This is a genomic window from Streptomyces sp. NK08204, from assembly GCF_020400585.1.
GTDB lineage: Bacteria > Actinomycetota > Actinomycetes > Streptomycetales > Streptomycetaceae > Streptomyces.
Window position 1 is genome coordinate 1 of the sequence record NZ_JAINVF010000011.1, and the last position, 227,076, is coordinate 227,076.

Here is a 227,076-nt window from a genome sequence, read left to right on the forward strand (position 1 = left end):
AACGACGACGACCCGAGAACCTCAGTAGCTGTTGGAGCACCTCATGCGCCGAGGTGCCGGTCCGGTCAGGGAGTCGGTGGCCCGTCTGGTCGGTTGTCGGGGGTGTGAACGGTCGAACGGTTCCTGGCCACTTGCCGGCGGACGGCCTCCGCCTCCGCGTGGGCGAGGGCGAGGTCGGTCGGCTGCGCCACCTCTCGCTCGGCGTCGGCGATGACGACGCGGGCCTGTTCCTCGATCGCCGTCGACCGCTCGGCATCGTCGGCGACCACGGCGGCGCAGTTGTGCAGCAGGCGGAGCAGGGCATGCGCGACGGTCGGTTCGCGGGCTCCGTAGCGTCGGATGAGCCCGCACATCACGGCGAGGTATTCCGGAAACCGCCGCCCGGGAATGATCACGGCCCCAGCGGCGTCGCGGACGACGTGGTTGCCCAGGGGGCGCCTGGCGAGCACACAGAAGATCACGGACAGGTGGTCGATGGCCTGCACCGCCGTGTACGGGTCGTTGACCGCCGGAGACAGCGCCTTGCAGGCGACGTCGACCAGTTGCCGGATTCCGAACGCAGCGTCCTGTTCCAGGGTGCGCTCGAATCCGATACGGACGCCGGCGTCCATCACCTGCGAGAACTCATGAGGGGCCGGAGCGGGATCATGCGGTGAAGCCCGCCAGACCCATGCCAGTGTCGTTCCCGCGACGACGTGTTCGCCCACCCGGGGCCGCAGCCGCAGACAGACACCGTGCTCGGCCGCGGTCCGCAGCAGCAGGTGCGGGCGCACCACCTGCACGTACCCGGAGCGGTGGGAGGCAATGGCCACGGCCCACTCCGGCACCTCGACAACAGCTTCGCCACCCGCGAACACCCCGTCGCGGATCACGTGGACGGTGTTGCGCTCCACCACGTTCATGATCGCGTCGACCTGGATGGAGTGCACTAGATGGTCGGCGAAGAACACCAGCAGGCCGAGGCTGACGAACAGCAGCACGAGCGCGCCGCTCACCGCAAACCGGGGAAAGTTCTCGGAGCGGCCCCCTCCCGAAACACCGACCGTGTAGAGACCTGCCGCGCTGTAGGCGAAGGTAGCCACGAAGACGCTGAGCACGATCTGATTGGGCCGGTCGCGGAGAAAGTTGCGCAGCAGCCGCGGCGAGAACTGGGTGGACGACAGTTGCAGCGCGACCACGGCCAGGCCCAGCAGCACGGCGATGACCGTCACCATCGTCCCGGTGATCCCGATCAACAGCGTCCGGGCATCGTCGGCGGTCCCCTGAAACGCCAGCGGCGAGCCCGAGCCGGTCTTGATGAGGGACAGCAGCGCCCCGGTGACCAGTGCGGCCATCACGGACAGGGTGGGAAGCACCCACAGCGACCCGCGAACGTACTCCGCCAGCGCATCACGTCGGATCATGGGCAACCCCCGCACGTCGGTGCTTGGCCGGGTATGGCCAGTATCTGACGTGCGCGTCGACTGTCCAAGTGATCACGCTCCCTGAGATCACGGCGTTCCGAGCAGTCCGCGCCCTCGGTCACCCCTGCTCATCGGGTCACCCCATAGCGGGCAGACGGACGGATGACTCAAGGAGGATTGGAGGGAGGATAAAGGGCATGAGCGAGCCCACCGGCAAGTACTCGATCACCATGCCGCGCGACATCGCTGAGGCCGCCAAGGCCCGCAGTGGTCCCTCCGGCCTGTCCGCCTACGTGGCCGCCGCCGTCGCCCGGCAGATCGAACGCGACAACCTCAACGAGCTCATCCAGGTCGCCGAGGCCGAGCACGGCCCCGTCACCGACGAGGAGATCCAGGCGCTGCGCGACCAGCTCCACCAGAACCGCCTCGAGCAGACCCGCGGCAGGGCGGACGCGGCGTGACCCGCTCTCCCGCCGTACCCGGCGGCACCTTGGTCCTCGACAGCGAGGGGCTGTCCAAGGCCGTGCTGCGCGACCGTACGGTCACCGGCTGGTTCGCCCTGGCCCGCGCCGACGACCTGAGGGTGATCACGTCTGCGGCCACCCTGGTCGAGGTGGTCCATCCCCGGATCAATCGCCCCGCCCTGGAGCGGACCCTCTCCCGCCTCATCGTGGAGCCGGTCACCGAGCCGATCGCCCGGCACGCCGCCGCCCTCCTCGCCGGCACCGGCCTGCACGGCCACAAGCACGCCATCGACGCCATGCTCAGCGCCACCGCCCTCGCCGCCCCCGGCCCCGTCACGATCCTCACCTCGGACCCCGAGGACCTGACTCCCCTGTGCAGCGGCCAGGCCACCGTGATCAAGATCTGACCCAGGCGCTCGTCGGCCAGGGCCCCCTTCAGCCCTGCCTCTACTCGCCATCAGGCTCGGGTGGCTGGTCGCAGGAGCTCAGGAGCTCTTCGATGCGCTGATTGTTGACGGACTGCGGGTCGTACAGGCACTTCGCGTACCGGCTCAGCAGGACCTCGACGCTGCACCCCGCCCGCTCGGCGACCTCGGCCGGGTCCGCACCCGCTCCCGCTCCCGCTCCCGCGCACAGCCACGCGGACAGCGCCGAGTGCCGAGTGCCGAGTGCCGCAGATCGTACGGCCGCTTCGCGAGCGAAGGCCTCGTGAGAGCGGGAGACAGGGCGAACTCCCGGGTCTCGTGCCAGACCCGGTGATAGGTGATGCAACTGATGACCCGGCCCTGCTTGGAAGAGCAACCGCCCATCGTCGGCCGCACCGAACGCGGTGACATGCCCCCTCCGCATCGCCACAAGATGCGGCGGCAGCGGCACCGCCCGCGCTTCCCCTGGCGGGCGGTTCTTCAGCCCGCGCTCGTCGTGGTACTCACCACTGTCGGTCCACCGTTTACCGGCCTGCGACCGAGTGCGATACAGGATCAACTGCCTCCAACCGCTCCGCGGCAGGCGGCAGTCCGGCAGCGCAACCGCCTCCTCGGGACGCACCGGCAGATCGCTGAAAGTATCGAAGCGATTGCACAGTGCATCCATGCGGCAGGCGCGGACAAGAGAGGCCCGCCCCATGAAGCCTTCGGGATCGAAATTACCTGCGAACGCAGCGAGGACCGCGACCATAAGGTCGAGGCCCTCGTCTCCGTATCGTCAATCGTTGTGTCCGAGGGGGGACTTGAACCCCCACGCCCGATAAAGGGCACTAGCACCTCAAGCTAGCGCGTCTGCCATTCCGCCACCCGGACTAGGTGTCTGTCGCCTTACCGGGGCTGTTCCCCGCGGCGACATGGATAACAATACCAAGGTTTCGGAGTGCGTTTCACCTGCGTATCCGCCCCGGGGACGGCGTCCGGGGCGACGGCGGCACGGCGATGGCGGCCGTGCACGAACCGTGATCGGCCGGTCACGAGTCGACGTCGGTGGCCGGGAAGCTCCCAGGCGGCCGGCTGCTGTGTCCCGGCTCTACGATCTGCTCACGATCGCGGAGGGGGAACACCGTATGGACGCCACACGTGTGGGTGCCGCACAGTCCGGGCCCATACCGCCCGGGCCGACACCCGGGATCACGCCGTCAGGGATCACGCCGCCGGACACCGCGCCGCCAGTCCCGGACGACGAGGAGCCGGGGCGTCGCGTCACCAGTCTCGAGCTCTTCTTCGATCTCGTCTTCGTCTTCACGCTCACCCAGCTGACGGTGCTGCTGGCGCACAATCTGTCGTTCGCGACGGCCGCCCGGGTGGCGCTCATCCTGGTCGTGCTGTTCTGGATGTACGGCGCCTATGCCTACCTGACCAACCAGGTGCCGCCCGACCGGCCGTCGAGACGGCTGCTGCTGATGCTCGGCATGGCCGGCTTCCTGGTGTGCGCGCTGGCGATCCCGCGTGTCTTCGACGACACCGGCGTGGTCTTCGGCCTCGGCTTCCTCCTGGTGGTCGTCGTCCACACCGCGTTGTACACGCGCAGCCACGGCTGGGACTCCGTCTGGTACGGCGCCTCGAACGCGCTGGCCGCCCTGTCGGTGACCGGCGCAGGCCTGGTCGACGGGTTCGCGGCGGACGGCCTGTGGGTGCTCGCGCTCGGGCTGCAGTTCGTGACCCCGTTCGTCGCCGAGCACGGTCCCGGCCGCCGGGACGGGCGCAGTGCGGCGGCGATGCGGGAGCAGCTGGGCAGCCTGGATCCGGCGCACTTCGTGGAACGCCACGGGCTGCTGCTGATCATCGCGTTCGGCGAGTCCGTGATCTCCATCGGTGTCGGCATCGGTGATCTGCCGCTCACGCCGGGCCTGTTCTGCGGGGCGTTCCTGGCGCTCGCCCTCGCGGTCGCGATGTGGTGGACGTACTTCGTACGGGACGAGGAGGCTGCGGAGGCAGCGTTCCGTGCCACCCCCGCCCCGCAGCGCTGGCGGCTCGCGATGAACGCCTACTACTACGCCTTCCTGCCGATGCTCCTCGGTATCGCCTACCTCGCGGCAGGCCTCAAGAAGACGCTGGGCCACCTGGACGAACACCCGCACTGGGGGCCCGCGTTGGCCCTTGCGGGCGGGGTGGCTCTGTTCTTGGCGGGCGACGCGGCCTTCCGCACGGCCATGGGACTGCGGCCGGTTCGTCATCGCGCGGCCACGGCCCTGCTCGCCCTCGCGACCGCCCCGGCCGCCGTCCGGCTCCCGGTCTACGCCGAACTCCTGCTGCTCGTGGCCGTGTTGGTCGGCATGCTGGCAGTGGAGGCCCGCCGGTGCGCGTCACCGGCCCGCGCCGAGCACCCGGCCGGGGCATGAGAGCAGCCGGGATCTGAAGCGACCCGCCCCGGGCGGCGGGATCAGGTCTTGGCGCTCTCGTGGCAGGCGTGGCAGGCGTGGCAGGCGTGTCGGGTGCGCTCGGTGCGTTCGGTGCGTCGTGCATCAGGCGGCCGGCGAGCTGCTGATCGCCGTCCGGTGATCGTGTCCACCGACTGCCGGAGCTCCGACCACGTGGTGCCGCCGCGCAGACCGGCCCCCGGGGTGCGGTAGCAGCCCTCGGCGTTCAGCCGCTGCAGCGCCTCGCGGACACGGTCGCGCAGCGGGCCGGGGCGATCCGGCCTGGCTCGGACACCGATGCCTGCGGTGGTCCGGACGAACATGCCAAGGGCCCGCTCATGGGCAGCGGACGACCTGTCCGGCGTAGGACAGGTTTCCGCCGAAGCCGAACAGCAGCGCCGGGTCGCCGGTGCGGACCGCGCCCTGTTCGATCAGCTTGGACAGGGCGAGGGGGATGCTCGCGGCGGAGGTGTTGCCGGATTCGGTGACGTCCCGCGCGACCACCGCGTTGACGGCGCCGAGCTTCCGGGCGAGGGGCTCGATGATGCGCAGGTTGGCCTGGTGCAGGACGACCGCGGCGAGGTCGGCGGGGTCGATGCCGGCCTTCTCGCAGGCACGGCGGGCGATGGACGGCAGCTGGGTGGTGGCCCAGCGGTAGACGCTCTGCCCCTCCTGCGCGAACCGGGGCGGGGTGCCCTCGATCCGCACGGCGTGCCCCATCTCCGGCACCGAACCCCACAGCACCGGTCCGATCCCCGGCTCCTCCCCCGGTGCGCAGGCCTCGACCACGGCGGCCCCCGCCCCGTCGCCGACCAGGACGCAGGTGCTGCGGTCGCTCCAGTCGGTGATCTGGGACATCTTGTCGGCGCCGATGACGAGCGCCCGGGTGGCCGCGCCGGCCCGGACGGTGTGGTCGGCGGTGGCGAGGGCGTGCGTGAACCCGGCGCAGACGACGTTGACGTCCATGGCGGCCGGCCGCGGGATGCCGAGCCGGGCCGCGACCCGGGCGGCGGTGTTCGGGGAGCGGTCGATAGCGGTGGAGGTGGCGACCAGCACCAGGTCGATGCCGTCCGGCGTGAGTCCGGCGGCGGCGAGGGCCTTGGCGGCGGCGTACGCGGCGAGTTCGTCGACGGGTTCGTCGGGGCCCGCGATGTGCCGGGTACGGATGCCCGCGCGGCTGCGGATCCACTCGTCACTGGTGTCCACCATGCCGGCCAGGTCGTCGTTGGTGAGCACCCGGGCGGGCTGGTAGTGACCGATGGCGGTGATGCGCGAGCCGTTCATGGACGTATCCCCTCGTTGCCTTGGGTAGCGGGATTCACCAGTGTGTTCGGTGACCCGTGGGTACGAGGGCAGGTGAAGCCACAGGAAAGGGACCCGGCGGTTGTCGGCTTCCTCAAGGCGTGTGCGACCTCACGCTCCATGTGCAGGACAATGAGACCGTGAACCAGCACGCACGGAACCGGGGCTGATCAGGACATGGGACGAGTCACGGAACGACGCAGGGTGCTCCGCATCCGGGACGGAGCGGTCTCCACCCGTCCGGACACGCTCGTCGCCGAGGAACCCCTGGAGATCCGGCTCAACGGCAAGCCCCTCGCCGTCACGATGCGCACGCCCGGTGACGACTTCGCGCTGGCGGCCGGTTTCCTGGTGAGCGAAGGAGTTCTGGCCGCCGCCTGCGATCTGCAGAACATCGTCTACTGTGCGGGGGCGACGGCAGACGGTTCGAACACCTACAACGTGGTCGATGTGAAGACCGCCCCGGGCGTCGCCCTGCCCGACTTCACGCTGGAGCGGAACGTCTACACGTCCTCGTCCTGCGGGCTGTGCGGCAAGGCCAGCCTGGACGCGGTGCGGACGACGGCACGCTGGCCGATCGCCGACACTCCTCCCCTCCGGGTCACCCCGCAGCTGTTGGCAGCCCTGCCCGACCGGCTGCGGGAGGTCCAGCGGGTGTTCGACCGGACGGGTGGCCTGCACGCGGCGGCCCTGTTCGGCGAGGATGGGGAACTGCTGGACGTGCGGGAGGACGTGGGCCGGCACAACGCGGTCGACAAGCTCGTGGGGCGGGCCCTGCAGAACGGGGATCTGCCGCTGTCGCGGACGATCCTGCTGGTGTCCGGGCGGGCCTCGTTCGAGCTGGCGCAGAAGGCGGTGATGGCGGGCATTCCGGTGCTCGCGGCGGTGTCGGCGCCGTCGTCCCTCGCCGTGGACCTGGCCGCCGAGACCGGGCTGACCCTGGTGGGCTTCCTGCGGGGCAGCTCGATGAACGTGTACGCGGGCGAGGACCGCGTCGCCCTGGAGGCTGTGCCCACCCAGGGCTGACCGCTGCCCCGCGGCACGGCGGCGGCGCGGACGGCGGGGAGCGTCCGTCACGGAGGTCCCCCCTGCCATCAGGGGTGCCGCTGTCACGAAGGCGCTGCCCTGTCACGAAGGCGCTGCCCTGTCACGAAGGCGCTGCCCTGTCACGAAGGCGCTCCCGGCCACGGAGTTGCTGCCCGGTCCGGAAATACTGCCTGGTCCGGAGAATGCTGCCCGGCCCGGAGAATGCTGCCGGACCGCGCAGACGCTGCCGGACCACGCAGACGCTGCCGGACCACGCAGACGCCGCCGGACCACGCAGAGACTGTCCGGCCGCAAGGCGCCGTCCGGACCGGGCTCCGACATGGGTCAGTCGGCCGCGAACCGGAGCTGATCGGCCGTCGCGACGGTGCCGAGCCTCGGGAAGTCGAGCCGGGTGGACGCCTCGTGCTCGGCGGCGGTGAAGGCGGTCATGGCATCCTCGGCGAAGACGAGCCGGTAGCCGAGGTCGGCGGCGGCGCGGGCGGTGGACTCCACACCGAGGTTGGTGGCGATGCCGCCGAACACCAGGGTGGTGATGCCGCGTTCACTCAGCCGCTCGTGCAGGCCCGTGCCCTGGAAGCCGCCGATCGTCCGCTTGACGATCTCCAGGTCGCCCTCCCGTGCCAGGCCGGGCACCAGCCCACTGCCGGGCGGTTGTTCGGCGACCGAGGGCCGCTCGACGCGCACGAGTACGACGAGCGCCCCGGCCGACCGGAAGACCGACGCCAGCTCCTCTGCGGTGGCGAGGACTTCGGCGCCTTTGCGGGGTTCCAGGGGCAGCGCGACCATGCGTTCCATCAGGTCGACGAGGACAAGGGCGGTGCGCTGCGGATCGAGCGGGGGAGCTGCGGTCATGACGGAACGTTAGCCGTTGTCAGCCGTCCGTGCCGGAGATCCGGATCAACAGGGCCGTGAACTGATCGCGTTCGGCCGCGGAGAGAGGTGCGAGGAGTTCGTCGTTGGCCGCGCGGGCCGCCTGCTCGCAGCGGGTGAGCAGGCGGGCTCCGTCGTCGGTGAGGGTGACCGCGTTCTTGCGGCGGTCCCTCGGGTCCGGGGCGCGGACGACGAGCCCGGCGGACTGCAGGTCGTTGAGGACGCCGACCACGTCCTTCGGGTCCAGCCCCACGCTGCGGCCGAGGTCGGCCTGGGCGACGGGGCCGAGATCACGGACGGCGGAGAGCAGCACGTGGTGCCACATCTTCATGCCCTCGACGGCGAGGGCGTCGGCGACCAGGCCGCGACCGCGCGCGGCGGCCCTGCCGAGGAGCCAGCTGGGCAGGGAGCGGATCTCGGACAGGGGTGCTTCGGCCATGCCGACAGCCTACCGAAGAAATCGTTGGACTTCCCTACGACCTTCCGATTACCGTTGGGATCACCAATGAATCTATGGGTACTCCCCGCGATGATCGGCCGGGTCCGTCCGGCCACTGGAGGTTGCGATGCGCCGTGTCCGGTACGACAGCACCGGCGGTCCGCTGTTCCTCGAAGAGGCCCCCGTCCCCGCACCCGGACCCGGCGAACTGCTGGTGCGCTGCAAGGCGGTCGGTGTGACGCTGCCGGTGGTGCGCAAGGTCACCGAGGCCGCCGAGCCGATCCCGCTGGGCGGCGAGATCGCCGGCCGCGTGGTGGCGGTGGGCGAGGGCGTCACCCGCTTCGGCACCGGCGACCGGGTCACCGGGCTGTGCTTCGGGCACGGGTACGCCGACTTCGCCGTACTGCACGAGACCATGGCCTCCCCCGTACCGGAGGGGGTCGGCGCCGTCGACGCGGTCGCACTGGTGCGCAGCGGCCTGGTGGCCTTCGGCGCGCTGGAGGCGGCGCGGCCCGCCCCCGGTGAGACCGTCCTGGTCACGGCTGCGGCGAGCGGTGTCGGGCACCTGGCGGTGCAGCTGGCGCGGGCTCGGGGTGCGGGCCGGGTGATCGGCGCCGTCTCCGACCCGGCCAAGGCGGACTTCGTCCGCTCCCTCGGCGCGGACGACTGCGTGCAGTACGCGGACGACAGCTGGGGAGAGCCCGTCGACTGTGTACTGGACGGGGTCGGCGGTGACCTGCTCACCCCCGCCCTCGCCGCACTCGCCCCGCACGGCCGTCTGGTGGCCTACAGCTCTGGCGGCGGCGCGATCCGGGCGTACGACCTGCTGGTGGGCGCCAAGTCGGTGATCGGGTTCCAGATGGCGCTGATCGCCCGCGGCCGGCCGGAGCTGTACGAGCGGTGGCGACAGGAGCTGTGGCGGCTGTACGGCGAGGGGATCCTCCGGCCCGCCGTGCACGGCGAGTTCACCCTCGGGGACGCGGCGAGGGCCCACGCGGTGATCGAGTCGCGGGCCAACCTCGGCAAGGTGGTCCTGCGCCCGTGAGTGCCCGCACGGTTATTGCTGAGGGTGAGGCCCCCCACTACCGTCGATGGGGCGCACGTTTGGACATGGGATGTCCGGATGTCCATACCCGGCCGACGAAGGGCAGGTCGCACCATGCCGTCAGGTCTTCGCGTCCGTCTCAGATCTCTCCTGGCCGCCACGGCCGCCGCCACGGCGCTGCTGGTTGTTCCGCTCGTCGCACCGCACCCCGCGCAGGCCCAGCCCGCCGCGCAGCCGGCGCCGTTCCAGCAGCAGGTCCTGTTCAGGGCCACCCAGGATCCGGGCTACGCCTGCTTCCGCATCCCGGCGATCGTACGGACGAACGACGGGGTGCTGCTGGCGTTCGCCGAAGGCCGGGTCCTGAACTGCGGGGACGCGGCCGACATCGACATCGTCCTCAAGCGCTCCACCGACGGCGGCCGCACCTGGGGCCCGCTGCAGGTGGTCAACGAGGGAGCCGGCGACACACACGGCAATCCGGCACCCCTCGTGGACCGCGACACCGGCCGGATCTGGCTCGCGGAGACGTACAACACGGGCCGCAAGGACGGCGCCGGCTGCTCCGTGCCCTGCGACCGCACCCCCCACCTGCAGTACAGCGACGACGACGGTGGGACCTGGTCCGAGCCCCGCGACCTCAGCCCCGAGATCCTGCCCGCCGACTGGAACTCCTGGTACGCGACCGGCCCCGTGCACGGTGTCCAGCTCACCCGCGGCCGGTACGCCGGCCGGCTGGTCTTCGGTGTCAACACCGAGACATGGGACGGCAGCCGGGTCACCGCCAACCACGCGGCGCTCATCGTCAGCGACGACGACGGCGGCCACTGGCGGATCGGCGCCACCGACACCTGGCCGATCGCCGCCGACGGCACCTTCCGGCAGAAGCCTTCCGAGCTGACCCTGGTCGAGCGCGGCGACGGTTCGCTCCTGGTCAGCGGCCGAGAGCAGGACGGCACCGACCTCGGCCACCGCACCGAGGCGGTCAGCCGCGACGGCGGCTCCAGCTTCGCCGCACCCTTCCGCGCTCTGCCCGACCTGTACACCCCGCAAGTGCAGGGCTCGATGCTGCGGCTGGGCGACCGCATCCTGCTCGCCTGCCCCGCCGACCCGGACCGACGCCGCACGATGATGATCCGGTCCTCCTACGACGGCGGACGCACCTGGGACAGCGTGGACCGCGGCACGGTCGTCACCACGGACTGGTCGGGCTACTCCGACCTGGTGCGCGCCGACGAGGACACCGTGGGCCTGATGTACGAGGGCGGCGCGGTGGACGCGCGCGACGAGATCCGGTTCGCGCGTTTCACCGAGGACTGGCTCGCGCCGCGCCGCGGCCCGGACCCGGTCACCCCCGACCTCGCCCCGTATGCCCGCCCCGCCGCGGTGCTCGGCGACGCCGAGGAGACGGACGGCGTCCTCGGCGGCGCGCTGGAGTTCGACGGCGCCGACGACGCCGTACGCCTGCCGTACCGGGACGGGCTTCCCCTGGCCACCAAGGACTTCACGGCGAGCCTGTGGTTCCGGTACACGGCCAGGAGCGGGGAGCAGCCGCTGATGTGGATGGGTGGCATCGGCACCGGTCAGCCGCAGGTGTGGGTGCGTGGCGAGCCGGCGAACAACCGGATCCAGGGCCTGATCACCGTGCGCAGCGGCGCCACCCCGGCGCGGAGCGTGTCCGTGCGCTCGGACACCGCGTACAACGACGGCCGCTGGCACCACCTGGCGCTCCGCCGCGGCGGCGGCCGGCTGTCGCTGTCCGTCGACGGTACGCAGTGGTCCGTGGCCGGCGTACCGGGGTCGGTCAGCCGTAATTCCCCCTTCGGGGTGCATGTGGGTCAGCGCATGGACAGCCGTGCCTACTTCACCGGAGCGATCGACGAGGTGCACGTCTGGGACCGGGCGCTGACCGACGAGGAGCTGTCCGACCCGAAGGCGCTGCGCTCACCGCAGGACACTGTGCTGTGGCTGCCCCTGGACGAGGTGAGCGGCTGAGATGCCGGGGGCCTCCTCCGGGTCGCGGGCGCGCCGTTTGGCGATGACCGCGCACACCATGAGCTGCATCTGGTGGAAGAGCATCAGCGGCAGCACGGCGAGGGAGGCGTGGGCGCCGAACAGGACGCTCGCCATGGGCAGCCCGGAGGCGAGGGACTTCTTCGAGCCGGCGAACTGGATGGCGATCCGGTCCGCCCGGCCGAAGCCCAGGGCCTTGCCGCCGTACCAGGTCAGGGCGAGCATCACGGCGAGCAGGACGGCCTCGACGGCGAGCAGCGCGGCGAGGCGCGCGGGGCTGACCTGGTGCCACATGCCCTGGGTCATGCCCTCGCTGAACGCGGTGTAGACGACCAGCAGGATCGACCCGCGGTCGACCAGTCCGAGGACCTTCTTGTGCCGGGCGACGAAGGCGCCGATCCACCGGCGCGCCAGCTGCCCGGCGAGGAACGGCACGAGCAGCTGGAGCACGATCTTCACCAGCGAGTCGGCGGAGAACCCGCCGCCGCTGCCGCCGAGCAGGGCCGCGGCGAGCAGCGGGGTGAGGACGATGCCGGCGAGGGAGGAGAAGGAGCCCGCGCAGATGGCGGCGGGCACGTTGCCGCGGGCGATCGAGGTGAAGGCGATGGACGACTGGATCGTGGACGGCACCAGGGTCAGGAACAGCAGGCCCTGGTACAGCGGATGGGTCAGCAGCGCCGGAACGAGAGCGCGCGCGCCGGTCCCCAGCACCGGGAAGACGACGAACGTGCAGGCCAGGACGGCGGTGTGGAGTCGCCAGTGCCGCAGCCCGTCCAGGGCCTCACGGGTGGACAGGCGGGCGCCGTAGAGGAAGAAGAGGAAGGCGATCGCGGCCGTGGAGGCACCGGAGGCCACGTCGGCGCCGGTGCCCCGGGCGGGGAACAGCGCGGCGAGGCCCACCGTGCCGAGCAGCAGCACGATGTAGGGGTCGATCGGCATCCAACTCGGCCAGTGAGGGCGTTTCACGGTGCTCCGATGTGCTGTGCGTGTCCGTCGCTGTGCGTGTGTGTCCATCGTCGCCCTCCGCACGCCGATCGGGAATCCCGTACACCACTCTGACTGTCATCACGATCGACGATGACTGCGTATGCTGCACTTCGTGTACGACCCGACGCAGTTGCGCACCTTCCTCGCGGTCGCCCAGACGCTGAGCTTCACCCAGGCCGCCCGGCGGCTCGGGCTGCGTCAGTCGACGGTCAGCCAGCACGTGCGCCGGCTGGAGGACGCGGCGGGACGCCAGCTGTTCTCCCGGGACACCCACTCGGTGGAGCTGACCGAGGACGGCGAGGCCATGCTCGGCTTCGCCCGCCGGATCCTGGAGGTGCACGAGCAGGCGACGGTGTTCTTCTCCGGCACCCGGGTGCGGGGGCGGCTGCGCTTCGGCGCCTCGGAGGACTTCGTCCTCACCCGGCTGCCGGAGATCCTCGAGGGCTTCCGCTACGACCACCCCGAGGTCGACCTGGAGCTGACGGTGGAACTGTCCGGCACCCTGCACGAGCAGCTGGCCGCCGGGAAGCTCGACCTGGTGCTGGCCAAGCGGCGCCCGGAGGACCCCCGCGGCGAGCTGGTGTGGCGCGACGACCTGGTGTGGATCGGCGCCGAGCGGCTGCGTCTGGAGGCCGGCCGGCCTGTCCCGCTGATCGTGTACCCCCCGCCGGGCATCACCCGGGCCCGGGCCCTGGAGACGCTGGAGGAGCAGGGGCGGCCGTGGCGGATCGTCTGCACGAGCGGCAGCCTCAATGGACTGATCGCGGCGGCGCGGGCCGGACTCGGTGTGATGGCCCACTCCCGGCGGCTGATCCCGCCCGGCCTGTTCCGGCTGCCGGACCGCGCCGGCCTGCCCGAACTGGGCAAGGTCGACTTCGTCCTCGTGCATGGCCGGCGCCGGGGCGCGGCGGAGGACGCCGCGAACGCGCTGGCCGCGGCGGTCCTCGCGGGCGGCGAGCGGCTGCGGCGGCGGGTCGGCTGACGACCGCTCGCGGCGCGCCGGCATCTCGCGCGGCAGGTCAGCGTCCCGCGCGGTAGGTCAGCTGCTTGACCCGGCGCAGGAACGGGGTGGCCTCCACGTGCTGGACGCCGTCCAGGGCGCCGAGCGGGCCGCTCAGGTAGGCGTACAGGTCCGCGGTGTCGCGGACGACGGCGGTGACGACGATGTGGGAGGGGCCCGCCGTGGCGGAGGCGAAAGCGACCTGGTCGTGTCCGGCGAGGGTCTGGCCGACCGTGTGCAGGGCACCGGGCGTGGTGGTGATCCACAGGATGGCCGCCGCAGAGTAGCCGAGGATCTCCGTGTGGTACTCGACGTCGATGTACACGGCGCCGGAGGCGATCAGGGCGGACAGACGGCGTTTGACGGCTGACTCGGAGCGGCCGGTGAGGCGTTCGAGCTCGGGGTAGGTGGCGCGGCCGTCGCGCTCCAGAGCGGCGAGCAGCGGGGCGTCCTCGGGTTCCAGCCGTAGCGGGGCGGCAGGCGTCCCGGCCGGGGTGGGGCGCAGGGCGGCGATCTGCTCGTCGGTCAGGGCCCGGAACTTGCGCAGCCAGCCGTCCGGGCCGCCGTGGAAGCGGTGCAGGAGTTGCAGGGCGCGGATCTCCACGACGCTCGGGGTGCGGGGCAGTTTGCCGAGGAGGAGGTCGTCGTGGTCGGAGGGGCTGCGCGGCCGGGTCAGGCAGAGGATCTCGGTCCCGCCGGAGGCCAGGCCGATCCACTGGGTGTCGGGCCGTTTGGCGAGCGCGTCGGCGATGACGGCGGCGCCGTCGGGGGCGCAGCGCAGGCGGAGCATCCACTGGTCCTGGCCGAGCCGTGCGGCGTCGCGCACGGCGACGACCCGCAGGCCCCCTTGCGCACACAGCCGACGGTAGCGGCGGGCGATCGTCTGGTCGGAGACGCCGAGCACCGCGGCGATGCGGCGGAAGGAGGCGCGGCCGTCGATCTCCAGCGCGGACAGCAGCTTCAGGTCCAGCTCGTCGAAGGTGTCGGATTCCATCTCGAGCATGGCTTCTCCTGTCGGATTTCTCCGGTCCAGGGCCTTCTTGGCCACTGTTCGGTCGTGACATGGACATCGTATGGAGCGACAGGGATCGACAGGGGCGGACGCGAACGGACACGAACGGACGTGACGGACGTGACGGACGCGGACGGCCGCGGAGGGGGAGAGGGATCATGCGGACCTGGGGGACGCTCACGGCCGTGTGCCTGGGCACGTTCATGTTGCTGCTGGATGTGACGATCGTGGTGGTGGCGCTGCCGGACATGGCGCGGGCGCTGCACGCGTCGCTCGGCGAGCTGCAGTGGGTGGTGGACGCGTACGCACTCGCGCTGGCCGCGCTGGTGCTGGGCGTGGGTGCCGCGGCCGACATGGTGGGGCGCCGCCGGGTGCATGTGGCGGGTGTGGCGCTGTTCGCGGGCGCGAGCATGGTGTGCGGTCTGGCGTCGGGACCGGGGCTGCTGGTGGCGGCGCGGGCGGTGCAGGGGGTGGGCGCGGCGGCGATGCTCGCCACCACGCTGCCTCTGCTGGGCTCGGCCTATCACGGGCGGCGGCGGTCGGCGGCCTTCGGTGTGTGGGGCGCGGTCAGCAGCGCAGCCGCGGCGGTGGGGCCGGTGCTGGGCGGGCTGATCGCCGAGGGGCCGGGCTGGCGGTGGATCTTCTTCGTGAACCTGCCGGTGAGTGTCGCCGCGGTGTGGCTGACGCTGCGGACGGTTCCGGAGTCCCGCGGTGCGTCCGCCGAGGCCGGGCCGGGTGCGTCGGCGGAGCCGGGTGCGTGGGCGAGGGTCGACTGGCCGGGTACGGCGGCCTTCGCGGCGTTCGCGGGCGGCACGACGTATGCGGTGGTGCGGGCCGGCGACGACGGCTGGACGGATCCGGTGACACTCGCGGCGTTCGGGTCTGCCGCGGTGGCGCTGGCGGTGTTCGTGCTGGTGGAGCGGCGGGCGGTGCGTCCGCTGCTGGATCTGTCGCTGCTGCGCAGGCCCGCGTTCGCCGGGGTGCTGCTCGGTTCGTTCGCGTTCAACGGGGTGGCGTTCGGCTCGGTGGCGTATCTGTCGATCTGGATGCAGACGCTGCTCGGGCTGTCGCCGGTGCGCGGCGGGCTGACGCTGCTGCCGATGACGGCCGTGTCCATGGTGGTCGCGCTGCTGGTGGGGCGGCTGCTGCACGGGGTGCCGGCGTGGCTGACGATCGGTGGCGGGCTGCTGCTGGTCGGTGCGGGCACGCTGGGCCAGGCGGTGCTGGACGCGGGCTCCGGCTGGACGGCCCTGCTGCCCGGGTTCGTGCTGGTCGGCATCGGCACCGGGCTTGTCGCGCCGACGGCGGCCGGGGCGGCGCTGGCGGCGGTGCCGGCGGAGCAGGCAGGGATGGCGAGCGGTGCGGTGAACACGGTCAGGCAGCTCGGGTACGCGCTCGGGGTCGCCGTCTTCGGCACCGTCCTCACCTCCCGGATGACCGGCCCGCTCCCCCGCGATGCCGCCCACGCCCTGGCCGGCGGCGGCGCGGCGGCCCTCCGCGGCGGCATGGGCGACCACGCCCTGCGGGCCGCGTTCGCCTCGGGTCTGAACGGGGCGCTCGTCGTCGCCGGGCTCGCGGGGCTCGCGGCGGGCACCGCGGTGCTGCTGCTGGTGCGCGCGGGGCGGCCGGCGGCCGGGGCGGTGGCACCGGCGGCCGAGCCGGTGCGCGCGGAGGCGGGGGCGCCGCGCGGGTAGGCGGTGAGGCAGCGCGTGGGTGGCCGACGGTGCGAACGGTCACGGCCGGGCGCGCCGAGGTGCGGCGTGACGGTACGGCGAGGGCGGCCCGGGGCACCGGCGGGCCGCCCTCGCGGCGTTCGGTCGACCGTTCCCGGACGCCGCGGCGCCGGGGCACCGGGGGCGTAACCGGCAGGTACAGATTCGGTGGAGATTAGGGTGCCGGAACTTACTGACTCGTCAGTATTGTGTCCTGCCGTTCCCCATGTGCGGGCATTTTCCGGTCGGCGGACGGGAGAAAGATGGGGTTTGCTGTGTTTCCGCACCCCTCCCGCCCGGTGTGCGCGTGGGGTAGCTTTCACCGCGCTGTGGGGAGCGACACGCACATGACCGAGGAGCGAGGGACCAGGGAGCGGCTTTGCGCGAGTTCACCAACCCTCCGGTGGTGTCGCCGCCGCCTGCGGGCGGTCTGGCCGACGTCGTCTTCGACCATGCCCTGACGGACCCCCGGCACGTCGCGCTCGGCCGCAAGGACGAGTCCGGGCAGTGGCGGGACGTGACGTCGGCGGAGTTCCGTGACGAGGTCCTCGCGCTCGCCAAGGGACTCCTTGCGAGCGGCATCCGCTTCGGCGACCGGGTCGCCATCATGTCCCGCACCCGCTACGAGTGGACCCTGTTCGACTTCGCGCTGTGGACGATCGGCGCCCAGGTGGTGCCGGTCTATCCGACGTCCTCGGCCGATCAGTGCTTCTGGATGCTGTACGACGCCGAGGTGTCGGCGGCGATCGTGGAGCACGAGGACCACGCCATGACCATCGCCACGGTCATCGACCGGCTGCCGCGGCTGCGCCGGCTGTGGCAGCTGGACGCGGGCTGCGTGCAGGAGCTGTACGACGCCGGGGCGCATCTGGAGGACGAGGTGGTGCACCGGCACCGGCAGGCCGTCACCCCCGACTCGGTCGCCACGATCATCTACACCTCGGGGACGACGGGCCGCCCCAAGGGCTGTGTCCTCTCCCACGGCAACTTCATGTGCGAGGCGGACACGGTGATCCGCCGCTGGGAGCCGGTGTTCCACGCCAAGAAGGGCGACGAGGCCTCCACGCTGCTGTTCCTGCCGCTCGCGCACGTCTTCGGGCGGATGGTGGAGGTCGCCGCGATCCGCGGCCGGGTGCGTTTCGGGCACCAGCCGCAGCTGCACGCCGCCGCCCTGCTGCCCGACCTCGTCGCGTTCCGGCCGACGTTCATCCTCGCGGTGCCGTACATCTTCGAGAAGGTGTTCAACGCGGCCCGGCGCAAGGCGGAGAAGGACGGCAAGGCGGCCCCGTTCGAGAAGGCCGTCGACATCGCGGTGAAGTACGCGGAGGCGGTGGAGGCCAAGGCCTGGGGCACCGGGCCCGGCCCGTCGGCGGGGCTGCGCATGCAGCACCAGCTGTTCGACAAGCTCGTGTACGCGAAGGTCCGCGCGGCGATGGGCGGCCGGATACGGAACGCGATGTCCGGTGGATCGGCGATGGACCGTCGGCTGGGGCTGTTCTTCGCGGGCGCGGGCGTGCAGATATACGAGGGGTACGGGCTGACCGAGTCGACCGGCGCGGCGACCGCGAACCCGCCCGAGCAAACCCGCTACGGCACGGTCGGCCGGCCCGTCCCGGGCATGACCGTGCACATCGCGCAGGACGGGGAGATCTGGCTGCACGGCGGCAGCGTCTTCCAGGGCTACCTCAACAACCAGAAGGCCACCGACGAGACGCTGCACGAGGGCTGGCTCGCCACCGGCGACCTCGGCTCCCTCGACGAGGACGGCTATCTGACCATCACCGGCCGCAAGAAGGAGATCCTCGTGACCTCCGGCGGGAAGAGCGTCTCCCCGGGCGTCCTGGAGGAGCGGGTCCGCGACCATCCGCTGGTCAACCAGTGCATCGTCGTCGGCAACGACCGCCCCTACATCGCCGCCCTGGTCACCCTCGACCAGGAGGCCGTCGAGCACTGGCTGCAGATGCGCGGCAAGCCGGGGCTGACCTCGCGTCAGCTGGTGCGCGACCCCGACCTGGAGGCGGAGGTACGGCGTGCGGTGGTCGCCGCCAACACCCTGGTCTCCCAGGCCGAGTCGATCCGTACCTTCCGGATCCTCGCCCAGCCGTTCACGGAGGAACACGGCCTGCTGACACCGTCGCTGAAGCTGAAGCGCAGGGCGATCGAGAAGGCCTACGAGGCCGAGGTGGAGGCCCTGTACCGGGCCTGACGCACCCGACCCGCCCCCGGGCGGGGTGCGCCCAGGAATGCGCATCGACGCCTGATCGTTGACGATGGTGGTATCACCTGTCGACAACCGAAGGATCAAGAGGCTCGTGAGCAGCAAGGTCCCCCCGATCATCCTCAACAACGGCGTCGAGATGCCCCAGCTGGGCTTCGGTGTCTGGCAGGTGCCGGACGACGAGGCCGAGCAGGCCGTCGCCACGGCGCTGGAGGCCGGGTACCGCAGCATCGACACCGCGGCGATCTACGGCAACGAAGCGGGCACCGGCAAGGCGATCGCCGCCTCCGGCCTTCCCCGCGAGGACGTCTTCGTCACCACCAAGCTCTGGAACAGCGACCAGGGGTACGACTCCACACTGCGTGCCTTCGACGCCTCGCTCCGGAAGCTGGGGCTGGAGTACGTCGACCTGTACCTGATCCACTGGCCGCTGCCGTCCCGGGACACCTATCTGGAGACGTACAAGGCGTTCGAGAAGCTCTACAGCGACGGCCGCGTCCGCGCGATCGGCGTGTCCAACTTCCTTCCGGAGTACCTGGAGCGGCTGATCGCCGGAACCTCCGTCATCCCGGCGGTCAACCAGATCGAACTGCACCCGCATCTGCAGCAGCACGCGGCCCGTGAGTTCCACGCCGAGCAGGGCATCCGCACCGAGGCCTGGTCGCCGCTCGGGCAGGGCAAGGGCCTGCTGGAGGTGCCGGCGATCGTGGCCATCGCGCAGAAGCACAACCGCACCCCGGCCCAGATCGTGCTGCGCTGGCACATCCAGCTCGGCAACCTCGTGATCCCGAAGTCCGTGACGCCGTCACGGATCAGGGAGAACATCGATGTGTTCGACTTCAGCCTGGACACCGAGGACCTCGCGGCGATCAGCGCGCTGAACGAGGACCGCCGTATCGGCCCCGACCCGGCCACCTTCGACATCGGCTGACTGACGCCTCGGGGTGCTCACTCGCCTCCACGGCGACCGTCCGCCCGCGCCCGAACGGCGCGGCGGACGGCCCCGGTTGTTGCGTCAGTCGGCCCGCGCGTCCGCGTGCACGACCTCGAACTCCTCCAGGCCGACGACCGTGACGCGCGCCTTGGCCGCGCCCTCGCGCCGGACGGCGGCCTGACCGGCGCGGGAGGCCACGAGGGAGGGCCGGTCGGTGAAGAGCACGCCCACGAGGCCGCGCCCGCGCTCCCGGTCCAGCAGCAGGGCCGCCCGGGACAGTCCGGGCAGCGCCTCCAGCCGGGGCACCACCGTGCCGCGGAAGGTTTCGGTGAACAGGTCCGCGTCCGCGGTGTCGAACTCCACGCGCGACATGCGCAGTCCGCCGCCGGTGGTGGGGTGCGGCAGCGCGTGGAAGACGGGAGCCTCGTAGTTCTCGACCGCCACGGTCCCGGCGAAGGGGTCCATCAGCGCGGACCTGCGCACGCGCATCACCTCGTCGCTGTTGCGCCGGGCCTCCTCGGTCTCCCACCAGCTCACGGCGAACAGTTTGCCGAGGCCACGATCGACGAAGACGCCCGCGCCCCGGTAGCCGGGCCGGCCCTCGAGCAGGTCGCGGCCCTGGCTGTTCAGGGACCGGACGGCCGTGTCGAGCCTGGCCGGATCGCCGGTCGCGTACACCGCGCGTACGAACATGACGCCACTCCTCCCGGGACCGCGCCCTGGGCGGCGGCCGACATGCCCGGCGACAGCGGCGGACATGTCCGGACCGTTCGCTCTCTCCAGTCTTGCCCGGGCGGCTGAGCGCCGCAATGCGCACGTCGCCGAGGGAGCCTGTGTCAGTTGGGCTGGCCCAGCGGGCGCACGACCACGGTGTTGACGTCGACCCCGTCCGGCTGCCGGATCGCCCACACGACGGAGTCGGCGATCTGGTCGGCGGTGAGCAGCCGGCCTGGCGGCAGGGTGCCGAGCCCGTCCCAGAAGGGGGTCTCCACCCGGCCGGGTGCGACGAGCGTGACGCCGATACCGAACTCGGTGACCTGACGCCGGGTGTTCTCCGCGAGACCGGTCACCGCCCACTTGGTGGCGCCGTAGACGTTGCCGGGGGTGTTCACGAATCCGGCGACGCTGCCGATGAGCACGATCCGCCCGCGGGTCTCCTTCAGCGCGTCGACGGAGGCCCGGACGAGGAGGGCGGGACCGAGGACATTGGTGAGCACCATCTCGGTCCAGCCGGCCGGGTCGCCGTCGGCGACCGTGTCGTGGGTGGCGAAGCCGGCGTTGGCGACGACCGTGTCGAGTCGACCGTACGCCTCCAGGGTGCGGTCGACCGCATTCTGTATGTCGTCGAATGCGGACGCGTCACCGACGACCGTCTGAAGTTCCTTGGGATGGCCCATCCGCTCGGCGAAGTCCCGCAGCCGCGCCTGGCCTCGTCCGGTGACGGTGACCCGGTATCCGGAATCCAGCAGTTGCCGGGCGACGGCGGCTCCGATACCGCTGCCGCCTCCCGTGATGAGCGCAACCGGCGCGTCGTTCATGGATACCCCCTGTTGTCCTGAGCCGTTCCGCATGGATGTGCGTCGCAGAGTCCACCACTTGGAGAGCGCTCGAAGTCAAGGTGCCGCCGTGCCGCCGTCGCCCGCGCCGGCCGGAGGGGGTCTACGCCGGTCGGACCGCCGTGTGCACCGTGTACGCGCCCAGCAGGAACACGTCGGGCCTGCGGTGCACGCTCGCCGGGTCGGCCGGGTCGAGCAGACGGCCCAGGGTGGCCATGTCCTCGGCCTCCAGCGTGTCGGTGAAGGCGTCGCGCAGGCGGGCGAGGGAGGCGGCGACGTAGGCGCGGGCGCGGTCGGGCGCGGGGGCGGGCAGGTCCAGGAGGAAGCTGCGGGTGCGGGGGTGCTCGAGGCCCGCGGAGGTCAGCAGCGCCGGCCAGTCCTCGGTGACGGAGACGGACCCGGGCAGACCGTCCCGCATGCGGGCGAACCACTCCTCCTCCAGCGCGTCGAGCCTGGCCTGGAGTCCGGGCCGGCCGATGCCGATGTCCCGGGGCAGGAAGCGCGAGGGCAGTCCGCCTTCGAGGAGGGCGAGGGTGCCGCCGGGGGCGAGGTGGGCGGCGAAGGCGGTGAGCGCGGCCTGCTGGTCGCCGAGGTGGTGCAGGCTGCGGCTGGCCCACAGCAGGTCGACCGGGTGGTCCAGCTCGTCCAGGACGGCGGGCAGTTCACCGGCGAGGGTGTCGAACCGGTCGGCCACCCCCTGGTGCGCGGCGCGGGCGCGGGCGCGCTCCAGCAGCGGCGCGGTGCCGTCGACGGCGACGACCTCGGCCCCGGGGAAGGCCTCCGCGAACAGGCAGGCGACGACGCCGGGTCCGCTGCCCGCGTCCACGATCAGCGCGGGCTTGGTCACTTCCTGCCCGAGCCAGGCCATGGCCCGCTCGTAGACGGGGGTGAACAGCTCGGCCTGCGCCTCCAGCAGGGGGCCCAGTTCGTTCCAGTCGATGTCGGCGTCCCCGTGCCCGTGCTGGTGCTGGTGCTGGTGTTCGTTCGTGTGGCCCGGCGTGTGCGGGTGCTGCTCGTGCTCGTACTCCATGATGTTCAGCCTCTCTTCCGGATGCGGTCATCGTGCGACGGCACACCGGGCGGAAGCCGGTTCTGTTGCCGGTACGGCAAAAACGGGTGGGCGAAAGGTGAGGTAACGGCAAGTCCGGCCGGGCAGGAACGACCGGCCGGAGCGGGCAGACGGGGACCGTTCGGCCGTGGAGCGCGCGATCCGCCGGGGTCTGTCCCTGGGCGGGGTCCGACCCCGGCGGAGTCTCAGCCGGTCAGGACAGCGGCGGGTCGATGCGCATGCCGATGTCCGAGTTGAAGCCGGCGAGGCCAGTTGGCTGCGGAAGGCCTGGTCGAAGGACAGCTCGTCGACGTAGCGGTTCCGGTCGACCCACTTCGACCGGCGCACGGAGGTGCCGTGGTACTTGTCGATCTCGGTGGGGCCGAGTTCGCCGTTCGAGGCGAGGGCGGCGCGGTCGCGGCCCGGCAGGTCGTGGATCACGAGCTGGACGACCCCCCACCGTGCGCGGGATCCGCGGTATCACGGCCGGGTGCCGGCACTGACAGGCGCCGTTCGTCACCCGGCGGGCGGCTTACGGAATGCCCGCACGGTGAACCGCGGGTCGGGGCGCGGGCGGTCCTGGTCCGGGAGGAGGGACAGCTCCGCGGCGAACTCCTCGATGCGCGGATCACCGGGCGGCAGGAGGGTGAACCAGCCCCGGCGCAGATCGCCGATGGCGGAACGGGGGCTGCGGCCCTGTCCGACGCCGGGGAAGGTGGCCTGCCCGGCGGGGGCCAGCGCATGCTCGGCGGCGTACGCGGCGACGGTGTCGCCGGCGTCCTGGGCGGGGACGCCGGGACGCCGGGCGAGGACGGCGTCGATGTCGCTGCCGACGTCGTGCGCGTCGGTCTTGTCGACGGTGGTGACGTAGACCCCGCCGGGCCGAAGGACGCGAGCGCACTCGGCGACGATGGCGCGGACGTCGGCGGCGTCCTCCAGCAGGTGCAGCAGCCAGACGCTGGTGACCGCGTCGAAGGTCGCGTCGGCGAACGGCAGCCGACGGCTGTCGGCCGTGAGGACGGCGCCGGGAAGGCGGGCCGCGGCCATCCGGGTCATGGCGGGGGCGAGGTCCGCGCCCGCCACCCGCAGATCCGGCCTCGCCTCGACGAGCCGCCGGGTGACGATCCCGGTGCCGCAGGCGACGTCGAGGAGACGGCCCGGAGCGTCCCCGGACCGGTCGGGCAGCAGGCGCAGGACGGCCTCGGCCGCCGCTTGCGCACGGGGCTCGCCGCCGCGGGAGGCGTCGTAGGCCCGGGCTTCTTTGTCGTAGTCCAACACGCCCCTCAGTGTGCCCCGTGGCCTGGAGCGATGTCCTCCACCCTGCGGGCGAGCGCGAAGTCCTTCGCAGTGACGACACCCCCCGCGCTGTGTGTGTTCACGCTGAGGGAGACGGTGTTGTAGCCGAGGGTGAGGTCGCTGTGGTGGTCCAGCTCGTCCTGGATGGCGGCGATGTGCGCGACCAGTGCCGCGGCGGCGACGTGCGAGCCGAGCCGGTAGCTGCGGGTGAGGCGGTCGCCGTCCACCGACCAGCCGGACAGCCCGGCCAGCCGGTCCTCGATCTCCTTCGGCGACAGCGGTTCGACGGCCATGGCCTGTCTCCCTTCGTGGCGGTCGGGTCCCCGCCCCAGCCTGCCACGACCGGCCTGCCTACGGCCTGCTGCGTTCGGCTCCCGGTGGAGCGGGCTGCCGTACACCGCCGACCGTCCACCGCGCACCGACCGTCGCTCTGTGGTCCACGACCTGTCGCTGACCTCCGGTGCGTGTGCGAGTACGGTCGACTGCATGAGCATTGTCGCGATCGGTCCGTCTCCCTCGGCAACCGCCCCCACGGACAAGGGCGTCGGCCCGCTGCTGCGCGCCTGGCGGGAGCGGCGCCGGATCTCTCAGCTGGAGTTGGCGCTGCGCGCGGACTCCTCGGCCCGGCACATCAGTTTCATCGAGACGGGCCGCTCCCGGCCGAGTGAGGAGATGGTGCTGCGGCTGGCCGAGCATCTGGACGTGCCGGTGCGGGAGCGCAACGCCCTGCTGCTGGCGGCCGGTTACGCCCCGCACTACCCGGAGACACCGCTGGACGATCCCTCGCTGGACGCGTTGCGCGACGGCATGGAGCGTCTCATCCGCGGCTACGAGCCGTATCCGGCGCTGGTGGTCGACGCCGGATACACGGTGGTCGCCGCCAACCGGGGCATCGCGATGCTGTTGGAGGGGGTGCCGGCAGAGCTCATGACACCGGCGCCGAACGCGATGCGGCTGACGCTGCACCCCGAGGGCCTGGCGCCGCGGATCCGTAATCTGCGGGAGTGGCGCGGGCACTTGCTGGCGCAGATGGAGCGGGAGATCGCCCTGTACCGCTCGGATGCGCTGCGTGCCCTGTACGAGGAGGTCGCCGGCTATCCGGTGCCCGAGGACGCCTGCGGCGGCGAACCGGCGGAGCCGGTGCCGTACTTCGCGTTGCCGTTGCAGATCGAGCACGACGGGCGGGTGCTGTCGTTCGTGTCGTCGATCTCGACGTTCAACACACCGATGGACGTCACGGTCTCCGAGCTGGCCATCGAGACGTTCCTGCCGGCGGACCGGGCGACCACCACCTACCTGCATGCGCTGATCGGTTGACCTTTCCCTGTTCGGACCGGTGCCGAGAGCGTGTGCGAAACGGCGTCCGCATGACACACTGCCCGGGGTAATTCGGCGCGTTGGGGAGGGCGTGGCGTTGAGTGAGCGGCGGGCCGCGCCCACGGTGGGCCAGGTGGTGCTCGGCAAGCGGTTGCAGGAACTGCGGGAGGCGGCCGGACTCAGCCGGGAGGAGGCCGCGCACGTCCTGCGGGTCGCGTCGGCGACCGTACGGCGGATGGAGATGGCCGAGGTCACGCTGAAGATCCCGTACGTGCAGGTGCTGCTGTCCGCGTACGGCGTGCCCCCCGAGGAGGCGGAGGCGTTCGTCCGGCTGGCGGAGGAGGCGAACCAGCCGGGGTGGTGGCAGCGGTTCCACGATGTGCTGCCGGACTGGTTCAGCCTGTACGTGAGCCTGGAAGGCGCCGCCCGGATCGTACGCTCGTACGAACCGCACTTCGTGCCCGGCCTGCTGCAGACGGAGGAGTACGCACGGGCGGTGCTGGAGGCCGGCACGATCGGGCAGACCGGGCCGGAGACGATCGAACGGCATGTGTCGCTGCGCATGGAGCGGCAGCGGCTGCTGGAGCGGGACGATCCTCCGCATCTGTGGGTGATCATGGACGAGACCGTGCTGCGGCGTCCGGTGAGCATGCGCGCCGAGGTGATGCGCAAGCAGGTGGACCGGCTGCTGGAGTACGCGGAGCGGGACCGGGTCACCCTCCAGCTGGCCGAGTTCGCGGCGGGCCCGCATCCGGGGACGTACGCGCCGTTCACGCTGTTCCGGTTCGCCGAGCCGGAGCTGCCGGACATGGTGTTCACCGAGTACCTGACCGGTGCGCTGTATCTGGACTCCCGCCGGGAGGTCTCCGCGCATCTGGAGGTGCTGGACCACATGACGGCGCGGGCCGCGTCCGCGCAGCGCACGAAGAAGATCCTGTGGGAGCACCGCGCGAACCTGTGACGTCCGCCGCCCTGACCCGTACGGACGGTCTGAGCGAGTGCGTTCCCGTGCTCCCCCCTAGGTTCAGAACCACGGGGTGACGAACTTCCACGTGCTGCGCGGGCGGCGGACCGCCGGCGCAGCCGACGACGTGCGGGAGGCCCGATGCCCTCGGACGCGGTGCTGTACCAGGCGGCTGCGCTCTGTCTCACCTACCCGGACGAGGACTTCTTCGCCCGGCTGCAGCTGCTGCGCGAAGCCGCCCCCCAGTTACGGAGGTTCACCGACCACGCGGCCCTCACCCCGCCGCAGGAGCTGGCCGCCCACTATGCGGAGGTCTTCGACTCCAAAAGCCGGCACAGCCTGTACCTGAGCCGGTGGCACGACGGCGACACCCGGCACCACGGTATGTCCCTGGGCCGCTTCAAGGACGCCTACCGTGCGCACGGGCTGGAGTTGAGCGGCGAGGAACTGCCGGACTTCCTGCCGGCGGTGCTGGAGTTCACGGCCCGCACCGGCGACACCGAGCTGCTGACCGAGTACCGCGACGGCCTGGAACGGCTGCGTCGCCGGTTGACCGGACACGGCACACCGTATGCCGCCGTGCTGGACGCGGTGTGCGCCGCACTGCCGACCGTACGCAGCGGACGGACCGGGATGCGCCCATGAGGGCTGTTCGCGGGGCGGCTGGAGGGTCGGGCGTCAGGCCGCCCCGCCCTTGTCCTCCCGTTCGTCGTCGACGATCTCCGCGTCGACCACGCCTTCCTCGTCGGACGTGCCCTGCGCGCCGGACGGGCCGGACGGGCCGCCGGACGCGGCGGCGGACGCCGACGCCGACTCGTACATGGCCTGTCCCATCTTCTGGCTGACGGTGGCGAGTTTCTCGACCCCGGTACGCAGTGCCGCGGTCTCGGCATTGTGCTCCAGCAGGTTCTTCAGTTCCGTGACCGCCTCCTCGACCTCGCCGCGGGTGCCGGCGGGGACCCGTTCCTCGTTGTCGCGGAGGAACTTCTCGGTCTGGTAGACGAGTTGTTCGGCCTGGTTGCGGGTCTCGGCGGCCTCGCGGCGTTTGCGGTCCTCCTCGGCGTACTGCTCGGCGTCCCGCATCATGCGGTCGATGTCCTCCTTGGGGAGGGCGGAGCCGCCGGTGACGGTCATCTTCTGTTCCCGGCCGGTGGCGAGGTCCTTGGCGGAGACGTGCATGATCCCGTTGGCGTCGATGTCGAAGGCGACCTCGATCTGGGGCACGCCGCGCGGGGCGGGCGGCAGACCCGTGAGGTCGAAGACGCCGAGCTTCTTGTTGTAGGCGGCGATCTCGCGTTCGCCCTGGTAGACCTGGATGCCGACCGAGGGCTGGTTGTCGGTTGCGGTGGTGAAGATCTCGGAGCGGCGGGTCGGGATCGTGGTGTTGCGTTCGATCAGCTTGGTCATGATGCCGCCCTTGGTCTCGATGCCCAGGGACAGCGGGGTGACGTCGAGGAGCAGGACGTCCTTGACGTCGCCGCGCAGCACGCCCGCCTGCAGTGCCGCGCCGACGGCGACCACCTCGTCGGGGTTGACGCCCTTGTGCGGGTCCTTGCCGGTGAGCTGGCGGACCAGGTCCGTGACGGCGGGCATCCGGGTGGAGCCGCCGACCAGGATGACGTGGTCGATGGCGGACAGCTGGATCCCGGCGTCCTCGACGGCCTGATGGAAGGGTTTCTTGCAGCGCTCCAGCAGGTCCGCGGTCAGCTCCTGGAACTGCGCGCGCGTCAGCTTCTCCTCCAGGTGCAGGGGGCCTTCGGCGGAGGCCGTGATGTAGGGCAGGTTGATGTTGGTCTCCGACGACGAGGACAGTTCGATCTTGGCCTTCTCGGCGGCCTCCCGCAGTCGCTGCACCGCCATCTTGTCGGCCGCGAGATCGATGCCGTACTGGCCCTTGAACCGCTTGACCAGGTGGTCGACGATCCGCTGGTCCCAGTCGTCGCCGCCGAGGTGGGTGTCGCCGTTGGTGGCCTTGACCTCGATGACGCCTTCGCCGATCTCCAGCAGGGACACGTCGAAGGTGCCTCCGCCCAGGTCGAAGACGAGGACCGTCTGCTCCTCGCCGCGGTCCAGGCCGTAGGCGAGGGCGGCGGCGGTGGGCTCGTTGATGATCCTGAGCACCTTCAGCCCGGCGATCTCCCCGGCCTCCTTGGTCGCCTGCCGCTGGGCGTCGTCGAAGTACGCGGGTACGGTGATCACCGCGTCGGTGACCTCCTCGCCGAGGTAGGCCTCCGCGTCCCGCTTCAGCTTCTGCAGCACCCGCGCCGACAGTTCCTGGGCCCGCAGCCGGGTCCCGTCGATACTGCCCTGCTCGGGGAAGCGCCAGTTCGCGTCGCCCATGTGACGTTTGACGGAGCGCGCGGTGCGCTCCACGTTCGTCACCGCCTGCCGCTTGGCGACCTCGCCGACCAGCACCTCGCCGTTCTTCGCGAACGCGATCACCGAGGGCGTGGTCCGTGCACCCTCGGCGTTGGTCACGACGGTGGGCTCGCCGCCTTCCAGCACGGCCACCACCGAGTTCGTCGTCCCGAGATCGATACCGACCGCACGTGCCATCGCCGTCCCCTTCCGCCAGGGCGCCCGCTGCCCTTCCAGCACAGAACGTGCGTGCGGCGTTGTCAATGCGGCGATGCCGCGCCCCGGGCGGGAACGCGGCATCGCGGGGAGGTGCGGACCTGGTCCGGCCCGGCGGTCAGGCCAGCTCGGCGGTCAGGGTGATCGTCGTACCGGCCAGGGCCTGGCTGACCGGGCAGTTCTTCTTGGCGTCCTCGGCGGCCGACGCGAAGCCCTCCTCGTCGAGGCCGGGGACCTCGCCGCGGACGGTGATGTGGATGCCGGTGATGCCCTCGCCGGGCTGGAAGGTGACGTCGGCCTTGGTCTCCAGCCGGGTGGGCGGGGTGCCGGCGCCGGTCAGCCCGTGGGAGAGAGCCATGGAGAAGCAGCTCGAGTGGGCGGCGGCGATCAGCTCCTCGGGGCTGGTCCTGCCGTTCGCCTGCTCGGCGCGCGACGGCCACGACACCGGCTGCGCGGGGATGCCGGAGGAGTCGAAGGTGACGGTGCCGCTGCCCTCGAGCAGATTGCCTTCCCAGACGGTGTGTGCGGTGCGCGTGGTTGCCACGACTGTTCCTTTCACGTGTGGTACTGGTTTCCGGGGCCCCATCCGATCACATCCGGGCTCCGCGCACCCGCAAGACCGGTCCACACGCGGTGAACGGGATGTGTCGCGGTCCGGGCCGGTTCAGGCGGCCTGCTCATCCTCCGCGTCCTGCGCGGGGGCGGTGAGCGGCAGCCCCGGTGCGTTCAGCTCCTGCAGCCAGCGGCGCAGGACGCTGTGCACGTGCTCGGCACCGACCAGCTCCTCGTCCGGGCCCGTCGGCGGGGTCAGGGTGAGCGGGGAGAGCAGGAACGGATGGGACTGGGCGCCGCCGAGGCCGCCGTGGGAGCCGATCTGTTCCTCGAAGCAGAGGACTTCGCCGTCGGCGGGGTCGTGGGCCGAGTTCACCATGATGTCGGCGGCGTGCGGAAAGGTGTGGGTGCGGCGTACGGCGTCGGCGGCGCCGAGGCCGAAGCGGGCCAGCGGACCGGGCTCCTCGTGCAGTGCGGCCAGGGGGATCTCGGTGCCGTGGGGGCCGAGGACCACACCGTCGTGTTCCGCGCTGCGCACCAGGAGGAAGCCGACGCCGGGATGATGGGCGAGGGTGGTGAGCAGGGCGGGGTGGCGGGCGTCGATCTCCTCCTTGGTCATGCGGTGCGGTACGTCGGGGAAGGAGACGAGGCCGAGGTTGCCGGAGGCCAGCACGACGGGTTCGCGGCGGCGCGAGGGGCGGTGGTGTTCGCCGCGCTCCTCGACCGGGCGGCGCAGTGCGGCGCGTACGGCGGCGCGGGCCTCGGCGCCGCTGCGGGTTCGCTCGGCGCGGCGGGGCACGGGCAGTCCGCAGCCGGCCCGGACCAGGTCGGCGAGGGTGAGGCCGTAGCGGGCGCGGAAGGTTTCGCCGGGGCTCTGACCGTGGTCGGAGAGGACGACGAGGCGGTAGGGGCGGGGGGCGTGTTCGGCGACCCTCTCGATGAGCGCGAGGCAGCGGTCGAGGCGTTGCAGGACCTTCTCGGCGTCGCGGCTGCGCGGGCCGGAGTGGTGGGCGACCTCGTCATAGGCGACGAGGTCGGCGTAGACGGCGGCGCGGCCGGCGAGCATGTCGCCCATGACGGCGGCGACGACCACGTCGCGTTCCACGACGGTGGCGAAGGCGCGGACGAAGGGGTACAGGCCGCCGCGTGAGACCCTCGGGCGCTGCCTGCCGATGCGGGCGCGGGCGGACTGGGCGATCTCGCGGACGACTTCGGCGATGAAGGACAGGGCGGTACGGACGGCGTTGGCCGGGTCGGAGAAGTAGGCGAAGTAGCCGGCGCGGGAACGGTTCTCCCGGCCGCGGCGGCGGGTGGCGATGGACAGGACGAGGGCCTGTTCACCGGCGCCGCCGCTGAACAGGTTGCCGCGGCTGGCGCCGTCGACGGCGAGCAGTCCGCTGTCACCGGTGTGCCGTACGGCGCGGCGTTGCAGTTCGGCGGCGCTGGTCGGGCGGTTGCAGACCATCACCTCGCCCCGGTCCTTCTCGTACCAGCGGAAGGCGGGCACGTCGAAGGTGCTGCCGTGCAGGATGCCCAGCTGGCTGGCCCCGGTCTGGCTGGACCAGTCGGTGCGCCAGCGGGTGAGCCGGTGAGTGGGGGGTGTGCCGTCGCCGGCCGACAGCCAGCGGGCGACGGTCGGCATCAGACCCTTGCCGACCGCGTCGCTGAGGACGTCGTGGCCGACGCCGTCGAGCTGTACGAAGACCAGGGCGGGTGCGGTCGGGCAGGGCGGACCGGTGCCGCGGCGGCGGGTGGCGAGCCGGTGGAGACGGCGGCGGTAGGCCTCGTCGTCGCGTACGGCGAGGGCGGCGCCGGTGGCCGAGGCGACGGCGGACATCACGGCGGCCACCATGACGGCGGTCTCCGGTGCGGCCTCACCCCGGCCGGAGGGGTTCAGGCGCAGGGCGAGCAGCAGCAGGGAGCCGTTGAGGAAGAACACCAGCAGGCCGAGCACGAGGGCGGGGACGAGCAGCAGCAGCCGCACCAGGAGGGGCCAGACCAGGACGGAGAGCACACCGAAGGCGCCGGCGCCGCACGCGGCGGTGACCGCGATCCGGGTGACGCTGTCGCCGTCGGGCGACTGGAGCCGGAAGTCGGGCAGGAGGCCGGCGAGCACGAGCATGGTGAGTGTGGAGACCGCCCACACCGTGACACTCCGTCCGATCTGGCTGGCAGCCCTCCGCCACGGTATGCCTCGCACTCCCGTACACCTCACGTCCCGGCCCGCTCGGCGCACGGCCTCGCTCCACCTTGTCACACGGGTGCGCTCGCGCGGGGCGTCCGCAGGCGGGACTTTCGGAACACGCCCTAGCGGCCGTCGTAGCCCGCCGTCGGCATCGACAGGCGGCGGTGCACCCGCGCCTTCATCTGGGCGTCGTACGACGGTTCGGCACGGCCCACCGTCTCCACACGCACGCCGCGGCGTGCGCACTCGGCGGTGAACTCCTCCACCGATGACAGGGCGCGCGCCAGCACGCGCCGGCTGGGGGCGACGAACACGTCCACGCCGGGCCGCACATCGTCCCACAGTGCGCTGTGGTCGAAACGCAGTCCGCCCAGGAGGAGTTCCCGGGCGATGACGTAGCCGTGTTCGGCGGCCCAGCGGGCGCACATGGCGTGCTGGGTGCGGGAGTCCACCAGGAAGGGGTCGGTCTCCAGCTCCTCGAGAGGTGTCAGACTCGCGATGGCGGTGACCCGCACCGGTGCGGGCCCGTCGCAGGCACCTCGCGACTGTCCCATCGCGCCCCCCTCACCTCGGGTTTCGTCGCCGACCCTACTCCTGCCCGTAGGCTTCGGGGAGTCGCGTGAAGGAGGCGAGGAGAGTGCCGGTGGAGATCACCTGGTGGGGTCACGCCACCTGCACGGTCGAGGACGCGGGCACTCGGGTGCTGACCGATCCTCTGTTCGCCCGCCGGCTCGCGCATCTGCGCCGCCGCCGGGGCGCCGTGCCGCCCGCCCAGGCGCGCCGCGCGGACGCGGTGCTCGTGTCGCATCTGCACGCCGACCATCTGCACGTGCCGTCGCTGGCGGCGCTCGCACCGGGGGCGCGGCTGCTGGTGCCCCGGGGCGCGCCGCGTGCGGTGCCGGGTCTGCGCCGCCTGCGGGGGCTGCGGATCACCGAGGTGGTCCCGGGGGACGAGGTGCGCATCGGCGGGGTGCTGGTGCGGGCGGTGTCCGCGCGGCACGACGGGCGACGGCTGCCGGTCGGCCCGCACCGCTCCCCCGCGCTCGGGTACGTCGTCGAGGGTGAGGCCCGGACCTACTTCGCCGGGGACACGGGCCTGTTCGACGCCATGGCCGAGGAGGTCGGGCCGGTGGACGTGGCGCTGCTGCCGGTGGGCGGCTGGGGACCGTACCTGGGGCCGGGGCACCTGGACGCGGGGCGGGCGGCGCAGGCACTGGCCCGGCTGGCGCCGCGCGCCGCGGTGCCGGTGCACTACGGCACGTACTGGCCGATCGGCATGGACGCGGTGCGCCCGCACGAATTCCATGCGCCGGGGGACGAGTTCGTACGGCTGGCCGCCGTGGCCGCGCCGCAGGTGGCGGTGCGCCTGCTCGGGCACGGGGAGCGGATGCGGCTGGAGGTGGCGCGGTGAGCCGGCTGTCCTCCGCGGCGACGCTGGCCGCCGCGTCGACGGCGACGGTGCCGCCGTCGACGCAGCAGGCGATCGGTTATCCGTCCCTGTTCCTGCTGGTGCTGACAGGGGCGCTGGTGCCGGTGGTGCCGACCGGGGCACTGGTGAGTTCGGCGGCGGTGGTGGCGTTCCATCAGGCGGCGCCGTTCGCGCTGGCACTGGTGTTCGTGACGGCGTCGCTGGCGGCGTTCGCGGGGGATGCGGCGCTGTACTGGCTGGGGCGGCGCGGGATGCGGTCACGCGGTGGCTCGCGCTGGCTGGAGGCGATACGTTCCCGGGCGCCGGAGGAGCGGCTGACGGGGGCGCAGGGGAAACTGGCCGAGCACGGGGTGGCGGTGCTGGTGCTGTCGCGGCTGGTGCCGGCCGGCCGTATCCCGGTGATGCTGGCGTGTCTGCTGGCCGACTGGCCGCTCAGCCGGTTCAGCCGGGGAAACCTGCCGGCGTGTCTGGCGTGGGCGGTGACGTACCAGTTGATCGGGATCCTGGGCGGCTCGTTGTTCCCCGAGCCGTGGGAGGGGGTGGTCGCGGCGGTCATGCTGACGGTGGTGGTCAGTGTGACGCCGGGCGTGGTGCGACGCGTGCGGGGGTTCGCGCGGTAGCGCCGTGGCGGTGCGGCTCCCCCGCGCCTCAGTCCTGCTCCAGCACTCTCGATCCGCCCACCGGGAGGTCCCACAGGTCCTGCGGCTCCCGTCCCGCCTTCTCCCAGGCGGCCCGCGCACGCGTGAGGGGTTCGAGGACCGGTTCCGCGGAGAGGATGAAGGTGCCCCAGTGCATCGGTGCCATGCGGCGTGCGCCGACGTCGAGGGTGGCCTGGACCGCCTCCTCGGGATCGCAGTGGACGTCGGCGAGCCACCAGCGAGGGTCATAGGCGCCGATGGGCATCAGGGCGAGGTCGATGCCGGGGTAGCGGCGGCCGATGCGGTGGAACCAGTGTCCGTATCCGGTGTCGCCGGCGAAGTAGAGGCGCGGGCCGCCCGGTGCGGTGAGGACCCAGCCGCCCCACAGGCTGTGGCAGGTGTCGGTGAGCGTGCGCTTGGACCAGTGGTGGGCGGGCACGAAGTCGAAGCGGACACCGGAGAGTTCGGCGCCCTCCCACCAGTCCAGTTCGGTGACGCGGGTGAACCGGCGGCGCTGGAACCAGCGGCCGAGTCCGGCGGGCGCGAACACCGGTGTGTCGCGCGGGAGCCGGCGCACGGTGGGGGCGTCCAGGTGGTCGTAGTGGTTGTGGCTGATGACGACCGCGTCGACGGGCGGCAGGGCGTCCCAGGGGATGCCCACGGGCGTGATACGGGCGGGGGTGCCGAGGATGCGGCGGGACCAGACGGGGTCGGTGAGGACGGTCAGTCCGCCGATCTGCACCACCCAACTGGCGTGGCCCGCCCAGGATACGGCGAGGGTGCAGGCGTCCGTGCGGGGCAGCGCGGCGGGCGCGTAGGGCAGTCGGGGGAGGTCGGTGAGCCCTTCGGCGCCGGGGCGTACGGCACCTTCGCGGGCGAAGCGGGCGAGGGCCTTCAGGCCGGGCAGCGGGGCGGTGAGCCGGTCGTGGAACGTGCGCGGCCACACCCGGTGCTCGCCCAGCGGGCGGGGCTCGGCCAGCGGCGGGAAGGGGGCGGCGAGGGCGGCGGACGGGGTCGGGTTCGTGGGGACGTCGGCCTGTGTGGTCGTCCTGGGCGTGGCGGGTGAACCGGGCTGCTGCGTCTGCGTCATCGCGGAGGCTCCCATCGCTGAGCGTCGTCGCGGAGATCGTCGAAGACCGACTCGAGAGAGTTGAGGGCGCGCTGCACGTGCGGCAGTTCCAACGGCGTGGGCGACGTGAGGCATTCCGTGCGTTCCTCGTCGGTGCCGCCGAGCAGGGGCCCGGTGGCGAGCCGTACGCGCAGCGCCCCGAGGTCGTCGCCGAAGCGGTGGCCGCCGGGCGCGGGCATGCCGAGCCGTGCGGTGAGGTGGTCCTCCAGCTCCTGGGCGTCGCTGACGCCCCGCGCGCCGAGCGGCTCGCGCAGCGGGCCGAGGTCGGCGTACAGGTGGCGGCCGGCCTGCGGCGGCCGGGCGAGCGCCCCGGCGGCGACGACCGCGGCGTGCGCGGCGGCGGCCACGCGCGCGTGCAGGCGTACAACGGCCTCGCGGCGGTCGATGACGGGCGGGGGTTCGTCGAGCGCGTATCCGGCGGTCGCGGCCAGCGGTCCGGCGATCCGTGCGTCGAGCGCGGTGAGCACGTCGAGCACGCGCGCATGCAGCTGCCGGCCCTGCTCGCCGGCGGGGAAGCGTGCGACGGCCGCGGGCCAGCCGGGCGGCAGCAGGCCGCCGGCCAGGTCGCTGACGACGGTGACCCGGTCGGGCAGCATCTCGGCGGGGCTGAGCAGCACGGTCTGGTGGGGGTCGTGCAGGGTGTCGCGCCAGGTCTCGTCGCTGACCAGGTGCAGGCCCTCGGCCGCGGCGGCCTCGACGGTCTCGTGCAGCAGTTCGGGCGGGGCGACGGTGGCGGTGGGATCGTCGGCGACGGACAGCACGAGCAGGCGGGGATCGCCGCCCTCGGCGCGGACCCGCCGGACCGTCTCCAGGAGGGCGTACGGGTCGGGTACGCCGCCGCTCTCGGCGGGCGTGGGCACGTGGAAGACGGGACGGCCGAGCAGACGCGCGTAGGGCGCCCACCAGGCGGCGCAGGGGCGCGGTACGAGCACGTCGCCGCCGTCCCCGGCGAGCGCGGCGGTCAGGGCGAGCAGCAGGGCGGGCGCGCCGGGGCCTGCGGCGACCCGGTCGGGGGCGCAGGGCAGACCGCGGCGCGTCCAGTAGCCGCAGGCCGCCTCCAGCAGGGCGGGCGGACCGCCTACGGGCTGGGCGTCGGCGCGGGCCGCGGCGGCGGCGAGGTGGGCGGCCAGCTCGGGCAGGACGGGCAGGCCGTCGCCGGGCAGGGACGGCCCGTAGCGGACGGGGCCGTGGCCCTCGGGGTCCGTCCGCCGCATGTCCGCCTCCGGGCAGTCGGTGGTGCGTCGTGTGCAGGGTGCAGTCGACTGTCGTTGTCTGTTGCCGTTTGCCGGTTGCCGTTGGTCGGTTGTCCGTTGCCGTTCGTCGCCTGTCGCCTGTCGCCTGTCGCCTGTCGCCTGTGGATCGTCGGCCCGATTCGATGGTGGCCCGGTCGTCGGGTGCCCTGCGTTGGTGTGTACCCGTCCCACGGCCCGTCCATGGGCGGTAGCGCGCATCACCCGGTCACGCGCCGCGCCGCCGGCGTGTCAACGGTGCGCGGAGCGCCTGCGGCCGTACACCCGGTGGACGGCCGCCCCGCAGGCGGCGGCGATGAGCGTGCTGCCGGCCACCAGGGCGGGTACCGAGTCATTGAAGGCGCCTCCTGCCCCGGCCTCCACGCCGTGCTGCACGCCGGGCGGAGGGCAGCCGCCGGGGTCTCGGAACTCGCGGCAGCCCGGGGCGTCCGGGCAGGACCGGTCCGCGGCGCACGGGTGTTCGTGGCCCCCGCCGCCGCCCACGTCGTCTCTGCCGCCCCCGCCGCCGCCCACGTCGCCTCGGCTGTCTCCGCCGCCGCTCACGTCGCCTCTACCGCCCCCGCCACCGCCCACGTCGCCTCTACCGCCCCCGCCACCGCCCACGTCGCCTCTGCCGCCCCCGCCACCGCCCACGTCGCCTCTGCCGCCCCCGCCACCGCCCACGTCGCCTCTGCCGCCCCCGCCGCCGCTCGCGTCGCCTCTGCCGTCGCCGCACTGGCCGGGCTCCCGGCAGTCGGAGCCGCTGGGGCAGGGCTGCCCCGGCGGGCAGGGCATGCCGCTCTGGCAGTTCTCGCCTTGCCGGCAGTTGCTGCCGTCCCCGCACGGCGTGCCGGCCTGGCAGGGGCGGCCGTCGCCGCACTGCCGGGTGTCCGCGGTGCCGGTGCCCGCGTCGCCCCTCAAACCCTGTGGGACGGCGTGAAGGCCCGGCACGGCCCCGGTGCCAGGGTCGCAGGAGTCGGATGCGAAGACGGTGACGGCGGCACCGGGCCGGGCGGGGCCGGCCTCGGCGGCGGGGCCGACCAGGGCGAGCACGGCACCGGCGACGAACGCGACGGACAGGGCACGGGCGGTGCGGCGCATGGCGTGGGCTCCTCGGCGGAACGGCGGCGATGGGGTCGTACGGCGCTGTCGCGCGGTGGTGGGCACGTGGTGGTGCCCCTCGCTGCCATCACAGCCCCCCGGACGCCGGAGCGCCCGCGGCGAGACCCCATTCGCGGGACGCGAACGGCCCAATGGGTGACCCGCCCCGGCCCGCCCCGCCTCACCAGGTCTTGCCCGAGGGCCTGCTGCGCGTGCTGGATCCCGATGTCCGGCTGACTGCCGACACCCCTGACGGTGCGGTCGTCACGCTCGGCGCCACGAGGTCGCCGCCGTGGCGCGGCTGTCCGCCGCCGTGGCGGCGCGCGGGCGCGCGGTGCTCGTCAACGGCCTGCCCGCCAGGTGTCCTGGCGTGCGGACGGCACCCTGCTGTCGGTCATGACGTTCACGGTCGTCGACGGGCGGACCGCCGGCATCGCGACGTGGCCGACCCGGCCAGGCCCGCGCCGATGGACCTGCCGGGTCCGGAGCAGGTGCCGTCTCAGCCCGCGGGTGTGTCCGGAGTCGCCGACTCGCCGCAGCCTCGTTCGCGGGCGCCCTCGCGGGTGCGGCCCGCGGTGACCAGGCGGCGCGGGTTGCGGCGCAGGTACTCGCCCTCCAACTGCGCCATGCGCTCGTTGTGGGCCCGCAGCGCGTCGTTCGAGCCGTACAGGAGGGTGTCGTGGCGCGTGCGGTGGATGGTCTCCAGCTCCTTCATGAGCTGCTGGTCGTCCAGCCTGCTGGGGTCGACTCCGGTCATGGTGTGCCCCGCTCGTCGTGGTGTCGCGTCCGGTCCGGGTACCCGCCCGGCGTGCACTGTCACCGAGCGGTTCCCGGGAGGGAGCCGTGCAGCTCGTGTTCCTGCATCGACTCCACTGTACGAAGATCCCGGGCCCCGGGCCTGCTCAGCCGCTCGCGCCCGTGCGTCCCCGGCAGGCCGGGGTTTCCGGCAGGTCTAGCGGGCCCGCTCCACCCTGCGTTCGTCCCAGACCGGTTCGGGGGTCTCACGGACGCGTCCGTCGCTGCCGAAGACCAGGAAGCGGTCGAAGGAGCGGGCGAACCAGCGGTCGTGGGTGACGGCCAGGACCGTGCCCTCGAAGGCTTCCAGGCCTTCCTGGAGGGCCTCGGCGGACTCCAGGTCGAGGTTGTCGGTGGGCTCGTCCAGGAGGAGGGCGGTGGCGCCGGCCAGTTCCAGCAGCAGGATCTGGAAGCGGGCCTGCTGACCGCCGGAGAGCCGGTCGAAGGCCTGTTCCGCCTGTTGGGTCAGTTCGTAGCGGCGCAGCCGGGACATGGCCGCGCCCCGGTCCTGGGAGTGTTCCTTCCACAGGATGTCGAGGAGGGTGCGGCCCTGGAGTTCGGGGTGGGCGTGGGTCTGCGCGAAGTGGCCGGGTACGACCCGGGCGCCGAGCTTCCACTCTCCTGCGTGCGCCACTTCCTCCCCGGCCAGCAGCCGCAGGAAGTGCGACTTGCCGGAGCCGTTGGAGCCGAGGACGGCGACCCGTTCGCCGTAGAAGACCTCCAGGTCGAAGGGCCTCATCAGACCGGTCAGCTCAAGTCCCTGGCAGGTGACGGCCCTTACGCCGGTACGGCCGCCCTTCAGGCGCATGGTGATGTCCTGTTCGCGCGGCGGTTCCGGGGGCGGGCCGGCCTCCTCGAACTTGCGCAGGCGGGTCTGGGCGGCCTGGTAGCGCGAGGCCATCTCGTGGCTGACGGCGGCGGCCTGCCGGAGGTTCAGGACGAGTTTCTTCAGCTGGGCGTGTTTCTCGTCCCAGCGGCGGCGCAGTTCCTCGAAGCGGGCGAAGCGTTCGCGGCGGGCCTCGTGGTAGGTGGCGAAGCCGCCGCCGTGCACCCAGGCGTCGGCGCCCGCCGGTCCGGGTTCGACCGAGACGATCTTCTGGGCGGCGCGGGCGAGGAGTTCTCGGTCGTGGGAGACGAACAGGACGGTCTTGCGGGTTTCCCGCAGCTGTTCCTCCAGCCATCGTTTGCCGGGCACGTCGAGGTAGTTGTCGGGCTCGTCCAGCAGCAGGACCTCGTCGGTGCCGCGCAGCAGGGCCTCCAGGACGAGGCGTTTCTGCTCGCCGCCGGAGAGGGTGCGCACCTGCCGCCACTGGGCGCGCTCGTAGGGGACGCCGAGCGCGGCCGTCGTGCACATGTCCCAGAGGGTCTCGGCCTCGTAGCCGCGTGCTTCGGCCCAGTCGGCGAGGGCCTGCGCGTAGCGGAGCTGGGCGGCCTCGTCGTCGACGGTCATGATGGCGTGCTCGGCGGCGTCGACGGCCTTCGCCGCCTCCCGGATGCGAGGCGGTGCGACGGACACGAGCAGGTCGCGTACGGTCGTCTCGTCGCGTACGGAGCCGACGAACTGGCGCATCACGCCGAGTCCGCCGCTGACGGTGACGGTGCCGCCGTGCGGTTTCAGCTCACCGGAGATCAGCCGGAGCAGGGTCGTCTTGCCGGCGCCGTTGGGGCCGACGAGGGCAACGGCTGCGCCTTCGCCGACGCGGAAGGACACATCGCCGAGCAGCGCCCTCCCGTCGGGCAGGTGGTACTCGAGGTGCGCGGCTTCCAGATGTCCCATGGGCAGGCATTCTGCGGTCCGGACGGAGGCCGCGGCAAACGCATATCCGGACGGCTAGCGCGGACGGCCGGCCGACGGTGTTCCGGGCCGCTGCCCCGTGGTGTCCACAGGTTCGCCCGCCGGGCCGCCGCCCGTCGCCGGTTCCACGGTGGCGCCGGCCCAGGACAGGGCCTTCCACCCGTCGGACGGGGAGCCTTCAAGGATCACGACACCGGTGTTGTCGAGCGCGTGGGAGGCGGCGAAGGACACGTCGACGTTTCCGGCGCGGGCGGCGGTCCACACGCGGATGGCGGCGCCGTGGCTGACCATGGCGACGGCCCCGGCACCGCTCGCCGCGGCCTCGGCGACCACGGCGTCGTACCGGGCCAGGGCCTCCTCGCCGCTCTCCCCGCCGGGGACGCGCAGCGCGGTGTCCCCCGCGGCCCAGGCGAACACGGTGCGCACGTAGCTGTGCCCGAGAGGGGAGTCGCCGGGCACCCTCTCCAGGTCACCTGCGGACAGCTCGCGGATGCCGTCGCGGACGATCACGTCCAGGCCGCGAACGGCGGCGAGCGGGGCGGCGGTGAGCTGGGCGCGCAGCAGTGTGGAGGCGTAGAGGGCGTCGATGTCCTCGCCGGCGAGGGCCTCGGGCAGTGCGGCGGCCTGCGCCCGGCCGAGCGGGGTGAGTCCGGGACCGGGTACGTCGGTGTCCAGCAGGCGGGCCACGTTGGAGGGGGACTGGCCGTGGCGGACGAGGAGCAGGCGCATCCGGGCATCTCCTTCCGCACCGGTGAACCGTACCGGTGAAACGCACCGGTGAAACGGCCGGCACACGGGGCTTTCAGCGTAGCCACAAGGCCCTGGGACCCCTCGTGAACGACTCCCCCGACACCACATGTGTCCATATGGCAAAACGCGGGTCTCATCATTCGACATGAGCGCGTACCGTGATCCGTACCGAGGAACGGGCCCGCCGGCCCCCGTGGCCGGTGCGACGAGAAGGGCACAGTCATGCCGAAAGCGCAGGAGACCGCCGTCTACACGCACGGTCACCACGAGTCGGTACTGCGTTCGCACACCTGGCGGACCGCGGCCAACTCCGCGGCCTACCTGCTCGGTTCACTCAAACCCCACATGAAGATCCTGGACATCGGCTGCGGTCCGGGAACCATCACGGCGGACCTGGCGGAACTGGTCCCTGACGGCCATGTCACCGGTGTCGACCGGGCACCGGACATCCTGGACCGGGCCCGGTCCACCGCCGCCGCCCGCGGTCTGGCCAACGTCGACTTCACGGTCGCCGACGTCCACGCCCTGGACTACCCGGACGACACGTTCTGCGTCGTCCACGCCCACCAGGTGCTCCAGCACGTGGGTGATCCGGTGCAGGCGCTGCGCGAGATGCGCCGGGTGACGAGGCCGGGCGGGTACATCGCCGTACGGGACGCGGACTACGCGGCGATGACCTGGTATCCGGCAGTGCCGGGCCTGGACGACTGGCTGGAGCTGTACGAGCGTGTCGCCCGCGCGGGCGGCGGTGAGCCGGACGCCGGACGCCGGCTCACGTCCTGGGCGCTGGCGGCGGGGCTCACCGACATCACCGCCACCTCCGGCACGTGGACGTTCGCCGCGCCGGAGGAACGGGCGTGGTGGAGCGGCCTGTGGGCGGACCGCACCGTGGCCTCGTCGTATGCCGAGCGGGCCACGCAGGGTGGTCACGCGACTACCGAGGAGCTGGAGGCCGTCGCGGCGGCCTGGCGGGAGTGGGGCCGACGGGAAGACGGCTGGTTCACCGTCCTGCACGGTGAGATTCTGTGCCGTAAGGAACCCTGATCGAGGAAGAGCCTGCTCAGGCGGCTCTCGTCACGTGCCCGCCCCTCGGGCCTCCGCCCCCCGGGTCCCTGCCCCCTGGGTCCCTGCCTCCCGGGTCCCTGCCCCCTGGATCAGTGCCCTTCGGGCGGATGCCGGACTCGCCGGTGGGTTCGCCCGTGAACGAGTACGGCGCCCACGGGCCGGTCAGTTCCACCCGCACTCCGGTGACCTCCTGCTTCGTGCGGTCGATGAGTTCCACGAACTCCTCGGATTCCCTGCGCGGCACGAGGTAGGAGGCGTTCAGCACGTTCCCGCCGTACGGGGCGTACAGCCGGGAGTCCTCGGCGTGCCCGGCAAGGGTCGCGTGCAGATGACGCGCCAGCCGCTCGGCCTCCTCCTCCCGTGATTCCGGGGACTCCGGGGACTCCGGGGACTCCGGGGACTCCGGGGACGACTCCGGGTGCACCTGCACGCCCCACTCCACCCGGCCCTCCAACCGCTCCAGGGTGCGCAGGAAATCGGTCTCACGGGTCTCGAGCATGGCCCGTACGGCGCTGTCGTCGGGAAGGACGGTGGCGAGCCGGAGCGGCAGCGGGGTGGTCACGGTGGTGAGCGCGTCGATCACGCCCTCGTGGGCGCGGGCGGTCGCGGCCCGCCATTCCAGGTCCTCCAGGTGGGCACGCAGCCGCGCCTCGGAGAAGTCCTGCTCCGGGACGGTGCTGACCACCGCGACCAGGTCGCGGTGTCTGAGCAGGCCGGGCGGGGCGCCGCCCACTCCGCACAACTGGGACTGGAGTGCCGCTTCGAACGGGCGGCACACGGCGTACACGTAGCGCAGTCCGGTCCGTGGGGTCATCGGGCCTCCCTCGGGTCGTGCTCCCACCCGTCGATGCCCAGCTCCTTCCGGCCCTACCGGGGCTCTTCGCTCCTACCGGGGCTCTTCCCCCTTCCGGGTTCTTCCCACTTCCGTCAGGTTCCTCCCGTCCAGGTTCCTCCCGTCCAGGTTCCTCCCCTGCACTTCTCCGCTGTCGGGTTCGTTCCGGCTTTCCAGGGTGACGCCGCGGGCGCGGGTCGTCACGTCGAATCGGCGGCCGTCAGGCCGGGCCCGCCGCCGGCCGCCCTGTGACCTCCTCCACCAGCCTCCGGGCCGCGGCGGCGATCGCGGCGGCGTCGATGCCGGCCGCGTGCAGTTGTTCGTCGGGCGCGGCCGAGCCGGGCATGGTGCGTACCGCCAGCCGGACCAGGCGGGGCAGGGAACGGCCGTCAGCGAACGCCTCCGCGACGGCGTCCCCCAGGCCGCCCTCCGGGTGGTGGTCCTCGACGGTGAGCAGGCAGCCGGTGTCGGCGGCGGCCCGGCGCAGGGTGTCCGTGTCGACGGGCTTGACCGAGTACAGGTCGATCACCCGTACCGGGACGCCCTCCTCGGCGAGCCGGTCGGCGGCGGCCAGCGCCTCGGGCACGGTCACTCCGGCGGCGACGACGGTGAGCCGGTCCTCCGCGCTGGAGCGCAGCGTCTTGCTGCCGCCCAACTCGAACGCCTCCTCGGGGCCGTAGAGGACGGGGGTCTTGCCCCGCGAGGTGCGCAGATAGCGGATGCCCTCGCAGCCGGCCATGGCGGCGACCAGCTGGGCGGTCTGGTTGGCGTCGCACGGGTAGAGGACCGTCGAGCCGTGGACGGCACGGAACATGGCGAGGTCCTCCAGGCCCATCTGCGAGGGCCCGTCCTGCCCGATGGCGACGCCCGCGTGGGAGCCCACCAGGTTGAGTCCGGAGCCGCTGATGGAGGCCATGCGGACGAAGTCGTGGGCGCGGGTGAGGAACGCGGCGAAGGTGGCCGCGTACGGCAGCCAGCCGCGGCTCGCCATGCCGACGGCGGCGGCGACGAGCTGTTGTTCGGCGATGTAGCACTCGAAGAACCGCTCGGGGTGTTCCTTGGCGAAGATCTCGGTGCGGGTGGAGTCGCCGACCTCACCGTCCAGGACGACGACGTCGCCGCGTGCGGTGCCGAGCGCGGCAACGGCCTTGCCGAAGGCGTCCCGGGTGGCGACCTCCTCACCCCTTTCGTAGCGCGGGAGTTGCAGGACCTCGATCGTGGTGTCGCGCAGCAGGGCGGCGGCGGGCGGTTCACTGACGCGGACGTGCAGGTTGCGCAGGCCGCCGAGTTCGGCGACGGCCTCCTCGGGCTCGGGCAGCGGCTTGCCGTGCAGGCCCTCGCGGTCCTGGACGGCGGCAACACCCTTGCCCTTGAGGGTGCGGGCGAGGATCACGGCCGGCTGCCCGCTGGTGGACCGCGCCTCGCCGAAGGCCCGGTCGACGGCGTCGACGTCGTGGCCGTCGACCTCGATGGTGTGCCAGCCGAACGCCTGGAAGCGGCGGGCGTAGGCGTCCAGGTCGTGCCCGTGCCGGGTGGGCCCGCGCTGGCCGAGCCGGTTGACGTCGACGATCGCGGTCAGGTTGTCCAGATGCTCGTACGCGGCGTGTTCGGCGGCCTCCCACACCGAGCCCTCGGCCAGTTCGCTGTCCCCGCACAGCACCCACACGCGGGCGGGCGTGCGGTCCAGGCGTTTCCCGGCGAGCGCGATACCGACGGCGACCGGCAGTCCCTGGCCGAGCGAGCCGGTGGCCGTCTCCACCCAGGGCAGCCGGCGTGGCGTGGGATGGCCTTCGAGCCGGCTGCCCAGCTTGCGGAAGGTGAGCAGCTCCCCGTCCTCGATGGCGCCGGCCGCCTTGTAGGCGGCGTAGAGCAGCGGCGAGGCATGGCCCTTGGAGAGGACGAAGCGGTCGTTGGCGGGGTTGTCGGGGCGTTCGAAGTCGTAGCAGAGGTGGTGGGCGAGCAGGACGGCCATCAGGTCGGCGGCGGACATCGATGAGGTCGGGTGCCCGGAGCCGGCCGCGGCGGCGGCGCGCACGCTGTCCACGCGCAACTGCTGGCCCAGTTCGGCGAGTTCGGCAGTGTTCATGGGTCTCCTTCGGCGGCGGATACGGGCCGTGGTTGGTCGGGTGCGAGGCCGACTCACGGTGTGGCTCATCCGAGGCTTTCCGCGTAACCGGGGGCAGGGCACCCGAAACGCCCGCCGGGTCACCCGTACGCCGGTCCGTGCACCCGGATGCCACTCCCCCGCCCGATGACGTGCCGAGGCCGGCGGTCGCCGCCGTCGGCAACCGGGGGCATGCGCCGGGCCGGGCGCCCCAACTAGGCTCGTCCGTATGGATATTCTGGGCGCCTCGCTGCGCATCTGCGTCGAAGACCTCGAAGCCGCGATCCCGTTCTACGAGCGCCTGGCGGGCGGCAGAGCGCTCCGCTCCGAGCGCGGGGGTGTCCAGGTCGCCGCGGTCGGCTCGTTCCTGTTGATGAGCGGCCCGGAGTCGGAGCTGGAGATCCTGCGCAAGGTGACCGCGACGATCGCGGTGAAGGACGTGGAGGAGGCCCACCGGCTACTGACGGACCTCGGCGCCCGGGTCGTCGCGGGACCGGTGCCGACGCCGGTGGGCCGGAATCTGCTCGCCGTACATCCGGACGGATCGGTGTTCGAATACGTGGACCACCACACCGGGGGTCATCAGGCCTGACCGGGGGACCGCCGGGACGGGCCGATCGGCAGGGCCGCCCGGCTCAGGGTGTGCCGGGGTGCATGCGGAAGTCGTGGCGGGCGGGCAGGGGCTCGTCGGTGAGGCGGGACCAGAGCCGGCCGATCGTGTCCGCGCCCTCCCTCAGATCCGCGACCTCGAACCCCGCGTCGAAGACGGCCCTGGCGTCGGCGAGCCTGCCCTCCGCGAGCAGCAGTTCGGCCTCCAGCAGCCGGAACCGGCCACGGCTGCGGACGGCGGGCAGGAGCCGTTCCCACACGGCCCGCGCGGTGGCCGTGCGCCGCACCGCGAGCAGGGCCTCGAGGGTCTCGCGGCCGAGCGCGGCCATGGCGGCCGTCCCTGCCTCGCCGTCGTCGGGCCGCTGCCGGCACAGGTCGTCGAAGGCCTCGACGTAGCGTTCCGCGGCCCGCTCGTGGTGGCCGGACTCCTGGTCGGCCACGGCGAGGCAGCGCAGCAACGGCCACATGGACGGGACCGGTCGCAGGCCGCGCTCCCAGCTGCGGACGGCCTGGGCGCGGTCACCGGCGTGCCACTGGGCGATGCCGAGGCGGTACTCGGTGTGCGGGGTGGCGGGTGCGGTCTCCAGCATGTCCCGCCAGTGCGGGGCGACCAGGGTCCGGCCCGGGGGCCATGCCCCGCGCGGCTCGGGCAGCGAGCCGGTGCGCAACAGCTCCAGCCAGGGCGCCTGCGCCTCACCGAGGGTGGTCCCGGGGAAGGGGGTGCCTGGCAACTTCCAGCCTCGGCACAGCACTTCGAGCGCGCCCCAGCCGGAGCCGGTGGCGAGGATCTCGCCGGGTTCGGCGTCGGCGTGCGGCAGCCAGGCCCGGTGGGCGGCCTCGACGCGGGCGCGGGGCAGGAGGGTCTCCAGGCGTTCCTCCGCTGCCCGGACGGCCTGCGGCCACGGGCCGTCGGGGGCTGTGTCGAGGGGGCCGTAGGCCTCTGTCCAGGACACTTCGCTCTCCGCGTCCAGGCGGACGTGTTCCAGTTGGGTGCCGGCGAGTCCGGCCTGGATCTCGCAGTAGCCGCCGGTGCCGGGCTCGGTCAGCCACTCCTGCCAGCGCCGTCCGCCGGGTCCGCTGCCCCACACGAACAGTTTGCGGCCGTGCAGTACGTCGGTGGAGGTCTGGACGAGCCCGTGCCCGTCGGCGTCGAGGGCGGCGATCCAGCGGCGGCGGCCGTCAGGCACCTCGTAGAAGTAGTCGGCCGCACAGGGGCTGTTGAGGGGGTGGCTGCGGTCGATGCCGTCGTGGACCGGTACGGGGACGCGGCGCAGTCGGCGTTCGTACCCGAAGTGCCAGGCCTGCTCGGCGGGGGCGAGGACGCGGCGGCCCTCGGGTACAGCGGTGTTGGACCACCAGTAGGTGGGCACCGGGCGCTCGTGCGGGTTGCGGACGCGGACGCCGACGTGGAGGAAGTCGGAGCCGTCCGGGAGCCACAGGTCGACCTGGAAGGGCAGGTCGCGCAGGGGTTCCCATTCCCACAGGCGCAGCATGTCGCCCCCGTCGGGGGCAGGGACGCGGGCGGCGTGCAGGGGGGCGCAGGCCAGGGTCGTGTGACCGGTGGTGCCGATGTTCCATTCGATGCCGCCGGAGAACCAGGCACCGTTGAGGGCGAAGTTCGCGGGCTGGAACACCGGGTTGCGGTAGAGGAGTTCGCGTCCGGTGGGCAGGTGGAGGAGGGAGACGACACGGCCGCCGAGACCGGGCAGGACGGTGGCGCGCAGCCGGTCGTTCTCGATCACCAGGGCGTCCAGGCGGCGGGGGGCGCGGTTTCTCTCGTATCCGTCGCGGACGGGCACCGGCAGCAGGCTGCGCGGCGGCGCGTGGTCGAGTCGGCGGGCCATGGCCCGCGGCATCGTGTCGCGGTCGCGGTCGTCGACGCGGTGGTCCCCCACTGCGTCGAGGGCGTGGGGAGTGCCCCCGTCGTCGAGCGGGCGGAGCGGGGGCAGCGGGTTGTCCGGTCCCAACTCGGCGGCGGGCAGTGTCAGTACCTCGCGTCGGATCCTGGTCACGGGGCCCATGGAACCGGGCGGCGCGCGGGTCGGCCAGGGGCGCTGCCGGTCAGGATTACGCAAAGGTACGAAGCCGTGGCCTGCCCGGATCCTGGCGGCGGCTGCGGTCAGGCGCGCATCTCGGTGGTGAGCGCCCAGCGTTCATGGTCCCGCCATGCTCCGGCGATGTAGATCATGGCGGGTGAGAAGCCCTCCCGGCGGAAGCCGGCACCGCGGGCGAGGGCGAGGGAGGCGGTGTTGCCGGGCTGGGCGTTGATCTCCAGTCGGTGCAGGCCCATGGGTCCGAACGCGTACCCGATGACCAGGTCGAGGCCCTCGCGCATCAGGCCCCGCCCGGCGGAGTGGGCGAAGGCGCCGTAGCCCAGGGCACCGCACTGGAAGCCACCCCGGACGATGTTGTTGATGTTGATGAAACCGGCGATGGCCCCACCGTCCTTCTCGCACACCAGGAAACCGGCCCTGGCCGGGTCGTCGATCAGTGCCCCCGCGTAGGCGGCGTAGGCCTCCTCGGTCTCCGGCGGGAACAGCCACGGGTGGTGCAGGCGCTTGCTCTCGCGGGCCCGGGCGGTGAACTCGGCGCCGTCCTCGCGGGTGAAATGGCGGATGCCCACGCGGAGGCCCTCGGCGAGGTAGCCGGATCCGGAGTCGGGTATGGAGTGCGTCATCGGCTCAGCGTACGTGCCACCGGCCCCGCACCTGCACGGCGTACGCCCGGCACGGGCCATCCGGGTGACCGGTGCCGTCCGCGAAGGGGACGCTCAGCGCAGCGCGGGCTCGTCCAGTGTCAACGTGCCCGCGTCGGCGTCGAGTTCGGCCATGACACCGAAGGGCACGGTCAACGCGCCCTCGCAGTGCCCGAACCCGGACTCCTCGAGGACGGGGACGCCGAGTCCGCCGAGCCGGTCGGCGAGCATGGGCCGTACCTGCTCGTAGGGATCGCACGCCGCCCAGGAGCCGAGCAGCACCCCGTGCACCCCGTCGAACCAGCCGGAACGCAGGAGCTGAGTGAGGTAGCGGTCCAGCCGGTACGTCTCCTCGCCGACGTCCTCGAGGCACAGCAGCCCGCCGCGCGCCGAGGGCCGGGCGCCGGGGACGCCGCGCTCGGCGGCGAGGAGGCACAGACAGCCGCCGAGGGTGACACCGCGGGCCCGTCCCGGGACGAGGGCGCTGCCGCCGGAGTCGATGGTGCGGACGGTCTCCGGGGCGAAGAGCGTGGCCCTGAGATGGCCTTGCGCCCGCTCGTTCTTGATGAAGTCGACGCCGGCCGCCATCGGCCCGTACAGGGTGGCGAGGCCCAGGCGGGTGGCGAAGGCCTCGTGCAGCACGGTGGTGTCGCTGAAGCCGACGAACACCTTCGGGCCGGCCGCGCGCATCGCATCCCAGTCGAGCAGGTCGATGATCCGCTGGACGCCGTAGCCTCCGCGGGCACACAGGACCGCGTCCACCGCCGGGTCGCACCAGGCCTGCTGGAAGTCGGCGGCTCTGTCGGCGTCCGTGCCCGCCAGGTAGGGGAACCGGCCGTGCCGGTCCAGCACGTGCGGGGCGGGAACCGGGTCGAGGTCCCAGCCGCGCAGCACGTCGAGGCCCGCCTGGAGCCGCTCCTCGGGCACCGGCCCGCTGGTGGCGACCACGGTCACGCGCGCCCCGGGGGCCAGCCGGGCCGGCCGTACCAGTTCTCTCACCTGTGCAACTCCAGCTCCGGGACGTCGGACACATCCAGACCGAACACCTGAGCGTACAAGGACAGCTCGGCCTCCAGTGCGCGGACCATGGTGGAGGCTCGCCGGAACCCGTGTCCTTCGCCCTCGAAGGTGAGATAGGCGTGCGGCACGCCCCGGCCGGCGATCCGGGCGAGGAAGCGTTCGCACTGGGCGGGCGGGCAGATGACGTCGTCCAGGCCCTGGAGCAGCAGGAAGGGCACGGTGAGCCGGCCGGCGTGCTCGGTGGGCGAACGCCCGGCGTACCGTGCGGGCACCTCGGCGCGTGGCCCGACCAGCGACTCCAGGTACCGGGACTCGAAGTCGTGGGTCTCCCCCGGCCCCCAGGTGGCGAGGTCGAGGACGGGGTAGACGATGGTGCCGCAGGCGTACACGTCGGTGGTGGTGAGGGAGACGGCGGCGGTCCAGCCGCCCGCGCTGCCGCCGCGGATCGCCAGCCGTGCGCGGTCGGCGGTGCCCTCGTCGGCGAGGGCACGGGCGACGGCGGCGCAGTCCTCGACGTCGACCACTCCCCACTGCTCGCGCAGCCGTTCGCGGTAGGCGCGCCCATAACCGGTGGAGCCGCCGTAGTCGACCTCCGCGACGCCGATGCCGCGCGAGGTGAAGTAGGCGATGGCGAGGTCCAGTACGAGCGGTGCCCGGCTGGTGGGACCGCCGTGCGCCCAGATGACGTAGGGCGGCAGTTCGCCGTCGGGGGCGGCGTGGCCGGGATTGTGCGGCGGGTAGACGTGGGCGTGCACCTCGCGGCCGGCCGGGCCGGTGAAGGTGCGGACCTGGGGCTGGGGGTAGTAGGCGGGGTCGACGGGATCCCGGTGGCGGGCTCCGATCGTGCGGGCCCGACCGCTCGCGGTGTCCAGTTCCACGACTTCGTAAGCGGTACGCGGGCCGGCGGCGACGGCGACGACCCGGCCGCAGCCGCCTGCCGCGCCGGCCGGGGTCCCGCTTCCGGTGGAGTGGGCGGTCAGGGCGGGGGCGAACTCCGACCAGGGGCCGGCCGCGTCGACCAGCTCACCGGATGCCGTGTCCAGAATGCCGAGTGCGGTCGGCCCGCGACCGTGTACGACCGCGATCAGACCGTTGTCCAGCGGCGTGAACCAGGACAGTCCGAGCTTCCACAGCGGCCCGCCGAACTCCTCCTCGCGGGGGCACAGGGGTGCGCCGTCGCAGTACAGGTTCCACCATCCGCTGCGGTCGCTCGTGTACAGGATCCTGCCGTCTGCCGACCAGTCGACCTGCGCGACGGCCTCCTGCGGTCCACCGGCGACGGTGTCCGGCGGGCCCAGCGTGCCGTCGTCCGCGACCTCGGCGACGAGCAGTTCGGTGCCCTCCCAGGGCATCCGCGGATGGTCCCAGACGAGCCAGGCGGCACGCCGCCCGTCGGGCGAGAGGCGGGCGCCGGTGAGGAACCGGTGCCGGTCGTCGGTGAGTTCACGCACGGCGCCGCGGTCGTCGGCGGCCGACCCGTCGAGCGGTACGGCGGCCAGGACGCGCCGCACATCGCCGGGGCCGGCGCCGGTGAACTCCTCCAGCACGCACCACACCTCGCCGCGCGCGAGGTCGATCCGTGGCTCCGCCCAGCGCAGTCCGCCGCCCCGCGGTGACACGGGGGTCAGCGGGCGGGGCCGGTCACCGGGCCGGTAGCGGTACAGGCGCTGGTCGGCGAAGTGCGTGAACACCACCAGGGGCCCGTCCGACATCACCCCGGTCCAGGGCCGTCCGCCGTACTCGATGACCCGGTTGCGTACGTTCCACGGCGCGGGCAGGACCGACTCCTGCGTGCCGTCCACGAGCCGCCGTACGAGGGCGCGCCGACCGCCCTCGGCGGGGCGGGGCTCGGTCCACCAGACCTCGTCGCCGACGAAGGCCGGCCATTCGGGCTGCCCGTCGTGCGCGGCGGCCAGCGCCGCGTCGACGGGCGAGAGCCACGACCCGTACGCTGCTGTCCGCACCTCGCCCCCTCGCCTAGACGGTCCGCAGGAAACGGTCGAGGACGCGTACGCCGAAGCGCAGCGCCTCGACGGGTACGCGCTCGTCCACGCCGTGGAACAGCGCCTGGTGGTCGAACCCCTCGGGGAGCTTCAGCGGCGCGAAGCCGTAGCAGGTGATGCCGAGCCGGGAGAACTGCTTGGCGTCCGTGCCGCCCGACATGCAGTACGGCACCACATGCCCCTCGGGCGCGAACTCCTGGACGGCGGCCCGCATGGCGGCGTAGGCGGGTGAGTCCAGGGGCGCCTGGAGGGCGACCTCGCGGTGGTGGAACTCCCAGTCCACGTCCGGGCCGGTGAGCTGGTCGAGGGTGGCGCTGAACTCGTCCTCGCCGCCGGGCAGACAGCGGCCGTCCACGAAGGCGACGGCCTCGCCCGGAATGACGTTGACCTTGTAGCCGGCGTCCAGCATCGTCGGGTTGGCGCTGTTGCGGACGGTCGCCTCGACCAGTTGGGCGGCGGGGCCGAGCTTCTCCAGCAGCCGGTCCACGTCCCTCAAGTCCGCCTCGATGCCGTACAGGGCGGCGAGTTCGGTGAGCGAGGCCCGCACGGTCGGGGTGAGCCGGACCGGCCACTCGTGTTCACCGATGCGGGTGATCGCGGCGGCGAGGCGCGTCACCGCGTTCTCCCGGTTGACCTTGGAGCCGTGCCCGGCCCGGCCGCGCGCGGTGAGCTTGAGCCAGCCGGTGCCCCGCTCACCGGCCGCGATGGGGTAGAGCTGCAGGCCGGAGCCGTCGTGGAAGGTGAAGGCGCCGGACTCGCCGATGCCCACGGTGCAGCCCTCGAACAGCTCGGGATGCCGGTCGGCGAGGAACCCCGAGCCGTCCTCGGCGCTCGCCTCCTCGTCGGCGGTGAACGCGACGACCAGGTCGCGGCGGGGCCTGATCCCCTGGCGGGCCCAGGACCGGACGACGGCGAGGATCATGGCGTCCATGTTCTTCATGTCGACGGCGCCGCGCCCCCACACCACACCGTCGCGGACCTCGCCCGAGAAGGGGTGCACGCTCCAGTCGGCGGCCTCGGCGGGCACCACGTCGAGGTGGCCGTGGACGAGCAGCGCGTCCGCGGAGGGGTCGCTGCCGCCGATCCGGGCGACGACGTTGGTGCGGCCCGGCGTCCGCTCCAGCAGCAGCGGCTCCAGCCCGGCCCCGGCCAGTTGCCCGGCGGCGTACTCGGCGGCGGGCCGCTCGCGGCAGTCGCCGCCGCCCCGGTTGGTGGTGTCGATCCGGATCAGGTCGGAGGTGAACTCCACGACCTCGTCAAGGGCCTGACGGTCAGCCATACTGCTCCTCCACCGCGGACGAGACGACCGTCGTGACCGCCTTGAACGTCCGGATTCCCTCGTACATCGTGGCACTGGTGTACGCCACCTTGCGTTCTGCGACGCGGGCGACACCGGGCACGACGGTCGCGGCCATCGCCAGGTGCTCGGCGTCGAACTCCACGGCGACGGTGAACGGCCCGCCGACCAGCGGTTGGTGACGCACCGCCAGCTGTGCGGCCTCCTTGGCGGCGGCGCGGATGTCAGCGGCGGTGCGGGCCGGGGTGCGGCAGACGGCCGCGTACCGCGACACATGGTCCTTGACGGCGACCTTCAGCGCCTCGGGCGCGTAGCCGAGCGCGTCCTCGCAGGCCACGTCGTCACCGGTGACGAGGACGACCGGGACGCCGTACTCGGCGACGACGTGCGCGTTGAGCAGGCCCTCGCTGGCACGGACGTCGTTCAGCCACACCCCGGTGATCTGGTTCGCGAGGTAGGTGTGGGCGAGGACGCCCTCCATGCCGGCGCCCGCGTGGTAGCCGACGAACGCGATACCGTCCACGTCACCGTGCTGGACGCCCTCCACCATGGAGAGCGCCTTGTGCCGGCCGGTGAGCATCTCCACGCGCTCGTCGAGCCGCTCCAGCAGCAGGTTGCGCATGGTCCAGTGGGCCTCGTTGACGAGCACCTGGTCGGCGCCGCCGTCGAAGAAGCCCTCGGCGGCGGCGTTCACGTCGGAGGTGAACATCGACCGGCACCGCTCCCACTGGGACGTCCCTGGCAGCACGTCGGCCGGCCAGGTGATGCCGGTGGCGCCTTCCATGTCCGCACTGATGAGGATTTTCACGCGAGTCCGTCCCATCGCTGATCAGGAGCTTGCCGTCCGGCTGGTGACAGCAGTCTGCGACAGCATGCGGCGGAGACGGGGACTTCGTGACGGTTCGCATCACGCGTCGGCGAAGAATGCCTGGATCCGGGTCCCGTACGGCCAGAAGCCGCCGGGCGGGGCGAGTCGCCGGAGTACTGGACGGGACGTGCCGAGCAGGTTGCCGGCGAGACGGTCCGGGCGGTCGGTGCCCTGAGCACCCGGCAGTCCCCGGCGTCCAGGAACGCGGCCGGCGCGCGGCCGGACCGCCCGGAGGGGACACTGCCCCCACATGACCTGGCCCGATAGGGTGAAAGACGGTGAGCGAGGTCTCCCGGAACGGCACGCCGCTCGCCGACCGGCCGCTGGTGCTGACCACGTCGGTCGTGGTCGTCACCCTCGTCGGGCAGGGCTTCACCCTCGCCCCGGTCGTCCGCGCCTGGGGGATCGCCCTGGAGCCCGCGCACACGGCGCGTGAGGAGGCCGAGGCCCGCTCCCGTCTGACCCACGCCGGTCTGGCCCGTCCGGAGGAGCTCGCCGAGCTGGAGGTCGTACCCGACGCCGTCCTCGACCGGCTCCGCCGCGGCCTGACCGCCCGCCTGAAGGACGCCCGGGGCCGCCTCGCCGGGAGCGACCGCGCCGACGGTACGGCCTCGGAGTCCGCCGACCGGGTCTACCGCCAGCTGCGCCGTGACCTGATCGCCGTCGAGACGACCGAGCTGCAGGGGCTGCTCTACGACGCCCACCGCATCAGCGACACGACCCGGCGCCGCCTCCAGCGCTCGCTGGACCTGGAGGAGGCCCGGCTCGCGGACGTCTGAGGGATCGCGGCGGCGTACCGCTCGGCGGTACGCCGCCGGCCTCGGTCGCGCCCCGGACTCTTGCGCTCCACCACCCTCCCGGCCGCCGGGCCGGGGTTCCCACGGCGTGAGCTGTCCGCTCGGCAGGTCGCCGGGATACGCACACCAGTCTTAACGTGGTCTTGACGCGCTCGGAGGGCTCTCACGTAGGCCCAGGTGGCGCCGCCTGCATAGGCTGATGCGGCCGTCCGTGTGATGGCCGGAAAATCCCCCGCTGCACATCAGGAGAGCACGTCCATGACCGCCACCGAACAGCCGCCGCCGAGCCGATTGCGGACGTGGATGCTGGAGGGCCTGTCCGACATGGGCAAGCACGGCGGCCCCCCGGGACCCCACGCCGAGCCCGAGGCGGCGCACAAGGGCCAGCGCTGGTACCGGGTGATGTGCCTGACCGGTGTCGACTACTTCTCCACCCTCGGTTACCAGCCCGGCATCGCGGCCCTCGCGGCCGGTCTGCTCTCCCCCGTCGCCACCCTCGTGCTCGTCGTCGTCACCCTGGCCGGCGCTCTTCCGGTGTACCGCCGGGTGGCCGAGGAGAGCCCGCACGGCGAGGGGTCCATCGCGATGCTGGAGCGGCTGCTCTCCTTCTGGAAGGGCAAGCTCTTCGTCCTGACCCTGCTGGGCTTCGCCGCCACCGACTTCCTGATCACCATCACGCTGTCGGCCGCCGACGCCTCCACCCACCTCATCGAGAACCCTCACCTGACGGGCGTGCTGCACGGTCAGCAGATGCTGATCACCCTGCTCCTGGTGGCCCTGCTGGGCGCGGTCTTCCTCAAGGGCTTCCTGGAGGCGATCGGTGTCGCGGTCGCCCTGGTGGTGGTCTATCTCGGCCTGAACGCCGTGGTCGTGATGGTCGGACTGTGGCACGTGCTCACCGCCGGGCACCTGGTCACCGACTGGACCGGCGCCCTGACCGCCGAGCACGGCAACGTCTTCGCCATGGTCGGTGTGTCCCTGCTGGTCTTCCCGAAGCTGGCCCTCGGTCTGTCCGGCTTCGAGACCGGCGTCGCCGTGATGCCCCACGTCCAGGGCGACCAGGACGACACCGAGGAGAACCCGAAGGGCCGGATCCGGGACACCAAGAAGCTGCTGACGGCCGCCGCGCTCATCATGAGCGTCTTCCTGATCGCCACCAGTTTCATCACCACGGTGCTGATCCCGGCGAAGGAGTTCAAGCCCGGCGGCCAGGCCAACGGCCGCGCGCTCGCCTACCTCTCGCACGAGTACCTGGGCAGCGGCTTCGGCACGGTCTACGACATCTCGACCATCGCGATCCTGTGGTTCGCGGGCGCCTCCGCCATGGCCGGCCTGCTCAACCTCATGCCGCGCTACCTGCCCCGCTACGGCATGGCCCCGCACTGGGCCCGCGCCGTGCGCCCGATGGTCATCGTCTTCACCCTCGTCGCCTTCCTGGTCACGTGGATCTTCGACGCCAACGTCGACGCGCAGGGCGGCGCGTACGCCACGGGCGTGCTGGTGCTGATGTCCTCCGCGGCGATCGCGGTCACGATCGCCTCCCGCCGGGCCGCTCAGCGCGGCTGGACCGTCGCCTTCGCGACGGTGTCGGCGGTACTGCTCTACGTGACGGTCGCCAACGTCGTCGAGCGTCCGGACGGTGTGAAGATCGGTGCCTGTTTCATCGTCGGCATCATGCTGATCTCACTGACGTCCCGGCTGGCCCGTGCCTTCGAGCTGCGTGTGACGAGTGTGACGCTCGACTCGATGGCGGAACGTTTCATCAGAGACATGGCCAGCCGCAAGATGCGGTTCATCGCCAACGAACCAGGCCGTCGCGACAAGGCCGAGTACCGAGACAAGATCGAGCAGATCCGGGCCGACAACGACATGCCCGAGCAGGAGGACTTCGTCTTCGTCGAGGTCACGGTCACCGACCCCTCCGAGTTCGAGGCCGGGCTGACGGTCCGCGGCGAGGTCCTCCACAACCGCTACCGCGTCCTGACGGTGGAGTCCTCCTCCATCCCCAATGCCCTCGCCGCGCTCGTCCTGCACGCCCGGAACATCACCGGCTGCACCCCGCACATCTACTTCGAGTGGACCGAGGGCAACCCCTTCGCCAACTTCCTGCGCTTCTTCCTCTTCGGTCAGGGCGAGGTCGCCCCCGTCACCCGCGAGGTCCTGCGCGAGGCGGAACCGGACCGGGTACGCCGGCCGCGGGTCCACACCGGCTGAAGCCGCCGGGGCCCCAGACACCGCAGGTCAGCACCACGTCGGCCTGCGGAGTGGCGCCACGGTCCACGGCCACTCGGCACAGCACCCCGCCGGGCGTCACTCCCGTGCGAGGACGAACCAGCGGGCCGGAAGGTCGATGCGGGTGCCGTCCGCCATGTACTCGGTCTGCGGGAGTGCCGTGTCGCCGGAGGCGAGGATCTTCAGCCCGGCGGCACCGAGCAGGTGCGGGATCTCCTCGTCGGCGGCGTCGGCGGGCTTGAGGCCGTGGTGGATGACCCGGCGCAGCTTGGGCGGCGGGCCGTCGGGGCCGGACGCGGCACGCTGGAGCACCTCACGTGAGCCGGAGGTGAGTTCCACCACGAACGCCCGGCCCTCGGTGCCTATGATCTCGGCGACGGCGGCGGCGACCAGGGGGCGCGCGGCGGGCTCGCTCTGGTGGATGACGGCACGCATGTACACGTTGCTGTCGCCGAGGCGCTCGCGCAGGGCCCGTACGGCGTCCGTGTCGGTCAGGTCGAGTTGCTCGAACTCGACGACGGCGCCCTGCGGGGTGGCCCGGCGGGCGTGCTCGACGGCCGCGTGCGTGAGGTCGACGCCGACGGCGCGGGCGAACCGGGTGGCCAGGTAGCGGGTCTGGGTGCCGTTGCCGCAGCCGAGGTCGACGACGGTGAGCGCGGTGTCCGCGTACGGCAGGAGCAGTTCGCTGTGCGGCTCGGCGGCCAGCGAGGGGTCGGAGTCCCAGATCGCCTCGCCGGGGGTGTCGGAGGTATCTCGCCAGTAGCTCTCCCAGGCGTTGCGGTAGTCGTCCGAGACGTTCATGCGATCTCCCCACGTCGGTTCCGTGATCGGAATATCGCGGTCATCGGCGGTTCGGCAAGGGGCGGGAGTGAACCGCGTCGTTCGTGCGGCCCCGGCCCGCCGGTCACCTGACGGACTGCTCGAACCAGACGGTCTTGCGGTGACCGCTCGCGCCGGCGCCCCATTCACGGGCCAGGCGGCTGACCACGCGCAGGCCCCGCCCCGACTCGTCGTCGGGGCCGGCGGCGAGCAGGGCGGGCAGGGCGGGTTCTGCGTCGGTGACCTCGAACAGCAGGGCGTCGGCGCGGATCAGGCGCAGGCCGACCGGTTCGTCGCCCGCGTGCCGGACGGCGTTGGTGACGACCTCGCTGACCAGCAGCTGAGCGGTCTCCACGGCCTGCGGCAGGTCCCACTGGAGCAGCCGGTCACGGACCAGGCGGCGGGCGCGTGCGACCTCGCGCGGGTCGGCGGCCAGCCGCCACTCGGCGACGTGCTCGTCGGGGATGCCGTTGAGCCGGGCCATGAGCAGGGCGACGTCGTCCTTGCGGCCGCCGCGGGTGTTCAGGGCACGGATGATGGTGTCGCAGGCGTCGTCCATGGAGGCGGCGGGGTGTGCGGCGGATTCGCACAGCGCGGCGAGGCCCTCGCCGATGTCGCAGCCGCGCACCTCGACGAGACCGTCGGTGCACAGCACGAGCCGGTCGCCGGGCGCGACGCGGACGCGGACGGCCTCGAAGGGGACGCCGCCGACACCGATGGGCGCGCCGGTGGGCAGGTCGAGGAGTTGGCTGCGGCCGTCCTCGGCGCGTACCAGGACGGGCGGGATGTGTCCGGCGTTGGCGAGGTGGAGTTCGCCGATGATCGGGTCGTAGACCGCGTACAGGCAGGTGGCGAGGTAGTTCTCGCCGAGCCGGCGGGCGAGGTCGTCCAGGTTGCGCAGCAGGTGCGCGGGCGGGGTCTCCATGGCGGCCATGGTCTGTACGGCGGTACGCAACTGGCCCATCATCGCGGCTGAGTTGAGGCCATGGCCCATGACGTCACCGACGACGAGGGCGGTGCGGGATCCGGGGAGTTTGATGGTGTCGAACCAGTCGCCGCCGATCCTGCCGAGCCGGGTGCCGGGCAGGTAGCGGGTGGCGATGTCGCAACCGGCCATCCGCGGGCTGACCTTCGGCAGCATGCTGTCCTGGAGGGTGTCGGCGACGTTCTCCTGGTAGGTGTACATGCGGGCGTTGTCGAGGACGAGCCCTGCGCGGGCGGCGAGTTCGGCGCCGGTGGTGCGGTCCATGTCGTCGAAGGGCACGCGGTCCGGGCGGCGCAGCAGCACCATGAAACCGAGCACGACGTTGCGTGCCTTGAGCGGGACGATCAGCAGGGAGCGGCCGCTGATGAGCGGCCTGAGATCGCGTTTCTCGAACTCGCCGGCGACGCGGTCGCCCAGTTCGTCGCTGATCCTCGGGATGAGCACGGGTTCGCCGCTGACCATGCACTGGTAGAACGGGGTGTGTTCGGGGAAGGCGAAGGTCTCGCCCACGGGCACGGTGTCGTCCCAGCGGCCGGGTTCGTCGTTGTGTTCGACCCAGACGCGGTGCATGACGGTGCTGGCGTCCGGCGGGCCCTCGGGGAAGCCCTCGCCGGCGAGGACGGCGGCGCGCAGGTGGGTACCGGCGAAGTCAGCGAAGCGGGGGACGGCGGCACTGGTGACCTCGCGGATGGTCTCGCCGAGGTCGAGGGAGGTGCCGATGCCGGAGCTGACCTCGTTGAGGAATTCCAGGCGTTCGCGTACGGCCGCGTGCTCGAGGTCCTGTTCGGCGTCGGCGGGAATGACGGCGGCGGCCCGGTCGCGGGGCGCGGCGGCTTCGGTGCGCCTGCGTGCGGCGCGGCGGGGCACGCCCCAGTACGGGGTGACCGGCACCTGTTCGAGCTGGCTGAACTCCAGGACGGGATAGCCGAGTTCCATGATCTGGGAGACGATGCGGCTGCTCAGTCCCGGGCCCATGTTGGGGAGGATCTCGGGCAGGCGGCGTTCGAGCTCTTCGGCGGCGGGCAGTTCGGTGTGGCGGGCGAAGCCGGGTGAGACGCGCTCGGCGGTCTCGTCGTGGCCGCGCTCGTCGCGCAGCCGGGTGGCGTCGGCGGCGAGCACCAGGAGCCGGGTGGTTCCGGGGCCCACGAGCGGGTAGGCCCACCAGAGCACGTCGAGGCGGTCCTGGCCCGCGGGGTCCGGGTCCGGCTGCCCGGACGGAACCGATTGGTCCTTGCCGTGCGGCTGCTCGTCCCGGTACGGGAAGAGGCGGGCGCGGCCCGCGGTCGGGTAGGCGGTGCGGCCGCCGAGCGAGGCCTCCAGGTGGGGCCCTGACCCGTCGCAGGACGGGCAGGAGGCGTAGGACGGGCAGGAGGCGTAGGACGGGCAGGCGTCCGGGACGGTGTCGCCGGGGAGGTCCTCGCAGAACGCTCCGGAGACGGGCAGCAGGTCCAGGGCGGGGCGCCCGACGGCGTCCTGGCGGCTGATGCCGAACAGCCTGCGCGCGCCGCTGCTCCAGTGGGAGACCTGGCCGTCGCGGTCGACGACGACCACGGCCAGCGGAATCCGGCCGGCGTCGTCGGCGCCGCGGCCGGGAAGTGAGTCCCGCTCGCTGCCACCGTCCATGGCCAGGCCCTCTCTCCGCATGGCTGTCCGCAAACGATCTGTGCCGCCCGCCACTACGGTACGGCGGCGACCGGCGGCGATGTGGGGCAATCGTGGAATTGGATGTCAGTCCTCGTGCCCCAGTTGGAGGTCCCGTTCGGTGCGTCCGCCGCCCGCGACCTGCAGGACGGTGGCGACCGGCGGGTAGCCGGCGGCGATGACGGTGTACTCGCCGGAGGACAGGTCCACGAACCGGAACGATCCGTCGGGTCCCGTGGTGAGGGTGTCCACGACGTTCCCGGCGGCGTCGAGCAGGGTCACGCGCGCGTCCTCCACGGGGCGTCCGCCGCCGGCCCGGACGGTGCCCTTGAGCACGGCACCGCCGGCGAGTTCGACGTCCTGGCGGGTCTCCCGGGATGCCTGGACGGTGACGGGGAGTGCGGCGGGCCGGAAGGCGGGGGCGCTGGCGGCGAGGGTGTACTCGCCGGCGACCAGTTCGCAGATGACGTAGCCGCCCTCCCGGCCGCTGCGGGTGGCGGCGACGACCTCGCCGTGGACGTTGGTGAGGGTGACGGTGGCGTCCCGGACGGGGGTGCCGTCGGCGGTGAGCACACTGCCGGCGAGGCGTCCGGCGCCGCCGAGGACGACGTCGAGCTCGACGGGGCGTTCGCCGACGGTGACGGAGACGGCCTGCGGCTGGTGGCCGCCGGCGGCGGCGATCAGGACGTACGCCCCGGAGCCGGGGGTGGCGAGCGCGTACCGTCCGTCGTCGCCGCTCGCACCCCGGCCGATCTGCTGTCCCGCGACGTCGATGAGGGTGAGCGCCGCGCGGGGCACCACGGTCCCGTCGGGGTGCTGCACCGTGCCGCAGACGGGGATTCCCGCGGCGTACGGTGAACGGGCGTGCGGAACGGTGGTGTTCACCGAAAGCGGCGCGGTCTCCGGGTCGGTGGCGGGGGCGTTGTGGGACACCAGCGGTTTCTCCTTGAGGAAGAAGGCGATGAGCAGGCCGAGGACGAGCACCGGGACCAAGTAGAGGAAGATCCGGGGCATCGCGTCGGCGTAGGCGCGGACGTAGGCGTCGCGCAGCGCCGGGGGCAGGGCGTGCACGAGCTGCGGGGTGAGGGACTCGGCGTCGGGCAGCGGGCCGCCCCCGCGCGCGGGCAGTTCCCGGTGCAGGGCGTCGGTGAGCCGGCCCGAGAAGAGGGTGCCGAACACGGCGGCGCCGACGCTGCCGCCGATCTGCCGGAAGTAGTTGTTGGCGCTGGTGGCGGTGCCGAGGTCGGCGGCGCGGACGGAGTTCTGCACGGCGAGGACCAGGACGGGCAGCACCATGCCGATGCCCGCGCCGAGCAGGGCCATCCAGACGCTGTACTGGAGGCGGGGCGTGTCGGCTTCGAGGCGGGACAGCAGCCACATGCCGGCGGCGGCGAGGGCGCAGCCGAGCACGGGGAAGATCCGGTAGCGGCCGGTACGGCTGATGAGTTGTCCGCACAGGATGGAGGCGCCGACGATGCCGGCCATCATGGGCAGCATCAGCAGTCCCGAGCCGGTGGCGCTGGCCCCGTCGACCATCTGCAGGAAGGTCGGCAGATAGCTGGCGGCACCGAACAGGGCGACTCCGGTGACGAGGCCGATCAGGCCGCTGATGTTGAAGACGGAGTCCTTGAACAGCCTCAGCGGAATGAGGGGTTCGGCGGCGAAGCGCTCGGCGGCGAGGAAGAGGACGGTGGCGGCGAGGGCGCCCGCGCCGAGGCCGAGGATCTGCCGGGAGCCCCAGGCGTATTCGGTGCCGCCCCAGCTCGTCAGCAGGACCAGACAGGTCGAGGCGGCGGCCAGCAGCAGCGCGCCGGGCACGTCGAGGCGGGCGCGGCCTTGCCGCCTGGGCAGTTTGAGGACGGCGGTGACGACGGCCAGCGTGATCAGACCGAAGGGCACGTTGACGTAGAAGCACCAGCGCCAGGAGAGGTGGTCGGTGAAGTAACCGCCGAGCAGGGGGCCGGCGACGGAGGCGAGGCCGAAGGCCGCACCGATCAGGCCCATGTACCGGCCGCGTCGGCGGGGCGGCACGATGTCGGCGATGATCGCCTGCACACCGATCATGAGGCCGCCCGCGCCGACGCCCTGGAGGGCGCGGAAGGCGATCAACTGGTCCATGCTCTGGGCGCGGCCGGCGAGCGCGGAGCCGACGACGAAGACCAGGATCGCGAACTGGAAGACGCCCTTGCGGCCGACGAGGTCGCCGAGTTTGCCGTACAAGGGCAGGCCGATGGTGGAGGTGAGCAGGTAGGCGGTGATCGCCCAGGACATCCTGTCCAGGCCGTGCAGGTCGCCGACGATCCTCGGCAGCGCGGTGGCGACGATCATCTGGTCCAGCGCCGCCAGGAGCAGCGCGAGCATGAGCCCGAAGAAGACCAGCCGCACCCGGCGCGGGCCGAGTCCGTCGGCCGGGACGGCGGGTGGCTGGGGCGGCGTGGCCGTCTCCCGCGTCGCCTCCAGCGCCGTCGCCGGTGGCTCGACCGGTGCGTCCTCCACCAGAGTCGTCCCGCCCACGTGCCGCTCCCCTCGTCGCGTCCGTCACACAATTCCCGCGTAAGACGACAACTGCGAACAAGTACGGCGAGTTACGGCATGGCCCGGGGCGGGCGGGAGATGCACTCGAACCGGTGACGGTGAGCCGTGAGGGCGAACCGGTGAAGGGGACAACACCCCTTCACCGGGCGGTCCTTGTGGTTACTTCTCGACCTCGGCGGCGAGCCTGGCGAGGACGGCGTCGTAGATCCGGGCGAGGCCCTTGGGTGCGAAGGTCCTCTCGAAGAAGCCGCCGATGCCGCCCGCGCCCTTCCAGGTGGTGGTGACGGTGACCCGGGACCTGCCCTCGCCGGCGGGGGTGACGCGCCAGGTGGTGACCATGGAGGAGTTGCGGTCCTTCTCGACCAGTTCGCCGTCGCTGGGCTCGGTGACCTCCAGGAGGCAGTCGCGCACGCGCTTGCTGGTGGCCTGGAGCCTCCAGTGGACGAGGGTGCCCTCGCCGTCGCCGCCCTCGCGCACCTCGTACTCGCTGAACTGCTCCGGCAGCAGTTTCTCGCGCGTGCCGCTGTAGTCGGCGAGGGCGTCGAACACCTTCTCCGCGTTCGCCGCGACGACCCGCTCCGTAGTGGCCTCGACCTGCGCCATTGCGTTCCTCCAGGACTGGTTGCTCGGGGGTTGGACAAAGCCAACCACCCCTGCACCCGCCCGCCCAAATCGGGGCCGCGCGAAGGGACCACGCGAAGGGACCGCGCGAAGGGACCGCGCGAAGGGACCGCGCGAGGGGGCCGCGCGAAGGGACCGCGCACGGCCCGGACACGGACCGCACGATCATGGGAACACATGTTCTATTGTGTACGACAGTGCTACCGAGGAGGCGTCATGCGCTGGGAGAACCTCACCGTGGAGCCCGAACACAGCCGGGCCGAGTCCGCGCTGTTCGGTGCGGACGCGGTCACGACCCGCACCTTCGACTCGCCCGAGTTCCGCGGGATCACCTTCCACGAGGTCCGCGCGCGCTCGGTCCTCAACCGGGTGCCGGGCGCTTCGCGCATGCCGTTCGAGTGGACGGTCAACCCGTACCGCGGCTGCACGCACGCGTGCGTGTACTGCTTCGCACGTAGGACGCACAGCTATCTGGACCTCGACACGGGGATCGGCTTCGACACCCAGATCGTGGTGAAGGTCAACGCGCCCGAGGTGCTGCGCCGCCAGCTCGCCTCCCGGCGCTGGCAGGGCGACCACGTGGCGATGGGCACCAACGTCGACTGCTACCAGCGCGCCGAGGGCCGCTACCGCCTCATGCCGGGCATCATCTCCGCGCTCACCGACCACGCGAACCCGTTCTCGGTCCTGACCAAGGGCACGCTGATCCTGCGCGACCTCGACCTGCTGGTCCGGGCGGCGGAGGTGACGGACGTGGGCATATCGGTCTCGGTCGGTTTCCTCGACGCGGAGTTGTGGCGCACGGTGGAGCCGGGCACGCCCGCGCCCGAGCGCCGCCTGGACGTCGTCCGGACGCTCGGCGAGCACGGCATCGGCTGCGGAGTGCTGATGGCGCCGGTGATCCCGTTCCTGAGCGACCACCCGGACCGGTTGCGGGCCACGGTACGGGCGATCGCGGCGGCCGGGGCGACCTCGGTGACCCCGCTGGTGCTGCATCTGCGGCCGGGCGCCAGGGAGTGGTTCATGGCCTGGCTCGGCCGCCACCACCCGCACCTGGTGCCCCGCTATGAGCGGCTGTACGCGGAAGGCGCCTACGCGCCCCGGTGGTACCAGCGCCGGATCACCCGTCAGGTGCACGAGCTGGCCCAGGAGTACGGCATCGGACCCACGCGCGCGGGAGCCGCCCGGCGGATCCGCGCCGAGCAGCCCGCGCCCGGCCCGGCCGGGTCCGGACCGACCCAACTCACCCTCGTCTGAGAGCGTTCGGGAACATCCGCTGGGCCCCATCGGGTCAAGCAATCGGGTCAAGTATTGACGTATCAGGTTCTACCAGGCCCCGATTCCGGGACGATGCGCCCAGAACCGTGACCCTCGCGGTTCGCACCACCCTCCGTCCCGGGAGAACGCATGAGAACACGCGCAGCCCTGCTGTGCGCGGCCGCCGCCGTGCTGGCGGGCTCGGTCACGGCCGTCCCCGTGCGGGCGGCGGCCACCGCCCCGGCGCCGAAACTCGACTGGAAGAAATGCGGCACCAGCGACTACCCGACCCTCCAGTGCGCGTCCCTGACGGTGCCGCTGGACCACGCGCACCCGGGCGGCCGGCGGATCACCCTCGCCCTGTCCCGCGTCCCGCACACCGCGCCGGCCTCGCTGGGTCCGCTGCTGGTCAACCCTGGCGGCCCCGGCGGCAGCGGTCTCACCCTCGCCGGGTTCGTGGCCTCGGCCCTGCCCAAGAAGGTGGCGGCCCGCTACGACGTCATCGGCTTCGACCCGCGCGGGGTCGGCAGGAGCACCCCCGCCCTGGACTGCGCCCCCGGCCGTTTCAAGCCGGTCCGCCCCGACACCGTGCCGGCCACGCCCGCGCTGGAGCAGGCCAACCTGAAGCGGGCCCGGTCCTTCGCCGCCGACTGCGGCAGGAGGTACGCGGACGTGCTGCCGTTCATCGACACCGTCAGCACCGCGCGGGACCTGGACGCCGTCCGGCGGGCACTCGGCGCTCCGCGGATCAGCTACTTCGGCTACTCGTACGGCACGTACCTCGGCGCGGTGTACGCGAAGCTGTACCCCGCGCGCGTACGCCGCCTGGTGCTGGACTCGATCGTCGACCCGACCGGCGTCTGGTACGACGACAACCTCGGCCAGGACTACGCCTTCGACGACCGCCACCGTGCGCTGATGGCATGGATCGCCAAGTACCACGCCACGTACCGGCTCGGCAGGGACCCCGAGAAGATCGAGGCCAGGTGGTACGCGATGCGGGCGGCGCTGGCGAAGCGGCCGGCCGGCGGCAGGGTCGGCGCCTCCGAACTGGAGGACACCTTCATCCCGGGCGGCTACTTCAGCGGCTACTGGCCCTACCTCGCCGAGGCGTTCGCCGCCTACGTCAACGACAAGGACCCCGAACCGCTGGTGGAGGCGTACAAGCACTTCGCCGCCGTGGACGGCTCGGGCGACAACGGCTACAGCGTGTACGCGGCGGTGCAGTGCCGGGACGCCTCCTGGCACCGGAACTGGAACCGGTGGCGCAGGGACACCTGGCAGGTGTACGACAAGGCTCCCTTCATGGCCTGGAACAACGCCTGGTACAACGCGCCGTGCGCGTTCTGGCCGACCGCGACACTGAAGCCGGTGAACGTCGCCAACGGCAAGCTGCCGCCGGCCCTGCTGTTCCAGGCGACGGACGACGCGGCCACCCCGTTCCCCGGCGCGGTGACGACCCACCGGCTGCTGGCCGGCTCGCGCCTGGTGGTGGAGGAGGGCGGCGGCAACCACGGCATCACACTGAGCGGCAACTCCTGCCTCGACGGGTACCTGGCGGCCTACCTGGCCGACGGCAGGCTCCCGCACGGCGGCGGAGAGGCCGACGCGGTCTGCCCCAAGTCGCCCGACCCGAAGCCGCTCACGGCGAAGGCGGCGTCGGCGTCGTCGCGCGGCTCGACCCTGCACGGCCTGCTCGGCTTCCGGCGCTGAGCTGCCGCAGGCCAGGCTGTCCTGACGGGCCGTCGGGGGCGTTGTCAGTGCCGTGGTCCACCATGAAGGCATGAGTGAACCGACCAGGATCCCCGCCCCCGACGGCCTCGCCCCCGCCGCCCAGTACAGCCATGTGGTCACCGCCACCGGCCGTTTCGTCGCCGTCTCCGGCCAGCTCGCCCTGGACGAGCACGGCGAGCTGGTCGGAAAGGGCGATCCGGCGGCCCAGGCCCGCCAGGTCTTCGAGAACCTGCGGCGCTGCCTGGCCGCGGCGGGCGCCGGTTTCACCGACGTCGTCAAACTGACGTACTTCGTCACGGACATGGCGTTCATGCCGGCGATCCGCGCGGCCCGCGCCGCGCACATACCCGACGACCGTCTCCCGGCGTCCTCCGCCGTGCAGGTGGCCGGGCTGGTGGCGCCGGAGTTCCTGATGGAGGTCGAGGCGATCGCCGTGGTGGGCACATGACCTCCCCGCCCGTCCGCGTGCGGGCCATGACCCTGGCCGACTGCGACCGGGTGTCCGAGATACGCGTCCGCGGCTGGCAGAGCGCCTACCGCGGGCTGATGCCACAGCCGTACCTGGACGCGCTGAGCGTGGAACGGGACGCCGAGCGACGACGCGCGCGCTTCCACGAGAGCGACGACGCTGTGGTGAACCTGGTGGCCGAGCGGGAGGGAAAGGTGCTCGGCTGGGCGGCGTACGGGCCGTACCAGGACGGCGAGGTGCGCACCGCCGACGCCGAGTTGTACGCCGTGTACGTGGACCCGGCGCACCTCGGTGGCGGGATCGGGCGGGCGTTGCTCAGCGCGTCGGCCGAGCGGTGCTCGGCGTACCCGCGCATGCTGCTGTGGGTACTGAAGGAGAACACCCGCGCGCGCCGCTTCTACGAGCGCGCCGGGTTCCGGCCGGACGGTGCCGAGGAGGCCGTCGAGACGGGCGGGGTGCCCGTGCCCGAGGTGCGGTACTCGAAGGCGCTGCGCGGCTGACCCGGCGTCACCCGCCGTCCGCTCCCTGGGCGGCCCGGGCAGTTTTTTCGGGGCTGCCGGGGTCAGCTCCGTTTCTTCTGGTCCGGGATGCGGGCCAGCGCGTGCACCGCGGCCTCGGCGAGCGCCGGGTGGGCGAGGGCCTCGTTCAGGACGCGCCGGGCGCGTTCGTCGCCGAGCGCGCCGAGGCCCTCCACGCAGGCGAGGGCCACCCGGCGGTAGGGGTCGTGCGGATGCAGCCGCCGCTCCAGGGTGGTGATCAGCGCGGGCACCGACTCCGGGGCACGCAGCGTGACCAGGAGCCGTACCGGGTGCAGGGCGTAGGCCACGCGTAGTTCGTTGGTGGCGAGGGCGGCGGCGGCGCGGGCCGTGCGCGGGTCACCGAGGCGGGCCAGGGCGTGGGCCGCGGCGGCGCAGCGAGGCGGGTCGCGGTGGTTGAGCAACAGCACCAGGGACTCGAAGGCGCGCCGGTCGCCGGCGAGGCCGAGCCGGAAGGCGGCCAGTTCCCTGGCCCACAGGGGTTGTCCCGGTGCGGTCAGCACGTCCGCGAGGGTGCCGTGGTCCTCGGTCGCCAGCAGGCGGTCGAACGCCGCCGCGCCGTGCGACTCCTGCCGTAAGCGCTCCGTGAGCGATCGGAACTCTTCGTCCACGAGTCCAGCGTAGGCGGGGCGGGCCGCTTGAGGGAGCTACGTCACACACTCGAGCGAGACTCCGCTCTGGCGCGCTCGTTACCAGGCGGTTAAGCTCATACGAGCGAGCAACCCTCTCGCACTTCACGCTGACGACGGATTGGTGACGCAGCCGTCGTGGGCGTCGTCGGTTCGGTACGTGTGTACCGAAGTACGACCCGGCTCCGGGACAGGGCCGGTCGGTTCCGCCGCTCCCGGGCGTGTGCACGCCCGTGGTGCCGGCACCGGGCGTGTGCGCTCGCAGCCCGGCAACACCCGCATCTCCTCACGCCTGTGGTGCGCTCTCGGCGCACCCGGCGCGCCCCTCGTCGTCACCCTCACCCTGGAGTCCCGCGATGGTCACTCCCTTCTCCGACAGCCCCCTGTCCCCCTTCAAGACGATCGCCGTCGTCGGCCTCGGCACCATGGGCACCGGCATCACCGAGGTCCTCGCCAAGGCCGGCCGCGACGTGATCGGCATCGACATCAACGAGGTCCAGGCCGCGAAGTCGCTCAGCGCCCTGGAGGCCTCCACCGCCCGGGCCGTGGCGCGCGGCCGGCTGACCGAGCAGGAGCGCTCGGATCTCCTGGCCCGGGTGCGCACCTGCACCGACCTGCGCGCGGCGGCCGACGCCGACCTGGTCATCGAGGTGGCCCCGGAGTCGTACGAGATCAAGCAGCAGATCTTCCGCGAGCTGGACGGCATAGTCCGCCCCGACACGATCCTCGCGACCGGCACCAACGCCCTGTCCGTGACCCGTCTGGCCGCCGACGCGGCCCGTCCGGAGCGCGTGCTCGGCCTGCACTTCTTCAACCCGGCGCCGGCCATGAAGCTGGTCGAGGTCGTCTCCTCGGTGCTGACCGCTCCGCAGGCCGTCGCCGCCGTCACGGACTTCGCGATCGAGCTGGGCAAGGAGCCGGTCGCGGTCGGCGACCGCCCCGGGTTCGTCGCGGACGGGCTGCTGTTCGGTTACCTCAACCAGGCAGCCGCGATGTACGAGTCCCGCTACGCCTCCCGTGAGGACATCGACGCGGCGATGCGGCTCGGCTGCGGCCTGCCGATGGGCCCTCTGGCCCTGCTGGACCTGATCGGCATCGACACCGCGCGTACGGTCCTGGAGGCCATGTACGCCGAGTCCGGTGACCGGCTGCACGCCCCCGCCCCGATCCTGGGGCAGCTCAGCGCGGCCGGGCTGACCGGCCGCAAGGCGGGGCGCGGCTTCTACACCTACGACGCGCCCGGCAGTGCCACGGTGGTGGCGGACGCGCTGACCCCGGCCGCGGGCGGTTCCGGGACCCCCGGCCGCGCCGTCCGCAGCGTCGGCGTCGCGGGCTCGGGCACCATGGCCTCCGGCATCGCCGAGGTGTTCGCCAAGGCCGGGTACGAGGTCGTGCTCGCCGCCCGTAGCGAGGAGAAGGCCGAGACCGCCAAGGCCCGTATCGGCAAGTCCCTCTCGCGCTCTGTCGACAAGGGCCGGATGACCGCGGAGGCCGCCGCGCAGACCCTGGACCGGATCACCCCGGCAGGCTCCTACGACGCGTTCGCGGACGTCGACCTCGCCGTCGAGGCGGTCGCCGAGGACCTGGCGGTCAAGCAGCAGCTGTTCGCTGCGCTGGACAAGGTGTGCAAGCCGGGCGCGGTCCTGGCCACCACGACCTCCTCGCTGCCCGTGGTCGCCTGCGCCCGCGCCACCTCGCGCCCGCAGGACGTGATCGGCATGCACTTCTTCAACCCGGCCCCGGCCATGAAGCTGGTCGAGGTGGTCCGCACGGTCCTGACGGCCGACGACGTGCACGCGACCGTCCTCGAGGTCTGCCGGAAGATCAGAAAGCATCCGGTGGACTGCGGCGACCGGGCCGGTTTCATCGTGAACGCGCTGCTGTTCCCCTACCTCAACAACGCGATCAAGATGGTCGAGGAGCACTACGCCACGCTGGACGACATCGACGCGGCGATGAAGCTCGGCGGCGGCTACCCGATGGGCCCCTTCGAGCTGCTGGACGTGGTCGGCCTGGACGTCTCGCTGGCCATCGAGCAGGTGCTGCACCGCGAGTTCCGCGACCCGGGCCTGGCGCCGGCCCCGCTGCTGGAGCACCTGGTGGCCGCGGGCTGCCTCGGCCGCAAGACCGGCCGCGGCTTCCGCGAGTATGCCCGCCGCTGACGGCGTCGGCGACTGGTTCCGGACGGAGGCGGACTGGGGCGGGCTGCTCGATCCCGCCGCCCCTCCCCCGCCCGCACGGCCGGGTCCTCCCCCGCCCCCCGAGGGCGGGGGAATCCCCGGACCTGCGCATCGAGCTGCGTACATGCAGTACGTTCGGGTCATGTCCCAGCCCGCCAAGTCCGCACGTACACCAGCCACGCCCGACGCGCCGGAAAGTGCCGCAGGCAGTCGCGCCGCCGCCCAGCGGCTGAAAATGCGCCGGGAGCTGGCGGCGGCAGCCATGGAGCTGTTCGCGACCAAGGGGTACGAGGCGACCACGGTCGACGAGATCGCAGCCGCCGCCGGCGTCGCCCGCCGCACTTTCTTCCGCCACTTCCGTTCCAAGGAAGAGGCGATCTTCCCGGACCACGACGACACCCTGATCCGTGCCGAGGCCGTCCTCAACGCGGCTCCGGCGCACGAGCATCCGCTCGACACCGTGTGCCGCGGTATCAAAGAGGTCATGAAGATGTACGCGGGCCGGCCGGAGATCTCGGTCGCCCGCTACAAGCTCACGCGCGAGGTGCCCACCCTGCGCGAGGCCGAGATCGCCTCCGTGGCCCGCTACGAGCGCCTCTTCACCCGCTATCTGCTCGGCCACTTCGACGAGCATGCGCACGCCGACGACGCCAACGACGACCCGCTGCTGGCCGAGGTCGCCGCCTCCGCGGTGGTCACCGCGCACAACCACGTGCTCAGGCGCTGGCTGCGGGCGGGCGGCCAGGGCGATGTCGAGGCCCAGCTCGACCACGCCTTCGCGATCGTGCGCAAGACCTTCGGCACCGGGATCGGGGCCGGCCGCGGCCCGGCACCGGGTCGCGCCGCCGCGTCCCCGGCGACGGTCTCCACCCAGGGCGAGGTACTGGTGACGGTCGCCCGCACGGACGCCCCGCTGGACGAGGTCATGCGGACCATCGAGGAGGCTCTGAAGGACCGCTGAGCGCTCCTGCGGACCTCATGAGCGCTGTGACGACGGCCACCCTGACGGGTGGCCGTTTTGCCATGTCAGGGGCCCTTTTCAGGCACATTCCCGGGGCCGTTCGATCGATCATCGCTCATTTGTCAAGTAAAGATTTCACCTGAGTCGAACTTCTGGCACTCAGTGCCTTGCGACCTGACACGCGGTGTCATACGTTGATGTTGTCCGGGCGGCCGGCGCGCAGAGACCGATCGCGCGCCGGCTGTCCCAGCAAGCCCCTGGCCTGCCCGCCCGGACGCCTGCGTCACAGGCAACCTCCCGCGCCACAAAGCGCTGCCGAAGCACCACCCGCCGAACCGACGGCATCCCCCAAAACCCTCAGCAGCATTTCCAGCAGCACCGACGAATCCCCAGCGCCCCTCCCTCATGGGCGCTCACCGCCGGAGGCAACACCGTGACCGTGAAGGACATCCTGGACGCGATCCAGTCGAAGGACGCCACGTCCGCCGACTTCGCCGCCCTGACGCTCCCCGAGTCGTACCGTGCGATCACCGTGCACAAGGACGACACGGAGATGTTCGCGGGCCTCGAGACCCGCGACAAGGACCCGCGCAAGTCGATCCACCTCGACGAGGTGCCCCTGCCCGAGCTCGGCCCGGGCGAGGCCCTGGTGGCCGTCATGGCCTCCTCGGTCAACTACAACTCGGTGTGGACCTCGATCTTCGAGCCGCTGCCGACGTTCGGCTTCCTGGAGCGCTACGGCAAGCTCAGCGAGCTGACCAAGCGGCACGACCTGCCCTACCACATCATCGGCTCCGACCTCGCGGGCGTCGTGCTGCGCACCGGCCCGGGCGTCAACGCCTGGAGGCCCGGGGACGAGGTCGTCGCGCACTGCCTGTCCGTCGAGCTGGAGTCCTCGGACGGCCACAACGACACGATGCTCGACCCCGAGCAGCGCATCTGGGGCTTCGAGACCAACTTCGGCGGCCTCGCCGAGATCGCGCTCGTCAAGTCCAACCAGCTGATGCCCAAGCCCAAGCACCTCAGCTGGGAGGAGGCCGCGGCCCCGGGCCTGGTCAACTCCACCGCCTACCGCCAGCTGGTCTCCCGCAACGGTGCCGGCATGAAGCAGGGCGACAACGTCCTGATCTGGGGCGCGAGCGGCGGCCTCGGCAGTTACGCCACGCAGTTCGCGCTCGCGGGCGGCGCCAACCCGATCTGTGTCGTCTCCAGCGACCAGAAGGCGGACATCTGCCGGTCCATGGGCGCCGAGGCGATCATCGACCGCAACGCCGAGGGCTACAAGTTCTGGAAGGACGAGCACACCCAGGACCCGAAGGAGTGGAAGCGCTTCGGCAAGCGCATCCGCGAGCTGACCGGCGGCGAGGACATCGACATCGTCTTCGAGCACCCGGGCCGCGAGACCTTCGGCGCGAGCGTCTACGTCACCCGCAAGGGCGGCACCATCACCACCTGCGCCTCCACCTCGGGCTACATGCACGAGTACGACAACCGCTACCTGTGGATGTCCCTGAAGCGGATTATCGGCTCGCACTTCGCCAACTACCGCGAGGCCTGGGAGGCCAACCGCCTCATCGCCAAGGGCAAGATCCACCCGACCCTGTCGAAGGTCTACTCCCTGGAGGAGACCGGCCAGGCCGCCTACGACGTCCACCGCAACCTGCACCAGGGCAAGGTCGGCGTGCTGTGCCTGGCTCCGGAGGAGGGCCTGGGCGTGCGCGACGAGGAGATGCGCGCTCAGCACATCGACGCCATCAACCGCTTCCGGAACGTCTGAGAGCCGCAGATGACAGAGCGTCAGAAGGACCGTCCGTGGCTCATGCGGACGTACGCCGGCCACTCCACGGCCGAGGCGTCCAACGAGCTGTACCGGCGCAACCTCGCCAAGGGCCAGACCGGTCTGTCGGTCGCCTTCGACCTGCCGACACAGACCGGCTACGACCCCGACCACATCCTCGCCCGCGGCGAGGTCGGCCGGGTCGGCGTGCCGGTCTCGCACCTCGGTGACATGCGCCGGCTGTTCCAGGACATCCCCCTGGAGCAGATGAACACCTCGATGACGATCAACGCCACCGCCATGTGGCTGCTGGCGCTCTACCAGGTCGTCGCCGAGGAGCAGGGCGCTGACATCACCAAGCTCCAGGGAACGACCCAGAACGACATCGTCAAGGAGTACCTCTCCCGGGGCACCCATGTGTTCCCGCCGGGGCCCTCGCTCCGGCTGACGACGGACATGATCGCGTACACGGTCTCCCACATCCCGAAGTGGAACCCGATCAACATCTGCAGCTACCACCTGCAGGAGGCCGGGGCCACGCCGGTGCAGGAGATCGCGTACGCGATGTCCACCGCGATCGCCGTCCTCGACGCGGTGCGCGACAGCGGGCAGGTGCCGCAGGAGCGTATGGGCGACGTGGTGGCCCGCATCTCCTTCTTCGTGAACGCGGGTGTCCGCTTCGTCGAGGAGATGTGCAAGATGCGGGCCTTCGGCCGCATCTGGGACAAGATCACCCATGAGCGGTACGGCATCGAGGACCCCAAGCAACGGCGGTTCCGCTACGGCGTCCAGGTGAACTCGCTCGGCCTGACCGAGGCGCAGCCGGAGAACAACGTCCAGCGGATCGTTCTGGAGATGCTGGCCGTCACCCTGTCCAAGGACGCCCGTGCGCGTGCCGTCCAGCTGCCCGCCTGGAACGAGGCCCTCGGCCTGCCCCGCCCCTGGGACCAGCAGTGGTCGCTGCGCATCCAGCAGGTGCTCGCGCACGAGAGCGACCTGCTGGAGTACGAGGACATCTTCGAGGGCTCGCACGTCATCGAGAAGAAGGTGTCGGCGCTCGTCGAGGAGTCCCTCGCGGAGATCGACCGGATCCAGGAGATGGGCGGCGCGATGGCCGCCGTCGAGTCCGGCTACCTCAAGGCCCAGCTGGTCGCCTCGCACGCCGAGCGCCGGGCCCGGATCGAGTCCGGCGAGGAGAAGATCGTCGGCGTCAACATCTTCGAGACGACCGAGCCGAACCCGCTCACGGCCGACCTGGACACCGCGATCCAGACCGTCGACCCGGCGGTGGAGGCCCGGGTCATCGACGCGCTGCGGAACTGGCGCGACACCCGCTACCAGCCGCCCTTCAACCACCCGCGCCCCTGCAAGGCGCTGGAACGGCTGAAGGAGGCCGCCAAGGGCACCGCCAACCTGATGGAGGCCACGCTGGAGTGCGCCCGCGCCGGGGTCACCACCGGCGAGTGGGCAGGTGCCCTGCGCGAGGTGTTCGGCGAGTACCGGGCACCCACCGGGGTCTCCTCCGCGCCGGTGGCCGTGGCCGCCGAGGCCGGCTCGGCGCTCGCCGCGGTCCGCGCCAAGGTGGACGCCACCGCCCGTGACCTGGGCGCCGGCAAGCTCCGTTTCCTGGTCGGCAAGCCGGGCCTGGACGGGCACTCCAACGGCGCCGAGCAGATCGCCGTGCGCGCCCGCGACGCCGGGTTCGAAGTGGTCTACCAGGGCATCCGGCTGACCCCCGAGCAGATCGTGGACGCGGCCCTGGCCGAGGACGTCCACGCGGTGGGCCTGTCGATCCTGTCCGGCTCGCACGCCCAGCTGGTGCCGGACGTCCTGGAGCGGCTGCGTGTGGCAGGTGCCACAGATATACCGGTGATCGCCGGTGGCATCATCCCGAGTGGTGACGCCGAACAGCTGCGGGCCGCCGGAGTGGCCGCGGTGTTCACACCGAAGGACTTCGACATCACCGGGATCATCGGTGCCATCGTCGACGAGATCCGGAAAGCGAACAAGCTCGACCCCCTGGAGGTCCCCGCATGACTGTGAACCGCCTTCGCCCACGCCGCTCCTGCCTGGCGGTCCCGGGAAGCAACCCGCGCTTCCTGGAGAAGGCGCAGGGCCTCCCGGCCGACCAGGTCTTCCTGGACCTGGAGGACGCGTGCGCGCCGCTCGCCAAGCCCGAGGCGCGGCACACCATCGTCAAGTTCCTCAATGAGGGTGACTGGACGGGCAAGACCCGTGTCGTGCGCGTCAACGACTGGACGACCGAATGGACGTACCGGGACGTCGTCACGGTCGTCGAGGGCGCCGGGCAGAACCTCGACTGCATCATGCTGCCGAAGGTGCAGAACGCCCAGCAGGTCGTCGCGCTCGACCTCCTGCTGACCCAGATCGAGAAGACGATGGGCTTCGAGGTCGGCCGGATCGGCATCGAGGCGCAGATCGAGAACGCGCAGGGCCTGAACAACGTCAACGCGATCGCCGAGGCCTCCTCGCGCCTGGAGACGATCATCTTCGGCCCGGCCGACTTCATGGCGTCGATCAACATGAAGTCGCTGGTCGTGGGCGAGCAGCCGCCCGGCTATCCGGCGGACGCCTACCACTACATCCTGATGAAGATCCTGATGGCCGCCCGCGCCAACGACCTCCAGGCGATCGACGGCCCCTACCTGCAGATCCGCAACGTCGACGGCTACCGCGAGGTCGCCCGGCGCGCCGCCGCCCTCGGCTTCGACGGCAAGTGGGTGCTGCACCCCGGCCAGGTCGAGGCGTCCAACGAGATCTTCTCGCCCTCGCAGGAGGACTACGACCACGCCGAGCTGATCCTGGACGCGTACGAGTACTACACGTCCGAGGCGGGCGGCAAGAAGGGCTCCGCGATGCTCGGCGACGAGATGATCGACGAGGCCAGCCGCAAGATGGCGCTGGTCATCGCCGGCAAGGGCCGGGCGGCGGGCATGCAGCGCACCAGCAAGTTCGAGATCCCCGTCGACTAAGGAGCCCTGACGCGATGCAGTTCGGACGCACCTACGAGGAGTTCGAGGTCGGCGCGACGTACAAGCACTGGCCGGGCAAGACGGTCACGGAGTACGACGACCACCTGTTCTGTCTCCTCACCATGAACCACCACCCCCTCCACATGGACACGAACTATGCGGAGAAGACGACGGACTTCGGCAAGAACGTCGTCGTCGGGAACTACGTCTACTCCCTGCTGCTCGGCATGTCCGTGCCCGACATCTCCGGCAAGGCGATCGCCAACCTGGAGATCGAGTCGCTCAAGCACGTGGCGCCGACCTTCCACGGCGACACGATCTACGGCGAGACGACCGTGCTCGACAAGTGGCCGTCGAAGTCGAAGAACGACCGTGGCATCGTCCACGTCGAGACCAAGGGCTACAAGCAGGACGGCACGCTGGTGTGCGTGTTCCGCCGCAAGGTCATGGTGCCGACCGAGACGTACATCAAGGAGCGCGGCGGCGAGCAGCCGGGCCGCCCGGAGCTGAAGCAGCAGGAGAAGTGACGATGGCCCGTCTCGCCCAGACCGCCGGTCTGACCGACGTCCAGCAGGAGATCGTCTCGACCGTCCGGGACTTTGTCGACAAGGAGATCATTCCTGTCGCGACCGAGCTGGAACACCGTGACGAGTACCCGCAGCAGATCGTGGACGGCCTGAGAGAACTCGGCCTGTTCGGTCTGATGATCCCCGAGGAGTACGGGGGCCTGGGCGAGTCGCTGCTCACCTACGCGCTGTGCGTGGAGGAGATCGCCCGCGGCTGGATGTCGGTGTCCGGCATCATCAACACCCACTTCATCGTCGCGTACATGCTCAAGCAGCACGGGACGCAGGAGCAGAAGGACCACTTCCTGCCGAAGATGGCGGCCGGTGACATCCGGGGCGCCTTCTCGATGTCGGAGCCGGCACTGGGCTCCGATGTGTCGGCAATCACGTCGAAGGCGGTCAGGGACGGCGACGAGTACGTCCTGACCGGCCAGAAGATGTGGCTGACGAACGGCGGTACGTCGTCCCTGGTGGCCGTTCTCGTCCGAAGTGACGAAGGACACCCCGAGGGCACGGCCCCGCACAAGTCGATGACCACCTTCCTGGTCGAGAAGGAGCCCGGCTTCGGCGAGGTCCGCCCCGGCCTCACCATCCCGGGCAAGATCGACAAGATGGGCTACAAGGGCGTCGACACCACTGAGCTGATCATGGACGGCCTGCGGATTCCGGCCGATCGGGTGCTCGGCGGCGTCACCGGGCGCGGTTTTTACCAAATGATGGACGGGGTCGAGGTCGGCCGGGTCAACGTGGCGGCGCGTGGCTGCGGCGTCGCTCAGCGCGCCTTCGAACTGGGCGTACAGTACGCGCAGCAGCGGCACACCTTCGGCAAGCCGATCGCCCAGCACCAGGCGATCCAGTTCAAGCTGGCGGAGATGGCCACCAAAGTCGAGGCCGCGCATGCAATGATGGTCAACGCAGCACGCAAAAAGGACTCCGGAGAACGAAACGACCTTGAGGCCGGCATGGCGAAGTACCTCGCCTCCGAGTACTGCAAGGAGGTCGTGGAGGATGCCTTCCGGATCCACGGCGGCTACGGCTTCTCCAAGGAGTACGAGATCGAGCGCCTCTACCGCGAGGCCCCGATGCTGCTCATCGGTGAAGGTACCGCTGAGATCCAGAAAATGATCATCGGGCGCAGGCTGCTCGAGGAGTATCGATTCCAGGGCTGATTGTCCGGATGCGGGGTGTTTTCTTCGAGAAGAAGATCACACCCCGTAGGTACTCTTCGGCCGCCGACTCGGCTGCCTGGCTTGCCCAGTTGTAGCCCGCGACCGGTACGATCCCGGAAAGCCGCCGTCCCCCCGATCAGAGCGCGGCATCATCCGCTACGAAGGTCATCCATGCCCCACAGCCAAACCTCTGCACCTCGCGACAGCCGAGCCGGCGTACGTCTTGCGCGCGGAGCATCGCCGTGGCTTCTCCCGACCGTCGCCACCGCAGCCCTCAGCCTGGCCCGCGCGCGTCGCTCGGGCGCCGCCAGGGCCGTCGCCGTGCCCGCCACCGCGCTCGCGGCGGGCATGCTGTGGTTCTTCCGCGACCCCGAGCGCGAGATCGCCAAGGGCCGGGTCATCTCGCCCGCCGACGGCGTGGTGCAGAGCATCATGCCGTGGAAGGACGGCCGCACCCGTGTCGCGATCTTCATGAGCCCGCTCAACGTGCACGTCAACCGCGCGCCCCTGGCGGGCACGGTGACGTCGGTCGAGCACATCCCCGGCGGCTTTGTTCCCGCTTTCAACAAGGAGAGCGAGAACAACGAGCGCGTAGTCTGGCATTTCGACACCGAACTCGGCGACATCGAGATGATCCAGATCGCCGGCGCGGTGGCCCGCCGCATCGTGCCGTACGTGCCCCGGGGCACGAAGGTCGAGCAGGGTGACCGCATCGGTCTGATCCGATTCGGATCGCGCGTCGACATCTACCTGCCCGAAGGCGTGGAGGTCGCGGTCGAGGTCGGGCAGAAGACCGTGGCTGGGGTGACTCGCATTGACCGTGATTGATCCGGAGACACAGGCGGGCTGGGTGCCCGAGGCCGACGAGGCCGACGAAGAGGAGGAGATGCCGCTCTCTCTCCGCCTCTCGATAGCGGACACCCTCACCCTCGGCAACGCCACGTGCGGCTTCATGGCGGTGTACTTCACCACCACCGGCATCCTGATCCCCCACCTCACGGGCGACCAGGAGACAGGCATGGCCCGGCACAGTGCGGCCACCGCGGTCATCCTGATGCTCTGCGCGGCCGTGTTCGACCTGTTCGACGGCCTGGTGGCCCGCAAGCTGCGCTCGTCGCCGATGGGTGCGGAGCTGGACAACCTCTCCGACCTGATCAGCTTCGGGCTGGCGCCGGCGTACTTCGTTCTCGTCTACGGCATGGTCGCCGACGACGCACACCAGAGAGTGGCCGCGCTCGGGGCAATCGTGGTGCTCCTGGCCGTGGTGCTCAGACTGGCGCGCTTCAGCTGCGTGACCATGAAGGACGGCATGTTCCAGGGCATGCCGTCGCCGTTCGGCGCGTTGACGGTCGTCTCGATCGTGCTGCTGGAGCTGCCGTTCGTGGCGACGCTGCTGGCGATCCTGGGCACGGCCTGGCTGATGGTGAGCCGGGTCGAGTACCCGAAGCCGAGGGGACGGCTCGCCGGGGCGATGCTCGGCTGGATCGTGCTGTCCATGGGCCTCCTGGCCGCCTGGGCCTTCGACGCTCCGAGCGGTCAGCTGCTCCTGCAGACGGGCTGCGCGCTGCAGCTGGTCATGGGCGCGGTGATTCCGCTGTTCGCCACGGCCCGCCGGGTGAACAACTTCCGCGACAACCGGCGCGAGGCGCGGGCGGCCCAGCTGCCCTGACCCCTCACGACACGACCACGGGTGTGGCCCGGGCCTTGGAGGCCCGGGCCACACCCGTTTCTCCTGCACCGCCTGTTTGCAGCAGGCACAGCACAAGAGGACGGTGGAGACAGGGGGATTCGCGGAATTCGCCCAGCTTTAGCGCCGCCTCACGGCTTTTGCCCCTGGCGGCTCAGGGCGTCCCGCCCTATCCGCTCCGCGACCCGCTCCAGGATCGGCCCGGCGTCGGCCATGCACCGCGCCACGTCCGGCTCGACCTCCGTCAGCGGGTACGCCCGCCGGATCCCGGCCAGTTCCAGCGCCGCGGGCTCCAGCGCCAGCCGCCCGCACACGGCGACGACGTCCCTGCCCGCGGCGCGGGCGGCGGCGGCCACCCCCGCCGGGGCCTTGCCGTGCAGCGTCTGCTCGTCCAGGGAGCCCTCGCCGGTGATCACCAGGTCGGCCCGCTGCAGTGCCGGGGCGAAGCCCAGGACGTCCAGCATGACCTCGATGCCGGGGCGGAAGCGGGCGCCCAGCAGGAGGGCGCCGTATCCGATGCCGCCCGCCGCGCCCGCACCCGGTGCCGCCGCGTACTCGGCGGCCCGCGGCCCGGCCTCGGTCTCCAGGACCTTGGCGAAGTGCGCGAGGGCCGCGTCCAGGGTGTCCACGTCCTGGGCAGAGGCCCCCTTCTGCGGGCCGTAGACCGCGGGCGCGCCCTTGGGACCGGTCAGCGGGTTGTCGACGTCGCTGGCGAGGATCAGCTCGACCGAGGACAGCCGGGGGTCCAGGCCCGACAGGTCGGCGCGGGCCAGGGCGGCCAGTCCCCCGCCGCCGGGCGGCACCGGCTCCCCGCGCTCGTCCAGGAAGCGCGCGCCCAGCGCGGCCAGCATCCCGGCGCCGCCGTCCGTCGTGGCGCTGCCGCCCACGCCGAACACGATGGTGCGCGCCCCCGCGTCCAGCGCGGCCCGCAGCAGCTCCCCGGAGCCGTACGTCGAGGCTGTGAGCGGCGCGAAGACACCGGCCGGCAGCCGCTGCAGGCCGCTGGCCTCCGCCATTTCCACCACCGCCGTGTCGCCGCGCAGCGCGAACGCGGCCGTGACCTCCTGTCCGAGCGGCCCGGCGACCCGGACCTCCCGGCGTTCGAAGCCTGCCGCGACCGCCGCGTCCACCGTCCCGTCGCCGCCGTCGGCCACGGGCAGCGCCTCGACCCGAAGGCCCGGCACGACCCGGCGCAGCCCGGCCGTCACCCGCTCGGCGACCTGCACGGCCGTCAGCGAGCCCTTGAACTTGTCCGCGGCGATGAGCACCCGACGGGTGTCGTTCACTGCAGCGTCCGCCACCTTGCTTTCCCCTTGCTCTCCGGGCCCCGCGCACGTCGGGGCCAGTCGCGCCGCTGCGACCTTAACCTCCGGACCAGCGCTGCGTCATGCCCCGACCACACGCTGGGCAGCCGCCGCGCCCGGGGGAAGACGTCCGCCGGGAAAACGGGTACACCCCTGCCATGAGCACGCAGCGCCCCGAGCCGGATCTCGCCGACCGTATCCACGGCGGATGGCTCGGCCGGATCGCCGGCAACATGCTCGGCAAGCCGGTCGAACAGGGGGAGGTGTGGACGCGCGAGCGCATCGACCGCTATCTGCGGCGGGCCGAGGCCCTGCCGCTCACCGACTACCTGCCGGAGCCCGCCACCCCCGGCGACCGCGCCGTGCTGCGCCCGGAGTGGCGCCAGTGCGTGCGCGGCCGGATCCACGGCAGCTGCCGGGACGACGATGTCGACTACGCGATCCTCGGCCTCGACCTGCTGGAGATCCACGGCTTCGGCTTCAGCACCGAGCAGGTCAGCGGCCTGTGGCTGTTGCGGCTGCCGTATCTGCAGACCTTCACCGCGGAGCGGGCGGCCTACCGCAATCTCACGAACGGGCTGAAACCGCCGCTGACGGCGACGTACGACAACCCGTACCAGGAGTGGATCGGCGCCCTGATCCGGGCCGATGTGCACGGCTGGACCCGTCCCGGCGACCCGGCGGGCGCGGCCGGGCAGGCCCGCCGGGACGCGGTCCTGTCCCACACCGGCAACGGCGTCTACGGCGCCATGTGGGCCGCCGCGCTGATCTCGGCGGCGTTCACCGCCGAGACCGTGCGCGACGCGCTGGAGAGCGCGCTCGGCGTGATCCCGGCGAGCAGCCGCCTGGCCCGCACCCTGCGCCGGGTGATGACGCTCCACGAGTCCGGGCTGCCCTGGGAGGAGACCCTGGCCACGGTGTCCGCGGAGACCGCGGGGCTCGGCTGGATCCACACCGTCCCGAACGCGGCCGTCCTCACCGCCGGGCTGCTGTACGGCGACGACGACTTCACGCGCACGCTCGCCCTGACCGTGCGCGGCGGTCTGGACACCGACTCCAACGGGGCGACGGCGGGTTCGGTGGCCGGGGTCCGTGTCGGCGCGGCGGCCGTCCCCGCCCAGTGGCGGGATCCGCTGGAGGACACGGTCCGCAGCGCGGTGTTCGGCTTCGACGGCGTACGGATCAGTGCGCTGGCCGAACGCACCCTGCGCCTGGCGACGAGCGGGCCGTAGCCCAGCGCCGCCTGGTTACCCTTCCTGAATGACTTCAACCCAGGACTTCGCCGCGTACATCGCCGGCCTGCCCCGTGTCCTCGCCGGTGCCGCCGCCCTCTTCCGCGACGCCGAGGGGCGCGTGCTGCTCGTCGAGCCCAACTACCGCGAGGGCTGGGCCCTTCCGGGGGGCACGATCGAGTCGGACGACGGCGAGACGCCCCGCCAGGGGGCACGCCGCGAGACGCTGGAGGAGATCGGCCTGGACCGGGAGCTGGGGCGGCTGCTGGCCGTGGACTGGGTGCACGGCACGGGAAGGCCACCGCTGGTGGCGTACGTGTACGACGGCGGCGTCCTCACGGACTCCGAGCTCAAGGCCATCCGTCTGCAGCAGGAGGAGCTGCTCTCCTGGCGTCTGGTCCCCCGCGAGGAGATCACCGGCCGTCTGCCCGGCGCCCTCGGCCGCCGTGCCCTCGCGGCGCTGGACGTGCTGGCGGAGGGCTCGGGCACGGCGGAGCTGGAGAACGGTCACCGGGTGGCCTGAGCGGAGGAGTACTACGTCCGGGGTTGCCTGCGGCGGGGCATCAGCAGGTAGGCCGCCACCGCCGCCGCGACCGGCAGGACGCTGACGACCAGCATGGTGAGGCGCAGACTTTGGGCGAAGTCCAGCCCGAGGTTCAGCCCTGAAGCCTGGCGGAGCAGGTTCGGGTCGTACACGGTGCTGCCCGGGCTGTGCGCCATCCCGCTGCGCACGGCATCCACGGCCTGCTCTGCCCTGGCCACCGACAGCCCGCGTGCCTTCGCGTCCGCCAGCCACTCACGGTGGAAGAACACGTTGAGGAGCAGCAGGTAGACGGTGGGCCCCAAAGCGGTGCCGGTCACCGCGAAGGCCATCTGAACGGAGGCCACCGTGCCGGAACGTCCTTCCGGCGCTTGGGAGAGGACCGTCTCGGACACCGATGTGGAAGCCACCACCGACCCGAGGTTGGACGACCAGGTGGCCACCACGAGCAGCCACACCGCCATCGTGGGTCCGGCGGTGCCCGCCAGCAGCAGTCCGCCGGCCGCCATGATCAGCAGGCCGGTGACCATGACGGGCCGCGGGGTGCACGTCCCGACCAGGCGCCCCGCCAGGATGACGGCACCGGCGATCAGCAGGGTGCCGGGCAGGTACAGCAGGCCGATGGTCTCCGGGGACAACGCCAGCACCGCGCTGCCGAACTGCCCCAGGACGATGCTGAGACCCGCGATCAGCAGGTTCAGGGTGAGGGTCGCGCACAGGGCCACGCTGAACGGCGCGCTGCGGAACAGTGCCAGGTCCACCACGGGATCCGGAGCGCGGCGCGCATGGAGTACGAAGAGCAGGGCGGCGAGCGCACTGATCGACAAAGGGACCCAGGTCTCGGGCCGGGAGACACCGTTCTGCGCCGCGGCGAGTCCGACGACGAGGGCCAGCAGGATCATCCCGACCAGAGCGACACCGACCACGTCGAGGTGACGGCCCTGCTGGACGGGTGACTCGGTGACGTACCGGGCGATCAGCCAGAGCGAGACCAGGCACAGCACGGGGGCGATGAGGAACAGGAACCGCCAGCCGACGGCCGCCACCACCCAGCCGGCGAAGGTGGGGGTCACCCCGCACAGCATCACGTCGACGGCCATCATGAGGCCGATGGCCACCGGCCGCCGCTCGGGCGCCACGGACACCTTCAGCAGGGCCAGGGGGACCCCCAGCAGGGCGGTCATCCCCAGGCCGTCCAGGAAGCGCATCGCCAGCAGGTAGCCGTAGCCGGGAGACAGGGTGGAGAGCAGATCGACGACCGTGACCACGATCAGTCCCGCCATGAGCAGTCGCTTGAGCCCGATGGCGTCTCCGATCCTGCCCGCGGCGAGAACGGAGGCCGCCATCACCAAAGTCGCCGCTCCGCCGAGCAGCCCCACGCCCTGCGGCGGCACATGCAGGGCCCGCGTCACGTGCGGCAGGTTCAGGCTGAGCACCAGCGGGTCGAGGACCGAGACCGTGAAGGCGAGCGCGGGTCCGAGGACGATCGGCAGGAGCGCCGCGCCGCCGCGTGACCCGACTGCAGTCACTGCGACACCCCCTGTGCTCCCAGGCCCATGCCGGCCGACGCTAACCCGGCCCCCGCGTGCCGCCGGGCTTTCCCGGGCCGACGCGCACAAAAGCCCGGCGTTCGGCCCACCCGGGGTCCGGCGCCGTAGCACGCCGATAACAGCTCGCCTCACGCGCACGGGCGTCCTACCCTCGGCCCATGAACAGGCCCCTCATCGCCGTCCTCAGTGGTGCCGGTATCTCCACGGACTCCGGGATCCCTGACTACCGCGGCCCGAACGGGCTGTGGCGGCGGGATCCGCAGGCCGAGAAGCTCGTGACGTACGAGTACTACATGAGCGATCCGGAGGTCCGGCGCCGCTCCTGGCAGATGCGGCGCAAGAGCCGCACGCTCCAGGCGCAGCCGAACGCCGCGCACCTGGCCGTGGCCGAGCTCGAGCGCTCCGGAGTGCCCGTGCGGGTCATCACGCAGAACGTGGACGGACTGCACCAGCTCGCCGGCATGCCCGCACGCAAGGTGCTGGAACTGCACGGCACCGCGCACAGCGTCGTGTGCACGCGGTGCCATGCGCGCGGCCCCATGGAGGACGCCCTGGCCCGCGTCGAGGCCGGCGAGGAGGACCCGCCGTGCCTCACGTGCGGCGGCATCCTCAAGTCCGCCACCGTGATGTTCGGCGAACGGCTCGACCCCATGGTGCTCGGCGAGGCCGTCGCGATCACCAAGGCCTGCACGGTGTTCATCGCGGTCGGCAGCAGCCTCCAGGTGCAGCCCGCCGCCGGCCTCGCCGGTCTCGCCGCCGACCACGGCGCGCGGCTGATCATCGTCAACGCCGAGCCGACCCCGTACGACGACCGCGCCGACGACGTCGTCCGGGAGCCGATCGGCACGGCGCTGCCGGCGCTGCTGCGCGGGCTGCGCGACGCCGGTCGGTGATCGGCGTCGTGCCGCTCGACCACCCCGTCGGACCAGGTCTTACTGTCAGACCAGGTAGTTCTTGTAGAAGATGCTGGAGCGGCGGTCGCCTTCGTCGCCGGTGGCGAAGCCGATGAAGAGACGGGACTCGCCCGCGTCGGTGCGGTAGATGGCGAGACCCTCGGGTTCCCGCCAGGTCAGCGTGGAGCCGGCCTTGGTGAACACCGGGCCCTGGGCGATCTTGCCGGTGTTCACATTGATGCTGGTGAGGTAGGTGTTTCCGGGAGGCGGGTTGGTGCCCGAGTAGTGGTCGCCCGTCTGGAAGTACATGTAGGAGCCGTACAGGGTGTAGCCCTGGGCCGTGCCGGCGATCGGCGGCGGGGTGAACTTGGCGACCGGCCTGCTGAAGTCGCCCCTGTCGACGTCGGAGAGGTTGTAGACGGCGATGTGCTTGGCGCCGTCCTTGTGGTAGCGGACGATCATGCGCTTGTACACCGGGTCGATGGAGCAGGTGTACTCCGAGGCACCGGAGATCGGCTGGAACCTGCCGAAGGTGGTGGACGACGCGTCGAGGGTGGTGCCCGCGCGGTACTTGATCAGGGCGAGCTTGGTGCCGTAGCCGTGGCCGTTGGCCTCGCACTCGATCCACAGGTAGCTGCTGCTGCCGCTCGGGCGGACACCGAAGGCGACGCCGTGACCGAACCCGTTGAGGTGCATGTACGACACGTAGTTGCCGTGCAGGTCGAGGTGGCTGATGCACAGGTCGCCGGCCGACTCCGGGCTGCCCGACCGTTTGGCGGCGACGAACAGACGCTTGTTGACGGAGTCGAAGGCGAAGCTCTGCTGGACGCGCGTGCTGTGCAGCCTCTTGCTGCGGAACAGGTCGTAGGAGGGCTTCGACAGGTCGAAGCGCTTCGTCGTGGTCACCGACGCGGACGCACTCTGGGCGCCGTACCCGAGACCGAGCGCGGCGAGTCCGGCGCCTGCGCCGGTGCGCAGCAGCCCTCGACGGGTGGGGGACGTACGTGCGGTGAACTCCATGAAGAGCCTCTCTGAGAAGGTGGGTGAACAACCCAACCTAATACACGGAGTTCACAGGCAGTCACTTCGCTCAGGGCACCTGGAACAGTGCCGTTCCCCGTTCGAAGTCGAGGAGTCGGCGTTTGCGGTCCAGGCCGCCGCCGTAGCCGGTGAGGCTGCCGTCGGAGCCGATCACGCGGTGGCAGGGGACGATGATGCCCACGGGGTTGCGGCCGTTGGCGAGACCGACCGCGCGGGACGCGCCGGATCTGCCCAGGGCGTCGGCGAGTTGGCCGTAGCTGCGCGTCTCGCCGTGGGGGATCCGGGTGAGCTGGTCCCAGACGGCTCGCTGGAACGGGGTTCCCACCAGGGCCAGTCGGACGGTGAAGGTCTTCAACTCGCCCGCGAAGTACGCCGAGAGCTGTTCGCCCGCTTCGGCGAACACGGCTCGGCCGTCGTCGCGCTCGCCGAAGCTCTCCTCGTCCGGGCGGTGCCGCTGGCCGGCCATGTACAGGCCGCACAGGGCTCCGTCGGCGTCGGCGACGAGGGTGAGCGGGCCGTAGGGGCTGTCGATGACCGTGTGCTGCCTCACGGTGAACCTTCTTACGCGGGGAGGAAGTTGATCGGGTGGCTGTCGGTCGCCCACAGGTACTGGACGGCGTAGGCACGCCAGGGCCGCCAGGCCGCCGCGCGTGCGGTGAGCGCGGCCGGGGTGGACGGCAGGCCCAGCTCCTGCGCCGCGCGCCGGATGCCCAGGTCGGTGGGGAGGAAGGCGTCGGGGTCGCCGAGGGCGCGCATCGCGATGACCTCGACCGTCCAGGGACCGAAGCCGGGCAGGGCGAGCAGGCGGGCGCGGGCCTCGGACCAGTCGGATTCGGCTCCCAGGTGCAGTCTTCCGTCCGCGAGTTGTTCCACGAGGGTGGTGAAGGTGGTGCGCCGGGTGCGGGGCATGGCAAGGGTCTCGGGGTCGACGGCGGCCAGCGCCTGCGGGGAGGGGAAGAGGTGGGTGAGACCGCCCTCGGGGTCGTCCAGCGGTTTGCCGTGCGCGGTGACCAGGCGGGCCGCGTGCGTGCGGGCGGCGGCCGTGGAGACCTGCTGTCCGAGCACGGCGCGGACGGCGAACTCGGCCGCGTCGACCGTCCGCGGCACCCGGCGGCCCGGGGCCTTGTCGACCAGGGGTGCGAGCAACGGGTCCGTGCGCAGCTGGTCGTCCACGGCGACCGGGTCGGCGTCCAGGTCGAGCAGGCGGCGGCAGCGGCTGATGGCCACGGTCAGGTCGCGCAGGTCGCTCAGGGTGAGGCGGCAGGCGATGTGGTCGGGGCGCGGGGCGAGCGCGACGATGCCGTGCCCGTACGGCAACTGCAGCGTGCGCCGGTAGGCGCCGTCCCGCCACTCCTCCACGCCGGGTACGGCGGTGGCGGCGAGGTGGCCGAAGAGGTTGTCCGGGTTGAGCGGGGCGCGCAGCGGCAGCCGGAGGGAGAGGGCTCCGGGGGTGGCCGGGGCGGTGGTTGCGGGGTTCTTCGGCAGTCTGGCGCGCAGTTCACCGGGGGTCAGGGCGAACACCTCGCGCACGGTGTCGTTGAAGGTGCGGATGGAGGAGAAACCGGCCGCGAAGGCGATCTGCGACATGGGCAGCGGGGTCGTCTCGATGAGCAGCCGCGCGGTCTGGGCACGCTGGGCGCGGGCCAGCGCGAGGGGCCCGGCCCCCAGCTCCGCGAGGAGCTGCCGCTCGACCTGCCGGGTGCTGTAGCCGAGCCGCGCGGCGAGTCCGGGCACACCCTCGCGGTCCACGACCCCGTCGGCGATCAGCCGCATGGCGCGGGCCACCAGGTCGGCGCGCCGGTTCCACTCCGGGGAACCCGGGCTGGTGTCCGGCCGGCAGCGCTTGCAGGCCCGGAAACCGGCCTGCTGGCAGGCGGCGGCGCTCGGGTGGAACGTCATGTTCTCCGGCTTGGGCGGGACCGCCGGGCAGCTGGGCCGGCAGTAGATGCGGGTGGTCAGGACGGCCGTGAAGAACCACCCGTCGAACCGCGCGTCCTTGGACTGCACGGCGCGCACGCAGTGCTCCCGGTCGAGGTGCATGCCTGTCTGCATGCGTCCAGGATCGGGCAGAGCGGCACGCGTGTGCTGGCGAGAATCCGACACGTACCTGGGCATGGCCAGGCCTTCCATGGCCTCCGGCAGGTGAAGGTCGCCTCTTGGCTGCCCAGCCCCGCGTGCCGCCCCGCCCAGCCCCGCGTGCCGCCCCGCTCAGGCCTGAGCGTGTCCCTGCCGGAAGGTGGTGATCCACTCGGATGTGGCCCGCAGTCCGCCGAAGGTGTAGAAGTGCACCTTCACCACGCCGTGGCGGGCCGGGTCGTACCCGCGGGCCAGTGCGTGCAGGAAGCGGTCCGGGCCGGTCGTGCCCATGAGGTTGGTCAGCGAGAAGCCGTACTTGCGGGCGACGGAGGCGCTGCTGGCGACGCCGAAACGGGTGGCGTAGCCGAGCAGGCGGCGTACGCCCGCCGGACCGGGGACGCCGATACGGACGGGCAGTCGCACCCCGCGGGCACGGGCGGCCTCGAGCCAGGTCAGGACCGGATCGACGTCGAAGCCGAACTGGGTGATGACGTCGCCGGAAAGCCGTTCGGCGCCGAGGGCCGCCGTCTTGTCGGTGAGCGCCGACCACAGCGCGCGGTCGGCAATCGCGGGGTGGCCCTCCGGGTAGCCGCTGATGCCGATGTGGCGGACGCCGTGGTGCTGGAGCAGCCCGGTGCGGATGACGGCGAGTGCGTCCTCGTAAGGGCCCTCGGGGCGGGCCGGGTCGCCGCCGACCACGAACACGTTCTCCCCGGTGCCGTCCGCCGCCAGCCCGGCCAGGAACTCCTCCAGGTGGGCTCGGGAGGGCAGCCGGCGGGCGGAGATGTGCGGGACGGGGACGAAGCCGAGCCGTTTGACCGCGCGGGCGGCGGCCAGGCGCATGCCGGGGTCCTCGCCCGCGAGGAAGGTTATGTTGATCCGGGTGCCCTGCGGGATGCCACCGGCCGCCTCCTCCAGTGCGGGCACGTCCTTGCCGGTCATCTCCAAGGAGAAGTCGTCCAGCAGGGAGAGGTCGTCCCGTGAGGTGTCCTCCCGCGCGCTCTCGACTCCGTTCGAGCGGAGGGGTTCTCCGGCGGCCGGGGCGGTGAGGGCGGGGTTCATCGTGCTCCTTGGGCGAGGGGGTGCGCTGGTGCGAGAGCGGGTGGGCAGGTCCGCGGCCCGGTGGGGCGACGGTCCCGGCCGATGATGTCATGACCGGCGAACCACCCCTCCACTCGTACCGTTTGTTCTGTTATGACAGGCTCGTTCCATGATCGCTCCGGCACCACGGCCGGCACGGCCGGTGCCGAGGCCGCCGCCCTGTCCCCCGGATGCCGGAGCGACCGCCCGCGCCTTCCGGCAGGCCGCCGACGAGGGCGGGTTCGTCGCCGATGCCGGTGCCGCGGGCCGTCCGCAGCGCCTGCACGGCCGGAACGGCCCGGTGACGGCGGCCACCTGGACGCCCGATGAGCCACTCGGTGGCACCGGACGCAGCGGCGTCGACGTGCTCGGGGCCGCGCACGAGCGCCTTCTCGACCCCCTCCTGCCCGGGCGTTCCTCCGCTTGCGGAGCCGTCGGCACCACGCTTGGGTTGATAAGGACTCGATCACCGCATCTGGAGCGCACCATGGCGATGTCGTCCTTCGGTTTCGGCTCGTCCGATCCCTTCAGCGAATTGCTGAATCGATTCTTCGGTATGTCGCCCGCCTCCTCGCCGCCGGCGGTGCAGCGGGTGCCGATCGGACGGCTGCTCACCGAGTCCTCGCAGGAACTCCTCAATCTGGCGGCCCAGCGGGCCGTGGAGGACGGGACGTCCGACCTCGACACGGAGCACCTGCTGTGGGCGGCCACGAAGGTGGACCCCGCGCGTGCGCTCCTGGCTCAGGCAGGGGTCGACCCCGACACGCTCGCGTCCGAGATCGGCAAGATCCTGCCCTGGGAGTCCGGCGAGCCGTCCTCGGAACCGGGTCTCACCCCCGCGGCCAAGCGCACCCTCGCCACCGCGTACGCCCGTTCGCAGGCGATGGGGACGTCGTACATCGGTCCCGAGCACATTCTCGGCGCGCTGCTGGACGACCCGGACTCCGGTGCCACGCGGCTTCTGCGCGCCGAGGGCCGGGACGTGCGCAGACTGGCGGGCCTGACCGAACAGGCGGCCCGCGCGGAAGGGCAGCCGCCCAAGGAGAAGAAGCCCGCGACGACGCTGGACGAGTACGGCCGGGACCTCACCGAGGAGGCCAGGGCCGGCAAGCTCGACCCGGTGGTGGGGCGGGCCGAGGAGATCGAGCAGACCGTCGAGATCCTCTCGCGGCGCTCCAAGAACAACCCGGTGCTGATCGGCGAGCCGGGTGTCGGCAAGACCGCCATCGTGGAGGGGCTGGCGCAGCGCATCGTGGCCGACGAGGTGCCCGAGACCCTGAAGGGCAAGCGGGTGGTCGCTCTCGACATGTCCGGGCTGGTGGCGGGGGCGCAGTACCGGGGCCAGTTCGAGGAGCGGCTGAAGAAGGTCATCGGGGACGTGCAGGCCGCGGGCGGGAGCATCATCCTGTTCATCGACGAGCTGCACACCGTCGTCGGCGCCGGCGCCACGGGCGAGGGCGCGATGGACGCGGGCAACATCCTGAAACCCGCCCTGGCCCGCGGCGAGTTGCACGTGGTGGGCGCGACGACCATCGACGAGTACCGCAAGTACGTGGAGAAGGACGCCGCACTGGAACGCCGCTTCCAGCCGGTGATGGTGCCCGAGCCGACGGTCGAGGAGACCGTGCAGATCCTGGAGGGGCTGCGCGACGCGTACGAGGCACACCATCAGGTCCGGTACACCGACGAGGCGTTGGCCGCTGCGGCGGAGATGTCCGACCGCTACATCACCGAACGGTTCCTGCCCGACAAGGCGATCGACGTGGTGGACCAGGCGGGCGCCCGGGTGCGGCTGCGCAGCGCCGCCCGGTCCACCGAGGTGGTCGACCGCGAGGACCGTATCGCCAAGCTGCGGCGGGAACAGGACCAGGCCGTCGCCGCCGAGGACTTCGAGAAGGCTGCGCAGCTCAAGCAGCAGATCGCGGAGGTGGAGGGGGAACTCGCGGGCATCGAGGAGCGGCGCGCGGGTGTCGTGTCCGTCACCGCCCGCGACATCGCGGACGTCGTCTCCCGGCGTACCGGGATCCCGGTCTCCCAGCTGACCGCCAGTGAGAAGGAGAAGCTGCTCGAGCTGGAGGAGGCAATGCACGCGCGGATCGTCGGCCAGGACGAGGCCGTCACCGCCGTCTCGCAGGCGGTGCGACGCAACCGGGCGGGCATGGGCGACCCGAACCGTCCCGTCGGGTCCTTCCTGTTCCTCGGTCCCACCGGCGTCGGCAAGACCGAACTCGCCAAGACACTCGCGGAGTTGCTGTTCGGCGAGGAGGACCGCATGATCCGCTTCGACATGAGCGAGTTCCAGGAGAAGCACACGGTCGCCCGGCTCGTCGGTGCTCCTCCGGGATACATCGGTTACGAGGAGGCGGGCCAGCTCACCGAGAAGGTGCGCCGGCAGCCCTACAGCGTGGTCCTGTTCGACGAGGTGGAGAAGGCACACCCCGACGTCTTCAACACGCTGCTGCAGATCCTGGACGACGGGCGCCTCACCGACGCCCAGGGCCGCACCGTCGACTTCCGCCACTGCGTCATCATCATGACGTCCAACATCGGCGCCCGTCGCATCCTCGACCACAGGGGCGATGTGTCCGACCTCAAGGACGCGTTGATGGACGAGCTGCGGACGCGGTTCCTGCCGGAGTTCCTCAACCGCATCGACGACATCATCATCTTCCACGGCCTCACCGAGACCGATCTGGCGCAGATCGTGGACCACCTGCTGGACCGCAGCAAGCACCGGGTGCGCGCACAGGGTATGCGGCTGGAGGTCACGGAGGCCGCGAAGAAGCTGCTCATCGCGCACGGCCACCAGCCGGAGTTCGGCGCCCGCCCGCTGCGCCGCACGATCCAGGCCGAACTGGACAACCGGATCGCCTCGCTGCTGCTCGGCGACGAGGCGGAGCCCGGGGACACGATCGTCGCCGACGTCGTGGACGACTCCCTGCACTGCACGGTCCGCAGGCCCGAACCGGGAGGGGCGGGCGAGGGCGGTCCGGCCGGCGGTGAGCAGTCGGTGCCGGGCGCCGCGGGCTGAGCGCGCCGCCCGGGCTCGGGGTGCCCCGCCGGGAGACCCCCACCGTGGTCGCGGTCCGTCGGGCGTGTCGTGGCTCGACGAGGCGCCGGGCCGACGGCCGGAAAGGAGGACGCGCCCGAGGGGGGCTGTCGGCCGTGACGAGGCCCTGGCTCCTGGAGCCGCCCGTCCGCCCACCGCAAGGCGGCGGGGTCACCGAAGGGGGTGGGGGCCGTGAGCGCCTCCGGTGACGGGCGGCAGCTCCGGCGGGGCGACCGGCCACTGACGAGACGCGCTGAGGTCACCGTCCGGGCGAGGGCCTGACGCTCCGACGGCCGCCGGGGCGGGACGGCCGCGCGCCCCGGCTGCCCGGGGGCTACTTCAGCTGCGCGGTCAGCAGGTGGGCGTCGAGCAGGGCGACCTCCGAGGTGCGTGCGGCCCGGGAGTAGCCGGTCAGCATGCGCTTGGTGAGCGTGACCGCCTCGGCGGAGCGCCGCGTCAGCGGGTGGACCCACGCCGTGACGGCCGCGTCCAGTTCGTCGGGCGGCACCACCTTGTGCAGCAGTCCGAGCCGGTGCGCGGTGGCCGCGTCGAACGGCTCGCAGGTGAGCATGAGTTCCCGGATCCGGGCGGCCCCGGCCTCGGTGATCAGCCGGCCCATGGCGCCGCCCCACGCGGGAGGCAGGCCGATGCCGATCTCGGGCATGCGGAACCGGCAGTCCTCCGCTCCCGCCCGCAGGTCGCAGTAGGCGGCGAGCGCGAGACCGGCGCCGATCACCCTGCCGTGCAGCCGCGCGATGGTCACCGCGTGCGTGTTCTCAAGGGCTTCGCACACGCGGTACGCCTTGTCGACGATGCGGCGCAGTGCGGCGCCGGTGGGGTCGGCCGCGAGTGCCTCCTGGTACTCGGTGCGGTCGGCGCCGAGACAGAAGTCCGGGCCCGCCCCGGTCAGGACCAGCACCCGGACGTCCGGCCGCTCGTGGAGGCCGTCGAGCAAAGCGAGGAGGTCGTCGAGGACGGCGACGGGCAGCGTGTTGTGCTGGGGGGCGGTGCCCAGGCGTACCCGTAGGACGGGGCCGTCCTGGTCGACGCTCAGCGCCGGGCGGGGGGAGGCGGAAGGGAGGGTCATCTCGGTCATATGAGGGCGACGTCCAGATTCAGCAGTCGTCTGAAGGCCACGCGCGGGGCCCAGGTGGGCCTGCGTACGAGGGTGAGCCGCGGAAAGCGCGTGACCAGCTGGTGGAGGAGGGTCTGGGCCTCGAGGCGGGCCAGGGGCGCGCCGAGGCAGTAGTGCATGCCTCCGCTGAAGGCGAGGTGGGCCGGTTTGCGGTGCATGTTGAACAGTTCGGGGTCCTCGTGCCTGGCCGGGTCCCGGTGGGCCGCTGCCACCATGAGGTGGACCATCTCGTCCTTGCGGATCTCGACGTCGCCGAGGACCAGGTCGCGGGAGGCGACGCGGCTGATGACATGGGTGGGCGGGTCGTAGCGCAACGATTCTTCTACCGCGGCGGGCACGAGGTCGGGCTGGACGGTGAGCCGGTCCCACTGCCGGGGGTGCTCCAGGAGCAGCAGGGTCATGGTGGACAGCAGTGTGGCGGTGGTCTCCTGGGCCGCGAGGAGCACGAAGAGCGTCAGGAAATAGACAGCGTCGTCCGCCCGGTCGCGGTCGGGCTCCATGGAGTCCCATACCTCGATCCAGCGCGACACCGGGTCCGGGCCCGGGTTCTTGCGCCGCTCGCGCACCAGGTCCTTGAAATAGGTGCGCAGTTCCGCCGTGGCCGCGTCCGACAGGGCCAGCTGGCTGGCCGAGGGCAGCAGTTCCTGGGTGAACACCTGATCGTGTGTCAGCTCACGCAGCCGGGGGTAGTCGGAGGTCGGCAGCCCCAGCCAGTACCCGACGGTGGCCACCGGCAGTTCCTCGCCGACCAGGGCGTTGAAGTCCGCCTCGCCGTCATGCAGCCGCTCGGCGAGGGAGTCCAGCAGCCGGCTCGTGAACCGCTCCACCGGGCCCCTGAGTTGCTCCAGGCTGCCGCGGTCGAACATGCCCGCGGACCGGCGCACCCAGGTGTGCTCCGGGGGGTTGAGGGCCGGCAGGGTACGGCTCATCTCCCGTGAGGAGGCGGCCGTCCAGCGTGTCCCGTCTCCCTGCTGCTCCCGCCAGCGCGCGTCCGGCTCCAGCCAGTCCCGGCTGCGCAGCAGCTGGTCGCACAGGGAGAAGCCGGTGACGAGATACCCGCCCCAGGGAGCTGCGGAGACATCACCCCTCGACCGCAGCTCCGCGTAGATCGGAAACGGATTGGACTGACCCTTCGCCGTCCGCAGACGGGAGAAGAGCGAAACCGCATAACGTCTGTCCGCAAGCGGAGTTGTCGCAGTCTCCACGGCGACCCTTTCTTGATCTAGGCATCAGCCGCCATGCATACCCTCCGCTTGGCAGGTACATACTGTCGAGCGCTCAACATTCGAGTTGCCTGCGTCACTCGCCTCTGGTCCATGCCAGGAAGCGGCTGAACAGTCCTGGCCTGCTCGTGGGTGCACCCGCGGACCGCGGCGCCGCGGCGGGCGCGACCGCCGGCGTCTCGTGCCTGTGCACCGACGCATGGGCCGAGGTCTGGTTCCGGTTCTGCGCGGGTGCCTGGGCCGGCGCGAGGGAGCGGGGAGTGAAGCGGACGGGCAGCGCCACCAGGGAGCGGCTCCAGGGGGCCGGGACCCAGCTCAAGTCCTTGAACGGGACCCGGAGTTCGATGTCCGGAAGCCGGTTGAGGAGGGACTCCACCGCGGCGGTGGCGATCACGAAGGCCGGGTCCTTGGCGGGGCAGGCGTGCGGCCCGGCACCGAAGGCCAGGTGTGCCTTGGCGCTGAGCTGCTCGCGGTGCTCGGCCAGCCGGGGGTCGGTGTTGGCGGCGGCGAAGGAGATGAGCACGGGGTCGTTCGCCTTGACGAGCCGCCCTCCCAACTCGACGTCGTGGGTGGGGTAGTGGGCGGCGTAGTTGGCGATGGGCGCATAGTTCCACAGGACCTGGGTGACGGCGTCCTCCACCGGCAGCCCGGCCTGCCAGTCCTCACCGAGCATCAGCGCGCTGGCGGTACCGATGACCGCGGACAGGGGTGCGGTGCCCCCGGAGAGCAGGGTCACCAGCTGGTGCAGCACCTCGTCGTCGGTCAGCTCGGCCGAGTGCTGCATCAGACGGGTCGTCAGGTCGTGGCCCGGCTCGCGCCGCTTGAGGGCGATCAGCTCCATCAGCGCCTCGCCCAGCACCTGGTCCGCGCCGGCCGTGCCGGTGAAGATGCCGCTGATGCCGACGATGACACGGTCACCGATCTCGGGCGGGCATCCGAACAGGTCGCTGAAGACCAGCAGCGGCAGCGGCTGCGCGTACTCGGTCATCAGCTCGGCCTGGCCGAGGCGTTCGGAGCTGAACCGGCTGATCAGGTAGTCGGCGGACTGCTGGGTCTGCCGCACCAGCTGGAGCTCGTTGACGGTGGCCAGGCTGTCGGTGACGGCCTGGCGCAGCCGGGCGTGCGCCGCGCCGTCGCTGAACAGGGCGTTGGGCCGGTAGCCCAGCATGGGCAGCGCCGGGCTGTCCTCGGGGACGCGTCCTTCGTTCAGCGCGTTCCAGCGCCGCGAGTCGCGGACGAACGAGGCGGGGTTCTGCAGGATGTACAGGGCGGCGTCGTAGCTGGTGACCAGCTCGACCTCCACCCCCGGCGCGATGTCGACCGGCGCGCTCGGGCCGAGGGTGCGCAGGTATGCGTAGTGGCCGTCGGGGTCGGAGCCGAAGGAAGCGCCGTGGAGCTGGATGTTTCCGTGCGCGGGGCAGCCGGGGGGCGGCTCCGGTGTGCCGGGTCGCTGCTGCATGGGGTGGGGCTCCTAGTCGATGAGGGAGAGTAGGTGGTGCACGAGGGTGATCAGGGCGTGCGCCGCTGCCTGCTGGTCCCGTACGTCACAGGGGACGACGGGGGTGTGCGGGGACAGGTTGAGCGCCTCGCGGATCTCCTCGATGGGGTAAGTGGTCGTACCGTCGAAGTGGTTGACGCCGATGGCGTAGGTCAGGCCGAACCGCTCGACCAGGTCGAGGACCGGGAAGGAATCGGACAGCCGCTCGGGGTCGACGAGGACCAGCGCGCCCAGGGCGCCCCGGGACAGCTCCTCCCACATCTCCTTGAAACGTTCCTGACCGGGCGTGCCGAAGAGGTAGAGCACCACCTCGTCGTTGATGGTCAGTCGTCCGAAGTCCATGGCGACCGTCGTGGTCGTCTTGTCGGGTGTTCCCGACAGGTCGTCGAAGCCTACGCTCGCCTCGGTGATCTCCTCCTCGGTCTGCAGGGGCTCGATCTCGGAGATGCTGGCGATGCACGTGGTCTTCCCGACCCCGAAGTGCCCCACCACGAGGACCTTCACCGCGGTGCGGACACCTGAATCCAGGTACACGAATCACGCTCCGAATCGGGCTTTGAGGCCGTCGAGCACGGCGTTGAGCACGTCTCGGTCGACACGTTCGGCGCGGGGAACGGGTTTCCTCGCGATGATCAGGCCGCTCTCCTCCAGCTGTGCCAGCAGAATCCGGACGACCCCGAGCGGCAGGCGGGTGTGGGCGGCCACCTCGGCCACGGCGAGGAAACCCTCCGCGACCAGTTCCAGAACCTGACGGGCCTCGGGCGAGAGCGTGCGTGCCGCGGCGGCGGCGCCCTCACTCGCGGACACCAGGGCCGTTCGCTCGTAGGCATGCTCCGGTGGCAGGGAACGCCCGTTCGTGATCACGAAGAGCGGGACTAACGCGGAGGTCAGCTCCAGTTCCTCGTCGTGCGCGTCGCTCACGTGCGGCTCACCTCCCCGCCCGGTGCCAGGTGCCGGCCGAGGCGGGGCACCACCTGGTGCAGTCGTGTGGTGAACTCCTCGATGTCGGCGTCGTGCTGCGCGGCGGCGGCCAGGAAGGCACCGTGGCCGGCCGAGATGAGGAAGATCCACCCGTGCTGGAACTCGATGACCGTCTGCCGCCACCGCGCGTCCGGCTGGGCACCGGCGAACTGTGCGGTGGCCCGGCTGTAGGCGTGGATGCCGGTCATCGCCGCGGAGATGGTGTCCGCCAGGTCCTGGCTCATGCCCGTGGTCGCACCGCGGGGCAGACCGTCGCCGCCCAGCAGGACCGCGTGCCGGGCACCGCGCACGTCGGCGACCGCCTCGTCGAGGTCGGCGAGCGCGATGCCGGTGCCGCCGATGGGCGCCTGGCCGCCTCGGGGGCGCCCCGGGCGGTCCGCGGCGCCTTCCGCGTTCACTCGGGGCGGCGAGGTGAGGTTGTTGCCGAGCCTGGCGACGAGCCGGTGCATACGGAAGGAGATCTGCTGCATGTCGACGTCGGGCGCCGCAGCCGCCGCCAGATAGGCTCCCTGCCCGGCTCCGATCAGGAAGATCCAGCCGTGCGAGAACTCGATGATCGTCTGGTTCCACTGCCTGTCCGCGCCGGGTCCGGCGAAGTGGGACGTCGCCCGGCTGAGTGACTGCATGCCCGCCATGGCGGCGGAGATCGTCCGCACGTCCTTGTCGGCCATGCCTTCGGTCGCCCCGCGCGGCAGGCCGTCCGCGGACAGCAGGACGGCGTGGCGCGCCCTGGGCACGTTGGCCACGATGTCCTCAAGCATCCACGACAGGTCTGTCGTCATGCGTCATCGGCCCCTTCGAAGGGAGCCACGGCGAGGTTCCGGCCCGAGAGTGTGCCGCGCTGGAAGGCTCCCAGGCTCCGTCCGGCCGCACGCCCGGCCTCCTCCGTCGCCGCGGCGGCGGGCGGATCGGTGGCGTCGGGGACGCTGGCGATGGGCACCTGGCGCGCTCCCCGCCGGGGCAGGCCGTGCGCGGTGCGCGCCACGGGCTCCGGTCGTGCGAAGGCCTCGCGGGCGTCGCCGGTCCGGTCGTCGTCGACCAGGGTCGTCTCCTCCTCCGTCCACAGCTCTTCCGGCAGCAGTACGACCGCACGGACACCGCCGTAGCGGGAGATGCCGGTCACGTCCACCCGGAATCCGGCCTGCTGCGCGAGCAGACCGATGACCGGGAAACCGAACTTCGGCTGGTTGCCCAGCTGCGACAGTCGGGGGCGGTACTCACCGGAGAGCAGCTCGGACGCTCGCTGCCGTTCCTCGTCGTTCATGCCGACGCCGGCGTCGTCGATGATGATGCACAGGTTCTTCTGCACCCGCTGGAACGTCACCTCGATGGGCGAGCCCTGCTGGGAGAAGCTCGCAGCGTTGTCCAGCAGCTCGGCGACGGCGAGCGCGACGGGCGAGACGGCGGACGCCTTCAGCGCGAAACCGGTCTGCTGCATGATCTCGACGCGCCGGAAGTTACGGATCTGTCCCTGCGCGCTGCGCACCACGTCGTACACGCTCGCGGGCCTGTTGCGACGGCCCAGCGGCGCACCGCACATGACCGCGATGCCCTGCGCCTTGCGTGCCATCTGCGCGTTGGCGTGGCCGACTTCGAGGAGGTCGCCCAGGACGGAGTGGCCGCCGTACTTGCGCTGGATCTCCTCCAGCAGCGCCAACTGCTCCGCGGCGAGGCTCTGCAGAAAGCGCGCGGAGCCCTTGAGGACGGCCTTCGTGCTGTCTTCCGCCGCCTCTTCGGCTTCCTGGATGGTCTTGGCGTGCTCGACGTCGTGCTGGTACAGCTCCGCTCTTAACGCGGCCAGTTGAGCATCGGCCTCGCTCAGTCTCTGCGTGAGGGTTGCCTCGCTCTGGGCCTTTTTCGCCGTTATCGCCTTGTTGCGACGGCTCAAGACCCAAGCCGCGGCGACGGCGATCACCGTCACGGCAACCAGGCACCACACAAGTGCGTCTCGAATCATGGAAACCTTTCCTGGCGTGTGGCCTGCGGCCATTGGCGGCTGGGCCCCGGCGAGAGAGCCGGCACAGCCGGATCGGGCCGACTCGGCCGCCGTCGAACCGAGAGCCGGAGCAACGTCAAGGAGGCGCGCCCGAGCCGGGTCGACCAAGGTCACAGACGCCGGGATGTTATCACTCGCACGGGGGAACCTCTGTAACGCGCATTGACTCAACAGCCCTGGCCTTGGGGCTGGTTACGGGCATTTGCCCGGGCAACACGGGCATCCCGTACGGGCGGTGCGAACGGTGCGGATACCCCTGGCCACGAGGCCCCCGCGGAACAAGTCCCGGGCCTCTGCGGGACGTTCACGGGCTGTTCATCGGCCACTCCTGCCGCTGCGGGGTGTCCGCCCGGCGGGGCGGAGAAGGGGGGCCACACAACGGTGACGAACAACTGGCTGATTCAGCCCACTTGACGAGCGAACGCGTCGTAGGCGCGGTCGTCGAAGAGGACGAAGCGGACCTCTTCGACCGCCGTCCGCGTGCCGCGTACGGTCTCCACCGCGATCCGCGCCGCGTCCTGCATCGGCCACCGGTAGACGCCGGTGGAGATCGCCGGGAACGCGACCGTGCGGGCGCCCAGTTCGTCGGCGACGCGCAGGGATTCGCGGTAGCAGGAGGCGAGCAGGGCAGAGCGGTCGTCGGTGGCGGAGAAGACCGGGCCCACCGTGTGGATCACCCAGCGTGCGTCCAGTTCGCCGGCCGTGGTGGCGACCGCCTGGCCGGTGGGCAGGCCCTTGCCGTACCGGGAGGCGCGGAGCTTGCGGCACTCCGCCAGGATCGCGGGGCCGCCGCGCCGGTGGATGGCCCCGTCCACGCCTGAGCCGCCCAGCAGCGAGGAGTTGGCCGCGTTGACGATCGCGTCGGCGCTCTCCTGGGTGATGTCGCCCTGGACGAGGGTGATGGTGGTCATGTCTGTCTCAGTCTCCTCCACACGGCCTTGGCCGCGTTGTGCCCGGACATGCCGTGCACGCCGGGGCCCGGCGGGGTGGCCGAGGAACAGATGAAGACGGCGGGGTGCGGGGTGCCGTACGGGAACAGGGACAGTTTGGGGCGCAGCAGGAGCTGGAGTCCGGATGCCGCGCCGCAGGCGATGTCGCCGCCCACGTAGTTGGCGTTGCGGGCGGCCACCTCCGGCGGGCCGGCGACGGCGCGGGCCAGGACGCGGTCACGGAAGCCGGGCGCGAAACGCTCCAGCTGACGCTCCATGGCGTCCGTGAGGTCGCCCTGCCAGCCGTTGGGCACATGCCCGTACGCCCAGAAGACGTGTTTGCCCTCGGGGGCGCGGCTGGGGTCGACGACGCTCGGCTGGACGGTGATCAGGAACGGCCGGTCGGGTGCGCGGCCCTCGCGGGAGGCGGCACGCAGGGCGGCGTCGATCTCGGCGCGGCCGGCGCCGACCTGCACGGTGCCGGCGACGCGGGCCTCGGGCGCGGTCCACGGGACCGGTCCGTCCAGCGCGTAGTCGATCTTGAAGACACTGGGGCCGTAACGGTAGCTCGCGTAGTGGCTGCCGAAACCGGCGATGCGGGCGAGCGCGGTGGGCGAGGTGTCGAAGACGTACGCCCGCGCGGGCGGCAGGTCGTCCAGCCGCTTGACCTCGTAGTCGGTGTGCACGGCGCCGCCGAGGTCCTTGAGGTAGGCGGCAAGGGCATCGGAGATCGACTGGGAGCCGCCCCGGGCCACGGGCCAGCCGCGGGCGTGCGCGGCCAGGGCGAAGACCAGCCCGATGGCGCCGGTGGCCAGGCCGTCCAGCGGGGCGATCACATGGGCGACGAGACCGGCGAAGAGGGTCTTGAAGCGCTCGTCGTGGAAGCGGCGCATCAGCCAGGTGGACGGCGGCAGGCCGGCCAGGCCGAAGCGGGCCAGGGTGAGCGGGTCGCGTGGCAGCGCGGTGAGCGGCAGGGACATGAAGTCGCGGGCCAGGGTGTCCCACTTGGCGAGGAACGGCTCGACCAGCCTGCGGTACGCGCCCGCGTCCCGCGGCCCGAAGGAGGCGGCCGTCTCGGCGACCGACCGGGCCAGCACGGCCGCGGTGCCGTCCGGGAAGGGGTGCGCCATCGGCAGCTCGGCGTGCAGCCACTGCAGGCCGTACCGCTCCAGGGGCAGCGCGCGGAACGCGGGTGAGTTCACACCGAGGGGGTGTGCGGCCGAACACGGGTCGTGCCGGAAGCCGGGAAGGGTCAGCTCCTCGGTCCGGGCACCGCCACCGACGGCCGACTGCGCCTCGAACAGCGCGACGGAGAATCCCCGGCGGGCCAGCTCCACGGCAGCGGTCAGGCCGTTCGGCCCCGCACCCACCACAACGGCATCGAGCATCGACGGCACCTTCGGACCCCCTCGTCAGCCGACGGCCACTCGGGATCAGGATATGCCGGGGCACTGACAATCCCCGGGACCGGGGGCCGTCCCGGGCCGGCCGGGACGGCCGAGGGCGGACCTGCGTAGGTCGGGACAGGCTCAGGAGGCCGTGTGCAGGGCCGTGTGCAGGAGGGTGGCCACTCGGCGGGCGGTGGCTGTGTCGCGGGCAGCGGTGAACGGCAGTGCGTTGCCGCCCGTCACGCGGAACGACTCGCCCGTGCCGGTGAGGTGGGCGCCGCCCGCCTCCTCGACCAGCAGCAGCCCGGCGGCGTGGTCCCAGGCGGCCTCCCAGGAGAACGCCACCGCGTCCAGCTCGCCCCGGGCGACGGCGAGATACTCCAGGCCCGCCGAGCCGCAGGGGCGCGGGGCCACGCCGTCGGTCCACAGGGCGCACAGCGCACGCTTCTGCTCGTCGGTGGTGAAGTCCGGGTGGGAGGTGGCGACGGCGAGGTCCCGCCCGGGCGCGGGCGACCCGGCGGACAGCGGCTCGCCGTCGAGGAAGGCTCCCTGGCCGCGTACGGCCAGGGCCAGCTGGTCACGCGCGGGCGCGTACGTCCACGAGGCGAGGACGGTGCCCCGCTGGGCGAGCGCGACCAGGGTGCAGAAACCGTCGTCGCCGTGCACGAACTGCCGGGTGCCGTCGACCGGGTCGATGATCCACACCGGGGCGTCGCCCTGCAGCGCGTCGTATGTCGCCGGGTTCGCGTGCACGGCCTCCTCGCCGACCACCAGCGAGCCGGGCAGCAGGGCGCCGAGGACGTCGGTGAGGCACCGCTCGGCGAGGCGGTCGGCGTCCGTGACCAGGTCGTGCGGTCCGCTCTTCTGGTCCACCTCGTGCTCGGCCAGACGGCGGAAGCGGGGCAGGATCTCGGCCGCGGCGGCCTTGCGGACCGCTTCCTCCACGTCGGCCGAGTGGCGCGCGAGAAACTCGTCGATGGTTTCCGTCATTGCTTCGATCATGCGTCCATGAGACCACGCATCCCTGACAATCCCCGCCCGCCCGGTGCACGCGGGGTGGAATCCGGATGAAGAACAGGGGTCGCGGTCAGCGGTTGTCCACCCCGGCCGTCAGCGGCCCACCGCGTACCCCTGCATCCCGCGCGGGTTCGCGGCGGCCGACAGCACGCCCGTCTCCGGGTCCCGGGCCACCGCGCACAGCCGCCCCTCCGACCAGGCCGGACCGACGGTGACGCCATGGCCGCGCCGCCGCAGCTCCTCGACCACCGCCGTGGGCATCCGGGACTCCACCGTCACGCTGCCGGGCCGGTGACCGCGCGGGTGGAACGAGCTGGGGAAGGCGTCGTTGTGCCAGTTCGGGGCGTCGATAGCGCCCTGGAGGTCGAGGCCGCCGCGGACCGGGCCGCGCAGGACGGCGGCGAGGAAGAAGTGCAGCTGCCACTGGTCCTGCTGGTCACCGCCGGGCGTACCGAAGGCCATGACCGGTACGCCGTCGCACAGCGCGAGGGACGGGGTGAGGGTGGTGCGGGGACGGCGCCCGGGCGTGAGGGAGTTCGGCAGGTCCTCCTCCAGCCAGGTCATCTGCAGCCGGGTGCCGAGCGGGAAGCCCAGTTCGGGCACGACCGGGTTGGACTGGAGCCAGCCGCCGCTCGGCGTGGCGGAGATCATGTTGCCCCAGCGGTCGACCACGTCGAGGTGGCAGGTGTCGCCGCGGGTGGTTCCGTCCGCGGCCACCTCCGGTTCACCGGCCGCCCCCATGACGGTGGGCTCCCCCACCCCCATGGAGTTGAAGCCGGGCTCATGGGGCAGGCCCCCGCCCGCGCGTGCCTTCGCCGGCAGCCGCGGTACGCGTCCGCCGGGGCTGCCGGGGCGCAGGTCGTAGGAGGCCTCGGCGCCGAGGAGCGCGCGCCGCCCGGCGTTGTAGCCGTCCGACAGCAGCTCCGCCAGGGGCACCTCGGCGGCGTCGCCGTACCAGGCCTCGCGGTCGGCCATGGCGAGCTTGCAGCCCTCGATCAGCAGGTGGACGTAGTCGGCAGAGCCGTACGCGGGCAGCTCGGGCGGAAGCAGGGCGAGCTGCTGGAGGAAGGCGGGGCCCTGGCTCCAGGGGCCTGCCTTGCACACGGTCCAGCCGTTCCAGTCGTACGTCACCGGCGCCTCGTAGGCCGCCGACCATCCGGCGAGGTCCGCCTCGGTGAGGGTGCCGGTGTGCCGTTCACCGCTGGTGTCCAGGGTGGGGCGCCGGGACTGCCGCAGCAGGGCCTCGGCGATGAAGCCCGATCGCCACACCTCGCGCGCGGCGTCGATCCGGGCCTCCCGGCCGCCCGCGCGGGCGGTCTCGGCGAGCAGCCGCTGCCAGGTGGCGGCGAGGGCGGGGTTGCGCAGCAGCGCGCCGGGGCGGGGCGCCTTCCCGCCCGGCAGGTACACCTCGGCGGACGAGGTCCACTCGGTCTCGAACAGCGGGCGTACGCGCTCCACGGTCGCGCCGACGTTCTCCACGGGCGCGTGCCCGTGCCCGGCGTACCCGATGGCGTACGTGAGGACCTCGTCCAGGGACTTCGTGCCGTGATCGCGCAGGAGCAGCAGCCAGGCGTCGAAGGCGCCGGGCACGGCGGCGGCCAGGGGGCCCGTGCCGGGTACGAGATCCAGGCCGAGCCCCTGGTAGTGCGCGACCGTGGCGCCCGCCGGGGCCACGCCCTGCCCACACAGCACGCGCACCTCGCCGCCCGCCGGGGCGAGCAGGATCGGTACCTCGCCGGCCGGGCCGTTGAGGTGCGGCTCGACGACGTGCAGCACGAACGCGCCGGCCACGGCGGCGTCGAAGGCGTTGCCGCCGTCCTCCAGGACCGCCATCGCCGACTGGGAGGCCAGCCAGTGCGTGGAGGACACCATGCCGAAGGTGCCTCGAAGTGTGGGTCGAGTCGTGAACTGCATCTCCCACCTCGGTGTTCACGTGCGTCCGCCGGCCTGTCCCCCATCGAATATCTCATCCGGCGCCCGGTCAGGCGGACGGTCTTCTACGGCCTGCGCTCAGGGCGGGGTGTGCCGTACCAGCGCCACTTGGTGAGGCGCGGCCGGCCGGGAAGCTCTGCGCGACCGGTGGCCCAGAGCAGGGTCGGCCACCGGTCGGTGTCGGTCGGAGCATCGGGAAAGAGCCGGGCCAGCACGCGATCGCACAGGTCGGCAGGCGGCGTCCACTGCGTACCCAGGCCCTCGGCGACGTCGTGGGTGTGCACCAGGACCTCGACGATGCCCATCGCGGCGAAGCCTTCGGGGTCGGCTGCGCCGAAGATGTGGTGTGCCCGGACCGTGGGCGGCGTGGCGCGGACGATCGCGGACAGCAAGGCGCCGCCGGCCTCCAGTACTTGCAGCAGACCGGCTGGACCGGCCTCGCGGTCCGCGAAGACCGCGTTGGCCGGGCCGCCCGGCCTCTTCCGGCTCCACGCGAAGGGGACGTGGGTGTCCAGTGGTGGGTTCGCCGGACCCAGTTGGACGGCGTAGGAGAACAGGTCGTCGGCGAGGTGCTCGACGGTCTCCCAGCAGTCCCACTCCAGGGAACCTGCCTTGAGGCTCCAGTCGGGAGCGTCAGCCCCACGCAGAGCGGCGAGCGCCAAGCGGACGGCTTGTTCGACATCGGCCGCGGTGACCGGGCCGCTCGGTGGTCCCTCTGCTACGGACATGACGGGACCGTACCAATGATCATCAGCGGTCCGGGAACACGTTGTCGAGCCGATCGTGACCACGATTTATTGACGTGCCCTTGACCGCTTCCTCCAACTCCGCTCAACAGGTGGGGGCTAGGCTCGCCAGGCGACTCATGTCCCTGCGCCGTCGGACCGTACCTGCGCCAGCACCGCCCAAGAAACAACGCCGTTTCGGAGTTGGGGGAATTCGCCATGCGCATTCGCACAAGAGCGTCTCTCGTGGCCGCCGCTGCTGCGTTCCTGCTCGTCGCCACGGTGGACAGTTCCGCAGCCTCGGGCGACAGCCAGCCCGTCCACCTGGTCTCGCCCGGCGACCCTTACGCCGCCTGCGACATCAGCGGCGACGGGCCCGGCACCAACTACCCTTCCACGGAGGACGAACCGTACGTCACCGCCTCCCCGCGCGACCCGCGTGACGCGGTCGGCGTCTTCCAGCAGGACCGCTGGTCCAACGGCGGCGCCCGGGGCCTGACCGCGACGTACACCCATGACGGGCGGCACTTCACCGAGACCCCGCTGCCGTTCTCGCACTGCGCGCCGGGCGGGCTCGACTACCAGCGGGCCTCGGACGGATGGGTGAGCACCGGCCCCGACGGCACCGTCTACGCCAGCGGGTTGGTCCTCGACGCCACCGACGCGCGCAACGGCGTGGCCGCCTCCACGTCCTACGACGGCGGGCGCACCTGGACCCACACGGTCCCCCTGATCGAGGACACGCAGATCGAGTTCGCAGACGACAAGAACTCCGTCACCGCCGACCCCGTCCACCCCGGCGTCGCGTACCAGGTCTGGGACCGCATCGACGAGGACGACTCCGCCCAGGTCTACGACGGACCCGCCTACATCTCCCTCACCCGCGACGGCGGCCGGCACTGGACCAAGGCGCGACCGTTCGTGGACACCTCCGTCGTCCCGCACTCGCAGACCATCGGCAACGTCATCGTCGTCGACCCGCGCACCGACACCCTCTACGACGTCTTCGACTGGCAGACGTACGACATCGACTACACGACCGGTACCTTCACGCCCACCGACCTGCACTTCGCCATGGTCAGGTCGACCGACCAGGGCCGTACCTGGAGCAAGCCCGTGACCATCGCGAGGGACACGGCCGTGGGCGAGGTCGACCCCAACGCCCCCGACGACCCGGCCAAGGCCCTGCGCGCGGGCGGCGACCTGCCGAGCGTCGCCATCGATCCGCACACCGGTGAGCTGTATGTCGCCTATGAGGGATCGGACTTCAACGGCGGTGCCTACAACTCGGTGGAACTGACGCGCTCCACCGACGGGGGTCGTACCTGGTCCGCTCCGAAGCGGGTCAACTCCGTCGCCTCCGCGCCCGCCTTCACGCCCTCCATCAGCGTGGACGCCCGCGGGACAGTCGCGATCACCTATTACGACCTGCGCTACCTCACTCCCGGGAACACCGCGACCCTGCCCACCGCCGCCTGGCTGGTCACCCTCCCGCACGGCGCGGAGAACGGCGCCACCGAGCGTCGCATCTCCCGCGTGTTCGACTGGCTCCAGGCGCCTTACGCCCGGGGTCACTTCCTCGGCGACTACGAGGGTCTCGTCACCGACGGCCCCCTCGCCGTACGCCCGCTGTTCGTCGAGTCCCATGCCGACGCGCCGCAGAACTCCACGGACGCCTACAGCGGACTGTTCCCCAGCGGTGCGGGTCACGGCCCCCTCACGGTGGCCCCGGCCACCGCCGCACCGCGAGCGGCGGCTCCCCGGGCAGCCCGGCCGCACCGCATGCTCCGGTGAATCGCAGTCAGACCTCGTAGAGACCTGCCGCGACCGGCAGTTCGGGTTTATGCGTGCTATGAGGTAAACACCCACCCATTTTTCCTGTGCACCCTTTGTGTGACTGTTGTGGTCACGCCAAGATCCTTCTTGCGCCGGGGCACCCCCATACGCCCGGCGCAGGGAGGAGAGGGCATGCTGCCCCCGAAGCACCAGCGACGGTTCATAACCTGCACCGTCGTGGCCGCCGCGTTCGGACTGGTGAGCACCCAGTCGTTCGCAGCGTCGACCGACACCAGACCCAGGCCCTGGCAGGCGCGCCACCAGGCCGCGATGGGCCGCCAGCACATCAAGGCGGTGCACGCGGGCCGGGGATTGTCCGCCTTCGCCGCTGAGGACGACGAAGACGGCGCCGACGAGGCGGAGAACTCCGCCGAAGCGACAGCTCAGTTCACCGAGGCCCGCACGGCGCCCGGGGTGGTGGCCCCCGGCGCCTACGGGGCCGCCTGGCAGCAGCTGCAGTCGATGCGGCACACGCCCGGCAGCTGGGACCACGTCACGAAGAAACCGTACGACTCCGACGACCCCCGCTACCGCGACCAGAACTCCAACTCCAGCGGCGGCTCGGGCAAGGTGACCGGCCGGATCACCGGCATCGCCGCCGACGACCACGGCTATGTGTACGCGGGCGGCGCCAACGGCGGCGTCTTCCGGTCCACGACCGGCGGCGGACACTGGAAGCCGATCGCCGACAAGCTCCCGTCCCTGTCGACGGGCACCCTCGCCCTGGACGGCCGGAAGCGGCTCTGGTACGCCACCGGCGAGTCCAACACCGGGGCGACCTCCTTCGTGGGCACGGGGGTCTACGTCCTGAAGGACCCGCGCCACGGCCGGTTCCAGCCCGGCGACCGCGTGGGCGGGGCCGAGCTGGAGTCCACCGTCATCCACGCGCTGCGCTTCGCCGGCACCAAGGTGTGGGCGGCCACCAGCACGGGCGTGTGGTCGCACTCCACGACCACCCTGTCCGGTCCGTGGAAGCACGAGTTCGCCCCCAACCCGGACTACCTGCCGGGCGGTTCGAAGGCGGACGACCCGAGCGCGCCGTACAAGAACATCGCCAACGACATCGCCGTCGACCCCAAGGACCCGGACAAGGTCCTCCTCGCGGTCGGCTGGCGGGGCGGCGACACCTACAACGGGCTGTACGCCCAGCAGGACGACGGCAGCTGGAAGCCGGTCAGCGGGCTCGGTGACCTGCCGACCAGCAGTGCGGACGTCGGCAACATGACGTTCGCCGCGGCGGCCGACGGCTCGCGCCTGTACGCCGTCGACCAGTCCCCGGCGCAGATGGCCACCGACCCGGACAGCGGGCTGAAGGGCGTCTACGTGTCGAAGAACGGCTCACCGTTCGGCCCGTGGACGCTGATCGCCGACTACACCAAGCTGAAGGCGTCCGGATCCGCGCTCCAGAGCGACGGCTACCAGCCCGGCATCCAGTCCTGGTACAACCAGTTCCTCCAGGTCGACCCGGCCGACGCCGACCACGTCTACCTCGGCCTGGAAGAGGTCTTCGAGACCAAGAACGGCGGCGACAGCTGGACCACGCCGGGCCCGTACTGGAACTTCACCTTCCCCTGCTGGAGCATCGACCCGGCCAAGCAGACCGGCGACTGCTCGCCCACCACCCACTCCGACCAGCACGCGGTCGCGATCGGCAGCCACAAGGGCAAGAGCTGGGCCTACGTCGGCAACGACGGCGGCATCTACCGGCGCCCCCTGAACGGCGCGGTGGACTCCGGCGGCCACGCCAAGGACTGGCAGTCCCTCAACGACGGCACCATCGACGCCCTCCAGTACTACTCCGTCGGCGTGGGCAAGGACCTCGACCGGGGCGGCGTCTCGGTGACCGGCGGCCTGCAGGACAACGGCCAGTCGATCCTGCGCGGCCACGACAAGGTCATGGGCTCCAACTTCGGCGGCGACGGCGGCGACACCATCGCCGACCCCGCCAACGGCTGCAACATCGCCGCCGAGTACGTCTACCTCGACATGTGGGTCACCCAGAACTGCGGTGTCAACGACGGCTCGTGGACCACAGACCCGTCCAAGGCCACCGAGTACGAGGTCGCCCCGCCGGACAAGGACCTGGGCGGTGCGGGCGCCCGCTTCATCGCACCGATCACCGCCGACGCCAAGGACACCGACACCTGGGTCGCGGGCGGCCGGCACGTGTGGGTGCAGACCAAGGGCTTCGCGATCCGCTCCGGCAAGGATTGGACAGGCGCCTACGACCTCGGCGAGGGCCACGTGGCCACGGCCGTGGCCTCCTCCGGTGGCACGGTGTACGTCGGCTGGTGCGGCCCCTGCAACAACCAGGGCTTCACCCGGGGCATCGCAGTCGGCAACGCCGACGGCACCGGCTGGCACCAGCTGAACCTCCCGGTCGACGGCACCATCCCGAACCGCTACATCTCCGGCTTCGAGATCGATCCGGCCGACGCCCAGCACGTGTACGTGGCGGTCAACGGCTTCTCCCGCCGGTTCACCGAGGGCCCGGGCGCGGGCGTCGGCCACGTCTTCGAGTCCGAGGACGGCGGCGCGAGCTGGACGGACATCTCGGCGAACCTGCCGGACGTGCCCGCCGACACGGTCAAGCTCCTCCCGAACGGCGGCCTCGCCCTCGGCACCGACCTGGCCACCTTCTACCGGCCCGCCGGCGCCACGAAGTGGGAGGTCCTGGGGCACACCCTGCCCAGCACGGCGGTGATGCAGCTCCGCCTCGGCCCCGACGGCAAGCTGTACGCCGCCACGCACGGACGGGGCATCTGGTCCTTCGACGTACGGCGCCTCAAGGGCCGTAAGGACTGACCACGCTGCGTACGCCCGTCGTACGACGACGGCCGGTGCGGACCCCGTTCCGGGGACCCACCGGCCGGGGCCCTCTCAGGCCGATGCGGTTGCTTCGGTATCCATCCCACCCTTCCGCTGCGGAGTTTCTCGTCGTGAGGGGAGGCTCTGGGTTCGAGGCCAGGTCAGAGCAGGCCATGCGCCCGCTGGCTGCGGCGGGTGAGGGAGTCGGTGATGAGGGCGGCCACCAGCACCACGGCGACGATCAGGTACTGCATCTCACTCTGCACGTTCAGCAGTGCCGTACCCGAGGCGATCGACTGGACGACCAGAATTCCCAGCAGGGCCGACCATGCCCTGCCCCGTCCGCCGAACAGGCTGGTGCCGCCGATGACGGCGGCGGCGATCGCGTTGATCACCAGCGGCCCCGAGCCCGCCAGCTGGCCGACGGAGGTGATCTGCGAGGCCAGGAACAGCCCGCCCACCGCGGCCATCGCCCCGGACACGGTGAACACCGAAACGCGCATCACCGTCACGTTGACCCCGGCACGGCGGGCCGCCTCGGGGTTGCCGCCCAGCGCGTAGACCCTGCGGCCGTACGGCGTGCGGCGCAGGAGGTAGTCCGAGGCGGCGACGACCGCCAGGAAGATCAGAAGGGCGAGTGGCAGGCCCCGGAAGCGGTTGAGGACGTACGCCGCACCGCACCCGACCACAGCGATCAGTGCCGTACGGACCCCGGTCTCCGCCGGTGACCGCGAGCGGGTGCCGACCGCCCGCAGTCGGCGGCCGTGCTGAAGGGAGGCGAACAGGAACAGGGCGGCGGCGAGTGCCGCCAGGCCGTACGCGGCGGCCTCGTCGGGAAGATATCGGCTGGTCAGGTTGGCGACCAGGCCGTCGGGCGGGAGGTTGACCGTGCCGCGCGAGCCGAGGAGGTCGTACGTGACGCTGCTCCACCCCAGGAGCCCTGCCAGGGTGACGGCGAACGAGGGCACCCCGAACCGGGCGACGATGAAGCCCTGGAGGGTGCCGATCACGGCGCCGCACAGCACCGCGGCGACGGCCGCGGGCCACTGCGGCACCCCGTGGTACACACTCAGCACACCGAACACCGCCGCGCACAGGCCGCTGACCGCGCCCGCCGACACGTCGATCTCCCCCATGAGCAGCACGAACACGACGCCGACGGCGAGCATGCCGGTCCCGGTCATGTCCACGCTGAGATTCGTCAGGTTGCGCGAGCTGAGAAAAGCCTGGTCGAGGCTCTGGAAAACGATCCAGGCAAGCACGAGTGCGAGAATCGCCGCTCCCGGGCCCAGCTCACCGTGGCGCAGTTGACGCCACACCGGACCGAGCGTCCGGCTCACCGCCGCCCTCGCGCGGGCCGGCGCCCGGCCCGGGACCGTACTCGACGGGCCGGTCGCCTGCGCGGGGCCGTGCGCACGCGCTCGGTGCTGTTTCGCCGTCGGCGCGCCGGAGCCGGACGCGGCTGTCCCGGGCCGTCCAGAACCGCTCACGGCAGCTCCTCCTCCAGATCGTCGGCGTGGCGCTGAGTGACGGCGTTCTCCGTCGCGCCCGTCATGGACGAGATGATCTGTTCCTCGGATGTGTTGTGCACGTCGAAGAACCCGTTGTTGCAGCCGTGCCGCAGCACCGCCACATGGTCCGCGACCGCCTTGACGTCGCCCAGGTTGCGGCTGATCAGCAGCATCCCGAGGCCCTGTTCGCGCAGTTCCTCCACCAGGTCCAGGAACCGGTGGGCCTGCCCGACGCCCAGCCCGGCGGTGGGTTCGTCGAGCAACAGCAGCGCCGGTTCGCCCAGCAGCGCGCGGGCGATGGCGATCAGCTGCCGCTGGCTCCCCGGCAGGGATGCGACGGGCGCCCGCAGGTCCGGCAGGCCGGTGGACAGCCGCAGCAGCAGTGCGCGGGTCCGCCGGCCCATCTCGACCTCGTCCAGGGCCAGGACCGTGCCGAGTTCGTGGCCGAGATACATGTTGCCCACCACGTCGAGGTTCCCGCACAGGGCGAGGTCCTGGTAGACCGCCGCGATGCCCAGGCGGCTCGCGTCCTGCGGGCGGACGATCCGCACCGGGCTGCCACGCCACCTGACCGTGCCCGAGTCGGCAGGCTCCACACCGGCGATCACCTTGACCAGGGCGGACTTGCCCGCGCCGCTCTCACCGACCAGGGCCACGACCTCGCCGGCCCGGATCTCCAGCGACACGTCCGTCAGCGCCCGTACCGCACCGAAGCGCTTGCGCACCCCGCTCAGCGTCAGCAGCGGGGCGTCGGCGATCCGTTCCATGGCGCTCACGTCCGCCCCGGAAGGAGCCCGGCCTTCACGCAGGCCGCCCGATAGGGCGCGGTGCAGATCTGGGCGACCGTGTAGGTACCGTCCTTGACGACGGTGTCCTTGACCGTGCGGGCGGTCACCGGTTCAGCGCCGGCCCAGAAGGTCGGGATGCGCGAAGCGGTGCCGTTGCTCACCGTGTCCTCGGCCATGCCGTCCACCTTCTCGCCGCGGCTGAGCGCGACGGCCGCCTCGGCAGCCGCGTACGCTTCGTCCTTGACTCGTTTGTGAACGGTCATGTACTGCCGCCCGTCGAGGACGCGCTGCACGGCGGACAACTCGGCGTCCTGCGCGATCACCGGAGGCAGCGGCCTGATGTACGCGGCTTCGAGCGCGGAGACGGCACCGCCCGCCAGGACGTCGTTGGCGGCGTAGACGCCGTCGATGCGGTGGGCACCCAGCTTGGCCACGGCACCGGCCATCAGGGCGTATGCGTCGGCCGCGTCCCATCGAGCGGGTCGGTACGTGCTGATCGTCCGCACCCGTCCCCTCAGGACGGACCGCGCGGCCTTCTCCCGCTCGCTCGGCCGACCGGCCGGCGACAGTGCGTCCAGCCATACGATGCGGGCGCTCGCCGCCCTGGGGCCCAGGGCGGCGAGCAGCGCCTCGCCCTGGAGTCTGCCGACCGTGGCCTCGGACTGCCCGGTGAAAGCCGACACCGGGCCCTCGGCGAGCCGGTCGTAGGCCACCACCGACATGCCCGCCCGCCGCGCCTCGACGACCGCGGGGCGGACGGCCTTGACGTCGACGGCGTCCAGGATCAGCACCTTCACTCCCCGGCTGATCATCGCGTTGACCTGCTGGCGCTGGAGCACCGGATCCCCCTGGGCGTCGGCGTACGTCACCCGGCAGGCCGGGCACAGTTCCTCGACCCGCCGCTCGATGAAGGGGCGGTCGAAGGCCTCGTACCGCGTCGCCTGGTTCTCCGGCAGGAGCAGGCCGATCGTCGCGGCTCCGCTGTGCCCGCCCACCGGCGTCCTGCCATCGCTCGCCGTGCCGCAGGCGCCCGTACCGGCGGCCAGGAGGACGGCGGTCAGGGCGATGGCGATGCGGCGGGTACGAAGGCGCGGGCCGGTCGTGCGGGCGCTCGGTCGGGTCATACGGGTCTCCCCTGGTCGGTCGCGGGCTCGGCGGCCGGACTGCGGGAGGCCAGCGTGATCTCGCCCCACACCTGCTTGCCGCCGCTGAGCGGCACGGAACCCCAGGCCGCGGCCATGGCCTCCACGAGCAGCAGTCCGCGACCACCGGTCGCCTCCCAGTCCAGCGACGCCGGTTTGACCGGGGTGCGCGGCGAGGAGTCGCTGACCGCCACCCGCAGCCGGTCGCCGCTGAGGGTGAGGTCGAAGCGCACCGGGCCCTGGGTGTGCACCAGGGCGTTGGTGACGAGTTCGGAGACGATCAGCATGACCTCGTCCGCCTCCTCGGCCACGTTCCACGCCTTCAGGGTCCTCTTGACGTAGCGGCGGGCGTGCATCACGGCGTCAGGCAGTCGCCATACCGTGGCGCCGGCTCGGATCGGCTTGTCCTTCATTCCGTCGTAGCGCAGGAGCAGCAGCGCCGCGTCGTCGTCGTGTCGGCGGGCGCAGTCCAGCAGCGCGTCGGCGGCGCGGTCGGGGTCCCCCGGGTCGATATGGGACAGGGCCTCGCGCAGCCGGAGCGCACCGTCCTCCAGGGCCGGGCCGGCCGGCCCCAGCAGCCCGTCGGTGAGCAGTGTCAGCACGGAACCGGGGGTCAGGTCGGTCGTACCGATCACGTACTCCGCGTCGGCGAGCACCCCCAGCGGTGGTCCGCCGTCGACCGCGACCTCCTCGGTACGGCCGTCGGGGTGACGCAGCAGCGGCCTCGGGTGCCCGGCCCGTACCAGCCAGCAGCTGCCGTCCTCCAGATTCAGGTCCGCGTACAGGCAGGTCGCGAAGAGTTCGGTCTGCATGCCCAGCAGGAGCCGGTTGGCGTGCGTGGCGACCACGTCCGGCGGGTGGCCCTCGACGGCGTAGGCCCTGATCGCGGTGCGGATCTGGCTCATGACCGTGGCGGCACCCGCGCTGTGTCCCTGGACGTCTCCCACGACGAGCGCCACGTGGCTGTCGGGCAGGGGGACCACGTCGTACCAGTCGCCGCCGACCTCCAGACCGTCCGTGGCCGGCAGGTATCGGGCGACGGCCACCGCGCCGGGCAGGGCGGGCGGCGCCGGCGGAAGCAGGCTGCGCTGGAGCACGGTCGCCAGTCGGTGCCGGGCGTCGACGGCACGGGCCCGCGCCAGGGCCTGCCCCGCCTGGCCGGCGATCACCGCGAGCAGGGACCGCTCGTCGGAGCCGAGGGGGTGCGGCGCGTCCCAGCCGACCACGTACAGAGCGGCCACCGGGCCCTGGCCGTGCAGCGGCAGCACCACGAGCGCGCCCGGACCGACCTCGGCGAGCACGGGTTCCGGCTCCGCCGTCCCGTCCGGCCATCGGGCAGGCCGGCCGGTGCGCAGCGCCGCCCGTACGGTGGGCAGGGCGGCCATCGGAAGCTCGGGCGGTTCCGCGCACGCGGGCCGCCATCTCCGGGGCCAGCCGGTCGGGTCCGGCGGGTCCAGCACGCCCACGACCAGCCGGCCGGCGGCGACCTCCGCGAGGGCCATCCTGTCCGCCTTCAGGGATGCCCGCAGAATGGCGGTCAGCGGACGCAGCACGGACAGGTCGTCCGAGCGGGGGCGTGACCGGGGCGCCTGCGCAACCACGCCGAGCATCAGGTCCGTCTCGTCGCCGAACCGGTACCGCAGGGTCAGCCGGCACGGGCCTGCTCCCCTGCGGCGCACCCGGAACTCCAGCTCGCCCGTGCCAGATCTGCCAGGCCCGGCGAGGGCTGTCAGGGTGGGCAGGTCGTCCGGCATGACGCACCCCAGCAGGGTCTCCACCCGCCCGTCGAACTCCTCCGGCTCGATGCCGGCCAGCCCCAGCAGCCCCCGGTCCGCCTCGATCCGCCCCGATCCCACCGCCAGGGTGAAGGCGCCGATTCCGGTGAGCGGGTCCCTGTCCCCTCCCAGCCGTGCGGCCACGTACGGCGCACAGAGTTCGACCAGCGACCGCCGTGCGGGGCCGAAGCCCTCCGCCCTGTCCTCCACCACGACCAGGCAGCCCGACCGCCCGGCGTCCGACACGAACGGCACCACGCCCATGGACATCCCGGGGGCGGCGCCGACGTGCCCGTAAGCGGCGAGGGCGGCGGCATCCAGCCACAGCAGTCGGCCCTCGCGGAAGGCGTCCGTGACGGGGGAACGGTTCGTCAGTTCGTACCGGCGTGCCAGCCCCCGGTGATCGGGGGGCCGCGCGGCCGTCTGGAGCAGGGCGAGCGCGTCCACGGCCCCGTCGAGGAGGTAGACCGCCGCGACCGCGGCACCGGCGAGAGCGGGCCCCGGCATTCCCGGCGCACCGTCGGCGGGCCGTTGGCACCGAGGGTGCGCGGCCTTGCCTGCCCCGGGCCGGCCCCGGCTTCCTGCGCCGGTCATGTCGTCACCGATTTCCTCCGCAGCGCCCTCCGACGTGCCCTTCAGTCCGACATTCGGAACATAGCGCAATTACCGACAAAAGGTTCAGCCGGTGAGCGCGTGACGGGAAGGCCGAAGGATCGGCGACCCGCCACGCGGGCCTCCGCCCCGCGCCGTACGGCGATGGCCGGGCCCACGATGCGGGCCCGCATCGTGGGCCCGGCCGTGTCAGGCCGCTGGATCGCGTGGATCGAGGAACGTGAGCACGGAGGCGTCCTCCTCGATCAGCGGGGCGAGTGCGGCGTTGAACGGACCGCCGTACGGGGCGCCCAGGTGGGTCCGGAAGGCTTCCTCGTCGCGGTACACCTCGAAGATCCAGTAGGCGCGCGGGCTGGACGCCCTGGTGTAGACGTCGAAGACGAGGTTGCCGTCCTCCTCGCGCACCTTTCGGGCGTAGTCCCGCAGCAGGCGGGCGACCTGGTCCTCGGTTCCCTCGCGGGCGGTGAACTCAGCAAGCAGGGTCTTCTTCATGCGATCGCTCAATCCCGGTAGGAGCCGAGGTGCCGGATGTCGGCCTGTTCCAGGGTCACCGAGCCGTTCTCGGCGAAGACCTGCACTCCCTGGCCGGCGGGGTCGGGGAAGATCTGGTCGGTGATCACTGCCTCGCCGCTGCCGCCGAAGACCTCGACGGACGACCAGTCGACGAGGACCCGCAGCCTCACCTTGCCGTTCCTGGCCTGCAGCGGTGCGCGCTGGACGCCGGGGAAGGCGCTGCTGAAGTCCACGGCTCCGGAGTGGGTGCGGTCCACGTACAGCTCCTGCGTCGTGGTGTCGTACCCGATGACGGTCTCCTCTCCCCCGGCGCCGGTGCGCACCTTCAGACCGAACCGTTCGGCGTCCTCGAGGGAGAAGGTCGCCTCGATGTCGAGTGCCTTGCCCTCGGCCTCCGGGCCGATCAGCGGCCGGGAGGTGCTCGTGACCGTGACGCCGGACGCGGTCGCCGTGTCTCCCTGCCGCAACGAATCCAGGCTGTTCACGGGCTTGCTGATCAGCCGGATCCTGCCGTCGATGGTGCGCAGGGCCATCTCCCTGGGGACGCTCTGCGCGCTGCGCCAGGGCGAGGTGGGGATGGATCCCCCGTACTCCCAGTCGTTCATCCAGCCGATCATGTACCGCTTGTCGCCCGGGGCGTTCTGCCAGGACACCGCCGCGTAGTAGTCCTTGCCGTAGTCGGCCCAGTCGGCGCGCTGCACCACGGACTTGGCGGGGGCGTCGGCGGCGGTGAACTGATCGGCCAGGATGTGGCCCCAGCCGCCGGAGTTCATGTCGACGATCTGGATCTGGGCCTTTTTGCCCACATAGGGGCGCATGTCGAAGGAGGCCCAGTCCAGGCTCTCACTGTCGGAGCCTGTCGCGCTGCGCACCACCGTGCCGTCGACCAGCAGGTTGACCGACGTCTCCCGGGAGACCGGCTGGGCCTGGGTGTCGGACAGCACGATGTGGTCGACGTTGATGTGGCCCCAGCCGCCGGTGTTGTCGTCGACGATCCTGATCTGCGCCTTCCTGCCGGCGAGGTCGCGCACGTCCCACGAGGCCCAGTTGAGGGCCTCGGCCTCGTCTCCGGTGGCGCTGCGCACCACGTTGCCGTCGACGAGGAGTTCCACGGCGGTGGGACCGGCGTCGCCGGCGGGGTGGTGGCCGCCGCCGATGAGGAAGTCGACGTAGTCCTTGTCGATGGTGAACTCGGGCGAGGTGAGCGTGCCGGTGGTGGAGTCGCCGTTCAGGTAGGTGTTGACCAGGCCGTCGCCCAGCCATCCGGAGACCTCTTGCTGGTCGGGGAGGGTGCCGGTGGCCGGTGCGGTGCCGAAGGCGTCCCCGGTCGTCGTCCAGTCACCGTAGGTGCCGCCCTCGAAATCGGCGAGGACCGTCCCGTCGGGGGGAGTTCCCCGCTCCATGACGGTTCCGTCCCGGTGCGGGTGCCGTCCTCCGCCGACCTTGAAGTTCAGGTACGGGCTGTCGACCGTGAAAGAGGGTGAGGTGAGGGTGCCGGTGGTGGAGTCTCCGCCGTGGAAGCTGTCGGCGAGGCCCTGGCCGTCGAAACCGTCGACGGTCCCCTGCCCGTCGACCGCACCGGCGGCCGGTCCCTGGCCGAACGCGGTCCCGGCGGTCGTCCACGCACCGAAGTCGGCGCCTTCGAAGTCCTGCACGACTGTGCCGGCGGGCGGGGTGTACGTGCCCTTGTCGTCGGCCGTGAACCTCCTGCCGTCGAAGTCGCCGATGAAGTACTGGGCGCCCGACCCTCCGGTGATGCCACCGGGGTTGATGTTGACGACCAGGACCCACTTGACGTGGTTCTCGTCCCCGTCGACCGCCAGCGGGAACAGGTCGGGGCACTCCCACGCACCGCCCGTGGCGCCGGCCGGACCGAACTCGCTGAGCAGGTTCCAGTCCTTGAGGTTCTTCGACGAGTAGAACCGCACTTTGTGCTCGGTGGCCAGCGACACCGTCATCAACCAGCTTTTCGTCGGCTCGTACCACTGGACCTTGGGGTCACGGAATTCCCTGGACCCGATGTCGAGCACCGGGTTGCCCTGGTACTTGGTCCAGGTGCGGCCACGGTCGAGGCTGTAGGCCAGTGACTGCGCCTGCTTGCCCGTGTCCTTGAAGGCGCTGGTGTAGACCGCCACCATGGGCGGGTTCGTCTTGGTGCCGAAACCGGTGGTGTTGTTCCAGTCGACGACCGCACTGCCGGAGAACACCATCTCCTTGTCGTCGTACGGCAACGCGAGCGGCAGGTCCTTCCAGTGCACCAGGTCCGTGCTCACCGCGTGTCCCCAGGACATGTTCCCCCATGTGTTGCCGTCGGGGTTGTACTGGTAGAAGAGGTGGTACTCGCCCTTGTAGTACACGAGGCCGTTGGGGTCGTTCATCCAGTTCTTCTGCGGGGTGAAGTGGAACTGGGGGCGGTAGGTCTCGGAGTACGGCGGGGTGTCGGCGGCGACGGCCTGAGGGACGAGCGGGGCGGCGGAGAGGGCGCAGACGGTGGCCACCGCCGCGATCAGCCGCATGCGGGCAGGCCGGGATACGCGTCCAGAGCTCATCGGGGTCTCCTGTGATGCGGCCGTCCGCACGGCGACGCCGGCAGCCCCGACACGGACGGACCGAAGAGTGAGGCCCTGGCCCGCTGCGTCGTCCACGTCGCCGGACCAGGGGTGTCATCGTTGACTTGTGTCATCGATGACATCGAGTGGCCAGATGATGGGCGCAACCGGACCGGCACGTCAACCGTTCGGACGTGATTGCCCCGGGACGGCCCGCGCGCTCGTCATGCGCCGTTCGACGCCACGAGCTGTCCCAGCCGGCTCCGCCACGGCGGGTTGGGGCCGGCCACCGAGCAGGTCAGGGCCGCGACCTGGATGGCGAACGCCGCGGCTTCCGCGACCTCGTCGAGACGGAGGTCCGTCAGCCGGCCGCCGAGGAGCCCGTGAGCGCCGAGGTGATGGAGCAGGCCGGCGGTGAAGGAGTCCCCCGCTCCGACCGTGTCGACGACCCGGGTCGCCACGGCGGGCACCTGCAGCCGTTCACCGTCGAGTGAGACCAGGGCGCCGTCGGCGCCGCGCGTGATCACGACGAGCCGCGCCCCCGCGGCGTGCCAGGTGTCGCACGCCTGCTCGGGCGGGGTGCCCGGCAGCAGGAGTTCCAGGTCGTCCTCGCTCAGCCGCAGCACGTCGGCGAGGCGGCACCAGCGCTGGAGTCTCGCGCGGTAGACCTCGGGGTGCACCAGCAGGGGCCGGACGTTGGGATCGATGCTGATGGTGGCCCAGGTGGAGGCCGCTGCCAGGAACTCCTCCACCACCGCCGCCCCGGGCTCCAGGACCAGGGCCAGCGAGCCGGTGTGCACGCAGGCCGTCTCGGACAGATCGACCCTGGCCAGCTCCTCGTCCGTCCACTGCCAGTCGGCGGTGGCCTGTGCGTGGAAGGAGAACGTGGCCTGCCCCTTCGCGTCCAGCTCGGCGACCGCGAGGGTACTGGGCTCCGCGGCCGGGACGGCATACGACAGGTCCACCCCGGATGCCTCCAGATGGGCCCCGAACAGCCGGCCGAACACATCACCGGACAGCCGCGCGAGGAGACGGGCCGGGGTGCCGAGCCGGGCGAGCGCCACGGCCGTGTTGGCGGGTCCGCCGCCGGGCAGCACCCGCAGGGCGAGTTGGGTCGCTGTGCTTGCGGGTTCGACGAACGCGTCGGCGACGCATTCGCCCAGGACGGTGATCTGACGCGGGCTCATGGGCGGCTCTTCTCTGCGAACGTGGGGGCAAACCGGGGCAGTCCTGGCACAGACCGGCGAGCAGCTGGGCTCGGGAAGCCACTGGGGCGTTGCCGATTTGTGACAGGTGCAAGGCATTGACGTTGCCGGATACGGAGTCCATCATCCTCGGCAAGCAGTGTCAACGATGACATAAGTCAACGTTGACACCCGGACGGCATACCTCGATGCCGACCGCGCCGCCCGCAATTCCGCAGGAGTTCAGTCATGTCTCGCACCCTTCGTCTGCCCCTCTCCCTCATCAGAGCTGCCGCGTGCACGGGCATCGCGGCCCTCACTCTGACGGCCTGCGGATCCGGCTCCGGGTCGAGCTCCGGCGCCGACGGCTCGGGCAGCGTCAAGATCGGTCTGATCACCAAGACCGACACCAACCCGTTCTTCGTGAAGATGAAGGAAGGCGCGGAGAAGGCCGCCAAGGAGAACGGCGCCCGACTGGTCACCGCCGCGGGCAGGTTCGACGGTGACAACGCCGGTCAGGTCACCGCAGTCGAGAACATGGTCGCCTCGGGCGTGAAGGGCATCCTGATCACCCCCAGCGACTCGAAGGCGATCGTGCCCGCGATCCAGAAGGCCCGCGCCAAGGGCGTCCTGGTCATCGCCCTGGACACCCCGACCGAGCCGCAGAGCGCGGTCGACGCCCTCTTCGCCACCGACAACCTCAAGGCCGGCGAGCTGATCGGCGAGTACGCCAAGGCCGCCATGAAGGGCCGGACCGCCAAGATAGCCACCCTCGACCTCGCGCCGGGCGTCTCCGTCGGAGTCCAGCGGCACAACGGCTTCCTCAAGGGCTTCGGTATCGGCGAGAAGGACCCGGCGGTCGTCTGCTCCCAGGACACGGGCGGCGACCAGGCCAAGGGCCAGACCGCGATGGAGAACTGCCTGCAGAAGGCGCCGGGCATCAACGTCGTCTACACCATCAACGAACCCGCGGCCCTCGGCGCGTACACCGCCCTCAAGGCCAAGGGCCGGGAGAAGGACGTCCTGATCGTGTCCGTCGACGGCGGCTGCACCGGCACCCAGGCGGTCAAGGACGGCAAGATCGCCGCGACGTCGCAGCAGTACCCGCTGAAGATGGCCGCCGAGGGCGTCAAGGCCGTCGTGACCTACGCCAAGAACGGCAAGAAGGCGTCCGGTTACACCGACACCGGCGCCACCCTGATCTCCGACAAGACGCAGCCGGGGGTCGCCTCCAAGGACACCGCCTACGGCCTGGAGAACTGCTGGGGCTGAGCCGCCCGCCGCCGAGCCGTCACCGTTCTAAACCGCTCAGCGGGGCGGCCGGCCCCCGCTTCCCGCCCCGGGACGGCCGCTTCCCTCGTCCTTCCCCAAGGACCTCTGTCTTCCGACAAGGACTTCGCATGACCGCCACGTCCACGCCACCCTCCACATCGACGCCGTACGCCGAGCTCAAAGCACCGACCACGGTCCGCAGACTGCTCACGCAACCGACCACCGGCCCGCTGCTCGCCCTCCTTCTGGCCTGTGTCTTCTTCTCCGCCTCGACCGACCAGTTCCTCACGGGCGGGAACTTCTCGCTGATCGTGCAACAGGTCATGGTGGTCGGCACGCTGGCCATCGGCCAGACGCTGATCATCCTCACGGCCGGCATCGACCTGTCGTGCGGGGCCGTGATGGCGTTCGGCAGCATCGTGATCGCCAAGACGGCGGCCGAGGGCTCCCTGCCGCCACTGGCCGCCATCGCTCTGGGCCTGGTCGTCTGCGGCGGCTTCGGCCTGCTCAACGGGCTGCTGGTGCAGAAGGTCCCGCTGCCGCCGTTCATCGTGACCCTCGGCATGCTCAACGTGGCGTTCGCGCTGACCCACATCTACTCGGAGGAGCAGACGGTCACCAGCCTGCCCGGCCCGCTGACGGCCCTCGGCAGGACCTTCCCGCTCGGCCACACCGACATCACCTACGGCTCCCTGGTCACCATCGCCCTCTTCCTCCTCCTCAGCTACGCGCTGAGCAGCACCGGCTGGGGCCGGCACGTCTACGCCCTGGGCAACAGCCAGGAGGCGGCCCGGCTGAACGGCATCCGCACGTCCCGGCTGACCATCGGCGTGTACACCGTCGCCGGCCTGCTCTACGGCATCGCCGCCCTGCTGCTCATCTCCCGCACCGGAGTCGGCGACCCGCAGGCCGGGCAGACCGACAACCTCGACAGCATCACCGCCGTGGTCCTGGGCGGCACCAGCCTCTTCGGCGGACGCGGGTCGGTCCTGGGCACCTTCATCGGCGTCCTCATCGTCGGCGTCTTCCGCAACGGCCTGCAGCTGATGGGCGTCGCCTCCATCTACCAGACCCTGATCACCGGCGTCCTGGTGATCCTCGCGGTGACCGTCGACCAGATCTCCCGGAAGAAGGCCGCATGACCGCCGTCACCACCCCCACCCCCGTCCTGCAGGCCCGCGGTCTGGTCAAGCGCTACGGCCACGTCACCGCCATCGACGGCGCCGACTTCGACCTGCTGCCCGGCGAGGTGCTCGCTGTCATCGGCGACAACGGAGCCGGCAAGACCAGCCTCATCAAAGCCCTGACCGGCGCCGTGGTCCCCGACGCGGGCGAGATCCGCCTGGGCGGCGAACCCGTCCGGTTCTCCGGTCCGCAGAGTGCGCGCGCCCACGGCATCGAGACGGTCTACCAGGACCTCGCCGTGGCCGCTTCCATGGACATCGCCTCGAACATGTTCCTCGGCCGCGAGCTTCGCCGGCCGGGCGTCCTCGGCAGCGTCTTCCGGATGCTGGACAAGAAGCGCATGCGCCAGGAGGCCGCCGAGCACATGGCCGATCTGAAGATCGGACTGCGTTCGCTCACCCAGCCGGTCGAGACCCTCTCCGGCGGCCAGCGACAGGCGGTGGCGGTGGCCCGTTCCGTCGCCTGGGCGCGCAGCGTCGTCGTCATGGACGAACCCACCGCCGCCCTCGGCGTGAGGGAGTCCGGCCAGGTCCTGGACCTCATCCGCCGCGTCCGCGACAAGGGCATGCCGGTCGTTCTGATCAGCCACAACATGCCCCATGTCTTCGAGATCGCCGACCGGATCCACGTCCACCGGCTGGGCAGGCGGGCCGCTCTGATCAAGCCCTCCGACTACTCCATGGCGGAGGTCGTCGCGATCATGACCGGTGCGCTGACCGTGGACGATGCCGGGGGTACTGTCGTAGCGGATTCCCAGGCCGCGAAGGCCGCCGGGGTCCAGGCCACCTGACCTGACGACCGAAACACTCACAGGTTCCGGCCGAGGCCGAGGCCGGAACCGACGAGCACAGGAGACGTTTGCTCCATGGCAGCGAACCGCCGCCCCACCCTGGCCGACGTCGCACGTGAAGTGGGCGTCAGCGCCAAAACCGTCTCCCGCGTCCTGAACGAGGACGGACCCGTCTCGGTGCAGACCAGGGAACAGGTGCTCGCCGCCGTGGCCAGACTCGGCTTCCAGCCGAACCTGATGGCACGCAACATCCGCGTCGGCGGACCGGACACCACGATCGGACTGGTCGTACCCGACCTCGGCAACCCCTTCTTCGGTGCCGTGGCCCGCAGCATCGAGGACACCGTCCGCGGCCGCGGACTGACCCTGCTCATGGGCTCCTCAGCCGACGACCCCGAGCGCGAACGCAACCTGACGGACAAGTTCCTCGCCCGCCGCGTCAGTATCCTGATGATCACCCCGTCGGTGGGGGCCGACCACGCCTACCTCAGGTCCCACCGCGCTGCCGGGATGCCCGTGGTCTTCCTCGACCGGCCGGGCGTGGGCCTGTCCGCGGACAGCGTCGTCAGCTCCAACCGTGCGGGGGCCCACGACGGCGTCGCCCACCTGATCGCCCACGGGCACCGGCGCATCGGCTTCGTCGCCGACCTCCCCACCAACCTGTACACCCGCCGTGAACGTCTGGCCGGATACCGCTCAGCCCTCCAGGAAGCGGGACTTGCCCACGACCGCTCCCTGGTCGCCAACGCGCACGACCAGCACGGAGCCGCCACCGCCACCTCCCAACTGCTCGCCCTGCCGGACCCCCCCACCGCCCTGTTCGCCGGCAACAACATCGTCGCCGTGGGCATCGTCACCGAACTCTCCCGCAGCGGACGCAAGGACGTCGCCGTCGTCGCCTTCGACGACGTACCGCTCGCCGAGGCGCTCGAACCGGCCCTGACCGTCGTCGCCCAGGACCCCGAGGAGATCGGCAGGACGGCCGCGGCCACCGCCCTGGCACGCCTCGACGGCGACCGCTCCCGCGCCCGCACCCTCACCGTCCCCACCCGTCTGATCGCCCGGGGCTCGGCGGAGCGCCCTGCCCGTGTCAGGCAGGAAGCCTGACATGACACGGGCAGTCGGCACGTCCGCCGCGGCCGGCGAAGTCGGAGCGGCGCCGCCCGCGCGTGCCGCTGCCGGTTCAGCAACGGGTCAAGAAACGTTCTGCCTCCGGCCAAGCACGCCTATGGGTTCCCTCTACGCCCTGGCCGGCGCCCCGACAAAGCCGGATTTGCGCCTTGACCCGGTGGCTACCGTGGTCGCGCCCATGCGGCACGCGAACCAACGGGGAAGAGGTGACGGCGATGGGCGCGCCGATACGTTCACGCCTGCTCGATCTGGTCGGACCGGAACCGTCCGGGGGGCCTGACACGGCTGTGCCGACGGGGCGGGTGCCCGAGCCACGCCGTTCGCACCTGAGGGACCTGGTCGACGCGGCGCCGCCGCCGCGTGCGGCCACGGACGACCGGCCCGCGCCCAAGCCGGGCGTGCCCGCCTACGGCACGCCGGTGTTCGTGCCGGCGCATCCCCGGTCCGTAGCGTCGACGGACGCGCAGGGGCGCCCGGTGCGCGTGCCCTTCGTCGTCTACGAGCTGTTCGAGCACCCGGCCCACGGCACCGCGGCCTTCGCCTTCACCACGCCACGGAGGCTGGCGGACGCGCTCGGCGAGGCCCAGCCGTGGATCGCCACGTCGCTCGGCCCGCTGGCCGAGGGCGTGCGCGAGCAGGGCGTCACCGTCGTGCTCGACCCGCGGGTCGCACCGGGACAGCCCAACTGGCAGCCCGCCGACCTGACCGCCTACGCGCGGGAGGTGCGCTGATGGCCGACTTCAGAGCCGTCTACGACGACCTCGCCACGATGGCGAGGACGTTCCACGACCAGGCCACCGACTACCGCAAGCTGGCCGCCGACGTGGCCCCGCCCGTGGTCAGCGGCGGCGACGCCGGTCTCGACCACGCGATCAAGGAGGTCGCCGATCTCCTCGTGGGCCTGCACACCGGCCTCGCGGACCGGCTGGACGACCACGGGGACAAGGTCGCCTACGCGCGGGACTCCTTCCACCGGCACGACGTGGACGTCCACGGTGCCTTCGAAGACCTGATGGACGGGTGAGGGCTGATGGGCGACAGCTGGGTCGGCGGTGACATCGGCGGACTGCGCACGATGGCCGAGACGTACAAGAATGCCAAGGACAAGCTGGACGGCGTCGTCAAGCCGCTCACCGGCGCCGTCGACAAGCTGGTGGACGACGCGGGCTGGAAGGGCGAGGCGGCCGAGTCCTTCCGCGCCAAGTGGGCCGAGGACGCGCTGACCGCCGGGGGTTTCGCCGAGCTGGTGCACGAGACGGGCGACATCCTCGAAAAGCTCGCGGAGGCGCTGTCCACGTGCGAGACCGCCCTGCAGAACGCGGAGCACACCGCGGTCCGCAAGGGCGTCGCCATGGGCGCCAAGGGCGTGCCGCTGGCGATGGTCACGGCGAGTCCGCCGAGCGCGGACGACCAGAAGGCGATCGCCGCGATGAACGAGTACAGCACGGCGCGCGACGAGATCCTGCGCACGGCCCAGCACGCGCGGCTGGTTGCGGCGCAGAAGCTCCAGGGGCTGTACGCGCAGGTGACGTCGGAGGACGGCGCGACGTCTCCTGGCGACAAGGTCACCATCGCCGACTATCTGCGTGGCCTGTACGCGTACGACGCCGAGGACGCACGGGCCGGCGGGGCGAAGGCCCGGGCCCAGCTCGACTCGGCGAAGGCGGAGGCGCAGGCGGCCAAGAAGGAACTCCGCAAGGAGCGCCGGACGTTCCAGCAGCAGGGCCGCAAGATGCCGGACGACCTGCCCGCCAAGAGCGCCTACCGCGATGCGGTCGCCAAGGTCGACTCCCTGGAGGAGGCGATCGCACGCGACGACTTCGGCAGCACCAAGGTGCCGTACGACCGTGCCCTCAACGTGAAGCTGGCCGACGCCGCGGACGCGCTGCGCGCGGGCGAGAGCCTGGAGAAACTGCCGGACTTCCTCAAGGAGATACCCGTGCTGGACGTCGCCGCGGCCGGCGCCTGCGGGCTGCTGGAGGCCTCCGACGACCACGACAAGGGCTGGTCGTGGCAGCATTCGGTCGCGGTCGACGGTGGCGCCAACGTCGCCGGTCTGGTGGCCGGGACGGCCATCACGGCTGGCGTGGTGGCGGCCCTGCCCTTCGAGGTGCCGACCGCGGTGGTGGCCGGGGTCGGCGGGGCGGTGGTGATCGGTGCGACAGGGGTCATCGACCACGCCTTCCACGAGCACTGGAGCGAGGACATCCACGACCACGGTGTGGTGGGCGGCGTCGTGCACGGCACCGGCCACGTCCTGTCGCAGACCGGCCACGACTTCGTCCGGCTGAAGGACGACGTCTGGCATGGCATCAAGAGCATCTTCTGAGGTCCCCGTGTCCCGACCCTCCCCATCTTCTCCTTCTTCTCCTTCCGCCGCCCCGGCCACCGGGATCCCGAGCCTGCCCGGGCTGGGCACCACCTGGTACGAGCGCGGCACGCGTTACTGGCTGCGCCGTGTCCGTACGGCCGTCCTCCTCCTCCCGGTGCTGGCGTTCGCCGTCTACATCGCGCTCGTCCTGTACGCCTCGTTCCGCGGCGCCCTTCCGCCTGCCGTACGCACGGTGTGGGACGGGGCGCAGGTGATCGGATCCTGCGGGGCCGTCGTCTGGGGCTGGGTCAGGCAGCGCCGGGACCACAAGAAGGCTCTCCTGGACCCGCCCTCCCCGGGCGAGTTCCGCGCCCGCAAGCGCGCGGAGACCGGGCGTTCCGTGGGGCTGGCCATGGCCGGGCGCTTTCTCTGGCTGATCGCGGCGCCGGTCCTGCCGGCGCTGGTCGCGTGGGGCGTGGGCTGGCTCGCCGCCTCGCTCACCGTCCACGAGTACCCCAGTGAGGCCGGGGCCCGCCGCTGGCTCCAGGAGCACGCCTGCGGACCATGACGCCCGCCGGAACACCGACGCCGACCGGCCGTGGCCACCCTGGTCGTGACGACCCGTCGACGGGAGTGACATACCAGCACAGTCGGGACATTGTCTCCAGGTCTCCGTCACCACGCAGGTACGCTGCGAGTTGGCCCTTCCGCCCCGCTGGGACTCGTGTGAGACTGTCGTCCCCGTCCAGCATGCGGACCCTTTCCGAAGCCCTGCCCCTCCCCCACGAGAAGTGCGCCGTGCGTTCCCTTCCTCTGCCGCTCGCCCTGACCGCGCGCCTGACACCGGTCGCGGTGCTCGCCTGCGCCGGCTGGGCGATGTCGTCGGGCCCGGCCGCGCCGCCCGCCGACGGTCACCGGCCGGCCCAGGAGACGTCCACCGAGGCGGCCACCGCTCCGTCGTCCTCCTCCAAGGAGTCGAAGACGTACTCCGCCGCGCCCGCCCCTTGCACGAGCGTGCCCGTGGGCACGGTGAAGGCCCTCGTGCCCGGGGCGAGGACAGCGGGCAAGGAGATCCCGTCGACGGATCCCGGACTGCGCCGCACCTGCTCCTGGAACGCCCTCGACGGCTACGACTACCGCTGGCTCGACGTCTCCTTCGAACTGGCCTCGTCCGACCGTGCGGCGACGAGCGAGTACCAGCAGCACATCACCGAGAAGAGCGGCGGTGGACCCGTACCCGGGCTCGGCGACAGCGCCTACTCCGTCGTGAACCTGACCACGGAGGACAAGCAGCAGACCCGTGAGGGCGTGGTCGTGGTCCGCGTCGCCAACGCCCTGGTGATCGTCACCTACAACGGCAGCGACTTCGAGACGAAGAAGGCCCCGGACACACAGGAGATCAACACGGGAGCCATCAAGGCGGCCCGGAGCGCGGTGGCGGCGCTGCAGGGCAGCCGGTCCGGCTGACCGCCCCCCACGTCCTGGGGTCCGGGCCCTCGTCGTCGAGGTGGTGGAGGAGCGGTGCCGGCGTGGTGGAGACGTCGCTCCAGAAGCGCTGTCCACCGAAGCCGGTGCAGGACCAGGACACATCTGGGCTGGTGACGTCCCCGTCCTTTGGGCACAGAACGATGTCGGAAGCCCGGGGAGACTCCATGCCCTGCCTGTCCCCGGCCTGTTCGTCGGCCGGTCCGCGGTTCAGCTGTCCTGGGTCTGTCTGCGGCCGAGGCTGAGCAGGATGTACACCAGCAGAGCGGAGGCCAGGCCGACGGCCCAGCCGTAGTCGGCCAGGGGCTTGAGGAACGAGATGACGCCGTCGGTGGGGAAGGGGCCCTGCTTGACGCCCTTGACCACGGTTGAGTACGAGCCACCGACGGCCAGGACGCCACCGATCACGAAGGCGGCCACCGCGCGCAGGTTCCAGCCGCCGGTGTACCAGTAGCGGCCTCCGGGCTGGTACAACTCCCCCAACGCCAGGCGGGTACGGCGCACGATCCAGTAATCGGCGACGAGGATGCCGGCCACGGTACCGAGCAGTCCGCCCACGAAGCCCAGCCACGTGAAGATGTACACGTGCGGGTTGGCGATCAGCTTCCACGGCATGATCAGGATGCCGACCACACCGGTGATCAGCGCGCCGGTGCGGAAGCTGACCAGTCGCGGCAGCAAGTTCGACAGGTCGTACGCCGGGGAGACGACATTGGCGGCGATGTTCACCGACAAGGTCGCCACCATCACGATCAGCAGCGCGAACAAGGCGCCGACGGTGTTGCTCATCTTCGCGCTCAGTGCGATCGGATCCCAGATCGGCGCCCCGTAGACGGCCTGGGAGCCGGACGTCACCAGCACCGACAGGATCGCGAACAGTGTCATCGTGGTCGGCAGGCCCAGGGCCTGGCCCCACAGCTGAGCGCGCTGGCTGCCGCCGAAGCGAGTGAAGTCGGGGATGTTCAGCGAGAGCGTGGACCAGAAGCCGATCATGCCCATCAGAGAGGGGAAGAACACCTTCCAGAACCCGCTCCCCCAGCCCAGGCTGGAGGGCTGGTCCAGCAGCGGGCCGAAGCCGCCCGCCTTGGCGGCCATGACCCCCAGCAGCACCAGCGCGCCGACGATCACCAGCGGTGCCGCCCAGTTCTCCACCCTGCGCAGCGTCTCCATGCCGCGGGTGATGATGGCGACCTCGATGAGCCAGAACACGCCGAACGACAGCCACTGGGTCCACGGCGTGCCCCCGATCGAGCCGGCGTGCAGCCAGCCGTGGCCGAACAGCTTGCCGGCCAGCAGGAAGATGCCCTCCCCGCCGATCCACGTCTGGATGCCGAACCAGCAGCACGCCACCGCCGCCCGCACCATCGCCGGCAGGTTCGCCCCGCGCACCCCGAAGGACGCCCGCGCGAACACCGGGAAGGGGATCCCGTACTTGGTGCCGGCGTGACCGGTCAGCAGCATCGGCACCAGGACGACCACGTTCGCCAGCGCGATCGTCAGCACTGCCTGCTTCCAGTCCATCCCCAGCGCCACCAGCCCCGAGGCCAGCGTCCACGACGGAATGCAATGCGCCATTCCCACCCAGAGGGCGAGATAGTTGTAAGTCCCCCATGTCCGGTGCGCGATCGGTACCGGCACCAGGTCCGCGTTGGCGAAACGCGAATCATCCAGCACCGCCGGATCGGACAACGCGACCCGGCCGTCCGGATACACCTGCTGCGCGACGGCCGGATCGGCCAGGGTTCTGCCACTGGAGGACATCAGGACCACCTCGTATCGCAAGACTCTTGTGACGATGGGGACTCCGGGAAGCTCCTCAACTCATCCCCGGGAGTGCGACGAGCAATGAACGAGCCGGCCTGACGCACGAGCGGACGCACCGCCGGCAGGGGCCGACCCGCCCAGGCGGCTTCGAAGTTGTACGTCGTCCACGTGCGCCTGGCGACGGGGACGGGAAGCAGGGCCGCGTGGGCGTAGGGGCCGCTGGGCTGCGGGGCACCGGAGGCGATCCCCACCCGGCCGTCGGCCAGGGTGACTCGAGCGGCCGGCGGTATGGCCGTGGGAGCGGCGTCGGTCATGGGCGGGCCGATCAACGAGGGGCGGGGCGGTAAAGGCCGTACGGGCACCGGCCCCTCCCCGGGACGGCGGGGAGGGGTGACCAGGGAGGGGGAGGAGGAGAGGGGGGCGGGGTGGGCTCAGGCGTTGACGGCCGGGATCACCCTTGCGCCGTAGGCGTCGATGGTGGCCTCCTGCGCGTCGTGCATGTCGTACACCGCGAACTGGTCGACGCCCAGCTCGCGCAGCGCGTGCAGTTTCTCGACGTGTTTCCCGGCCGGGCCGATCACGCAGAACCGGTCGACGATCTCGTCGGGCACGAACTGGGTGTCGGGGTTGCCGGCCCGTCCGTGGTGGGAGTAGTCGTAGCCCTGTCGCGCCTTGATGTAGTCGGTGAGTTCGTCGGGCACCTGGGCGGAGTGTTCGCCGTACTTGGCGACCAGGTCGGCCACGTGGTTGCCGACCATGCCGCCGAACCACCGGCACTGATCGCGGGCGTGGGCGAGTGCCTCGGGCGAGTCGTCCTCGGTGACGTAGGCGGGGGCGGCGACGCAGACGGTGATCTCGGAGGGGTCGCGGCCGGCGGCCACGGCGGCGTCCCTGACGGCCTTGACCATGTACTCGGTCAGGTACGGGTCGGCCAGCTGGAGGATGAACCCGTCGGCCTCCTCGCCGGCCATCTTCAGGGCCTTCGGGCCGTACGCGGCCATCCACACGGGAAGTTGTGCGCCGGGCTTGATCCACGGAAACCTGATCCTCGTGCCGCCGAGGTCGGCCTCCTCGCCCCGGCCGAGGGCCCGGATGACCTTCATCGCCTCGCTGATGCGGGCGAGGGTGTTGGGCCTGCGGCCCGCGACGCGCATCGCGGAGTCGCCGCGACCGATGCCGCACACGGTGCGGTTGCCGAACATGTCGTTGAGGGTGGCGAAGGTGGAGGCGGTGACCTCCCAGGTGCGGGTGCCCGGGTTGGTGACCATCGGGCCGATCGTCAGCTTGGTCGTCTGGGCGAGGATCTGACTGTAGATCACGAAGGGTTCCTGCCACAGCACGGCGGAGTCGAAGGTCCAGCCGTACGTGAAGCCGTTGCGTTCGGCCCGCTTCATCAGGCTGATGACGCGGGCGGCCGGCGGGTCGGTCTGCAGGACGAGTCCGAAGTCCATGGGCGCTGCTCCTAGGTGAGGTACTGGCAGGTGGAGCGCGGGGTGAAGACGCCGTGTCCGGCGCGTCCGGTGTACTCCCGCTCGGTGATGACGGCTTCGCCGCGCGAGAGCACGGTCTCGACCCGGCCGGTCGTCCGCCTGCCCTCGTACGCCGAGTAGTCGACGTTCATGTGATGCGTCGCCGCGGACATGACCTGCTCGGCGTGCGGGTCGTAGATGACGACGTCGGCGTCCGAACCGGGCGCGATGGTGCCCTTGGCCGGGTAGAGGCCGAACATGCGGGCGGGGGTGGCGCAGGCGATCTCGATCCAGCGGCGGCGGGAGATGTGCCCGTCGACGACGGCCTGGTGCAGGAGGTCCATGCGGTTCTCCACGCCGGGCAGTCCGTTGGGGATCTTGGAGAAGTCGCCGCGGCCCAGTTCCTTCTGGCCGGTGAAGCAGAACGGGCAGTGGTCGGTGGAGACGACCTGGAGGTCGTTGGTGCGCAGGCCCCGCCAGAGCCTGGCCTGGTGCTCCTTCGGCCGCAGGGGCGTGGAGCACACGTACTTGGCGCCCTCGAAGCCGGGTTCGGCGAGGTTGTCGGTGGACAGGAACAGGTACTGCGGGCAGGTCTCGCCGAAGACGTTCAGCCCCTCGTCGCGTGCCCGCGCCAGCTCGGCCACCGCCTCCATCGCCGAGACGTGCACGACGTACAGCGGCGCCCCGGCGACCTGGGCGAGCCGGATGGCGCGGTGCGTGGCCTCGGCTTCCAGCAGGGCCTTGCGGACCTCGCCGTGGTAGCGCGGGTCGGTCTCGCCGCGGGCGAGGGCCTGTTCGACCAGCACGTCGATCGCGATGCCGTTCTCGGCGTGCATCATGATCAGGCCGCCGTTCTCGGCGGAACGCTGCATGGCCCGCAGGATCTGGCCGTCGTCGGAGTAGAACACCCCCGGGTAGGCCATGAACTGCTTGAAGGAGGTCACTCCCTCCTCGATCAGCAGGTCCATCTCCTTCAGCGTCTCGTCGTTCACATCCGAGACGATCATGTGGAAGGCGTAGTCGATCGCGCAGTTGCCCTCGGCCTTGGCGTGCCAGGTGTCCAGGCCCTCGCGCAGGGTGCGGCCGACGTTCTGCACCGCGAAGTCGACGATGGTCGTGGTGCCGCCCCAGGCGGCGGCGCGGGTGCCGGTCTCGAAGGTGTCGGAGGCGAAGGTGCCGCCGAACGGCAGCTCCATGTGGGTGTGGGCGTCGACGCCGCCCGGGATGACGTACTTCCCGGTGGCGTCGATGACCTTCCCCCACCCTTCGGGCGGGGGTGCCCCCATCTCGCTTCGCTCGGCGGTGAACGCCTCGGCGGCGGGGGTGCCGGAGGCGGCGAGGGCGGCGATGCGGCCGTCCTCGATCAGGACGTCGGCGTGGATCTCGTCGGACGCGGTGATGACGAGGCCCCCGCGGATGACGGTACGGCTGCTCATGGTCCCTCTCCTCCCAGGGCGGCCAGGGTGAACGGTGCGGTCAGGGTGCGGTCAGCGGCGTGTACGCCCCGGGCGCCCGGTCGCGGTAGAACTGCCAGCGGTCGCGTACCTCGCGGAGTTTGGCCAGGTCCAGGTCGCGGACGACGAGTTCGGTCTCCTTGTCGCTCGCCGGCTCGCCGACGAACTGGGCTTCGGGGTCGACGAAGTAGGTGGTGCCGTAGAAGTCGTTGTCGCCGAGGTCTTCCACCCCGACCCGGTTGATGGCGCCGACGAAGTACTCGTTGGCGACGGCCGCCGCCGGCTGTTCCAGCTGCCACAGGTAGCGCGACAGGCCGCGCGAGGTCGCCGACGGGTTGAAGACGATCTCGGCTCCGGCCAGGCCCAGGGCGCGCCAGCCTTCCGGGAAGTGGCGGTCGTAGCAGATGTACACCCCGATCCGGCCGGCGGCCGTGTCGAAGACGGGCCAGCCGACGTTGCCGGGACGGAAGTAGAACTTCTCCCAGAACCCCTGGACCTGGGGGATGTGGGTCTTGCGGTACTTGCCGAGGTAGGAGCCGTCCGCGTCGATCACGGCGGCGGTGTTGTACAGGACGCCCGGCTGTTCCTCCTCGTACATGGGCAGGACGAGGACGATGCCCAGCTCGCGGGCGAGGGACTGGAAGCGCCGTACGGTCGGGCCCTCGGGGATCTGCTCGGCGTACTCGTAGAACGCCTTGTCCTGCACCTGGCAGAAATAGGGGCCGTAGAACAGCTCCTGGAAGCAGAGGACTTGGGCGCCCTGCGCTGCGGCGTCGCGGGCCGCCTGCTCGTGCACCCGGATCATCGACTCCTTGTCGCCGGTCCAGGCGGTCTGGAAGAGGGCGGCACGGATCACTCGGCTCATCGAGGCCTCCACTCGCTCGGGGTACGGCGAGCCTAGAAAGGCCGGATGACCGCTTTGAGTTGCAGCGTGTCACGTATGCGGGCGGTCGGCGTGCCACCGTGTCACGCGCGTACGGTCCCATGTTTCACCGCCGTCTTCCCAGTTGGTGGCATGTTTCACCCCTGTTGCGCGTCGTGCGCGAGGAGCGCGATGTGCACGGAGGCCGCCTGTTCGAAGTCGTCCAGGTCGACGCCGAGGCGGGCCTGTATGGCCTCCAGGCGGCGGTAGAGCGCGGGCCGGGACACGTGGTGGAGCTGGGCGGTGCGGGACTTGTTGCGGCCGGTCGCCAGGTAGGTGCGCAGCACGTTCAGCAGCTCCGGTTCGGCGGCGCCGCGCAGCAGCCCGTCCAGCTCCCGTTCGGCGAAGGACTGCACCTGGGGATCGTCGCGCAACAGCCGGACCAGTCCGCGCAGATGGACGTCCCGCAGCCGTACGACGGCGGGCAGGTCGAGGGCGGCGGCGGAGCCGGCGACGGCGTCGGCGACGTGCCGTGCCTCGCGCAGCCCGGCGGGCACCTCGTCCCAGGCGGTGCGTGGATCGGCGGCGGCGACGACGGCGGCCGGGTGCCCGGTCTCGGTGCGCAGCCGGGTCGCGAAGTGCGCGGTCAGCGCCTCGGCGTCCTGGTCGCGGGCGAGGCTGAGCAGCACGGCGGTGGCCCCGTCGGCCAGCTCGGCGACGAGCCCGGACAGACCCAGCATCCGCAGCACTCGGTCGAGTTGGCCGGGATCGCCGCCCGGGACGACGAGCGGTACGAAGGTCCGCCGGTTGACCGGCAGCCCGGCCGCCCGCGCCCGCGGCAGCAGGTGGCGGGCCGGTACGACACCGCTGACGAGGTCGGTCAGCAGGCTCCGCGCGGACTGCTCCTCCCAGGTCCGCGTGGAGCCGCCGCCGAGCATGCGGTGCAGGACGAGCGCTTCGGCGGCCCGGTCGGCGAGCAGCCGCCCGGCGGCCGGGTCGCCCCGGTACCCGCACAGCAGGATCCGGCCCCAGCGCTCCCCGCCCCCGCCCAGTTCGGCGCGGATCCAGCCGTCGCCCGCGCCGCCGCCGGCCTGCCGGGCGATCCGCTCCCAGTCGCGCAGCACGTCGTCCACCGCGGACCGCTCCCCCGCCGTGGCGAGGACGCGATGGGCGAGGTTGGTGACGACGACCGGGCAGCCGCTGTGCACGGCGACTTCGTCGAGGAGCCGCTGGAGGGGGGCGCCGGCCGTGATGAGGCGGGTGAGCGCGGTACGGACCGACTCCGAGAGGCTGACGGCGGCGAACTTCCGTCGCACCAGACGGGACTGGACCTCCTCCGTCAGCTCCGCGAAGGGAAAGGGGCGGTGGAGGACCACCATGGGCAGGCCGCAGCGGTCCGCCGCGCAGCGCATGGCCTCCGGGGGTGCGGGGAAGGCACGGCCGAGGCCGAGAACGACCGCGGCGGCCTCGGCCCGGTGCAACGACTGGATGTACTCGGCCTGTTTGGCCTCGTCACCGGCGAGCAGCACGCCGGTGGTGAGCACCATTTCGCCGCCGCTGAGCATCACCCCGACGTCGGCGGCCTCGGCGACGTGCACCCAGCGCACCGGCCGGTCGAGCTGCCTGGCACCGGCCACCACCTCGGGCTCCCCGGCGAGCACCCGCTCCAGGGTCAGCACCTGGCGGACGGAGAGCGCGGGCTCCCAGGCGTATCGGGTGTCCGAGGTGTCCGAGGTGGCAGTCATGGCCATACCCCCTTGGTGCTAGTACGTACTCCTCAGCGCGCGTTCGAGGATCGCCGCGCCCTCCTCCGCCTCCGCGACGGTCAGCGACAGCGGCGGGGCGATGCGCAGCGCGCTGGTGTCGTGGCCGCCGCCCTTGCCGATGAGCAGTCCGCCGTCGCGGGCCGCCTCCAGCACTGCGGCGGCTTGCTGCGGATCGGCCTCGTCGGTGCCGGGTCTCACCAGCTCGATGCCGATCATCAGGCCGCGTCCGCGCACCTCGCGCACGCCCGGCAGCTGGGCGGCGACGGCGCGCAGCCGCTCGATGAGCAGTCCGCCGACCCGGCGGGCGTTGCCCTGGAGGTCGTGTTCCAGGAGATAGGCGAGGTTGGCCAGGCCGGCGGCCATGGTGATCTGGGTGCCGCCGAAGGTGGAGATGCTGTTGGCGTCCAGGCAGTTCATGATCTCGGCGCGGGCGATCACACCGCCGACGGACATGCCGTTGCCGATGCCCTTGGCGAAGGTGACGATGTCCGGCGGACCGCTGCGGGCGTGTGCCTGCCAGCCCCAGAAGTGCTCGCCGGTGCGCCCCCAGCCGGTCTGCACCTCGTCGGCGATCCACAGGATCCCGTGTGCGTTCAGCACCTCACGGAATGCCGCGTACAGTCCGTCGGGCGGGGAGGTGAAGCCGCCGACGCCCTGGACGGGCTCGGCGATCAGCGCGGCGGGCTGCCGGGCCTGCCCGAGGACGTCCTTCAGATCCGCCACGCAGGCGTCGATGAAGGCGCGGTCGTCCAGTTCGGCGAACGGGCCGCGGCTGCGGACGCCCCCGTGGACGTACAGCGTCTGCAGCGGGGAGAGCGAGGTCGGGGACCAGCCGCGGTTGCCGGTGATGCCGACCGCGCTGAAGGAGCGGCCGTGGTAGCTGTTGCGCATCGCCAGGACGGTGTTGCTGCCGCGGTAGGCGGTGGCGAGCAGCAGGGCGGTGTCGTTGGCCTCGGTACCGGAGGTGGTGAAGAACACCCGGGCGTCCGGGATGCCGCTCACCTTGGCGATGCGCTCGGCCAGTTCGACCATCGGCCGGTTGAGGTAGAGGGTCGAGGAGTGGAGGATGCGGCCGGCCTGCTCGCTGACCGCCTTGGTCACCTCGGGCAGCGCGTGCGCGGTCATCGTGGTGAGGATGCCGCCGAAGAAGTCCAGGTACTTGTTGCCGGAGGAGTCCCAGACGTGGCGGCCCTCGCCGTGGGTGATCTCCAGTGGCTCGTCGTAGTAGAGGGCGAGCCAGTCGGGCATGACCTGGCGGTGGCGGGAGTAGAGGTCGTTCACGGCTGCACCAGTCCTTCGTAGGCGTCGGGGCGTCGGTCGCGGTAGAACGCCCACTGCTGACGGACTTCCTCGATGACGTCGAAGTCGAGGTCCCGGACGAGGAGTTCCTCGGTCTTGTCGCTGGCCGTCTCACCGACGAACCTGCCGCGGGGATCGACGAAGTAGCTCGTGCCGTAGAAGTCGTTGTCGCCGTACTCCTCCTGCCCGACCCGGTTGATGGCGGCGACGAAGTACTCGTTGGCGACGGCCGCCGCGGGCTGCTCCAGCTGCCACAGGTAGGCGGACAGACCGCGGTGGGTGGCGGACGGGTTGTAGACCAGCTGAGCACCGTTCAGGCCGAGTTGCCGCCAGCCCTCCGGGAAGTGGCGGTCGTAGCAGATATAGACGCCGACCTTGCCCACCGCCGTGTCGAAGACGGGCCACCCCAGGTTCCCCGGTTTGAAGTAGTACTTCTCCCAGAAGCCCTTGACCTGCGGGATGTGATGCTTGCGGTACTTGCCGAGGTAGCTGCCGTCGGCGTCGATCACCGCGGCGGTGTTGTAGTAGAAGCCGGACTGCTCGACCTCGAAGACCGGCGCGACGATCACCAGGCCGGTCTCGCGGGCGAGGTCCCGCATCCGGCGGACGGTCGGCCCGTCGGGCACGGGCTCGGCCCAGCGGTAGTGCTCAGGCTCCTGGACCTGGCAGAAGTAGGGCGCGTTGAACACTTCCTGAAAACCGATGATCTTCGCACCCCGGCGGGCCGCCTCGCGGGCGTGCTCCTCGTGTTTCGCCACCATGGACTCGGTGTCGCCGGTCCAGGTGGCCTGGACGAGTGCGGCACGTACGACGTTGGCCATGAGCTGCTCCTTCGACGCGACGTCCGAGCGTCTACGCGCGTGTACGCCGACGGTAGAGGGCAATTTCCCCGCTGGGAAGGACGCCCGCCCACTCGATCGAGTGAACCGCTTTCAGGACACCAGGAGAACCGGGTGAGCGAGGTTTTCCCTCCGGGATCAGGCCGCGAACCCGGCGACTCGTAAGGCGTGCACCAGGTCCCAGTACCGCTCCTGCGAGACCTGCTGGGCGGCCTCCAGCAGCAGCGGCACCATCCGGCCGGGGTCAGTGGCGGCGCTGCGCGCGGCCTCCTCCGGGGTGCGGACACGGACGTAGGCGTCCAGCAGGGCCCGTACCTCGCGGTGCCGGCCCGCCGATTCCAGCCCGAGCACGGCCTCGCCGATCTCCGGTGCCGGCCGCGCGACACCCTGCCGCAGGATCTGCTGCCCGTCACCGGCCCGGCCGGCAGCCTCCAGCGCGTCGGCGGCGGCGACCAGCCGCCCGGCGGGCAGCGAGGCGGCCTCCCACAGCAGCGTGGCCCAGTCGGCGCCGAGCCCGGCCCACCGCAGGGCGTCCGCAAGCAGCGGGAAGCGGGCGGCGGGCCACTGAGCTGCCTCCACCAGCAGGACATGCGCTTCCCCGCTGCGCCCCTCGGTCCGCAGCCGCACCAGCCGCTCGACGGCCTCGGCGACGGCCGCCCTCTCCGCCTCGTCCACCGCCGCCCCAGCCGGCTCCGCCCGCTCGACCGCCTGCCCCGCCCCGGCGAACCGGGCTCCTCGGGGGGCACGGCGGCGGGCGGAGGCGTCCGGTGCGGGTGACGCGGGCGCCTCGGGGACGACGGCGGGGCCGCCCGCGGCCTCGGCCATCCCGGCGAACCGTGCACTGCCGCGCCGGCGCTTACGGGGTTTGCCGGGTGCCTCCGGCGCGGGGACGGTGGGGGCAGCAGGCGCAGGGGTCTCGGCGGCCCGGGACGTCTGGGCGGAGGGAGCGGTGTGGGGGGCGTGGGCGGAGTCGGGGGCGTGGGCGGAGTCGGGGGCGTGGGCGGACCGGAGACCCTGAGCGGCGTAGGAGACCTCAGCGGAGCCGGGAGCGTGCCCAGACCGGAGACCCTGAGCGGCGTAGGGGACCTCAGCGGAGTCGGGAGCGGACCGGGCCGCTCGGGATATCTGAGCTGAGTGGGCCGGCTCGGCGGACCGTAGGTCCTCGGTGGCCCGCAGTGTCCGCCCGGGGCCGGCTGCGGCGGACGAGTCGCCGCCGCTGCCGCCGTCTGCCGCGTCTGACCCGTCTCCGGCCCGCCAGTCTCCCCCGGCCCGCCAGTCTCCCCCGGCCCGGTCGGGCCGCATGTCGCCGCTGACCGGCACGGCGTTCGCCGCCCCCCGTTCCACCCTGGCCATCCGCGCGCGGAGCTCGGCGCAGCGGGCCGTGGCCCGTTCGTGGTCGTCGCGGGCCCAGGCAAGGTCGAGGCGGAGGGACTCGGCCTCCTCATGGGTGGCCGCGACGGCGAGGAGCCGGCCGAGTTCCGCCTGGCGTTCGGCGGCGTACCGCTGTTCGCGGAGCATGACGTCGAGGCGGTCACCGAGAGCGTCACGGGCACCGGGCCGGGCGTCGTACGCGGTGAGCGCCGCCGCGTACAGGGTGCGCGCCCTCTCCTTCTCCGCCGTCGCGGCGTCGGGACCGTACGCCGCCGCGAGGTCCTGCAGCAGGGCCTCCACGACGTCCCACGGGGGCACCTCCTGCCCGTCGAGGCAGGCCTGCATGCCCTCCGGGTCGCGTCGCCAGAACACCCCGGACCAGCCGCCGCCCTGGTCCAGACGCGCCAGGAGGCCGTCCAGGTAACTCGCGAACTCCCGCACTTGCCCGAGGAGTTGATCCACAGCCATCGTCCGACCCCCGCCCGCCCTGCCAGCACTCGGATTGTAGGCAACACCAGCCGTGTTACGGCTCTGCTACGCAGAGTTTTCCGGCAGAGTGCGGGCGGCTCATCGATGGCCCCGGCCGCCGCCGGCGCCCGCAGGCGGGCGGGGCCGGACCGGCGGCAGCGCGCACCGCGCGACCGGCTCGCCCATGGACAGCCCGAGAACGCCGGCCGGCGCAGCCGCCGCGAAGAGCGCCGGAGTCGGGGCAACCCGGTCGCGCCCGCCCTCGGCCGGGTGTGCCGTTCGGCCGGCCACGGTGTACCGCGCGGCCTTCCCCCGCGCCACGCCATGGTCCACCAGTCCTGGTGATCGCGAGCGGGAAGGGTGACGACCACGCGGTGGCCGGCGGCTGGACGCTCCGTACGAGCCACGGCTCCCGCGCCCGTACGCCTCCAGCACAGGTGTGCGAGCACAGAGCACGGTCCCCGGATTCCCGCGGCACGGTCGAACCTCCTGAGAGCCCGCCGACCGCAGCCCCCTGGGCGGACATGCCCCCGCCCCCACTTCATGTCATCGTGGCATGAGCGGGCTCTCACCGGTTACCCGGCGGAGCCACTGGCGGAGCCAGTCGTCTGCTGCGAAGGATGCGAAACCATGACCAGCGGCTACCTCGGCCCGGAGGGCGACCCCTTCGGAGAGTTCTTCGCCCGCTTCTTCGGCGGAACCGGCAGTGCGCCCGGCGGGGCCGGCCGGCCCCGGCACATCGACATCGGCCGCCTGCTCAGCCAGCCTGCCCGGGAGCTGGTCAGAGGGGCCGCGCTGTACGCCGTGGAGCACGGCAGCCGGGACCTGGACACCCAGCACCTGCTGCGCGCCGCCGTGGCCGCCGAGCCCACCCGGAGCCTGCTGACCCGGGCCGGCGCGGACCCGGACTCGCTCGCGACGGAGATCGACGAGCGGGCGGGCCCGGCGCAGCACGCTCCGGGCGCCGCGCCGCCGCCGACCTCCCTGTCCCTCACCCCGGCCGTCAAGCGGGCCCTGCTGGACGCGCATGACATGGCGCGGGCGAGCGGTGCCGGGTACATCGGCCCGGAGCACGTGCTGAGTGCGCTGGCCGCGAACCCGGACTCGGCCGCCGGGCACATTCTGGGCGCGGCGCGCTTCTCGGCGGGTGCACTGCCGTCCGAGGCCCCGGAGACGACGCAGCCGCGGCCCGAGCGGCAGCGGCCCACCACCACCCCGACCCTCGACAAGTACGGCCGCGACCTGACCGAACTGGCCCGGCAGGGCCGTATCGACCCGGTGATCGGCCGTGAGACGGAGATCGAGCAGACCATCGAGGTGCTGTCCCGGCGCGGGAAGAACAACCCGGTGCTGATCGGTGACGCGGGCGTCGGCAAGACGGCCATCGTGGAGGGGCTCGCGGAGCGGATCGCGGACGGGGACGTACCGGACATACTGGCTGGGCGGCGCGTGGTCGCGCTGGACCTGACCGGGGTCGTGGCGGGCACCCGCTACCGGGGCGACTTCGAGGAGCGCCTGAACAACATCGTGGAGGAGATCCGCGCCCACTCCGACAGTCTGATCGTCTTCATCGACGAGCTGCACACCGTCGTCGGCGCCGGCGCCGGCGGCGAGGGCGGGACGATGGACGCGGGGAACATCCTCAAGCCCGCGCTCGCCCGGGGCGAGCTGCACATCGTGGGCGCGACCACGCTGGAGGAGTTCCGGCGGATCGAGAAGGACGCGGCGTTGGCCCGCCGGTTCCAGCCGGTCCTGGTGCCCGAGCCGACGCCCGAGGACGCGATCGAGATTCTGCGCGGCCTGCGCGACCGGTACGAGGCCCACCATCAGGTCCGCTACACCGATGAGGCGCTGATGGCGGCCGTGGAGCTGTCCGACCGTTATCTCTCCGACCGGCGGCTGCCGGACAAGGCGATCGACCTGATCGACCAGGCGGGCGCCCGGGTGCGGCTCGGTGCCCGTACCAAGGGCACGGACGTGCGCGCGATGGAGCGCGACCTCGAGCAGCTCGTCCGGGACAAGGACCAGGCGGTCTCCGACGAGCAGTACGAACAGGCCCTGCAGTTGCGTGACCGGATCAGCGAGCTGAAGCGGCGGATCGCCGAGGAGAGCGGCGAGGACCAGGCCGACGAGGGCCAGGACCTGCAGGTGACGGCGGAGGCCGTCGCCGAGGTGGTGTCCCGGCAGACCGGCATCCCGGTGAGCCGCCTCACCCAGGAGGAGAAGGAGCGGCTGCTCGGCCTCGAGGCGCACCTGCACGAGCGGGTGGTCGGTCAGGAGGAGGCCGTCGCCGTGGTGGCCGAGGCGGTGCAGAGGTCCCGGGCGGGGCTGGCGAGCCCGGACCGGCCGATCGGCAGCTTCCTCTTCCTCGGACCGACCGGCGTCGGCAAGACCGAGCTGGCCCGCGCGCTCGCCGAGGCGCTGTTCGGCAGCGAGGACCGCATGGTCCGCCTGGACATGAGCGAGTACCAGGAGCGGCACACCGTCTCCCGGCTGGTCGGTGCCCCGCCCGGGTACGTCGGCCATGAGGAGGCGGGCCAGCTCACCGAGGTGGTGCGCCGGCACCCGTACTCGCTGCTGTTGCTGGACGAGGTGGAGAAGGCCCACCCGGACGTCTTCAACATTCTGCTCCAGGTGCTGGACGACGGGCGCCTCACCGACTCACAGGGTCGCACGGTGGACTTCACCAACACGGTCATCGTGATGACCAGCAACCTCGGTTCCGATGTGATCACGCGGCGCGGTGCCGGGATCGGCTTCGGGCCGGGCGGCGCGGAGGCCGACGAGGACGCGCGGCGCGAGCAGATCCTGCGCCCGCTGCGCGAGCACTTCCGGCCGGAGTTCCTCAACCGGATCGACGAGATCGTGGTGTTCCGCCAGCTGACGGGTGAGCAACTGCGGCAGATCACCGATCTGCTGCTGGAGCGCACCCGCCGTCTGCTGGACGGGCAGCATGTCACCGTCCGGTTCACGGACACAGCTGTCGACTGGATCGCCGAACGCGGCTACCAGCCGGAGTACGGCGCCCGCCCACTGCGTCGCACCATCCAGCGGGAGGTGGACAACCGGCTGTCCCGGCTGCTGCTGGACGGCACGATCAGGGAGGGCAGCCAGGTCACGGTGGACGTCGCGGAGGGGCGGCTGGACTTCCGGGCACAGGACGGCGAGCCGTCCGCCGCAGAGGAGCAGCCCCCTGCCCCGGAGCTGTGAGCGCCCGCCCGCCCCCGGGTCACCCCACCCACACCCCCTCCCCGGTCCCTCCCGGAACGCCGGGCGAGCCCGGAAGTCCGTCGTGCGGGTGCGGAGACCGTGCGGATCGGAGACCGTGCGGATCGGAGACCGTGCGGATCGGAGACCACGCGGGTCGGGAACGTCACGGCGCCGGGCCCCACCACGGGCAGGCCGCCCGCCGCCGGGCCGGGCCGGCTCCACCGAAGTGCAGCCGCCCGCCGCCGAGCCGGAGCGCGGAGCACCGGTCCGGGAACGCCGAAGCGCCGGTCCGGGAACGCCGGGGGTCCCGGCAGACGGGCGGTGCCGGGGCGTTACGGTGCCGGGTCCACCACCATCGCCGAACCGCCGCCGCGTCGTACCTTCTCGGCGGCGGCCAGCCACCTGCCGTCCGGCAGCCGTTGCACTCCGGTCGCCGCACCGATCTCGGGGTTGAGCCTGAAGCTGTGCCCGATGGCCGCCAGCCGGTCCTTCATGTCGCTGTAGTAGAGGGCCGGTTCGAGATCGGTCTGGGCCGAGTTGCGCTGGCTGGCGCGCGGCGCGGCGATGGCGTCGACGAGCGGCAGGTGCCGGTCGAGGAACTCGGTGAGGGTCTGCAGCACGGTGGTGATGATGGTCGCGCCGCCGGGCGAACCGAGCGCCACCACCGGCCTGTTGTGCCGGTCGAGGACGATCGTCGGCGAGATGGACGACCGCGGGCGCTTGCCGGGACCGGGCAGGTTCGGGTCGTGCACGTCGGGGTTGGCCGGGGCGAAGGAGAAGTCGGTCAGCTCGTTGTTGAGCAGGAAGCCCCGGCCGGGGACGGTGATGCCGCTGCCACCGGTCTGCTCGATGGTGAGCGTGTAGGAGACGACGTTGCCCCACTTGTCGGCGACGGTCAGGTGCGTGGTGTTCTCGCCCTCGTAGGTCGTCGGGGCCGCGGTTCCGCCCTTGGCGCAGGCCTCCGGGTGGCGCGGGTCGCCCGGGGCGAGCGGGCTGGTGAGGACCGCGTCGTCCTTGATCAGGCAGGCGCGCGAGTCGGCGTAGCTCTGCGACAGCAGCTGTTTCGTCGGTACGTCCTCGAAGACGGGGTCACCGACCCAGCGCCCCCGGTCGGCGAAGGCGATCCGGCTGGCCTCGACGAAGTGGTGCAGGTACTGTGTCTCGCTCGCCTTCGACAGGTTCGTGTTCTCCAGGATGTTGAGCGCCTCGCCGACCGTGGTGCCGCCGGAGGAGGAGGGGGCGATGGAGTACACGTTCAGGCCGCGGTAGGACGTCCGCGTGGGGTTCTGCAGCTTGGCCCGGTAGGCGGCGAGGTCGTACTCGGACAGCTTGCCCGGGCGGGCCTTCCAGCCCGAGTCCGGGTCCACGGGAGGCTTCTCGACCGTCGAGACGATGTCCTGGCCGAGGTCGCCGTCGTACACGGCGTCGGTGCCCTCGCGGCCCAGTTCCTCATAGGTACGGGCCAGGTCGGGGTTCTTGAAGGTGGAGCCGACCACGGGGAGCTGTCCGCCCGGCAGGAACAGCTCGGCGGTGTCGGGGAAGTACCGGAAGCGGGTCTCGTTGGCCGCGGTCTGCGCGCGGAAGGTGTCGTCCACGCTGAAACCGTCGCGGGCGATGCGTTCGGCGGGTCTGAGGACCGTGGAGAGGCTTCTGCTGCCCCACTCGTCCAGTGCGGTCTGCCAGGTGGCGGGCGTCCCCGGCGTGCCGACACCCAGGCCGCTGCTGACGGCGTCGGCGAAGGCGAGCGGCTTGCCGTTCTCCTGGAACAGGTGGGAGTCGGCCGTCAGCGGGGCCGTCTCGCGCCCGTCGATGGTGTGGACCGCGCGGGTCTTGGCGTCGTAGTAGACGAAGTAGCCGCCTCCGCCGATGCCGGCGGAGTAGGGCTCGGTGACGCCGAGTGCGGCGGCCGTGGCGACCGCCGCGTCGACCGCGTTGCCACCCTTCCTGAGCACTTCGATACCGGCCGCGGAGGCGTCCGCGTCGACGCTCGCGACCGCCCCGCCGTAGCCCACGGCCACCGGCACCTTCGCGGCCTGCCCGCTGGTCGCGGCGGGCGGTGCCGCGGCTCCCACCGACACCACCGCGGCCGAGACCGCGACCACCGCCAGTCTTCGTGCTGCCCGACGACGCATCCGCACCTCCGGTCGAGAACATTCACCCGTCTTTGCCATGTTCCCTGTGCATGCCCCCGTCACCACCGCTCATACCCGTTCGAACGGCCTTGTGGAACGGCCCGCTAGCATGCGCGGTCATGAACGACGACGTGCGCAACATCGTCCTGGGTGTGATAGCCGCCGGCATCAGCGCGGCGCTGGGCTGGATCGCCCGCACGTACCTGTGGCGGCGCCGGCTCCGTCGCCAGCAGGCCTTCTTCGGGCTGCCGGACCATTCCGAGTCGCTGCTGGTGGTCAACCGCAACGTGGGCGGACCGGAGCTGTCGGTCATGCGAAACGACGTGTTCGCGCTGCTGGAGCTGTCCGCCCTCATCAAGGACTGCAACGCCCACGCCCGGGTCGTCGCGCACGACGCGGCACAGCAGGGCTTCGGCGAGCGCACGGAGTTCTGCCTGGGCGGTCCGGCCTCGAACCGCCGGATGGCGGCTCACCTCTCCTCTCTGCTGCCCGGTGTGCGCGTGAACGTCGAGGCGGAATCCGGCCCAGAACTCGGCGCGTTCCGTATCGGCGGCGAGGACTACCGCATGGAGAGCGGCCGGAGCGAGTACGTGCTGCTCGCCCGGCTCACCGTGGGCGGGGCCCGCGACGCCCGGCCGGTGTTCCTCTTCTGCGGCCAGCGGGCGATCACCAATCAGGCCGCCACGCGTTACCTCGCACGCAACCACGAGCGGTTGAGCCGCAAGTACGGCAGCGGCTCGTTCGTGCTGCTGCTGAAGGTGGTCAATTCGCAGGCGTACGGACCGGATGTGGTCGAGCTGGTCGCCGACGTGACACGGGCGGCACAGACACCACTGACACATCCCGAGCCTGCACAGTCGTAAAAACCTTTACCGGTACGTAACTTACTGGCGGGTTACTTGCGGTAGCACCCGCGGTTACCGTCGGGTCACTTTGCACTGACACGAGTGAGGAGTGATCCATGGGCCACGGTCGCACCACCCCGCGCGCCTGCGCCGCCGGAGCCGTCTCGGCGGCCCTGGTCGCCGGTGCCGTCATCGGGCTGGCGCCCGCCGCGCAGGCCACCACCCCGGGCGTCCGTTTCGTCGACATCGCCGGTGACGGCGGCACCGTGCTGAAGGCGAACGTCGTCACGCCCGCGGGCGCCGACGGCTCGCACACGTACCCGCTGATCGTGCTGCCCACGAGCTGGGGCCTGCCGCAGGTGGAGTATCTCGCGCAGGCCCAGCAACTCGCCGACTCCGGCTATGTGGTGCTCAGCTACAACGTGCGCGGCTTCTGGCAGTCGGGCGGCGAGATAGAAGTGGCCGGCCCGCCGGACGTCGCGGACGCCTCCAAGGTCATCGACTGGGCCCTCGCCAACACGCCCGCCGATCCCCGGCACGTCGGCATGGCGGGCGTCTCCTACGGCGCCGGGATCAGCCTGCTCGCCGCCGCCCACGACCAGCGGATCAAGGCGGTCGCCGCGCTCAGCGGCTGGGCGGACCTGGTCGGTTCGATCTACTCCGGCCGCACCCAGCACGTCCAGGCGATGGCCGTACTGGACGGCTCGGCCACGCTCACCGGACGCGAGAGCCCGGAACTCCGGCAGGTCTTCGACGACTTGTACTCCTCCCGTCTGTCCAAGGAACAGGAGATGATCGACTGGGGGCGCAAGCGCTCGGCCGTCACCTACGTCGACCAGCTGAACCGCAACGGCGCCGCGGTCATGCTCGCCAACGCCTGGGGCGACACCGTCTTCCCGGCCAACCAGTACGCCGACTTCTACCAGAAACTGACGGTGCCCAAGCGGCTGGAGCTGCGTCCCGGCGACCATGCGACGGCCGAACTGACCGGCCTGTTCGGGCTGCCCAACGACGTGTGGACCGACACCGAGCGCTGGTTCGACCACTACCTGAAGGGCGCGGACAACGGCGTCGACCACGAGCAGCCCGTGCGGCTCGAGTCCCGTAGCGGGGGCGGATACGAGGGCTACCCGGACTGGAAGTCGGTCGCGGCCACCCGGCGGAAGATCGCCCTGGCGGGCTCGACGACCATCCGTGCGAACGTGGACTCGGGCGCGGACGGCGGGATCGTGTTCCTCTCCAGCGTCCTGGACCAGGTGGCGCAGCTGCCGCCCGTCGCCTCGCTGCCGCTGCTGCCGCGCCGTTGGGCCGCCGTGTGGCAGTCAGAGCGGTATGCGGACGCCCAGCGGGTGCGCGGGACCGCGCAGTTGCACACGACGCTCACCCCGACCGCGGAGAGCGGCACCCTCGTGGCCTACCTGTACGACGTGGGCCCGCTCGGTCTCGGCAAGCTGATCAGCAACGCGCCCTACACCTGGCACGGGCGGACGCCGGGCGAGCCGTTCGACGTGGACCTCGACCTGTTCTCCACCGCCTACGACGTGCCCGCGGGACACCGGCTCGCGCTGGTGGTCGACACCGTCGACCCGCTCTACATCGAGCACAACCCGTCCGGCGCGCAGCTGACCTTCTCCTCACCCGCGGACGACCCGTCGTACGTGTCGGTCCCGCTGCGCGAGCAGTGATCTCCGGCTGCCGCCGGACGAGCATGGCCCGTGTGTACTGCCGCCCCCGCGGTCTCGGGGCCGAGGGGGTGGTCCCCCCGGCGGCAGCGTCCCCTCGTTCCGGGGCTGCCCGCCCTCCTGGAATTGGCGAGGCCGCCGCCGCCAAGTGGACGAACGGCTCATCGTAGTCGAGGTTCGGCGCGCTTGATCTCCCGGTGGGCAGGTCAGGTCTCGGAGACCTCCGCGTACCACTGGGACAGCTCGGGGACGCCGTTCGCCGCCCACTCCCGTCCGGCCGCGACGACCTCCACCTCGCGGCCGTTGGCGAGCCGTACGACGGGCTCGCCGTCGGGGCGGATCTCCCAGGCCGCGCCGGGGACGGTGCGCACCACGACGGTGCCCAGGTACAGCCCGGCGTCGTTGCCCAGCCAGGGCAGGATCTCCGGGTCTTCGCGCCAGCGCGGCAGCAGTTGGTCCAGCGCCGTCAGGGAGTGCGGGGTGTCGTCGAGCCGGACGCCCGCCAGGTCGGCCTGGGAGCGCAGCAGTTCGCATTCGGACAGGAGCGCGGCGACGCCCTCGGGGTCGGCGGGGAGGGCCGCGTCACCGTCCTTCTTGTGCCGGTGACCCAGGAACGGAAGGTGCATGGACCCAGCGTGGCATCACACGTCGAGGTCGACCACCACCGGCGCGTGGTCGGACGCGCCCTTGCCCTTGCGCTCCTCGCGGTCGACGTAGGAGTCCTTGACGGCCTTGGCGAACGGCTCGTTGCCGTACACCAGGTCGATACGCATGCCGCGGTTCTTGGGGAAGCAGAGCTGGCGGTAGTCCCAGTAGGTGAACGGGTGTTCGTACTTCAGCGGGCGCGGGACGATGTCGTGCAGGCCGGTCTCGCGCAGGGCCGCGAGGGCGGCGCGCTCGGCGGGGGTGACGTGCGTGGAGCCTTCGAAGACGGTCACGTCGTAGACGTCGTCGTCGGTCGGCGCCACGTTGTAGTCGCCCAGCACCGCGAAGGGGCGGCTGCCGCCCGCATCGCCGGCGACGGCCGCCTTCAGCGCCTCGAACCACTGGAGCTTGTAGGCGTAGTGAGGGTGGCCCACCTCACGGCCGTTGGGCACGTACACCGACCAGACGCGGACCGGGCCGCAGGTCGCCGAGATGGCCCGGGGTTCGGTCACGCCGTCGTAGCCGGGGTCGCCGGGCAGCCCCTTGACCACGTCCTCGATGCCGACCCGGGAGAGCACCGCCACGCCGTTCCACCGGCCGGTGGCGTGGACCGTCGCCTCATAGCCCAGCTCGCGCAGCTGGTCGAACGGGAACTGCTCCTCGGCGATCTTCGCCTCCTGGAGGCAGAGCACGTCGGTGCCGCTGCTCTCCAGCCAGGCCAGCAGCCTCGGGAGGCGGGCAGTGATCGAGTTCACGTTCCAGGTAGCGATGCGCATGCCTCACAACCTACCCGGACGGTGTGACAACCGGCCCGGCTCACAGCTCCGCGGAGGCTCCGGGGGCCAGCCGCAGGTGCTCCGCGCCGGCCAGGGCGCCGATCTGGCGGTCGTAGATCGGCCGGGCGAGGTCGGTGAGAAGGGCGTCGTGCACGTCGTAGGCGCGGACCGGCCTCAGCTCGCGGACGTAGTCGATGACCTCCGCGATCTTGCTCCAGGGGGCCATCACGGGGAGCATCAGGGTCTCCACCGGCTGGTCGGGGACCGTGAGGGCGTCGCCGGGGTGGAAGACCTTGCCGCCGTCGATCAGGTAGCCGACGTTGGTGACGCGCGGGATGTCCGGGTGGATGACCGCGTGCAGCTCGCCGTGGACCTGCACGTCGAAGCCCGCGGCGGTGAAGGTGTCGCCATGGCCGACGGTGTGCACCCGGCCCGGGAAGGCCGCCGAGATCTGCTCGGCGACCGAGCGCAGTGTCCAGATCTCGGCGGCGGGGCCGGCCTCCAGGGCGGCCCGCAGCCGGCTCTCGTCGAAGTGGTCCGGGTGCTCGTGCGTGACCAGGATGGCGTCCGCGCCGACCGCGGCGTCCTGCTCGCTGAACGCGCCGGGGTCGATGACGAGCGTCCGCCCGTCCTTCTCGAGGCGGACGCAGGCGTGGGACTTCTTGGTGAGCTTCATGGCTCCCCATCCTGCCCTGCCGCGTGCGCCTCACGCGGCAGGTGCCGTGCGGGGCTCACTCCGCGGGGGTGGTCTCCTCTCGGATGACCTGCTGGGCCACCTTGAACGCGCTGTTGGCCGCCGGCATGCCGCAGTAGACGGCCGTCTGGATCAGCACTTCCTTGATCTCGACCGGGGTCAGACCGTTGCGCAAGGCCGCCCGGACGTGGAAGCCCAGCTCCTCCAGGTGACCGCCGGCGATCAGCGCGGTGAGGGCGACGCAGCTGCGGGTACGCCGGTCGAGGCCGGGCCGGTCCCAGATCTCGCCCCAGGTGTACCGGGTGAGGAACTGCTGGAAGTCTTCGGAGAAGTCGTCGGTCTGCGCCAGCACCCCGTCCACGTGGGCGTCGCCCAGCACTTCGCGGCGGATCTTGAGTCCGGTCTCGTAGCGGTCCCACGTCGTCGCGGGCTGCTCCGGTACGGCGGCCGGGGCGATCTCGGCGACGGGCACGACCTGTGCCGGCACCGGCATCGCCGGAAGGGCGGTCTGGCCGGTGTCGTAGGGCTGCTGCCAGGCGGTGGTGAAGTGATGGACGAGCAGATCGGTGACCGCGGCGGGCTGCTCGACCGGCACCAGGTGGGAGGCGCCGGGGACCACGGCGAGCCGCGCGTCCGGGATGCCCGCGACCAGGGTGCGGGCCTCGGCCGGGCCCGCGACCTGGTCCTCGGAGCCGACCAGCACGAGCGTCGGCACGCCGACCCGGCCCAGCTCGGTGCGGGCGTCGAAGCCGGCGAGGGCCTCGCAGGCGGCGATGTAGCAGCCCGGGTCGGTGGTGCGCACCATCTGCACGGCCCAGTCGGTGATCGCGGGCTGGGCGGCGGCGAACCCGCCGGTGAACCAGCGGTCGGGTGAGGTCCGGGCGATCGGGTCCAGCCCGTTGGTGCGCACGACCACCCCGCGCTGACGGAACTCGTCGGGGGTGCCGAACCGGGGCGAGGCGGCGACCAGCGCGAGCGAGGCGAGCCGCTCGGGGTGGCGCAGGGCCAGCTCCACGCCGATGGCACCGCCCAGCGCGCAGCCCGCGTACCCGAACCGCTGCACGCCGGCCTCGTCCAGCGTGGCCAGCAGCCGGGACGTCAGCTCGGCGACGGAATCGGCCGGACGGGCGGGGGCGCCGCCGTGGCCCGGCAGGTCGAAACGCAGGATCCGCCACTGTGCGGCCAGCTCCGGCACCTGCCGGTCCCACATGTGCCATGTGGTACCCAGTGAGGGACCCAGGATCAGGACCGGAGCGTCTTCTGGCCCGTCAAAGCGGTATTGCAGGGTGTTCGGTGGTGTCTCACTCACGCCCCAGACCCTCTCACGTCTCACGAGTGCCCCTATGGCGGGGGTTGCGGCTGCACAGGTCTGACCAGGTGGAAGACCTTCCGGGCCGCGTAACGCTTGACACTTCGGACAATCTCGCGCCGGGTTTTGCCCTCCTTGCTGCGGCGTTCGTAGTACTCCTGGGTGCGCGGATCGACGCGCAGGCGGGTCTGCACGATCCGGTGCAGGGCCGCGTTCGCTTGCCGGTCGCCGCCGCGGTTGAGGCGACGGTACTGCCGACTGCCCGAGGAACGCTCGACCGGGCTGACCCCGCACAGCGCTGCAAACGACGCTTCACTGCCCAGGCGTTCCGGGTTGTCTCCGATCGTGATCAGCAAAGTGACGGCCGTGTCCGGACCGATGCCCACCACCGCGAGCAACTGCGGAGCGTGGCGTTCCACCAGCCGGGTCAGGCGGCCTTCCAGGTCCTGGACCTCTTCGCTGAGCTGCCTGATGCGCCGGGCCAGGAGGCCCAGGGTCACGTGGGTGGCGTGGAGCACCGATCCCTCGCCGGCCTCGTGGTTCAGGCTGTCGTCGACGAGCCCTGCGCAGGTGCGGAAGAGCTCTGCGTTGCCCAGCCCGGCCAGTTCCTCCCTCAGTGGCGGATCGGCACGGATAAGGACGGCCTTGAGCTGGCTGATCGCCTGGGTGCGGGCCTTGACCGCCGAGTCCTTAGCCAGCTTGTACATCCGGGCGATCTCCACCGGCCCGTCCCCCGCCTTGGCCTGGGCACGCGCCCGCCCGCTCAGCACCGCCCGGGCCGCGTTCTCGGCATCGAGCGGGTCGGACTTGCCGCGCCGACGGCGGTCGGCCCGGTCGAACCGATTGACATCGAAAACGTCCACGCCCTGGGCCAGCAGGTAGCGGGACAGGGCCGCCCCGAAGGAACCGGTCCCTTCCACTCCGGCCCGCCGCACCGTACCCGACGCCCTGGCCCACCCCAGCAGGTTGCGGTAGCCGGCCGCGCTGGCCGGGAACTCCTGGGTGCCGATCACTTCCCCCACCAGGGAGAGCACGGCGGCCACATGGGCATCCCGGTGCGTGTCCACTCCCAGGACCACCTCCCTCGCCGGCCGACGCCAACGAGGACGCGAAGCGGTGGACGTGCCGGTCATGCTCGTTTCCTTTCAGGCCGACGGTTTATCGCGTGGCCGGTAGCGGGCCGTGCGGACGGTCAGAATCGTGATGACGCCTTTCCGGCAAGCCCCTATCGAGACACGTCCATCAGCCCGAGACCAACAGTGCGCAGTCCCATGGCCGGCGGTCGACACAGTGTGATCAGGACACCTCGGTCAGAGATCTCAGGAGTCAGACTCCGCCGTAGGACAGGCACCCACCTACGGCTCTCGGCCCAACCGGCCTCCAGCCACGTCAGCCCGCTCGTTCGAGCGAATTGACTCGAAGCACCGGTCGCCTACCACCGGAACTGGCACCATGCCGCCGTCGTGCGTCACTTCGAGTCGAAGGCGGACCATTGGAACGGCGGGTCAATGAGCGGCAGCTGTCGGTGTTGCAGTGGGTGGGAGCCGGGTGCCCTGCAGGCGTATGGAACACAAGCTCCTACAAGACCACCTGCCAGGCACTCCACAACCGTGGCCTGGTGACGGTCTCCCGGAACGCCGGGCAGTGGAGCGTCGCCCTGACGAGCGCCGGCCAGCACTACCTGGCGCACGGCACGTACCCTCCCCGCGGATCACGCCCGCGGAAGCCCCAGGCCGCCGCTCCACGGCCCCAGTCAGCCCGAACTCAGGAAACGTCGGCCGCCGAGCGGAAGCCAAGCCCTCCCTCACAGCCTCGTGTGACGCTCACGGAGCAGCTGTTACAGGAGCTCGCGGAGGCCGGCGGCAGGATCGTCAAGAGCGGCAGCGGTCCCGGCTTGGAGAAGTGGCCGTCCCGCGTCGCCGCCGCACGCAGGTCCGGAAGGGTTCCGGAGACGAAGGAGCTGTACGGAAACTGGTGCCGCGACGGGTACGAGATCAAGCTCGTCGACATCCCCGCCTGGCGCCTTGCCGTCCTCGACCCCGTCCCCGTGCCCTCGCGGCTCACTCGGCCGCACACCGTTATCCGGGCCATGCAGAACGAACGCCAGCCGCTCGGCCTGACCAAGCCCGTCCAAGGACGCGCTCTCCGACTCATCCAGGCACTGATCACCACTGCCGAGGCCGAAGGACACACCTGCTCGGCGGGGCAAACCGGCTTCGCACCCCCACCGCATCGCCGCCGCAGGGCAAATCCCCACTTCACCATCACCGCACAGGGCCAGCCAGTGGGGTTTCTCGTCCTCCAGGAACAGGATCGGGCCGAGCACGTCGCCACCGAGAAGGAACTCGCCGACGCCAAGAAGCACTCCTGGGTCAGGATCCCCCGCTTCGACTACACCCCGTCCGAACGCCTCCGCATCATCCTCAGCGGCGGCCAGCCACACCGGGCGAGCGAATGGGCCGACGCTCCCGGCCGCCCCCTCAAAGATCAGCTCGCCGAGATCGCACAGGAGGTCACGCTGCGCGGCGAAGCCGCCGAACGCAGACGCCAGGACGAGGCCGAAGCGGCACGCCAGAAGCGCATCCGCTGGGAAGCCGCCATGGAAGAAGCCCGCATCCGGTACGCGGAGGCGTACCGCTTCAGACACTTTGAAGCGCAGGAAGCGGCATGGCGCCACGCCACCGGACTTACGGAGTACGTGAGCGCGGTACGCACGCGAGTCGAGGCCATGCCACCGGGGCAGACCAGAACCGAAGCCGAAGCATGGATCAGCTGGGCAGCGGCCACCGTCGAGCGCCTCGACCCATTGCACACACCGCCCCGACTGCCCGACATCCCCGAACCACGAGCCGACGACCTCAGGCCCTTCCTCGGGCACTGGAACCCCTACGGCCCCTGAGCCGCGAGAGCGGGCGCGCACCGACTGGGTGGCACTCAGATGATCATCCGTGATCTCAGACAGAACGGCACGGCCTCGTCGCACGCAATGTCGGATGTCGTCGACCGCGCTGAGCGCCGCTGCACGGCCCAGCTCGCGGGTGGCGACGTGGTCGATCTCCGAGAGCAGCAGCGGGGACATACCAGGAGCCGCGCAGCCATGATGGCTTCGTTTGACGCACGCACGCTGCCCCCGCGATCGCCCAGCGTGTCTGCAAGATCGCCGTACCGTCCACCGATTGCGCTCCGCACGTTGAGGCACGCCCGGGACGCACTCCCGGCTCACGCTCCAACCGGCCTCCGTACGCGGGGCTTTGGCGGCTTGTCACCAATCAACCTACATCCACTGGTGTTTGCTGCTTGAGATGTCATGGGCATTCTGTATGGGTCTGATCGTCGGCGTGGGTGCAACCTTGGGGGGCCGATGGCAAGAGGGGACGTCTGGGCAGGAAAGGGCACGACCGGATCGGTAGCGGACCTCGTTGCCCAGTTCGGCGAGGAGGTCAGGGCCAAGCTGCAAGGTCCCGCAGGGGCGGTCAGCAGTAAGGAGGACAGCCTGACCGCGCCGGTGGAGCATCTGCTGCGCGGCATGGCCTCGCGGCAACGCCTCAAGCTCATCGTCCACGGTCAGAGTCGCATCAAGGAACTCGGGATCCGGCCCGACTTCGCCATCGCCTGCGGCGGGAGGACCATAGGGCACGTCGAGCTGAAGCAGCCGGGCTCGGGGGCCGATCCGGAGAAGTGGTCGGTGAAGAGCCACGACCGCAAGCAGTGGGAGAAGATCAAGGCACTCCACAATGTGCTGTACACCGACGGATACCAGTGGGCGGTCTACCGTTTCGGCGTACAGGTCGGCCCGACCGGGATCCTGGTCGGAGACCTTGATTCCGGTAGTCGGCAACTCGTCGTCGCGGACACCGGGTTCGAGCGTGCCCTCACGCACTTCTTCCTGCCAGCGCCCATCGTCCACGACAGCATCAACGAACTGGTCAAGCGTATCGCGGGAATCTGCGCCCTGCTGCGTGACGAGGTCACCGAGCGTCTCACCCGCGAGGAGCACGGGCAGGCTGACGCTGCGTTCTCGATCCTGGCCGACAACTGGAAGGACCTGCTCTTTCCCGATGCTCGCCCGGAGGAGTTCGCAGACCAATACAGTCAGACGCTGACGTTTGCCATGCTGCTGGCTCGCCTTGAGCACATTGATCTGGGCAGGCTCACGCTTCCCGAGGTCGCGATCCGACTGGGCAAGCGGCATTCCTTGATGGGCAAGGCGCTGGCGGTGCTGACGGACGACGCCCTCGACGATCTGCGGGGCATCATCGACCCGCTGATCGACGTCTTATCGGCCGTCGACCCCGAGATGTTCAAGGACGAGACCGGAGACGCCTACCTCCACCTGTACGAGGGCTTTCTGGGCGCCTACGACCCGGAACTGCGACGGCGGACGGGTACTTACTACACGGCTGGCGAGGTCGTCCGTTTCATGGTCGGCTTCACCGACGAGGTGCTGCGTGACCGGCTCGGCCAGGAGGACGGCTACGGAAGCGAGGACGTCACCGTCGTCGATCCGGCCATGGGCACCGGGACCTTCCTCATCAACATCATCGACCACGTCGCCAAGTCCCTGTCACTGAAGTACGGCAGCACGCTCAAGTCCGGGCTTCTCCGGGAGCTGTCGGGCCGACTGGTCGGGCTGGAGAAACAGACCGGGCCGTACGCCGTCGCCGAACTCCGTGTGCACCACGCCTTCCGGTCCCACGACGCCGACATCACGCGCCGCCCGCCGAGGCTTCTGGTGGCCGACACACTCGACGATCCCGCCGTCGAGCACCACCTGGGCTTCATGTACGAGGCGATCGCCCGCCACCGCCGAATGGCGAACAAGATCAAGGCGGACGAGAAGGTCATGGTGGTCATCGGCAATCCGCCCTACCTGCGGGGTGCGAGACAGTCGGGCGTCGGGCGCTGGGTCACCGAGGGCAACCCGAACGGCCAGGGCCCGATCCTCGCCCGCTTCCACCCAGAGGACAACGGACGCGTCGGATACGCCCTCGACAACCTCTACGTCTACTTCTGGGCGTGGTCCACCTGGAAGGTATTCGACCAGTTGACTGCCTCGGAAGCGCCGAAGGCCCCGAGCGGGATCGTCGCCCTCATCACCAACTCCGGGTACCTGGACAGCGAGGGATCGGCCGGCATGCGCCACTACCTGCGTGAGGCCGCCGACGAGGGCTGGGTCATCGGTCTCTCACCCGAGGGCGCCTACTCCGACACGCGCACCCGTGTCTTCCAGGATGTTAAGCGGGAGATCTGCATCGCCGTCTTCGTCCGCCATGGCGCCCCGGACGCGGGTACACCGGCGCGGGTCTGGCGACTTGACGTCCCCGCGGGCACACGCGAGGAGAAATTCAACTGGCTGGAAGGGCTTGGCCTCGACGGTCATCGCGACGGGACCTCCTGGCAACTATGCCCCACACAGTGGACCGCGCCTTTTCAGGTCCTGTCCGACTCCGAGTGGTCGGCAATGCCACCGGTGGACGCCCTGCTGCCCTGGACGAGCTCCGGCAACAAGAACAACCGCAGCTGGCCCGTCTCACCCAGCCGGGACGTCCTGGAGAGCCGGTGGCGCAGGCTCGTCCAAGCCCCAGCGGAGGATAAGGCCGCACTGCTGAAAACCACCAGAGACCGCCGTCCGGATAAGCCGGAACCGCCACTGCCCGGGCAGCAGGAAAGGGAAAGCCTTGCCGCGGAGAAGGAGACGTTGCCGGTCACTGTTCCCTACGGCCGGATGACCTTCGACAGGCAGTACATCATCGCGGACAGGCGAGTGATCGACTTTCCGCGACCGGCCTTGTGGTTCGCCCACAACGACCAGCGTCAGATCTACCTGTCCGAACTCCACACGGAGTCAGGCCGTCCGGGGCCGGCGGTGAGTTTCACTGCCCTGCTGCCCGACATGCACCACTTCAAAGGCACCGAAGGCGGCCGCGTCGCCCCTCTCTACCGCCACCCTCACCAGGCTGAACCAAACGTCACCCCTGGCCTGCTGCGTCTTCTCACCAAGACGTACGGCGTGACGGTCACCGCCGAGGACCTCTTCGCGTACATCGCGGGAACAGCCGGCCACAGCGGCTACACCCGCCGCTTCGCCGCGAACCTCTCCGAGCGCGGTGTCCGTATCCCTATAACACGCGACCCGGCTTTATGGGCGGAGCTCGTGGAAGTGGGCAGGCGCACGGTGTGGATCCACACGTACGGCCAGCGCTTCGCCTCCCACCACGACAGTTCACCTGGCTCGTCCCCGAGGCTTCCCCCGGAGGAACAACCGGAATGCGTCGTCGTGATCGGAGAGGACGACGGGTTACCTGCGGACATCTCTTACGACGCGTCCACGCGAACCCTCACGGTGGGCACGGGCTGCATACGTCCGGTGGCGCCGGAAGTCTGGGACTATCGGATCGGCGGGGTGCAGGTGATCCGCAAGTGGTTCAGCTTCCGCAAGCGCAAGCCAGACGTGGAACGACAGACCCCGTTGAACGACATCCTGCCCCCGACCTGGCCTGCCCGGTGGACCGTTGACCTGCTTGACCTCATCAACGCGCTCGGGCTCCTCGTAGCCCTCGAACCCCAACAGGCCCGGCTGCTGGACGCAGTGACCGGCGGCCCGCTCATCAGCACCGACGACCTACGGGGCGAGGGCATCCTGCCCGTACCTGCCTACGCAACCAAAGAACCGAAACCGCCGCGCAAGTCTCGACGCGCCCCCGGCCCCGGTCAGGAGAGCCTCGACTTCTCGGACTGACACCCGTCCGGCCTGAGTGCCTGACGCCCGCAACATCAACGGAATATCTGCACGACGACGCCCCGCCGCAGCAAGCCAGCGGGGCGTCATTGTATCAGGTCCCCGTCTACGCAGGACCCCCGCCAGAGCGATCCGACGGGAATCCTCACCTGTCACGACTGCCCCTATGACGGGGGTTACGGCTGTGTGGGCCTGCTCAGGTGGAAGACCTCGCGGGCAGCAGGTCACGGCAACCGGCCGCAGTAGCCGGGAACACCTCAGTGCCGATCACCGCCCCCACCAGAGAGAGCACAGCAGCCACATGAGCGTCCCGATGCGTGTCCACTCCAAGGACCACCTCCCCCGTCGGCCGGCGCCGACGAGCACGCGGGGCAGGGGACGTACCGGTCATGCTCGTCGCCATCAGATGCAGTTGCAATAGGCGACTCAATTGGCGCACGGGGATCCTTAGCGCAGGCTCGCCAATTAGTCAATCCAGATAATTAGTTCGAAACCCATCATGCGCGAGTTCGACACCTCCGCACGGGGACGCCGACCGGTAACTTGTTTTTGCTAACCACCCCATTAGAGCGTGAGCTCGCCGCCTCTCAATGGGAACAAAAGTACGCCTCTTCACTCGAAGCGGGTATCTACCGGATAAGCATGCCGCTCCTCAGCTTCCTGATGCCAGCATGCTTCCTGTTCCTAACGTGCCGATGCGGGACGTCTGTTGGCCGATGGGTCGACGTACGGCCGCGACTCCCGAAGGGCCTCAGCCATGCCTTCATCCCCGGAATCCGACCGTCCTTTCGACGAATCCGCCGAGGAGACTCGACGCAAGGAGCGGGAGCTGGCCGAAGCTGAGGTCAAGTTGGCGCGCCGACAGCGGATTGTGAACCGGCTGCGGATCCTGCAAATGATCTTCTCGCTGGTCGAACTCGCGACAGGCAACCCGGCTTACCGGTGGGCGGCCAGATGCGCCCAGTGGGCCATGGAACGTTTCCGGGACTCCGAGTGATGTGAGGTAGAGCATGAGCGAAGGCAATGTCGACGGCCCATTTCCGATGCCGGTTTCCCGGGAGGATCAAGAAGCATGGATCAACGCCGTGCTAGCGACCGAGGGAGTGAATCTGCCCCGTGGCGCACTGGAGAACATCGCCCCCTTCATCGTTGATCCCAAAGACATGCTGAGTGAGCCCGACGCCCATGGTGTGCGCACGCTCAGGGCGAGCGCGGTCCGGCGCATCCACACAGACGCCGGTGACCTCGTCATCGCCGTCGCCCGGATGCACGGCGTCGGCGGTGTGCAGTGGGGACACAACGAACGGATCAGCTCGATCTGGCGCTCCGTCGCGGATCCGACGGTCGGCCGGGAAACCGAAAGGACCTTGGCCTCGGTCCGGCCTTGGATGGGCGTCGACGACGATGGACGCACCAAGTGTTTCGCCGCACTGGAAAGCGTCGTGGCCAACCGGCGCACGTTGATCACGAACATTGAGGACGCGGCGGACGAATTGAAGAAGCGAGACCGGGTCCGCCCTTATGACCTTGAGGAGGACCTCGTCCTCAACGGGCAACAGGAACCTGGGATGTACGTTCCTCAGCAGGTGAGGATCGAGGAGAACCCGGAGAGGGGATCTGACGGCAGCCCTCTTTATCCGTCCGCCTATTGGGGATGGATGGCAGTCCGAGGCAATAATCGTACACAGAAGCGACAATCGATTTTTCGTTTGACATCCAGCGAAGTGCTAGCCGGCGTCCCAGTAAAGAAACTGCAGCGGGAGGGGGACGAGGTCATCTGCGACCCCCGTGACTGGCTCCCTGAATTCTCCGCCATGCTCAACAGGGAGTTCGCGGAGACGGGCGACGGCGAACTGGATCCGACAAGCGGTTCACGGGCGCAACGCGCCGCAGCCGTCGCCGTAGTGGACTCGCATCTGGTGATCGGCACCCCCACTCCGCAGCGGCTCTACCGCATCGTGCAGATGAACAACCGGCGCGATCACGTACACCCGCCGCTGGAGTTCGACGCCCTCGACCGCTCGCGCGCGCTAGGGCGGAGCGTTCTCGGGATGTATGTAGCGCAACAGGTTATGGATGAGAAAACGGCAGAGGTCCTTTCCGGGCTGGCACCGATCCGTGAACTCCCGGGCGCGTCGGCGGACATGACGGTCTCCGAGTTGCGAGACCTGCGCTCCATGAGGTTGCTGCAGGAACTGTTTCCGGTGGATCCGCGCAAGCGTCATCTACTGCGGCGCGTGCTCAGCGAGAACCCACCATCCCAGCTCAAGTCCGGGGAAATCAACCAACGGGCGCGCACATGGTCCGCGCTTACCTCCGAAAGCTACCCGGCACCATGGAACCCACGCGTGGGCGAGGTCTTCTCAACCCGGGCCCGGGAGGGAATCGTCCTCTCTGGGCGCAGGCTGCCTGATCTGCTCGCCACCGCGGACACCGATGACGACGCCTTCGATGAACTGGTGTCCTATCGGGCGGCGCACTGGCTGGCCTTCTTCGGCATCATCGAGGCCGACCGAGGTTCACTCGATGGCCAGGAGGCGATCGGCGACGCAGGGGAACGGATTCGCCGATCTCGCAGGACCGTCATGAACTGCCTGCAGGCCCTGAGGTATGAGAAGAGCCGGATGATGGCAGTCGGCGTACTGAAGTCGCTGGCCGCAGCCATGGACGACGGAGACCGGCCTCCCTGGCGCGTCAGCAGCTCCGGCAAGGAGATGGTGGGGCGGGAGATGACACCGCTCTGGTTCGACAGCGAATTCCCCAAGAACACCGGTACCCGGCCCCGCAAGACCGCAAATTCTGCACCGCCATTGATCACGACGGTGACGGTGCCCGGCCCCCTCTCTTCGCCTGAACTGCCCGGGCTCTCGCTCATGACACCAACGTCCTCACCCGTGACATCAGCCCCTGTACAACCCGCGCCGCAGCCAGCCCCTGCAGTCTCAGCCCAGTCCGAAGCGCCCGCTACCGATGAAACCGACGGAGCTGATAGCTCCGCACCCTCCCCCGAGGAATCCCTCAACCTTGAGACTCTAGTGACCCGTGTCGAAGAACGGATCCGTGGCCTGCACGCGGCCTCCGCCGAAATCGGCGAACTTCTCGGCCACCTCGCGGATCAGAGCCGGGCGGCGTCTGTCACCCAGCCCATCGGCCGGCAGCAAGCCGATAGGGCTGTGCGCCTCCTGAACCAGACGCTATCCAAGCTGCGCAGACTGCCGGAACTCATGGAGGAGATGACGGAACCCGTCTGACGCAGTTCTTCCGACAGGGCCGACGCACTGGATGCCCATCGCCTGCCAGCTGGCCGCGGACCAGAGCCGCGCTTCCTGCTGGCGGCGTCTGCGCAGGACCCCCGCCGGAGCAAGCCAACGGGGGTCTTCGCATGTCACAGCCCTATGAGCTAGCTCCCGACTGGTATCTGTCCGACCAGATGGTAGATCTCACGGCCGCGAAGCGCTTGAGGCAACGGACGATTTGGCACCGGGTCTTGCCATGGCGGCCTGAAGGAGCCACTCCACGCAGTCGCCTACTGTGCCTGCCGCTTCACGTACCCGACTGCGGTCATGCCGGCAGAGAAGACGAATGCCACGACAGCCCCACCGGAAGCAACAGCGGTAAGCGGGGGCTGCCCCAGAACGGCACAGCCGACCCCGGCGGTAAGCCCAACAATCATGGCAATCAAGGCGACAACGACCGCGTGGTACACGCGGTGGTCGCAGACAGAAGTAGTTGCAGAAAAGGAAGGCCCTCTCAAGCATCGTCAGAGCGCCGTCACGGAACCAGGGCAGGAGTCAACCCGCCGCCGGATCTGAGTCACGACGTCGCCGCCCAACGGGCGTCGCCATAGGAGAGCGCCAGCCAGACGCCCCTATTGGGATTCTGCCGCCACGCCATAGCGATCGGCCATCTGCACCGATGCACCTTGCCTTTCAAGGATCTCGTCAACCACGTACAGAGTAGCCAATGCCACTGACATCCGCGCGAGTTGGCAGGGATCCGTCTGGAGCTGGGGGGCTTACCGGTGTCGAGCCGCACCGCCATCTGCGAGGAACCCGAAGCAGAACTTCAACGTTCCAGCAAGGCGAAGACGACGCGCCGGCGGGTTGGCCAGGTAGTCGTTCGCACGCCCCCAGTCCCTACGGTCTCCGGGGAGCGATTCGTACCAGGCAAGACCTCGGGCATTGCACTCGCGACACAGCAGGCCGCGAACGCACGCTCCGCATATGGACCAGGCGGCGTCCGACGGCTTACAGCATGCGTGATCGTGGTCGATGTTCCAATGCGGGGAGCTTCCGTCGCGGTCGGGTCCTTGCCCGCACAACGCGCATACTCCGCCCTGAAGATCCAGGATGGCCCTCAGATCACCTGCCGTCAGATTGTATCGGCGGCCTTGCCGGGCTAACCGACTACAGCTCTGGCAATGCCCCGCGCGTCGGCCTTCTCCCCAGTATTTGACGGTGACGCCGCATCCCTCGCAGTCGTGCAAGGTGTTGCGTGTCAGCGGAACTCCGTAGCCACCTACCATCCCTCGACGATAGCGGGCAGCACTGACATTGATGCTGATACTCAGGTTCCGGCGGTCGTGGCCCAACCACTGACTGACGTCCTGCTGGGCTGTCTTCGCGTTGGTCTGTCCGGCTGCCGGGATCTGTTCTCACGGCTCCGGCCGGGCGGAACATGACCTGATAGGAGCTTGGTCAGAAGCCCCTTCAATGTCCTGTCTGCGCCACCCGGCCGGTGCCCACCTCCGGCAAGGAAGGCACCATCAGCATGACATTGGCGGCGGCACAGGACACAGCGGACCAGGAGGTGTTCGGCGGTCGACTCCAATGCCGACACCCTCTCCGTCGCGGTCATCAGCGGCAACGGCGGCCACCTGGCGGACGCCGAGTTCACCACCACCACCGGCCGGATATGCCGCGGCCCTGGCCTTCCTGAACGCACACGGCCACGTGATCGCGATCGGCGTGGAAGGCACCTCCTCCTACGGAGCCGGCTTCACCCGCGTCGCGGTGTCACACGGGCAGCACGTCGTCGAGGTCAACCGGCCCGACCGGGCCGAACGCCGCCGCATCGGCAAGTCCGACCCCATCGACGCCTACGCCGCCGCCCGCGCCGCCCTGTCCGGACGCGCCTCCAGCGCCCCCAAGGACGACACCGTCGCCGGCATACGCGCCCTGCACAACGGCGCCCGTTCCGCGGTGAAGCCCCGCACCGCCGCCTTGAACCAGATCGGCAGCATCCTCATCACCGCTCCCGAGACCGACCGGGCGAAGTACGGCCACCTCAAAGGAACGGACCGCACCGACGCCCTGGCCCGGCTGCGGCCGGCCGGTGGCGCGGTCCACACCGCTGTCCTCACCGCGCTGAAAAGCCTTGCCCGACGGGTCAAGGAGCTGACCGCCGAGCACCAGGCCCTGGTCAAGGCCCTGGACAGCGTGGTGAGCGTCCACAACCCCGGCTGGCGAGCCGCCCGCTGCTCCCCTTGGGCCTGCCGCAGTGAGGGCCAGCCTGTGCAGGACGACTCCAGGCTGGCCTCGGGAGCCACATCAGGAGACGCTAGACTTTGCGACAGCAAACGGACGTGTCTTGGTTGATCGCACCAAGTCCCTGGGGCGCGTGTTGCGCATCGGCCGTATAACGCGTGCCGTCGCTGTGTCCTTGCTTCGGGTGGCTCCCAAGAGGACAACCGAGTGCAAAGCCGCCCGCACCGGCGTTGTAACCCTCCTGTTCGGAAGCCCCGCCAGGCCGCACCCGCGGGGCTTCTCGTCGCACTCCGCTCGCACACCCCTATCACTCACGCCCCAGACCCTCTCACGTCTCACGACTGCCCCTATGGCGGGGGTTGCGGCTGCACGGGTCTGACCAGGTGGAAGACCTTCCGGGCCGCGTAACGCTTGACACTTCGGACAATCTCGCGCCGGGTTTTGCCCTCCTTGCTGCGGCGTTCGTAGTACTCCTGGGTGCGCGGATCGACGCGCAGGCGGGTCTGCACCATCCGGTGCAGGGCCGCGTTCGCTTGCCGGTCGCCGCGACAGTGCCGGGAAATATCGCCCACCGGGCGAAGCGGTCTCCTCGTTTTCCCATGACCGGGGCTGGGCACCCGATGCCCATGGCGACGCGTCCGGTTCCGGTGCGAACCATCCTCGCCACCATCGGCCTGGTGCTCGCCGCCTACGTCGTACTCGACCTGGTGGTCCAGGCTCGCCGGGTCCTGATCTGGGCGGTCATCGCGTTGTTCCTGGCCGTCTCCCTTCATCCGGCGGTCGAAGCCCTGCAGCGACGGGTGCCGCGGTGCCGACGATCGGTGGCCGCCTTGCTGGTCTTCCTGGCCGCGGCCGCGGCCGTCTGCGCGGTGGTCGCCCTGTTCGTCATCCCCCTGGCCCAGGAGGGAAGCCGGTTCGCCGGTCGCCTACCCGCGATGATCAGGGACACCCAGGCCGGCCGCGGGCCAGTCGGCAACCTGCTGGAACGGACGCACGCTCTGCAGTATGTCCAGCACCATCAGGCGCAGATCCACGCGTTCGCCACCGGACTGAGCACGCCCGTCGCGAAGTTCCTCCGCGGTGCAGCGAGCACCGCGGCAGGCATCGTCACCATTTTCGTGCTGGCCTATCTGATGGTGCTGGAGGGCCCCAAGGCCATAGACCGGTCCCTGGCCCTCGTGGCCGAGGCGCCCGCGGCCCGCATACGCCGCGTCGGAGTCGCGTGCGCCCGTACCGTCAACGGCTATCTGACCGGGAACTTGCTGATCAGCGTCATCTGCGGGCTTCTGACCTACGTCGTGCTGCTGGTTTCCGGAGTGCCGTTCGCCGGCCTGCTGGCCCTCTTCGTCGCCGTGACCGACCTTATTCCCCTGGTGGGAGCCACCATAGGAGCCGTCGTCGCTTCCGCAGTGGCGTTCGTCCACTCCCTGCCGGCCGGCATTGGGGCCGTCATCTTCTTCATCGTCTATCAGCTGGCCGAAAACCACCTCCTGCAACCGGTCATCCTGTCTCGGACGGTGAAACTCAACCCCCTCACCGTGCTGTTGGCCACCCTGATCGCCGCCGAAGTCGCCGGAATCCTCGGTGCCCTGCTGGCGATTCCCGTCACCGGCATCATCCAGGTCGTCCTCGGTGACATCTGGGCTCACCGCGGCGGTCGGTCACCGGGACCGCCGACACGGACAGACAACAGCCCCGAGCACGCAGACCGCTCCGACGCCCCCGAATAACGGGCTGAAGGAATCCGGCAGCCCAAGCGCCACGAGGAGTTCGCTCAGGTCGACGACTGCGCCTTTCTGACCGAACACCTCGGCTGCCGCTGCGGTTGGTCACCGGAGGGCTTCTCCGCCCAGTTGGGCGCGCCGCACGACGCCGGCGTCGCCGTCATGGCCGCGCCCACTACGATGCGCGCGAAGTACCTCCGCCGGCCGACGGCCCGCGGAGGTGCGTGATGTCGCCGCTCGCCGGCGCCCGATCGGTCCGGCTCCGCAGGTCAGTGCTGGGCGTGCGGACGTGCGTGGAACAAGGGGCGCCGCTGGGGGGCCGTGCCGGCAGCCAGATGACCGATCTCGACACGTGTCCTGATGGCGCGGACCACTTCGGTCAGACCGACGACGATGGCCATGACGCCCACTACCAGCGTGAGTGTCGCGATGGAGGCGAACGGCATGACGATCATCACGATGCCGGCCATGGTGCCGATGATGCCGAAGGCCACGTGCCAGCCGCGCGCCGGCATGGTCTGATCGGAGGCCGCCGCGACCGTCTCCAAGGTGCCCCGCAGCAGCCAGCTGAAGCCGATCCACAGGGCGAGCAGGAAGACCGACTCGAGGGGGCCCCGGAAGCAGATCAGTCCCAACAGGACGGAGACCGCGCCGGTGATGAAGTGCAGTACGCGAAGGTGCCGGGGGACGTGGGTGCCGAAGGCGGCGGCGAGTTGGAAGGCACCGGTGGCCAGCAGGTAGACGCCGAAGAGCACGCCGACGACGCGTAGCGTCTCGCCCGGCCAGACCAGGGCGATGACGCCCAGGGCGATGGTGGCGAGGCCCATGGTGAGCAGGATCTGCCAGCCCATGTTCGCCAGAGCGGTGATGCCTTCGACCGCAGGACCTTCTTGTGGTTCGGTGCCACGTGGCGGAACGAAACCGGGGGAATCGGAAGAAGATGTCATGGCACCTACCTCCTTCTGTGAGCACCGTCGTCACATCACTACATGTCCATCGTCACCCGATCAGTCTCATCTCGCTCGGCAGGGAGGGCAGGGGACCGTGGCGCATGCGGTGTTCCGGGCAAGCTCCTCCGTCCTGCGGGAGCCGGGGTGCGTTTCCGCCGGACCGTCCGATGCCGGCGGCCAGGCACAGTCGTGGTGTCCCGTTCGGGTGAACGACGGCATTCACGTGTGGGGGGTGATGACGGCACGTCCTTGGATCCTGCCGTCGTGCAGGAGCTGGTAAGCCTCGTTCGCGCGTTGCAGGGGGAAGTGCTCGACCAGCACCTTGATCTTTTCCTGCTGGGCGAGCGTGATCACATCCATCAGTTCGGTGAGGGAGCCCCAGTAGGGCGAGGCGACCGAGCACTCGTGCGGCGGGCTGGAGAAGTCGACGGGCAGGGCTCCGCCGCCGAGTCCGACAATGGTCAGGTGCCCGAGCACCCTGGCCACCCGGGCAGCCATCCGCAGGGTCGCGTCCATGCCCACCATGTCCAGCACGAGCTGGGCGCCCTGCTGCGCCGTCATGTCCCTGATGCGCGCGATCGCCTCGTTGCCAGAGAGCAGAGCTTCCTCGGCGCCCAAGCGCTGGGCGGTCTCCAGCTTGCCGGCGTCGGTGTCCACAGCGACGACGGTGGTCGCCGCGCTGAGCGCGCGCAGGATCTGGATGGTCATCTGGCCCAGACCGCCGGCCCCGATCACGACCGCGGTCGAGCCCGGTCCCAGTAGGTGCAGCGACCGCTTCACAGCGTGATAGCCGGTCAGTCCGGCGTCGCTGAGCGGGGCGGCCTGGCGGGGGTCGAGGGCGCCGAGCGGAATCAGGTAGCGCACCGCCGGGACCAGCAGGTACTCGGCCATGCCGCCGTCGTGTCCACCGCGCAGGCCCGGACCCTCACCCGCGCGCTTCTGGCAGTAGTTCTCCTGGCCCCGACGGCAGTTGGCGCACCCTCCGCAGCCCCAGGCGCCGTAGACGATCACAGGGTCCCCGGGCTCGAACCCAGTGACGCCCGGTCCCAGCTGCTCCACCCACCCGGCGTTCTCGTGCCCGAGCGTGAAGGGCAGATTCGTGAAGCCGGGCAGCGGTCCGGGTGCCTGCATGATGTGCAGATCGGAGTGGCAGGCACCGGCACCCGCGACCTTCACCAGGACCTGGCCAGGGCCGGGCCTGGGTACCGGCACCTCGCGCAGCTCGGGCGGTTGCCGCCAGCCGACGAGTTGAAGAGCCCGCATGGCGATCCTTTACGCGACGCTGGTCAGTCGCGGATGCCGTCGATGTCGACGAGGACGTGCCGCGGCCCCCGGAAGATCTGGTTGTGCCGGTACGGCGGCGGGTCCTCGACCAGCCGGGGGTTCTGCACCCGGCGGACGAACTCGCCGACCGCAATCTGGACCTCGAGTCGCGCGAGCGGGGCGCCGAAGCAGAAGTGGATGCCCTGGCTGAATCCGAGGTGCTGGTTGTCGCGGCGCTCGAGGTCGAGCTCGTCGGGGTCGGTGAACCGTTCCGGGTCGCGGTTGGCCGAGCCGTACGCCAGGAAGATCGGCGCTCCCTTGGGGATGGTGGTGCCGGCGATGTCGATGTCCTCCACGGCGGAGCGGGTGTGCCAGAACTGCACCGACGACTCGTAGCGCAGCAGTTCCTCCACCCCGGGCACGATCAGGTCGGGCCGGCGGCGCAGCTTCTCCAGCGCGTCGGGGTGGCGCAGCAGGGTGAGCACGCTGTGGGCGATGAGGTTGACCGTGGTTTCGTGTCCCGCGAAGATCAGGAGCAGGGCATTGCTCGCGAGCACCCCCTTGGACATCCGTCCCTCCGGGCCGTCCTCGTTCACCAGCGCGGAGAGCATGCCCGGGCCGGGCTGCCGGGCGTAACGGTCGAGCAGCTCGCCGGCGAACTGCCCGAACTCCTGCACGGCCTGGCGCCCCCCGGCCTGCCTGCTCCGTATCTCTTCGGAGGCGGCTTCCGGACCGAAGTCCAAAGCGTCCAGAGCCGTTTCGATCCACTGGTGGAAGCGCGGCTCGTCCTCCAGCGGCACGCCCAGCACCTTGCAGATCACCGTCACCGGCAAGGGGTAGGCGAAGTCGTCGACGGCGTCGATCCGGGTCTTGCCCTTCATGTCGTCCAGGAGGCCGCCGACGATGCGGCGGATCTCGGGCTCCAGGTCGGATATCAGGTCAGGCGCATGAGGCGGCCCGACGAAGTGCGGCATCATCGTCCGGCGGTCCCGATCGTGCTCGGGCGGATCGCAGGTGATGATGTTCGGCTCGGTCAGCGCTTCCCTGATCGGCTCGTCCACCGGCTCGGCCGGGCCCTCTGCCTGGGTCACGGCCGGGACGGGACATTTCCTCGGGTCCGAACTGACCCGGGGGTCGTGCAGCAGCGCGACGATCTCCCGGTAGGTACTGACGACATAGGTACCGTCCGGCTGCCGCGCCACCGGTTGCTTGCGCAGTTCCTCGTAGAACGGGTACGGGTTGGCGCGGTTGGCGTAGCGGAGGGCCTGCTGCCAGGGGGTTTCCTCGACCACGAGGCTTCACTCCCTCTTCTCTAGTCGATGCTGTCCGCCCCGACGCGCGCGTCAGTGGTGGCGCGGCCGGAACTCGGCCGTCCGCTCGCTCGGGACGTGTCCGGTCAGGACGACGTCGGGGATCGCCGTCGGGACCCTTGGGTCCGGGAACTCGGCCGGCATCGGTTTCGTGTCGGCGGGCTGGTCCCAGCCCGCCGGTGGAGGCGGGAAGGGACCGGATTGCTCGATCAACTTCCCGTAGTGCTCCAGCCACTTGCCGTGATCGAAGGTGACGGCGGCGACGATGCGGCCCCGGTGACCGTAGGCCGCAGCGAAACGGCGCTCCTCGACCGATCCCTGGGTGAAGACGATCTCGTCACCGAAAGGCGGCACGCCGACGGACTTGATGTTCACGCCGAACTGACCGGACCAGAAGCCGGGCAGCAGCAGATGCGGACGATAGTGGGGCTCCAGGTTCACCATGTTGTGCGCCGCTACCTCCGCACCGAAAACAGCGTTGTCCCAGTGCTCCATCGCCAGGAACTGGTACTCGTAGAGCACATGCGGCGCACGCGCCACGTCCCCTGCCACGTAGATGCTGTCGGTGACCACACCGTTGATGTCGAAGGCGCGGCCACCGGCATCGCACCCGACACCCCAGAAACCGGCCGCCAGCCCCGAGCCCTTCAGCCATTCCACGTTGCGGATCGACCCCAGCGAGGCCACCACCACATCGGCGTCGACAGTGGCTCCGTCAGACATGTGCGCCCGCCGCACATGTCCTTCGGAGTCGCCCTCCAGCGATGACACGCCCAGCCCGCAGCGCAGGTCCACGCCGTGATCACGCTGCATCTGCGCGGCGATCTCCCCGATCACCCCGCCCAGCGCACCGACCAGCGGCGCCGAACCCCGCTCGACGACGGTCACCGGGATGTCGAGCTCCCGGCACACTGAGGCCACTTCGGACCCGATGAACCCGGCGCCGATGACCAGGACCCGCGACGGCGGCTCAGCCAGCTCCTTCTGCAGCTGCGCGGCATCGTCACGCGAGCGAATCGTGTGCACCCCGTGCAGCGCCGCCTCGGCCGGGTTCGGCCACTGCCGCGCGCGGGTGCCCGTCGCGATCAGCAACCGGTCGTACGGAACCTGCTCCCCGTCGGCCAGGGACACCTGCTTGGTCGCACGGTCCAGCCCGACGGCGGCCACTCCGAGCCGCCAGTCCGCGTCCACTTCTCGCATGCGGGGCAGCTTCGTGTGGTCGGCCGGCACCCAGCCCTTGAGCACCTGTTTGGACAGCGGCGGACGGTCGTAGGGCTCGTACGGCTCGTCCCCGATGATGGTCAGGGAACCGGTGAAGCCCTCCTCGCGCAGGGTCTCCGCGGCCCGCAGCCCGGCCAGAGAGGCACCCACGATGACGATTCGGCCGCTGGCCCGGAACTCCCGGACCAGCTCCGCGACCGTTGCCCGCAGAGTCATGGCGCCTCGCCCCGCTTCGCGCCGTCCAAGCGGTCGATCACGATCGCCTGCACCGGGCACGCCGCAGCAGCTCGCTCGACCTGCAGGCGCCGCTCGTCGTCGGGGTTCGGCTCATAGGTGAGCGCCTCCTGACCGTTCAACCTGAAGACCTCGTGCGCCAGATACACGCATTGCGCGTATCCCTGGCACCGATTCAGGTCCACGACGATCCGCATGGGCAGACTCCTTCCGCTCTGCCTCCGCCCCACGGCGACCATCGACCCGGTCATGCAGCCTCGATCATGAAGCCCAGGGCCGGTTTCTCAAGCCTCCCGTCAGGCGACGGGGCCGGATGCCCCACCCGCCGCCCCGGCCAGGCCACCGAATGAGCAGGTTCGGTCCGGTTCGCTGCGCCGCTTCCTTCACCGTGACGCTTGTCGGCTGTGAGCGTGAGCGTGGGCGCGGGCGTAACCAGAAGGAGGCGCTGCATCGACGGTGTCGGCATCAGGGTGTGCCCCGGTCGTCACGCCCTAAAAAAATACTCGTCCCGCCTTCCGGCGATCGCAAACCCGCCTCTGCGGCGAACTGGATGCATCCGTGGCTTCGAGCCCTTACTCCCCGGGCTGAGGCGATCTCCGGGCCGCTGAAGTTACCGATCACCAGGCCCGCTCCGGCCGCCGTCCCGCCAACCCGCCAACCCGACCGCGTCCTGGCGCTTGCGCCGAGTGGACACACACTGCTGTGGCCAGGGCGAGGAAGGCCGGCGTGCCGAGGGGACGGCGACGGGCAGCTCGCGCTGAAGAGCGCCATCTGTTGGCGCTCGCGCCAGCCGGTCAACGGTTACCTTCGCCACTTCGACATTTCCATACGTCGTATGGTAACAATGAAAACGCGCTTCCATACGACGTATGGAACTGCTCGCTCGGACCACGCCGGGCGTCATACATCGCCTGACAGAACCGCCGTTGGCGCAGATCACCCCCCTCGGGAAGGAAAGATCATGAACAAGCTCGCGAAGCGCATCGCCCTCGCTGTCTCCTCCGTCGCGGTCGCCGGTGCCGCCGTCCTCGGTGCCGGTGGCACCGCTTCGGCCGCGCCCCTTGCGTCCACGCACGCCCAGCGCCCGACCGACGGGGCCGTGGCCGCTGATTACAGCTGGGACCACGGTGTCGGCTACCTGCTCGAGCGGGGCTATTCCTGCGACGAGACCCGCGGCTGGCACCGGGACCGCCACGGCAGCGATTCGACCCGGCACGACTGCGACGGGCTCTACTACCGCGATGGTCACTTCTACCGCTGGGAGGACGAGGGACACGGCTGGACGTCGACAGGTCCTACCGCCACGACGGGAACCGCTGCGAGCACGACGGCGGGGGCAGGCACCACCATGACGTGAGCCGCGACGACCGGTGAGACGGGTATCGGCCATGTGTGCAAGCAGTTCCCCTCGGCCCTGTCCCTGCCGGCGGCGGGGATCCGTCTGGCGGTCGGGGGGCGGCGTCCCCGACCGGCGGCCGAGTGAGTGCAGCGCCACTCCTCATGCGGTGCGCCGGTGCCCCCCGGCGCCCGCGCCCTGCCGTACCGCCTCCGCCCGCGCTGCCTCTTCGCCACAGGCCGGTGTGAGGCACTGCCGAGCCATACCCGGGAGCGCAAGCCGATGAAGAAGTTCCTGAAGGTCGTAGAACGGCGAGTGGCCGTGCAGCCGGTCGTCTCGCACGTCTACTCGTTGCCCCTCTGCGTACGTCTGCGCTGCGAGCCCGCTGATCCCTATGTCGTCCGTGCCGCCTTCTTCGTCGACTGTGACGAGCCGGTCGAACGGATCCTGGGGCGGGATCTTCCGGCTGACGGGCTGGAGGGTTCCGCAGGCCACGCGGACGTCCGGATCTGGTCGGCCGCAGGGCGGGGTGACGAATCGATCTACATCGCCCTCGGGTCTGCCGCAGGCACCGCTTGCTCGAGGTCCCCGTGCAGGACATCTCGTCCTCCCTTCAGGACACCCAGGCTCTGGTGCCACGGGGGACCGAGTTCGGACTCATCGACCGCGATGCCTAACTGGCACACCTCCTCCCCCGAGGCTGACCACCGACCATCCATGCTCAGAAGTAAAGGAACCACTGGCATGTCCCAGTACCAGCTTCGCGTCTACACCCTGTGCAGCTCTGACGCGCTCTCCGCCTACGAGAAAATCTGGGCCCAGCACATTCCCGGTATGGCCAAGCACCGGATCACCACCCACGGCGTCTGGACGGGGCCCGCGGCGCCCGGAAACGAAACCCCCCGGCTCTACGCCCTCGTTTCCTACAGGGACACCGACGACGTGCGGGAACGACTGGAGGCGTACCTGTCGAGTCCTGAGTTCCGGGCGGACATGGAGGGCTTCGACACCAGCCAGATCGTCGGCCTCGACGAAACCCTGCTGACGCCCACCGCGGACTCACCCTTGCGCTGACGGTCGGCCTGCGACGAGTGACGCGGCCAGAAGGGCCGGTGCCGGCAGTGGTGGCCTCGACTGCTCCCGTCGGCCGGGCGCCTTTGCGGCGGCACGAAGAACTGCTCCTGCGGGTGTCCTCGTGCCGACCGCCACCGGTCCTCGCAGTAACCACGTCTCTGTGCAGCTCCTTTGAATCCGACGACAGCCCGTCCGATGGCCCTCCCCGGACGACTCGAAGCACCAGGAGTAAGACCCGATGAAGTCATGGAGAACTGTGATCCAGGGGCTACCTGTGAAGCTTGTCGGCGTGCATGCGACGTCCTTGCCCGTGCTCATGAATCTGCGGTACGAGCCGAGTGATCCCTATGTGGTCCATGCCGCATTCACCACCGATGTCGACAGCGACGAGCCGGTGGAATGGATCATCGGGCGCGATTTGCTGATCGACGGCCTGGAGGGCCCCGCCGGCGAGGGAGACGTTCGCATATGGCCCGCCGGCGAGGAGGGCTGCCGCGACTTGTACGTCCTTCTCAACCCGCCGTCCGGTACGGCCCTGCTCAAGGCCCCAGCGCAGGAATTCAAGGCGTTCCTGCAGGAAACGGAGGCAGTGGTGCCCCGGGGGGCCGAGCTCGGCCACAGCGACTTCGACCGCTTGCTGGCTCACCTCCTCGCCGGAGGGTGAGTCCCGTCAGGGTGCGACCTGATGCAGGCACACGGACGTCTGCGCCTCGGTGTTCACCGCCATGGTGAGTGGATGTCCGCAGCCGTGGCGTCGAGGGCGGCCGGGCCGAAGCCAGCCTCGGTCAGGATGTTCGCCGCGACTCCGCGGCCGACCCGCCCCGGTGAGACCAGCCGCCGCGCAGCAGCAACCCGCAACCTGCGTCGCAGCGCCCGCCTTCCCGCGCTCCATAGCGCGCCGCTCATCGGCAGGCTCCGCCGCAGGGACACACATGAAGACGTTCGGTACGTCGTCGTGGTGCGCCCTGCAGCGAAAGACTGGCCGCCGTTTGTCCGCATCGCGCTCGCCTCGCAAGCCCGCTGGTGGACGACGGCCGAGTTGCGGTCAGCCGTAGTGCTGGCCGAGCCTGCTGAACCGCTCGACTCATGGACGGCTACCGGGACGGGCGGCTGCCCGATGAAGAGATCTCGCTTGAGTGAGCGGCTTCAACGCCGACCGTGCGCACGTCGGGCCCCGCTCCCCGAACCCTGACGGGCTGTACACGCCGGTGCAGCGTAACGTCGTCTTGTGGACTTCCCTGCGGACAGTCTCGTGTCCCGTGCCGCGTGCGAGGTCAGCCTGCGGGCAAACCAGCTGATCCATGACGTCGAGCGGTGCCTGCAGCGTGAAGTTGCCGAGGCCTGGGAAGACCCCGTGACGCCGGCGGCGCCAACGAGGTGTGGCTCAAAGGCCGGCGGCCCGGCCGTCCCGTTCGCCGGTGAGCCGGCTTTCCAGACCGGTGATCAGCGTGTCCATCACGAGGCGGAACATGTGGTCCTGGTCAGGACCTTCAGGGGCTGTGTCCGCAGAGTGCGGGTCTGTGTCCCCGTCACCGTCTTCACCATCGTCGAAGCCGGGGGGCTTGAGGGTCGACCACTGGCGGAGCGAGCCGTTGAGTTCGGCGGCGAGGACACCGATGACGACGGCGACCATCAGCGCCGCGATCTCCGAGACCTCTGACTGCGGAACCCCGGCAGCCTCCACGATCGCGGTGAGCTCGGTCCAGAACGGGTCGTCGGGCTGGATGAAGTCGGGCTGGTGGCTGAACGAGTAGGCCATCAGTTCGGGGTGACGGTGCGCCAGGGTCCGGAAGTCCGTTGCGAGCAGGCGGATGCGCTCCTGCCAGGGCGCATCCTCCAGCGTCACGGTGCGGAACTGGGCGCCGACCATTCTCGTCACGCCGCGCAGCACCGCTTCCTTGTTCGGCACGTGGTGGTACAGCGACATCGGGTTCGCGTCGAGCACGGTCGCGAGCTTGCGCATGGTGAGCGCCTCGACCCCGTCCTCGTCGATGAGCCGCAGGGCGGCGGCGTAGATCCCGGCCTCGGTCAGAGGCACGTCCCTCTTCCTCGTTCCCCGCGGGGGACGCCTCACCTTCTTTTCCATACCTCGTACGGTATCAGTTTCGTACGTCGTATGGAAATGACCTGAATCACAGCGCCCACCAGGGCGACCGGGCTTGCCTCAAGTTTCCATACGCCGTACGGTACCAATTCCATACGGCGTATGTTTCCGTACGGCGCCACGGCATCGACCTGAGCAGCGCGCCCTTGCCCATCCCCCTCCCGCAGAGGAGCAAGCCATGACCACGCACTCCGCGAACGACCTTCGCCCCATCCGGTCCCCGCGTGGGATCCCTCTCCTCGGCAACACGCCGCAGATCCCCGACACCAATCCGGTGGAGTACTTCGGTGAGCTGTCCAAGCAGTTCCCCGAGGGCATCTACGGCATGGACATCGCCGGCATCGAGCAGGTCTTCGTCTACGACCCGGACCTGGTGGCCGAGGTCTGCGACGAGACGCGGTTCTTCAAGCAGATCGACAAGACGCCGCTGCACCACGTCCGGGACTTCGCCGGCGCCGGCCTGTTCACGGCCCACCAGTACGAAGAGGAATGGGGCATGGCACACCGCGTCCTGCTCCCGGCGTTCAGTCAGCGGGCCATGAGGGCTTACTTCGGGCAGATGCTGGAGATCGCCCAGGACCTGGCGGGCAAGTGGGAGCGCCGGGAGGGGCAGCCGGTCAACATTACCGACGACTACACCCGCCTGACGCTGGACACCATCGCCCTGTCGGGGTTCGGCTACCGGTTCAGGTCCTTCGACAAGGAGGAGCTGCACCCCTTCCTCAACGCGCTGCTGGGCGCGCTGGTGGAGTCGCTGCGGCGCTCGCAGGAGCTGCCGATGATGACCAAGCTGCGCAAGGCGGACGACCGGAAGTACCGCGGCAACATCCGTCTGATGCAGGACTTGGTCGAGAGCGTGATCAAGGAGCGCCGCGAGGGGAAGGGCACCGGTGAGGAGGACCTGCTGGGTCTGATGCTGGAGGCCACCGACCCGGAGACCGGCAAGTTGCTGGCCGACGACAACGTCCGCGACCAGGTGCTGACGTTCCTGATCGCCGGGCACGAGACCACCAGTGGTCTGCTGGCGTTCGCCACCTACTCGCTGATGCGCAACCCGCACGTCCTGGCCCAGGCGTACGCCGAGGTGGACCGCCTGCTGCCAGGTGACACGGTCCCGGACTACGACACGATCATGCAGCTGGACGTCATCCCGCGGATCCTGGAGGAGACGCTGCGCCTGTGGGCTCCGATCCCGGCGTTCGGCAAGGCCCCGCTGGAGGACACCGTGATCGGCGGCCACTACCAGCTCAAGAAGGGCACGCAGGTCATGATTCTCGAAGGCCCGCTGCACACCCATCCCAAGGCATGGGAGCGTCCGGAGGAGTTCGACATCGACCGGTGGCTGCCGGAGAACCGGGCCCAGCAGCACCCGCACGCCTACAAGCCGTTCGGCAACGGCGTACGCGCCTGCATCGGCCGGCAGTTCGCGCTCACCGAGGCCCGCCTGGCCCTGGCGCTGGTGCTGCAGAAGTTCAAGCTCTCGGACACCAGCGACTACAAGATGGACGTGCGGGAGGCGCTGACGCGCAAGCCCGGCAACTTCGAGCTGATCGTCCGCCGTCGTCAGGAACACGAGCGCACCGTCTTCGGCGCCGCGGACCTGCAGCCCGGCGACACGCAGGCGCAGGCAGCGGTCAGCGGTGTCGGTGTGAACCTGACCGTCGCCTACGGCTCCAGCCTCGGCTCATGCGAGGACCTGGCCCGCACCATCGCCGACCGCGGCGAGCGCTCCGGCTTCGGCACCACCCTCATCGGCCTGGACGAGCTGGGTGACAACCTGCCCTCCGAGGGCCTGCTCGCCGTCGTCGCCGCCAGCTACAACGGCAAGGCTCCCGACAACGCCCAGCGCTTCGACGATCTGCTCGCCGCCGGGCTGCCCGAGGGCTCGCTGGCGAATGTGCGGTTCGCGCTGCTGGGCGCCGGCAACACCCAGTGGGTGGCCACCTACCAGGCATTCCCCAAGCGGATCGAGGAAGGTCTGCTGGCCGCCGGCGCCACCCCGGTCGTCGAGCGCGGCATCGCGGACGCCGCCGGTGACTTCGACGGCATGGCCACGCGGTGGATGGACAACCTGTGGGCCACCCTGGCCGAGGAGTACGCCGCCGACACCTCCCAGGCGAGCGGCCCCCGCTACCAGGTCCAGCTGCTCACCGAGTCCGACGTGCGCCCCGCCATCGTCTCCGAGCAGGCGTACCCGCTCACGGTGGTGGCCAACGAGGAACTCGTGGCCGACGCGACCGGACTGTGGGACTTCAGCATCGAGCCGCCGCGCCCGTCCGCGAAGTCCATCACCTTCGAGCTGCCCGAGGGCGTCACCTACGACACCGGCAACCACCTGGCCGTCTTCGCCAAGAACGAACTCGACCTGGTGGAGCGCGCGCTGAGGCGGCTCGGCGTCGACTACGACCAGGTGCTCCGGCTCGACCAGCCGGCCGGTGGCCGCACCCACCTGCCGGTCGGCACCCCGGTCACCGCCGGCATCCTGCTCACCGAGTTCCTGGAGCTGCAGGACGTGGCCACCCGGTCCCAGATACAGACGCTCGCCGAGTACACCGAGTGCCCGTGGACCCGGCCGCAGCTCCAGGCGTACACCGCCGAAACGGAGGAGGCCGAGGAGCGCTACCAGAAGGAGATCCTCGGCAAGCGCATCTCGGTGCTGGGCCTGCTGGAGCGCTTCGAGGCGGTCGAGCTGCCGCTGGCCGTGTTCCTGGAGATGATGGGCCCCATCCGTCCTCGCTTCTACTCCATCTCCTCCGCCCCGTCGGCCAACCCGCGCCAGGTGCGCCTGACCGTCGGCCTGCTGGAGGGCCCGGCCCTGTCCGGCGACGGCCAGTACCGCGGCACCTGCTCCTCCTACATCGCGGCCCTTGAGCCCGGTGACGTCGTGTACGGCTACGTCCGCGTGCCCTCCCCGACGTTCGCCCCGCCTGCCGACCCCGCCACGCCGCTGATCCTCATCGGCCCCGGCACCGGCATCGCGCCGCTGCGCGGCTTCCTGGAGGAGCGGGCGACACAGCACGCGAACGGCACCCAGGTGGGCGTGTCGCAGGTGTTCGTCGGCTGCCGCCACCCGGAGCACGACTACTTCTACCGCCAGGAGATGCAGGACTGGGAGCACGCCGGCATCGCCCAGGTGCACACCGCCTACTCGGCGGTGACCGGCCACCCGGCCCGGTTCGTGCAGAACGCCATCGCCCATGCGGCCGACACGGTGTGGCAGGCCATCGAGGACGGCGCGTACATCTACGTCTGCGGTGACGGCCGCCGCATGGCCCCCGCCGTCCGCGAGGCACTCGCCGCCATCCACCGCCAGAAGACCGGCAGCGACGACGAGACCGCCCAGCAGTGGCTCGCCCAGCTCGAAGCGGACGAGCGCTACCAGCAGGACGTCTTCGCCTGACCGTCGCACGCCGTCAAGGCGCGCTGCCCCCCAGCCGCCGGGAGGCGTGCGGACGTCCTGCCTCCCCCGCACACCTCCCGGCCCCACCAGCCCTTCAGCAACCACATGGCACCCATGGCCCGAACCACCGGGCCGTGCCGCTCACAGAAAGCAGATCACCATGGACACCATGCTCGCCGGACGCTTCCACCTGGACAGCAAGAAGTTCGCCGTGGAAGAGGTCCCGATCCCCGTACCGGGCCCGGGCGAGGTCCTCATCGAGGTCAAGGCCGCAGGCGTCTGCCTCTCCGACGTCCACCTGCTCGACGGCTCCCTCGTCCCGCTGTTCGCCACCTCCGACACGGTCACCGTCGGCCACGAGGTCTCCGGCGTCATCCACACGCTCGGCCCCGACCTCAAGCGCGGCCTGACCGTCGGCACCCGCGTCACCCTGGAGGCCGGCAAGACCTGCGGCACGTGCGCCGGATGCGTGCGCCACCGCCCCTGCACCCAGATGCTCACCGCCGGCATCGACTACGACGGCGGCTGGGCCGAGTACGTGATCGCCCGCGAGGACACCCTCGTCCCCATCCCCGACAGCCTCCCCTTCGACCAGGCCGCGATCATCCCCGACGCGGTCTCCACCCCCTACGCCGCCGTCGTCGCCACCGCCGGCGTCCGTGCCGCCCAGTCCGTCGGCGTCTGGGGCGTGGGCGGAGTCGGCGCCCACAACGTACGCCTCGCCCGCCTGGTCGGCGCCGCCCCGATCATCGCCGTCGACCCGCTGCCCAGCGCCCGCGAGCGCGCCCTGGCCTTCGGCGCGGACCTCGCGCTCGACCCGGCGGCCCCCGACTTCGCCGACCAGATCCGCGCAGCCACCGGCGGACGCGGCCTCGACTTCGCCTTCGACTGCGCCGGCGTCCCCGCCGTGCGCGACCAGGCCGCCTCCGTGCTCGGCCTGTGCGGCTCCCTCATCCTGGTGGGCATCACACCCCGGCCACTGACCATCACCGAGGGCCTGACCTTCAACTACCTGCAGAAGCAGGTGCGCGGCCACTACGGCGGCTTCCCCGAGTCCGTCTCCGAGCTGGTGCAGCTGACCGCGGCCGGCCGCCTCGATCTGGCCCCCTCCATCACCGACCACATCCCGCTCGTCGAGGCCGCCGACGCCGTCCACCGACTGGAGAACAAGATCGGCGACCCGATCCGCCTCATCCTCGTCCCCTGACGCCCGTCAGCAGGACGACAAGCCGCCCTGGGCAGGGGTGAGTGGGCTCCGGTGCGTGAGGGAGCACCAGCGCCCACGGCTTTCCGGCAACCGTGGAGAGAAAGAACCATGCAGACGACCGACACCCCGGGCCGTACTGTGCAGCGCAAGGATGCTCACTCCAACCGCCGACGCATCCTCGCGACCGCCCGGCGGAAACTGCGGGAGGACCCGGACGCGAGTCTCGACAGCATCTCTCAGGCAGCCGGCGTCGCCCGGCGCACCCTCTACGGACACTTCCCCAGCCGGCATGCGCTGATCGCCGACCTGACACGGGAAGCAGGCCATGCACTCCGGCAGGCGTTCGCCGGAGCCCGTAGCGCGGATGCCGACCCGGTCGAGGCGATGACACGGATGGTGCTGGCGGCATGGACGGTGGGCGACCACTACCGCGTGCTCATCGCCCTGGGGCGCCGCCACCCGAGAGAGACAGCGATCCGCGCCACCCTGGCCCCGGCCCGCGAAGAGGCCGTCGCGACCCTACGACGCGGTCAGCGCGAAGGCGTCTTCGCGGAGCACCTTCCAGCACCCGTCCTCGCCCGAGCACTGGAGGCACTCATGCTGGCCCTCGCCGAGGAGAACGCCGCATGCCCATGGGCGGACCCTACCGGTGAGGCCGCGGCAACCGCATTCCTCGTCGCCGCCGGCGTAGCACCACAGAGGGCCGCGCTTCAGGTCCAGGAGGTCATCGGGGCAGACCGGGCAGCGGGCGACGGGTGACCTCGTGGGCGTCGTCCGCGGCGAGGCCGAGCATGCGCAGGACCATCTCGGCCAGGTCGGAGGCGGCCTCGTCGCCGTCGAGGTCCGGGCGGTCCAGCCGGAGAGCCACCAGGGAGAGCAGGGTGCCGCCCAGAGCGGACAGGGCGATGGTCGCGTTGCCGCAGGTGAAACGGCCTGATGCGATGCCGATCTCCAGGTCGCGCAGGGCGCGTGGGGCGAGGCCGCGGTCGGAGTGGATGTGGGCCAAGCCGCGGTCGCGGAGGATCCGCATGAGTTCCGGGTGGGAGTCGGCCATCCGGGCGGTGAGCCGGAAGCCGGCCGCGACCAGCTCGGCCGGGTCGTCGACGCCTTCCACGCGCGCGTCGACGACCTGCCCGAACTCCTCCAGGGCGTCCGTCACCGCCGCGTCGAACAGCTCCGTCTTCGACTCGAAGTGGTTGTAGAAGGACCCGAAGCCGACATCGGCGCGCTCGGCGATGGCCTGGATGCTCGCGCTCGTGTCCCCGGTTTCCGCGAGGATCTGCCGGGCCGCGCGGACGAACGCCTGGCGGGTCTCGGCACGGCGTCGCTCGAAGCGGTTCTTGGGCGGGGCTGACGTCGGCATGCGGCCCAGTGTAACCGCCGCGACGATGACACTGCCATTACTGATGAGATCCTCAATTATTTGGGCTACATCTATTGACGATGAGAAACGGCAGAGTTGATGATTTCCTCATTACGGCAGTGTTGCTTGGAGGACACCATGTCCCACATCCCCGTTGACAAGGGCGGTCCTCTGACGCCCCACCAAGACCTTCACAGTGAGCAGGGCGCCCTGCGCGGTGAACACCCCGGACGAGCCCGGAATCCGGTGATCAAAGTGGCGGATCTGGCCTGGCTCGAGTTCGAGAAGCCGGACCTGGACCGGGCCGAGGTGTTCGCCCGTGACTTCGGATTCGCCGTCGCCGCCCGCACCGAGCGGGAACTGTGGCTGCGCGGCACCTTCGCGGGCTCCCCCTGCATGGTCATCCGCCGCGGGCCGGCATCCCGCTTCATCGGGGCGGCGTTCCGCGCGGCCGAACGAGGCGATCTGGACCGGCTCGCCCGCGCGACCGGTAGTGAGGTCCGGGACATCGACGTACCCGGCGGCGGACAGTCGGTCACCCTGCTCGATCCCTCCGGCTTCCCGGTCCGGGTCGTGCACTGCGCCGAGCAGCTGCCCGCTCTGCCCGGGCAGCAGCCCCTGATCATCAACACCGGAGTCGCAGGCCGTCGTACGAACGCCACCCAGCGGCCGCCCCGCGAGCCGTCGCGTATTCAGCGGCTCGGCCACGTGGTGCTGGAGACACGCGTGTTCATACGGGCCCTGGACTGGTACCTGGACACCCTGGGGATGATCGTGTCCGACTTCCTCTTCCTGGACGGGCAGCGCCAACGCGGGCCGACCATGGCCTTCATCCGCTGCGACCAGGGCAGCACGCCCGTGGACCACCACACCCTCGCCCTGCATCTGGGGCCCGGCACCGGCTACGTCCACTCCGCCTACCAGGTCACCGACCTCGACGCGATCGCCGCCGGCGGGGAGTACCTGGCCGAACGCGGCTACCGGCGCAGCTGGGGCATCGGCCGGCACATCCAGGGCAGCCAGCTCTTCGACTACTGGCGCGACCCCGACCGCTTCATGCTGGAGCACTTCGCCGACGGCGACCTGTTCTCCTGCGACCTCGAACCCGGATGGGCGCCGATGTCGGCGAGCGGCCTCGCGCAGTGGGGGCCGCCTGTCACCCGCGACTTCCTGGGCGCCAACCCCTCCCCCGCCAAGCTCCGCGAGGTCATGACGGCCCTGCGCGGCGACAACGAACTCGACCCCGCACGCCTGCTGGGCCTGATGAAAGCGATGAGCTCATGAGCACCAACGTTCTGCGCACCCCCGACGGCTGGTGGGCCGTCCGGGACGAGCGCGCCGTCCGCATCGAGACCAAGGCGGTCACCACCGCCGAGCTGATCGCCGACCGGGACGCGGTCCGCGACGCCGGTGCCTCCGACGACAGCGGCACGCCCGTCGCCGACCTGGTGGCGCTGCCTCCGGTCACCACCCCTTGCCGGGTGGTGGCCCAGATGGTCAACTACCGCAGCCACGCCAAGGATTCGGGCTTCACTGGTGACATCCCGCCCACCTTCTTCCGCAAGGCGTCCGGCTCGGTCAGCGGTCCGCACGAGACGATCGTCCGCCCCGCGCACGTGAAGTTCCTCGACTACGAGGTCGAACTCGGCCTCGTGATGGGTGCGCCGCTGCCGGTGGGCACCGTCGTGGAGGAGCAGGACCTGCCGCGTTACGTCGCCGGGCTCGTCCTCACCAACGACGTCAGCGCCCGCGACGTCCAGCTGACCAAGACACAGTTCTACGAGAGCAAGTCCTACCCGACCTTCACGCCGACGGGGCCGTACCTGGCCCTGCTGGAGCCCGAGGACTTCGCACGTCTGATCGACCTGCGGCTGCGGCTGTCGGTCAACGGCGTACCGCGCCAGGACCGCACCCTCGCGGACATGATCGTACGACCGGCGCAGGCGCTCACGTTGCTCGCCCGCTTCCAGACCCTCGACGCGGGCGACCTGCTGCTCACCGGCACACCCGGCGGCACCGCCCTGAAGGCCCCGCCCAAGCCGGCCGAGAAAATCGCCGCCCTGCTGCCGCCCGCACTGAAGTGGAAGGCGTTCTTCAAGGGCCAGGCCAAGAACCCCCGCTACCTGCAGAACGGTGACCTCGTCACCGCCACCATCGCCACCCCCGACGGGCGCATCGACCTGGGCGAGCAGCGGACCGCTGTGGCGGACGCGACGTGAGCGCCGCATCCCGGAGGCCGGTGGTCATCATCGGTGCGGGGCCCGTCGGAGTCACGGCGGCGCTCCTGCTCGCCCGGTACGGGGTGCGCAGCCTGCTCCTCGAACGCCACCGGGACATCTACCCGCTGCCGCGTGCCGTCGTCGTGGACGACGAGGTGCGGCGGATCCTGCAGAGCGTCGGTGTCCACGAGGAGTTCGCCGCCCTCGCCCGTCCGGCGCCCGGGTTGCGGCTGCTGGACGCCCGGCGCCGCGTGATCGCCGAGTTCCCGCGGTCCCTGCACGGACACCACGGCTTCCCGCAGACCAGCATGTTCGACCAGCCGGAGCTGGAACGGCTGCTGCGCGACGCCCTGGCCCGCCGTCCCGAGTGCGAGCTGTGGGGCGGGGTGGAGGTCGTGTCCGTCACCCAGGACAGCGGCGGATCGCCCGCTGCCGCGGGTCCGGTGCGGGTGACCTTCCGCCGCGACGGCAGCAACGAGGACGAGCACGTGTGGGCCGATGCGGTCCTCGGCTGCGACGGCGCCGGCAGCCTCACCCGCGACGCCATCGGCGCCGTATGGGAGGACCTGCACTTCGAGGAGAGCTGGCGGGTCATCGACGTACGCACCAGCCTCCCGGTGCGCACCTGGGAAGGCGCCGAGCAGATCTGCTGCCCCACCCGGCCGGCCACCTTCATGCGAGTCGGCGAAGACCGCTACCGCTGGGAGTTCCGGCTGGCCGAGGGCGAGTCCTTGGACGGCCCGGAAGGGCTGGAGCAGCTGCGCGAACTGGTCGCCCCCTGGGTTGACCTGCCGTCCGCTGCCCACGGGGGCGACGACTTCGAGGTGATCCGGCAGGCGCAGTACACCTTCCGGGCCCGTCTCGCCGACCGGTGGCGCCGGGGACGCGTCTTCCTGCTGGGCGACGCCGCCCACCTCACCCCGCCCTTCATCGGGCAGGGGCTGTGCGCGGGCCTGCGCGACGCCCGCAACCTCACCTGGAAACTCGCCCGCGTCCTTCAGGAGGGCGCAGACGACCGACTGCTGGACACCTACCAGCAGGAGCGCAGGCCGCACGCCCGCCACGTGATCCGCCTCGCGGTCGCCGTCGGCTGGGCCATGACCGGCGGACAGGACCGCGCTGCGGCCATCCGCCGGGCCGTGGTGGGCGCGGCGTGCCGCATCCCCGGCGTGACCGCGGCGGTGAGCCGCGACCTCAGCCCCGCGCTGACCGCCGGCCCGCTCGTACGGCGCCGCCCCCGGCTGACCGGCCGTTCACTGGCCGGCGCCTTCTGCCCACAACCCTGGGTGCTGTACGACGGCAGGCGAGAGCGCCTCGACGACATCCTCGGGGACTCCTTCGCCGTACTGACCACCGTGCCGCCCACCCCGCGCATGACGGGCGTGGCCACGGCCCTGGGCGCATCCGTGATCCATGTCGACGACCTGGACGACGACGGCACCCTGGCCGCCTGGCTGGCACACGGCCGGGCCGACGCCGCCCTGCTGCGCCCCGACCGCGTCGTACTGGACACCGTCCCCACCGGCACCGGCGACTTCACCGACGCCGCCGCCTGGGCTCCCGTGCTGCACACGGCCCGCCGCCCCGCCGAAGCCCCGCCCGCACCCTGACGAGGAACACCACACCATGACCACCCAGCACTCCACGCCTTGTCCGGAGCCCTTCCTTCCGCCCGACCCCCATGCGGCCGCCGGCAGCCGCATCGCGGACTTCGCCCGCTGGGCCGCCCGGCACCAGGGCGCCGACAGCATCCATGACCCCACCGACTACCAGGCCCTGCACCACTGGTCCGTCACCGACCTGGAGGCGTTCTGGGCGGCGGTGTGGGAGTACTTCGACATCGAGGCGACCACACCGTACGAGCGGGTGCTGGCCGAGGAGACCATGCCCGGCGCCCGCTGGTTCCCCGGCGCCACCCTCAACTACGCCCACCACGCACTGCGCAACCTGCACCCGGACGCACCCGCGATCACCGCACTGGACGAGACCGGAGCCGCCTACGAGATCACGGGCCGGCAGCTCCGCGCCCAGGTCGCCTCCGTCGCCGCCACCCTGCGCGACCTGGGCGTCGGACCCGGCGACAGAGTGGTCGGCTACCTGCCCAACACGCCCCACGCCGTCATCGCCTTCCTCGCCGCGGCCAGCCTGGGCGCGGTGTGGTCGGTGTGTGGCCAGGACTACGCGCCGGGGGCCGCCGCCGACCGCTTCGCCCAGCTCGAACCCACGGCGCTCATCACGGCGGACGGCTACCTGTTCAACGGCACCCGCCACGACCGCCGCACCGCTTCCCTCGAACTGGCCGACGCCCTTCCCACGCTCAAGGCCACGATCGTCGTGGATCACCTGGGCCTTGCGTGGTCCGAGACCCGGGCCGCGGGCCTGACGGTTCCCTGGGAGGACGCGGCCGGCCGCACTGAGTACCTCACCACCACCCCGGTGCCCGTCGACCACCCGCTGTGGATCGTCTTCTCCTCCGGCACCACCGGCCTGCCCAAAGGCATCGTCCACGGCCACGGAGGCGTCCTGCTCGAACACCTCAAGATCCTCGGCCTGCACAGCGACCTGGGCGTCGGCGACCGCCTGCTGTGGTACACCACCACCCACTGGATGATGTGGAACCTCGTCGTCTCCACCCTGCTGACCGGCGCCACCACCTGCACCTACGACGGCAGCCCCGCGCCGGTGGCGCGCCCGGACGTCCTGTGGGAGCTGGCGGCCCGCCGCAAGGTCACTGTCTTCGGCACCAGTCCCCAGTACCTGCTGGCCATGGCCAAGCTCGGCGTCGACCCCGCCGTGCACGACCTTTCGGCGATCCGCGTCATCGGCTGCACCGGCTCAGCCCTGCCGGCCTCCGCATACCCCTGGGTCCGCGACCACGTCGGCGCAGGCGTCCGTCTGGCCTCCACCAGCGGCGGCACGGACGTCGTCTCCGGCTTCGCCGGCAGCGCCCCCACGACCCCGGTGTGGGCGGGTGAACTGTCGGCCCCCAACCTCGGCGTGGCGCTCACGGCGTACGACGGCGCGGGACGGCCGGTCGTCGACCAGGTCGGCGAGCTGGTCGTCACCCGGCCCATGCCGTCGATGCCGTTGTACTTCTGGAACGACCCTGACGGCAGCCGCTACCGCGACGCCTACTTCACCGCCTATCCGGGCGTGTGGCGGCACGGTGACTGGATCACCCTCACCTCCCACGGCTCGGTGATCGTGCATGGCCGCTCCGACGCCACGCTCAACCGCAACGGCGTACGCCTGGGCAGCGCCGACATCCACGACATCGTCGAACGTCTCCCCGAGATCACCGAGGCCCTCGTCATCGGTGCGGAGGAACCCGACGGCGGCTACTGGATGCCACTCTTCGTGGTCCTCGCCGACGGAGTCGGTCTGGACGAGTCCCTGCGCGAGAAGATCCACGACGCAATCCGCACCGGCGCCTCACCCCGCCACGTCCCCGACGAGATCCTCGCCGTACCGGCCATCCCGCACACGAAGACCGGCAAGAAGCTCGAAGTCCCGGTCAAGCGCCTCCTCCAGGGCGCCCCCGCCGAGCAGGTCCTCAACCCTTCCGCGGTCGACAACCCGGATCTTGTCGCCTACTTCGCCGGCCTGGGAGCCGAACGCCGCCAGGCCCGCCGCCCGCACACCCCTGAGGGCGTCTCGTGATCCTCTCCGCCTCACTGACCTGTCTCATCGCGTTGATCTTCGCCCTGCTGGGCGCGGCCAAGATTCTGGCCCTCGGTCCGATGCCCGAGCTGGCCGCCCACGCCGGCTTCACCACCGCTGCCTACCGGGTCATCGGCACCCTGGAGCTGGCGGGCGCCCTCGGCGTGGCCCTCGGCCCGGTCGTACCGCTGTGCGGCGGTCTGGCCGGTATCGGGCTGCTGATGCTGCTCGCCGGTGCCGTGACCATGCACGTACGCAAGGGCGACGGGCTGACCGAACTCCTCCCCGCGGTGACATGCGCGGCCCTGGTCGCCTGGTATCTCGTACTCCTCGCCGGCCTCTGAGCCGTTCCGGGAGACTGTCGGCGGCCACTCGTCCTGTCAGCGAGCCCACGGCGGGGCTGGCAGACTGACTCTGTGGTTCCGCTGATGGTCGCGGCGGATCAGATCGCGTCCTCATCGCTTACCGGCGCCAGTGTGGTATCAGTCTGCGCACTGCTCTTCACCGTCGCGTCGTTCTGGTGGCTCAACGCCCGACAGGGACGCCTGCAGGCGTGGGAACCTCATTCCTTCGCGGCGATCGTCCACGGTTCCACGGCACGCCTGCGACTGCCGCTCGTCCTGCACAACACCGGTCCCAAACCGATCGTCGTGCAGGACCTCATCCTGACTTTCCCCGATGAGCCCGCCTCTCATCTGCCACTCCTGTGGGTGTCCTCGCCGTCCCGGCTCCAACCGGGGCCGGACGAGGAGGCGAAGCTGCCGGCCGGATTCGTCGTGCCCGGCAGAGAAGCGCAACAGCTCTTCCTCGAGTTCGAGGCACCGTTTTCCGGATTCCTCCCGGAGGCCCGTGACTACAAGGCCCAGATACAGGTGCGGGTCGGCCACCGCAAGGGGTGGCGGCCCCTGCTGACGTTCAGCTTGAGGGCCGCCAACATCATCGACCCAGATCGCTACACCGTTTACGACAACGCACCGCTCGAGCTGACGAAGGAAGACCAGAAAAGAGCGGATGCCGCGCTCCTTGAGCTGCTGGAAGAGCACAGGGACGGCTCCCCTCCGGGCGGCAGGAGACAGGGGGATCCGCCTGATGACGGCGACGCCGGCACAAGCGGCTGACGCCGAGTCCCGAATCGGCGCAGCGGGCATTCTCTCCCTGGTCATGGTGCACCGCCGAGAACCTTCCCGATGCTGGGCGTAGCGTGAAGTGACGGGTGCCTTCGTCGTTCCCAGCAGCTGGACTTGAGGAGGAACGCGGTGCTCGGCGGCCCTCCCGTGTGCCGTGACGCCACGGGGTGCCATGGCGCTCCGTGACGGAAAGGGGGCGGGACCGGACGCCCTGATGTCCGGCCCCGCCGTCACCACCGCCTGCGCCGTCGCGGTGGCTGCCGGATGGCCTGGCGCGTCGGCACGTCAGGTCATCCCGTCACCTCGGCCCCGGTCGGCAGGGGCGGTTCGGCCTCCACACGCTCCCACTCGTCGTCGGTGAGCAGCCGGGAACGGAGCAGGAACCGCACGCCCTCCGGGGCCTACAGGGAGAAGCCGCTGCCCCGCCCCGGGACCACGTCGACGGTGAGGTGGGTGTGCCGCCAGTACGCGTACTGGTCGGCGCTCATCCAGAAGGGCGTGTCCTCGGCGACACGGCCGAGCAGGACGTCCGCGGCGCCGACGCGGAATTCGCCGCGCGGGTAGCACATCGGAGCGCTGCCGTCGCAGCAGCCGCCGGACTGGTGGAACATCAGCGGCCCGTGCCGGGCCGTCAGCTGCCGAACCAGCTCCTCGGCGGCGTCGCTCAGTCCGACTCGTGGCACCCGCGTTCCCATCAGAAGAATCCGAGCTTCTTCTGCGAGTAGCTGACCAGGAGGTTCTTGGTCTGCTGGTAGTGGTCGAGCATCATCTTGTGGGTCTCGCGGCCGATGCCCGACTTCTTGTAGCCGCCGAAGGCCGCGTGTGCCGGGTAGGCGTGGTAGCAGTTGGTCCAGACACGACCGGCCTTGATCTCCCGGCCCAGCCGGTAGGCGTTGTGCATGTCGCGGGTCCACACACCGGCGCCGAGGCCGAACATCGTGTCGTTGGCGATCTTCAGGGCCTCGTCGACCGAGTCGTACGTGGTGACCGACAGGACCGGACCGAAGATCTCCTCCTGGAAGATCCGCATGTCGTTGGTGCCGCGGAAGATCGTCGGCTCGATGTAGTAGCCGCCCTCCAGACCGGCCACCGCGCGCGAGCCGCCGCCGGTGAGCAGCTCGGCACCCTCCTTCTTGCCGATGTCGATGTAGGAGAGAATCTTCTCGAACTGGTCGTTGCTGGCCTGGGCGCCGATCATGGTCGCCGGGTCCAGCGGGTCGCCGCTGACGATGGCCTTGGTGCGCTCGATGCAGCGGGCCATGAACTCGTCGTAGATCGAGGAGTGGATCAGCGCACGCGACGGGCAGGTGCACACCTCGCCCTGGTTGAGAGCGAAGAGCACCAGTCCCTCGACGGCCTTGTCCAGGAAGTCGTCGTCGGCTGCCATCACGTCGGGCAGGAAGATGTTGGGGCTCTTGCCGCCGAGCTCCAGCGTGACCGGGATGATGTTCTCGCTGGCGTACTGCATGATCAGGCGGCCGGTGGTGGTCTCACCGGTGAACGCGATCTTCGCGATGCGCGGGCTGGTCGCGAGCGGCTTGCCCGCCTCCACACCGAACCCGTTGACGACGTTCAGCACACCCGGCGGCAGCAGGTCCGCGATCAGCTCCACCACGACCAGGATGCTGACGGGCGTCTGCTCGGCCGGCTTGAGCACCACGCAGTTGCCGGCGGCCAGCGCCGGCGCGAGCTTCCAGGCGGCCATCAGGATGGGGAAGTTCCAGGGGATGATCTGGCCGACCACACCGAGCGGCTCGTGGAAGTGGTATGCGACGGTGTCCTCGTCGATCTCGGCGATGCTGCCCTCCTGGGAGCGCAGCACCCCGGCGAAGTAACGGAAGTGGTCCACGGCCAGCGGGATGTCCGCGTTCAGGGTCTCACGGACCGGCTTGCCGTTGTCCCAGGTCTCGGCCACGGCGATCTTCTCGAGGTTCTCCTCGATCCGGTCCGCGATCTTGAGCAGGATGTTGGCACGGTCCGTGGGCGAGGTGCGGCCCCACCCATCGGCCGCGGCGTGCGCGGCGTCCAGGGCGAGCTCGATGTCGGCCGCGGAGGAGCGGGCCACCTCGCAGAAGACCTTGCCGGTCACCGGCGAGACGTCCTCGAAGTACTGCCCCTCGACGGGAGCGACCCACTGCCCGCCGATGAAGTTGTCGTATCGCGGTGCGAAGTTGACGATGCTGCCGTCCGTTCCCGGCTGCGCGTACACCATGGCGGCTCTCCTCAGTGGGCGATGGTGAGGGTGCTACGACGGCCCTCGCCGTCGTGGTGCGCATCACTGTGGGCCCGCGAGGTTGGCGCAAGGTTGGCGGTGCCTGTGCCCGGGAGCGGTCGGTCAGGTCAGCGCAGGGCCGTGGTCAACCGGCCGGCCGCGATCGCCCGGCGGGCGTCACCGGGACCGATCAGGCGCAGTGCGTGCTCGTGCACCTCCGCGTCGTACGGTGCCCGTTCGCCGTAGCGCAGGGCGTGCTCCGGGCGGGCGCTCGCCAGGACCGCCTCCCGTACGGCCACCTCCAGATGCGTGCGCCACTCCTCGATGCCAGGGGCCCCGGAGCGGGGGAGCAACGGGCCCCGGTAGAGGCGCAGGGCCGTGTCCGTGTCACCGCGCTCCAGCGCGCGCAGCACGTCGACGGCGTCGCAGGAGACGGGTGCGGTGAGTGCGTAGCGGCGGGCGGCGATGCCGCCGCCGAGGGCCCGGCGCAGGTGCGAGATCTCCGCCTTGAACGTGGAGGCCGTCACGGGCCGGTCACCGTACAGGGCGTCGCGCAGCCGCTCCGAGGTGAAGCCGTCCGGTTCCAGCGCGAGGAGGGTCAGGATCTCCAGCTGCCGGGGGCGCAGGGCGAGGAGCACGCCCTCGCGTTCGGCCTTCTGCTCGCCCATGCAGCTCAGCCGCACCTGGGGTGCGTCCTCCCGGGGCGGAGGGGGCAGGTCGGCACGGAGCCGGGCCTCGATGGCGGACGCCAGGCCGCGCACCGTGGACATGGCCAGCGGGTGCGAACGGTCCCAGGTGGTGGACAGGTCCAGGACGCCGAGGACGCTCCCGTCGGGTCCGTGGATCGGCGCGCAGTAACAGACCCAGCCGTGCAGCGCCGCCACCAGGTGTTCGGCCGAGAAGACGGTGCTGGGGCGGTCGGTGCGCAACGCCAGGGACAGGGCGTTGGTGCCCATGGCCTGCTCGTTCCAGTGACCGCCGGGGGCGAAGTTGACGCGCTCGGCCCGCCGGCGCATGTCCTGTCCGGCGCACGTCCACATGATCGTTCCGGACTCGTCGGTGACCGCGGCCACGAAGCCGGCGTCGTGGGCGACGCTGCGCAGTTCGTCGGAGAGGGAGTCGACCGGTCGGCGCAGCAGCGAGTCGGACCAGCGGTGCTGGACCGCGCCGCCGTCGGTGACCGGGGCGCTGTCCCGGTCCGGGTCCACGCTGACCAGGGAGCGTGCCCAGGACTCGGCCACCTCGTCGCGCAGGGCGTCCCGGCCGCCCGGCGCCGAGCCCGTGGATTTCACCAGCGACACCGCACGAGACCACTCGCCTTCCAGCGCGGCCCTGCGCCGCCGAAGGTCACTGCGCTGTGACATACGCTTCCCTGTCGTGAAAGGGGGCCAACAACTACTATCCCGCCTTGACGTGCAGGACATACCCTGCCCGGTCAGGCAGGCTTCCCTACCCGAACGGGCAGGTGCCGCCTCCGCCTACGCGCCCCTAGCTTGGTCTGCGGTTTGACGACAGTGTTATCGGCGAATGAAGCAGTGAAATCAAGGTTTCGCACAGGTTGCGGACTTCACGCCCTCCGGGAGGTCACATGTCGCTCACGTCCAGCGCCATGGTGACCAGCAGCGATGATCCAAGTGCCGACTGGAGCCGTGACGAGTACCACTGCGAGCTCCTGGGGCCGCAGGAGACGAGCACGGAGGCTGTCCGGCAGTCCGCCAGGATGGCCAAGTTCCATGTGCCCGAGGTCGTCTTCGGGCCCGGCTCGCTGACCGAGCTCGGACACTGCGCGCTGAGGCTCGGCGGCCGTCGGCCGTTCCTCGTCACCGACCCGGGGCTGATCGAGGCGGGCTGGGTGGACGAGGCGGTGGGCCATCTGCGCAGGGTCGGCCTGCGGCCCGTGGTGTGGCATGACGTGACGCCCAATCCCAAGGACCATGAGGTCGACGCCGGCTTCCAGCGGTACGCGGCCAGCGGCTGCGACGTGATCGTGGGGGTGGGCGGCGGCTCCGTCATCGACGCGGCCAAGGGCGTGGCAATCCTGTCGAGCAACGGCGGGCGCATCCTCGACTACGAGGGCGTGGACCGGGTCGGCCGGCCGATCCCGCCCACCGTGATGGTGCCCTCCACGTCGGGTACCGGGGCGGACGTGTCACAGTTCGCCGTCATCACCGACACCACCGAACACACCAAGATCACCATCGTGAGCCGCACCCTGGTGCCGGAGATCTCGGTGATCGACCCGCGCCTGCTGACCACCATGCCCGACTGGCTCAACGCGGCGACCGGCCTGGACGCCCTGACCCACGCCATCGAGGCATTCGTGTCCCGGGCGCACAACCCGCTGACGGACATCCACGCACTCCACGCGGTAGAACTGATCACCCGGAACCTGGTACGCACGCAGGTGCGGCCGAAGGACTTCGCCGCCCGGCTGGCCATGGCGCAGGCCGCGCTGGAAGCGGGGATGGCCTTCACGAACGCGATCCTCGGGGCGACGCACGCGATGAGCCACCAGGTCGGCGGCCTGCTGGACGCCCCGCACGGCGTGGTCAACGGCGTGCTGCTGCCGCACGTCATCCGGTTCAACGCCGAGGCGTGGCCGCAGCGGTTCGTCGCGCTCGGCGCGGCGGCGGGCATCCCGACCGAGGGGGTGCCGCCCCGCGAGGTCGCCGCGCAGCTCGCCGACCGGGTGCGCGCGCTCGCGGACGACGTCGGCGTCCCCAAGGGCCTGGCCGGCCTCGGTGTCGCGGAGTCGGACGTCCCCGGGATGGCCCGCAGCACGCTGAAGGACGCCTGCATGGCCACCAACCCCAGGGACGTCGACGTGCGGGACGTCGAGGCGCTGTTCCGCGAGGCATTGTGAGGCGATACCGGTGAGCTTCCCTGAACGGCCTCCGCGCGCCGCCGATTTGGGGGTGCTCACGGGCCTGCGGTCGGGCAAGCGCTCCTACTACCCGGCATACGTGCGCTCCACCGAGCGGCTGGAGCGCACCGTGGAGGCGCTCGACGGCATCTCCCGGGCCTTGGTGCGGACGGCGGAGGGGCCACGTGCCCTGGTCGAGGCGGTTGTACGGGCCGCGGCCGAGCACCTGCAGGCGCGCTGGCTGCTGCTGGCGGTGGCGGACGGTGCCCTGCGCGCCGCCCGGCCGCGCTTCCTGCTGTACGCCGACGACGTACTGATCGACGACGAGACCCGCGTGCCCGCAGAGGTGCGTGAACATCTGCACGTGCTGCGCACCCGGCCGTGGGAGGCCGGAGCGCCGGACGGCGGACCGGGGTGGGTGCGGGCGCCGATGACCTTGGACGGCGAACCGGTCGGCGGGATCGCGGCGCAGCCCGGCGTCGGCGTCGAGGTGGCGGACACCGACCTGGCGATCCTCAGGGTCCTGGCCAACCAGGCCGCCGTCGCCGTGCACAACACGTACCTCTTCCATGCGGCCGCCACCCTGCGCGGGCGCACGGAGGAGCTGTCCGAGGCGGCCGAGCGTCAGGCCCGTGACCTGGCGGCACGCAACGCCGAGCTGGCCGAGACGCAGGCTCGGCTGCTCGAGGCGCTGCAACGGCAGGCCCTGGACGACGAGCGGCGCCGCATCGCACGAGAACTGCACGACAGTGTCACGCAGTACGTGCTCAGCGCGGGCATGACCGTCGAGGTGTGCCGGGCGGAACTGGAGGCGCTCGGCGGCCGGCCCAAGGAGATCGCCGAGCGGCTGGCCGGGGCCAAGGACCTCAACCGGCAGGCGGTGGAACGCCTGCGCGCCGCCATCTACGCGCTGCACCGCACCTCGCAGGAGCCCGCGGGTCCGCTCCCCGTGATGCTCCAACGGCTGTCCACGGTGCATCTGACCACGGACCTCGACGTTCGGGTGCGCGTGGACGGCAGTCCGCTGCCGCTTCCGGGCGGGGCCGAGCAGTCGCTCCTCCGGCTGACCGGCGAGGCCCTCTTCAACTCCGCCACACACGGCCGGGCCGGCCGTGCGCTGGTACGGCTGCGGTACCGGCCCGACTCCGTCGTGCTGACCGTGTCGGACGACGGCGGCGGAGATCCGGCCCAACTGCGCCGCGCCCTGCGGATCTCCCGTGCCACCGATCTGTCGGGGCGTCACCGTGGGCTGGCCAACATGGTCGCCAGGACGGAAGAACTGGGCGGCAAGCTGTCCATCCGCCGCTCGGGCATGGGAGGCGTCCTGCTGCGGGTCGACATCCCACTGCCGCTGCCGGAACACCCAGGAGAGAGCCGATGACGACTGAACAGCAGACGGTGGCCCCTGCGGTCGCCCAGCGGATCGTCCTGGTGGACGACCACGCGATCGTCCGTCACGGGCTGCGCTCCATCCTGGAGCGGGAGAACGACCTCGAGGTGGTCGGAGAGGCGAGTACGGTCGCCGAGGCGGCCGCCGTCGTCGAACGGACGAACCCGTCCATCGTGCTGCTGGACCTCAAGCTGTCCACCGGGGCCGACACCGAGGGACTGGACCTGTGCGCCCGGCTGACCGAACGGCATCCGGAACTCGCGGTACTGGTCCTCACGACCTTCCTCGACGACTCCCTGGTCGTGGAGGCGATTCAGCACGGCGCCCGCGGCTATGTCGTCAAGGACGTCGACACCACCGAACTGCTGCGCACCATCCGTGCCGTGGCCCGCAACGGCAGCGCCTTCGACTCGCACGCCGCCGCGGCGATGGTCCGTGCCATGCGCGTGCAGCCCGAGCAGCCCCGCTTCACCGAACGCGAGCTGAGCGTACTGAAGCTGCTCGCCCGGGGGCTGAGCAACCGAGACATCGGGACCGAGCTGTACATCTCGGAGACGACGGTGAAGTTCCACGTCCGCAACATCATGCGCAAGACGGACGCGGGCAGCCGCGCGGAAGTCGTGTACGAGGCGAGCAAGATGGGCGTGATCTGACACCCCGTGTCCGTGGTCAGCCGGGGTCGATGACCAGCCAGCCGCCGTGATGGGAACCGACGGAGAACCGGTGGCCGGCACGGCGGCCCAGTTCGGCGAGCTGCTCCTCGTCGTAGCACCGCACGTGTCCGTACGCGGCGGTCGGCTCGTCCTCGTACGGCACCGCCACCACGACCCGTTTCCGGGCCAGCCGCAGCGCCTCCCGTACGACGGCCTCGCCGTGCCCGGGGTCCAGGTGCTCCAGCACGTGGATGACCGTGACGGTGTCCACCGAGCGGTCTGGCAGCGGCACCCGTGCGGCGTCGCAGACCAGCGTGTCCAGCCGCAGACTGCGCATGCGGGCCACAGCGCCCAGCAGCCGCATGGTGCCCCCCGCGAGATCCGAGGCGATCACCGTGTACCCCGCTTCCTCGGCGAACAGCAGGGGCAGGAAGCCGAAGCAGGAGCCCAGGTCCAGTACCGTGCCCGTGGTGACCAGATCAAGGGCGTGGTGGTACACGGGGGCGAAGCCGGCGATGGACGAGTGGTCGGCCGGTTCCGGGGCCTGCCAGGACTCCCGGATACGTGCCAGCGTGTTGCCGTAGAACGTGGTCCAGGCGGGCAGCGGCTCGTCCACACAAGAGCGCACCACCCCCGTGAAGACACGTTCGAAGACATCACTGCCGCACAGCCAGCCGGGAGCGAACAGCTCCTCCGCCAGCAGCCCGGCCAGGTCGTTGTCCAGTTGCTCGGGGCGCAGCGAGTGGCTCAGCTCGACCCGGCGGCCTCGGCGGCGCAGGGTGAAGTGCTCGGTGCGGACGACCGGCGGGGGTGGCCCGCCGTCGCCGCACGGGCTCGCGCGCACCACCCGGACCAGGTGATCGGCGTACACGCCCGGCGGGCTCGGAGCCAGCGGATCGATACGGCGCGCCGCGACGGTGACGCGGAGACTCGGGACACTCACGACGACAACTCCCCCTGACAATGTGCGGCGGTGTTCACCGGCCGGTCGCCTCCGCCGCCATGCGCAGGGCGGTGCGCTCCAGCCCGGCGAGGTCGGCGACCACCTGCACGCGGTCGCAGTACTCGGCGTAGCGGGGCAGGTCACAGGCGCCGAGGCCCCAGGAGTAGCGCGGCTCGGGGGTCAGCCAGATCGTCTGGCGCATCCGGCGGGTGATCTCCGCGAACGCCTCGGTCCGCGGGGGGTTGCCGTTGCCGCGGCCGTCGCCCAGCACCAGGAGTGTGGTGCGGCGGCCCAGCGCCTGGGTGTGCTCGGTCAGCAGCGTCTCGAAGGTCCGGCCGTAGTCGGAGGTCGCGTCCACGTCCAGCAGACCGCCGGCCGGCAGCCCGTCGAACACCAGCCCCAGCGCCCGCTCCAGCGGGTGTTCCGCGAACAGCTCGGTGATCTCGGTCGGTTCGTCGACGAAGGCGTAACTGCGGACCTGGCCGAACAGGGACTGCAGGCCGTGCGCCAGGTGGAGGGTGAAACGTGCCGTGGCCCGTACCGACAGCGAGACGTCCGCGAGGATCACCAGGCGCGGCCGGTCCTCGGCGCGGGTGACCGTGACCGGCCGGAACGGTACGCCGTCGTAGCGCATGTTGCGGCGCATGGTGCGGCCCGGGTGCACGCGTCCGGCGGGCGTCGCGCGCTTTCGGCTGGTCAGGGCTCCCTGCACGCAGCGGCCCACCCGGCGCAGAGCCTCCTCCAGTTGGCCGCGTTCGTCCTCGTCGACGGCCTCCAGGCGGGCGCGTTCGGCGATCCGGGCGGACTCGACCGCCACCGACCGCAGTTCGGCCAGCCGCTCCAGATGCTGCTTCAGCAGTTCGGGCAGGTTGTCGATGAGGCCCGCCAGCTGTTTTTGCAGCCGGCCGAGTTCCGGATCGTCGCGGTCGTCGTCCGCGTCTGCGGGCCGGCCGGGGAGGGGGTCCTGCCCGGCGACGGTCAGGGCCGTGTCGAGGGGCTGCCCGGACGCCGGCGCGAGCCGGCCGGGGATGCCGGCACCGTGCAGCCGCTCGGTCTCCAGTTGAACAGACGGGCTGTCGGCACCCGCACCGGCCGCGCCGTCCCTGGAGAGGACGATCTCGTCCGTCATCGAGGCCAGGTCGATCTTATTGGCCTCCTGGTGCAGGTTGTACTGCTGGGCCAGGTCCTGCTGGTCGAAGAAGTCGCGGATGTCGGACGGTTTGCCGTGGCTGTGCCCCTGCCGGGGGGTCTCGGAGGGCTCGTCGGAGACGGTGTACGACTCCAGTTCGCCCGTGTCGGTCAGGTCGTCGTGCGCGTGACCGTGGCCGTGGCCGCCCGTGCCGCCGTCCACCGGGCACAGTGAGAAGAACGCGGTGAACAACTCGTCGAACAGCGCGTGGTCGCGCCGGTCCTTCACCAGCGTCATGCGCAGGGCCTCGCGCAGCGTCTCCCGGCGGCCGACCACGCCGGGCTGCGCCGCCGCGGTCATGGCGTCCATGGCCTCCGACACGGAGACCCGCAACCCGAACAGGCGCAGTACGCGGACGAATCGGTGCACGCCGGCTTCCATGCACGCCTCCCGTGTCAGTCGGTTCGGCGCCGCGCGACGGCGGCGAAGGAGCGGGCGCCCTGGCCGGCGCCGGGGGTGGTGCGGTGCGTCGGACCGGCGCCGGGAGCGCCGTAGTAGCCCTCGTCGTGCCGGCCCTGCCGGTCCATGGCGGCCCGTAGCGCGCGTCCGTCGGGCTCGTCCACCTCGTCCGGCTGTCCATGTCCGGCACTGTGGTGGTGCCCGTGACGGTGGTCGTCGTGGGGAGAGTGGCCGTCGTGGGGAGAGTGGCCGTCGTGGTGGTGCCGGTGGTGGTGGGGCTCGGGCAGCGTGCGGTTGGGGTCGACCAGGCGCGGTAGCACGTCCAGGGCGCGGTTCAGGTCCCGCTCGTACTTGAGGACCACATTGGCGGTGTCGGCGAGAACCGCGGGGTCGAGTTCGTCGACCCCCAGTACGGCGAGGGTGCGGGCCCAGTCGACGGTCTCGGAGATGCTGGGGCTCTTGCGCAGCGGCAGCTCACGCAGGCCCCGCACCACGTCCACCAGGTGCCGGGCGGTCGCCTCGGGCAGTCCGGTGTCCTTGGCCCGGACGATCTCCAGCTCACGTTCGGCGTCGGGGTAGTCGAGGAAGAGATGCAGGCAGCGGCGCTTCAGCGCCGACGACAGGTCACGGGTGTTGTTGGAGGTCAGCACGACGTACGGGGGGACCTTCGCGGTGTAGGTGCCGATCTCCGGCACCGAGACCTGGTACTCGGCCAGGCATTCGAGGAGCACCGCCTCCAGCGCCTCGTCCGCCCGGTCGACCTCGTCGATCAGCAGGACCGCCGGCTGCTCGCCGCGCACGGCGTCCAGCAGCGGGCGGGGCGCGAGGAAGCGGTCGGAGAAGAAGACACTGTCCTGCTCCTCGATCCGGAGCACGGCGGAGGCAAGGTCGGGGGCGTCGGCCGTGAGGTCGCCGATCTTGTCCCGGAGCATCTGGGTGTACAACAGCTGCTTGCCGTAGTCCCACTCGTACAGGGCGCGGCTCTCGTCCTGGCCCTCGTAGCACTGCAGGCGCAGCAGTCGGCGCCCGGTGGCCGCGGCGAGCGTCTTGGCCAGCTCGGTCTTGCCGACGCCGGCGGGGCCCTCCAGGAGCAGCGGCTTGTCGAGCCTGGTCTGCAGGAACACCGTCGTGGTGAGGCGCCGGTCGGCGATGTAGCCGTGGGCGGCGAACCGCTCGGTGACGTCCTCGACCGAGGCGAACGCGGGGATTGCGGGTGTGTCGGGCACGGTTCCTCCGTCCGATGGGGCGGGAGCGGGGGGCGGCGGCGTCCCGGTCCTTCCCCCGCTCCCGGGCTCAGGGTGCTCAGCCGAGCAGGTCGTCCAGGTCGCCCGTCATGCAGTGCTCGACGACGGGCCGGACGGTGTCGAACGTGCACTCCTTGGCGTTGCCCGGCGTGCAGGCGTCCCCGAGGACGTGGTTCGTGATCCGGTCGACGTCGACGGCGTCGCCCTTGATCACCTTCGCCTGTTCGTAGAACTTCGTCGGGCCCTGGCCGAGGCGGTTCTTGGAGTAGGTGTCCTGCTGGACGTCCGTGAACTTCTCGGGGATGCCGACGTCGCGCAGCAGCCGGATGCCGGCGGCGAGGGCGGCCTCGGCGGCCTTCACCTTCGTCATCCCATGGGTGTCCACGCCCATCGCCTCGGCGATGTCCGCGAACCGCTCGTAGTGGGCGGGCATGTTGAACGCCCAGACGCGGGGCAGCGCGATGGCGTTGTTGAGGCCGTGGTGCGTGTCGTAGAAGGCGCTGACGGCGTGTGAGACGGAGTGGATGATGCCCAGGCCGCCGGAGTTGAAAGCCTGCGCCGCGATGTACTGCGCGTACATCATGCCCTCGCGCCCGGCCAGGTCCTGGCCGTTCCACACCGCCTGGCGCAGATGGCGGGCGGTCAGCCGGATGGCGTGCAGCGCGTTGCCCAGCGACGGCTGGAAGTTCAGGCGCGAGACGTACGGCTCGGAGGCGTGTGCGAGGACGTCGAAGCCGCACTGCGCGGTGTAGTCCAGCGGGCAGTCGTAGTACAGCGTCGGGTCGTCGATGGCGAGGGTGGCCACCGAGGCGTCGTCGAACGCGACGTACTTGTGGGGGTTGTCCGGGTCCGTGGTCGTGTCGGTGATGACATAGGCCCACGACGTCTCCGAACCGGTGCCGGCCGTGGTGGAGACGGCGATGTGCGGCGGGTTCTTGGGGTTCTCGGACTTGTTGAAGCCCTCGAAGTCGTTGACGTTGCGGCCGTCGTGGGCGACGGAGACGCGGGCGCCCTTGCACGCGTCGTGCGACGAGCCGCCGCCGATCGACACGAACGAGTCGCACTTGTTCTCCTGGTACAGCGCCACGGCGTCCATGACGTTGTAGTCCTTGGGGTTCGACTCGACCTTGTCGTACACCACGACCTCCAGGCCGTGGTACTTCATCGACTCGACGATCTTGTGCACGGTGTCGCTGCCGCGCAGCCCCGTGGTCATCACGAGTGTCCGCCTGAACCCCAGCTTCTTGGCCTCCGGGCCGATCAGCTCGTGGGCGCCGGGGCCCATGAGCGCTCGCGGGAAGGGGTGGAACTCCTTGATCGGGAACGGCTTGAGAAGTTCTTCGACCTGCATGATCGCGACTGTCCTCTCCGCGCGGTGGGCCGCGCGTACTGCGTCGACTGCTCCGTTGCCGGCGGCGCAGAGGTCCGTGGTGGAGCACGGATGGTCCGGGTGGAGCACGGATGTGCGTGGTGTGACTCACCTTCCGAGAAGGCGAGGCGGGGCGATACCGGCCGCCCGGACGGCAGCGGGACACGAACGGACGGGACGCGCCCTGTCCGGTCGGACAGGGCGAGCGGCGGGCTTCGGAAACGGCGGCGCACACCTGTCCGACCGGACAGGGTGACGGCAGCCGGAAGCAGGGCGAGACACGCCGCCGGCCTCCGTAGCGTCGTAGCGGCCGGTCACCGCACGGCGGTACGGCTCCCCTCGACTCCCCCACCTTTCAGGAGGTCCGCCATGAACGAGAACCAGATCAGCGCCGAGCCGGACACCGTCGTCGACGAGGTGACCGAGGAAGTCCTCGTCGAAGAGGTGTCGATCGACGGCATGTGCGGCGTCTACTGAGGCCGACCGCCATGACCACCCTCTCGGCGGCCCCGGCCGCCGCCGCGTTCGACGCGGCGCGCCCCTACCGGCTGAACCCCTCCGTCGCGCTGCGCCCCGAGCCGTTCGGGGCGCTCGCCTACCACTTCGGCAATCGCCGGTTGTCGTTCCTGAAGGCACCGGAACTCGTCGAACTGGTGCGGGGGCTCGACCGGCACCCCAGCGTCGGGGACGCCCTCGCGGGCGTTCCCGACGCCCGGCGGGGCGCCTTCCTGCGGGCGCTGGCCTCGCTGGCCGCCGCCGACATGATCGTTCCCCAGCTCAGCGGAACCGGAGCGCAGTGATGACCACCTTGCACGACCCCCCGCACGCCGCCGAGCGCAGCGCAGCCGGGCAGAAGGGGGGCACCCCCGTGCCCGAAGGGCTGCCGGGGCGGGTGCCCGCCCTCGTCGAGCAGTTCAAGGGCGGCCTCGCCGCGCCGATCTGCCTGACCTGGGAGTGGACCTACGCCTGCAACCTGTCCTGTGCCCACTGCCTTTCCTCGTCGGGGCGGCGCGACCCCCGGGAGCTGTCCACGGACGAGATCAAATCCGTGATCGGCGAACTCCGGCGGATGCAGGTGTTCTACGTCAACGTCGGCGGCGGCGAGCCCACGGTGCGCCCCGACTTCTGGGAGCTGCTCGACTACGCCATCGCCCACCAGGTGGGCGTGAAGTTCTCCACCAACGGCGTTCGTCTGAGCCCCGAGCGGGCCCGGCGGCTGGCCGCCACCGACTACGTCGACGTACAGATCTCCCTCGACGGAGCCACCCGCACGGTCAACGACGCCGTCCGCGGCCCCGGTTCGTACGACATGGCGGTGCGCGCCATGGAGAACCTCGCGGAGGCGGGCTTCCGGGACTTCAAGATCTCGGTGGTGATGACCCGCCACAACGTGTCGCAGCTCGACGACTTCGCCGTGCTCGCCGACCGGTACGGGGCCCAGCTGCGGATCACCCGACTGCGGCCCTCCGGCCGGGGTGCGGACGTCTGGGACGACCTGCACCCCACCGCCGAGCAGCAGCGCCGGCTCTACGACTGGCTCGTCGGCCACGGCGAGAAGGTGCTCACCGGGGACTCCTTCTTCCACCTCAACGCCCTCGGGTCCGATCCGATCCCGGGGCTGAACCTGTGCGGCGCCGGCCGGGTTGTCTGCCTGATCGACCCGGTCGGGGACGTGTACGCCTGCCCGTTCGCCATCCACGACGCGTTCAAGGCGGGCAACGTCCGCTCGCCGGGCGGCTTCGAGCGGGTGTGGCGGGAGTCGGACCTCTTCGCCGACCTGCGCCGGCCGTCCTCGGGCGGGGCCTGCTCCGGCTGCTCCGCGTACGACGCCTGCCAGGGCGGCTGCATGGCCGCGAAGTTCTTCACGGGCCTGCCGTTGGACGGCCCCGACCCCGAGTGCGTCAAGGGCCACGGGGCCGCCGCGCTCTCGGTCGTCGACCCGGCCGCGCTCCCGAGTCAGGGCAACGACCACTCGCACCGCACGGTACCGCTGGGCATGCCCGCGGTCCGCCGCCGCTCCGACCGCCTCTGCGACGAGAGCCCCCTGGCCGGAGCCGGTCTGAGCAGCCCCGCACCCGATGAGAGAGGAACGTCATGAGCAAGTGGATCGAGACGGTCGCCGAGGCCCAGCGGCGAGCGCGGAAGCGCCTGCCGGCCTCCCTCTACAGCGCGCTGCTCGCGGGCTCCGAGAAGGGCGTCTCCTACGACGACAACACCGCCGCCTTCGCCGAGCTGGGGTTCGCTCCGCACGTGGCCGGGCTGTCGGCCGAGCGCGACCAGGCCACGACCGTCATGGGACAGGACGTCTCACTGCCGGTGATCATCTCGCCCACGGGCGTGCAGGCGGTGCATCCGGACGGCGAGGTGGCCGTCGCCCGCGCCGCCGCGGCCCGCGGCACGGCGATGGGGCTCAGCTCGTTCGCCAGCAAGCCGCTCGGGGACGTCGTGGCCGCGAATCCGCAGACGTTCCTCCAGGTGTACTGGATGGGCTCCCGGGACACGATGGCCCGGCGCCTCCAGGACGCCCGTGAGGCGGGTGCCCGGGGCATCATCGTCACCCTCGACTGGTCCTTCTCCTACGGCCGGGACTGGGGCAGCCCCGCAATTCCCGAACGGCTGGACCTGAAGGCCATGACGCGGTTCGCCCCCGAGGCACTGGCCCGCCCCCGCTGGCTGTGGGACTTCCTCAAGTCCCGCAGCCTCCCGGACCTGAAGGCACCCAACATGGCCGAGCCCGGCCAGGAGGCGCCCACGTTCTTCGGCGCCTACGGCGAGTGGATGACGACCCCTCCGCCCTCCTGGGACGACGTGCGCTGGCTGCGCGAGCAGTGGGACGGACCGTTCATGCTCAAGGGCATCTGCCGGGTGGACGACGCGCTCCGCGCGGTCGACGCGGGCGTCACCGCCATCTCGGTGTCCAACCACGGCGGAAACAACCTCGACGCCACCCCCGCCCCGATCCGCGTCCTGCCCGCCATCGCGGACGCGGTGGGCGACCGGGTCGAGCTGCTCCTCGACGGCGGAGTCCGCCGCGGCAGCGACGTGGTCAAGGCCCTCGCACTCGGCGCCAGGGCCGTGATGATCGGCCGCGCCTCCCTGTGGGGCCTGGCGGCGGGCGGCCAGAGCGGTGTGGAGAACGTGCTCGACATCCTGCGCCGCGGCATCGACTCCGCCCTGCTGGGGCTCGGGCGTTCGTCAATCCACGAGCTCATGCCCGACGACGTGCTGATTCCGCCGGGCTTCACCCGGGCACCGGGAGCGCTCCGCGATGCCTGACGCCCACAGGTCGCTCGCGGACATGAGCTGGCCCGGCCTTGCGGGCCGCCGCCCCCTGGTGCTGCTGCCGCTCGGCTCCTGCGAACAGCACGGCCCGCACCTGCCTCTGGACACCGACACGGCGGTGGCCTCCGCGGTCGCCGAGCGTGCCGCGGCCCGGCTGCGCGGCGAGACGGACGTGCTGGTCGCGCCCGCTCAGCCGTACGGGGCCAGCGGCGAGCACGAAGGTTTTCCCGGCACGGTGTCCATCGGCCACGGCGCGCTGCGCCTGCTGGTCATGGAGACCGGCCGTTCGATGCTGCGCTGGGCGTCCCGTCTGCTGGTGGTCAACGGGCACGGCGGCAACCTCACCAGCCTGGCCGATGCGGTCACCGCGCTGCGCGGCGAGGGCCGCGACGTGGCCTGGTGGCCCTGCCTCCCGCCGGGCTCCGACGCCCACGCCGGGCGCGCCGAGACCTCGATGATGCTGCGGCTGCGGCCCGCGGCCGTCCGCGTCGAGCAGGCCGTCGCCGGGCCGACCGACCCCGTCCACCTGCTGATAGACAGGCTGGTCGCCGAATCGGTGGGCGGGGTGAGCCCGTCCGGCGTCCTCGGCGATCCCGCCGGGGCCTCGGCGCGTGAGGGCGAGCGGCTCCTGGAGGAGATGGCCCACCTCCTCGCCGAGGACATCGGGGGTTGGCGGGTGGGCCCGCGGGGCCGGCTCGGCCTGCCCGAGAGGCAGCCGGTCAGCACCCGGCCGGGGAACCGGCGATGACCGGCCGGCGGGTGGCGGTCGTCACCGGAGCCGCCCGGGGAATCGGGGCCGCGACGGTGCGGCGACTGGCGCGGGACGGCTGGGCCGTGGTGGCGGTGGACCGCTGCGCGGACGACCCCGACGTGCCCTATCCGCTGGCCGAGCCCGGTCGAATGGACCTCCTGGCACAGGAATTCCCCCTGGTCCGTACGGTCCGCGCCGACGTACGCGACACCGACGCGCTGCACCGCGCGGTACAGCTGGCCGAGACCGCGTTCGGCGGTCTCGACGCGGCCGTCGCCGCCGCCGCGGTGATGCTGGGCGGGGGCCCGGTGTGGGAACAGACCGACACCCAGTGGCGGACCCTGCTCGACGTGGACGTCATGGGCGTGGCCAACCTCGCGCGCGCCGCCGTACCCGCTCTGCTGCGCCGGCCGCACCCCCGGCACGGCCGCTTCGTCGCCCTCGCCTCGGCCGCCGCGCACCGCGGCCTGTGGGGCCTGGGCGCCTACTGCGCGGCCAAGCACGCCGTCGTCGGCCTGGTCCGCGGCCTCGCCTGCGATCTGCGCGACACCGGCGTGAACGCCGTCGCCGTCTCGCCGGGCTCGACCCGCACGGACATGCTGCGGGCCACCGCCGACCTGTACGGCCTGCCCGACGTCGACGAGCTAGCGGCCCAGCAGCTCACCGGGCGCCCGCTGGAGCCCGATGAAGTCGCCGCGGCGGTGGCCTGGGCCTGCTCCCCCGAGTCCTTCGCTCTCACCGGCTCCGTACTCCACGCGGACGGGGGGTTCACGGCATGACGACACCTTCGCACCGCGTCCTGGCATCGTCGCGGCGCGTTCGGCTCCCCGCTGCGACGGACACCGCCCTGCCGGCCGGTTTCACGGTCGAACTCGCCGCCGGCACGCACCGGTCGGAGGACGGGCGGCTGCTGCTCGGCGGATCGCCGCTTCGCCTGCTCCGGCTGACGGCCCGGGCAGCCCGCCTCCTGGACGGGGGCCGGCTGACGGTCACGGACCCGGCGAGCGGCGCGCTCGCACGACGGCTGCTCGACGCCGGGATCGCCCATCCGCGCCCCGCGCCGGTGCCGGTGAGCGACACCACCGTGGTGATCCCCGTCCGCGACCGCGCCGACCAGCTGGACCGGCTGCTGGCCGCCCTGCGCGCCGACCCGCCGACCTCCGGCCTGCCGGTCCTGGTCGTGGACGACGGCTCCACCTGTCCCGCGGACCCGGGCCGGGTGGCCCGCGCGCACGGCGCCGAGCTGCTGGCCCACCCCCGCAACCTCGGCCCGGCCGCGGCCCGCAACACCGGCCTGCGGCACGCCCGGACACCGTACGTGGCGTTCTGCGACTCCGACGTGGTGCCCGAACCGGGTTGGCTCGCCGTCCTGCTGGCGCAGTTCGCCGACCCCGCGGTGGCGCTCGCCGCCCCCCGCGTGGTCGCGCTCCCCGTATCCGAACCGGGGCTCCTGGACCGGTACGAGGAGATGCGCTCACCGCTGGACATGGGGGGAGGGGAAGGGCCCGTCGTACCGGTGTCCGCGCTGTCGTACGTCCCCAGCGCGACCATCGTGGTCCGCCGCGTCGCCGTCGGCGCCGGCTTCGACGACAGCATGCGCGTCGGGGAGGACGTCGACCTGTGCATGCGGCTGCACGAGGCGGGCTGGCGGCTGCGCTACGTCCCCGCCGCGCGCGTGCGCCACCGGCACCGCACCGGACTGCGCAGCTGGCTCGCCCAGCGGACCGCGTACGGCACCGGGGCTGCCGACCTGGCGCTGCGCCACCCCGGGCAGGTGCCACCGCTGTACGCCGCCCCCTGGTCGCTGGCGGTCTGCGCCCTGCTGCTGCGCGGCAGGCCGGCCCCGGTGGCCGCGGCGGCAGCACTGACCGCGGTGACCGCCGTACGGGTGGCACGCCGTATGCCCGACGCCGACTTCCCGTACCGCGCCGGGGCACTGCTGTCGCTCGCCGCGGTGCGCGGCACCGCCGAGCAGTTGCTGCGCTGCGCCACCCGGCACCACTGGCCTGTCGCCGTGACCGCCGCCGTGGCGAGCCGCCGCGCGCGGTACGCGCTGGTCGCGGCGGCGGTCGCCGAGGGGCTGGTGGACCACCGCCGCTCGGCCACCTCGCTCGCGCCCTTGCCCCATCTGGCGATCCGTCGCCTGGACGACCTCGCCTACGGCTGGGGCGTCTGGCTGGGCGCCGTACGGCGCAGGACCACCGCACCCCTGCGGCCCCGCCTTGCCCTTCGCCTGGTGAGCCGCTGGACCGCCGGCGGACGACCGTAGCCGCGGCTCCCGGTCCCGCCGCCAACCTCCCGCCAACCCTCACCGGCCACCGTGTCCGCCTGGCGACGGCCGGCCGCCTTCTTCGGCCCGGCACCTGTGCCGTCAGCACCCGCACCCCACTGGAGGATCCCGAATGTCGCGCTCCGCCCACCCCGACGTTCCCGAGAACCCGCGCACCACCCGGGGCGCCGCCGTGTCCGGACCGCCGGAGCGAGCCGCGGCCGACCGCCTGGCCTTCTGGGCGCGGCAGGCCGGACAGCTCCACTGGGACACAGGCTGGAATCAGGTGCTGGACTGGACGGACGCGCCCTTCGCGCGCTGGTTCACCGGCGGAAAGCTGAACGTGGCCTACAACTGTGTCGACCGGCACGTCGAGGCCGGCCACGGCGACCAGGTCGCCTTCCACTGGGAGGGCGAGCCGGGCGACACCCGCACGATCACCTACGCGGAGCTGCGGCGCGAGGTCTGCCGGACGGCGAACGCCCTGCTCTCCCTCGGCCTGATGCCGGGCGACCGGGTCGCCATCCAGCTGCCGATGATCCCCGAGGCGGTCTTCGCCATGCTGGCCTGCGCACGTCTCGGCCTGCCGCACAGCGTCGTGTTCGGCGGATTCTCCCCGGCCGCCCTGCAGTCGAGGATCGACGACGCCCAGGCCAGGCTGCTGATCACCGCGGACGGCCAGTACCGGCGGGGGAGGGCCGAGCCCATGAAGGCGAACACCGACGAGGCGACCAAGGACACCCCGAGCATCGAGCAGGTCCTGGTGGTCCGACGCACCGGCGGCGAGGTGCCCTGGACCGAGGGCCGCGACCTGTGGTGGCACGACCTGGTCGACGCCCAGTCCGACGAGCACACACCCGAGTCCTTCGACGCCGAGCACCCCCTGTTCATCCTCTACACGTCCGGGACGACGGGCAGCCCGAAGGGCATCCTGCACACCTCCGGCGGCTACCTCACCCAAGCCGCCTACACCCACCGGACCGTCTTCGACCTCGACCCCGAGACGGACGTCTACTGGTGCACCGCCGACATCGGCTGGATCACCGGTCACTCCTACATCGTGTACGGGCCGCTCGCCAACCGGGCGACCTCGGTCATGTACGAGGGCACGCCCAACACCCCGCACGAGGGACGGCACTTCGAGATCATCGAGAAGTACGGCGTCACGGTCTACTACACCGCCCCGACGCTCATCCGCACCTTCATGAAGTGGGGCGAGCAGATCCCCGCCCGCTACGACATCACCTCGATACGGGTGCTCGGCAGCGTCGGCGAACCGATCAACCCCGAGGCGTGGCGCTGGTACCGCACCCACATCGGGGCCGGCAAGGCGCCGGTCGTGGACACCTGGTGGCAGACCGAGACCGGCGCCGTCATGATCTCGCCGCTGCCTGGGGGCACCTCCCAGCCCCCCGGGGCCGGTGGAGAGTCCGGGGCGAAGCCCGGCTCCGCCCAGGCGCCGCTGCCGGGCCTGTCCGCCAAGGTGGTCGACGACCAGGGCCGTCAGGTCGGCAAGGGCGAGAGCGGCTACCTGGTCCTCGACCAGCCCTGGCCGTCCATGCTGCGCGGGATCTGGGGCGACGCGGAGCGGTACCGGGAGACGTACTGGTCCCGTTTCGCCGACCAGGGCTACTACTTCGCCGGCGACGGTGCGCGCTACGACGAGGACGGCGACATCTGGCTGTTGGGCCGCGTCGACGACGTCATGAACGTCTCCGGGCACCGGATCTCCACCGCCGAGGTCGAGTCGGCGCTCGTCTCGCACCCCGCGGTGGCCGAAGCCGCGGTGGTGGGCGCGTCGGACGCGACGACCGGGCAGGCCATCGTCGCCTTCGTCATCCTGCGCTCGGGCGCCGACACGGACGTCACGGCGGCGCTGCGCGAGCAGGTCGCCCGGGAGATCGGCCCGATCGCCAAGCCCCGCCAGATCATGGTCGTCCCCGAACTGCCCAAGACCCGCTCCGGGAAGATCATGCGCAGGCTGCTCCGCGACATCGCCGAGCACCGGGAGGTCGGAGACGTCACCACGCTCGCCGACGCCTCCGTGATGGACTTGATCAACGCTGGTCTCAGCGGCGGGCAGCACGAGAGGACGAGCCCCGCATGAGCGGCGGCGGCCTGTCGCCCGGCCGGGTCGTACTCCTCACCGGAGCGGGCGGGCCGGTCGCGGCGAGGACTCAGCGGCTGCCGGCTCGCTCTGCCCGGGTGGCGCTGGATGGCCGTGCACGGCGGATCGGTCGTCAGCGTGGTCCGTCAACGTGGTCGCGGATGTGCTCCGGGAAGGATCCCGGAGCACAGCACTGGCCGGACCGACCGAGCTCACCGAGCGGCCGGCGGTCGAACTGGCACCCCGCGTCGACGTGCACACCGTCGTGCCCGGTCCGTCGACCGGCGCGGACCCGTACCGCACGGCGATCGCCGACGCGCTGTGCGGCCTGCTGACCGCCGCGCGCACCGGGTGCACGGCCCGGTGCCGGTCCTGACCGAGGCGCATCTCCGCCCGCCACGGGCCGCCTGATCCGAAGATCGCCGACACCGGCGGAAACCAAGAACGACGACTGGAAGGCACGCACGCGCTGATGCGACTCGTCCTCATCGGCCCTCCCGGAGCGGGCAAGGGCACCCAGGCAGCCATACTCAGCCAGAGACTCGGCATCCCGCACATCTCCACCGGTGACCTGTTCCGCGAACACGTCACCCGCCAGACACCCCTCGGGCAGGACGCCAAGCGGTATCTCGACACCGGCGAACTCGTACCCGACCACGTCACCGGCGGCATGGTCCGCCAGCGGCTGGCCGAGCCCGACGCCCGGTGCGGCTTTCTCCTCGACGGCTTCCCGCGCACCGTGCCACAGGCGCGGGAACTCGCCGCGATACTGGACTGCGCCGGAGCGGCGCTGGACGCCGTGGTCGAGTTCACCGCTCCCGAGGACATCGTGGTGGAGCGGCTGCTGAACCGCGGACGGCCGGACGACACCGAGGACGTCATCCGCCACCGGCAGCGGGTCTACGAACGCCAGACCGCGCCTCTGCTCGACCACTACGCGGACATCCTGCTGACCGTCCAGGCCGTCGGGCCGATCGACGAGATCGCCGGGCGGGCGCTCAGCGGTCTGTCGGAAGCGGCGCGCGGTCCGGCACCCCACCCACGCCGTGCGCCGTGATCATCCCGCTCCGGGGAACGACGGGGCTACGGCGGGGACCGGGCAGCGCGAGCATCCGGGCCGCACCGTACGACCTGATCACCCACCCTCCGGACCCGGAACACAGCAGCTCGCAGCAGGCAGGCGGCGAGCCCGTTCCCTCGGCGGGCGTTCGGCAACGTGTTCGGCGATTCCTCAACAAGGCAGACAGATGACGTCCTTCACCTCCGCCGTACCCGGCAGCGACGTCGGCGTCGGCGTCGTACGCGCCCATGTCACCGGACCGGCTCCGCAGGCGGTCGACTGGCTGCTGGCACAACTCGACCGTGATCTGTCGGGACGTCGAGCGGTCGCGGTGATGTACTTCGCCTCCAGCGTGTACGACCCCGCTGATGTGGCACCCGTCATCAGCTCGCACTTTCCCGAGGCCGTGGTCATCGGCTGCTCCACCGCCGGGGAGTTCACCGACCAGCACAACGGGACCGGCGGCATCGCGGCCGTGGTGCTTCCGGACGGGGTGATCACCCAAGCGGTCGGAGCACTGGGCGACTTGGACGGCGACGCGGGCGACGGCACCGCGGTCGCCGTTCAGTCATTGGAGGGCGCCCTCCAGGTTCACCGGTGTCGTCTTCGGAAACCCGGCGGCGCTGCGAACCCGGTGAGGGACCCAGGATCAGGACCGGAGCGTCTTCTGACCCGTCACAGCGGTACTGCAGGGTGTTCTTCGGTGGTGTCTCGTGGCGGTACGGGCCCCCCGACGAAGCGGGCAAGCTCCTGCGCGGCACCGCGTGGCAGGCCGGCGACCGCCGTCTCCGGCAACGCGGTGATGACCGTCCGCAGCCGCGCACCGAGCTCCGGCAGCAGAGCCCAGGCCCAGCCTGGGGCACGGACGGCGGCGAGCAGCAGGTCGCCCTCGTAGAAGTAGGCCTCGAGCAGCGGCTCCTCGATCAGCAGGCGCACGGCGAGGGGAAGGACGTAGGGCAGCGCCACCTGCTGTGAAACGAGGATGCGCAGGTCCGCGGAACCGAGTTCGCCCAAGGGCACACACCGCAGCTCGTGCACCGTGCGCACCAAATGGGTCGCGTCAGGGTCAGGAGGCATCCAGCGGGGTGGGTCCAGCTCGTCGAGCGTGCGGTCGAGGTGCAGCAGGCGGTCCATGGGCCTCATTGTCACCAGACCGCTGGGTACTGTCAGGCCGTACCAGGTGGAACACCTCGCGTGCCCCATGGCGTTCAGGGCAGCGGACGATTCCCCGTCGCGTCTTGCCCTCTGCCGTGCGCCGTTGTCCGTGTCGGCGGGACTGTCCCCCCATATTCTCCGGCACCCCCTGCCCTGCACCCCTGGACGATGGGGGACGGCGGCGCAGGGAGCATGCGGCATCGGAGGGACGACGGGGCACGGCGGTGCCGTCCGGCGGGGCGAAACCGCAGGCCGGCGGCGTGTGCGCGGTAAGGGCACGGCCGGGTGCCGCCTGGCCGAGGGGTGTACGGGGCGGATGGCCGGCCCGCGCGGGTATATGGGGGCATACACCGGCCCGGCATGGGGTACGGACGCGACCCGGCGACCCGTTGCCCAGGTGGCCGTCCGGTCGTAGGGACCCGCTGCGGCCTGGTCGGCCCCGCCGGATCGCGTAGGCCCGCGCAGCCTGGTCAGGCGCCCGGTCGGGCCCATGCCGATCAGCACGGGCCCCGTGGCCACCGGTGCGGTCAGAGCCCGGCCAACCGCTACGGACCCCGTCGAGCAGCGCGAATCCGGCACCGTCACGCGGCGATGTCGCCGGCTCGTCGGCGGCCGGCGCCATCGGCGGGTTGCGTGGTGGTGCCGGGTCCGGAGACCAGCGCATCAGGGCGCGGCCGCCCTTGGTGGTGGAGGCCTTGCCCGCCCCACGAGCGGGTGTGCCACAGGAACTTGGGGGATCGGCCCGCATCCGCAGGTGCGGCGGTCCCGCTCTACTGGTGTCCGGCCGGTGGATGTCCGCGGTGGCGTCCCGACGGAGCGCCGCCGGTCCGGTCTCGACCCGTGTCCCACAGCCAACAGGTGGCGTACGACAAGACATTCAGGAGTGCATGACATGCGGACCTCTCTTGGAATCGACTCCGTTACACGGAGTGTGTACATCGCGATGGTCGACCGGCCCGGCGCGGGGGTGGCCGAGCTGGCCGAGCAACTGAGGGAGACCGAGGAAGCGGTCCGGGACGGGCTGGAGCGGCTGTCCGCGCTGCTGCTCGTCGTTCCGGGGGACTCCGCCAGCGGCTGGCGGCCGGTCGATCCGGAGGTCGGGCTGGCGGCGATGCTCGCCCGGCAGCAGGACGAACTCGCCCGCCACCGGCTCCAGGTGGAGGGCAGCAGGCTGGAGGTGACACGGCTGCTGTCGGAGCGCGGGCGCGGCGGCCGGGAGGGCGTTCCGGACGTCGAGTGGCTGGCCGGCGCGGACGCCGTGTGGCAGCACGTCACCTCTCTCGCCAAGGAGTGCGCGCACGAATGGCTGACCGTCGGACCGGCCGAGCGGCTGGACCCGGCGGCCGTCGAGGCGAGCCGCCCGGTGGACGAGATCCTGCGGCGGCGTGGCACGCCCGCGCGCGCCATCGTGCTGGAGAGCGTCCGCAACGATCCCGAGGCGACGGAACGCCTGCGCCGGAACGAGGAGTGCGGCGGCGCCGTCCGCACCCTGCCGTCGCTGCCGGTGTGGATGATTCTCTCCGACCGCAGGCACGCCGTCGTGCCGGTCATCAGCGGCCGCAGCGTGGTCGGCGCGATGGCGTGCGGCGTCGAGTCGGTCACGGAAGCCTTCGCGACGCTGTTCACCCGGCTGTGGAAGGAAGCCCTGCCGCTCGCGGAGGCGCGCCCCCGTACCCGCGGCAACCTCTCCCTGCAGGAGCAGCACGTGCTCCAGCTGTGGGCGCAGGGGCTCACGGACGCGGCGGCGGCCCGCCGGATGGACGTCTCGCTGCGCACGGTGCGCCGGCTCTCGGAGAAGCTGACCGACCGCTTCGGTGCCCAGAGCCGGTTTCAGCTCGGCGCTCTCGCGCTCGCCAGCGGCGGCATCCGCGCCGAGGACGTGGCCTGAGCCGTCCCGCGCCCGGCGTGAACGGCGCACCGTGAAGGGGCCGGACCTCGGCGACGAGGTCCGGCCCCTTCACGGCGTGGCACCGGGCGAGGTCACCCGGCCGGCGCGAACTGCGCCGTGATCGCCGCCATCATCAGGTCGGCGATGACCTGGGCGAGCTGCGCCGGGGTGGGCGCGTCGAACACGGCCCGCACCGGCACGTCGACCCGCAGCGCCTTCCGCAGCCGGGAGGCCACCTGTGTGGCGAGCAGCGAGTGCCCGCCCAGCTGGAAGAAGTTGTCGTGCACGCCGACGCGCTCGATGCCGAGCAGTTCCTGCCACACGGTGGTGACGGCCCGCTCGACGGAGTTGCGCGGTGCGGTGTACTCCGTCCCCAGCTCCGGCCGCTGGTGGTCCGGCGCCGGCAGGGCCGCCCGGTCCACCTTGCCGTTGGCGGTCAGCGGCAGCCGCTCCAGGGTGACGAACGCCGCCGGGATCATGTAGTCGGGCAGGAACCGCTTCAGGTGGGCGTGTAGGTCCGCCGTGCTCGGCGCATCCGCGCCGGTGGGCACGAGGTACGCCACGAGCCGCTTGTCGCCGGGCGTGTCCTCGCGGACGACCACACTGACCTCGGCGATGCCGGGACGGGTCAGCAAAGTGGCCTCGATCTCGCCGAGTTCGATGCGGTTGCCGCGGATCTTCACCTGGTTGTCGATCCGCCGTAGGAACTCCAGCTGCCCGTCCGGCCGCCACCGCACCAGGTCACCGGTGCGGTAGACCCGGGTGCTCAGCCCTTCGGCCTCGTAGGCGGTGAACCTCTCCTCGGTCAGCTCCGGCCTGCCCCGGTAGCCGCGGGCCACCGGCACGCCGCCGACGAGGAGTTCGCCGGGCACCCCGACCGGCACCGGCCGGCCGTGCTGGTCCACCACGAAGGTCAGGACGTTGGGGATGGGCCGGCCGATCGGCGGGACCGCGTCGCCGGGTTCGACCACCGTGGAGGTGACGATGATCGTGGTCTCGGTGGGGCCGTAGTTGTTGACCACGCGGAACGGCAGCCGGGCCCGCGGCGGCATCCGCAGCCGGTCGCCGCCGGTCAGCACGTAGTCGAGGGTGCTGTCCGCCGGCCACGGCAGCGCCGCCAGAGCCTCCAGCATCGGGGTGGACAGGAACGTGGCATGGACGCCCTGCTCGCACAGCCAGTCCCGCAGCAGGTGCGGGGTGAGCCGGACGGTCTCGGTGGTGACGCAGCAGGTCGCGCCGCGGGTCAGGCCGAGCCACAGCTCCCACGCCGCCGCGTCGAAGCCGACCCCGGCCAGCAGCGCGATCCGCTGCCCGGGCTCCAGCCCGTACTCCCGCGCCGTCCAGTGCACCAGATTGACCACGCTGCGGTGCTCGACCTGGACGCCCTTGGGGCGGCCGGTGGAACCGCTGGTGTAGATCAGGTAGGCGAGGTGGTGCGGTGCGGCGACCGGCGGCGGGTCGGTGTCCGGCTCGCCGGCCAGCGTCGCGGTGTCCTCGTCGAGCAGCAGCAGGGGTACGTCCGAGGGCAGCCGGCCGGTGTGCGCGGAGCCGGTGAGGACGACCGGGGTGGCGGTGTCCCGCACCATGTACGCCAGCCGCTCCGCCGGATAGTCCGGGTCCATCGGTACGTACGGCACCCCCGCCTTCAGGACGCCCAGGACGGCTGTCACCAGGTCGGGGCCGCGCTCCAGGCACACTGCGACCGGCATGTCCGGCCGTACTCCGTAGCGGGTGCGCAGGTGGTGGGCGATCCGGTTGGCGCGCGCGTTCAGCTCGCCGTAGGTCAGCGTGCCCTGCGGCCCCTCGACGGCCACCGTGTCCGGCTGCCGTGCCGCCCACTCCTCGAACAGGCCGTGCAGCGTGGCGGTGTCCGGGAAGGCGGTCGCGGTGTCGTTCCACTCGACCACCGTCCGCCGCCGCTCCTCGGCAGTGAGCAGGCAGAGCCGGGACAGCCGTGCCCCGGGCTCGCGGGCCACCGTCTCCAGCAGTGTGCCCAGGTGGTCGGCGAGCCGGGCGACCGTGTCCCGTTCGAAGAGGTCCGTCCGGTACTCCAGGGCGCCGCGCAGACCGCCGTCCGGGTGCTCGGACATCATCAGGGTGAGGTCGAACTTGGCGTCCGGCAGCGTGACCGTGAACGGCTCCACGTCCAGCCCGGGCAGGCTCCAGCCGTGCTGGTCGGGGGTGTTCTGGAGCACGAACATGGTCTGGAACAGGGGATTGCGGGACGGATCACGGTCGGGGGCGAGTTCCTCCACGAGGCGTTCGAAGGGCAGGTCCTGGTGGTCGTAGGCGCCGAGCGCGGTGTCCTTGACCCGGTCCAGGAGCTCGGTGAAGGCGGGGTCGCCGGACAGGTCGGTGCGCAGGACGAGGGTGTTGACGAAGAAGCCGATCAGGTCCTCGGTCTCGGCGCGGTTGCGGCCGGCGACCGGGCTGCCGACGGTCACGTCGTCCTGGCGGCCGTACTTGGCCAGCAGCACCTGGAAGGCCGCCAGCAGCACCATGTACAGGCTCGCGGCGCCGCTCCTGGCCGCCTTCCGCAGCCCGGTGGCCACCGCCGCGCTGACCTCGAACGTCACGGTGTCACCGCCTCTGGGCCGCCCCGCGGGGCGGCGGCGGTCGGTGGGCAGTTCCAGCGGTTCCACCCCGGCGAGCCGCTCCCGCCAGTAGGCCAGCTGCCCCTCCAGCACGTCGCCGGTGAGCCGCTGTCGCTGCCACACGGAGAAGTCCGCGTACTGCACCGGCAGTTTCCTCTCCTCGGGCAGAGTGCCGGTCGTCGCCGCCCGGTAGCCCTCCCGCAGTTCGCGCGCCATGACCGGTTCCGACCAGCCGTCACAGGCGATGTGATGCACCGTCAGCAGAAGGTGCGCCTCGTCGTCGGCCAGCCGCACCAGGTGCACACGCAGCAGCGGCCCCGCCGCGAGGTCGAACGGGCGGGCGGCCTCCGCGCGGGCGAAGCGCTGTGCCTCCTCCTGCCGCTCCCCGGGGTCGGCGATGTGCCGCAGGTCGTGGACGGCCGCGCGGACCGGCGCCGGCGGATCGACGACCTGCGCCGGCTCGCCGTCCTCCCCGGCGAGGAAGCGTGTGCGCAGGATCTCGTGCCGCGCCACCAACCGGGTCACCGCCGCGTCGAGGGCGGCGGTGTCCAGCGCGCCACTGAGGCGCAGCGCGAAGGGCACGGCGTACTCGGCGCTTCCGGGTTCCAACTGGTCGAGGAACCACAGCCGCTGCTGGGCGAAGCTCAGCGGCAGCGGTCCGCCGGTCCGGTCGGCCGCCGCGATCCGCTCCGCGCCGGCCGTCCCGTCCGCCGCCAGCTCCGCCACGGCCGCGGCCAGCCCGGCGACGGTGGGTGCCGCGAACAGGTCCCGCACCGGCACCTCCACACCCAGTGCGTCCCGCAGCCGTGACGTCACCTGGGTGGCGAGCAGGGAGTGGCCGCCGAGCTCGAAGAAGTTGTCGTCCACGCCGGTGACCTCGGTGCCCAGCACCTGGGACCAGACCGCCGCGATCACGCGCTCCGTCTCGGTACGAGGGGCCGGCCCGCCGGCCGCCGACGCGCGGGGCTCCGGCACGGGCAGCGCCCGTCGGTCCACCTTGCCGTTCGGGGTGAGCGGCAGCCGCTCCAGCGTCACGAACGCGGACGGCACCATGAAGTCGGGCAGTTCGCGGCGGAGCCGCCCGCGCAGGGCCTCGCTCCGCACCGTACCGTCCGCCGACGGGACGACGTAGGCGACCAGCCGCTTGTCGCCGGGGGCGTCCTCGCGGACGACGACGGTGGCCGCGGCGACGTCGGGGCCGGCCAGCAGCACCGCCTCGATCTCACCGGGCTCGATGCGGTGCCCGCGCAGCTTCACCTGGTCGTCCAGCCGTCCCAGGAACTCCAGTTGCCCGTCGGCCAGCCAGCGCACCCGGTCCCCGGTGCGGTAGACCCGGCGCGGTGTGCCGTCGACGTCGGCGGTCACGAATCGCTGCGCCGTCTGGCCCGGTCGTCCCCGGTATCCGCGCGCCAGCCCGGCGCCGCCGACGAGCAGTTCGCCCGGCACCCCGGTCGGCACCGGTCGGCCGTGCCGGTCCACGACGTACACGAAGGTGCCGCGCACCGGGCGGCCGATCGGCGGCACAGCCGTCCCGGGGACGACCTCGGCCGAGGTCGTCACCACCGTCGACTCGGTCGGCCCGTAGTTGTTGACGACGCGGAAGGGCAGGCACAGCCCGGCCGGCAGGCGCAGCGCGTCACCCCCGGTCAGTACGTACTCCAGGGAGGTCGGCTCCGACCAGTCGAGGGCCGCCAGCGCCTCCAGCATCGGCGTGGAGACGAAGGTGCCCGTGACCCGCCGCTCGGTCAGCCAGCGCTGGAGCAGCGCCGGCGTCAGCCGCACCGTTTCGTCGGGTACGCACACGGTGGCACCGGTCGCCAGCGCGGGCCACAGCTCCCACGCCGCCGCGTCGAAGCCGACCCCGGCCAGCAGCGCGACACGCCGTCCCGGGGCCGCGCCGAAGGTGTCGGTCGTCCAGCGGACCAGGCCGGCCAGGCTGCGGTGCTCGATCTCGACGCCCTTGGGCCGGCCGGTGGAGCCGCTGGTGTAGATCACGTACGCCAGGTCGCCGGGGGCCGCCGCGGGTTCGGGGTCGTGCGCCGGCAGGTCCGCGAGGGACGGCCAGTCCCGGTCGGTGAGGAACCGGCCGGGCTCCTCGGGCAGCCGCGCGGCCCGGGCGCTGTCGGTGACGACGAGCGCGGCCCGCGCGTCCGTGACCATGTAGGCGAGGCGGTCGGCCGGGTGCTCGGGGTCCAGCGGAACGTAGGCGGCGCCGGATTTGAGGACCGCGAGCAGCGCGGTGATCTGTTCGGGGCCGCGTTCCAGGCACACGGCGACCGCGGCCCCGGGACCGGCTCCGCGGGAACGCAGGTGCCGGGCGAGCCGGTTGGCCCGCTCGTTCAGCTCCCGGTAGGTCAGTTCGCCTCGGGCCGAGAGGACCGCCGTCGTCTCCGGGCGCAGCGCGGCGCACTCCTCGACCAGCCGGTGCACCATCGCCCCGGCCTCGACACCGGTGTCGGCGGCGGGTGCCGTCCCGCTCCACTCGGTCAGCACCCGGCGCCGCTCGGCACCGGTCAGCACCTCCAGCTCGGACAGCCGGTGTTCCGGGCCGTCTACCGCCGCGCGCAGCAGCGTGGTGAAGTGCCGGGCCAGCCGCTCCGCCGTCTCCGGGGCGAACAGGTCGAGGGCGAACACCAGATCGCCGTGGAGCGAGCCGTCGGGCCGCTCGGTGAGGAACAGGGTCAGGTCGAACTTGGCCTCCTCGGCGCGGACCGCAAACGGCTCCACGGCAGCTCCGGGCAGCCGCCACGCGTGGCCGTCCGGGGTGTTCTGGAGCACGAACATCGTCTGGAACAGCGGGGTGCGGGACAGGTCGCGGTCGGGGGCGAGTTCCTCCACGAGGCGTTCGAAGGGCAGGTCCTGGTGGTCGTAGGCGCCGAGCGCGGTGTCCTTCACCCGGTCCAGGAGCTCCGTGAAGGCGGGGTCGCCGGACAGGTCGGTGCGCAGGACGAGGGTGTTCACGAAGAAGCCGATCAGGTCCTCGGTCTCGGCGCGGTTGCGGCCGGCGACCGGGCTGCCGACCGCGATGTCGTCCTGGCCGCTGTACTTCGCCATCAGCAGCTGGAACACGGCCAGCAGCGACATGAACAGGCTCGCCCCCTGAGCCGCCGCCAGCCGCCGGGCCGCGCCGGCCACGTCGGCGGGCACCGAGAAGGACACCGTGCCGCCCCGGCCCGACCGCTCGGCCGGCCGCCGGTGGTCGGCCGGGAGTTCCAACGGCTGCACTCCGGCGAGCCGCTCCTGCCAGTACCCCGACTGCTCGTCCAGCGCCGGGCCGTCCAGCACCTCGCGCTGCCAGCTCGCGAAGTCCGCGTACTGGAGGCCGAGGGGGGCCAGGGTGGCGGGCCGGCCGGCCACCGCCGCGCCGTACAACTCGCCCAGCTCCCGGGCCAGGATGCCCTCCGACCAGCCGTCGGAGACGATGTGGTGCACCGCGAGCAGCAACAGCCACTCCGTGTCGGCCACCCGCACCGCCACCGCGCGCAGCAGCGGTCCGGCAGCCAGGTCGAAGGGCCGTCCCGCCGCCTCGCGCAGGATCTCCCGCGCGGCGCCGGCGCCGAGGTGCCGGGCGTCGTGGACGTCCACCGCCACCTCCCGCGCGGCGTCGACGACCTGGAAGGGGCGTCCTGCGCCGTCCGCGACGAACCGGGTCCGCAGGATCTCGTGCCGGGCGGTCAGGGCTGTCAGCGCGGCACCGAACGCGTCCGGTGCGAAGTCCCCCTCGACGCGCAGCCCCACCGGGATCGTGTACTCGGCCCGGCCCGGTGCCAACTGATCGAGGAACCAGAGGCGTTGCTGCGCGAACGACAGCGGCAGGGCACCCGCCGACCGGTCCGCCCGCGGGATCGCGGCGGAGGTGCCCGGGCCCAGCGCGTCCACGGCCGCCGCCAGCAGCGCCGGCGTCGGTGCGTCGAACAGCGTCCGGTGCGGCACGTCCACCCCGAGGTGCCGGCGCAGCCGGGAGGCGACCCGGGCGGCCAGCAGGGAGTGGCCACCCAGTTCGAAGAAGTCGTCGTCCACGCCGACCGCGTCGACGCCCAGCAGCTCGGCCCAGATGCCGGCGACGGTCCGCTCGGTGGGCGTGCGCGGGGCGGTGAACGCTGCGGAGACGTCCGGGCGGTGGCCCTCGGGCGCGGGCAGGGCCCGCCGGTCCACCTTGCCGTTCGGGGTGAGCGGCAGCCGCTCCAGCACGACGTACCGGGCGGGCACCATGTGCGCGGGCAGCTCCCGCGCCAGCGCCGCGCGCAGCCCGGCCACGGCGACGGCCGCGCCGCCGGCCGGCACCAGGTACGCAACCAGCCGCTTGTCGCCCGGGGCGTCCTCGCGGACCACGACCGTGGCCGCCGCGACGTCCGACCGGGACAGCAGGGCATTCTCGATCTCGCCGAGTTCCACGCGGTGCCCGCGCAGCTTGACCTGGTCGTCCATCCGGCCCAGGTAGACCAGCCGCCCGTCCGGCAGCCACTTCACCAGGTCGCCGGTGCGGTACACGCGGGCCTCGGGATCGGCGGAGAACGGGTGCGGTACGAACCGCCGCGCCGTCAGGTCGGGCCGGCCCAGGTAGCCGAGGGCCACGTTGACACCGCCGACGAGCAGCTCGCCGGGGACTCCGACCGGCTGCACCTCGCCGTGCGCCCCGACCACGTACACCTCGGTGTTGTCGATCGCCCGGCCCATCGGCACGTGGTCCGCCGCCGGGTCCACCGAGACCGTCCGGCTGACGACGTTGCCGACAGTCGCTTCGGTCGGCCCGTACTCGTTGACGATCGCCGTGTCCCCGGTGCCGAGGGCCAGCACCCGGTGCGCCAGCGCGGGTGTCAGGTCCTCGCCGCCGGCGACCACCGTGGCGATGCCGTGCCGGGCGCCGTCCTGCTCCAGCCGGGCGGTCAGCAGCTCCAGGTGCGAGGGTGTCGCCTTCAGGAAGCTGATCGGGGCGCCGGTCGCGACGATGTCCACGGCCGCGTCGAACACCCCGCGGCCCGGCTCCGGCCTCGGCACCACCAGGCACAGCCCCTGCACCAGCGGCAGGAACAGCGCGGTCACCGTCAGGTCGAACGCCGCCGAGGAGCACAGCAGCGAACCGATCCGCGCGCCGGGCGCCGGAGGGTAGTTCCGGTCGCACCAGTGCAGGTAGTTGACGACACCGCGGTGCCCTACCCGCACACCCTTGGGGCGGCCCGTGGAACCCGAGGTGTAGATGACGTACGCCACGTCGTCCGGGCCGGCGGCGGCCGGGGCGGTGCCGGTTGCGGCCGGCCACTCCCGGTCGGCCAGCAGCAGCGCGGTGCCCGGCGTGAACAGGCCCGCGTGCGCGGACTGTGTCACCACCACCGGGGCAGCGCTGTCCTGGACCATGTACCGCAGCCGCTCGGCCGGGTAGGCCGGGTCCAACGGCACATAGGCGGCACCTGACTTGAGCACGCCGAGGAGCGCGCACACCAGGTCCGGGCCGTGGTCCAGGCACACCGCGACCAGCGCGCCGGGGCCGACGCCCCGCTCCGCCAGGTACTGGGCCAGCCCCTCGGCCCGCTCGTCCAGCTCCCGGTAGGTCAGCCGCTGCCCGCCGTACTCCAGGGCCACCGCGTCGGGCTGGAGCGCGGCCCGCTGCTCCACCAGCTGGTGCACGGTCGCGGTGTCCGGGAACGCCGACCGCGGCCCGTTCCACTCGGTCAGGATCCGGTGCCGCTCCTGCTCCGTCAGCATCTCCAGCGCGCTGAGCGGCTCCCCGGGCGCGTCGGCGGCGGAACGCGCGAGCATCGCGAGGTGCCCCGCCATCCGCTCCGCCGTGGCCCGTTCGAACAGATCGGTCCGGTAGCCGAGGGCACCGCTCAGCCCGCCGTCGGCCGCGACGACCTCCAGGGTGATGTGCGCGTCCGGCGGGAACACGGCTGCCTCCCGGCCGGCCGTGCGCCACGCGAACCACGCCGCTGCGGCCGACGCGCCGCCGGCCGCGTCCGCGAGCGCCGCGATCGGCACCGGACCGCGGCCGGCGGCGTCCGCCATGCCCCGCGCGACCTGCGCAAGCGCCTCGGTGAACGCCGGGTCGCCGACCGCACCTCGCACCACGGTCGCCGTGTCCGCGTCCCGCCCGCCGTCCGCCGGCAGCCCCACCGGGACGTCGTCCCGGCCGGCGTGCCGCGCCAGCAGCGTGTGGAACACCGTCAGCAGGACAGCGGGCAGTTCCACGCCCCGGTCGCGGGCCAGCGCGGCCAGCGCGCCGGCGGTCCGGGCGGGCACGTCGAAGGCGACCCGGTCCGCGGGGCCCGGGCCGTCCTCCGACGGCCTGCGGTCGGACGGCAGTTCCAGTGGCTCCAGGCCCGCCAGCGCGTGCCGCCACTCCTCCAGCTGGTGATCAGCCACCGTTCACTCCCCATCGTCAGGACAACGTCAGCGGTACAAGCGGTTCGAGCCGTTCGAGCGGTTCACGGGCGGCACGTCGTGCGACGCCCGGCCGAAGGCGGGGCGGGGCGCCTCCAGCCGGGCCGGGGACCACGCTGCCGACGAAACCGCGGCCGCCGGCACCGAAGTCCACGACGAGCACGCTAGGACGCGCGGGCGGGCGTACCCAGTGGGCACAAATGACGCCCCGTGGGGTGGCCACAACTGCCCAGTGCCGCCCACGATCCAACGCTGGACACCATGGACGGCGTCACGAGTGGACAGCCCGGACGCCCCGACGGGGGGCGTCTTCACGGGCACCCGGCCCGATCGCAGTGGTCGCGGCCCCATCACGGTGTCGAGAGGAAAAGCCGGTCGTGTACCCGCATCGCCAGCCCCCGTACAGCCCGCGCCACGCCGTCCTGACCACCATCGCCTCGGACTCACACACCTGGAACCTGCTCTTCCTGCAACTGCTGCTCGAGGAACAGGGCTGGGAGGTCACCAATCTCGGCGCGTGCGTCCCGGTCGGCGTCCTCGTCGAGGAGGCCACGGCCCGGGCTCCCGACCTCATCGTCGTCAGCACCGTCAACGGGCACGGCGCCGAGGAGGCCCCGGGCCTGGCCCGCGCGGTGCGCGCCGTGCCTGCGCTGGCCGAGGTGCCGCTCGTCGTCGGAGGCAAGCTGGACACTTCGGGCACCACTGCCCCGAGCGTCCACACCTCCCTCACCGACGCCGGCTTCGACGCCGTCCTGACCGGCGCGAACGCCGTCCCCGGACTGCTCGCCCTGCTCGATTCCCTGCCCGAGCACCGGCACGGAAGGTCCCACGCCGATGCCGTCCGCTGACCCCGCCCCCACCGGCGGCGCCTTCCACCGCTTCGTCACCGACGCCGCCCGGACCGGCCGCCTCGTCGTGCAGCCCCGCATGGGCTTCGCCGACCCCGCCCGGATGCGTACGGGCCTGATCGCCACCCGTGCCGCCGACGCCACCACCGTCGGCACCCTCACCCTGGACAGCTTCACCCGCGTCGGCGACTACGCCGCCGCCGCCCGCGCCGTCGCCCAGGGCCACCACCTCAACGGCTATCCGCTGGTCAGCATGCCCCTCGAAACCACCACCGGTCTCCTCGACGGCGTCCACGGACCCGGCTTCCCCGTCCAGGTACGGCACGGCTCCGCGCGGCCCGGCCGGATCGTCGAAGCCCTCATCGCCGCCGGGCTCGACGCCACCGAGGGCGGCCCCGTCTCCTACTGCCTGCCCTACGGCCGCACCCCGCTGGCCACCTCGGTCCGCGCCTGGGCCGAGGCGTGCCGCAGGCTCGCCGCCCTGCGCGAGACCGGCATCGAACCGCACCTGGAGACCTTCGGCGGCTGCATGCTGGGCCAGCTCTGCCCGCCCTCCCTGCTCGTCGCCCTCTCCGTCCTGGAAGGCATGTTCTTCGCCCGGCACGGCCTGCGCAGCGTCTCCCTCAGTTACGCGCAGCAGACCAGCTCCGAACAGGACGAGGAGGCCGTCCACGCACTGCGCGCCCTCGCCACCGACCACCTTTCGGAGACCTCCTGGCACGTGGTGGTCTACGCGTACATGGGCGTCTACCCGGAGACCCGGTCCGGTGCGCTGCGGCTCGTCGCTGACGCCGCCCGGCTCGCCGTGCGCACCGGCGCCGCCCGGCTCATCGTCAAGACGCCGGCGGAGTCGGCGCGCATCCCCTCCGTCGAGGAGAACGTCACCGCGCTGGAGACCGCCGCCACCGCCGCCCGCACCGTGCGGCCGGCCGCACCGCCGCCGTCCACCGGCGTCGAGGCGGAGGCCCGCTCCCTCGTCGAGGCCGTCCTGCACCTGCACGACGACCTCGGCCAGGCCCTGATCCGCGCCTTCGCCCACGGCTACCTCGACGTCCCCTTCTGCCTGCACCCCGACAACGCGGGGCGCACCCGCAGCTTCATCTCCGACCGCGGCCGGCTGGAGTGGTCCCGCACCGGATCGCTGCCGCTCGGCCGGCGCACCGCCGCTCAGCCGTCGCGGCGACTGACCTCCTCCGGACTGCTGCACGCGCTCACCCACGTCAAGAACCGCTACGACGACCCCGCCGCCCGCCTCGGCAGGGCGAGCTGACCCGAGCGGCCCCCGCCCCGGCGCCCCTGCGCACCGGTGGCCGGTGGCCGGCCACCCCGACCGACAACGACAGGACACGACAGACATGACACTCCAGATGGATCTCCCGCCGGTACCCGAGGCCCCCGCACTGCCCTCGCCGCTGGAACACCTGCGCGACCCGCGCACCCGCGCCGCCCTGCGCATCCAGCAGGCACTCGTGGCCGGTGCCCGCGCCGTCCTGCGCTCCGACGGCGCGGTGGAGATGGCCCATCCGGTCATCGGCCCCGTCACCGACCCGGGTTCGCGCGGCGCCAAGCAGGTCGACGTCGACTACTACGGCCACCGCTACAAGCTGATGACCAGCGCCATCCTCTACAAGCAGGCCTCGCTGCTGGCGTTCGACCGCATCTTCCTCGTCGCGCCCAACGTCCGCCTCGAACCCGTCGAGACCAGCACCACCCACCGCCACCTCGCCGAGTTCCGGCAGATCGACGTCGAGTACGCGGGCGCCACCCGCGACGACGCCATGGACGTCGCCGAGCAGCTGGTCCGCCACGCCGTGACCACCGCCGTCGACGAGTGCGGCGATGACCTCGCCGTCCTCGGCCGCGACCCCGACGCCCTGCGCCGCTACGTGGCCCGGCCGTTCGCCCGTGTCCCGCACGGCGAGGTCGTCGACGGCCTGCGCCGCGACGGCTACCCGCAGGCCGCCGGCACCGAGATCGAGTGGGAGGCCGAGGAGCGCATCTCCCGCCAGGCCGACGCCCCGTTCTTCATCGTCGGCTACCCCAAGGGCTCCCGCGGCTTCTACGACAAGGAGAGCCCCACCGAGCCCGGCACCCTGCTCAACTTCGACCTCATCGCCCCCGAGGGCTGCGGCGAACTGTGCAGCGGCAGCGAACGCGAGTACGACTACGCGGCCCTGGTCACCCGGATGCGGGAGACCGGCGAGAACCCCTCCAAGTACGCCTGGTACCTCGACGTCGCCCGGCACGGCATCCCCAGCAGCGCGGGCTTCGGCATCGGCCTGGAGCGCCTGACCCGCTGGGTCACCGGCCTGGACTCCGCCTGGCGGACCACCGCCTTCCCGAAGATCGCGGGGGTCGTGTCGCCGTGATCCAGCTGACCGCACCCGGCGTGCCCGAGGACACCGTCCGCGCCCGGGCCCGCGACGGCGCCGCCGCCGTCTTCCCACCCCTGGACAGCTACGGCACCGCCGTCTTCGGTGCCGCCCCCGAACCCGCCGGCGACGAGATCGACGCGCTGCGCCTGGCCCCGCCCGTCTTCATGCCGGGCCGCCTCGCCAAGCTCATCGACCTGGGCCGCGAACCCCTTTACTCCGACGTCCGCCTCGACACCGCCCTCGGCGGCTTCGCCGCCCCGCTCCCGGTCTACCTGTCGGCGCTCGGTTCCACCCGTGTCGCCGGCACCAGCCTCGCCCTCAGCCGCCAGGCCGGACGGCTCGGCATCCCCATGGTGATCGGCGAGAACGTCGCCCCCATGAACGGCTTCCGTGCGGGCGGCGACGGCCACCGCAAGGGCCTGCTGGAACGCATCCAGGCCTACTGCGAGGAACTCCCCGACGGCGTCGGCGGCATCTGTGTCCAGCAGAGCACCGAGGACGCCGACTCCGAGGTGTGGAACCACGTCTACAGCGACCCCGCCGTCACCGAGCTCCTCACCTCCGGCCGCCTCGGCTTCGAACTCAAGGTCGGCCAGGGCGCCAAGCCCGGCCTCGGCGGCCTCACCATGATCAGCGAGGCGGTCGCGGCCGACCTCGCCGGACAGTACGCCGTCGAACGGCTCGGCCCCGGCACCTCCTCGATCCTGCGCTGCGCGAGCCCCGGCACCTTCACCGACGAGATCTTCCGCCGGCAGATCCAGCTCATGCGCAACAACTACCCGCGCGCCCGCTGCTGGGTGAAGCTCTTCCCCGGCCGCGACGTCGGCCACGCCGCCGCCGTCGCCTGGGACGCCGGCGCCGACGCCGTCGCCGTCGACGGCGCCGAGGGCGGCACCGGCTGGGCCCCGACCGGCTTCCTCGGCCACGTCGGACTGCCCCTCGCCGAATGCCTGCGCCGTGTCGACCCCGCCGGCCGGACCCTCCTCGCCAGCGGACGCGTCTGGGACGGCATCCGTGCCGTGAAGCTGCTCGCCCTCGGCGCCCGCGGCGTCGGTCTCGGCCGCGCCGCCCTGATCGCCGCCGACGAGGACCCCGAGCACGGACTCGAACGTCTGCTGGAGGCCATGGCACTGGAACTGCGCATGGCCGTCAGCGCGCTGGGCCGCTACGCGGCGCAGGAGACCGGCCCCGAAGACCTGTGGGAGCCCCGGTCATGATCTACGAGCACACCTACGAGCTGGTCACCGACGACGTCTTCGTCCTGCTGCCCCGGCTGGTGCCCGGCTCGGACGTCTTCCTGAAGATCGAGGGCCTCAACCCGGCCGGCTCCGTCAAGCTCAAGACCGCGCTGAGCCTCATCGAGGACGCGGAGCACCGCGGTGTCCTCACGCCGGGCGCCCGCGTCATCGAGTCCTCCTCCGGAAACCTCGGTATCGCCCTCAGCTCCATCTGCGCCACCAAGGGCTACCGCTTCACCTGCGTCGTCGACCCGAACACCAACGCCACCAGCATCGGTCACATGCGTGCCCTGGGGGCCGAGGTGGTCGTCGTCGACACCGTCGACGCCAACGGCGGCTTCCTCCAGTCCCGCATCGCCCACATCCGGCGCCACATCGCGGCGGACCCGTCCGTGGTCTGGCTCAACCAGTACGCCAACCCGGCCAACCCGCGGGCCCACTACGAACAGACGGCGCGCACCCTGCTCAAGGAGGTCCAGCACCTCGACTACCTGTTCATCGGCGTCGGCTCCACCGGCACGTTCGTCGGCTGCGCGCAGTTCCTGCGCGAATTCTCGCCGCACACGCGGATCGTCGCCGTCGACGCCCTCGGCTCCGTCATCCTCGGCGCCGCACCCGGCCCGCGGCGCATCCCCGGACTGGGCGCCAGCCGTACCCCCGAGCTGTTCGAACCCGGCCTCGCCGACGACGTGGTACTGGTCGCCGAGGAGGACGCCATACGCGAGTGCCGGCTGCTGGCCCGCACCCACGGTCTGCTCACCGGCGGCTCCACCGGCTCGATCCTGGCCGCCGTCCGCCGCCGGGCCGACACCATCCCGGCCGGCTCCCGCATCGCCGCGATCTCTCCCGACCTCGGCGAGCGCTACCTCGGCACGGTCTACAACGACGACTGGGTCGAGCGGAACTTCGGCGTCCTCACCTGATCCCGCCCACTCCCCCGCCCTGCCCGTCAACCAGCTCCGTCCAGCCGCGAAAGGCAACCACCGATGTCGACCTTCCACGTGATCGACGGCTCCGTCGCCCAGGATGTCATCAGCTCCGCGCCGTCGGACGTCCTGGAGATCGTGCGGGACACCTACCTCCAGCACGGCCGTGGGGACACAGTGAACCCCAACAGCCACTTCCTGCGCTTCCCGCACGATCCCGGCGCCCGGATCATCGCCCTCCCCGCCCACCTCGGCGGCGACACACCGGTCTCCGGCCTCAAGTGGATCGCCAGCTACCCGCAGAACGTGCGCCAGAACCTGCCGCGGGCCTCCGCCGTCCTGGTGCTGAACGACGCCGAGACCGGCTACCCGTTCGCCTGTCTGGAGGCGTCCGGCATCAGCGCCGCTCGCACCGCGGCGTCCGCCGCGCTCGCCGTGGAGACCCTCGCCGACGGCGACAGCCCGAAAACGGTGCTCTTCGTCGGCGCCGGCGTCATCGGCCGGACCGTCTCCGACTTCCTCGCGGCCCGCGGCACCAACGTCCGCGCATGCCTGGTCCACGACCACGTCGACGCGTACGCGGAGACCTTCGCCGCCTACGCCGCCGACACCCACGGCTGGCAGACCCGCACGGTGGGGCAGATCGACGCGGCCCTGGCCACCGCCGACCTGGTCGTCCTCGCCACCACCGCGCCGGCGCCCTGGCTGGCGGACGGACAGACCCTCCTGCCGGGCCAGCTCATCCTGAACCTGTCCCTGCGCGACATCCACCCCACCGTCATGATCAAGTGTCACAACGTCCTGGACGACATCGACCACTGCCTCACCGCGCAGACCTCGCCCCACCTGACGGAGACGGAGTACGGCACGCGCGACTTCATCGACGGCACGCTGGCCGACGTCCTGCGCGGCGACGTGACCCTCGATCAGGACCGTCCCACCGTCTTCTCCCCGTTCGGCCTCGGCGTCCTCGACCTGGCCGTCGGCTACCACATCTACCGGACCGCCCTGCGCACCGGCCGCGCCACCGAGATACGGGGGTTCTTCCCCGAGCTGAAACGCTGGTGAGCCAGGCGGCACCGGCCGCGTCCCCCGACGCCCCGGTCTCGTGTTCCCACCGAGCACCTCGATGGGAACACGAGGCCGGGGCGTCACCGTGTGCGCCGGGACGGGGTGGGAGGGGCCGGCCCCGCTGGTGGGAGGGCTTCGAGACGTCACCGTGGGCGGGGCCCGGGGCAGCGGGAGCCCGGGGCTGTGAACCCCGTGCCGCCAAAGGCCGACCGCACGGGCCGCGGCCCCTGACGCGGCCACCGGGCTGAGCGTACGCACACGACAAGGCCGAGCGTACGGACCGGACGAGGGCGAGCGTACGGACCGGACGAGGGCGAGCCACGGACAGGGCGAGGGGCCCGCCACGTGCAGGGCGAAGTGGGTGACGTGGCTGATGCGGGTGCGGGCCGGTGGTGTGTCCGCGAACTGCCCGTCGGCGAACAGCGGCCCAGCTCGTCCCGGATCCGGATCGCCAGGCTCCCCCTCGGGAACGCGGCCCGCGCCACCCGCACCGTCTCCGCCGGGATCTCCCCGGCCCCTTCGGCTGCACCGGCACCGGCTCCGGCACCGACCCCGTACGACAACGTCGGCCCCCAAGACCAAACCAGGTCTTGAGGGCCGACGTCATGCTCGGGCCCGAATCGATCAACAGCATCCGGCCGCCGGTCCGGGCCTCTCGTCGGCTCCGTGGGCTCCGGTGTCCCGCCGACGGTCCCCGTCAGGCCGGCAGCAGGTCCCGTCCCCGGTCGGCGACGCCGGCCGGCACGGCCTCACGCAACGCGGAGGCCACGATGTCGAGTTGCTCGTCGCCCCTGACCATCTCCATGTGGCGACCCGGCATCGCCCGCTGGGCCAGACCCGCCGGGTACAGCCCGCGCCAGTGGGCGATGTACCGGGCCTCCGGCACCTCGTCGCCGCTGCCGTCGCGCACCGTGTCGCTGACGAACAGCGTCGCCCTGGCCACCGAGCGACCCGGCCGGTAGGCGGCGAGCGAGCGGACCTCGGCCTCCAGCACCGCATAGGGCAGCCACTCGTCGAGCGTGACCAGATCCTCGTCGAGGTTCATCTCCGGTGCCAGACGCTGCAACTCCCGCTGTGTGGCGGACCGTTCGGCACCGTGCTCGTCCTGACCGCGGTGCCACAGCGTGTTCACCCGGCGGTACACCTCGGCGTGCCGCTGGAAGCGGGCTCGCTGGTCCTCGCCGGTCACCGCCGGCTCCAGCAGGAACAGGCCGGCCACCTCATCAGGCGCCCGCACGCCCATCGCGTGCGCGATCACCGCGCCGGTCGACCATCCGAGGATGGTGCACGGGCCCGTGGGCTGCACCCGGCGGATCTCCCGCCAGTACCGGTCCGCGATGGACTCGATTCCGACGAGCGGCGTCTCGTCCGCGTTCAGTCCCGGTGCCTGGACGCCGTACACGGTGAACATGCCCGTCAGGCGCCGTGCGAGCACCCGGTAGGGGTGGGTGCTGCCGCCGCCCGGGTGCACACAGAACAGGACGGGCAGTTCCGGGTCCGCCACGGACGACAGGAGCACCACCAGCCCGGCCGACGCCGCCTGCGGGGCGTCCAGCGCAGCCGCCAGCTCGGCCACCGTCGGGTGCCGCACGATCTGCTGGAGGCCGACGCTCAACCCGATTTCCCGCAGCCGGGAGACCACCCGGACCGAGGTGATCGAC

The 227,076-nt window shown here is 71.4% G+C and carries 180 protein-coding genes, 1 tRNA gene and 5 pseudogenes; 90 read left to right on the forward strand and 96 right to left on the reverse strand.

Annotated features, from left to right (window positions below):
- Positions 1-65: 65 nt before the first annotated feature.
- Positions 66-1,403 (reverse strand): DUF2254 domain-containing protein, encoded by a 1,338-nt coding sequence (locus K7G59_RS18490; RefSeq protein ID WP_225835568.1) that lies wholly within the window; start codon positions 1,401-1,403, stop codon positions 66-68.
- Between the two features lie 197 nt (positions 1,404-1,600).
- On the opposite strand from K7G59_RS18490, the gene K7G59_RS18495 reads away from it, so the two are divergent.
- Both K7G59_RS18495 and K7G59_RS18500 read left to right on the forward strand, forming a co-directional pair.
- Complete coding sequence (locus tag K7G59_RS18495; protein ID WP_225835569.1) at positions 1,601-1,864, forward strand: CopG family transcriptional regulator; 264 nt, start codon at positions 1,601-1,603, stop codon at positions 1,862-1,864.
- Positions 1,861-2,274 (forward strand): type II toxin-antitoxin system VapC family toxin, encoded by a 414-nt coding sequence (locus K7G59_RS18500; protein ID WP_225835571.1) that lies wholly within the window; start codon positions 1,861-1,863, stop codon positions 2,272-2,274. Before K7G59_RS18495 ends, K7G59_RS18500 begins: the two co-directional genes overlap by 4 nt.
- Before the next feature lie 40 nt (positions 2,275-2,314).
- On the opposite strand, the gene K7G59_RS18505 is transcribed toward K7G59_RS18500, so the two are convergent.
- A complete protein-coding gene (locus K7G59_RS18505; RefSeq protein WP_225835572.1) occupies positions 2,315-3,043 on the reverse strand; it encodes a hypothetical protein in 729 nt (242 codons plus the stop codon).
- 37 nt (positions 3,044-3,080) lie between these two features.
- A tRNA-Leu gene (locus K7G59_RS18510) sits at positions 3,081-3,165 on the reverse strand.
- A gap of 254 nt (positions 3,166-3,419) precedes the next feature.
- Here K7G59_RS18510 and K7G59_RS18515 point away from each other — a divergent pair.
- Positions 3,420-4,694 carry a low temperature requirement protein A gene (locus K7G59_RS18515; protein ID WP_225835574.1) on the forward strand — a complete coding sequence of 425 codons (1,275 nt, stop codon included), beginning with the start codon at positions 3,420-3,422 and terminating at the stop codon, positions 4,692-4,694.
- A 41-nt stretch (positions 4,695-4,735) separates the two neighbouring features.
- Here the strand turns inward: K7G59_RS18515 and K7G59_RS18520 are convergent, their stop codons facing one another.
- A complete protein-coding gene (locus tag K7G59_RS18520) occupies positions 4,736-5,035 on the reverse strand; it encodes a hypothetical protein (RefSeq protein WP_225835580.1) in 300 nt (99 codons plus the stop codon).
- Positions 5,036-5,048: 13 nt separating this feature from the next.
- Positions 5,049-5,996, reverse strand: a complete 948-nt coding sequence (locus K7G59_RS18525) for a beta-ketoacyl-ACP synthase III (protein WP_225835589.1) — start codon at positions 5,994-5,996, stop codon at positions 5,049-5,051.
- Between the two features lie 195 nt (positions 5,997-6,191).
- Here K7G59_RS18525 and fdhD point away from each other — a divergent pair, with 195 nt between their 5' ends.
- A complete protein-coding gene (gene fdhD, locus K7G59_RS18530; protein WP_225835591.1) occupies positions 6,192-7,040 on the forward strand; it encodes a formate dehydrogenase accessory sulfurtransferase FdhD in 849 nt (282 codons plus the stop codon).
- A 345-nt stretch (positions 7,041-7,385) separates the two neighbouring features.
- On the opposite strand, the gene K7G59_RS18535 is transcribed toward fdhD, so the two are convergent.
- Both K7G59_RS18535 and K7G59_RS18540 read right to left on the reverse strand, forming a co-directional pair.
- A complete protein-coding gene (locus K7G59_RS18535; RefSeq protein WP_225835593.1) occupies positions 7,386-7,913 on the reverse strand; it encodes an isochorismatase family protein in 528 nt (175 codons plus the stop codon).
- 19 nt (positions 7,914-7,932) lie between these two features.
- Positions 7,933-8,370 (reverse strand): MarR family winged helix-turn-helix transcriptional regulator, encoded by a 438-nt coding sequence (locus K7G59_RS18540; RefSeq protein ID WP_225835596.1) that lies wholly within the window; start codon positions 8,368-8,370, stop codon positions 7,933-7,935.
- A gap of 127 nt (positions 8,371-8,497) precedes the next feature.
- Between K7G59_RS18540 and K7G59_RS18545 the strand changes: the two genes are divergently transcribed.
- Complete coding sequence (locus tag K7G59_RS18545; protein WP_225835598.1) at positions 8,498-9,415, forward strand: zinc-binding dehydrogenase; 918 nt, start codon at positions 8,498-8,500, stop codon at positions 9,413-9,415.
- Positions 9,416-9,529: 114 nt separating this feature from the next.
- A complete protein-coding gene (locus K7G59_RS18550) occupies positions 9,530-11,407 on the forward strand; it encodes a sialidase family protein (protein ID WP_225835600.1) in 1,878 nt (625 codons plus the stop codon).
- Here K7G59_RS18550 and K7G59_RS18555 read toward each other — a convergent pair.
- A complete protein-coding gene (locus K7G59_RS18555; RefSeq protein WP_225835602.1) occupies positions 11,357-12,391 on the reverse strand; it encodes a bile acid:sodium symporter family protein in 1,035 nt (344 codons plus the stop codon). The two genes, K7G59_RS18550 and K7G59_RS18555, sit on opposite strands and share 51 nt — an antisense overlap.
- Before the next feature lie 133 nt (positions 12,392-12,524).
- Here K7G59_RS18555 and K7G59_RS18560 point away from each other — a divergent pair, with 133 nt between their 5' ends.
- Entirely contained in the window at positions 12,525-13,394 is an 870-nt protein-coding gene (locus K7G59_RS18560; RefSeq protein WP_225835925.1) for a LysR substrate-binding domain-containing protein, read from the forward strand.
- A 37-nt stretch (positions 13,395-13,431) separates the two neighbouring features.
- On the opposite strand, the gene K7G59_RS18565 is transcribed toward K7G59_RS18560, so the two are convergent.
- Entirely contained in the window at positions 13,432-14,415 is a 984-nt protein-coding gene (locus tag K7G59_RS18565) for an Lrp/AsnC family transcriptional regulator (protein ID WP_225835604.1), read from the reverse strand.
- 167 nt (positions 14,416-14,582) lie between these two features.
- Here K7G59_RS18565 and K7G59_RS18570 point away from each other — a divergent pair, with 167 nt between their 5' ends.
- From K7G59_RS18570 to K7G59_RS18580, 3 genes are all read left to right on the forward strand, one after another.
- Positions 14,583-16,118: an MFS transporter gene (locus K7G59_RS18570; RefSeq protein WP_225835606.1), complete on the forward strand. Its 1,536-nt coding sequence runs from the start codon at positions 14,583-14,585 to the stop codon at positions 16,116-16,118.
- 397 nt (positions 16,119-16,515) lie between these two features.
- Positions 16,516-18,342: a long-chain fatty acid--CoA ligase gene (locus K7G59_RS18575; protein ID WP_225835609.1), complete on the forward strand. Its 1,827-nt coding sequence runs from the start codon at positions 16,516-16,518 to the stop codon at positions 18,340-18,342.
- Positions 18,343-18,448: 106 nt separating this feature from the next.
- Positions 18,449-19,285, forward strand: coding sequence for an aldo/keto reductase (locus tag K7G59_RS18580; protein WP_308295056.1), 837 nt, complete (start codon positions 18,449-18,451; stop codon positions 19,283-19,285).
- Positions 19,286-19,369: 84 nt separating this feature from the next.
- Here K7G59_RS18580 and K7G59_RS18585 read toward each other — a convergent pair whose 3' ends face one another.
- The 5 genes from K7G59_RS18585 to K7G59_RS18610 form a co-directional block, all read right to left on the reverse strand.
- The gene (locus K7G59_RS18585; protein WP_225835611.1) at positions 19,370-19,981 is read right to left on the reverse strand and encodes a hypothetical protein; all 612 of its coding nucleotides are present in this window, start codon (positions 19,979-19,981) and stop codon (positions 19,370-19,372) included.
- Between the two features lie 143 nt (positions 19,982-20,124).
- Positions 20,125-20,826 carry an SDR family oxidoreductase gene (locus K7G59_RS18590; protein ID WP_225835612.1) on the reverse strand — a complete coding sequence of 234 codons (702 nt, stop codon included), beginning with the start codon at positions 20,824-20,826 and terminating at the stop codon, positions 20,125-20,127.
- Between the two features lie 121 nt (positions 20,827-20,947).
- Complete coding sequence (locus K7G59_RS18595) at positions 20,948-21,874, reverse strand: trans-aconitate 2-methyltransferase (protein ID WP_225835613.1); 927 nt, start codon at positions 21,872-21,874, stop codon at positions 20,948-20,950.
- Between the two features lie 534 nt (positions 21,875-22,408).
- Positions 22,409-23,170: a class I SAM-dependent methyltransferase gene (locus K7G59_RS18605; RefSeq protein ID WP_225835614.1), complete on the reverse strand. Its 762-nt coding sequence runs from the start codon at positions 23,168-23,170 to the stop codon at positions 22,409-22,411.
- Positions 23,171-23,175: 5 nt separating this feature from the next.
- Positions 23,176-23,481 carry a 4a-hydroxytetrahydrobiopterin dehydratase gene (locus K7G59_RS18610; RefSeq protein WP_225835615.1) on the reverse strand — a complete coding sequence of 102 codons (306 nt, stop codon included), beginning with the start codon at positions 23,479-23,481 and terminating at the stop codon, positions 23,176-23,178.
- Positions 23,482-23,674: 193 nt separating this feature from the next.
- Between K7G59_RS18610 and K7G59_RS18615 the strand changes: the two genes are divergently transcribed.
- From K7G59_RS18615 to narJ, 3 genes are all read left to right on the forward strand, one after another.
- Positions 23,675-24,505, forward strand: coding sequence for a helix-turn-helix domain-containing protein (locus K7G59_RS18615; protein WP_225835616.1), 831 nt, complete (start codon positions 23,675-23,677; stop codon positions 24,503-24,505).
- Positions 24,506-24,602: 97 nt separating this feature from the next.
- Positions 24,603-25,466 carry a helix-turn-helix transcriptional regulator gene (locus tag K7G59_RS18620; RefSeq protein WP_225835617.1) on the forward strand — a complete coding sequence of 288 codons (864 nt, stop codon included), beginning with the start codon at positions 24,603-24,605 and terminating at the stop codon, positions 25,464-25,466.
- Between the two features lie 144 nt (positions 25,467-25,610).
- Positions 25,611-26,114, forward strand: a complete 504-nt coding sequence (gene narJ, locus K7G59_RS18625) for a nitrate reductase molybdenum cofactor assembly chaperone (protein WP_225835618.1) — start codon at positions 25,611-25,613, stop codon at positions 26,112-26,114.
- Between the two features lie 33 nt (positions 26,115-26,147).
- Here the strand turns inward: narJ and dnaK are convergent, their stop codons facing one another.
- The 4 genes from dnaK to K7G59_RS18645 all read right to left on the reverse strand — a co-directional run bounded on the left by dnaK (position 26,148) and on the right by K7G59_RS18645 (position 31,334).
- The gene (dnaK, locus tag K7G59_RS18630) at positions 26,148-28,025 is read right to left on the reverse strand and encodes a molecular chaperone DnaK (protein WP_225835620.1); all 1,878 of its coding nucleotides are present in this window, start codon (positions 28,023-28,025) and stop codon (positions 26,148-26,150) included.
- Between the two features lie 136 nt (positions 28,026-28,161).
- Entirely contained in the window at positions 28,162-28,587 is a 426-nt protein-coding gene (locus tag K7G59_RS18635; RefSeq protein WP_225835622.1) for an OsmC family protein, read from the reverse strand.
- A gap of 120 nt (positions 28,588-28,707) precedes the next feature.
- Entirely contained in the window at positions 28,708-30,795 is a 2,088-nt protein-coding gene (locus K7G59_RS18640) for a phage holin family protein (RefSeq protein ID WP_225835624.1), read from the reverse strand.
- Positions 30,796-30,902: 107 nt separating this feature from the next.
- A complete protein-coding gene (locus tag K7G59_RS18645) occupies positions 30,903-31,334 on the reverse strand; it encodes a hypothetical protein (protein ID WP_225835626.1) in 432 nt (143 codons plus the stop codon).
- Positions 31,335-31,417: 83 nt separating this feature from the next.
- On the opposite strand from K7G59_RS18645, the gene K7G59_RS18650 reads away from it, so the two are divergent.
- Together K7G59_RS18650 and K7G59_RS18655 are read left to right on the forward strand one after the other, a co-directional pair.
- Positions 31,418-32,191, forward strand: coding sequence for an MBL fold metallo-hydrolase (locus K7G59_RS18650; RefSeq protein ID WP_225835628.1), 774 nt, complete (start codon positions 31,418-31,420; stop codon positions 32,189-32,191).
- On the forward strand, positions 32,188-32,829 hold the full coding sequence (locus K7G59_RS18655) for a DedA family protein (protein ID WP_225835630.1): 642 nt from the start codon (positions 32,188-32,190) through the stop codon (positions 32,827-32,829). The genes K7G59_RS18650 and K7G59_RS18655 overlap by 4 nt, the downstream gene beginning before the upstream one ends.
- Positions 32,830-32,857: 28 nt before the next feature.
- Here K7G59_RS18655 and K7G59_RS18660 read toward each other — a convergent pair whose 3' ends face one another.
- From K7G59_RS18660 to K7G59_RS18685, 6 genes and pseudogenes are all read right to left on the reverse strand, one after another.
- A complete protein-coding gene (locus K7G59_RS18660; RefSeq protein WP_374114249.1) occupies positions 32,858-33,937 on the reverse strand; it encodes an MBL fold metallo-hydrolase in 1,080 nt (359 codons plus the stop codon).
- Complete coding sequence (locus tag K7G59_RS18665; protein WP_225835634.1) at positions 33,934-35,190, reverse strand: aminotransferase class I/II-fold pyridoxal phosphate-dependent enzyme; 1,257 nt, start codon at positions 35,188-35,190, stop codon at positions 33,934-33,936. Before K7G59_RS18665 ends, K7G59_RS18660 begins: the two co-directional genes overlap by 4 nt.
- Before the next feature lie 267 nt (positions 35,191-35,457).
- Positions 35,458-36,306 (reverse strand): hypothetical protein, encoded by an 849-nt coding sequence (locus tag K7G59_RS18670; RefSeq protein ID WP_225835636.1) that lies wholly within the window; start codon positions 36,304-36,306, stop codon positions 35,458-35,460.
- 499 nt (positions 36,307-36,805) lie between these two features.
- Positions 36,806-37,083: pseudogene (locus tag K7G59_RS18675) on the reverse strand (DUF6158 family protein); the annotation flags it as partial.
- A 175-nt stretch (positions 37,084-37,258) separates the two neighbouring features.
- Positions 37,259-38,878 carry an ABC-F family ATP-binding cassette domain-containing protein gene (locus K7G59_RS18680; protein ID WP_225835640.1) on the reverse strand — a complete coding sequence of 540 codons (1,620 nt, stop codon included), beginning with the start codon at positions 38,876-38,878 and terminating at the stop codon, positions 37,259-37,261.
- Positions 38,879-38,932: 54 nt separating this feature from the next.
- Positions 38,933-39,625 carry a histidine phosphatase family protein gene (locus K7G59_RS18685; RefSeq protein ID WP_225835641.1) on the reverse strand — a complete coding sequence of 231 codons (693 nt, stop codon included), beginning with the start codon at positions 39,623-39,625 and terminating at the stop codon, positions 38,933-38,935.
- A gap of 243 nt (positions 39,626-39,868) precedes the next feature.
- Here K7G59_RS18685 and K7G59_RS18690 point away from each other — a divergent pair, with 243 nt between their 5' ends.
- Positions 39,869-40,690 (forward strand): class I SAM-dependent methyltransferase, encoded by an 822-nt coding sequence (locus tag K7G59_RS18690; protein ID WP_225835647.1) that lies wholly within the window; start codon positions 39,869-39,871, stop codon positions 40,688-40,690.
- Positions 40,691-40,706: 16 nt separating this feature from the next.
- On the opposite strand, the gene K7G59_RS18695 is transcribed toward K7G59_RS18690, so the two are convergent.
- Positions 40,707-41,525, reverse strand: coding sequence for a GvpL/GvpF family gas vesicle protein (locus tag K7G59_RS18695; protein ID WP_225835651.1), 819 nt, complete (start codon positions 41,523-41,525; stop codon positions 40,707-40,709).
- Between the two features lie 238 nt (positions 41,526-41,763).
- Complete coding sequence (locus K7G59_RS18700) at positions 41,764-43,905, reverse strand: transketolase (RefSeq protein ID WP_308295057.1); 2,142 nt, start codon at positions 43,903-43,905, stop codon at positions 41,764-41,766.
- On the opposite strand from K7G59_RS18700, the gene K7G59_RS18705 reads away from it, so the two are divergent.
- Positions 43,877-44,239, forward strand: a complete 363-nt coding sequence (locus K7G59_RS18705; RefSeq protein WP_225835655.1) for a VOC family protein — start codon at positions 43,877-43,879, stop codon at positions 44,237-44,239. The two genes, K7G59_RS18700 and K7G59_RS18705, sit on opposite strands and share 29 nt — an antisense overlap.
- Before the next feature lie 43 nt (positions 44,240-44,282).
- Here the strand turns inward: K7G59_RS18705 and K7G59_RS18710 are convergent, their stop codons facing one another.
- The 6 genes from K7G59_RS18710 to K7G59_RS18735 form a co-directional block, all read right to left on the reverse strand.
- Positions 44,283-46,277 (reverse strand): DUF5107 domain-containing protein, encoded by a 1,995-nt coding sequence (locus tag K7G59_RS18710; protein WP_225835657.1) that lies wholly within the window; start codon positions 46,275-46,277, stop codon positions 44,283-44,285.
- A gap of 98 nt (positions 46,278-46,375) precedes the next feature.
- Complete coding sequence (locus K7G59_RS18715) at positions 46,376-46,933, reverse strand: GNAT family N-acetyltransferase (protein ID WP_263976485.1); 558 nt, start codon at positions 46,931-46,933, stop codon at positions 46,376-46,378.
- Positions 46,934-47,026: 93 nt separating this feature from the next.
- The gene (locus K7G59_RS18720) at positions 47,027-47,950 is read right to left on the reverse strand and encodes an LD-carboxypeptidase (RefSeq protein ID WP_225835659.1); all 924 of its coding nucleotides are present in this window, start codon (positions 47,948-47,950) and stop codon (positions 47,027-47,029) included.
- Positions 47,947-49,935, reverse strand: coding sequence for a prolyl oligopeptidase family serine peptidase (locus K7G59_RS18725; protein ID WP_225835662.1), 1,989 nt, complete (start codon positions 49,933-49,935; stop codon positions 47,947-47,949). Before K7G59_RS18725 ends, K7G59_RS18720 begins: the two co-directional genes overlap by 4 nt.
- Before the next feature lie 13 nt (positions 49,936-49,948).
- On the reverse strand, positions 49,949-51,253 hold the full coding sequence (locus tag K7G59_RS18730; RefSeq protein ID WP_225835666.1) for a M20/M25/M40 family metallo-hydrolase: 1,305 nt from the start codon (positions 51,251-51,253) through the stop codon (positions 49,949-49,951).
- Positions 51,246-52,079, reverse strand: coding sequence for a M55 family metallopeptidase (locus tag K7G59_RS18735; protein WP_225835667.1), 834 nt, complete (start codon positions 52,077-52,079; stop codon positions 51,246-51,248). The genes K7G59_RS18730 and K7G59_RS18735 overlap by 8 nt, the downstream gene beginning before the upstream one ends.
- Positions 52,080-52,417: 338 nt before the next feature.
- On the opposite strand from K7G59_RS18735, the gene K7G59_RS18740 reads away from it, so the two are divergent.
- Entirely contained in the window at positions 52,418-52,918 is a 501-nt protein-coding gene (locus K7G59_RS18740) for a hypothetical protein (protein ID WP_225835669.1), read from the forward strand.
- Positions 52,919-53,194: 276 nt separating this feature from the next.
- On the forward strand, positions 53,195-55,150 hold the full coding sequence (locus tag K7G59_RS18745) for an amino acid transporter (RefSeq protein WP_225835671.1): 1,956 nt from the start codon (positions 53,195-53,197) through the stop codon (positions 55,148-55,150).
- A gap of 96 nt (positions 55,151-55,246) precedes the next feature.
- On the opposite strand, the gene K7G59_RS18750 is transcribed toward K7G59_RS18745, so the two are convergent.
- The 4 genes from K7G59_RS18750 to K7G59_RS18765 all read right to left on the reverse strand — a co-directional run bounded on the left by K7G59_RS18750 (position 55,247) and on the right by K7G59_RS18765 (position 61,751).
- Positions 55,247-55,969 (reverse strand): class I SAM-dependent methyltransferase, encoded by a 723-nt coding sequence (locus K7G59_RS18750; RefSeq protein WP_225835673.1) that lies wholly within the window; start codon positions 55,967-55,969, stop codon positions 55,247-55,249.
- A gap of 103 nt (positions 55,970-56,072) precedes the next feature.
- Entirely contained in the window at positions 56,073-58,595 is a 2,523-nt protein-coding gene (locus K7G59_RS18755; RefSeq protein ID WP_225835675.1) for a SpoIIE family protein phosphatase, read from the reverse strand.
- Positions 58,596-58,700: 105 nt separating this feature from the next.
- Positions 58,701-61,127, reverse strand: a complete 2,427-nt coding sequence (locus K7G59_RS18760; protein WP_374114250.1) for an MFS transporter — start codon at positions 61,125-61,127, stop codon at positions 58,701-58,703.
- Positions 61,128-61,307: 180 nt separating this feature from the next.
- On the reverse strand, positions 61,308-61,751 hold the full coding sequence (locus K7G59_RS18765; protein WP_225835676.1) for an SRPBCC family protein: 444 nt from the start codon (positions 61,749-61,751) through the stop codon (positions 61,308-61,310).
- 234 nt (positions 61,752-61,985) lie between these two features.
- Between K7G59_RS18765 and K7G59_RS18770 the strand changes: the two genes are divergently transcribed.
- From K7G59_RS18770 to K7G59_RS18785, 4 genes are all read left to right on the forward strand, one after another.
- Complete coding sequence (locus K7G59_RS18770; RefSeq protein WP_225835678.1) at positions 61,986-63,026, forward strand: Rv2578c family radical SAM protein; 1,041 nt, start codon at positions 61,986-61,988, stop codon at positions 63,024-63,026.
- A gap of 150 nt (positions 63,027-63,176) precedes the next feature.
- On the forward strand, positions 63,177-64,739 hold the full coding sequence (locus K7G59_RS18775) for an alpha/beta hydrolase (RefSeq protein WP_225835680.1): 1,563 nt from the start codon (positions 63,177-63,179) through the stop codon (positions 64,737-64,739).
- A 70-nt stretch (positions 64,740-64,809) separates the two neighbouring features.
- A complete protein-coding gene (locus K7G59_RS18780; protein ID WP_225835682.1) occupies positions 64,810-65,208 on the forward strand; it encodes a RidA family protein in 399 nt (132 codons plus the stop codon).
- On the forward strand, positions 65,205-65,729 hold the full coding sequence (locus K7G59_RS18785; protein ID WP_225835683.1) for a GNAT family N-acetyltransferase: 525 nt from the start codon (positions 65,205-65,207) through the stop codon (positions 65,727-65,729). The genes K7G59_RS18780 and K7G59_RS18785 overlap by 4 nt, the downstream gene beginning before the upstream one ends.
- A gap of 62 nt (positions 65,730-65,791) precedes the next feature.
- Here K7G59_RS18785 and K7G59_RS18790 read toward each other — a convergent pair whose 3' ends face one another.
- On the reverse strand, positions 65,792-66,376 hold the full coding sequence (locus K7G59_RS18790) for an adenylosuccinate lyase (RefSeq protein ID WP_225835685.1): 585 nt from the start codon (positions 66,374-66,376) through the stop codon (positions 65,792-65,794).
- Positions 66,377-66,750: 374 nt separating this feature from the next.
- Here K7G59_RS18790 and K7G59_RS18795 point away from each other — a divergent pair, with 374 nt between their 5' ends.
- The 9 genes from K7G59_RS18795 (at position 66,751) to pssA (ending at position 77,709) form a co-directional block, all read left to right on the forward strand.
- Positions 66,751-68,556 carry a 3-hydroxyacyl-CoA dehydrogenase family protein gene (locus K7G59_RS18795; RefSeq protein WP_225835688.1) on the forward strand — a complete coding sequence of 602 codons (1,806 nt, stop codon included), beginning with the start codon at positions 66,751-66,753 and terminating at the stop codon, positions 68,554-68,556.
- Positions 68,557-68,716: 160 nt separating this feature from the next.
- Positions 68,717-69,535, forward strand: a complete 819-nt coding sequence (locus K7G59_RS18800; protein WP_225835690.1) for a TetR family transcriptional regulator — start codon at positions 68,717-68,719, stop codon at positions 69,533-69,535.
- Between the two features lie 439 nt (positions 69,536-69,974).
- Positions 69,975-71,312, forward strand: coding sequence for a crotonyl-CoA carboxylase/reductase (gene ccrA, locus K7G59_RS18805; RefSeq protein ID WP_225835930.1), 1,338 nt, complete (start codon positions 69,975-69,977; stop codon positions 71,310-71,312).
- Between the two features lie 9 nt (positions 71,313-71,321).
- Positions 71,322-73,349 (forward strand): protein meaA, encoded by a 2,028-nt coding sequence (locus K7G59_RS18810; protein ID WP_225835692.1) that lies wholly within the window; start codon positions 71,322-71,324, stop codon positions 73,347-73,349.
- Positions 73,346-74,305, forward strand: a complete 960-nt coding sequence (locus tag K7G59_RS18815) for a CoA ester lyase (protein ID WP_225835694.1) — start codon at positions 73,346-73,348, stop codon at positions 74,303-74,305. Before K7G59_RS18810 ends, K7G59_RS18815 begins: the two co-directional genes overlap by 4 nt.
- Before the next feature lie 14 nt (positions 74,306-74,319).
- The gene (locus K7G59_RS18820) at positions 74,320-74,832 is read left to right on the forward strand and encodes a MaoC family dehydratase (RefSeq protein WP_225835696.1); all 513 of its coding nucleotides are present in this window, start codon (positions 74,320-74,322) and stop codon (positions 74,830-74,832) included.
- Positions 74,833-74,834: 2 nt separating this feature from the next.
- Positions 74,835-76,040 carry an acyl-CoA dehydrogenase family protein gene (locus tag K7G59_RS18825; protein WP_225835698.1) on the forward strand — a complete coding sequence of 402 codons (1,206 nt, stop codon included), beginning with the start codon at positions 74,835-74,837 and terminating at the stop codon, positions 76,038-76,040.
- A 171-nt stretch (positions 76,041-76,211) separates the two neighbouring features.
- Positions 76,212-76,868, forward strand: a complete 657-nt coding sequence (locus K7G59_RS18830) for a phosphatidylserine decarboxylase (RefSeq protein WP_225835701.1) — start codon at positions 76,212-76,214, stop codon at positions 76,866-76,868.
- 22 nt (positions 76,869-76,890) lie between these two features.
- Positions 76,891-77,709, forward strand: coding sequence for a CDP-diacylglycerol--serine O-phosphatidyltransferase (gene pssA, locus K7G59_RS18835; protein ID WP_225835931.1), 819 nt, complete (start codon positions 76,891-76,893; stop codon positions 77,707-77,709).
- A gap of 149 nt (positions 77,710-77,858) precedes the next feature.
- Here the strand turns inward: pssA and K7G59_RS18840 are convergent, their stop codons facing one another.
- Entirely contained in the window at positions 77,859-79,013 is a 1,155-nt protein-coding gene (locus K7G59_RS18840; RefSeq protein ID WP_225835702.1) for a glycerate kinase, read from the reverse strand.
- A 176-nt stretch (positions 79,014-79,189) separates the two neighbouring features.
- Here K7G59_RS18840 and K7G59_RS18845 point away from each other — a divergent pair, with 176 nt between their 5' ends.
- Both K7G59_RS18845 and K7G59_RS18850 read left to right on the forward strand, forming a co-directional pair.
- Positions 79,190-80,263 (forward strand): ADP-ribosylglycohydrolase family protein, encoded by a 1,074-nt coding sequence (locus tag K7G59_RS18845; protein WP_225835704.1) that lies wholly within the window; start codon positions 79,190-79,192, stop codon positions 80,261-80,263.
- Between the two features lie 28 nt (positions 80,264-80,291).
- On the forward strand, positions 80,292-80,786 hold the full coding sequence (locus K7G59_RS18850) for an NUDIX hydrolase (RefSeq protein ID WP_225835706.1): 495 nt from the start codon (positions 80,292-80,294) through the stop codon (positions 80,784-80,786).
- A gap of 11 nt (positions 80,787-80,797) precedes the next feature.
- Here K7G59_RS18850 and K7G59_RS18855 read toward each other — a convergent pair whose 3' ends face one another.
- Positions 80,798-82,333: an MFS transporter gene (locus K7G59_RS18855; RefSeq protein ID WP_225835708.1), complete on the reverse strand. Its 1,536-nt coding sequence runs from the start codon at positions 82,331-82,333 to the stop codon at positions 80,798-80,800.
- Between the two features lie 179 nt (positions 82,334-82,512).
- Between K7G59_RS18855 and K7G59_RS18860 the strand changes: the two genes are divergently transcribed.
- Positions 82,513-83,247 carry a Sir2 family NAD-dependent protein deacetylase gene (locus K7G59_RS18860; protein ID WP_225835710.1) on the forward strand — a complete coding sequence of 245 codons (735 nt, stop codon included), beginning with the start codon at positions 82,513-82,515 and terminating at the stop codon, positions 83,245-83,247.
- Positions 83,248-83,292: 45 nt separating this feature from the next.
- On the opposite strand, the gene K7G59_RS18865 is transcribed toward K7G59_RS18860, so the two are convergent.
- The 4 genes from K7G59_RS18865 to K7G59_RS18880 all read right to left on the reverse strand — a co-directional run bounded on the left by K7G59_RS18865 (position 83,293) and on the right by K7G59_RS18880 (position 87,306).
- A complete protein-coding gene (locus K7G59_RS18865; RefSeq protein ID WP_225835712.1) occupies positions 83,293-84,267 on the reverse strand; it encodes a teichoic acid biosynthesis protein C in 975 nt (324 codons plus the stop codon).
- Positions 84,268-84,337: 70 nt separating this feature from the next.
- The gene (locus K7G59_RS18870; RefSeq protein ID WP_225835715.1) at positions 84,338-84,838 is read right to left on the reverse strand and encodes a methylated-DNA--[protein]-cysteine S-methyltransferase; all 501 of its coding nucleotides are present in this window, start codon (positions 84,836-84,838) and stop codon (positions 84,338-84,340) included.
- A gap of 11 nt (positions 84,839-84,849) precedes the next feature.
- Positions 84,850-86,328, reverse strand: a complete 1,479-nt coding sequence (locus tag K7G59_RS18875; RefSeq protein WP_225835932.1) for an AlkA N-terminal domain-containing protein — start codon at positions 86,326-86,328, stop codon at positions 84,850-84,852.
- Between the two features lie 168 nt (positions 86,329-86,496).
- Entirely contained in the window at positions 86,497-87,306 is an 810-nt protein-coding gene (locus tag K7G59_RS18880; RefSeq protein WP_225835934.1) for a methylenetetrahydrofolate reductase, read from the reverse strand.
- A 625-nt stretch (positions 87,307-87,931) separates the two neighbouring features.
- Between K7G59_RS18880 and K7G59_RS18885 the strand changes: the two genes are divergently transcribed.
- Entirely contained in the window at positions 87,932-90,475 is a 2,544-nt protein-coding gene (locus tag K7G59_RS18885) for an ATP-dependent Clp protease ATP-binding subunit (protein ID WP_225835935.1), read from the forward strand.
- 352 nt (positions 90,476-90,827) lie between these two features.
- Here the strand turns inward: K7G59_RS18885 and K7G59_RS18890 are convergent, their stop codons facing one another.
- The 12 genes from K7G59_RS18890 to K7G59_RS18945 all read right to left on the reverse strand — a co-directional run bounded on the left by K7G59_RS18890 (position 90,828) and on the right by K7G59_RS18945 (position 103,320).
- Complete coding sequence (locus tag K7G59_RS18890) at positions 90,828-91,589, reverse strand: enoyl-CoA hydratase/isomerase family protein (RefSeq protein WP_225835717.1); 762 nt, start codon at positions 91,587-91,589, stop codon at positions 90,828-90,830.
- On the reverse strand, positions 91,586-92,833 hold the full coding sequence (locus K7G59_RS18895; RefSeq protein WP_225835719.1) for a cytochrome P450: 1,248 nt from the start codon (positions 92,831-92,833) through the stop codon (positions 91,586-91,588). The genes K7G59_RS18890 and K7G59_RS18895 overlap by 4 nt, the downstream gene beginning before the upstream one ends.
- Positions 92,834-92,927: 94 nt before the next feature.
- Entirely contained in the window at positions 92,928-94,310 is a 1,383-nt protein-coding gene (locus tag K7G59_RS18900; protein ID WP_225835721.1) for a cytochrome P450, read from the reverse strand.
- A gap of 12 nt (positions 94,311-94,322) precedes the next feature.
- Positions 94,323-94,883, reverse strand: a complete 561-nt coding sequence (locus tag K7G59_RS18905) for an ATP/GTP-binding protein (RefSeq protein WP_225835723.1) — start codon at positions 94,881-94,883, stop codon at positions 94,323-94,325.
- A gap of 3 nt (positions 94,884-94,886) precedes the next feature.
- Positions 94,887-95,270 carry a DUF742 domain-containing protein gene (locus K7G59_RS18910; protein WP_225835726.1) on the reverse strand — a complete coding sequence of 128 codons (384 nt, stop codon included), beginning with the start codon at positions 95,268-95,270 and terminating at the stop codon, positions 94,887-94,889.
- Positions 95,267-96,112, reverse strand: coding sequence for a roadblock/LC7 domain-containing protein (locus tag K7G59_RS18915; RefSeq protein ID WP_225835728.1), 846 nt, complete (start codon positions 96,110-96,112; stop codon positions 95,267-95,269). The genes K7G59_RS18910 and K7G59_RS18915 overlap by 4 nt, the downstream gene beginning before the upstream one ends.
- Positions 96,109-97,287, reverse strand: a complete 1,179-nt coding sequence (locus K7G59_RS18920; protein ID WP_225835730.1) for an ATP-binding protein — start codon at positions 97,285-97,287, stop codon at positions 96,109-96,111. Before K7G59_RS18920 ends, K7G59_RS18915 begins: the two co-directional genes overlap by 4 nt.
- A 440-nt stretch (positions 97,288-97,727) precedes the next feature.
- Positions 97,728-98,237 (reverse strand): O-acetyl-ADP-ribose deacetylase, encoded by a 510-nt coding sequence (locus tag K7G59_RS18925; protein ID WP_225835732.1) that lies wholly within the window; start codon positions 98,235-98,237, stop codon positions 97,728-97,730.
- Entirely contained in the window at positions 98,234-99,643 is a 1,410-nt protein-coding gene (locus K7G59_RS18930; RefSeq protein ID WP_225835735.1) for an NAD(P)/FAD-dependent oxidoreductase, read from the reverse strand. Before K7G59_RS18930 ends, K7G59_RS18925 begins: the two co-directional genes overlap by 4 nt.
- Before the next feature lie 141 nt (positions 99,644-99,784).
- Complete coding sequence (locus K7G59_RS18935; protein ID WP_225835737.1) at positions 99,785-100,645, reverse strand: inositol monophosphatase family protein; 861 nt, start codon at positions 100,643-100,645, stop codon at positions 99,785-99,787.
- A gap of 108 nt (positions 100,646-100,753) precedes the next feature.
- Positions 100,754-102,574: a gamma-glutamyltransferase family protein gene (locus K7G59_RS18940; RefSeq protein WP_225835739.1), complete on the reverse strand. Its 1,821-nt coding sequence runs from the start codon at positions 102,572-102,574 to the stop codon at positions 100,754-100,756.
- Positions 102,575-102,657: 83 nt separating this feature from the next.
- The gene (locus K7G59_RS18945; protein ID WP_225835741.1) at positions 102,658-103,320 is read right to left on the reverse strand and encodes a hypothetical protein; all 663 of its coding nucleotides are present in this window, start codon (positions 103,318-103,320) and stop codon (positions 102,658-102,660) included.
- A gap of 243 nt (positions 103,321-103,563) precedes the next feature.
- Between K7G59_RS18945 and K7G59_RS18950 the strand changes: the two genes are divergently transcribed.
- Positions 103,564-105,111, forward strand: a complete 1,548-nt coding sequence (locus tag K7G59_RS18950) for a sialidase family protein (RefSeq protein WP_225835743.1) — start codon at positions 103,564-103,566, stop codon at positions 105,109-105,111.
- A gap of 174 nt (positions 105,112-105,285) precedes the next feature.
- Positions 105,286-107,958, forward strand: a complete 2,673-nt coding sequence (locus K7G59_RS18955; protein ID WP_225835745.1) for a glycosyl hydrolase — start codon at positions 105,286-105,288, stop codon at positions 107,956-107,958.
- A gap of 164 nt (positions 107,959-108,122) precedes the next feature.
- Here the strand turns inward: K7G59_RS18955 and K7G59_RS18960 are convergent, their stop codons facing one another.
- From K7G59_RS18960 to K7G59_RS18990, 7 genes are all read right to left on the reverse strand, one after another.
- A complete protein-coding gene (locus K7G59_RS18960; protein ID WP_225835748.1) occupies positions 108,123-109,451 on the reverse strand; it encodes a sugar ABC transporter permease in 1,329 nt (442 codons plus the stop codon).
- On the reverse strand, positions 109,448-110,239 hold the full coding sequence (locus K7G59_RS18965; RefSeq protein WP_225835938.1) for an ATP-binding cassette domain-containing protein: 792 nt from the start codon (positions 110,237-110,239) through the stop codon (positions 109,448-109,450). Before K7G59_RS18965 ends, K7G59_RS18960 begins: the two co-directional genes overlap by 4 nt.
- Before the next feature lie 5 nt (positions 110,240-110,244).
- Positions 110,245-111,384: a substrate-binding domain-containing protein gene (locus tag K7G59_RS18970; protein WP_225835750.1), complete on the reverse strand. Its 1,140-nt coding sequence runs from the start codon at positions 111,382-111,384 to the stop codon at positions 110,245-110,247.
- Positions 111,381-113,684 (reverse strand): SpoIIE family protein phosphatase, encoded by a 2,304-nt coding sequence (locus K7G59_RS18975; protein WP_225835752.1) that lies wholly within the window; start codon positions 113,682-113,684, stop codon positions 111,381-111,383. Before K7G59_RS18975 ends, K7G59_RS18970 begins: the two co-directional genes overlap by 4 nt.
- A 294-nt stretch (positions 113,685-113,978) precedes the next feature.
- Positions 113,979-114,281, reverse strand: a complete 303-nt coding sequence (locus K7G59_RS18980; protein WP_225835754.1) for a putative quinol monooxygenase — start codon at positions 114,279-114,281, stop codon at positions 113,979-113,981.
- An 8-nt stretch (positions 114,282-114,289) separates the two neighbouring features.
- A complete protein-coding gene (locus K7G59_RS18985) occupies positions 114,290-116,851 on the reverse strand; it encodes a glycoside hydrolase family 32 protein (protein WP_225835756.1) in 2,562 nt (853 codons plus the stop codon).
- Between the two features lie 224 nt (positions 116,852-117,075).
- On the reverse strand, positions 117,076-118,038 hold the full coding sequence (locus tag K7G59_RS18990; protein WP_225835758.1) for a carbohydrate kinase: 963 nt from the start codon (positions 118,036-118,038) through the stop codon (positions 117,076-117,078).
- Between the two features lie 246 nt (positions 118,039-118,284).
- Here K7G59_RS18990 and K7G59_RS18995 point away from each other — a divergent pair, with 246 nt between their 5' ends.
- The 9 genes from K7G59_RS18995 (at position 118,285) to K7G59_RS19035 (ending at position 126,191) form a co-directional block, all read left to right on the forward strand.
- Entirely contained in the window at positions 118,285-119,307 is a 1,023-nt protein-coding gene (locus tag K7G59_RS18995; protein WP_225835760.1) for a sugar ABC transporter substrate-binding protein, read from the forward strand.
- 128 nt (positions 119,308-119,435) lie between these two features.
- Positions 119,436-120,449: an ABC transporter permease gene (locus K7G59_RS19000; protein WP_225835762.1), complete on the forward strand. Its 1,014-nt coding sequence runs from the start codon at positions 119,436-119,438 to the stop codon at positions 120,447-120,449.
- The gene (locus K7G59_RS19005; RefSeq protein ID WP_225835764.1) at positions 120,446-121,282 is read left to right on the forward strand and encodes an ATP-binding cassette domain-containing protein; all 837 of its coding nucleotides are present in this window, start codon (positions 120,446-120,448) and stop codon (positions 121,280-121,282) included. Before K7G59_RS19000 ends, K7G59_RS19005 begins: the two co-directional genes overlap by 4 nt.
- Before the next feature lie 75 nt (positions 121,283-121,357).
- Complete coding sequence (locus K7G59_RS19010) at positions 121,358-122,389, forward strand: LacI family DNA-binding transcriptional regulator (RefSeq protein WP_225835768.1); 1,032 nt, start codon at positions 121,358-121,360, stop codon at positions 122,387-122,389.
- A 326-nt stretch (positions 122,390-122,715) separates the two neighbouring features.
- Positions 122,716-123,144, forward strand: a complete 429-nt coding sequence (locus tag K7G59_RS19015; RefSeq protein WP_225835770.1) for an SAV_915 family protein — start codon at positions 122,716-122,718, stop codon at positions 123,142-123,144.
- Positions 123,144-123,437 carry a DUF6317 family protein gene (locus K7G59_RS19020; protein ID WP_225835772.1) on the forward strand — a complete coding sequence of 98 codons (294 nt, stop codon included), beginning with the start codon at positions 123,144-123,146 and terminating at the stop codon, positions 123,435-123,437. The genes K7G59_RS19015 and K7G59_RS19020 overlap by 1 nt, the downstream gene beginning before the upstream one ends.
- Before the next feature lie 6 nt (positions 123,438-123,443).
- A complete protein-coding gene (locus K7G59_RS19025; RefSeq protein ID WP_225835774.1) occupies positions 123,444-124,742 on the forward strand; it encodes a WXG100 family type VII secretion target in 1,299 nt (432 codons plus the stop codon).
- A gap of 7 nt (positions 124,743-124,749) precedes the next feature.
- Positions 124,750-125,292: a hypothetical protein gene (locus tag K7G59_RS19030; protein WP_225835776.1), complete on the forward strand. Its 543-nt coding sequence runs from the start codon at positions 124,750-124,752 to the stop codon at positions 125,290-125,292.
- A 230-nt stretch (positions 125,293-125,522) separates the two neighbouring features.
- Positions 125,523-126,191 (forward strand): hypothetical protein, encoded by a 669-nt coding sequence (locus K7G59_RS19035; protein ID WP_225835778.1) that lies wholly within the window; start codon positions 125,523-125,525, stop codon positions 126,189-126,191.
- A gap of 228 nt (positions 126,192-126,419) precedes the next feature.
- Here the strand turns inward: K7G59_RS19035 and K7G59_RS19040 are convergent, their stop codons facing one another.
- The 8 genes from K7G59_RS19040 to K7G59_RS19080 form a co-directional block, all read right to left on the reverse strand.
- Complete coding sequence (locus K7G59_RS19040; RefSeq protein ID WP_225835780.1) at positions 126,420-127,970, reverse strand: NCS1 family nucleobase:cation symporter-1; 1,551 nt, start codon at positions 127,968-127,970, stop codon at positions 126,420-126,422.
- A gap of 434 nt (positions 127,971-128,404) precedes the next feature.
- Positions 128,405-129,424, reverse strand: a complete 1,020-nt coding sequence (locus K7G59_RS19050; protein ID WP_225835782.1) for a TIGR03842 family LLM class F420-dependent oxidoreductase — start codon at positions 129,422-129,424, stop codon at positions 128,405-128,407.
- 11 nt (positions 129,425-129,435) lie between these two features.
- Complete coding sequence (gene hydA / locus K7G59_RS19055) at positions 129,436-130,878, reverse strand: dihydropyrimidinase (RefSeq protein ID WP_225835783.1); 1,443 nt, start codon at positions 130,876-130,878, stop codon at positions 129,436-129,438.
- Positions 130,879-130,918: 40 nt separating this feature from the next.
- Positions 130,919-131,761: a nitrilase-related carbon-nitrogen hydrolase gene (locus K7G59_RS19060; RefSeq protein WP_225835785.1), complete on the reverse strand. Its 843-nt coding sequence runs from the start codon at positions 131,759-131,761 to the stop codon at positions 130,919-130,921.
- Between the two features lie 155 nt (positions 131,762-131,916).
- The gene (locus K7G59_RS19065) at positions 131,917-133,503 is read right to left on the reverse strand and encodes a PucR family transcriptional regulator (protein ID WP_225835787.1); all 1,587 of its coding nucleotides are present in this window, start codon (positions 133,501-133,503) and stop codon (positions 131,917-131,919) included.
- Between the two features lie 18 nt (positions 133,504-133,521).
- Positions 133,522-134,772 (reverse strand): aspartate aminotransferase family protein, encoded by a 1,251-nt coding sequence (locus K7G59_RS19070; protein WP_225835940.1) that lies wholly within the window; start codon positions 134,770-134,772, stop codon positions 133,522-133,524.
- A 29-nt stretch (positions 134,773-134,801) separates the two neighbouring features.
- On the reverse strand, positions 134,802-135,644 hold the full coding sequence (locus K7G59_RS19075) for a nitrilase-related carbon-nitrogen hydrolase (protein ID WP_225835790.1): 843 nt from the start codon (positions 135,642-135,644) through the stop codon (positions 134,802-134,804).
- 156 nt (positions 135,645-135,800) lie between these two features.
- A complete protein-coding gene (locus tag K7G59_RS19080) occupies positions 135,801-137,501 on the reverse strand; it encodes a hypothetical protein (protein ID WP_225835792.1) in 1,701 nt (566 codons plus the stop codon).
- Between the two features lie 630 nt (positions 137,502-138,131).
- Here K7G59_RS19080 and K7G59_RS19085 point away from each other — a divergent pair.
- A complete protein-coding gene (locus K7G59_RS19085) occupies positions 138,132-140,711 on the forward strand; it encodes an ATP-dependent Clp protease ATP-binding subunit (RefSeq protein ID WP_225835794.1) in 2,580 nt (859 codons plus the stop codon).
- 332 nt (positions 140,712-141,043) lie between these two features.
- On the opposite strand, the gene ggt is transcribed toward K7G59_RS19085, so the two are convergent.
- The gene (ggt, locus tag K7G59_RS19090; RefSeq protein ID WP_225835796.1) at positions 141,044-142,843 is read right to left on the reverse strand and encodes a gamma-glutamyltransferase; all 1,800 of its coding nucleotides are present in this window, start codon (positions 142,841-142,843) and stop codon (positions 141,044-141,046) included.
- Between the two features lie 119 nt (positions 142,844-142,962).
- Here ggt and K7G59_RS19095 point away from each other — a divergent pair, with 119 nt between their 5' ends.
- A complete protein-coding gene (locus K7G59_RS19095; protein ID WP_225835798.1) occupies positions 142,963-143,706 on the forward strand; it encodes a hypothetical protein in 744 nt (247 codons plus the stop codon).
- A gap of 98 nt (positions 143,707-143,804) precedes the next feature.
- Complete coding sequence (locus K7G59_RS19100) at positions 143,805-145,373, forward strand: alpha/beta fold hydrolase (RefSeq protein WP_225835804.1); 1,569 nt, start codon at positions 143,805-143,807, stop codon at positions 145,371-145,373.
- Positions 145,374-145,576: 203 nt separating this feature from the next.
- Here K7G59_RS19100 and K7G59_RS19105 read toward each other — a convergent pair whose 3' ends face one another.
- Genes K7G59_RS19105 through K7G59_RS19125 form a run of 5 tightly spaced genes read right to left on the reverse strand, consistent with a single transcriptional unit; the run spans position 145,577 to position 149,861 of the window.
- On the reverse strand, positions 145,577-145,996 hold the full coding sequence (locus K7G59_RS19105) for a DUF6278 family protein (protein ID WP_225835806.1): 420 nt from the start codon (positions 145,994-145,996) through the stop codon (positions 145,577-145,579).
- Positions 145,997-146,011: 15 nt separating this feature from the next.
- Complete coding sequence (locus K7G59_RS19110) at positions 146,012-146,791, reverse strand: exodeoxyribonuclease III (RefSeq protein ID WP_225835808.1); 780 nt, start codon at positions 146,789-146,791, stop codon at positions 146,012-146,014.
- 40 nt (positions 146,792-146,831) lie between these two features.
- Complete coding sequence (locus tag K7G59_RS19115; RefSeq protein ID WP_225835810.1) at positions 146,832-147,467, reverse strand: MBL fold metallo-hydrolase; 636 nt, start codon at positions 147,465-147,467, stop codon at positions 146,832-146,834.
- A 55-nt stretch (positions 147,468-147,522) separates the two neighbouring features.
- Positions 147,523-148,794, reverse strand: coding sequence for an alpha/beta fold hydrolase (locus tag K7G59_RS19120; RefSeq protein WP_225835812.1), 1,272 nt, complete (start codon positions 148,792-148,794; stop codon positions 147,523-147,525).
- Between the two features lie 32 nt (positions 148,795-148,826).
- Positions 148,827-149,861: an IS110 family transposase gene (locus K7G59_RS19125; RefSeq protein ID WP_308295058.1), complete on the reverse strand. Its 1,035-nt coding sequence runs from the start codon at positions 149,859-149,861 to the stop codon at positions 148,827-148,829.
- 749 nt (positions 149,862-150,610) lie between these two features.
- Here K7G59_RS19125 and K7G59_RS19130 point away from each other — a divergent pair.
- From K7G59_RS19130 to K7G59_RS19145, 4 genes are all read left to right on the forward strand, one after another.
- A complete protein-coding gene (locus K7G59_RS19130; RefSeq protein WP_225835816.1) occupies positions 150,611-151,693 on the forward strand; it encodes a hypothetical protein in 1,083 nt (360 codons plus the stop codon).
- Between the two features lie 462 nt (positions 151,694-152,155).
- Positions 152,156-155,533, forward strand: coding sequence for a type ISP restriction/modification enzyme (locus tag K7G59_RS19135; RefSeq protein ID WP_225835818.1), 3,378 nt, complete (start codon positions 152,156-152,158; stop codon positions 155,531-155,533).
- A gap of 757 nt (positions 155,534-156,290) precedes the next feature.
- Positions 156,291-156,530: a hypothetical protein gene (locus K7G59_RS19140; RefSeq protein ID WP_225835820.1), complete on the forward strand. Its 240-nt coding sequence runs from the start codon at positions 156,291-156,293 to the stop codon at positions 156,528-156,530.
- Between the two features lie 13 nt (positions 156,531-156,543).
- Positions 156,544-158,784 (forward strand): hypothetical protein, encoded by a 2,241-nt coding sequence (locus K7G59_RS19145; RefSeq protein ID WP_225835821.1) that lies wholly within the window; start codon positions 156,544-156,546, stop codon positions 158,782-158,784.
- 764 nt (positions 158,785-159,548) lie between these two features.
- Here K7G59_RS19145 and K7G59_RS35360 read toward each other — a convergent pair.
- The gene (locus K7G59_RS35360; RefSeq protein ID WP_225835942.1) at positions 159,549-160,058 is read right to left on the reverse strand and encodes an endonuclease domain-containing protein; all 510 of its coding nucleotides are present in this window, start codon (positions 160,056-160,058) and stop codon (positions 159,549-159,551) included.
- 304 nt (positions 160,059-160,362) lie between these two features.
- Between K7G59_RS35360 and K7G59_RS19155 the strand changes: the two genes are divergently transcribed.
- Positions 160,363-161,130, forward strand: coding sequence for a transposase (locus K7G59_RS19155; protein ID WP_225835822.1), 768 nt, complete (start codon positions 160,363-160,365; stop codon positions 161,128-161,130).
- 236 nt (positions 161,131-161,366) lie between these two features.
- Here the strand turns inward: K7G59_RS19155 and K7G59_RS19160 are convergent, their stop codons facing one another.
- Positions 161,367-161,591 carry a hypothetical protein gene (locus K7G59_RS19160; protein WP_225835823.1) on the reverse strand — a complete coding sequence of 75 codons (225 nt, stop codon included), beginning with the start codon at positions 161,589-161,591 and terminating at the stop codon, positions 161,367-161,369.
- Between the two features lie 54 nt (positions 161,592-161,645).
- Between K7G59_RS19160 and K7G59_RS19165 the strand changes: the two genes are divergently transcribed.
- Complete coding sequence (locus tag K7G59_RS19165) at positions 161,646-162,749, forward strand: AI-2E family transporter (RefSeq protein WP_225835824.1); 1,104 nt, start codon at positions 161,646-161,648, stop codon at positions 162,747-162,749.
- A gap of 263 nt (positions 162,750-163,012) precedes the next feature.
- Here the strand turns inward: K7G59_RS19165 and K7G59_RS19170 are convergent, their stop codons facing one another.
- The 5 genes from K7G59_RS19170 to K7G59_RS19190 all read right to left on the reverse strand — a co-directional run bounded on the left by K7G59_RS19170 (position 163,013) and on the right by K7G59_RS19190 (position 167,918).
- Positions 163,013-163,690 carry an HdeD family acid-resistance protein gene (locus tag K7G59_RS19170; RefSeq protein ID WP_225835825.1) on the reverse strand — a complete coding sequence of 226 codons (678 nt, stop codon included), beginning with the start codon at positions 163,688-163,690 and terminating at the stop codon, positions 163,013-163,015.
- Between the two features lie 222 nt (positions 163,691-163,912).
- Positions 163,913-164,956, reverse strand: a complete 1,044-nt coding sequence (locus tag K7G59_RS19175; RefSeq protein WP_225835826.1) for an NAD(P)-dependent alcohol dehydrogenase — start codon at positions 164,954-164,956, stop codon at positions 163,913-163,915.
- A 23-nt stretch (positions 164,957-164,979) separates the two neighbouring features.
- A complete protein-coding gene (locus K7G59_RS19180; RefSeq protein ID WP_225835827.1) occupies positions 164,980-166,248 on the reverse strand; it encodes a cytochrome P450 in 1,269 nt (422 codons plus the stop codon).
- Between the two features lie 51 nt (positions 166,249-166,299).
- Complete coding sequence (locus tag K7G59_RS19185; RefSeq protein WP_225835828.1) at positions 166,300-167,703, reverse strand: NAD(P)/FAD-dependent oxidoreductase; 1,404 nt, start codon at positions 167,701-167,703, stop codon at positions 166,300-166,302.
- Positions 167,700-167,918 (reverse strand): ferredoxin, encoded by a 219-nt coding sequence (locus tag K7G59_RS19190; RefSeq protein WP_225835830.1) that lies wholly within the window; start codon positions 167,916-167,918, stop codon positions 167,700-167,702. Before K7G59_RS19190 ends, K7G59_RS19185 begins: the two co-directional genes overlap by 4 nt.
- 764 nt (positions 167,919-168,682) lie before the next feature.
- Here K7G59_RS19190 and K7G59_RS19195 point away from each other — a divergent pair.
- The 4 genes and pseudogenes from K7G59_RS19195 to K7G59_RS19210 all read left to right on the forward strand — a co-directional run bounded on the left by K7G59_RS19195 (position 168,683) and on the right by K7G59_RS19210 (position 170,795).
- The gene (locus K7G59_RS19195) at positions 168,683-169,078 is read left to right on the forward strand and encodes a hypothetical protein (protein ID WP_225835832.1); all 396 of its coding nucleotides are present in this window, start codon (positions 168,683-168,685) and stop codon (positions 169,076-169,078) included.
- A 261-nt stretch (positions 169,079-169,339) separates the two neighbouring features.
- Positions 169,340-169,585 (forward strand): annotated as a pseudogene (locus tag K7G59_RS19200) (SsgA family sporulation/cell division regulator); the annotation flags it as partial.
- Between the two features lie 216 nt (positions 169,586-169,801).
- Positions 169,802-170,131 carry an NIPSNAP family protein gene (locus K7G59_RS19205; RefSeq protein WP_225835945.1) on the forward strand — a complete coding sequence of 110 codons (330 nt, stop codon included), beginning with the start codon at positions 169,802-169,804 and terminating at the stop codon, positions 170,129-170,131.
- A gap of 274 nt (positions 170,132-170,405) precedes the next feature.
- Entirely contained in the window at positions 170,406-170,795 is a 390-nt protein-coding gene (locus tag K7G59_RS19210) for an SsgA family sporulation/cell division regulator (protein ID WP_225835834.1), read from the forward strand.
- Between the two features lie 720 nt (positions 170,796-171,515).
- Here K7G59_RS19210 and K7G59_RS19215 read toward each other — a convergent pair.
- Positions 171,516-172,169 (reverse strand): TetR/AcrR family transcriptional regulator, encoded by a 654-nt coding sequence (locus K7G59_RS19215; protein WP_225835836.1) that lies wholly within the window; start codon positions 172,167-172,169, stop codon positions 171,516-171,518.
- Between the two features lie 244 nt (positions 172,170-172,413).
- Between K7G59_RS19215 and K7G59_RS19220 the strand changes: the two genes are divergently transcribed.
- The 3 genes from K7G59_RS19220 to K7G59_RS19230 all read left to right on the forward strand — a co-directional run bounded on the left by K7G59_RS19220 (position 172,414) and on the right by K7G59_RS19230 (position 177,601).
- Positions 172,414-175,635, forward strand: a complete 3,222-nt coding sequence (locus K7G59_RS19220; RefSeq protein WP_225835839.1) for a bifunctional cytochrome P450/NADPH--P450 reductase — start codon at positions 172,414-172,416, stop codon at positions 175,633-175,635.
- 160 nt (positions 175,636-175,795) lie between these two features.
- On the forward strand, positions 175,796-176,842 hold the full coding sequence (locus tag K7G59_RS19225) for a zinc-binding dehydrogenase (protein WP_225835841.1): 1,047 nt from the start codon (positions 175,796-175,798) through the stop codon (positions 176,840-176,842).
- 108 nt (positions 176,843-176,950) lie between these two features.
- Positions 176,951-177,601 carry a TetR/AcrR family transcriptional regulator gene (locus K7G59_RS19230; protein ID WP_225835843.1) on the forward strand — a complete coding sequence of 217 codons (651 nt, stop codon included), beginning with the start codon at positions 176,951-176,953 and terminating at the stop codon, positions 177,599-177,601.
- On the opposite strand, the gene K7G59_RS19235 is transcribed toward K7G59_RS19230, so the two are convergent.
- The gene (locus tag K7G59_RS19235) at positions 177,567-178,205 is read right to left on the reverse strand and encodes a TetR/AcrR family transcriptional regulator (protein ID WP_225835846.1); all 639 of its coding nucleotides are present in this window, start codon (positions 178,203-178,205) and stop codon (positions 177,567-177,569) included. The two genes, K7G59_RS19230 and K7G59_RS19235, sit on opposite strands and share 35 nt — an antisense overlap.
- A 138-nt stretch (positions 178,206-178,343) precedes the next feature.
- Between K7G59_RS19235 and K7G59_RS19240 the strand changes: the two genes are divergently transcribed.
- The 6 genes from K7G59_RS19240 to K7G59_RS19265 all read left to right on the forward strand — a co-directional run bounded on the left by K7G59_RS19240 (position 178,344) and on the right by K7G59_RS19265 (position 185,202).
- Positions 178,344-179,489 (forward strand): VOC family protein, encoded by a 1,146-nt coding sequence (locus tag K7G59_RS19240; protein WP_225835848.1) that lies wholly within the window; start codon positions 178,344-178,346, stop codon positions 179,487-179,489.
- Positions 179,486-180,424 carry a fumarylacetoacetate hydrolase family protein gene (locus K7G59_RS19245; protein ID WP_225835850.1) on the forward strand — a complete coding sequence of 313 codons (939 nt, stop codon included), beginning with the start codon at positions 179,486-179,488 and terminating at the stop codon, positions 180,422-180,424. The genes K7G59_RS19240 and K7G59_RS19245 overlap by 4 nt, the downstream gene beginning before the upstream one ends.
- Positions 180,421-182,034, forward strand: a complete 1,614-nt coding sequence (locus tag K7G59_RS19250; protein ID WP_225835852.1) for a bifunctional 3-(3-hydroxy-phenyl)propionate/3-hydroxycinnamic acid hydroxylase — start codon at positions 180,421-180,423, stop codon at positions 182,032-182,034. The genes K7G59_RS19245 and K7G59_RS19250 overlap by 4 nt, the downstream gene beginning before the upstream one ends.
- Positions 182,035-182,050: 16 nt before the next feature.
- Positions 182,051-184,084 (forward strand): acetoacetate--CoA ligase, encoded by a 2,034-nt coding sequence (locus K7G59_RS19255; protein WP_225835854.1) that lies wholly within the window; start codon positions 182,051-182,053, stop codon positions 184,082-184,084.
- Complete coding sequence (locus tag K7G59_RS19260; protein WP_225835856.1) at positions 184,081-184,428, forward strand: DoxX family protein; 348 nt, start codon at positions 184,081-184,083, stop codon at positions 184,426-184,428. Before K7G59_RS19255 ends, K7G59_RS19260 begins: the two co-directional genes overlap by 4 nt.
- A gap of 72 nt (positions 184,429-184,500) precedes the next feature.
- On the forward strand, positions 184,501-185,202 hold the full coding sequence (locus K7G59_RS19265) for a hypothetical protein (RefSeq protein WP_225835858.1): 702 nt from the start codon (positions 184,501-184,503) through the stop codon (positions 185,200-185,202).
- Positions 185,203-185,501: 299 nt separating this feature from the next.
- On the opposite strand, the pseudogene K7G59_RS19270 reads toward K7G59_RS19265, so the two are convergent.
- The 3 genes and pseudogenes from K7G59_RS19270 to K7G59_RS19280 form a co-directional block, all read right to left on the reverse strand.
- Positions 185,502-185,906: pseudogene (locus K7G59_RS19270) on the reverse strand (DUF779 domain-containing protein).
- The gene (gene adh / locus K7G59_RS19275) at positions 185,906-187,423 is read right to left on the reverse strand and encodes an aldehyde dehydrogenase (protein ID WP_225835860.1); all 1,518 of its coding nucleotides are present in this window, start codon (positions 187,421-187,423) and stop codon (positions 185,906-185,908) included. The pseudogene K7G59_RS19270 and the gene adh overlap by 1 nt, the downstream one beginning before the upstream one ends.
- Positions 187,424-187,551: 128 nt before the next feature.
- Positions 187,552-188,787 (reverse strand): helix-turn-helix domain-containing protein, encoded by a 1,236-nt coding sequence (locus tag K7G59_RS19280; protein ID WP_225835863.1) that lies wholly within the window; start codon positions 188,785-188,787, stop codon positions 187,552-187,554.
- A 224-nt stretch (positions 188,788-189,011) separates the two neighbouring features.
- On the opposite strand from K7G59_RS19280, the gene K7G59_RS19285 reads away from it, so the two are divergent.
- From K7G59_RS19285 to K7G59_RS19295, 3 genes are read left to right on the forward strand one after another with little or no spacing between them, the layout of a single operon-like run.
- Entirely contained in the window at positions 189,012-190,286 is a 1,275-nt protein-coding gene (locus K7G59_RS19285; RefSeq protein ID WP_225835865.1) for an iron-containing alcohol dehydrogenase, read from the forward strand.
- A 10-nt stretch (positions 190,287-190,296) separates the two neighbouring features.
- The gene (locus tag K7G59_RS19290; protein ID WP_225835867.1) at positions 190,297-191,667 is read left to right on the forward strand and encodes a histidine kinase; all 1,371 of its coding nucleotides are present in this window, start codon (positions 190,297-190,299) and stop codon (positions 191,665-191,667) included.
- A complete protein-coding gene (locus K7G59_RS19295; protein ID WP_225835869.1) occupies positions 191,664-192,329 on the forward strand; it encodes a response regulator transcription factor in 666 nt (221 codons plus the stop codon). The genes K7G59_RS19290 and K7G59_RS19295 overlap by 4 nt, the downstream gene beginning before the upstream one ends.
- Before the next feature lie 16 nt (positions 192,330-192,345).
- Here K7G59_RS19295 and mftM read toward each other — a convergent pair whose 3' ends face one another.
- From mftM to mdo, 4 genes are all read right to left on the reverse strand, one after another.
- The gene (gene mftM / locus K7G59_RS19300) at positions 192,346-193,272 is read right to left on the reverse strand and encodes a mycofactocin oligosaccharide methyltransferase MftM (RefSeq protein ID WP_225835871.1); all 927 of its coding nucleotides are present in this window, start codon (positions 193,270-193,272) and stop codon (positions 192,346-192,348) included.
- A gap of 34 nt (positions 193,273-193,306) precedes the next feature.
- Positions 193,307-194,830 carry a VWA domain-containing protein gene (locus K7G59_RS19305; protein WP_225835873.1) on the reverse strand — a complete coding sequence of 508 codons (1,524 nt, stop codon included), beginning with the start codon at positions 194,828-194,830 and terminating at the stop codon, positions 193,307-193,309.
- A gap of 26 nt (positions 194,831-194,856) precedes the next feature.
- Complete coding sequence (locus K7G59_RS19310) at positions 194,857-196,086, reverse strand: MoxR family ATPase (RefSeq protein ID WP_225835875.1); 1,230 nt, start codon at positions 196,084-196,086, stop codon at positions 194,857-194,859.
- A 76-nt stretch (positions 196,087-196,162) separates the two neighbouring features.
- Positions 196,163-197,455 (reverse strand): NDMA-dependent methanol dehydrogenase, encoded by a 1,293-nt coding sequence (gene mdo / locus K7G59_RS19315; protein WP_225835877.1) that lies wholly within the window; start codon positions 197,453-197,455, stop codon positions 196,163-196,165.
- A 387-nt stretch (positions 197,456-197,842) separates the two neighbouring features.
- Here mdo and mftA point away from each other — a divergent pair, with 387 nt between their 5' ends.
- The 11 genes and pseudogenes from mftA to K7G59_RS35365 all read left to right on the forward strand — a co-directional run.
- Positions 197,843-197,950, forward strand: coding sequence for a mycofactocin precursor MftA (mftA, locus tag K7G59_RS19320; RefSeq protein WP_225835880.1), 108 nt, complete (start codon positions 197,843-197,845; stop codon positions 197,948-197,950).
- 11 nt (positions 197,951-197,961) lie between these two features.
- Positions 197,962-198,273, forward strand: a complete 312-nt coding sequence (gene mftB / locus K7G59_RS19325; protein ID WP_225835882.1) for a mycofactocin biosynthesis chaperone MftB — start codon at positions 197,962-197,964, stop codon at positions 198,271-198,273.
- Positions 198,273-199,571: a mycofactocin radical SAM maturase gene (gene mftC / locus K7G59_RS19330; RefSeq protein WP_225835885.1), complete on the forward strand. Its 1,299-nt coding sequence runs from the start codon at positions 198,273-198,275 to the stop codon at positions 199,569-199,571. The genes mftB and mftC overlap by 1 nt, the downstream gene beginning before the upstream one ends.
- A complete protein-coding gene (gene mftD / locus K7G59_RS19335) occupies positions 199,568-200,749 on the forward strand; it encodes a pre-mycofactocin synthase MftD (protein WP_225835886.1) in 1,182 nt (393 codons plus the stop codon). Before mftC ends, mftD begins: the two co-directional genes overlap by 4 nt.
- A complete protein-coding gene (gene mftE / locus K7G59_RS19340) occupies positions 200,742-201,503 on the forward strand; it encodes a mycofactocin biosynthesis peptidyl-dipeptidase MftE (RefSeq protein WP_225835888.1) in 762 nt (253 codons plus the stop codon). The genes mftD and mftE overlap by 8 nt, the downstream gene beginning before the upstream one ends.
- A complete protein-coding gene (locus K7G59_RS19345) occupies positions 201,500-202,285 on the forward strand; it encodes a mycofactocin-coupled SDR family oxidoreductase (RefSeq protein WP_225835890.1) in 786 nt (261 codons plus the stop codon). The genes mftE and K7G59_RS19345 overlap by 4 nt, the downstream gene beginning before the upstream one ends.
- Complete coding sequence (gene mftF, locus K7G59_RS19350) at positions 202,282-203,775, forward strand: mycofactocin biosynthesis glycosyltransferase MftF (RefSeq protein WP_225835892.1); 1,494 nt, start codon at positions 202,282-202,284, stop codon at positions 203,773-203,775. Before K7G59_RS19345 ends, mftF begins: the two co-directional genes overlap by 4 nt.
- 133 nt (positions 203,776-203,908) lie before the next feature.
- Positions 203,909-205,882, forward strand: a complete 1,974-nt coding sequence (acs, locus tag K7G59_RS19355; RefSeq protein ID WP_225835894.1) for an acetate--CoA ligase — start codon at positions 203,909-203,911, stop codon at positions 205,880-205,882.
- A 163-nt stretch (positions 205,883-206,045) separates the two neighbouring features.
- Positions 206,046-206,258 (forward strand): hypothetical protein, encoded by a 213-nt coding sequence (locus tag K7G59_RS19360; protein ID WP_225835897.1) that lies wholly within the window; start codon positions 206,046-206,048, stop codon positions 206,256-206,258.
- A 96-nt stretch (positions 206,259-206,354) separates the two neighbouring features.
- On the forward strand, positions 206,355-206,939 hold the full coding sequence (locus tag K7G59_RS19365) for an adenylate kinase (RefSeq protein WP_225835899.1): 585 nt from the start codon (positions 206,355-206,357) through the stop codon (positions 206,937-206,939).
- Positions 206,940-207,276: 337 nt separating this feature from the next.
- Positions 207,277-207,468: pseudogene (locus K7G59_RS35365) on the forward strand (FIST N-terminal domain-containing protein); the annotation flags it as partial.
- 149 nt (positions 207,469-207,617) lie between these two features.
- On the opposite strand, the gene K7G59_RS19375 reads toward K7G59_RS35365, so the two are convergent.
- A complete protein-coding gene (locus K7G59_RS19375) occupies positions 207,618-208,076 on the reverse strand; it encodes a contact-dependent growth inhibition system immunity protein (RefSeq protein WP_225835901.1) in 459 nt (152 codons plus the stop codon).
- 952 nt (positions 208,077-209,028) lie between these two features.
- On the opposite strand from K7G59_RS19375, the gene K7G59_RS19380 reads away from it, so the two are divergent.
- Positions 209,029-209,985: a helix-turn-helix domain-containing protein gene (locus K7G59_RS19380; RefSeq protein ID WP_225835903.1), complete on the forward strand. Its 957-nt coding sequence runs from the start codon at positions 209,029-209,031 to the stop codon at positions 209,983-209,985.
- Positions 209,986-210,077: 92 nt separating this feature from the next.
- Here K7G59_RS19380 and K7G59_RS19385 read toward each other — a convergent pair whose 3' ends face one another.
- Positions 210,078-218,939: a non-ribosomal peptide synthetase gene (locus K7G59_RS19385; RefSeq protein ID WP_225835905.1), complete on the reverse strand. Its 8,862-nt coding sequence runs from the start codon at positions 218,937-218,939 to the stop codon at positions 210,078-210,080.
- Positions 218,940-219,334: 395 nt separating this feature from the next.
- On the opposite strand from K7G59_RS19385, the gene K7G59_RS19390 reads away from it, so the two are divergent.
- The 6 genes from K7G59_RS19390 (at position 219,335) to sbnB (ending at position 225,412) form a co-directional block, all read left to right on the forward strand.
- A complete protein-coding gene (locus K7G59_RS19390) occupies positions 219,335-219,805 on the forward strand; it encodes a cobalamin B12-binding domain-containing protein (protein WP_225835908.1) in 471 nt (156 codons plus the stop codon).
- Positions 219,792-221,075, forward strand: a complete 1,284-nt coding sequence (locus K7G59_RS19395) for a methylaspartate mutase (RefSeq protein WP_225835910.1) — start codon at positions 219,792-219,794, stop codon at positions 221,073-221,075. The genes K7G59_RS19390 and K7G59_RS19395 overlap by 14 nt, the downstream gene beginning before the upstream one ends.
- An 85-nt stretch (positions 221,076-221,160) precedes the next feature.
- Positions 221,161-222,174 (forward strand): asparagine synthetase A, encoded by a 1,014-nt coding sequence (locus tag K7G59_RS19400; RefSeq protein ID WP_225835912.1) that lies wholly within the window; start codon positions 221,161-221,163, stop codon positions 222,172-222,174.
- The gene (locus K7G59_RS19405; RefSeq protein WP_225835918.1) at positions 222,171-223,397 is read left to right on the forward strand and encodes a glutamate synthase-related protein; all 1,227 of its coding nucleotides are present in this window, start codon (positions 222,171-222,173) and stop codon (positions 223,395-223,397) included. Before K7G59_RS19400 ends, K7G59_RS19405 begins: the two co-directional genes overlap by 4 nt.
- Positions 223,394-224,341 (forward strand): 2,3-diaminopropionate biosynthesis protein SbnA, encoded by a 948-nt coding sequence (gene sbnA, locus K7G59_RS19410; protein WP_225835920.1) that lies wholly within the window; start codon positions 223,394-223,396, stop codon positions 224,339-224,341. Before K7G59_RS19405 ends, sbnA begins: the two co-directional genes overlap by 4 nt.
- Positions 224,342-224,404: 63 nt before the next feature.
- Complete coding sequence (gene sbnB, locus K7G59_RS19415; RefSeq protein WP_225835923.1) at positions 224,405-225,412, forward strand: 2,3-diaminopropionate biosynthesis protein SbnB; 1,008 nt, start codon at positions 224,405-224,407, stop codon at positions 225,410-225,412.
- Between the two features lie 378 nt (positions 225,413-225,790).
- Here the strand turns inward: sbnB and K7G59_RS35370 are convergent.
- Positions 225,791-225,978 (reverse strand): annotated as a pseudogene (locus K7G59_RS35370) (hypothetical protein); the annotation flags it as partial.
- 134 nt (positions 225,979-226,112) lie between these two features.
- A partial coding sequence (locus K7G59_RS19420) for an alpha/beta fold hydrolase (RefSeq protein ID WP_263976490.1) occupies positions 226,113-227,076 on the reverse strand: 964 nt, incomplete at its 5' end.

Excerpts from the sequence above, each read along its gene's own strand:
- K7G59_RS18490 (WP_225835568.1), bottom strand. The coding sequence starts at position 1,403 with ATGATCCGACGTGATGCGCTGGCGGAGTACGTTCGCGGGTCGCTGTGG.
- K7G59_RS18495 (WP_225835569.1), top strand. The coding sequence starts at position 1,601 with ATGAGCGAGCCCACCGGCAAGTACTCGATCACCATGCCGCGCGACATC.
- K7G59_RS18505 (WP_225835572.1), bottom strand. The coding sequence starts at position 3,043 with ATGGTCGCGGTCCTCGCTGCGTTCGCAGGTAATTTCGATCCCGAAGGC.
- K7G59_RS18515 (WP_225835574.1), top strand. The coding sequence starts at position 3,420 with ATGGACGCCACACGTGTGGGTGCCGCACAGTCCGGGCCCATACCGCCC.
- K7G59_RS18520 (WP_225835580.1), bottom strand. The coding sequence starts at position 5,035 with ATGTTCGTCCGGACCACCGCAGGCATCGGTGTCCGAGCCAGGCCGGAT.
- K7G59_RS18525 (WP_225835589.1), bottom strand. The coding sequence starts at position 5,996 with ATGAACGGCTCGCGCATCACCGCCATCGGTCACTACCAGCCCGCCCGG.
- fdhD (WP_225835591.1), top strand. The coding sequence starts at position 6,192 with ATGGGACGAGTCACGGAACGACGCAGGGTGCTCCGCATCCGGGACGGA.
- K7G59_RS18535 (WP_225835593.1), bottom strand. The coding sequence starts at position 7,913 with ATGACCGCAGCTCCCCCGCTCGATCCGCAGCGCACCGCCCTTGTCCTC.
- K7G59_RS18540 (WP_225835596.1), bottom strand. The coding sequence starts at position 8,370 with ATGGCCGAAGCACCCCTGTCCGAGATCCGCTCCCTGCCCAGCTGGCTC.
- K7G59_RS18545 (WP_225835598.1), top strand. The coding sequence starts at position 8,498 with ATGCGCCGTGTCCGGTACGACAGCACCGGCGGTCCGCTGTTCCTCGAA.
- K7G59_RS18550 (WP_225835600.1), top strand. The coding sequence starts at position 9,530 with ATGCCGTCAGGTCTTCGCGTCCGTCTCAGATCTCTCCTGGCCGCCACG.
- K7G59_RS18565 (WP_225835604.1), bottom strand. The coding sequence starts at position 14,415 with ATGCTCGAGATGGAATCCGACACCTTCGACGAGCTGGACCTGAAGCTG.
- K7G59_RS18570 (WP_225835606.1), top strand. The coding sequence starts at position 14,583 with ATGCGGACCTGGGGGACGCTCACGGCCGTGTGCCTGGGCACGTTCATG.
- K7G59_RS18585 (WP_225835611.1), bottom strand. The coding sequence starts at position 19,981 with ATGTTCGTACGCGCGGTGTACGCGACCGGCGATCCGGCCAGGCTCGAC.
- K7G59_RS18590 (WP_225835612.1), bottom strand. The coding sequence starts at position 20,826 with ATGAACGACGCGCCGGTTGCGCTCATCACGGGAGGCGGCAGCGGTATC.
- K7G59_RS18595 (WP_225835613.1), bottom strand. The coding sequence starts at position 21,874 with ATGGAGTACGAGCACGAGCAGCACCCGCACACGCCGGGCCACACGAAC.
- K7G59_RS18610 (WP_225835615.1), bottom strand. The coding sequence starts at position 23,481 with ATGGCCGTCGAACCGCTGTCGCCGAAGGAGATCGAGGACCGGCTGGCC.
- K7G59_RS18615 (WP_225835616.1), top strand. The coding sequence starts at position 23,675 with ATGAGCATTGTCGCGATCGGTCCGTCTCCCTCGGCAACCGCCCCCACG.
- narJ (WP_225835618.1), top strand. The coding sequence starts at position 25,611 with ATGCCCTCGGACGCGGTGCTGTACCAGGCGGCTGCGCTCTGTCTCACC.
- dnaK (WP_225835620.1), bottom strand. The coding sequence starts at position 28,025 with ATGGCACGTGCGGTCGGTATCGATCTCGGGACGACGAACTCGGTGGTG.
- K7G59_RS18645 (WP_225835626.1), bottom strand. The coding sequence starts at position 31,334 with ATGGGACAGTCGCGAGGTGCCTGCGACGGGCCCGCACCGGTGCGGGTC.
- K7G59_RS18660 (WP_374114249.1), bottom strand. The coding sequence starts at position 33,937 with ATGACGCAGACGCAGCAGCCCGGTTCACCCGCCACGCCCAGGACGACC.
- K7G59_RS18665 (WP_225835634.1), bottom strand. The coding sequence starts at position 35,190 with ATGCGGCGGACGGACCCCGAGGGCCACGGCCCCGTCCGCTACGGGCCG.
- K7G59_RS18670 (WP_225835636.1), bottom strand. The coding sequence starts at position 36,306 with ATGCGCCGCACCGCCCGTGCCCTGTCCGTCGCGTTCGTCGCCGGTGCC.
- K7G59_RS18680 (WP_225835640.1), bottom strand. The coding sequence starts at position 38,878 with ATGGGACATCTGGAAGCCGCGCACCTCGAGTACCACCTGCCCGACGGG.
- K7G59_RS18685 (WP_225835641.1), bottom strand. The coding sequence starts at position 39,625 with ATGCGCCTGCTCCTCGTCCGCCACGGCCAGTCCCCCTCCAACGTGGCC.
- K7G59_RS18690 (WP_225835647.1), top strand. The coding sequence starts at position 39,869 with ATGCCGAAAGCGCAGGAGACCGCCGTCTACACGCACGGTCACCACGAG.
- K7G59_RS18695 (WP_225835651.1), bottom strand. The coding sequence starts at position 41,525 with ATGACCCCACGGACCGGACTGCGCTACGTGTACGCCGTGTGCCGCCCG.
- K7G59_RS18705 (WP_225835655.1), top strand. The coding sequence starts at position 43,877 with ATGGATATTCTGGGCGCCTCGCTGCGCATCTGCGTCGAAGACCTCGAA.
- K7G59_RS18700 (WP_308295057.1), bottom strand. The coding sequence starts at position 43,905 with ATGCGCAGCGAGGCGCCCAGAATATCCATACGGACGAGCCTAGTTGGG.
- K7G59_RS18710 (WP_225835657.1), bottom strand. The coding sequence starts at position 46,277 with ATGGGCCCCGTGACCAGGATCCGACGCGAGGTACTGACACTGCCCGCC.
- K7G59_RS18715 (WP_263976485.1), bottom strand. The coding sequence starts at position 46,933 with ATGACGCACTCCATACCCGACTCCGGATCCGGCTACCTCGCCGAGGGC.
- K7G59_RS18730 (WP_225835666.1), bottom strand. The coding sequence starts at position 51,253 with ATGGCTGACCGTCAGGCCCTTGACGAGGTCGTGGAGTTCACCTCCGAC.
- K7G59_RS18745 (WP_225835671.1), top strand. The coding sequence starts at position 53,195 with ATGACCGCCACCGAACAGCCGCCGCCGAGCCGATTGCGGACGTGGATG.
- K7G59_RS18750 (WP_225835673.1), bottom strand. The coding sequence starts at position 55,969 with ATGAACGTCTCGGACGACTACCGCAACGCCTGGGAGAGCTACTGGCGA.
- K7G59_RS18755 (WP_225835675.1), bottom strand. The coding sequence starts at position 58,595 with ATGGACGGTGGCAGCGAGCGGGACTCACTTCCCGGCCGCGGCGCCGAC.
- K7G59_RS18765 (WP_225835676.1), bottom strand. The coding sequence starts at position 61,751 with ATGGCGCAGGTCGAGGCCACTACGGAGCGGGTCGTCGCGGCGAACGCG.
- K7G59_RS18770 (WP_225835678.1), top strand. The coding sequence starts at position 61,986 with ATGCGCTGGGAGAACCTCACCGTGGAGCCCGAACACAGCCGGGCCGAG.
- K7G59_RS18775 (WP_225835680.1), top strand. The coding sequence starts at position 63,177 with ATGAGAACACGCGCAGCCCTGCTGTGCGCGGCCGCCGCCGTGCTGGCG.
- K7G59_RS18780 (WP_225835682.1), top strand. The coding sequence starts at position 64,810 with ATGAGTGAACCGACCAGGATCCCCGCCCCCGACGGCCTCGCCCCCGCC.
- K7G59_RS18785 (WP_225835683.1), top strand. The coding sequence starts at position 65,205 with ATGACCTCCCCGCCCGTCCGCGTGCGGGCCATGACCCTGGCCGACTGC.
- K7G59_RS18795 (WP_225835688.1), top strand. The coding sequence starts at position 66,751 with ATGGTCACTCCCTTCTCCGACAGCCCCCTGTCCCCCTTCAAGACGATC.
- K7G59_RS18800 (WP_225835690.1), top strand. The coding sequence starts at position 68,717 with ATGTCCCAGCCCGCCAAGTCCGCACGTACACCAGCCACGCCCGACGCG.
- K7G59_RS18810 (WP_225835692.1), top strand. The coding sequence starts at position 71,322 with ATGACAGAGCGTCAGAAGGACCGTCCGTGGCTCATGCGGACGTACGCC.
- K7G59_RS18815 (WP_225835694.1), top strand. The coding sequence starts at position 73,346 with ATGACTGTGAACCGCCTTCGCCCACGCCGCTCCTGCCTGGCGGTCCCG.
- K7G59_RS18820 (WP_225835696.1), top strand. The coding sequence starts at position 74,320 with ATGCAGTTCGGACGCACCTACGAGGAGTTCGAGGTCGGCGCGACGTAC.
- K7G59_RS18825 (WP_225835698.1), top strand. The coding sequence starts at position 74,835 with ATGGCCCGTCTCGCCCAGACCGCCGGTCTGACCGACGTCCAGCAGGAG.
- K7G59_RS18830 (WP_225835701.1), top strand. The coding sequence starts at position 76,212 with ATGCCCCACAGCCAAACCTCTGCACCTCGCGACAGCCGAGCCGGCGTA.
- K7G59_RS18845 (WP_225835704.1), top strand. The coding sequence starts at position 79,190 with ATGAGCACGCAGCGCCCCGAGCCGGATCTCGCCGACCGTATCCACGGC.
- K7G59_RS18850 (WP_225835706.1), top strand. The coding sequence starts at position 80,292 with ATGACTTCAACCCAGGACTTCGCCGCGTACATCGCCGGCCTGCCCCGT.
- K7G59_RS18860 (WP_225835710.1), top strand. The coding sequence starts at position 82,513 with ATGAACAGGCCCCTCATCGCCGTCCTCAGTGGTGCCGGTATCTCCACG.
- K7G59_RS18865 (WP_225835712.1), bottom strand. The coding sequence starts at position 84,267 with ATGGAGTTCACCGCACGTACGTCCCCCACCCGTCGAGGGCTGCTGCGC.
- K7G59_RS18875 (WP_225835932.1), bottom strand. The coding sequence starts at position 86,328 with ATGCACCTCGACCGGGAGCACTGCGTGCGCGCCGTGCAGTCCAAGGAC.
- K7G59_RS18880 (WP_225835934.1), bottom strand. The coding sequence starts at position 87,306 with ATGACCGGCAAGGACGTGCCCGCACTGGAGGAGGCGGCCGGTGGCATC.
- K7G59_RS18885 (WP_225835935.1), top strand. The coding sequence starts at position 87,932 with ATGGCGATGTCGTCCTTCGGTTTCGGCTCGTCCGATCCCTTCAGCGAA.
- K7G59_RS18890 (WP_225835717.1), bottom strand. The coding sequence starts at position 91,589 with ATGACCGAGATGACCCTCCCTTCCGCCTCCCCCCGCCCGGCGCTGAGC.
- K7G59_RS18900 (WP_225835721.1), bottom strand. The coding sequence starts at position 94,310 with ATGCAGCAGCGACCCGGCACACCGGAGCCGCCCCCCGGCTGCCCCGCG.
- K7G59_RS18915 (WP_225835728.1), bottom strand. The coding sequence starts at position 96,112 with ATGACGACAGACCTGTCGTGGATGCTTGAGGACATCGTGGCCAACGTG.
- K7G59_RS18920 (WP_225835730.1), bottom strand. The coding sequence starts at position 97,287 with ATGATTCGAGACGCACTTGTGTGGTGCCTGGTTGCCGTGACGGTGATC.
- K7G59_RS18925 (WP_225835732.1), bottom strand. The coding sequence starts at position 98,237 with ATGACCACCATCACCCTCGTCCAGGGCGACATCACCCAGGAGAGCGCC.
- K7G59_RS18930 (WP_225835735.1), bottom strand. The coding sequence starts at position 99,643 with ATGCTCGATGCCGTTGTGGTGGGTGCGGGGCCGAACGGCCTGACCGCT.
- K7G59_RS18935 (WP_225835737.1), bottom strand. The coding sequence starts at position 100,645 with ATGATCGAAGCAATGACGGAAACCATCGACGAGTTTCTCGCGCGCCAC.
- K7G59_RS18940 (WP_225835739.1), bottom strand. The coding sequence starts at position 102,574 with ATGCAGTTCACGACTCGACCCACACTTCGAGGCACCTTCGGCATGGTG.
- K7G59_RS18945 (WP_225835741.1), bottom strand. The coding sequence starts at position 103,320 with ATGTCCGTAGCAGAGGGACCACCGAGCGGCCCGGTCACCGCGGCCGAT.
- K7G59_RS18955 (WP_225835745.1), top strand. The coding sequence starts at position 105,286 with ATGCTGCCCCCGAAGCACCAGCGACGGTTCATAACCTGCACCGTCGTG.
- K7G59_RS18965 (WP_225835938.1), bottom strand. The coding sequence starts at position 110,239 with ATGGAACGGATCGCCGACGCCCCGCTGCTGACGCTGAGCGGGGTGCGC.
- K7G59_RS18970 (WP_225835750.1), bottom strand. The coding sequence starts at position 111,384 with ATGACCCGACCGAGCGCCCGCACGACCGGCCCGCGCCTTCGTACCCGC.
- K7G59_RS18975 (WP_225835752.1), bottom strand. The coding sequence starts at position 113,684 with ATGCCGGGGCCCGCTCTCGCCGGTGCCGCGGTCGCGGCGGTCTACCTC.
- K7G59_RS18980 (WP_225835754.1), bottom strand. The coding sequence starts at position 114,281 with ATGAAGAAGACCCTGCTTGCTGAGTTCACCGCCCGCGAGGGAACCGAG.
- K7G59_RS18985 (WP_225835756.1), bottom strand. The coding sequence starts at position 116,851 with ATGAGCTCTGGACGCGTATCCCGGCCTGCCCGCATGCGGCTGATCGCG.
- K7G59_RS18990 (WP_225835758.1), bottom strand. The coding sequence starts at position 118,038 with ATGAGCCCGCGTCAGATCACCGTCCTGGGCGAATGCGTCGCCGACGCG.
- K7G59_RS18995 (WP_225835760.1), top strand. The coding sequence starts at position 118,285 with ATGTCTCGCACCCTTCGTCTGCCCCTCTCCCTCATCAGAGCTGCCGCG.
- K7G59_RS19000 (WP_225835762.1), top strand. The coding sequence starts at position 119,436 with ATGACCGCCACGTCCACGCCACCCTCCACATCGACGCCGTACGCCGAG.
- K7G59_RS19005 (WP_225835764.1), top strand. The coding sequence starts at position 120,446 with ATGACCGCCGTCACCACCCCCACCCCCGTCCTGCAGGCCCGCGGTCTG.
- K7G59_RS19010 (WP_225835768.1), top strand. The coding sequence starts at position 121,358 with ATGGCAGCGAACCGCCGCCCCACCCTGGCCGACGTCGCACGTGAAGTG.
- K7G59_RS19020 (WP_225835772.1), top strand. The coding sequence starts at position 123,144 with ATGGCCGACTTCAGAGCCGTCTACGACGACCTCGCCACGATGGCGAGG.
- K7G59_RS19025 (WP_225835774.1), top strand. The coding sequence starts at position 123,444 with ATGGGCGACAGCTGGGTCGGCGGTGACATCGGCGGACTGCGCACGATG.
- K7G59_RS19040 (WP_225835780.1), bottom strand. The coding sequence starts at position 127,970 with ATGTCCTCCAGTGGCAGAACCCTGGCCGATCCGGCCGTCGCGCAGCAG.
- K7G59_RS19050 (WP_225835782.1), bottom strand. The coding sequence starts at position 129,424 with ATGGACTTCGGACTCGTCCTGCAGACCGACCCGCCGGCCGCCCGCGTC.
- hydA (WP_225835783.1), bottom strand. The coding sequence starts at position 130,878 with ATGAGCAGCCGTACCGTCATCCGCGGGGGCCTCGTCATCACCGCGTCC.
- K7G59_RS19060 (WP_225835785.1), bottom strand. The coding sequence starts at position 131,761 with ATGAGCCGAGTGATCCGTGCCGCCCTCTTCCAGACCGCCTGGACCGGC.
- K7G59_RS19065 (WP_225835787.1), bottom strand. The coding sequence starts at position 133,503 with ATGACTGCCACCTCGGACACCTCGGACACCCGATACGCCTGGGAGCCC.
- K7G59_RS19070 (WP_225835940.1), bottom strand. The coding sequence starts at position 134,772 with ATGCCCGACTGGCTCGCCCTCTACTACGACGAGCCACTGGAGATCACC.
- K7G59_RS19075 (WP_225835790.1), bottom strand. The coding sequence starts at position 135,644 with ATGGCCAACGTCGTACGTGCCGCACTCGTCCAGGCCACCTGGACCGGC.
- K7G59_RS19080 (WP_225835792.1), bottom strand. The coding sequence starts at position 137,501 with ATGGCTGTGGATCAACTCCTCGGGCAAGTGCGGGAGTTCGCGAGTTAC.
- K7G59_RS19085 (WP_225835794.1), top strand. The coding sequence starts at position 138,132 with ATGACCAGCGGCTACCTCGGCCCGGAGGGCGACCCCTTCGGAGAGTTC.
- ggt (WP_225835796.1), bottom strand. The coding sequence starts at position 142,843 with ATGCGTCGTCGGGCAGCACGAAGACTGGCGGTGGTCGCGGTCTCGGCC.
- K7G59_RS19095 (WP_225835798.1), top strand. The coding sequence starts at position 142,963 with ATGAACGACGACGTGCGCAACATCGTCCTGGGTGTGATAGCCGCCGGC.
- K7G59_RS19100 (WP_225835804.1), top strand. The coding sequence starts at position 143,805 with ATGGGCCACGGTCGCACCACCCCGCGCGCCTGCGCCGCCGGAGCCGTC.
- K7G59_RS19105 (WP_225835806.1), bottom strand. The coding sequence starts at position 145,996 with ATGCACCTTCCGTTCCTGGGTCACCGGCACAAGAAGGACGGTGACGCG.
- K7G59_RS19110 (WP_225835808.1), bottom strand. The coding sequence starts at position 146,791 with ATGCGCATCGCTACCTGGAACGTGAACTCGATCACTGCCCGCCTCCCG.
- K7G59_RS19115 (WP_225835810.1), bottom strand. The coding sequence starts at position 147,467 with ATGAAGCTCACCAAGAAGTCCCACGCCTGCGTCCGCCTCGAGAAGGAC.
- K7G59_RS19135 (WP_225835818.1), top strand. The coding sequence starts at position 152,156 with ATGGCAAGAGGGGACGTCTGGGCAGGAAAGGGCACGACCGGATCGGTA.
- K7G59_RS19140 (WP_225835820.1), top strand. The coding sequence starts at position 156,291 with ATGCCTTCATCCCCGGAATCCGACCGTCCTTTCGACGAATCCGCCGAG.
- K7G59_RS19145 (WP_225835821.1), top strand. The coding sequence starts at position 156,544 with ATGAGCGAAGGCAATGTCGACGGCCCATTTCCGATGCCGGTTTCCCGG.
- K7G59_RS35360 (WP_225835942.1), bottom strand. The coding sequence starts at position 160,058 with ATGGTAGGTGGCTACGGAGTTCCGCTGACACGCAACACCTTGCACGAC.
- K7G59_RS19155 (WP_225835822.1), top strand. The coding sequence starts at position 160,363 with ATGCCGACACCCTCTCCGTCGCGGTCATCAGCGGCAACGGCGGCCACC.
- K7G59_RS19165 (WP_225835824.1), top strand. The coding sequence starts at position 161,646 with ATGGCGACGCGTCCGGTTCCGGTGCGAACCATCCTCGCCACCATCGGC.
- K7G59_RS19170 (WP_225835825.1), bottom strand. The coding sequence starts at position 163,690 with ATGACATCTTCTTCCGATTCCCCCGGTTTCGTTCCGCCACGTGGCACC.
- K7G59_RS19175 (WP_225835826.1), bottom strand. The coding sequence starts at position 164,956 with ATGCGGGCTCTTCAACTCGTCGGCTGGCGGCAACCGCCCGAGCTGCGC.
- K7G59_RS19185 (WP_225835828.1), bottom strand. The coding sequence starts at position 167,703 with ATGACTCTGCGGGCAACGGTCGCGGAGCTGGTCCGGGAGTTCCGGGCC.
- K7G59_RS19190 (WP_225835830.1), bottom strand. The coding sequence starts at position 167,918 with ATGCGGATCGTCGTGGACCTGAATCGGTGCCAGGGATACGCGCAATGC.
- K7G59_RS19195 (WP_225835832.1), top strand. The coding sequence starts at position 168,683 with ATGAACAAGCTCGCGAAGCGCATCGCCCTCGCTGTCTCCTCCGTCGCG.
- K7G59_RS19205 (WP_225835945.1), top strand. The coding sequence starts at position 169,802 with ATGTCCCAGTACCAGCTTCGCGTCTACACCCTGTGCAGCTCTGACGCG.
- K7G59_RS19220 (WP_225835839.1), top strand. The coding sequence starts at position 172,414 with ATGACCACGCACTCCGCGAACGACCTTCGCCCCATCCGGTCCCCGCGT.
- K7G59_RS19225 (WP_225835841.1), top strand. The coding sequence starts at position 175,796 with ATGGACACCATGCTCGCCGGACGCTTCCACCTGGACAGCAAGAAGTTC.
- K7G59_RS19230 (WP_225835843.1), top strand. The coding sequence starts at position 176,951 with ATGCAGACGACCGACACCCCGGGCCGTACTGTGCAGCGCAAGGATGCT.
- K7G59_RS19235 (WP_225835846.1), bottom strand. The coding sequence starts at position 178,205 with ATGCCGACGTCAGCCCCGCCCAAGAACCGCTTCGAGCGACGCCGTGCC.
- K7G59_RS19240 (WP_225835848.1), top strand. The coding sequence starts at position 178,344 with ATGTCCCACATCCCCGTTGACAAGGGCGGTCCTCTGACGCCCCACCAA.
- K7G59_RS19245 (WP_225835850.1), top strand. The coding sequence starts at position 179,486 with ATGAGCACCAACGTTCTGCGCACCCCCGACGGCTGGTGGGCCGTCCGG.
- K7G59_RS19255 (WP_225835854.1), top strand. The coding sequence starts at position 182,051 with ATGACCACCCAGCACTCCACGCCTTGTCCGGAGCCCTTCCTTCCGCCC.
- adh (WP_225835860.1), bottom strand. The coding sequence starts at position 187,423 with ATGGTGTACGCGCAGCCGGGAACGGACGGCAGCATCGTCAACTTCGCA.
- K7G59_RS19280 (WP_225835863.1), bottom strand. The coding sequence starts at position 188,787 with ATGTCACAGCGCAGTGACCTTCGGCGGCGCAGGGCCGCGCTGGAAGGC.
- K7G59_RS19285 (WP_225835865.1), top strand. The coding sequence starts at position 189,012 with ATGTCGCTCACGTCCAGCGCCATGGTGACCAGCAGCGATGATCCAAGT.
- K7G59_RS19295 (WP_225835869.1), top strand. The coding sequence starts at position 191,664 with ATGACGACTGAACAGCAGACGGTGGCCCCTGCGGTCGCCCAGCGGATC.
- mdo (WP_225835877.1), bottom strand. The coding sequence starts at position 197,455 with ATGCAGGTCGAAGAACTTCTCAAGCCGTTCCCGATCAAGGAGTTCCAC.
- mftA (WP_225835880.1), top strand. The coding sequence starts at position 197,843 with ATGAACGAGAACCAGATCAGCGCCGAGCCGGACACCGTCGTCGACGAG.
- mftB (WP_225835882.1), top strand. The coding sequence starts at position 197,962 with ATGACCACCCTCTCGGCGGCCCCGGCCGCCGCCGCGTTCGACGCGGCG.
- mftC (WP_225835885.1), top strand. The coding sequence starts at position 198,273 with ATGACCACCTTGCACGACCCCCCGCACGCCGCCGAGCGCAGCGCAGCC.
- mftD (WP_225835886.1), top strand. The coding sequence starts at position 199,568 with ATGAGCAAGTGGATCGAGACGGTCGCCGAGGCCCAGCGGCGAGCGCGG.
- mftE (WP_225835888.1), top strand. The coding sequence starts at position 200,742 with ATGCCTGACGCCCACAGGTCGCTCGCGGACATGAGCTGGCCCGGCCTT.
- K7G59_RS19345 (WP_225835890.1), top strand. The coding sequence starts at position 201,500 with ATGACCGGCCGGCGGGTGGCGGTCGTCACCGGAGCCGCCCGGGGAATC.
- mftF (WP_225835892.1), top strand. The coding sequence starts at position 202,282 with ATGACGACACCTTCGCACCGCGTCCTGGCATCGTCGCGGCGCGTTCGG.
- acs (WP_225835894.1), top strand. The coding sequence starts at position 203,909 with ATGTCGCGCTCCGCCCACCCCGACGTTCCCGAGAACCCGCGCACCACC.
- K7G59_RS19365 (WP_225835899.1), top strand. The coding sequence starts at position 206,355 with ATGCGACTCGTCCTCATCGGCCCTCCCGGAGCGGGCAAGGGCACCCAG.
- K7G59_RS19375 (WP_225835901.1), bottom strand. The coding sequence starts at position 208,076 with ATGGACCGCCTGCTGCACCTCGACCGCACGCTCGACGAGCTGGACCCA.
- K7G59_RS19395 (WP_225835910.1), top strand. The coding sequence starts at position 219,792 with ATGCCGTCCGCTGACCCCGCCCCCACCGGCGGCGCCTTCCACCGCTTC.
- K7G59_RS19400 (WP_225835912.1), top strand. The coding sequence starts at position 221,161 with ATGACACTCCAGATGGATCTCCCGCCGGTACCCGAGGCCCCCGCACTG.
- sbnA (WP_225835920.1), top strand. The coding sequence starts at position 223,394 with ATGATCTACGAGCACACCTACGAGCTGGTCACCGACGACGTCTTCGTC.
- sbnB (WP_225835923.1), top strand. The coding sequence starts at position 224,405 with ATGTCGACCTTCCACGTGATCGACGGCTCCGTCGCCCAGGATGTCATC.